At 42.4% G+C, this 230,686-nt stretch carries 190 protein-coding genes, 2 tRNA genes and 2 pseudogenes (1 of these 194 cut by a window edge); 120 read left to right on the top strand and 74 right to left on the bottom strand.

Annotated features, from left to right (window positions below; translation table 11 throughout):
- The 11 genes from QM738_RS02560 to QM738_RS02510 form a co-directional block, all read left to right on the top strand.
- Nucleotides 1-5,217: the 3' portion of a T9SS type A sorting domain-containing protein gene (locus QM738_RS02560; RefSeq protein ID WP_462275114.1), read on the top strand. Its footprint begins 201 nt before the window's first position; only the last 5,217 of its 5,418 coding nucleotides appear in the window; the start codon falls outside the window, past its left edge; it ends in the stop codon at nucleotides 5,215-5,217.
- A 116-nt stretch (nucleotides 5,218-5,333) separates the two neighbouring features.
- Nucleotides 5,334-7,184 (top strand): cytochrome-c peroxidase, encoded by a 1,851-nt coding sequence (locus QM738_RS02555; RefSeq protein ID WP_462275113.1) that lies wholly within the window; start codon nucleotides 5,334-5,336, stop codon nucleotides 7,182-7,184.
- Nucleotides 7,185-7,371: 187 nt separating this feature from the next.
- Complete coding sequence (locus QM738_RS02550; protein ID WP_462275112.1) at nucleotides 7,372-9,552, top strand: metallophosphoesterase; 2,181 nt, start codon at nucleotides 7,372-7,374, stop codon at nucleotides 9,550-9,552.
- An 81-nt stretch (nucleotides 9,553-9,633) separates the two neighbouring features.
- Nucleotides 9,634-13,518: a hypothetical protein gene (locus QM738_RS02545; RefSeq protein ID WP_462275111.1), complete on the top strand. Its 3,885-nt coding sequence runs from the start codon at nucleotides 9,634-9,636 to the stop codon at nucleotides 13,516-13,518.
- Nucleotides 13,490-13,981, top strand: coding sequence for a T9SS type A sorting domain-containing protein (locus tag QM738_RS02540; RefSeq protein ID WP_462275110.1), 492 nt, complete (start codon nucleotides 13,490-13,492; stop codon nucleotides 13,979-13,981). Before QM738_RS02545 ends, QM738_RS02540 begins: the two co-directional genes overlap by 29 nt.
- Nucleotides 13,982-14,118: 137 nt before the next feature.
- On the top strand, nucleotides 14,119-14,871 hold the full coding sequence (gene rsmA, locus QM738_RS02535; RefSeq protein WP_462275109.1) for a 16S rRNA (adenine(1518)-N(6)/adenine(1519)-N(6))-dimethyltransferase RsmA: 753 nt from the start codon (nucleotides 14,119-14,121) through the stop codon (nucleotides 14,869-14,871).
- A gap of 6 nt (nucleotides 14,872-14,877) precedes the next feature.
- Nucleotides 14,878-15,780, top strand: coding sequence for a hypothetical protein (locus tag QM738_RS02530; protein ID WP_462275108.1), 903 nt, complete (start codon nucleotides 14,878-14,880; stop codon nucleotides 15,778-15,780).
- A 179-nt stretch (nucleotides 15,781-15,959) separates the two neighbouring features.
- On the top strand, nucleotides 15,960-17,369 hold the full coding sequence (locus QM738_RS02525) for a cobalamin-dependent protein (RefSeq protein WP_462275107.1): 1,410 nt from the start codon (nucleotides 15,960-15,962) through the stop codon (nucleotides 17,367-17,369).
- A complete protein-coding gene (locus QM738_RS02520) occupies nucleotides 17,366-18,511 on the top strand; it encodes a PDDEXK nuclease domain-containing protein (protein ID WP_462275106.1) in 1,146 nt (381 codons plus the stop codon). The genes QM738_RS02525 and QM738_RS02520 overlap by 4 nt, the downstream gene beginning before the upstream one ends.
- Before the next feature lie 81 nt (nucleotides 18,512-18,592).
- Nucleotides 18,593-20,512, top strand: coding sequence for a methylmalonyl-CoA mutase family protein (locus QM738_RS02515; protein WP_462276693.1), 1,920 nt, complete (start codon nucleotides 18,593-18,595; stop codon nucleotides 20,510-20,512).
- 510 nt (nucleotides 20,513-21,022) lie between these two features.
- Nucleotides 21,023-21,589 (top strand): hypothetical protein, encoded by a 567-nt coding sequence (locus QM738_RS02510; RefSeq protein WP_462275105.1) that lies wholly within the window; start codon nucleotides 21,023-21,025, stop codon nucleotides 21,587-21,589.
- An 840-nt stretch (nucleotides 21,590-22,429) separates the two neighbouring features.
- Here the strand turns inward: QM738_RS02510 and QM738_RS02505 are convergent.
- Nucleotides 22,430-22,630 (bottom strand): hypothetical protein, encoded by a 201-nt coding sequence (locus QM738_RS02505; protein ID WP_462275104.1) that lies wholly within the window; start codon nucleotides 22,628-22,630, stop codon nucleotides 22,430-22,432.
- Nucleotides 22,631-23,100: 470 nt separating this feature from the next.
- On the opposite strand from QM738_RS02505, the gene gloA2 reads away from it, so the two are divergent.
- Nucleotides 23,101-23,490: an SMU1112c/YaeR family gloxylase I-like metalloprotein gene (gene gloA2, locus QM738_RS02500; protein ID WP_462275103.1), complete on the top strand. Its 390-nt coding sequence runs from the start codon at nucleotides 23,101-23,103 to the stop codon at nucleotides 23,488-23,490.
- Between the two features lie 59 nt (nucleotides 23,491-23,549).
- Here gloA2 and QM738_RS02495 read toward each other — a convergent pair whose 3' ends face one another.
- The 9 genes from QM738_RS02495 to QM738_RS02455 form a co-directional block, all read right to left on the bottom strand.
- On the bottom strand, nucleotides 23,550-24,896 hold the full coding sequence (locus QM738_RS02495) for a hypothetical protein (protein WP_462275102.1): 1,347 nt from the start codon (nucleotides 24,894-24,896) through the stop codon (nucleotides 23,550-23,552).
- A 4-nt stretch (nucleotides 24,897-24,900) separates the two neighbouring features.
- Entirely contained in the window at nucleotides 24,901-25,572 is a 672-nt protein-coding gene (locus QM738_RS02490) for a hypothetical protein (RefSeq protein WP_462275101.1), read from the bottom strand.
- A gap of 40 nt (nucleotides 25,573-25,612) precedes the next feature.
- Nucleotides 25,613-26,125, bottom strand: a complete 513-nt coding sequence (locus tag QM738_RS02485; protein WP_462275100.1) for a hypothetical protein — start codon at nucleotides 26,123-26,125, stop codon at nucleotides 25,613-25,615.
- Between the two features lie 33 nt (nucleotides 26,126-26,158).
- Nucleotides 26,159-29,323, bottom strand: coding sequence for a Z1 domain-containing protein (locus QM738_RS02480; RefSeq protein WP_462275099.1), 3,165 nt, complete (start codon nucleotides 29,321-29,323; stop codon nucleotides 26,159-26,161).
- Entirely contained in the window at nucleotides 29,320-29,847 is a 528-nt protein-coding gene (locus tag QM738_RS02475; RefSeq protein ID WP_462275098.1) for a hypothetical protein, read from the bottom strand. The genes QM738_RS02480 and QM738_RS02475 overlap by 4 nt, the downstream gene beginning before the upstream one ends.
- Nucleotides 29,848-29,859: 12 nt before the next feature.
- Nucleotides 29,860-30,831, bottom strand: coding sequence for a DNA cytosine methyltransferase (locus QM738_RS02470; protein ID WP_462275097.1), 972 nt, complete (start codon nucleotides 30,829-30,831; stop codon nucleotides 29,860-29,862).
- On the bottom strand, nucleotides 30,821-31,318 hold the full coding sequence (locus QM738_RS02465) for a hypothetical protein (protein WP_462275096.1): 498 nt from the start codon (nucleotides 31,316-31,318) through the stop codon (nucleotides 30,821-30,823). Before QM738_RS02465 ends, QM738_RS02470 begins: the two co-directional genes overlap by 11 nt.
- A gap of 21 nt (nucleotides 31,319-31,339) precedes the next feature.
- Entirely contained in the window at nucleotides 31,340-31,552 is a 213-nt protein-coding gene (locus tag QM738_RS02460; RefSeq protein WP_462275095.1) for a helix-turn-helix domain-containing protein, read from the bottom strand.
- Between the two features lie 61 nt (nucleotides 31,553-31,613).
- Nucleotides 31,614-32,027 carry a very short patch repair endonuclease gene (locus QM738_RS02455; RefSeq protein WP_462275094.1) on the bottom strand — a complete coding sequence of 138 codons (414 nt, stop codon included), beginning with the start codon at nucleotides 32,025-32,027 and terminating at the stop codon, nucleotides 31,614-31,616.
- Between the two features lie 351 nt (nucleotides 32,028-32,378).
- On the opposite strand from QM738_RS02455, the gene QM738_RS02450 reads away from it, so the two are divergent.
- Nucleotides 32,379-33,245 carry an aldose 1-epimerase family protein gene (locus QM738_RS02450; RefSeq protein ID WP_462275093.1) on the top strand — a complete coding sequence of 289 codons (867 nt, stop codon included), beginning with the start codon at nucleotides 32,379-32,381 and terminating at the stop codon, nucleotides 33,243-33,245.
- Between the two features lie 113 nt (nucleotides 33,246-33,358).
- Here the strand turns inward: QM738_RS02450 and QM738_RS02445 are convergent, their stop codons facing one another.
- From QM738_RS02445 to QM738_RS02420, 6 genes are all read right to left on the bottom strand, one after another.
- Entirely contained in the window at nucleotides 33,359-33,631 is a 273-nt protein-coding gene (locus QM738_RS02445; protein WP_462275092.1) for a hypothetical protein, read from the bottom strand.
- A 148-nt stretch (nucleotides 33,632-33,779) separates the two neighbouring features.
- Complete coding sequence (locus QM738_RS02440; protein WP_462275091.1) at nucleotides 33,780-34,151, bottom strand: hypothetical protein; 372 nt, start codon at nucleotides 34,149-34,151, stop codon at nucleotides 33,780-33,782.
- A 374-nt stretch (nucleotides 34,152-34,525) separates the two neighbouring features.
- The gene (locus tag QM738_RS02435) at nucleotides 34,526-35,110 is read right to left on the bottom strand and encodes an RNA polymerase sigma factor (RefSeq protein ID WP_462275090.1); all 585 of its coding nucleotides are present in this window, start codon (nucleotides 35,108-35,110) and stop codon (nucleotides 34,526-34,528) included.
- A 613-nt stretch (nucleotides 35,111-35,723) separates the two neighbouring features.
- The gene (locus tag QM738_RS02430; protein WP_462275089.1) at nucleotides 35,724-36,227 is read right to left on the bottom strand and encodes a hypothetical protein; all 504 of its coding nucleotides are present in this window, start codon (nucleotides 36,225-36,227) and stop codon (nucleotides 35,724-35,726) included.
- Nucleotides 36,228-37,203: 976 nt separating this feature from the next.
- A complete protein-coding gene (locus QM738_RS02425; RefSeq protein WP_462275088.1) occupies nucleotides 37,204-38,121 on the bottom strand; it encodes a CE1 family esterase in 918 nt (305 codons plus the stop codon).
- A 625-nt stretch (nucleotides 38,122-38,746) separates the two neighbouring features.
- The gene (locus QM738_RS02420) at nucleotides 38,747-39,046 is read right to left on the bottom strand and encodes a hypothetical protein (protein WP_462275087.1); all 300 of its coding nucleotides are present in this window, start codon (nucleotides 39,044-39,046) and stop codon (nucleotides 38,747-38,749) included.
- Between the two features lie 227 nt (nucleotides 39,047-39,273).
- Here QM738_RS02420 and QM738_RS02415 point away from each other — a divergent pair, with 227 nt between their 5' ends.
- A complete protein-coding gene (locus QM738_RS02415) occupies nucleotides 39,274-40,047 on the top strand; it encodes a hypothetical protein (protein WP_462275086.1) in 774 nt (257 codons plus the stop codon).
- Nucleotides 40,048-40,456: 409 nt separating this feature from the next.
- Here QM738_RS02415 and QM738_RS02410 read toward each other — a convergent pair whose 3' ends face one another.
- From QM738_RS02410 to QM738_RS02400, 3 genes are all read right to left on the bottom strand, one after another.
- Nucleotides 40,457-40,624 (bottom strand): hypothetical protein, encoded by a 168-nt coding sequence (locus QM738_RS02410; RefSeq protein WP_462275085.1) that lies wholly within the window; start codon nucleotides 40,622-40,624, stop codon nucleotides 40,457-40,459.
- Nucleotides 40,625-40,753: 129 nt separating this feature from the next.
- A complete protein-coding gene (locus QM738_RS02405; protein WP_462275084.1) occupies nucleotides 40,754-41,179 on the bottom strand; it encodes a helix-turn-helix domain-containing protein in 426 nt (141 codons plus the stop codon).
- A 10-nt stretch (nucleotides 41,180-41,189) separates the two neighbouring features.
- Nucleotides 41,190-41,522, bottom strand: coding sequence for a type II toxin-antitoxin system HigB family toxin (locus QM738_RS02400; protein ID WP_462275083.1), 333 nt, complete (start codon nucleotides 41,520-41,522; stop codon nucleotides 41,190-41,192).
- 316 nt (nucleotides 41,523-41,838) lie between these two features.
- Between QM738_RS02400 and QM738_RS02395 the strand changes: the two genes are divergently transcribed.
- The 9 genes from QM738_RS02395 to QM738_RS02355 all read left to right on the top strand — a co-directional run bounded on the left by QM738_RS02395 (nucleotide 41,839) and on the right by QM738_RS02355 (nucleotide 53,126).
- Nucleotides 41,839-44,283 carry an outer membrane beta-barrel protein gene (locus tag QM738_RS02395; protein ID WP_462275082.1) on the top strand — a complete coding sequence of 815 codons (2,445 nt, stop codon included), beginning with the start codon at nucleotides 41,839-41,841 and terminating at the stop codon, nucleotides 44,281-44,283.
- A gap of 370 nt (nucleotides 44,284-44,653) precedes the next feature.
- On the top strand, nucleotides 44,654-45,745 hold the full coding sequence (locus tag QM738_RS02390; protein ID WP_462275081.1) for a sensor histidine kinase: 1,092 nt from the start codon (nucleotides 44,654-44,656) through the stop codon (nucleotides 45,743-45,745).
- Nucleotides 45,742-46,467 carry a LytR/AlgR family response regulator transcription factor gene (locus QM738_RS02385; RefSeq protein ID WP_462275080.1) on the top strand — a complete coding sequence of 242 codons (726 nt, stop codon included), beginning with the start codon at nucleotides 45,742-45,744 and terminating at the stop codon, nucleotides 46,465-46,467. The genes QM738_RS02390 and QM738_RS02385 overlap by 4 nt, the downstream gene beginning before the upstream one ends.
- 439 nt (nucleotides 46,468-46,906) lie before the next feature.
- A complete protein-coding gene (locus tag QM738_RS02380) occupies nucleotides 46,907-47,557 on the top strand; it encodes a hypothetical protein (protein WP_462275079.1) in 651 nt (216 codons plus the stop codon).
- A gap of 162 nt (nucleotides 47,558-47,719) precedes the next feature.
- Nucleotides 47,720-48,004, top strand: coding sequence for a hypothetical protein (locus QM738_RS02375; RefSeq protein ID WP_462275078.1), 285 nt, complete (start codon nucleotides 47,720-47,722; stop codon nucleotides 48,002-48,004).
- Nucleotides 48,005-48,074: 70 nt separating this feature from the next.
- The gene (locus QM738_RS02370; protein ID WP_462275077.1) at nucleotides 48,075-49,118 is read left to right on the top strand and encodes an NAD(P)-dependent alcohol dehydrogenase; all 1,044 of its coding nucleotides are present in this window, start codon (nucleotides 48,075-48,077) and stop codon (nucleotides 49,116-49,118) included.
- Between the two features lie 111 nt (nucleotides 49,119-49,229).
- A complete protein-coding gene (locus tag QM738_RS02365) occupies nucleotides 49,230-50,036 on the top strand; it encodes an N-acetylmuramoyl-L-alanine amidase (protein ID WP_462275076.1) in 807 nt (268 codons plus the stop codon).
- Between the two features lie 225 nt (nucleotides 50,037-50,261).
- The gene (locus QM738_RS02360; protein ID WP_462275075.1) at nucleotides 50,262-52,658 is read left to right on the top strand and encodes a bifunctional YncE family protein/alkaline phosphatase family protein; all 2,397 of its coding nucleotides are present in this window, start codon (nucleotides 50,262-50,264) and stop codon (nucleotides 52,656-52,658) included.
- A gap of 108 nt (nucleotides 52,659-52,766) precedes the next feature.
- Entirely contained in the window at nucleotides 52,767-53,126 is a 360-nt protein-coding gene (locus tag QM738_RS02355; RefSeq protein ID WP_462275074.1) for a cupin domain-containing protein, read from the top strand.
- Here QM738_RS02355 and QM738_RS02350 read toward each other — a convergent pair.
- The gene (locus tag QM738_RS02350; RefSeq protein ID WP_462275073.1) at nucleotides 53,123-54,133 is read right to left on the bottom strand and encodes a metallophosphoesterase; all 1,011 of its coding nucleotides are present in this window, start codon (nucleotides 54,131-54,133) and stop codon (nucleotides 53,123-53,125) included. The two genes, QM738_RS02355 and QM738_RS02350, sit on opposite strands and share 4 nt — an antisense overlap.
- A gap of 100 nt (nucleotides 54,134-54,233) precedes the next feature.
- Nucleotides 54,234-55,739 (bottom strand): lipopolysaccharide biosynthesis protein, encoded by a 1,506-nt coding sequence (locus QM738_RS02345; RefSeq protein ID WP_462275072.1) that lies wholly within the window; start codon nucleotides 55,737-55,739, stop codon nucleotides 54,234-54,236.
- Between the two features lie 109 nt (nucleotides 55,740-55,848).
- Between QM738_RS02345 and QM738_RS02340 the strand changes: the two genes are divergently transcribed.
- Entirely contained in the window at nucleotides 55,849-56,487 is a 639-nt protein-coding gene (locus QM738_RS02340) for a hypothetical protein (RefSeq protein WP_462275071.1), read from the top strand.
- Nucleotides 56,488-56,490: 3 nt separating this feature from the next.
- Here the strand turns inward: QM738_RS02340 and QM738_RS02335 are convergent, their stop codons facing one another.
- From QM738_RS02335 to arfB, 3 genes and pseudogenes are all read right to left on the bottom strand, one after another.
- Nucleotides 56,491-57,534 carry a cytochrome-c peroxidase gene (locus tag QM738_RS02335; RefSeq protein WP_462275070.1) on the bottom strand — a complete coding sequence of 348 codons (1,044 nt, stop codon included), beginning with the start codon at nucleotides 57,532-57,534 and terminating at the stop codon, nucleotides 56,491-56,493.
- 1 nt (nucleotide 57,535) lies between these two features.
- A complete protein-coding gene (locus QM738_RS02330; protein WP_462275069.1) occupies nucleotides 57,536-58,312 on the bottom strand; it encodes an MbnP family protein in 777 nt (258 codons plus the stop codon).
- Nucleotides 58,306-58,701: pseudogene (gene arfB / locus QM738_RS02325) on the bottom strand (alternative ribosome rescue aminoacyl-tRNA hydrolase ArfB); the annotation flags it as partial. The gene QM738_RS02330 and the pseudogene arfB, both read right to left, overlap by 7 nt.
- A gap of 123 nt (nucleotides 58,702-58,824) precedes the next feature.
- Between arfB and QM738_RS02320 the strand changes: the two are divergent.
- Nucleotides 58,825-59,580 (top strand): phosphoglycerol geranylgeranyltransferase, encoded by a 756-nt coding sequence (locus QM738_RS02320; protein ID WP_462275068.1) that lies wholly within the window; start codon nucleotides 58,825-58,827, stop codon nucleotides 59,578-59,580.
- A gap of 32 nt (nucleotides 59,581-59,612) precedes the next feature.
- Here QM738_RS02320 and QM738_RS02315 read toward each other — a convergent pair whose 3' ends face one another.
- A complete protein-coding gene (locus QM738_RS02315) occupies nucleotides 59,613-60,059 on the bottom strand; it encodes a DUF1569 domain-containing protein (RefSeq protein WP_462275067.1) in 447 nt (148 codons plus the stop codon).
- Between the two features lie 132 nt (nucleotides 60,060-60,191).
- Between QM738_RS02315 and QM738_RS02310 the strand changes: the two genes are divergently transcribed.
- Nucleotides 60,192-61,388, top strand: a complete 1,197-nt coding sequence (locus tag QM738_RS02310) for a T9SS type A sorting domain-containing protein (protein ID WP_462275066.1) — start codon at nucleotides 60,192-60,194, stop codon at nucleotides 61,386-61,388.
- Between the two features lie 79 nt (nucleotides 61,389-61,467).
- On the opposite strand, the gene QM738_RS02305 is transcribed toward QM738_RS02310, so the two are convergent.
- Entirely contained in the window at nucleotides 61,468-62,259 is a 792-nt protein-coding gene (locus QM738_RS02305) for a hypothetical protein (RefSeq protein WP_462275065.1), read from the bottom strand.
- Nucleotides 62,260-62,345: 86 nt separating this feature from the next.
- On the opposite strand from QM738_RS02305, the gene QM738_RS02300 reads away from it, so the two are divergent.
- Nucleotides 62,346-63,410: a hypothetical protein gene (locus tag QM738_RS02300; protein ID WP_462275064.1), complete on the top strand. Its 1,065-nt coding sequence runs from the start codon at nucleotides 62,346-62,348 to the stop codon at nucleotides 63,408-63,410.
- A gap of 59 nt (nucleotides 63,411-63,469) precedes the next feature.
- Here the strand turns inward: QM738_RS02300 and QM738_RS02295 are convergent, their stop codons facing one another.
- Genes QM738_RS02295 through QM738_RS02285 form a run of 3 tightly spaced genes read right to left on the bottom strand, consistent with a single transcriptional unit; the run spans nucleotide 63,470 to nucleotide 66,790 of the window.
- Complete coding sequence (locus QM738_RS02295) at nucleotides 63,470-64,771, bottom strand: M28 family metallopeptidase (RefSeq protein WP_462275063.1); 1,302 nt, start codon at nucleotides 64,769-64,771, stop codon at nucleotides 63,470-63,472.
- A 32-nt stretch (nucleotides 64,772-64,803) separates the two neighbouring features.
- Nucleotides 64,804-65,535, bottom strand: coding sequence for a LytR/AlgR family response regulator transcription factor (locus tag QM738_RS02290; protein ID WP_462275062.1), 732 nt, complete (start codon nucleotides 65,533-65,535; stop codon nucleotides 64,804-64,806).
- Nucleotides 65,536-65,566: 31 nt separating this feature from the next.
- The gene (locus QM738_RS02285; protein ID WP_462275061.1) at nucleotides 65,567-66,790 is read right to left on the bottom strand and encodes a sensor histidine kinase; all 1,224 of its coding nucleotides are present in this window, start codon (nucleotides 66,788-66,790) and stop codon (nucleotides 65,567-65,569) included.
- Between the two features lie 184 nt (nucleotides 66,791-66,974).
- Between QM738_RS02285 and QM738_RS02280 the strand changes: the two genes are divergently transcribed.
- From QM738_RS02280 to QM738_RS02215, 14 genes are all read left to right on the top strand, one after another.
- Nucleotides 66,975-68,267, top strand: coding sequence for a DUF937 domain-containing protein (locus tag QM738_RS02280; protein ID WP_462275060.1), 1,293 nt, complete (start codon nucleotides 66,975-66,977; stop codon nucleotides 68,265-68,267).
- A 109-nt stretch (nucleotides 68,268-68,376) separates the two neighbouring features.
- Nucleotides 68,377-69,546, top strand: coding sequence for a hypothetical protein (locus QM738_RS02275; RefSeq protein ID WP_462275059.1), 1,170 nt, complete (start codon nucleotides 68,377-68,379; stop codon nucleotides 69,544-69,546).
- Nucleotides 69,547-69,693: 147 nt separating this feature from the next.
- Nucleotides 69,694-71,490 (top strand): DNA polymerase III subunit gamma/tau, encoded by a 1,797-nt coding sequence (locus tag QM738_RS02270; protein WP_462275058.1) that lies wholly within the window; start codon nucleotides 69,694-69,696, stop codon nucleotides 71,488-71,490.
- A 190-nt stretch (nucleotides 71,491-71,680) separates the two neighbouring features.
- Nucleotides 71,681-73,312 (top strand): 2-oxo acid dehydrogenase subunit E2, encoded by a 1,632-nt coding sequence (locus tag QM738_RS02265; RefSeq protein WP_462275057.1) that lies wholly within the window; start codon nucleotides 71,681-71,683, stop codon nucleotides 73,310-73,312.
- 697 nt (nucleotides 73,313-74,009) lie between these two features.
- Nucleotides 74,010-74,516 (top strand): GbsR/MarR family transcriptional regulator, encoded by a 507-nt coding sequence (locus QM738_RS02260; RefSeq protein WP_462275056.1) that lies wholly within the window; start codon nucleotides 74,010-74,012, stop codon nucleotides 74,514-74,516.
- Between the two features lie 109 nt (nucleotides 74,517-74,625).
- Nucleotides 74,626-75,000 carry a hypothetical protein gene (locus tag QM738_RS02255; protein WP_462275055.1) on the top strand — a complete coding sequence of 125 codons (375 nt, stop codon included), beginning with the start codon at nucleotides 74,626-74,628 and terminating at the stop codon, nucleotides 74,998-75,000.
- 11 nt (nucleotides 75,001-75,011) lie between these two features.
- Nucleotides 75,012-75,458: a hypothetical protein gene (locus QM738_RS02250; protein ID WP_462275054.1), complete on the top strand. Its 447-nt coding sequence runs from the start codon at nucleotides 75,012-75,014 to the stop codon at nucleotides 75,456-75,458.
- Between the two features lie 35 nt (nucleotides 75,459-75,493).
- Nucleotides 75,494-75,898, top strand: a complete 405-nt coding sequence (locus tag QM738_RS02245; protein WP_462275053.1) for a hypothetical protein — start codon at nucleotides 75,494-75,496, stop codon at nucleotides 75,896-75,898.
- Between the two features lie 2 nt (nucleotides 75,899-75,900).
- Entirely contained in the window at nucleotides 75,901-76,791 is an 891-nt protein-coding gene (locus tag QM738_RS02240) for a TIGR01777 family oxidoreductase (protein WP_462275052.1), read from the top strand.
- A gap of 49 nt (nucleotides 76,792-76,840) precedes the next feature.
- Nucleotides 76,841-77,245: a thiol-disulfide oxidoreductase DCC family protein gene (locus QM738_RS02235; RefSeq protein WP_462275051.1), complete on the top strand. Its 405-nt coding sequence runs from the start codon at nucleotides 76,841-76,843 to the stop codon at nucleotides 77,243-77,245.
- Nucleotides 77,246-77,247: 2 nt separating this feature from the next.
- Complete coding sequence (locus tag QM738_RS02230; protein ID WP_462275050.1) at nucleotides 77,248-77,610, top strand: CoA-binding protein; 363 nt, start codon at nucleotides 77,248-77,250, stop codon at nucleotides 77,608-77,610.
- A gap of 133 nt (nucleotides 77,611-77,743) precedes the next feature.
- Nucleotides 77,744-78,193 (top strand): hypothetical protein, encoded by a 450-nt coding sequence (locus QM738_RS02225; protein ID WP_462275049.1) that lies wholly within the window; start codon nucleotides 77,744-77,746, stop codon nucleotides 78,191-78,193.
- 39 nt (nucleotides 78,194-78,232) lie between these two features.
- Complete coding sequence (locus tag QM738_RS02220; protein WP_462275048.1) at nucleotides 78,233-79,810, top strand: T9SS type A sorting domain-containing protein; 1,578 nt, start codon at nucleotides 78,233-78,235, stop codon at nucleotides 79,808-79,810.
- 230 nt (nucleotides 79,811-80,040) lie between these two features.
- On the top strand, nucleotides 80,041-80,514 hold the full coding sequence (locus QM738_RS02215) for a ribonuclease H-like YkuK family protein (RefSeq protein ID WP_462275047.1): 474 nt from the start codon (nucleotides 80,041-80,043) through the stop codon (nucleotides 80,512-80,514).
- Between the two features lie 71 nt (nucleotides 80,515-80,585).
- On the opposite strand, the gene yihA is transcribed toward QM738_RS02215, so the two are convergent.
- Nucleotides 80,586-81,233, bottom strand: a complete 648-nt coding sequence (gene yihA / locus QM738_RS02210) for a ribosome biogenesis GTP-binding protein YihA/YsxC (RefSeq protein ID WP_462275046.1) — start codon at nucleotides 81,231-81,233, stop codon at nucleotides 80,586-80,588.
- 200 nt (nucleotides 81,234-81,433) lie between these two features.
- Between yihA and ubiE the strand changes: the two genes are divergently transcribed.
- Complete coding sequence (ubiE, locus tag QM738_RS02205; protein ID WP_462275045.1) at nucleotides 81,434-82,177, top strand: bifunctional demethylmenaquinone methyltransferase/2-methoxy-6-polyprenyl-1,4-benzoquinol methylase UbiE; 744 nt, start codon at nucleotides 81,434-81,436, stop codon at nucleotides 82,175-82,177.
- Nucleotides 82,178-82,218: 41 nt separating this feature from the next.
- Nucleotides 82,219-82,887, top strand: coding sequence for a type IX secretion/gliding motility protein PorT/SprT (gene porT, locus QM738_RS02200; RefSeq protein ID WP_462275044.1), 669 nt, complete (start codon nucleotides 82,219-82,221; stop codon nucleotides 82,885-82,887).
- A 1-nt stretch (nucleotide 82,888) separates the two neighbouring features.
- Here porT and QM738_RS02195 read toward each other — a convergent pair whose 3' ends face one another.
- The 3 genes from QM738_RS02195 to QM738_RS02185 all read right to left on the bottom strand — a co-directional run bounded on the left by QM738_RS02195 (nucleotide 82,889) and on the right by QM738_RS02185 (nucleotide 86,990).
- The gene (locus QM738_RS02195) at nucleotides 82,889-85,138 is read right to left on the bottom strand and encodes a S9 family peptidase (RefSeq protein WP_462275043.1); all 2,250 of its coding nucleotides are present in this window, start codon (nucleotides 85,136-85,138) and stop codon (nucleotides 82,889-82,891) included.
- Nucleotides 85,139-85,264: 126 nt separating this feature from the next.
- Nucleotides 85,265-86,635: a capsule assembly Wzi family protein gene (locus QM738_RS02190; RefSeq protein WP_462275042.1), complete on the bottom strand. Its 1,371-nt coding sequence runs from the start codon at nucleotides 86,633-86,635 to the stop codon at nucleotides 85,265-85,267.
- A complete protein-coding gene (locus tag QM738_RS02185) occupies nucleotides 86,598-86,990 on the bottom strand; it encodes a hypothetical protein (protein WP_462275041.1) in 393 nt (130 codons plus the stop codon). Before QM738_RS02185 ends, QM738_RS02190 begins: the two co-directional genes overlap by 38 nt.
- Nucleotides 86,991-87,028: 38 nt before the next feature.
- On the opposite strand from QM738_RS02185, the gene QM738_RS02180 reads away from it, so the two are divergent.
- From QM738_RS02180 to QM738_RS02155, 6 genes are all read left to right on the top strand, one after another.
- A complete protein-coding gene (locus QM738_RS02180) occupies nucleotides 87,029-88,372 on the top strand; it encodes a dihydroorotase (RefSeq protein WP_462275040.1) in 1,344 nt (447 codons plus the stop codon).
- 122 nt (nucleotides 88,373-88,494) lie between these two features.
- Nucleotides 88,495-89,814 carry a MutS-related protein gene (locus QM738_RS02175; RefSeq protein WP_462275039.1) on the top strand — a complete coding sequence of 440 codons (1,320 nt, stop codon included), beginning with the start codon at nucleotides 88,495-88,497 and terminating at the stop codon, nucleotides 89,812-89,814.
- 33 nt (nucleotides 89,815-89,847) lie between these two features.
- Nucleotides 89,848-91,392 (top strand): YifB family Mg chelatase-like AAA ATPase, encoded by a 1,545-nt coding sequence (locus tag QM738_RS02170; RefSeq protein WP_462275038.1) that lies wholly within the window; start codon nucleotides 89,848-89,850, stop codon nucleotides 91,390-91,392.
- A 211-nt stretch (nucleotides 91,393-91,603) separates the two neighbouring features.
- Nucleotides 91,604-93,418 carry an ABC transporter ATP-binding protein gene (locus tag QM738_RS02165; RefSeq protein ID WP_462275037.1) on the top strand — a complete coding sequence of 605 codons (1,815 nt, stop codon included), beginning with the start codon at nucleotides 91,604-91,606 and terminating at the stop codon, nucleotides 93,416-93,418.
- Between the two features lie 10 nt (nucleotides 93,419-93,428).
- Nucleotides 93,429-93,695, top strand: a complete 267-nt coding sequence (locus QM738_RS02160) for a SemiSWEET family sugar transporter (RefSeq protein WP_462275036.1) — start codon at nucleotides 93,429-93,431, stop codon at nucleotides 93,693-93,695.
- A 95-nt stretch (nucleotides 93,696-93,790) separates the two neighbouring features.
- Nucleotides 93,791-94,231: a DUF983 domain-containing protein gene (locus QM738_RS02155; RefSeq protein WP_462275035.1), complete on the top strand. Its 441-nt coding sequence runs from the start codon at nucleotides 93,791-93,793 to the stop codon at nucleotides 94,229-94,231.
- A gap of 41 nt (nucleotides 94,232-94,272) precedes the next feature.
- On the opposite strand, the gene QM738_RS02150 is transcribed toward QM738_RS02155, so the two are convergent.
- The gene (locus tag QM738_RS02150; protein WP_462275034.1) at nucleotides 94,273-94,902 is read right to left on the bottom strand and encodes a phosphatase PAP2 family protein; all 630 of its coding nucleotides are present in this window, start codon (nucleotides 94,900-94,902) and stop codon (nucleotides 94,273-94,275) included.
- A gap of 75 nt (nucleotides 94,903-94,977) precedes the next feature.
- Here QM738_RS02150 and QM738_RS02145 point away from each other — a divergent pair, with 75 nt between their 5' ends.
- A complete protein-coding gene (locus QM738_RS02145; protein WP_462275033.1) occupies nucleotides 94,978-96,051 on the top strand; it encodes a PepSY-associated TM helix domain-containing protein in 1,074 nt (357 codons plus the stop codon).
- A 96-nt stretch (nucleotides 96,052-96,147) separates the two neighbouring features.
- Here QM738_RS02145 and QM738_RS02140 read toward each other — a convergent pair whose 3' ends face one another.
- Together QM738_RS02140 and QM738_RS02135 are read right to left on the bottom strand one after the other, a co-directional pair.
- Complete coding sequence (locus QM738_RS02140) at nucleotides 96,148-98,538, bottom strand: TonB-dependent receptor (RefSeq protein ID WP_462275032.1); 2,391 nt, start codon at nucleotides 98,536-98,538, stop codon at nucleotides 96,148-96,150.
- A gap of 137 nt (nucleotides 98,539-98,675) precedes the next feature.
- Nucleotides 98,676-98,996: a hypothetical protein gene (locus QM738_RS02135; protein ID WP_462275031.1), complete on the bottom strand. Its 321-nt coding sequence runs from the start codon at nucleotides 98,994-98,996 to the stop codon at nucleotides 98,676-98,678.
- A gap of 202 nt (nucleotides 98,997-99,198) precedes the next feature.
- Between QM738_RS02135 and glpK the strand changes: the two genes are divergently transcribed.
- From glpK to QM738_RS02115, 4 genes are read left to right on the top strand one after another with little or no spacing between them, the layout of a single operon-like run.
- Nucleotides 99,199-100,689, top strand: coding sequence for a glycerol kinase GlpK (gene glpK / locus QM738_RS02130; RefSeq protein ID WP_462275030.1), 1,491 nt, complete (start codon nucleotides 99,199-99,201; stop codon nucleotides 100,687-100,689).
- 9 nt (nucleotides 100,690-100,698) lie between these two features.
- A complete protein-coding gene (locus tag QM738_RS02125; RefSeq protein WP_462275029.1) occupies nucleotides 100,699-101,316 on the top strand; it encodes a hypothetical protein in 618 nt (205 codons plus the stop codon).
- Nucleotides 101,317-101,323: 7 nt separating this feature from the next.
- Nucleotides 101,324-102,898, top strand: coding sequence for a glycerol-3-phosphate dehydrogenase/oxidase (locus tag QM738_RS02120; protein WP_462275028.1), 1,575 nt, complete (start codon nucleotides 101,324-101,326; stop codon nucleotides 102,896-102,898).
- Between the two features lie 39 nt (nucleotides 102,899-102,937).
- Nucleotides 102,938-103,705: an MIP/aquaporin family protein gene (locus tag QM738_RS02115; RefSeq protein WP_462276692.1), complete on the top strand. Its 768-nt coding sequence runs from the start codon at nucleotides 102,938-102,940 to the stop codon at nucleotides 103,703-103,705.
- 77 nt (nucleotides 103,706-103,782) lie between these two features.
- Here QM738_RS02115 and QM738_RS02110 read toward each other — a convergent pair whose 3' ends face one another.
- Entirely contained in the window at nucleotides 103,783-104,913 is a 1,131-nt protein-coding gene (locus QM738_RS02110; RefSeq protein WP_462275027.1) for an endonuclease/exonuclease/phosphatase family protein, read from the bottom strand.
- 203 nt (nucleotides 104,914-105,116) lie between these two features.
- On the opposite strand from QM738_RS02110, the gene atpD reads away from it, so the two are divergent.
- Together atpD and atpC are read left to right on the top strand one after the other, a co-directional pair.
- A complete protein-coding gene (atpD, locus tag QM738_RS02105) occupies nucleotides 105,117-106,622 on the top strand; it encodes a F0F1 ATP synthase subunit beta (RefSeq protein WP_462275026.1) in 1,506 nt (501 codons plus the stop codon).
- A gap of 88 nt (nucleotides 106,623-106,710) precedes the next feature.
- Nucleotides 106,711-106,962, top strand: a complete 252-nt coding sequence (gene atpC, locus QM738_RS02100; protein ID WP_462275025.1) for an ATP synthase F1 subunit epsilon — start codon at nucleotides 106,711-106,713, stop codon at nucleotides 106,960-106,962.
- An 82-nt stretch (nucleotides 106,963-107,044) separates the two neighbouring features.
- On the opposite strand, the gene QM738_RS02095 is transcribed toward atpC, so the two are convergent.
- The 3 genes from QM738_RS02095 to QM738_RS02085 all read right to left on the bottom strand — a co-directional run bounded on the left by QM738_RS02095 (nucleotide 107,045) and on the right by QM738_RS02085 (nucleotide 108,661).
- On the bottom strand, nucleotides 107,045-107,674 hold the full coding sequence (locus QM738_RS02095) for a lysophospholipid acyltransferase family protein (protein ID WP_462275024.1): 630 nt from the start codon (nucleotides 107,672-107,674) through the stop codon (nucleotides 107,045-107,047).
- Complete coding sequence (locus QM738_RS02090; protein WP_462275023.1) at nucleotides 107,634-108,008, bottom strand: 1-acyl-sn-glycerol-3-phosphate acyltransferase; 375 nt, start codon at nucleotides 108,006-108,008, stop codon at nucleotides 107,634-107,636. The genes QM738_RS02095 and QM738_RS02090 overlap by 41 nt, the downstream gene beginning before the upstream one ends.
- Before the next feature lie 101 nt (nucleotides 108,009-108,109).
- Nucleotides 108,110-108,661, bottom strand: a complete 552-nt coding sequence (locus QM738_RS02085; RefSeq protein WP_462275022.1) for a YqgE/AlgH family protein — start codon at nucleotides 108,659-108,661, stop codon at nucleotides 108,110-108,112.
- A 180-nt stretch (nucleotides 108,662-108,841) separates the two neighbouring features.
- Here QM738_RS02085 and QM738_RS02080 point away from each other — a divergent pair, with 180 nt between their 5' ends.
- The gene (locus QM738_RS02080; RefSeq protein ID WP_462275021.1) at nucleotides 108,842-110,161 is read left to right on the top strand and encodes a sensor histidine kinase; all 1,320 of its coding nucleotides are present in this window, start codon (nucleotides 108,842-108,844) and stop codon (nucleotides 110,159-110,161) included.
- A gap of 4 nt (nucleotides 110,162-110,165) precedes the next feature.
- Here QM738_RS02080 and QM738_RS02075 read toward each other — a convergent pair whose 3' ends face one another.
- Entirely contained in the window at nucleotides 110,166-110,576 is a 411-nt protein-coding gene (locus tag QM738_RS02075) for a hypothetical protein (protein WP_462275020.1), read from the bottom strand.
- Nucleotides 110,577-110,794: 218 nt separating this feature from the next.
- Here QM738_RS02075 and mraZ point away from each other — a divergent pair, with 218 nt between their 5' ends.
- The 14 genes and pseudogenes from mraZ to QM738_RS02005 all read left to right on the top strand — a co-directional run bounded on the left by mraZ (nucleotide 110,795) and on the right by QM738_RS02005 (nucleotide 129,449).
- Nucleotides 110,795-111,253, top strand: coding sequence for a division/cell wall cluster transcriptional repressor MraZ (gene mraZ / locus QM738_RS02070; protein WP_462275019.1), 459 nt, complete (start codon nucleotides 110,795-110,797; stop codon nucleotides 111,251-111,253).
- A 25-nt stretch (nucleotides 111,254-111,278) separates the two neighbouring features.
- Complete coding sequence (rsmH, locus tag QM738_RS02065) at nucleotides 111,279-112,235, top strand: 16S rRNA (cytosine(1402)-N(4))-methyltransferase RsmH (RefSeq protein WP_462275018.1); 957 nt, start codon at nucleotides 111,279-111,281, stop codon at nucleotides 112,233-112,235.
- Between the two features lie 25 nt (nucleotides 112,236-112,260).
- On the top strand, nucleotides 112,261-112,605 hold the full coding sequence (locus tag QM738_RS02060; RefSeq protein ID WP_462275017.1) for an FtsL-like putative cell division protein: 345 nt from the start codon (nucleotides 112,261-112,263) through the stop codon (nucleotides 112,603-112,605).
- Between the two features lie 15 nt (nucleotides 112,606-112,620).
- Nucleotides 112,621-114,789: a penicillin-binding transpeptidase domain-containing protein gene (locus tag QM738_RS02055; protein WP_462275016.1), complete on the top strand. Its 2,169-nt coding sequence runs from the start codon at nucleotides 112,621-112,623 to the stop codon at nucleotides 114,787-114,789.
- Entirely contained in the window at nucleotides 114,786-116,249 is a 1,464-nt protein-coding gene (locus tag QM738_RS02050; RefSeq protein WP_462275015.1) for a UDP-N-acetylmuramoyl-L-alanyl-D-glutamate--2,6-diaminopimelate ligase, read from the top strand. The genes QM738_RS02055 and QM738_RS02050 overlap by 4 nt, the downstream gene beginning before the upstream one ends.
- A gap of 94 nt (nucleotides 116,250-116,343) precedes the next feature.
- Nucleotides 116,344-117,633: a phospho-N-acetylmuramoyl-pentapeptide-transferase gene (gene mraY / locus QM738_RS02045; RefSeq protein WP_462275014.1), complete on the top strand. Its 1,290-nt coding sequence runs from the start codon at nucleotides 116,344-116,346 to the stop codon at nucleotides 117,631-117,633.
- Nucleotides 117,634-117,924: 291 nt separating this feature from the next.
- Nucleotides 117,925-119,263 (top strand): annotated as a pseudogene (gene murD, locus QM738_RS02040) (UDP-N-acetylmuramoyl-L-alanine--D-glutamate ligase).
- 34 nt (nucleotides 119,264-119,297) lie between these two features.
- Nucleotides 119,298-120,548 (top strand): FtsW/RodA/SpoVE family cell cycle protein, encoded by a 1,251-nt coding sequence (locus tag QM738_RS02035; RefSeq protein ID WP_462275013.1) that lies wholly within the window; start codon nucleotides 119,298-119,300, stop codon nucleotides 120,546-120,548.
- A 15-nt stretch (nucleotides 120,549-120,563) separates the two neighbouring features.
- Entirely contained in the window at nucleotides 120,564-121,655 is a 1,092-nt protein-coding gene (gene murG / locus QM738_RS02030) for an undecaprenyldiphospho-muramoylpentapeptide beta-N-acetylglucosaminyltransferase (protein WP_462275012.1), read from the top strand.
- Nucleotides 121,652-123,013, top strand: coding sequence for a UDP-N-acetylmuramate--L-alanine ligase (murC, locus tag QM738_RS02025; protein ID WP_462275011.1), 1,362 nt, complete (start codon nucleotides 121,652-121,654; stop codon nucleotides 123,011-123,013). Before murG ends, murC begins: the two co-directional genes overlap by 4 nt.
- Nucleotides 123,014-123,034: 21 nt before the next feature.
- Entirely contained in the window at nucleotides 123,035-124,273 is a 1,239-nt protein-coding gene (locus QM738_RS02020) for a cell division protein FtsQ/DivIB (protein ID WP_462275010.1), read from the top strand.
- 124 nt (nucleotides 124,274-124,397) lie between these two features.
- Complete coding sequence (gene ftsA / locus QM738_RS02015; protein ID WP_462275009.1) at nucleotides 124,398-125,768, top strand: cell division protein FtsA; 1,371 nt, start codon at nucleotides 124,398-124,400, stop codon at nucleotides 125,766-125,768.
- 264 nt (nucleotides 125,769-126,032) lie between these two features.
- The gene (ftsZ, locus tag QM738_RS02010; protein WP_462275008.1) at nucleotides 126,033-127,937 is read left to right on the top strand and encodes a cell division protein FtsZ; all 1,905 of its coding nucleotides are present in this window, start codon (nucleotides 126,033-126,035) and stop codon (nucleotides 127,935-127,937) included.
- 348 nt (nucleotides 127,938-128,285) lie between these two features.
- Nucleotides 128,286-129,449 (top strand): GAF domain-containing sensor histidine kinase, encoded by a 1,164-nt coding sequence (locus QM738_RS02005; protein ID WP_462275007.1) that lies wholly within the window; start codon nucleotides 128,286-128,288, stop codon nucleotides 129,447-129,449.
- A gap of 49 nt (nucleotides 129,450-129,498) precedes the next feature.
- On the opposite strand, the gene QM738_RS02000 is transcribed toward QM738_RS02005, so the two are convergent.
- From QM738_RS02000 to QM738_RS01990, 3 genes are read right to left on the bottom strand one after another with little or no spacing between them, the layout of a single operon-like run.
- Nucleotides 129,499-129,993, bottom strand: coding sequence for an SRPBCC family protein (locus QM738_RS02000; protein ID WP_462275006.1), 495 nt, complete (start codon nucleotides 129,991-129,993; stop codon nucleotides 129,499-129,501).
- Between the two features lie 33 nt (nucleotides 129,994-130,026).
- Complete coding sequence (locus QM738_RS01995) at nucleotides 130,027-130,443, bottom strand: VOC family protein (RefSeq protein ID WP_462275005.1); 417 nt, start codon at nucleotides 130,441-130,443, stop codon at nucleotides 130,027-130,029.
- A 4-nt stretch (nucleotides 130,444-130,447) separates the two neighbouring features.
- Nucleotides 130,448-131,218, bottom strand: a complete 771-nt coding sequence (locus QM738_RS01990; protein ID WP_462275004.1) for a DNA alkylation repair protein — start codon at nucleotides 131,216-131,218, stop codon at nucleotides 130,448-130,450.
- Nucleotides 131,219-131,610: 392 nt separating this feature from the next.
- Between QM738_RS01990 and QM738_RS01985 the strand changes: the two genes are divergently transcribed.
- From QM738_RS01985 to QM738_RS01970, 4 genes are all read left to right on the top strand, one after another.
- On the top strand, nucleotides 131,611-133,629 hold the full coding sequence (locus QM738_RS01985) for a KUP/HAK/KT family potassium transporter (RefSeq protein ID WP_462275003.1): 2,019 nt from the start codon (nucleotides 131,611-131,613) through the stop codon (nucleotides 133,627-133,629).
- Between the two features lie 27 nt (nucleotides 133,630-133,656).
- Nucleotides 133,657-133,965 (top strand): rhodanese-like domain-containing protein, encoded by a 309-nt coding sequence (locus QM738_RS01980; protein ID WP_462275002.1) that lies wholly within the window; start codon nucleotides 133,657-133,659, stop codon nucleotides 133,963-133,965.
- 99 nt (nucleotides 133,966-134,064) lie between these two features.
- Nucleotides 134,065-134,853 (top strand): alpha/beta hydrolase, encoded by a 789-nt coding sequence (locus QM738_RS01975; protein WP_462275001.1) that lies wholly within the window; start codon nucleotides 134,065-134,067, stop codon nucleotides 134,851-134,853.
- 126 nt (nucleotides 134,854-134,979) lie between these two features.
- Nucleotides 134,980-135,786, top strand: a complete 807-nt coding sequence (locus QM738_RS01970) for an alpha/beta hydrolase (protein WP_462275000.1) — start codon at nucleotides 134,980-134,982, stop codon at nucleotides 135,784-135,786.
- On the opposite strand, the gene QM738_RS01965 is transcribed toward QM738_RS01970, so the two are convergent.
- The 3 genes from QM738_RS01965 to QM738_RS01955 form a co-directional block, all read right to left on the bottom strand.
- Complete coding sequence (locus QM738_RS01965; protein ID WP_462274999.1) at nucleotides 135,787-136,707, bottom strand: DUF2207 domain-containing protein; 921 nt, start codon at nucleotides 136,705-136,707, stop codon at nucleotides 135,787-135,789.
- Nucleotides 136,708-136,855: 148 nt separating this feature from the next.
- Nucleotides 136,856-137,176: a glycine-rich domain-containing protein gene (locus QM738_RS01960; RefSeq protein WP_462274998.1), complete on the bottom strand. Its 321-nt coding sequence runs from the start codon at nucleotides 137,174-137,176 to the stop codon at nucleotides 136,856-136,858.
- Between the two features lie 62 nt (nucleotides 137,177-137,238).
- Nucleotides 137,239-138,150, bottom strand: coding sequence for a S66 peptidase family protein (locus tag QM738_RS01955; RefSeq protein ID WP_462274997.1), 912 nt, complete (start codon nucleotides 138,148-138,150; stop codon nucleotides 137,239-137,241).
- Nucleotides 138,151-138,223: 73 nt separating this feature from the next.
- On the opposite strand from QM738_RS01955, the gene QM738_RS01950 reads away from it, so the two are divergent.
- The gene (locus tag QM738_RS01950) at nucleotides 138,224-141,370 is read left to right on the top strand and encodes a gliding motility-associated C-terminal domain-containing protein (protein ID WP_462274996.1); all 3,147 of its coding nucleotides are present in this window, start codon (nucleotides 138,224-138,226) and stop codon (nucleotides 141,368-141,370) included.
- 2 nt (nucleotides 141,371-141,372) lie between these two features.
- Here QM738_RS01950 and QM738_RS01945 read toward each other — a convergent pair whose 3' ends face one another.
- Nucleotides 141,373-142,398, bottom strand: a complete 1,026-nt coding sequence (locus tag QM738_RS01945; RefSeq protein WP_462274995.1) for a S66 peptidase family protein — start codon at nucleotides 142,396-142,398, stop codon at nucleotides 141,373-141,375.
- A gap of 135 nt (nucleotides 142,399-142,533) precedes the next feature.
- Here QM738_RS01945 and QM738_RS01940 point away from each other — a divergent pair, with 135 nt between their 5' ends.
- The 3 genes from QM738_RS01940 (at nucleotide 142,534) to metG (ending at nucleotide 147,183) form a co-directional block, all read left to right on the top strand.
- Entirely contained in the window at nucleotides 142,534-143,094 is a 561-nt protein-coding gene (locus QM738_RS01940; protein ID WP_462274994.1) for an RNA polymerase sigma factor, read from the top strand.
- Nucleotides 143,081-144,913, top strand: a complete 1,833-nt coding sequence (locus QM738_RS01935; RefSeq protein ID WP_462274993.1) for a hypothetical protein — start codon at nucleotides 143,081-143,083, stop codon at nucleotides 144,911-144,913. The genes QM738_RS01940 and QM738_RS01935 overlap by 14 nt, the downstream gene beginning before the upstream one ends.
- 131 nt (nucleotides 144,914-145,044) lie before the next feature.
- Nucleotides 145,045-147,183, top strand: a complete 2,139-nt coding sequence (metG, locus tag QM738_RS01930) for a methionine--tRNA ligase (RefSeq protein ID WP_462274992.1) — start codon at nucleotides 145,045-145,047, stop codon at nucleotides 147,181-147,183.
- A gap of 2 nt (nucleotides 147,184-147,185) precedes the next feature.
- On the opposite strand, the gene QM738_RS01925 is transcribed toward metG, so the two are convergent.
- Both QM738_RS01925 and QM738_RS01920 read right to left on the bottom strand, forming a co-directional pair.
- Entirely contained in the window at nucleotides 147,186-149,018 is a 1,833-nt protein-coding gene (locus QM738_RS01925; protein ID WP_462274991.1) for a PAS domain-containing sensor histidine kinase, read from the bottom strand.
- A gap of 172 nt (nucleotides 149,019-149,190) precedes the next feature.
- Nucleotides 149,191-151,119, bottom strand: coding sequence for an LTA synthase family protein (locus QM738_RS01920; protein WP_462274990.1), 1,929 nt, complete (start codon nucleotides 151,117-151,119; stop codon nucleotides 149,191-149,193).
- Nucleotides 151,120-151,167: 48 nt separating this feature from the next.
- Here QM738_RS01920 and QM738_RS01915 point away from each other — a divergent pair, with 48 nt between their 5' ends.
- From QM738_RS01915 to QM738_RS01880, 8 genes are all read left to right on the top strand, one after another.
- Nucleotides 151,168-151,929: a hypothetical protein gene (locus tag QM738_RS01915; protein WP_462274989.1), complete on the top strand. Its 762-nt coding sequence runs from the start codon at nucleotides 151,168-151,170 to the stop codon at nucleotides 151,927-151,929.
- Nucleotides 151,930-152,048: 119 nt separating this feature from the next.
- Nucleotides 152,049-154,430 (top strand): 3-hydroxyacyl-CoA dehydrogenase/enoyl-CoA hydratase family protein, encoded by a 2,382-nt coding sequence (locus QM738_RS01910; protein WP_462274988.1) that lies wholly within the window; start codon nucleotides 152,049-152,051, stop codon nucleotides 154,428-154,430.
- Between the two features lie 123 nt (nucleotides 154,431-154,553).
- Complete coding sequence (locus tag QM738_RS01905; protein WP_462274987.1) at nucleotides 154,554-155,105, top strand: transposase; 552 nt, start codon at nucleotides 154,554-154,556, stop codon at nucleotides 155,103-155,105.
- A gap of 174 nt (nucleotides 155,106-155,279) precedes the next feature.
- The gene (locus tag QM738_RS01900) at nucleotides 155,280-157,430 is read left to right on the top strand and encodes a S9 family peptidase (protein ID WP_462274986.1); all 2,151 of its coding nucleotides are present in this window, start codon (nucleotides 155,280-155,282) and stop codon (nucleotides 157,428-157,430) included.
- A 265-nt stretch (nucleotides 157,431-157,695) separates the two neighbouring features.
- Complete coding sequence (locus QM738_RS01895) at nucleotides 157,696-158,208, top strand: transposase (protein ID WP_462274985.1); 513 nt, start codon at nucleotides 157,696-157,698, stop codon at nucleotides 158,206-158,208.
- Nucleotides 158,209-158,342: 134 nt separating this feature from the next.
- Nucleotides 158,343-158,996 carry a peptidase M10 gene (locus tag QM738_RS01890; RefSeq protein WP_462274984.1) on the top strand — a complete coding sequence of 218 codons (654 nt, stop codon included), beginning with the start codon at nucleotides 158,343-158,345 and terminating at the stop codon, nucleotides 158,994-158,996.
- A 78-nt stretch (nucleotides 158,997-159,074) separates the two neighbouring features.
- Complete coding sequence (locus tag QM738_RS01885; protein ID WP_462274983.1) at nucleotides 159,075-159,998, top strand: ABC transporter ATP-binding protein; 924 nt, start codon at nucleotides 159,075-159,077, stop codon at nucleotides 159,996-159,998.
- A 23-nt stretch (nucleotides 159,999-160,021) separates the two neighbouring features.
- Nucleotides 160,022-160,828, top strand: a complete 807-nt coding sequence (locus tag QM738_RS01880) for an ABC transporter permease (RefSeq protein ID WP_462274982.1) — start codon at nucleotides 160,022-160,024, stop codon at nucleotides 160,826-160,828.
- Here QM738_RS01880 and QM738_RS01875 read toward each other — a convergent pair.
- The gene (locus QM738_RS01875; RefSeq protein ID WP_462274981.1) at nucleotides 160,825-161,739 is read right to left on the bottom strand and encodes a TIGR01777 family oxidoreductase; all 915 of its coding nucleotides are present in this window, start codon (nucleotides 161,737-161,739) and stop codon (nucleotides 160,825-160,827) included. The genes QM738_RS01880 and QM738_RS01875 overlap by 4 nt on opposite strands.
- A 111-nt stretch (nucleotides 161,740-161,850) precedes the next feature.
- On the opposite strand from QM738_RS01875, the gene QM738_RS01870 reads away from it, so the two are divergent.
- From QM738_RS01870 to QM738_RS01850, 5 genes are all read left to right on the top strand, one after another.
- Nucleotides 161,851-163,377: a hypothetical protein gene (locus QM738_RS01870; protein WP_462274980.1), complete on the top strand. Its 1,527-nt coding sequence runs from the start codon at nucleotides 161,851-161,853 to the stop codon at nucleotides 163,375-163,377.
- 87 nt (nucleotides 163,378-163,464) lie between these two features.
- The gene (locus QM738_RS01865) at nucleotides 163,465-164,445 is read left to right on the top strand and encodes a DUF6427 family protein (RefSeq protein WP_462274979.1); all 981 of its coding nucleotides are present in this window, start codon (nucleotides 163,465-163,467) and stop codon (nucleotides 164,443-164,445) included.
- A gap of 183 nt (nucleotides 164,446-164,628) precedes the next feature.
- Nucleotides 164,629-165,300, top strand: a complete 672-nt coding sequence (purQ, locus tag QM738_RS01860) for a phosphoribosylformylglycinamidine synthase subunit PurQ (protein ID WP_462274978.1) — start codon at nucleotides 164,629-164,631, stop codon at nucleotides 165,298-165,300.
- 80 nt (nucleotides 165,301-165,380) lie between these two features.
- Complete coding sequence (locus QM738_RS01855; RefSeq protein WP_462274977.1) at nucleotides 165,381-165,818, top strand: protein-disulfide reductase DsbD domain-containing protein; 438 nt, start codon at nucleotides 165,381-165,383, stop codon at nucleotides 165,816-165,818.
- A 60-nt stretch (nucleotides 165,819-165,878) separates the two neighbouring features.
- Nucleotides 165,879-167,474 carry a protein-disulfide reductase DsbD family protein gene (locus tag QM738_RS01850; RefSeq protein WP_462274976.1) on the top strand — a complete coding sequence of 532 codons (1,596 nt, stop codon included), beginning with the start codon at nucleotides 165,879-165,881 and terminating at the stop codon, nucleotides 167,472-167,474.
- Nucleotides 167,475-167,479: 5 nt separating this feature from the next.
- Here the strand turns inward: QM738_RS01850 and QM738_RS01845 are convergent, their stop codons facing one another.
- The 4 genes from QM738_RS01845 to QM738_RS01830 form a co-directional block, all read right to left on the bottom strand.
- Nucleotides 167,480-168,127, bottom strand: a complete 648-nt coding sequence (locus tag QM738_RS01845; RefSeq protein ID WP_462274975.1) for a gluconate 2-dehydrogenase subunit 3 family protein — start codon at nucleotides 168,125-168,127, stop codon at nucleotides 167,480-167,482.
- 36 nt (nucleotides 168,128-168,163) lie between these two features.
- The gene (locus QM738_RS01840; RefSeq protein WP_462274974.1) at nucleotides 168,164-168,574 is read right to left on the bottom strand and encodes an endonuclease domain-containing protein; all 411 of its coding nucleotides are present in this window, start codon (nucleotides 168,572-168,574) and stop codon (nucleotides 168,164-168,166) included.
- 104 nt (nucleotides 168,575-168,678) lie between these two features.
- Nucleotides 168,679-170,427 (bottom strand): GMC oxidoreductase, encoded by a 1,749-nt coding sequence (locus QM738_RS01835; RefSeq protein ID WP_462274973.1) that lies wholly within the window; start codon nucleotides 170,425-170,427, stop codon nucleotides 168,679-168,681.
- Between the two features lie 189 nt (nucleotides 170,428-170,616).
- Nucleotides 170,617-171,198 carry an RNA polymerase sigma factor gene (locus QM738_RS01830; RefSeq protein ID WP_462274972.1) on the bottom strand — a complete coding sequence of 194 codons (582 nt, stop codon included), beginning with the start codon at nucleotides 171,196-171,198 and terminating at the stop codon, nucleotides 170,617-170,619.
- 363 nt (nucleotides 171,199-171,561) lie between these two features.
- On the opposite strand from QM738_RS01830, the gene uvrA reads away from it, so the two are divergent.
- Together uvrA and QM738_RS01820 are read left to right on the top strand one after the other, a co-directional pair.
- Entirely contained in the window at nucleotides 171,562-174,384 is a 2,823-nt protein-coding gene (gene uvrA / locus QM738_RS01825; protein WP_462274971.1) for an excinuclease ABC subunit UvrA, read from the top strand.
- 340 nt (nucleotides 174,385-174,724) lie between these two features.
- A complete protein-coding gene (locus tag QM738_RS01820) occupies nucleotides 174,725-177,259 on the top strand; it encodes a T9SS type A sorting domain-containing protein (protein WP_462274970.1) in 2,535 nt (844 codons plus the stop codon).
- A gap of 87 nt (nucleotides 177,260-177,346) precedes the next feature.
- On the opposite strand, the gene QM738_RS01815 is transcribed toward QM738_RS01820, so the two are convergent.
- Nucleotides 177,347-177,757, bottom strand: coding sequence for a DUF4293 domain-containing protein (locus QM738_RS01815; protein WP_462274969.1), 411 nt, complete (start codon nucleotides 177,755-177,757; stop codon nucleotides 177,347-177,349).
- A 17-nt stretch (nucleotides 177,758-177,774) separates the two neighbouring features.
- Entirely contained in the window at nucleotides 177,775-179,052 is a 1,278-nt protein-coding gene (locus QM738_RS01810) for a serine hydroxymethyltransferase (protein ID WP_462274968.1), read from the bottom strand.
- A gap of 142 nt (nucleotides 179,053-179,194) precedes the next feature.
- Between QM738_RS01810 and QM738_RS01805 the strand changes: the two genes are divergently transcribed.
- The 4 genes from QM738_RS01805 to QM738_RS01790 all read left to right on the top strand — a co-directional run bounded on the left by QM738_RS01805 (nucleotide 179,195) and on the right by QM738_RS01790 (nucleotide 184,803).
- On the top strand, nucleotides 179,195-180,202 hold the full coding sequence (locus QM738_RS01805) for a sugar phosphate nucleotidyltransferase (RefSeq protein ID WP_462274967.1): 1,008 nt from the start codon (nucleotides 179,195-179,197) through the stop codon (nucleotides 180,200-180,202).
- Nucleotides 180,203-180,284: 82 nt separating this feature from the next.
- Nucleotides 180,285-181,256: an NAD(P)H-dependent flavin oxidoreductase gene (locus QM738_RS01800; RefSeq protein ID WP_462274966.1), complete on the top strand. Its 972-nt coding sequence runs from the start codon at nucleotides 180,285-180,287 to the stop codon at nucleotides 181,254-181,256.
- 45 nt (nucleotides 181,257-181,301) lie between these two features.
- Nucleotides 181,302-183,719, top strand: coding sequence for an SLBB domain-containing protein (locus QM738_RS01795; RefSeq protein ID WP_462274965.1), 2,418 nt, complete (start codon nucleotides 181,302-181,304; stop codon nucleotides 183,717-183,719).
- Nucleotides 183,720-183,741: 22 nt separating this feature from the next.
- The gene (locus tag QM738_RS01790; RefSeq protein ID WP_462274964.1) at nucleotides 183,742-184,803 is read left to right on the top strand and encodes a hypothetical protein; all 1,062 of its coding nucleotides are present in this window, start codon (nucleotides 183,742-183,744) and stop codon (nucleotides 184,801-184,803) included.
- 65 nt (nucleotides 184,804-184,868) lie between these two features.
- On the opposite strand, the gene QM738_RS01785 is transcribed toward QM738_RS01790, so the two are convergent.
- The 4 genes from QM738_RS01785 to QM738_RS01770 all read right to left on the bottom strand — a co-directional run bounded on the left by QM738_RS01785 (nucleotide 184,869) and on the right by QM738_RS01770 (nucleotide 189,275).
- Nucleotides 184,869-186,146 carry an ABC transporter permease gene (locus tag QM738_RS01785; protein ID WP_462274963.1) on the bottom strand — a complete coding sequence of 426 codons (1,278 nt, stop codon included), beginning with the start codon at nucleotides 186,144-186,146 and terminating at the stop codon, nucleotides 184,869-184,871.
- A 21-nt stretch (nucleotides 186,147-186,167) separates the two neighbouring features.
- A complete protein-coding gene (locus tag QM738_RS01780) occupies nucleotides 186,168-187,100 on the bottom strand; it encodes an ABC transporter ATP-binding protein (RefSeq protein WP_462274962.1) in 933 nt (310 codons plus the stop codon).
- A gap of 128 nt (nucleotides 187,101-187,228) precedes the next feature.
- Nucleotides 187,229-188,824, bottom strand: coding sequence for an NAD(P)/FAD-dependent oxidoreductase (locus tag QM738_RS01775; RefSeq protein ID WP_462274961.1), 1,596 nt, complete (start codon nucleotides 188,822-188,824; stop codon nucleotides 187,229-187,231).
- 61 nt (nucleotides 188,825-188,885) lie between these two features.
- Entirely contained in the window at nucleotides 188,886-189,275 is a 390-nt protein-coding gene (locus tag QM738_RS01770; RefSeq protein WP_462274960.1) for a DUF3127 domain-containing protein, read from the bottom strand.
- Between the two features lie 582 nt (nucleotides 189,276-189,857).
- Here QM738_RS01770 and dnaA point away from each other — a divergent pair.
- From dnaA to QM738_RS01750, 4 genes are all read left to right on the top strand, one after another.
- The gene (dnaA, locus tag QM738_RS01765; RefSeq protein WP_462274959.1) at nucleotides 189,858-191,291 is read left to right on the top strand and encodes a chromosomal replication initiator protein DnaA; all 1,434 of its coding nucleotides are present in this window, start codon (nucleotides 189,858-189,860) and stop codon (nucleotides 191,289-191,291) included.
- 209 nt (nucleotides 191,292-191,500) lie between these two features.
- A tRNA-Ser gene (locus QM738_RS01760) sits at nucleotides 191,501-191,589 on the top strand.
- 34 nt (nucleotides 191,590-191,623) lie between these two features.
- Nucleotides 191,624-191,698, top strand: a tRNA-Pro gene (locus QM738_RS01755).
- A gap of 275 nt (nucleotides 191,699-191,973) precedes the next feature.
- The gene (locus QM738_RS01750; RefSeq protein WP_462274958.1) at nucleotides 191,974-194,985 is read left to right on the top strand and encodes a membrane dipeptidase; all 3,012 of its coding nucleotides are present in this window, start codon (nucleotides 191,974-191,976) and stop codon (nucleotides 194,983-194,985) included.
- Here QM738_RS01750 and QM738_RS01745 read toward each other — a convergent pair whose 3' ends face one another.
- Nucleotides 194,986-195,456, bottom strand: coding sequence for an Lrp/AsnC family transcriptional regulator (locus tag QM738_RS01745; protein ID WP_462274957.1), 471 nt, complete (start codon nucleotides 195,454-195,456; stop codon nucleotides 194,986-194,988).
- Between the two features lie 101 nt (nucleotides 195,457-195,557).
- Here QM738_RS01745 and QM738_RS01740 point away from each other — a divergent pair, with 101 nt between their 5' ends.
- The 11 genes from QM738_RS01740 (at nucleotide 195,558) to QM738_RS01690 (ending at nucleotide 208,109) form a co-directional block, all read left to right on the top strand.
- Nucleotides 195,558-197,015 carry a CoA-acylating methylmalonate-semialdehyde dehydrogenase gene (locus QM738_RS01740; RefSeq protein WP_462274956.1) on the top strand — a complete coding sequence of 486 codons (1,458 nt, stop codon included), beginning with the start codon at nucleotides 195,558-195,560 and terminating at the stop codon, nucleotides 197,013-197,015.
- Between the two features lie 182 nt (nucleotides 197,016-197,197).
- Entirely contained in the window at nucleotides 197,198-197,605 is a 408-nt protein-coding gene (locus QM738_RS01735; protein WP_462274955.1) for a GxxExxY protein, read from the top strand.
- A gap of 101 nt (nucleotides 197,606-197,706) precedes the next feature.
- The gene (locus tag QM738_RS01730; protein ID WP_462274954.1) at nucleotides 197,707-199,053 is read left to right on the top strand and encodes an aminotransferase class III-fold pyridoxal phosphate-dependent enzyme; all 1,347 of its coding nucleotides are present in this window, start codon (nucleotides 197,707-197,709) and stop codon (nucleotides 199,051-199,053) included.
- A 22-nt stretch (nucleotides 199,054-199,075) separates the two neighbouring features.
- Nucleotides 199,076-199,981: a hypothetical protein gene (locus QM738_RS01725; RefSeq protein ID WP_462274953.1), complete on the top strand. Its 906-nt coding sequence runs from the start codon at nucleotides 199,076-199,078 to the stop codon at nucleotides 199,979-199,981.
- A gap of 14 nt (nucleotides 199,982-199,995) precedes the next feature.
- On the top strand, nucleotides 199,996-201,444 hold the full coding sequence (locus tag QM738_RS01720) for an NCS1 family nucleobase:cation symporter-1 (protein ID WP_462274952.1): 1,449 nt from the start codon (nucleotides 199,996-199,998) through the stop codon (nucleotides 201,442-201,444).
- Nucleotides 201,441-202,820 (top strand): dihydropyrimidinase, encoded by a 1,380-nt coding sequence (hydA, locus tag QM738_RS01715; RefSeq protein ID WP_462274951.1) that lies wholly within the window; start codon nucleotides 201,441-201,443, stop codon nucleotides 202,818-202,820. Before QM738_RS01720 ends, hydA begins: the two co-directional genes overlap by 4 nt.
- 138 nt (nucleotides 202,821-202,958) lie before the next feature.
- Nucleotides 202,959-203,825 (top strand): nitrilase-related carbon-nitrogen hydrolase, encoded by an 867-nt coding sequence (locus tag QM738_RS01710; protein WP_462274950.1) that lies wholly within the window; start codon nucleotides 202,959-202,961, stop codon nucleotides 203,823-203,825.
- 82 nt (nucleotides 203,826-203,907) lie between these two features.
- Nucleotides 203,908-205,248: an NAD(P)-dependent oxidoreductase gene (locus tag QM738_RS01705; RefSeq protein ID WP_462274949.1), complete on the top strand. Its 1,341-nt coding sequence runs from the start codon at nucleotides 203,908-203,910 to the stop codon at nucleotides 205,246-205,248.
- Between the two features lie 33 nt (nucleotides 205,249-205,281).
- Nucleotides 205,282-205,722, top strand: coding sequence for a VOC family protein (locus tag QM738_RS01700; RefSeq protein WP_462274948.1), 441 nt, complete (start codon nucleotides 205,282-205,284; stop codon nucleotides 205,720-205,722).
- A 66-nt stretch (nucleotides 205,723-205,788) separates the two neighbouring features.
- Complete coding sequence (gene preA / locus QM738_RS01695) at nucleotides 205,789-207,057, top strand: NAD-dependent dihydropyrimidine dehydrogenase subunit PreA (protein ID WP_462274947.1); 1,269 nt, start codon at nucleotides 205,789-205,791, stop codon at nucleotides 207,055-207,057.
- A 119-nt stretch (nucleotides 207,058-207,176) separates the two neighbouring features.
- The gene (locus tag QM738_RS01690; protein WP_462274946.1) at nucleotides 207,177-208,109 is read left to right on the top strand and encodes a DUF2167 domain-containing protein; all 933 of its coding nucleotides are present in this window, start codon (nucleotides 207,177-207,179) and stop codon (nucleotides 208,107-208,109) included.
- 67 nt (nucleotides 208,110-208,176) lie between these two features.
- On the opposite strand, the gene QM738_RS01685 is transcribed toward QM738_RS01690, so the two are convergent.
- Both QM738_RS01685 and QM738_RS01680 read right to left on the bottom strand, forming a co-directional pair.
- Entirely contained in the window at nucleotides 208,177-208,743 is a 567-nt protein-coding gene (locus tag QM738_RS01685) for a hypothetical protein (protein WP_462274945.1), read from the bottom strand.
- A complete protein-coding gene (locus tag QM738_RS01680) occupies nucleotides 208,692-209,630 on the bottom strand; it encodes a hypothetical protein (RefSeq protein ID WP_462274944.1) in 939 nt (312 codons plus the stop codon). Before QM738_RS01680 ends, QM738_RS01685 begins: the two co-directional genes overlap by 52 nt.
- Before the next feature lie 213 nt (nucleotides 209,631-209,843).
- Between QM738_RS01680 and QM738_RS01675 the strand changes: the two genes are divergently transcribed.
- The gene (locus QM738_RS01675) at nucleotides 209,844-210,263 is read left to right on the top strand and encodes a hypothetical protein (protein WP_462274943.1); all 420 of its coding nucleotides are present in this window, start codon (nucleotides 209,844-209,846) and stop codon (nucleotides 210,261-210,263) included.
- On the opposite strand, the gene QM738_RS01670 is transcribed toward QM738_RS01675, so the two are convergent.
- Genes QM738_RS01670 through QM738_RS01660 form a run of 3 tightly spaced genes read right to left on the bottom strand, consistent with a single transcriptional unit; the run spans nucleotide 210,260 to nucleotide 212,325 of the window.
- Nucleotides 210,260-211,423, bottom strand: coding sequence for an O-succinylhomoserine sulfhydrylase (locus QM738_RS01670; RefSeq protein ID WP_462274942.1), 1,164 nt, complete (start codon nucleotides 211,421-211,423; stop codon nucleotides 210,260-210,262). The two genes, QM738_RS01675 and QM738_RS01670, sit on opposite strands and share 4 nt — an antisense overlap.
- A 34-nt stretch (nucleotides 211,424-211,457) precedes the next feature.
- Complete coding sequence (locus tag QM738_RS01665; RefSeq protein ID WP_462274941.1) at nucleotides 211,458-211,847, bottom strand: four helix bundle protein; 390 nt, start codon at nucleotides 211,845-211,847, stop codon at nucleotides 211,458-211,460.
- Between the two features lie 58 nt (nucleotides 211,848-211,905).
- Nucleotides 211,906-212,325, bottom strand: a complete 420-nt coding sequence (locus QM738_RS01660; RefSeq protein WP_462274940.1) for an OsmC family protein — start codon at nucleotides 212,323-212,325, stop codon at nucleotides 211,906-211,908.
- A gap of 84 nt (nucleotides 212,326-212,409) precedes the next feature.
- On the opposite strand from QM738_RS01660, the gene QM738_RS01655 reads away from it, so the two are divergent.
- The 6 genes from QM738_RS01655 to QM738_RS01630 all read left to right on the top strand — a co-directional run bounded on the left by QM738_RS01655 (nucleotide 212,410) and on the right by QM738_RS01630 (nucleotide 222,581).
- Nucleotides 212,410-213,426 (top strand): homoserine O-acetyltransferase family protein, encoded by a 1,017-nt coding sequence (locus QM738_RS01655; RefSeq protein ID WP_462274939.1) that lies wholly within the window; start codon nucleotides 212,410-212,412, stop codon nucleotides 213,424-213,426.
- 44 nt (nucleotides 213,427-213,470) lie between these two features.
- On the top strand, nucleotides 213,471-215,069 hold the full coding sequence (gene treF / locus QM738_RS01650) for an alpha,alpha-trehalase TreF (protein WP_462274938.1): 1,599 nt from the start codon (nucleotides 213,471-213,473) through the stop codon (nucleotides 215,067-215,069).
- 175 nt (nucleotides 215,070-215,244) lie between these two features.
- Nucleotides 215,245-216,579 carry an MFS transporter gene (locus QM738_RS01645; protein ID WP_462274937.1) on the top strand — a complete coding sequence of 445 codons (1,335 nt, stop codon included), beginning with the start codon at nucleotides 215,245-215,247 and terminating at the stop codon, nucleotides 216,577-216,579.
- A gap of 14 nt (nucleotides 216,580-216,593) precedes the next feature.
- Nucleotides 216,594-217,622 carry a carbohydrate kinase family protein gene (locus tag QM738_RS01640; protein WP_462274936.1) on the top strand — a complete coding sequence of 343 codons (1,029 nt, stop codon included), beginning with the start codon at nucleotides 216,594-216,596 and terminating at the stop codon, nucleotides 217,620-217,622.
- A gap of 33 nt (nucleotides 217,623-217,655) precedes the next feature.
- The gene (locus QM738_RS01635; RefSeq protein WP_462274935.1) at nucleotides 217,656-219,605 is read left to right on the top strand and encodes an alpha-amylase family glycosyl hydrolase; all 1,950 of its coding nucleotides are present in this window, start codon (nucleotides 217,656-217,658) and stop codon (nucleotides 219,603-219,605) included.
- Between the two features lie 177 nt (nucleotides 219,606-219,782).
- Nucleotides 219,783-222,581, top strand: coding sequence for a family 78 glycoside hydrolase catalytic domain (locus tag QM738_RS01630; RefSeq protein WP_462274934.1), 2,799 nt, complete (start codon nucleotides 219,783-219,785; stop codon nucleotides 222,579-222,581).
- A 62-nt stretch (nucleotides 222,582-222,643) separates the two neighbouring features.
- Here the strand turns inward: QM738_RS01630 and QM738_RS01625 are convergent, their stop codons facing one another.
- The 7 genes from QM738_RS01625 to chrA form a co-directional block, all read right to left on the bottom strand.
- Entirely contained in the window at nucleotides 222,644-223,852 is a 1,209-nt protein-coding gene (locus QM738_RS01625) for a sterol desaturase family protein (RefSeq protein WP_462274933.1), read from the bottom strand.
- A 9-nt stretch (nucleotides 223,853-223,861) separates the two neighbouring features.
- Nucleotides 223,862-224,134 carry a carboxypeptidase-like regulatory domain-containing protein gene (locus tag QM738_RS01620; RefSeq protein ID WP_462274932.1) on the bottom strand — a complete coding sequence of 91 codons (273 nt, stop codon included), beginning with the start codon at nucleotides 224,132-224,134 and terminating at the stop codon, nucleotides 223,862-223,864.
- A 123-nt stretch (nucleotides 224,135-224,257) separates the two neighbouring features.
- On the bottom strand, nucleotides 224,258-225,148 hold the full coding sequence (locus QM738_RS01615; protein ID WP_462274931.1) for an aldo/keto reductase: 891 nt from the start codon (nucleotides 225,146-225,148) through the stop codon (nucleotides 224,258-224,260).
- Between the two features lie 39 nt (nucleotides 225,149-225,187).
- A complete protein-coding gene (locus QM738_RS01610; protein ID WP_462274930.1) occupies nucleotides 225,188-225,970 on the bottom strand; it encodes a DUF2490 domain-containing protein in 783 nt (260 codons plus the stop codon).
- Between the two features lie 215 nt (nucleotides 225,971-226,185).
- Entirely contained in the window at nucleotides 226,186-229,113 is a 2,928-nt protein-coding gene (locus QM738_RS01605) for a TonB-dependent receptor (RefSeq protein WP_462274929.1), read from the bottom strand.
- Nucleotides 229,114-229,373: 260 nt separating this feature from the next.
- Complete coding sequence (locus tag QM738_RS01600; RefSeq protein WP_462274928.1) at nucleotides 229,374-230,099, bottom strand: superoxide dismutase; 726 nt, start codon at nucleotides 230,097-230,099, stop codon at nucleotides 229,374-229,376.
- Nucleotides 230,096-230,686: chromate efflux transporter (chrA, locus tag QM738_RS01595; RefSeq protein WP_462274927.1), on the bottom strand; the 591-nt coding region annotated here is incomplete at its 5' end. The genes chrA and QM738_RS01600, both read right to left, overlap by 4 nt.

The raw sequence follows: 230,686 nt of genomic DNA, 5'->3' as shown, positions 1-230,686 counted from the left end.
ACCACCACCGCCAGTAGCTGCGTTGCCTGGTCGGCGAATTATGATGTGTGGTATAAGTTTGTTGCGGTAGCCACCACACATACGATCACGATCAATAATTTCGGCGCCAATTTCTGGAATCCCGAAGTACAGATATATGCAAGCCCCTGCCCGGCGGTATCAACCGGTTATTTAGCATGTGGTATTGCCAGTGGCGGATCGGCAGTGGCCACTTCAACTGCATTAACAGTAGGCAGTACCTATTATGTAAGGGTATCCGATTCCTGGAATCCGCACACATCCGGAAGCGGTTTCACCATCTGCCTTACCCACCCGTTGTTGTCATCAGTTAATAATACCTGTGCCACCGCTTTTAGCTTAACACCCGGTATTACCTGCAGCAGTATCACCGCCAATATGCAGAATGCCAACAGCGCTGCGCCTGCGGGTTGTACTGCAACTACTTTAACCACTTTTGATGTATGGTTTAAATTCACTGCCACATCAACCACACAAACCATCACTTTAAGCAATCTTGGCTCCAGTCTTACTGCAGCCAATACTTATATAGAAACCTTCAGCGGTACCTGTGCCGGTTTAACTTCGCTGGGCTGCCAAACAGCCGCAACAAGGCAAACCATTACCGGCTTAACGGTAGGTACCACTTATTATACAAGGGCTTTTGTAAAAACAAGCCCGACAGCCGGCGCCACCACTACGTGGAACTTTGATATCTGTGTACAGGGGCAGCCTGCCAATGATGAATGTACCGGAGCAGTAACACTTACTTCCAATACTACCTGCACCAATACTGCCGGTACGCTGGACCTTGCTACGGCCAATGCCACTAACCCCATCGGTTGTTTTGCGGCAGGCACTTATTACGATGTATGGTACCGCTTTGTTGCGGTTACCCCAACGCATACGGTTACACTAAGCAGCCTGGGTACCAATTTTACCGCACCCCGCATACAGGTGTACCAGGGTACCTGCGGCTCATTAACTTCTATGAGTTGTGTTTCGGGCAGCACGCTTACGCAAAGCGGCCTCACCGTAGGCAATGTATATTATGTACGTGTAGCTAATTTTAATACCAATCCATCAGGAACAGGTACGGTAGCCGGTTTCAATATCTGTATCACGCATACCAACGACCTGTGCAGCGGCGCTACTTTATTAAGCAGCGGATCTACCTGTACCAATGTGGCGGGTACTTTACTGAATGCCACTGCCACAGCGGGATTATCTGCCTGCGGTAATGCATCATCAGCAGATGTATGGTATTATTTTGTGGCACAGAGCAATCACCCTGTTATCACTTTAAGCAGCGTGGGCAGCAACCTCAGTGCAGCATCACCACTCATCCAGTTATTTACCGGGTCGTGCGGCACATTAACTGCCGTGCCGGGTGTGTGTGGCGCATCGCCGCTCAATACCGCGGTATCACCGGGCGGTACCGGGCTTACCATCAACACTACTTATTATGTACGTATAACCACCAATACCAATACCGGTTCACCCTCTTCGGGCAACTGGGGTTTCAATATCTGTATCACCAATCCTAATGAAGCATTGGTGGATTATGGAAAATGTTATGTGAACATTACGAATGGTACATCGGGCGGTACCATCAATCCCGGCGATGTGCTGGAAATAAGGGCCACGCTCGTTATCTCGGGCCCGGGTACAACTGTTGCTATCGACAGTCTTGCTTATTACGATACTTTAACTGCTGGTAAAGGCCTTGCACTGATAAAAGACAGTATGGCTTTAAGAACGAATGAAGGCAAACTCTTCCGTCCGTCCAACAGTACCTGCTATACCGATGCAAAAGATGTGCTGGATGCAGCGTGGATCACCACGGCAGGTGCCGGTTCGGATACTGCCCTGCAGATCAATATGGGCGAAGGCGCCACCTGGGCTAAAAGAGGTATCTTAAGAAACACCTCCAAACCTTCCAACTTTGGCAGCACCTGTATTGTGATGGCTACCTACCGGGTACGGGTAAACGGAGCGTATGGTACCAAGGTAAGATATGGCGGCGGTGCATTCCGCTACAGGGATACCATCACCAATACTTCTTATGTCATTAATTTTCCTAAAGACAGTTTGATGATCTATGCCAGCCCGGGTGGATGCCCGGATGCTGTATCACCCACCAACGTGGTGGGGGATGAATCGAATGGTACATTTGGCACCCCTTCCGGCAATCCCACTTATTTCCAGAACAGGGGTACATCTGCCAATACAAAATATGCTTACGGGCCGTTTAATACCGGCAGCCCGGCGGATTATTTTTACAGCGTGGCCAACAACAGCAGTGCCAATGCCAGCACAGTACAAACACTTACCAAGCCCGAAGGCGGCGGTAACCGGGTATTCGGTGTGTGGGATATTTCCGGCGACCATACCGGGGCCACCAATACTGCAAAAGGTAACCCGCCCTGTAATGTAAACCTGCCCATCAGTGCGTCTAACCCTTGCGGTTATATGCTGGTGGTAAACTCTGCATACCGTGCCGACGTGGCATTTGAATATAATTTCAGTGGTGCCTGTACCGATACTTATTACGAGATATCGGCCTGGTTAAAAAATGTCTGCGCCAAATGTGGTTGCGATTCCAATGGTGTGGGGGCCAGCAGTACGGGTTATTCCCCTACGGCATCGGGCGACTCTGCCGGTGTGCGTCCCAACATTGCCTTCCAGATAGATGGTGTGGATTATTATACAACCGGTGACCTGGTGTACCAGGGTTTGAGCGGTACACAAACAGGGTCTGATACTTTGAACAAATGGGTGAAACGTTCCTTTGTATATAAAACAGGGCCTAATCAAACCAGTTTTAAAATGTCGTTCCGTAACAATGCGCCCGGGGGCGGTGGTAACGACTGGGCCGTGGATGATATCAGTATGCGTACCTGTTACCCGAACATGATCTATTCACCTTCCAATACACCGGCAGTGTGTACGGGCCACCCGCTCACCTTGTCGGATACCGTAAGTTCTTATTACAACGTATACATTTATTACAAATGGCAACGGAGCACGGATGGTGGTGTAACCTGGGTGGATGTAGCCGGTACAGCGGGCATTGCATCGCCGGTGCTGGTGGGGCCCAACAACTACCGCTTTGTAAACTCTTATACATTGCCGCCTACAGCAACATCATTAAGCAATGCCGGCGATAAATACAGGATGGTGGTGGCTACCAATGCCGCCAATCTTGCAGGTGTAAGCTGTAACTATACAGATGTGGCGCCTGTTACCATCTCCATCATCAATACCTGTATTGATATTGATGATGATAATGATGGTATACCCGATTACGTGGAATTCAATAACCCGCTTGCATTGCAGGATGCCAATGGTAATGGAATCCCTAACTGGAATGATGCCAGCTACCCCGGTTATGTAGATAATAACTTCGATTTTGTAAATGATAATTTTGATTACGGTGCCGATTCGGATAATGATGGTATACCCAATTACAGGGATACCGATTTCCCCGGCTTTGTAGATTCCAATGGAGATGGTGTGAATGATAATGCAGACAGGGATAAAGATGGTATCATTAATCAATACGACCTGGACAGTGATAACGATGGTATACCCGATACCGTAGAATCCTATGGTGTGGAAGCCAATGGTGATGGTATCATTGATAGTTATGTGGATACAGATAATGATGGCTTCTCGCAAAATGTGGATGCCAATAATACCGGTGTGGCGGGATCGGGTACCGGCCTGGGGGCGCAGGACCTGGATGGCGATGGCGTACCGAATTATTTAGATACCGACAGTGATAACGATGGTATACCTGACGTGATTGAAGCTGCCGGTAATGATACCAATAACGATGGTAAGATAGACAGCTTCAGCGATCTGAATGGAGACGGGCTGAGTGATAACGATATTAACGCAACAGCTTTATTAAAAACGGGTCTCGACGTTTCGCCGGTAGATGGCAGGGCAGATGATTTCCCGAACAAGAACCTGGATCGTGATTTCCGCCCGAATGCTTACGACCTGGATAGTGATGGCGATGGTATTGCAGATGTGATAGAAGCCGGCCTGCCCGATGCCAATTTAAATGGCATAGTGGATGGTACCATAGCGATCAACGGTTGGTCTACCACCGTATCGGCCATGGGTACACTAAATTTAAGAAATACAGATGCATCTGGTAATCCTGATTACCTGGATATAGATAGTGACAATGATGGTATACCGGATAATATTGAAGGTATGAGTACAGCAGGATACATAATGCCGACATTGACAGATACCGACGGAGATGGTTTGGCGAATGTGTATGACAACGTGGTGGGCTTTGGCGGCGCCGGTATATTCGTGTACGATCATGATGGGGATGGTATACCCGATTACCGCGACCTGGATACGGATGGCGACGGGCAGGCGGATATTATTGAGGGCAATGATTTTAACCTGAACGGATTAATGGATGATAATGTAACCCTTACCGGTGTTGATACGGATGGCGATGGATTGGATAACCGTTTTGATTCACTCAACTCTGTTACCAATGTAAAAGGTACATCATACCGTATGGGTACGGGTGGTACCTTAACAGGCGATGCCACACCGGGATCAAGATGTACAGTGCAGAAGAAAACGGTGGGACAGATCAACCGCGACTGGCGCTTTGTGGGCGTGGTGCTGCCGGTGGAATTCCTCAGCTTCAGCGGCCTGCCTAAGCAAAATACGGTATTGCTCAACTGGAGCATTATTGCAACAAAAGATATTGACCATTTTGAAGTGGAACGAAGTACGGATAACAGCAGTTATGCTTATGTGGGTATTGTAAATGATGCCGTACAGCTGAACGAACCACAGAGCTTCAGTTATACAGATGATATCAGTGGTATTACTAACGAGATCATTTACTACCGCCTTAAAGTGATCGGTAAAGCAGGAGAGATCAAGTACAGCAATGTACTGGTGGTGCGCCAGGCACAGGTAAAAGCCCCGGTGAGTATTGTACCTAATCCTGCCAGTGATTTTGTACTGGTAAGATTAACGGCGGAAAAAGAATCGCTGGTAACTTTAAGGCTCGTGGATAATTTGGGTAAGACGGTACTGCAACAGCAACAGCGGGTATTTAAAGGTAATAATGTTTTGCAGCTGAGCGGGCTCAGCAAGTACAGTGCAGGTGTATATTCACTGCAACTGCTGATGAATGATGAAGTGGTGACACAAAAACTGATACTGGAAAAATAATACTATTGTAAACAAAGCAAGGCTGCCTTTACAGGGCAGCCTTTTTTAATGAGTTTATTGATGTGAATATTTAAATGCTACCAATTGTTTTATTAATTTAGCCGTACATCCTTTATATGATGCTCAAAAAGATCCTCATACTAAGTGGTTTTGTTATACTCATCGGGGCATTCTCGTTTTTCTCGTATAAAAAAAGCGATCCTGCGGAAGCTGTAAAGGATTTTTACCTGCAGCAGTCCCACCAGTTAGAGCAGGAGATCGTTCAACTGCAGCAACTTGCAATAGCAAAGAACGAAAAGGCATTGCAGCAGCAATTCATAAAAACACGCCTTGCGTATAAACAGGCCGAGACCATCATAGAATATTACTTTAATTTTTTTGCAGTAAAGCTCAATGGCCCCCCCATTGTTTTTTTTGAAGAAGACGAACCGGATATGGGGCCACAGCAACCCAATGGCATGCAGGTGATAGAAGGATTATTGTTTCCTCATTTTGATAAAGCCAATACCCAGGCGCTGGAAGATGCCACTGCAACCTTGTTGCTGAATACCCGTAACATGATAGCAACCACGGAATCCAATGCTTTTAACGAAGAATTTATTTTTGATGCCGTGATGGAAGAACTGTACCGTATTACTGCAATGGGTATTACCGGTTTTGATTCGCAGGCAGCAGTGAATGGTTTGCCGGAATGCGGTGCTGCACTGAAAGGGGTACAAAAAATATTGTTGCTGTATAAAGATGACATGAATACAGTGAATGCAGCAGCAACAAAAAAACTGCAGCAGTTACTGGATGCAGCCCAGCAGTATCTACAACTGCATACTGATTTCAATGCTTTTGACCGGATGGAGTTCATTATAAAATACATGAACCCTATCACTGTTATTATAGGTGATTATAAAAAGGCAAAAGGATTGGGTGACAACAAATCACCTATGTTCTACAGTACTATTAAAAAAAACAATACACTATTTGCAGCTGGTATTTTTGATGCCAATAAATACCTGGATGATAATACCACTTCTACAGAAAAGATATTACTGGGCCGCAAACTCTTTTTTGATAAACAATTATCCTCCGGTAAGCAACGCAGCTGTGCCACCTGCCACAATCCCGCCAAAGCCTTTACCGACGGGCTTTCCACCAGTGTGGCCATTGACGGGCATACCGCATTGCCCCGTAATGCGCCCACCTTATGGAATGCAGCATTGCAGCGCAACCTGTTTTTAGACAGCCGCAGCTTTTCGCTCGAAGACCAGGTGATGGAAGTATTGAACAACGCTAAGGAAATGCATGGCTCTGCACAAGCCGCTGCAGAAAATATCATTGCACAGAAAGAATATGATACCATCTATGCAAAAGCATATCCCGGTGCTGCCAAAGCAGTTGCTGCTGTAAATATCTGCAATGCCATTGCCTGCTTTGAACGCACTTTAGTATCGCTGAATGCAAAATTTGATAAGCAAATGCGTGGGCAGCAACTGATGAATGCGGATGAAATAAAAGGCTTTAATCTTTTTATGGGTAAGGCCAAATGTGGCACCTGTCATTTTATGCCCCTGTTCAGTGGCGCCAAACCGCCCCGCTATTATTATACCGAAACTGAAGTGATAGGTGTGCCACTTAAAGCAACAAAAACCAACAGCGAATTGGATAAGGATGAAGGAAGATTTATCGTGACCAATTTTCCGTTACATAAATATGCGTTTAAAACCATGAGCCTGCGCAACATTGCTGTAACTGCTCCTTACATGCACAATGGTGTATTTAAAACACTGGAAGAAGTAATTGATTTTTATGATAACGGTGGTGGTAAAGGTTTGAATATTGCACCAAAAAATCAAACATTACCTTTTGATAAACTGCAATTAAATAACATAGAAAAGAAGCAGCTCATTGCTTTTTTACACACCCTCACCGACACCGCAGAAACCCGCAAAACCCTTGCTGGTAGTAGTTTTTAGACATTTTAACAGTAGTTATACTACATCGTACTACGGAAAAGATGCTGTTGAAATACTTTTACAACAGTATTCGAAAAAAAACTACCCGTTTCTGCTAAAACTTAACACAGAAAAGTATTAGTTTTCGGAAATATTTTGTAGGCGTAAGTAAACGTGCTTTGATTACTGAACCTTGAAATCCGATACTATGAAGAATTTTACCCGTAAAGAAACACCTGTTTTTTTATTATTGATCACGCTAACCTGCAGCATGCAATTGCATGCGCAAACACTTACCCGTGGTCCGTACTTACAAACCGGCAAACAGGATTCCATCACCATTCGCTGGAGGACCAACACTGCTTCCAATTCAAAAGTTACCTGGGGTACTGCATTCGGTACTTATTCTAATTCTTTAACACAGGATGTGGCCACACCGGTTACAGAACATATTGTACGCATTGGTGGTTTATCGGCCGATACCAAATACTGGTACACCATTGGTACTACCACCACTACTTTACAAAACACCAACACCAATTATTTTTTAACACTGCCTGCCAATAATACCAACCGGCTGCTGCGCTTTGTAGCCATTGGCGATTGTGGTAATAACTCCACCAATCAAACCAATGTAAAAAATACTTTCATGAATTATATTGGCAGCAATGATATTGATGCCATGCTGCTGGTGGGTGATAATGCGTATACCACCGGTTCGGATGCCGAATACCAGACCAACTTTTTTGACATTTATAAGAACGATCTTTTAAAATATTATAAACTCTATCCTGCACCCGGCAATCATGATTATGGCAACAGTTCGGCCAATACAGGTAAAACCGGCGGCGCTTTAGGAAGCATGCCTTACCATACCAATTTTACCGTACCGATGGCAGGCGAGATCGGCGGTGTGGCATCCGGTGCAAAGAATTTTTACTCGTACAATATCGGTAATGTGCATTTTGTTTCGCTGGACTCTTACGGAAAGGATGATAACAATACCACTAAAGTATATGATACCACGGGTAAGCAGGCTACCTGGTTAAAAAGCGACCTGGATGCCAATACGCAAAAATGGACCGTGGTATATTTTCACCATCCGCCGTATACCAAGACCAGTCATAATGCAGATGATGTTGCAGCAGAAGCAGAACTGGTGGCAGTACGGGAAAAATTCATCCGCATACTGGAGCGCTATGGGGTGGACCTGGTGATCTGCGGCCACTCGCATGGATATGAAAGAAGTTATTTACTGAAAGGGTTTTATAACACTTATGCGTCACCGTTACTGGATGCAGATTTTTCTGCAGCAGCGCATACGGCCACCGGCAATACACAGAATGGTTTGTACGACGGTGTAACAGGTAATTACAAAGCCTTTACTTATAATTCGGGAAAATACAATCATGGTACCGTGTATGTAGTTACCGGTTCTGCCGGGCAGGTAGGCGGTACATCAACGGGTTATCCTGAAGATTGTATGTATTATTCCAATGCCACCAATGGCGGTTGCTTTTATTTTGAAGTGGACAGCAACCGGCTGAATGCAAAGTTTGTTTCGTACACCACGGCGCCTACGCCGCTGATACGTGACCAGTTCACCATTTTTAAAGATGTAAAAAGAAAGACCAATTATTCCATTACACTGGGGCAGTCCATACAGCTTACTGCATCATGGCGGGGTACGTATAACTGGACCATTCCCACCAATGGTTTTACTGCACCTGGCCAGGTAACGCAGTCCATACTCGCCATACCGGATGTTACTGGTGTGTTCGATTATATTGTATCAGATGATTTTAATGACCTGAAAGATACTTTTCGTGTAACCGTTAACGCTGGTGCGCTGCCCATACTGCTGAATAATTTTACTGCCACACTGGATAATAATAAAGTATTGCTGGACTGGTCGACTGATGTGGAACAGAATAATAAATACTTTACCGTAGAACGCTCTGTAGGAGGTTCGGGCTTCCAGGTGCTGGATAAGGTAAATGGCGCCGGTAATTCCAATACATTAAAGAATTACCACCTGGTGGATCCTTTACCTGCAGAAGGCAATAACTATTACCGCCTGTCGCAAACCAATTACGATGGTAAGAAAACTTATTTCGATACGAAGAAAGTATTTTATCACAACGATAAACCGCTCAGCTGCACGGTGGTACGCCAATCATCCAGCACCAAATTGATCATAGGCAGCACCAGGCCTGATAATATCGTCTTAAGAGTGGTGGATATGTCGGGTAAAGAAATAGCGAATGGCACCATGAGTGTGATCACCGGTAATAACAGTAAGGAACTGCAACTGAATAATGGTGTATACATCATTACACTCAGCAATTCCACCGGCGACAGGATCAGTACAAAAGTAATAATCGAATAAAAGAAGATAGTATAATCAATTTTTAATTGTTGTTTAACCCGTTAGAACCTAATCCAATGAAAATGTTTAAATCCGTAGCAAATGAAAACCTTTTTACTAACGCTGCTCATCAGTGTTATTATCTTTCAACCGTTTGAAAGTAATGCACAGATATTACGTGCCTTCGCACCCCGCTATTATAATTCCTCTGCAAGGGGAAGTATAGTGTATGTGTCTAACAGCATTGTTTCTTCCAGTGGTATTGGAAGCGGCGTGCCGGGTACAGGCGAAGTACCGCCAACAGGATCCACTACCAACAATAGTGCTACTGCCATCAATATTGATGTGGACAATCCTGCAGCCACCACCAAACTTGCGCTGGGCAGCACCTGGAATTATTTTTCCAGCACTACAGCTCCCGCCAATGATATCCTGGGCAATACCTGGAAACAATCTGCATATACATTGACCGGTTTATGGAATATCGGCGCTTCACCTGTGAACGGACCGGGTAAATATGGATTCAACGGAACGCAGGCCACCTGTATCCCCAGTGGCATCACACCCATTTGTACGCCGGGTGCTGGTTCCAAACGCACGGCTTATTATTTTCGCCGTACAGTGAGCTTTACTGCAGCAGAACTGTCCACTACTTTTTACAGCATACAAATGAATTTAAAAAGAGATGATGGTATTGTGGTGTATATAAACGGTGTGGAACAGGTAAGGAATAATATGCCCACCGGTACAATTACGTATGCTTCTTTAGCATCTTCCAATATTGCAACGGGCGCTGCCGAAGATGTTGCGGTAAGCCTTAGCCCGAGCGTGTTTACAGCAGGCGTTAATACCATTGCAGTGGAAGTGCATTTGAATACCGCTACTGCATCAGATATGTCTTTTGATATGGAATTACTAGGGCTGGATAATAACGGCACCTATAATTCTTCTACTGCCAACCTGAGTTTACCTGCCTGCTCCAATGTAATGTTCGCAGGTTTGTACTGGGGTGCCGGCCAGGGTAGTGGTGGTACCAATACCGCCTGGATGAATGGTACAGAAACCACCTGTAAATTAAAGATACCGGGCGCTGGTTCTTATACCACCATCACTTCTTCCAAAACAGATTACTGGAACAGCACGTTGATCGCAGGTTATGCGCATACGGGCTACCAGTGTTTCTTCGATATCACTTCCATGATCAACCCCACCAACCCCAACGGCACTTTTACCGTAGGTAATGTGTTGCCTGCATTGGGCATTGGGGATGCTTATGGTGGATGGACGATCGTTATCGTGTATGCGAATCCGTCACTACCACCGCGAAACCTTACGGTGTTTGACGGTTGTGCTATTGTAAAGAGTGGTAGTCCACCGGCAGACGTTGCCATCTCCGGCTTTCTTACGCCTCCCGGCGGACCGGTAAGCTGTGAGCTGGGCGCCGTGGTGTATGATGGTGACCGTACTTCTAAAGACTCCTTCCTGTTCAAGCAACAGGGTGCAGCATCTTTCTATAATCTTACCCCCAATGCACTGGCCAATTTAAACGATATGTGGAACAGTGTGATCTCGTACAAGGGTGCCGTGGTTACCACCCGTAACCCATCGTTCCAGAATACGCTGGGCTATGATGCCAGCATCATGGACCTGCCCAATACATCCAATGCGCAGTTAGGTAATAGTAAAACATCGGCTACCGTGCGTTTTGCATCGCCGAGCGAAAACTATATTGTGCAGGTATTAACAACGGGTATCTCGCAATACAACCCAACTTTTGCTTTTGATAAAACGGCTACAGATGTTAATGGTGGTTCACTGGTACCCGGCGATGTGCTGCGCTATGTAATTAATTACAGCAATGTGGGTAACGACTCCAGTACCAATACCATCATCACCGATAATATTCCCACGGGTACCACCTACGTGCCCGGCAGTATAAAAATAAACGGCGTTGCCAAAACAGATGCGGCGGCCGATGACCAGGCGGAATACACTTTCGCTTCCAACAAGATCACGTACCGTATTGGTGTAGGCGCCAATGCAGTAAATGGTGGTAATGTGGGTACGGGTGTAAGTGGTACAGTGCAGTTTGATGTGGTCACCACTTCTTCCTGCGATGTATTGTCCTGTATAGGGCCGGTGCAGAACAGTGCGAGGATCGATTACAAGGGTAAAACTTCTCTTGCCATATTATACGACTCCAGCGGTGTGAATACGGCGGGCTGTATTGTGAAGGGTCCGGTGAATGTAACAGTTACGGGTACCTGTTTTTCGCCTAAAGATACGGTGATCATCAACCAGTGTAATAACTTAACCGTTACATTGCCCTGGGCTAAATATGCCGGCTATAGTTTTTATTCGGCCAAGCCATTTATACCGGCTAATTTATACAATCCTTATACACCGGTAACTTATCCCGGCGGTATCTACTGGGCTTATTTTTCCAATGGCGCCGGTTGTTCCGATACTGCCAGGATCGCCGTGATCATTCATGCCTGCCCGGATATTGATGATGACAATGATGGCATACCCGATTACGTGGAATTCAATAATGCTGTGGCTTTACAGGATGCCAACCTGAATGGTATCCCCAACTGGAACGATCCTACCTATCCCGGTTATGTAGATAATAACTTTGATAATGTGAACGACAATTTTGATTATGGCGCCGATTCGGATAATGATGGTATCCCCAATTTTTACGATACCGATTTCCCCGGCTTTGTGGATGCCAATGGCGATGGTGTGAATGATAATGCGGATAAAGACAAGGATGGCATTATCAATCAATACGACCTGGACAGTGACAATGATGGTATACCCGATACAGTAGAATCGTATGGTGTGGATGCGAATGGTGATGGCATTATTGATAACTATGTAGATACGGATAATGATGGCTTCTCTCAAAACGTGGATGCCAATAATACCGGTGTTAATGGATCGAATGTGGGCTTGGGTGCACAGGATTTTGACGGCGATGGTATTCCTAATTACCTCGACCTGGATAGTGATAACGATGGTATTCCCGACCTGATAGAAGCGGGCGGCACCGATGCCAATAACAATGGTTTGATCGATGGCTTCACTGATCTGAACAGTGATGGTATCAGCGATAATGATGTAAATGCAACAGCGCTGTTGAAAACGGGGGTGGATGTTTCGCCTGTGGACGGAAGGGCTGATAACTACCCTAATAAAAACCTTGACCGCGATTTCAGGCCCAACCCTTACGACCTGGACAGTGATGCAGATGGTATTGTGGATGTGATAGAAGCAGGTTTGCCGGATGCGAATTTTAATGGCATCGTGGATGGTGCTATTGCCAACAATGGCTGGTCCACCACTGTATCGGCAATGGCTACACTAAACCTGCGCAACACCGATGGTGTGGGCAATCCCGATTACCTGGATATTGACAGCGATGATGATGGTATACCGGATAACATTGAAGGTATGTCTACATTGGGTTACCTGCTGTATATACCCGGCGATACCGATGGTGATGGCCTAACCAACACCTATGATAATATCATTGGCTTTGGCGGCTCGGGTATTTTTGTGTACGATCACGATGGTGATGGTATACCCGATTACAGGGACCTGGATACCGATGGTGATGGTGCGCCGGATATTGTGGAAGGCAATGATTTTAACCTGAACGGTATTGCCGATGACCTGGTAACATTAACGGGATTGGATACGGATGGTGATGGATTGGATAACCGTTTTGATTCATTGAACTCTGTAACCAATGTAAAAGGTACCTCTTACCGCTTTGGTTCGGGTGGAATATTAACAGGCGATGCCACACCCGGCTCCAGGGCTCCGGTGCAGAAGAAATTTGTATTGCAGATCAACCGCGACTGGCGTTATGTAGGGGTGGTGCTGCCGGTACAGTTCCTCAATTTTACGGGAACACAGCAACAAAATACCGTGCCGCTCAACTGGACGATCATTGCATCTAAAGAAGTCAGATCATTTTGAAGTGGAACGAAGTACGGATAACTATGTGTACAACATAACGGGCATGGTAAACGATGCCGTAAAACTGAACGAAGCGCAAAGCTTTACTTATACGGATGATATTACCGGCATTGGCAGCGATATCATTTATTACAGGCTGAAGGTATTTGGTAAAGAAGGAGAGGTGAAGTACAGCAGTGTATTGGTGGTAAGGGTGAACACGGTAAAAACAGCCGTGAGCATAGTGCCCAACCCGGCCAGCGATTATGTAACGGTAAAATTCTTTGTAGAAAGAGAATCGGCTGTGCTGCTGAAGCTGGTGGATAATATGGGCAAAGTGCTACTGCAGCAAACACAACGATCGGTAAGGGGCAATAATGTGCTGCGCATTGACGGACTCGGCAAATTCAGTGCAGGCGTGTATACCCTGCAGGTGCTGGTGAACAACGAAGTGACCACGCAGAAGCTGATCGTATCAAAGTAGTTTTTTAGCAAATGGTAACTATACAATTATGCCTGGCTTAGCCGGGCATTTTTGTATAAGCGGGTGATCGTATTACCAATTGGTATATTCCTGTAATACCGGTATGCTTACGGGTATTATGCACTATTTTTGTATGGATGTATACATTAAAAAAATCGCTGGGGCAGCATTTCTTAAAGGATGAAAACATTATCCGTAAGATAGTGGATGCGCTGCAGCAGGAAAGCTTTACCCGCCTGCTGGAAGTGGGGCCGGGCGCAGGGGCATTAACCAAACACCTGCTGCAATTGCCCGGTGTTGATTTTAAAGCCGTGGAACTGGATGAGGAAAAGGTTGAGTATCTTTTTAAGCAGTATCCTGTGTTAAAAGACAGGATCATTCATAAAAGTTTTTTGGATATCGATCAGCCATTTAATGAAAGCTTCGTGGTGATCGGTAATTTTCCCTATAATATTTCCACGCAGATATTGTTCAAGATACTGGAGTGGAAAGACGATGTGCCTGCGGTGATCGGCATGTTCCAGAAGGAAGTGGCGCAGCGGGCCGCCGCCAAAGAAGGCAGCAAAGTATATGGTGTGCTGAGTGTGCTGGTGCAGGCTTATTACAATGTGGAGTATTTATTTGATGTAGGCAATGAATGTTTTAATCCGCCACCCAAAGTGCAGAGCGGTGTAATAAGGCTTACGCGGAAGACCACGCCGCTGCACGTGAAAACAGAAAAAGCATTCTGGCTATTGGTAAAAACCGCTTTTAACCAACGCCGTAAAACATTGCGCAATGCCGTAAAAGGTTTGTTTACCGCCGAAGTATTGCAGGATGAACTTTTTAATAAACGTGCCGAGGCATTGAGTATTGAAGATTTTGCAGCGCTTACCTTCAAAATGAACTGATAGTTTATGAAAACCGGAACCCATACATTACTTCCTGCTTACCGCTGTACGCCTTTAGCTTTTAGCTTTTTGCTTTTAGCTTTTTGCTGCTCTCTATACTCCTGCTATACGCCCCGCTATGTGTACAGCCCTTCGGCGCATAACGTTCCTGTATTTGTAAAAAAAGGCGATAGTAAACTGGCCTTCAACTATTCGGCCAATGCGGCCGATAATGCAGTTAAAGACAGTGTGCCGGTAAAGGCCAAAGCACGGGGCTATGATATACAGGCGGCCTATGCGATCACCAATCACTGGGCATTGCAGGCCAATTATTACCACCGTACCGAAAGAAATGCCGGCGATTTTGATGCCGGTACCAGGGACAGCGTGGTGATCAATTACAAACGCCAGCTGACGGAGATAGGGCTGGGGTATTACCGTATGATCGATGATAATAAACAGGTAACACTGCAGGTATTTGCCGGGGTAGGTTTTGGCAAGTTCAGCCTGGATGATAATGGTAAAGACCAGAACCGGGTGTTGCGCAGCCGCTACCACCAGATGCATGTAACCAAGCTGTACCTGCAGCCATCGCTTACGGTGGGCAGTAGTTCTAATTTCTCCGGCTCATTCTCTTCCCGCTTCAGCGTTATATATTTCAGCAAGATCAATACGGATTATACGGCCACCGAACAGGATAATTATAAACTGGACAGCCTGAGCTACAGCCCCCGGGTGTTTTGGGAACCTTCGGTAGTAAATACTTTTGGCTTTAAAAAGCTGCCCGGCCTGAAGCTGGAATTCCAGATAGGGTTTGCATTTTTGGTAAGCCGCCGTTTTGTGGATGCGAGGTCATTCAATTTTTCGGGTGGTTTGTTATTCGATCTTCCAAAGCTTTTTGCTTTAAACCACCATTCATCTAAAAACTAACGGGCGTTATTTTTGTAAGGGCATTTACTGGTAAATTTGCTGTTGGTGAATGGTTCATGGCCTATGGTTCATGGTAGATCATTTGAGATGTTTGCTTTAACTATAAACCATAAATCATAGGCTATGAACCATGAACTATCAACCTCACATCACTTAACGAATACTGCTTAAAAATTTTTATGAGTCTTACACTACATAACAAAGTTAGAATTGTAACAGCTGCCAGTTTATTTGACGGGCACGATGCTGCTATTAATATCATGCGCCGCATCATGCAATCCAAAGGTGCCGAAATCATTCACCTGGGGCATAACCGCAGTGTGCTCGAAATTGTGGAATGCGCCATTGAAGAAGATGTGCAGGGCATTGCCATTACCAGCTACCAGGGCGGCCACGTGGAGTTTTTTAAATACATGAAAGACCTGCTGGAGCAGAACGGTTGCGGGCATATCAAAATATTCGGCGGTGGCGGCGGTACTATTCTGCCTTCGGAAATTGATGAGCTGCATGCCTATGGTATCACCAAAATTTACAGCCCCGATGATGGCAGAAGAATGGGGCTGGAAGGCATGATCGAGGATGTGATCCTCTCCTGTGATTTTGCACTGAATGGTAATGGCGTATACAAAGATGCGATGACGCTGGGCGAAGTGAATGATGTGAGAAAAATAGCCAGGCAGATCACCAATGCAGAGAACGGGGGGGAATTGATAATTAATAATGAACAATTAAAAATTAATAAAACGATACCGGTGTTGGGGATCACGGGTACGGGCGGTGCTGGTAAATCTTCGGTTACGGATGAGATCGTGAGAAGGTACCTGCATAATTATACGGATAAAACGATCGCCGTTATTTCGGTGGATCCCAGCAAGAAAAAAACCGGCGGCGCTTTACTGGGCGACCGTATCCGGATGAATGCTATTTCTTCTCCCCGTGCTTACATGCGCAGCCTTGCTACCAGGGAAAGCGAAAAAGCATTGAGCAAATATGTGCAGGAAGCGATCGATATCTGCAAAGCAGCGGGCTATGATTTTATTATTTTAGAAAGCGCCGGTGTAGGGCAAAGCGATGCCAGCATTCTGGATTACTGCGATGTAAGCATGTACGTGATGACGCCGGAATATGGCGCCGCCTCCCAGCTGGAAAAAATAAATATGCTGGACTACGCCGATGTGGTATGCGTAAACAAATTTGACAAAGCCGGTGCGCTGGATGCTTTGCACGATGTACGCAAACAATACAAACGCAACCATAGTTTATGGACGGCCAAGGATGATGAACTGCCGATTGTAGGCACCATTGCCGCACAGTTCAACGATGCCGGTGTGAATGAGTTGTTTGAAAGGCTGATGGAAAAGATAGCTGCCAAAACAGGCGTGAAATTTCATGGAGAGATTGAGCATCATGCGCATGTACGGGATACCGTTAGCCAGTCTACCATCATTCCGCCCAAGCGGGTAAGGTACCTGGCGGAGATAGCAGAAGCGGTAAGGGAATACAATAGCTGGGCAAACGAACAGGCTGCATTGGCCAGTAAATTATACCAACTGGATGGCGTAATAAAAATGACAGAAGAACAAAAATGAAATTTGCAGTAAAAAGATACAGGCAATGGTTGAATGAATTAAAGAATAATATTCATGTCAGCCGCCTGCAAACGGCCTTGAAGGTAAATACTGATATGTTACTGATGTATTGGTATATCGGTAAGCAATTGGCAGAAAAAATAGATAACGAAGGATGGGGGGCAAGGGTGATTGCGCAGGTATCAGCAGATCTGCAGAAAGAGTTCCCGGAAATAAAAGGTTTTTCTGCAAGAAACCTGTTGTACATGAAACAATTTGCCGTGGAATATCCCGAATTGCTAATTACGCAACAGCCTGTTGCGTTAATTAAAAAAAAGGGAAAAAATCAAATTGCGCAACAGCCTGTTGCGCAATTTGGAAAAATCAGCTATTTTTTATCAAACCCTTTGCTGGCGGGCATTCCATGGGGGCACCATGTGTATCTTATAGATAAGATAACGGATAGGGATGAACGCTATTGGTACATCAATAAAACTATCGAAAATAACTGGAGCCGTGCTGTATTGCAATACCAGGTAGAAACAGACCTGTACAAACGCCAGCATAAAACAAAAAAAGCTTCTAATTTCCATTTAACACTGCCTAAGCCACAGGCCGACCTTGCCAACCAGGTATTAAAAGACCCTTATATTTTTGCTGCCATGCAATTAGGAGAAAATATTACAGAGAGAGAACTGGAAATGGAACTGGTAAAGCACCTGCAGGAATTTGTAATGGAACTGGGTGCCGGCTTTGCTTTTGTAGGGCGCCAGTATAAATTACCCGCCGGAAGAAAAGACTATTATATCGACCTGATTTTTTACCATCTTACGCTGCGTTGTTATGTGGTAATAGAATTAAAGATGGATGAGTTTGTAATGGAGCATGCAGGCAAAATGAATGGCTATCTGAATATTGTAAATAAACACTTGCGGCAGCCGCACGATAATCCTTCTATCGGCATTATACTGTGTGGCGCTAAAGATAATGTGGAAGTGGATTACGCACTTACTAATATCAATCACCCCATTGGCGTAAGCGAATACAGCTTTAGCAAATCGCTACCCAAAAACCTGAAAGATAAATTGCCTTCGGTAAAGCAACTGCAAACTGAAGTAAACAGTTTTTTAAAAAAGATACACACTGTTAAAAAGAAAAAATAACTGATTCATTATATGCTTACAGAACAGCTTAAAAAAAAGTACGAGGAAATAAAAGAGCAGCTGCATCCCACCACCAAAAAATTGCTGGAGCAATGGGCGCAATTGCAACAACAGTACGAGGGCGATTTTTTTGAATTTGATGTAAGGGGTAAAAAGATAAGGCAAGACCTTACATACACATCGCTGAGTGGTACCAAGATACACAAGGTGTACCTGCCTAAGTACAAAGACTGGGGCGATATTTTAAAATGGCAGCTGCAGGAAAATGTACCGGGCGAATTTCCTTATACCGCCGGTGTGTTTCCTTTAAAAAGAGAAGGAGAAGATCCCACGAGGATGTTTGCCGGTGAGGGCGGTCCGGAAAGAACGAACAAACGTTTTCACTATGTTAGTTTAGGGCAGCCTGCCAAGCGTTTGTCTACCGCGTTTGACAGTGTTACTTTATACGGCGAAGACCCCGACCACCGCCCGGATATTTACGGCAAGGTGGGCAACAGCGGTGTAAGCATAGCCACCGTGGATGATGCCAAAAAACTGTACAGCGGTTTTGATCTCTGCGATGCTAAAACTTCGGTGAGCATGACCATTAACGGCCCTGCACCTATACTGCTGGCTTTTTTTATGAATGCCGCTATTGACCAGCAATGCGAAAAATACATCCTGGAAAATAATTTAAGAGATGCGGTTAATAAAGCCATTGAAGCCAGGTACCAGGTAGAAAGCCTGCCCAAATATATTGGCATTGATGGCAAGGAAATTGTTCCGGCCAAAGGTAGCTTACAGGGAGCCTTACCCGAAGGTAACGATGGGCTGGGCCTGCGTTTGCTGGGCCTGAGCGGCGCCGATGTATTGCCTGCGGAAGTGTATGCACAGATAAAAGCAAAAGCATTATCTACCGTAAGGGGCACGGTGCAGGCCGATATTTTAAAAGAAGACCAGGCACAGAACACCTGCATTTTTTCCACTGAATTTGCATTAAAGCTGATGGGGGATGTGCAGGAATATTTTATTACCAACAAGGTGCAGAATTTTTATAGTGTCAGCATCAGTGGTTATCATATTGCCGAGGCAGGCGCCAACCCGATCACACAGCTGGCTTTTACGCTGGCCAATGGTTTTACTTACGTGGAGTATTATTTAAGCCGCGGCATGCACATCGATGATTTTGCGCCCAATCTTTCTTTCTTTTTCAGCAATGGGATGGACCCTGAGTACAGCGTTATCGGCCGTGTGGCCCGCCGCATCTGGGCCAAGGCCATGAAGCATAAATACAAGGGCAACGACCGTTCGCAGAAATTGAAATACCATATTCAAACCAGCGGCAGAAGTTTGCATGCGCAGGAAATTGATTTTAATGATATCCGCACCACGCTGCAGGCCCTGTATGCCATTTACGATAACTGCAACAGCCTGCACACAAATGCTTATGATGAAGCGATCACCACGCCTACCGAAGAGAGTGTGCGCCGTGCCATGGCCATACAGCTTATCATCAACCGCGAGCTGGGCACTGCCAAGAATGAGAACCCGAACCAGGGCTCGTTTTTAATTGAAGAGCTGACCGACCTGGTGGAAGATGCCGTGCTGAACGAGTTCAACCGTATTACCGATCGCGGCGGTGTGCTGGGTGCTATGGAAAGAATGTACCAGCGCAACAAGATACAGGAAGAAAGCTTGTATTACGAAACGCTGAAACATACCGGTGAATATCCTATTGTGGGGGTGAATACTTTCCTCAACAAAAATGGATCACCCACTATTTTACCTACCGAAGTGATCCGCAGTACCACCAGCGAAAAAGAGTTCCAGATAAAAACACTGCAGGCTTTCCAGGCAAGGCATGCTGAAAAAAGCGCCGCCATGCTGAAACAATTACAGCAGGTGGCGGTGCAGAATGGTAATCTTTTTGCGGAGCTGATGGAAACTGTTCAATACTGTTCGCTGGGGCAGATCACGAATGCGCTGTATGCGGTGGGTGGGCAGTACAGGAGGAATATGTGATCAACTGCCTTCGGCAGAAAAGTTTGGCCACGGATTACACGGATTAACACGGATGGAAACACCAAGGCATAGAACCACGAAGACACGGGGAGACAAAGGAGCACAAAGATTTATTTCTGTCGATAATGGAGTGTTTCAAAAAAATATTGATGTAGCAAATTATCCATCAAGGAACAAATGCTGAAGCTACAGTAGCACAAAAGCTTAATCAGGGAACCAGCCGCCGAAGGGGATGTAATCCTTCGGCGGGGCCTTTTTTTAGTTCTTTTTTGGGCAAGCAAAAAAGAACATACTTCAATAAAAAGATTGCTGCAAACAAGCATATAACCCTCAACCAAAAAGAATTCAACTAAAAGCGTAACAGCATAAACGCTACTGCTAATTCTGCACTATTTATTCAACAGCCTTGCATTTTAGCACCTAAACAGCTATCTTATATGCCTGCTTCACAACCCCTACCGCATGAAGGCATAGTTCCCTGCATTATTTTTTACACCAAAAACCATGTACATGAAACAAGTAATTTTTATTGCCTTAGTGGCAATACTGCTGGCTGGCTGCAACAACAGCAGCGACAGCAAAACCGCTTCGGGCGACAGCGCCAAAAATGCCGAAGCAAAAATGGCGGCCAAAGATGCACACCTGGACCTGCCTTACAAGCTCGATCACCCCTATGCCGAATGGCAACCCGGCGATGAACAGCATGCCGCCACGGTAATGAAATCATTAAAAGCATTTGAGAACGGCGATATCAATACCTGCATGATGGGCTTTGGCGACAGCGTACGGGTAGGCTTTGATAATTTCCAGGCCAAACTAAGCAAAGACAGCCTGAAGGCTTCGTTTACCGTGCAAAGGGCCTTGTTTAACAGCATTACCATTAAAATGGAAGATTGGGAATCGGTGATATCGGCCGATAAAAAAGAAGAATGGGTGACCCTGTGGTACAAAGAATATAATACCGATAAAAAAGGCATGACCGACTCGCTGGGCGTGGTGGATGATTGTAAGATGGTGAATGGCAAGATCGTGGTGCTGGACGAAAAGACGCAGAAGCTGGGACCTCCGAAGAAGTGAGTGGTGAGTGTGCGGGTCGGGACGTTCCAAACGGCCTGAACCGTTTGTGCAGCCTGCAGTGTGTTGTGAGACGTGAGTATGGATCGGGACGCTTCCCGCCTGGGTCGGGACAGGTTGACGGCCTGAACCGTGTGTACAGCCTGCTGTTTGTCGTGAGACGTGAGTCGTGAATCGTGAGTATGGGTCGGGACGTCCAGCCTTAGGCAGGACGGCCTGAACCATGCGGGTAAGCTGTTGCAATATGCAGTGTATGCGTTGGTGTTATTTATAAGTACAAGGCACTGTTTAACATAATATTTTATCGGCTTCGAACGGCGATAGTACGGGGTAAGTACGGGGATAGTACGGGTATGCTACCGGTTTGGTACGGAGTTGCTACCGGGATGCTATAGGGATGGTACAGCGATGCTACGGAGATGGCATAGGTATGCTGCGGAGTTGCAGCGACGATACTACGGGTATGCCACAGTATAGTGGCAGTATAAGTACAGTATAACTACAGTATAGTATTTTGCCGGGTAGGGCAACTGTACCAACTTAAGCCCATTTCGGTTTATGATCGAATCCTGTACGCTGTATGTACGCTTCATCTACGCTGTAAACACGCCTGATATACGCTTGAAGTACGCTTCATCTGTTAAGGATATACGAAGCATCTACGGTTAATATACGCCTGGTGTATGATTGTGCACCGATTGGAGAACCACAAAGCCACGGGGGCACGAAGGAACACGAAGATTTGTTCCCGTCAATATTAAAAAGGTCTTTTTGGAAAATAATACTGTGGCAAAATATACATCAGGGAACAAATGCACAGTTTACAGTAGTACCAAAGCCCAATCAAGGAACCAACCGGCAAGGGGGATGTAATCCCTTGCCGGGGCCTTTTTTTGGTTCTTTTTTGGGCAAGCAAAAAAGAACAATGCTTCGATAAAAAAGCCGTAACAATAAAATATAAAAGCGGGCATAAGCAAAGATGTGTACGCCATTGGCGACACTCAGTGCAGAGATGGCGGCGGAAAAGCCTAAACCTTTTTTCAAACTCTTTTCAACTTGTTGCCTTCACCTCCACTGCCGGTGGGGCAGCGTGATTGCCTTTGGTGCTGCTTTTGACCCTTTCGAAAAAATTAGCTGCGCATTTTTTCGAATCTAGCCTTAGGCTAGACCGGCCCAAAAGAGGCACCACGGCAACCACTGGAGGAAGATCGAAGAAAGAATGCCAGCTTTTTTATTTCTTTTGTAACAATATTAAAACAGCTGCATATTATGGTGCTGCTTCTCACCAAAGATCAAGGAACAAAAGCTGAAGTCACAGTAGCACCAAAGCTACATCAAGGAACCAACCGGAAAATGGGCTGTTATCGTTTTCCGGGGCCCTTTTTTGGTTCTTTTTTGGGCAAGCAAAAAAGAACAATACTCCAATAAAGAAGCTGTAACAATAAAATATAAAACCCACCACTCAAACCCAAAAAATACCCAACAAACAAACTAGCTTTGAAAAAAAACAACCGATGCTCCCCATCACATCCATCCACCACACAGCCCTCATCTGCAGCAACTACACCGTATCCAAAAAATTTTATACCGAAGTACTCGGCCTCAGCATTATAAGAGAAGTATACCGCAAAGAAAGAGACTCCTGGAAACTAGACCTGGCGCTCAACGGCCACTATGTTATTGAACTGTTCTCTTTTCCCAACCCGCCTGCAAGGCCCAGCCGCCCCGAAGCCTGCGGCCTGCGCCATATTGCCTTTGCCGTAACTGATATTGCAGCTACAGTGGCCGCTTTGCAGCTACACGGTGTTATTGCCGAACCGGTACGGGTGGATGAATTTACCGGCAAACAGTTTACGTTTATAAGTGATCCGGATGGGTTGCCGGTGGAGTTTTATGAGGGGTAGAATGATATAATAAATTTAAATGAGTAGCATAATAATATCTCACTCAGCCTGATCTTAGATTACTCTTCATAAAGTTGTAAAGTAGGTCTAGTGTATTTTACTTCATTATTTGTATCTATTATTAACTTGAAACAAATCTCTTCAAGGCTTGGAAACAAAAAAAACTCTAATAGAAAAGGAACAACCGGATTTAAAGTTGAGTGTAATATATGATATTCGGTTTCTTTATTGTGTACGATAGAATTTCTTATCTGATAAATTAATTTGCAGTAAAAATCTTGCACATTGCCATTTGTTGATGCTGTCGCGTTTGTATAAGAAATTGTTAATTTAGATAAAAAAGTATCAATATTTGCTGCATTAAAATTGGCTCTAGTAGATAAGGAGTTCCATAATGCTTGAATTGATTGCTTAAAAGTTTGAGTCCCAGATTTGACGAGAGGAAAAACAATTTTTATAAAACCTTCTAATGCGGCATTTTCATTTTTATCCACTCTTGAATATAGGTTTTTAAAATTTCTAATGGAAAACATATTGCCTCCAGTAGCATTCATTAAACCTACAATGGGAATTTTATACATGAAATTTTCTATTACATGATACAATCTTAAATATTTATTTAGAATATCTTTTTCGTAATTATATTCACTCAAAATATTTATTAAGTCTAAGAATTGTGGATATGAGTTACTTAAATGCATAGAACTCCTTCCTATGATTTGTGGATTTCTTGTTATTTCGAAAGGAGTATGTATTGTTTTTCCATCACATACGGCACTTAACTTTAAGAGCGAAATTATTTTCTTTAAGTCTTTTTTATGAGAATTATGTATCAAGATATATTGCTCGTTTAAAAGAGGGGCTTTACCGCCCAATTTAGATAAAATATATAACAGAATAGGCGCCTGCTTATCAGGAATTTCATCAATAAAATTTTGAAATTCAAGAATTTCTTGATTGGAATTTTGTTGTAAACAAAAAATCATAGTTGAACTTCTGATTGTAGAGCTATAAAATAAATAATTAAATGGTTTGATTTTATCAGCGATTGGGATTAGTGAATAATTTGCGGGGTTTATACTTCTGTTATTAATAAGACTTGCAGTTCTCTTACAAATAATAATAGATTTTTTTAATTGATTTAATCTCAAATTAGGAAAGGTTGGAAATTCATCATAAAAAGCCACAATTCTATCGTTTAAGGTGTCAAAATCTTCAAATATTTCTCCTGCATCTCTGTGTCTTTTTAGTTCGATTAAGAAATCCTGTAATGGATCTACTAATGTCACAAAAGAATCTTGCTGATCTTTATTTAAGCCATTGTAATAAACAATACTTGGCCTGCTATCAACTATGTTTTTTAATAGCCCAATGAGTATATCATAAAAAATTTGAAATCTGTTCATGGGATCATTTGTTAAAATAATTTTTCCAATTTATAACCTTCACTCTTTGTGATAAGACATCATACATAGCATTGAATACTGATCTTTTATTAACATTTCCAATGTTAATCTTACTTAGTTCAAGATTATTTCTTTCTTTTTCATATTCCCCAAGATTAAATAATTTGTTGTTTTGTTTAATCAGATTTTCAAAAGTTTGTAATGTTTTTAATGGACTAATTTTCTGCTCTTGTGAATATTTTCCTAAAGCTGCAAATAAGCCGTCGAGTGCTGTTTCCCTACCGACCCAACGTATTCCATCAATTTCATAGTTCCTTTGAAGGTATTTATCTAACATCAATAAAAATTTAATAAATTCGATAAAGAAATCGTAAGTGAAAAATTCCTTGTACTCATTGATATCTAATTCTTTGGTTTGGATATCTTTTATTAAATCTGTATTTGTAGTTACAGGCTCTCCTATTTTAAAGGATATGATGGAAGTTATTAGATGGGAAAAATGGAATTCGCCAAAAACTCTATTTTTGCTATAAGAAATAGAGCTAGTTTCCTTTTCACGAATAAGCTTGAAGTCATCTAATTTTATTTTTTTAAAAATTGGGAGTAGATTCCTAAAAAGTAGTTCTAATTGATGTTTTATTTTGACAGGTTTATGTCCTGCATTTAAAACAAGCATTTTTTCAACTTCTTGCTCTGGATTTAAATCTGTCCAAATTTCAAACCATTGAAAATTGTCTCTGATAGCAAGTTTTTAAATCTGTGGTTCTATGCTTTTGATGAAAATCTATTAAATAACTAAGAACTTTTGATGAGGAGTTTATGTTATATAGTTTATCCGAAAATTTTTTTGATAATTGCAAGCGATTTAATTTAATAAAATTTTTATCTTCTTTTAATAGTTTTTCAAAAAATTGTATTGTGTCCCAAATTATTTTTAGTCGATAAGTTCTTTGTAACCCATCAAGAATTTTAAAAGCAGAAATTTCTAAATTTGACTTTTGAACTTTATAATTATTCTTTTCAATTACTAAGACGATAGGAGGGATGTGTCTAAAATTTAATACTGTATCAACTAACGAATCTAAATATATATTTGAAACAATTTCTCTTTGTATATCATAATTTTTATAATCTTCAGGCAAATTTGTTATAAAATCGAAAAGAGAAATTTTGCATAAATAGCAATTGTTCTCAGCTTCATTTCTTTTATCTAAAATCTCAGCATTCATATAAAAGGAGTTAAAATTGTGAATTAATATAGATTATTCTTCTTCTTCCTCTGGATTTTCAATAGCATCTTCTGGTATATCAAATAGACCTTCCAAAAATTGCTTATTTACTTTGTATGGAATCTTTTCGTCGTGCAGAATTTCAGGGAAGCTTATAGCAAAACCTATAGCTGGTATTCCGGGATGGCCACCAAAACCTAGAGGGTCTAGAACATAAATTAGTAATAGGGCATTTTTCGACCCTCTATATTTTCTAATATATTTTCCTGCAGGAAAACTTGGTGTGTTATGAGATTTACTTTCTTTAATGGTTGCCTCTTTTGCGTCTAAAAAACGTTGATCCACTTCATCCATATCTAAATATTCATGTGGAGGGCTAATGATATGCGAATTTCTTATTAAGTATTTGTTCGGGTCAGAAATTAGATTTCCTAAAGCATCTTTTTCTTCAACTTCTTTACGAAAAGTATATCCGATATCAAAATTAGTATGTGACGTTTTTAAGGGGTAAGAGTCTTTGGAAATAGAATTATGTATTAAAACCACAGTCCAATTATTTAAATTTCCATTTTTCAACTGTTGTCCAATATAACCTCTTAAAAAATCCGGATGAATATTACGCTGACTTGTTTTGTAATCTGTAATAAAATTGTCAAGAAGGTTGTATTTCACATTTTGCCAAATAAAACTCTGACGTTGACGAATTAGACCTGAGGAAGGACCAAGGATTTCAATAAAATTGTGTAAAGCACGTAAGTTGTTATTTAGCAAGTCAATTGATTTTGACAGTATATAAGTTTCTTGAAGATCACCCGAAAAACTTAAACTGAGATCTGTAGCCCCTTTAATTTTAGCCGCTGAAGAAATCATTAACATGCCAGGCGCAGACCTTACCTTCAAGCCGAAATTTTGAGGGGTTCTGTCCGCAAGATCCATTATGTCAAATTGTTCCTTTAATTCGTCTGTTGCATTTGCGATATATTGATACCAAGTAACCAATTCTTCTGTAGTAAACAATCGACATACATCTACATATCCAGGTCGATATCCAAACCATCGGCCCATTTGTAATAAGGTATCATAAAAGCGAGTCGCTCTCAAAAAATAACTAATTGATAAGCCTTCTAATGTTAAACCCCTAGATAGCTTATTGCCGCCAACAGCTATCACGAAAAGTCCATTTTTATAATCTTTATAATTTAAAGGAGCATTGTTTTTATATTCTAAACCTTTTTTTGCACCATGAACTGCCCTAATTTCTATTTTTTCAGAGGCTTGCGTTAGATAGAATTGTATTTCTACCCAGTCGTGCTCAATTATTTGAGAATCCTCATATCCTATCTGATTAACTATTGCAGTCGTTCTTGGTTTAAATTGCTTCTCCCATGTTGTCTTTAAATCCAGTAGAATTTCATTATTTTCTTCTTTTATTTGCTTTTTTAATTCTGTAGAAAAATCATTTACTAATAGTGCTATTCTGTCTAGCCACTGAACATACCAGGAGGCATGGATTAACATTGAGTTGTGTTCTTTTTGCTGGCCTCTAGCAAATCTTATGGCGCATACGATAAAAAAACACTTAATTGCCTCTTTTAAACTTGGAGGGATACTTGTTGGAAGTTTGTCATTTTTTTTATGTCCCTTTGGTATATATGCTTCATAGTCATTGATAATATTTATCATTGGCATATCTCCATTAACATAATCTTCAGTTATTTTTAATTTTGTGTCAAAGACTTTTGAATAGCCAATATAATTTGAGGGCGGAGGGATATTAATAATAAAATCCCTTGGAAATAAGTCTTCTCCAAGACGAAATTTTTTTTTGTCAATTATAATTTCACTTCCCTTTGTTTCATTGTAATCTGAGATAAATACATTTGCAAAAGGGGTAGCTGTATATCCAATGAAAGCACTCTGTTCAAATAAAGCAAGAGTAGCTCGAATGCTACCATTGATTTTTGATACAAAATCATTATCTACATTGAGCGAAGCATAGTCAGCCTCATCGTCTATTACTAATAATGGCCTATTTTTAATAATCTTATAGTCGCCATCATTTTCACCTCTGGCATGCAACCAGTTCAATAGAGTCTTTAATACTGCAGGGTTCTTCTTTATTACAATCGCATAATAATCATTTGTGTTAATTGGTAAATTGGGAAGATTGGATTTTCTTAGATCACCGGCTTCTCCAGCTCGTGTGATTGGGTGGACAGGAAGTTTTTTAGGTGTCCGATAGTGTTCTACCCCTATTGGACTGCCAACATCTTCGTTGTTAAGATCGGATATCGCACCAATAAATCCCTCATCAATTCTTTCTTGTGTTTGTTGGCGTAAATTTTCATAAAGTCCAGTAAGTATTATAATTATTCTAAAACCTAAATCGGCAGCCTTGTTTATTAACCCGATGTAATTACTTGTTTTGCCTGATTGTACATCGCCTACTATCATACCTCTTTTATCCCAACTTCCATTTTTTGATGGATCCCCAATCCGACCGAGAATATCGTCAGTTAAAGTATCGAGTTGCTTCACTGTTGTACTAGCAAAATTTTTTTTATCTAAATATATTTTATAAGCTCTCCAAAAGTGCCAAGGTAGCTTGTCTCTTTTTTCTTCAATCCAGCTTTTGTCTATTGCTACCATTTCAAAGATTTGGTAATCCTTGTTTGTTACTGAATTTTTACCTTGAAGAGTAATTTCAAATGCAATTCGATTTAATAATTGATTAATCGTTTCTTTATCATAAAAAGCTTCTACTCCAGCGATAGAAGCATTGATTGCTTTTTTTATGTCTATATCCGCTAATTCATCATGGTCTAAGAAATTTTGTGCATTTACCATTGCAATTGACTTGATCCTCTCACGTTTTCGAATTTCAGATGCAATTTCTTCAAGTTCGTTTTTTATTTCAATGGGAGGATTGCCCTCAGAGGCCTCGCGTAATAATACTTTTGCCTCATCAAAGTGATCTAGGTTTAGAGCAAAATGAATCGCACTTTGATATAATAAGGATTTAGAAGGTTCTAGTTCATGATTTTTAATTAAAATTCTTGCTGCAGCTTTTTCATAATTTAAAGCCCTTTGAATAAATTTCCAGAAATTAAAATATTCGCCTCTTCTTTTTGCGAAGAATGCCATTTCGGCTAAGTCCATAGCTTCATCGTGCCATATAGTTACTTTATTGATGCTCATCTGAACCCAGTAATAGATTTGGGGTTACTAAATTCTATAATCACTGCGCACGCAGGAATGGCTAAATGATCAGATATTTCAGTTTGTTTTAATTTTTGATTTAATCGTGTTTTAATTTCATTATCTGTTCCTTTTAAATCTCCACTAACTTCTAATCTTAATTTATTTTGAAATGGATATTCTTCAGATTCTTCTCCAAGCCAGTAATCAAATCCTGTCCCTTTCCATGATCTTTTAATTTTCCAGCCAGTTTGGTGATGCATTATAGCTAATGCGATACCCATGGCTCCAAATTGTGTTGCCTCCTCTAAATCACCAAAACTATTTATTGCTAATTCATTTACTTCAAGACAAGTTAAACTATAGGTTTCGGAAATATATCCCTCTACTGGAAAATCTACAGGTATAGAATGATTTTGTGATTGTAGACATATTGAAGCAGCTTCAGCAAGAAAACCTCCATTTCGGGGCGACAATCCAGTTGTAACTCCATCTTCTAGAATATTTAAGTTTAGTTGTTTCATCTTCTCTTTGCGTTAAATACACAGATTCCTAATAATTGAAGTCATTACAGGGGGGCAAACGCCATTACCCATGAGCTTAACTTTCTCTCTCCTCGTGATATTATCAATATTGAGATTATAATTTTGTTCAAATCCCATTGCTAATTTCAATTCTTCCGGTTGTAACATCCGCATTTTGTGCCCCCTACTAGATGGCTTAACTAACGCAAACCTATCTAATGTAGTAATAGTTCTTAGCGGATCCTCAATGCTTTGCCAACCGTCACCTGTACCGTAATAAACCATAATAAATGGCTCTTTTTTTCCTAGTGAATTAATAGCATTTTCGGCTCTAATTAGGGTGTTTTCTGCCCTTCCTTTTTTATATAAGGGAGTGAATTTGTAAGTATTAGACCAATCAATAATGGTTGAAGCAGCATTTAGTTCTTTACTTTCGTCTTTGCTATCTACAGTAGCTTCTCCAGATAATGAACAAAGTAAAAACAATCGCTTTCTTGATTGAGCCACTCCAAAATCTGATGCATTTAATTCAATCTCTTTTACATAATAATTTAGCCCCCATAATTCTTCTAAAAGTTTAGCATGGCCACTCCAAGATTGCATTTCTACTACATTCTCAATAACAATGCTTTTAGGCTTAAAAACTTTGGCATATCGTGTGACTTGAAAAGCAGTTTCTTTACTCTCCTCATTTCTTTCTCTCGCTCCTTTCGCTAATGAATGATTTGTGCATTCAGGAGAGGCTAGTATTAAGTCAATATTTCCGATCTCCTTTTTTACTGTTTCGGGATCAAGGTTTCGTAAATCGCCTTCAAATGCTTTCGCTTCAGGGAAGTTTGTTTGATATGCTCTTATCGCAGTACTCCATAAATCAAACCCTGCAACAATATCTGCACCGGCAATTCTTGCCCCGAAACTGCTGCCACCAGCCCCACAGAACAAATCGATTGTTTTTATCTTCTTATGGACATCTTTATTTTTCATAAATTTTCTCACCCAGAGTTTTTGCTTTTTGAGTTTTTGGTATATACCAAGCATTCATAGTTTTATCCCATTGTCTAACTATTAAAAATTGTTCCCAAGAAAATCTATACAATGATTCTAGGTTAAAATCATCATCAAGTAGAACTAATAGGATATATTCAAATAATGGATTGTCATTATTTTCCGGATCAGGATATATAGTTCCCGATTTGCTTCCATCCTTTATAGTTTTTATTGAATATCGGTGTCCTTTTCTTGAAAGTGCATCTACTGTTTTTGTACCAGTCGGGGCTCTTTGCAAATTGTCTAAGCCGGGAGTACTGTTGAAGTAATTTATTGATACAGTTTCGCCAATTTCACCAGCAGAAAATTTTATTTTTCTTTTTTTGAATTCTTTTTCTATCTGAATTCTTAATGAAATAATATCATCATCTGAGATACTTTTAAAATCGATATTAAAAGCATCTTTGATTGCAGGTTTTTTCAATTATTATTTGGTTTAGGTTTATTAGTCTATGCCAGTGAAAAAAACTTCAAATTTGACCTCAAGCGCACGGATTATTTTTTCCAAGTTCACTATGGAGATATTCCTCTTACCATTTTCAACTTCATTTAAATAAGTTTTGTCTACTTCTGCTTTAAAAGAAAGTTTCTCTTGTGTAAGTTTTAATTCTTGCCGTAATTCCTTAATACGTTTTCCTATCCTGATACGTATATCCATGAATGCAAGCTATTTTTAATTCGACTATAAGTCAATCGGATATAAGTGAACTTTTGACTCGTTAAATGAAATGAGAGAGAATTAATTTATAATTATGTGTGATCTTCGAATTTTTTAAACTGCATTCCCAAATCTCAATTACTTTCCAACCACTATCCTTCAATGCTTTCACAGCCTTTTCATCATTCGCCTTATTGGTATTAATCTTATTCATCCACCATTCCGTCCTGGTTTGCGGCACTTTAAAATATTTACAGCCCTCATGCCCATGCCAGAAACAGCCATGCACAAAAATCACCGTTTTATACTTTGGCAAAACAATATCCGGCTTACCCGGCAGTTTTTTATCATGCAGCCGGTAACGAAACCCCTGTGCATGCAAAAACCTACGCACCAGCATTTCCGGTTTGGTATCCTTGCCTTTTATGCGGCTCATATTATAGCTGCGCTGTGCGGGAGTATGTACGTCTGTCATAAGTAAGGGACTACAAATTTACCAATGTCCCGCAGAATTCGCAGAAGACGCAGAAAGAAAACCAGTAAAGGGAGCCACAAAGACACAAAGACCCGAAGGCACACATAGATGTTGCAATACGTTTTCGCCCACTGCCAGCCCACTATATGCCCGCTAAAAGCCCACTCCAATCCCAGTCAGGTCCCACTATACTACCACTTCATTCCCACTCCACCAGCACCAGCTTACCGGCAGCTAACCGTCAGCTAACGGCCAGCCTCCCACTGCACTATCACTATCTCTTCGGGATACGCTGTTGCTTCGGCATCGGTTGCCTGATTATAACGCCACATTCATCCTTAACTTTGAATCATGATAACTTTAACCAACGCATTCATCACTGCACGCATTTCCCCCCGCGGTGCCGAAATCCAAAGCCTCAGCAGCAAAGAAACCGGTATAGAATATATGTGGAGCGGCGACGCACAATATTGGGGCAAACACAGCCCGGTACTGTTTCCCATAGTGGGCGGATTGAAAGATGATACTTATTACTACCAAGGCAAGGCCTACAAACTGCCGCGGCACGGCTTTGCGAGGGAAAGGGAATTTGCAGTAACACAGATCAGTGCAACCGAAGCGGTGTTTACACTCACCAATGATGCACAAACAGCAGCCGTATATCCGTTTGCATTTGAACTGCAGCTGCGCTACCGCCTGCAGAATGCCACGCTGTATTGCAGTTACGAAGTGTACAACCCCGGCGATACCGAGCTGCTTTTTTCGGTAGGCGGACACCCGGCATTTGCGGTACCGTATAAAGGCAACAGCAGCTACAGCGACCACTACCTGCGCTTTAATGTAACGGAACCATTGCAACGCTGGAAACTGGAGAACGGCCTGGTGGCTAACCATGCCGAGCCTTTGGAGACCGATGATAATATTTTACCACTGCATGCGGCCTTGTTTTACGAAGATGCCATTGTATTGAAACATATCCGCAGCAACAGCATCAGCCTGGGCTGCACTAAAAATGCGCATGGGCTGCATTTTAGTTTTGAAGACTTTCCGTTCTTCGGCATCTGGGCGGCTAAGGATGCACCGTTTGTATGCCTGGAACCCTGGTGCGGCATTGCGGACAGCGTGGATACCGATCAGCAATTGATCAACAAAGAAGGGATGAACAGGCTGGAGGCGAGAGGAAGGTGGAGGAGGGAGTGGGGGGTGGAAGCGTGGTGAGTTATGAATGATAAATTATGAATTATGAGTGATGTTGAATGTGCGAATGGCGAATGTTCGAGGTTGAAAGTTCAAAATTCAAAATTCAAAATTCAAAAATTCGAAGTTCAAAGTTACTGCAGTTCTTCGCAGTAGAAGCCGGCGTTGAGGAGGAGGCTTTCCACTTCGGGGCCGGTGATGTGGCGGCTAACAATGCGGAGGATATTATCGCAGTCGTCCAGGTCCACATTCCATTGTATGATATGGGGATGTACTTCCAGCAGGGATTCTATTTCGGTGATGCGCCTGCTGTCGGTGATGTTGGTTTTAAATACCAGTATCTCCACTGCTTTGGCACCTGTGGCAGGTGTGGTAATGGCGGGCTGTGTTATTTCAAATGCATTCATTGGTTCATCAGTATTGGTGTGATATAATTCGATCAGCGTTATTGAATGTAGCTACTCTTTGGAGAGTAAGATATAACTGCAGCCATTCAATTAATGCATTTTTTGAGTGAGCTGCAGTTTACCCGGAGTGAATCAGCAAATACGGGGCCTAATCTGCCTTGATGGCTTCCTCTTCGGTATCTTTCTTATCGAATCTACCCCATCGGCCCCCGCAGCGGTTCTTCCATTCAGCTTTAAATTTTTCCCTTTCGTCGGGTGTCATATTATCCCAGCGCTGTTTCATTTTTTCTTTCCATGCCCTGCTGCCCCTCCAGCCTCCGCGGCCATGAAAGCCGCCAAACAATATCTTGCTTAATACCAGTATGCCCAGGGCCTGTGCAAAGCTGATGGTCTTGATGGCAGGTATTGCCAGTACCAGCACATTGTTCCACAAGCTCATTACTATAAATCCAAACAATAATACTGCGGCTGTTACGCATACCAGTATCATTAATACTTTTTTAAACCAAAACTTTTTCATCTTTTTATTTTTTAAAGGGGATTACACGAATTCAAACGAATTACACGAATTTTTTTGATCCGTTAGGTCGTTTAGTTGTTGTAATCCTCTGCATTTTTTAATTTTTTTTATTACACTAATTGGGACGAATTCGTGTTATCTGTTTTCTGTTTTTTAATTCGTGTAATTCGTCTTAATTCGTGTTATCTGTCTTTATTATTTTTTTGTTCCGTTGATCAAACTCATCATTACCAGTAATACCAGGTTCAGTTCGTTTGTGTTTATGGTGTAGTTCATGGTGATTCTTTTTTTATTACACTAATTAATACGAATTACACTAATTCTTTCTGATTGCTATGTCTTCTAATTCGTGTAATTCGTTTCAATTCGTGTAATTAATAGTTTAATAATTCGTCTTTTAATACCGCCAGCCGGCTCCGTAAATGCAATACCGCATATCTTTTGCGGCTGATGAGTGTGGCCACACTTTCGCCGGTTGCCGCTGCCATATCTTTAAATGCCACGCCTTCTATTTCGTTCTGTATAAATACTTCCCGTTGTTCGGCAGGCAGTTCATCCAGCGCTGCTTTCAATTCTTCCCAAAACAAATTCCGCAGGTAATCGGTCTCGGGCGTGTTGTCGTTGCTGAACATTACTTCCTTCCAGTCAAAACTATCTTCTTCCGATTCTGCTGCACCCTGCAATACATCATCGGCCAGGGGCAATTTCTTTTTCCGGTAATTATCGGTGATCTTGTTGCGGGCCACCCGGTACAGCCAGGCGGTGGTTTGTTCTATCGGTTCGGGATTGCCGGCAAACTGGTAAAAAACATCCTGCAGTATGTCTTCCGCATCCTCGGTGCTGGCCACTCGCTGCTTAATAAAACCAAACAGCCGCTTGCTCATTGCCTTGATGGTATTGGTGATATTTCTGTTGCGTTCAGCAGCCATTGGTATCGCTATGGTCATTCCCTCTTTCATTGTATAGTAATGATGACGGACAACCGTTGAGAATGTTTTAAAAAAATTAATTTTTAAGGTACAATTTTTTAAAATGAGTAGCTTTTTTATTGCAGCCTGTAAAATAGAGGGTGTAAAGTTATTGATAATGAAGCAATTGAACGGGTAGTAGCATTTCTACCCTTTTTTCAACCTACTGCTATTTACCGGCAGGGAGGAGGCCAATATATTTGCAGTATAATTTTTTGAGACCGGTAGAAATCATTAATCCCTTTGAAAACAAGTACCCGATCGATCAATTCCCCTTGAAAACAAAAAACAATTCCATGAAAGACCCCGAAAGCACCGGGGTTTTTTTATTGGGTTGAGGCGAAGGCTTGTAGTACCAGTACTACTTTTTTTTAAAACCTTATCCTATCAGTGAATTTGAAAAGCCGGCATATATTTGCAGTGTTAAGTTTTTTGATACCCGATCCTGTTCTGGCAAAACTTATAATCCCTTTGAAAACAAACAGTCTCAAATTTACCCTTTGAAGACGAAGTACCATTCCAATGAAAAACCCCGCATCCGGGGTTTTTTTTATTTGCTGGTCCCGCCTGGGGCGGGATTGCTTTTTTTAATATCGTTTTATCTTCATCTTGATTTGATCATTCCTTCCAGGTCGATGTCGCCATCATATTTTACGGTGCCTGCGGCATAGATACCTTCTATGAATTTTCTCATTTCGGCCACGGTGCTGAACTGTTGCGTGGTAATATCTTCGGATAATAATTTTACGCTGAGCTGGCTGCCGGTCAATCCTGCTTCGCCAAATAAATATTTTTTGCTGCCGGCGCTGTACAGGCTGATGAGTTTACGATCGCCCAGTTTGGTGAACCATGCTTCGTAATGATCGGTCTCGTAACCGCCGCTGCCATCGGGCACCACTGTTTTAAGATCGTATTTGAGCGGGGTGGCTTTGGTAAATACCAGCTCGGTGGAATCGTCGGGAAAGTCGGCCTTGTGCCAGGTGCCCAGCAGTATGTTATCGATCTTTACAGCGGGTTTGTCATCTATGCCCACGTCCGATTTATAAGGGCATCCCCACAGTACCACTACTGCGGTTATAAGGGCCAGGGCGGCGGTAATTTTTTTCATGTTGTTGTTTAGCCAAATATAAAAACAGGGGGCAGCCGGCGGCATACCCTCGGGCGGGTATTTATTTAAAAAATACCGCTGGTTTTTCAAATAATCTTTTTACTTTCACTTTGTGTTTAAGCAAATGGCCGGTTAAAAGATATAATCCTTAACACGGCGAACGGTATCACCCCTGGTAACCCCCTCAGCAGCTTTGCGTAGTACTGGTACTACATGTTTTCAATTCCCGTATCTATAAAATGAATTCTTACAGCGGTTTACATTTGTAATATGTTTTAGTTATTAAATAGTCCAATATCCAGTGTGCACGTCTCTGAAACCACTTTTTGCACTCAAACCACATTAACCTCCTGATCAGCATTATTGAAAGGCTCCTGCAAAGGGGCTTTTCTTTTTGTAGCCGGTTTACTACAAACACTACCGCCAAATTCTATAAACTGCGTTGGAGCATGTTTTTAATTTTGTGTGGTAAATCCAGGAAAAAAATATTAATCCAATCCTACGAAAAGCTGTGGAATTGATCTGGCTCCACAAGAAGTTTAATCAGTTCCTTTGAAAACCCCTGTCATCTGCCGGGGTTTTTTTGCCCGTCCAAAGGACTCCTTCGGAGCTGATGACGCGGAAAGCGCAGAGGGAGTTTCACGCAAAGGAAGCAAAGGGCGCAAAGAAAGAAAAGGCAGTAAAAATTTATTCCTTTGAAAACTTATACATTGATTGATCTTTTTAGTTATCCCGTCTTTATAAAAAACACTTTCTTGTATCAGCGCTACAGGTTTTTACTACAGCATGCTGTTTACAGGCGCATCAAGCCTGCCTGGTTTTGTATCAGCATTCCCGAATCACCAGAAGATATTGTAAAATATTCCTTTGAAAACCACGGTCGCAATATCCGCTTAACCGTTCTATAAATACACTAATCAGCAGTTTTTTTTAGGATGGCCCCTGCAGGGGCTATCTTAATTTTATGGATGTCTGTTTATTTGTTGGGGCATTCGCTGAAGAATTTCCAGATCATTTCGTTGCCTTTAAAATCGTTGCATACTTTGCCGATGATGAGCCTGGGCAGGTACTGGCTGCCGCCGGGCAGGGTGTGTCCGCCATTGCTGATCTTTATAAGGCATACCCTTGTGTGATTGCTGCCGCCGCTGTACAGGTATTGGGTGGCGGTGCACTGGTCTCTTTTTTCATTATCGGGTAATTCGGTTATTGCTGCGCTGGCGCCGGTATGGTTTACCTGTATATAGCGCTGTATAGTGGTATCGGTTGAGGTGCAGTTGCCTCTTTTACCAATTAATTTATTGCCTACAGATCCACCATTGTAAGGCACCAAAGGATCGCCGGTACCATTGATGAGCAATACGGATACAGGCTGTGCAGGATAAAATTCGGAGAGGATCCTTTCGGGTATACTGGCACATACCGGTGCTACAGCCAGTAAGCGGTTGCTTAATTTATAAGAGAGGTAGATAGAGAAGAAGCCGCCATTGGATATACCGGTGGCGAATACCCGCTTTTTATCGATGCTGTAATTTTTCTGCAGTGTATCCAGCAATTGGTTAATAAACTCTACATCATCATTGGCGCTGATGGAGGGTTTGAATTCACGGCCATCGTTCCATTGCTTGTCCACCCCATTGGGATATACGATGATGAAATGGTTGTTGTCGGCAATTGCATCCATGCCCATGTAGCGCTGCATTTGTTTATAGTTGCCACCCCCACCATGAAATACTATTACCAGGGGCCATGCTTTACCTGCGGTGTAGCCGGTGGGCAGGTGCAGCAGGTATTGCCTTTGTGTGCTGCTTACCTGCAGGGTAGCATCTATATTTTGTTGGGCGCTAAGGGCAGCGGTAATGAATAAGAGCGTAGCTGAAAGGGTCCATTTTTTCATACCAGGGTTTTTATGTTGACTACTACAGCTGCAAAAAGTTTATCTAAGCTACTACAAATTGTGCACAGCGCTCAGCAGCAAGGCTTTAGACCGTAGTATAATCTTGTAGTGCTAATACTACACATTATAAGTATAATGTATTATTTCCGGTGGAGATGTGGCGATATACCTTTGTACTGTTCAAGCATGAGAATGTTTTACGATCCAATCCATCCTTACAAATACCAACGTTTTTTAGAACCAAAGAACCATGCAGATCCTTATGAAAAACCCCGGCCAATTGGGGTTTTTTATATACATCGGGCATGTGATGCGGGGTACTGTTCAATGCGCTGTATCACATGCTTCACTTAAACCTTAACCGGTTACCCAAACTTGAATAACGAAAAACCTGGAGATATAAACAATCCTTTGAAACAACCCAATTTACTGTATACACCTTAATAAAATTAAGCCAGCCCATTTGAGGACCCCGTGAGGGGTTCTTTTTTTTAATGAATAATGGGATAATGAATAATGGATAATGCATACAACTCCCTCAATAAGGCGGAAGTCTCTAAACATTGAACATTGAACATTGAACATTGAACATTGAACATTGAACATTGAACATTCCCTGTGGTTTTTATTCCCTGTACCGGTTGTTTTCTTCCTCATCCTCCTCTTCAAAGTCGTCGGTCCAGTCCTCGTCGGGCAGGTTGTCTTCGTCGGCTTCAAAATCTGTTTCTTCGGCTACTAATGCGATGGCTTCATTATCCGGATCGTCTTCGATGGTATCCAGTTCTTCGGCGGTAATGCCTTCTTCTTCGTAGCTGTTGTCGTCGGTATCCAGTATATCTTCTCCATCGGTGGATGCCGAAAATTCCATGCTGTCGTGTTTAAGATCGGGGGTAGTGTCCGGCTGTTTTTGTTGTTGCTTTTTCATGTTGCTGTTTTAAATGCAGCCAAAAAAATTATGCCAGAACAGTGCCGGCTGCAGGGTTGCAGGAATGCGGCAAAAAGATTTTAAAAAAATGACGCGGATTTAACGCAGCGGTTTTAGAAGATTATGGTCTGTAATATTATATTTGTTATCATCATTTTAAATATGGTACAGTTTTAGCAGCACTACCTGCGCACTGATACTGCTTGTTAATTTCTTAAAATTCAATTATGGCAAAGAAATCGAAGGTGGCTAAAAAGAAGGCACCAGCAAAAAAAACTCCGGTAAAAAAAGCCGCGGCTAAAAAGGCGGCCAAAAAATCTCCCGCTAAAAAAGCAGCTCCTAAAAAAACAATCAAAAAGAAAGTTGCTGCTAAAAAAGTAGCCGTAAAGAAAAAAGCGGCGGCTAAAAAAACCGTGAAGAAAGTGGTGAAGAAAGCAGCACCTAAAAAAGCAGCTGCTAAGAAAGCAGTAAAAAAAGCAGTGGCAAAAAAGGTAGTGAAAAAAGCGGCCGTTAAAAAAGCCGTGGTAAAAAAGATTGCTCCTAAAAAAGCGGTGGCCAAAAAAGCACCGGCTAAAAAAGTGGCCGTTAAAAAGAAACCTGTTGCAAAAGCCATTGTTAAAAAGATGGAACCAAGACCGGCTGCTGCACCTGCACCATTGCCACCGGTAACCACAGCGCCTGTTACAGAAACGGTGGTGGACAATGCGCCGCTGCTTACCGAGCAATTGCCCGTGAGCCAGGTGCCGTTGCCTTCTTTAACGGATAGCGATGATGACCTGGTAGGCAAGGCTGCAAACATTAAAACGAGCATGCCACAGGATGATGAAGATGATACTAATGATGATAATGATGAAGGGCCCGGTACACCCAGTGCAACTCCTTTAAGCCTGTTCGATCATCATAGTAAAGTGCCGGATAATATTGATACGCATCATAACATGCCGGTGAATTCTGTGAAGAAAGGTGGTATCAAGCCTTCGGGCAAAAAACCTTTATGGTAATTTAAACGCACTATTCCTCTATATATACTGTGCATTTGGCCGTTACAATTTTTACAGGTTGTAGCCAGGCATGAAGGAAAAAAGATTGGTTGATGTTTCGGCCAATCTTTTTTTATGCGTGAGTGGGGGTCGGGACGCTCGGAGCGGCCTGAACCGTGAGTGGTGAGTCGTGAGTCGTGAGTGTGTAGGTCGGGACGTTCCAAACGGCCTGAACCGTGCGGCAGGCTGCTGTGCGTGAGTGTGATTGACGGGACAGGTTAGCGGCCTGAACGATAGGAACACTAACGGCTGTTTTTATTAATACATTTCCACTTCTACATGTCTTTCCTCGATAGGATTGCGGCCTCTTTGTTGTAACACTGTATTGCAGCGGTACAATAGTGCCGCAGGCAGGCTGGCGGCGTCTGCATTATTCCAAAAGGTGAGTAACAGGTTTTGCTGTATCACACTGAGGGGTTCCTGCAGCTTTAATATCAAATGGTGCAACGCGGTGATTCTCTGTATCCTTTAAATGATTGAAGCCGCCATGGGCGAGTATATCAATGGTAAGGGAAAGAATGGTTTTGCTTTGTTGCATGATATGGTTTTTTAGATATTGAAGTTCTATTGATAACGTAAAGAAATTGTAAAGCTTGTGTTATGGAATTGGGGAGTTGTGCGAATGTGGAAAGCATGGGGATAAGGACTGTTTTGATTGATCCTTATTTTAATAAGATAAAACCTGTGCTCTTTTCTTTGTTTTCATGCCGGCTGTTACCAACGGGTAAGGTACATTAAAAGCCTCCTGGTTGAGTTTAAAATGCGCTGCCAGTTTGCGGATCACTTCTTTGGAAAGCCCTTTCCGGTAATTTAAAATATCAGAAACATATCCTTTACTTACGTTAAGTAATATAACCAGGTCTTTCGCTTTTATTTGATGGTCGTTCATCAGCGAATGAAGGAGACTTATGGGATCGGTATCATTAAATGTATTGTGCTTTTCATCCCAGGTTTCGATTAACAAAGTCAGCAATGCGATCTCATCTTTTATGTCGCGGTTTTTAACTGGTGTAAATACGAGGGCTTCCAGCATATGGGTGTATTCTTTGTACTGGCTTTTACTGGTGATGACTTTATATTTAAGTGAGGACATAATAAATGTTTTAATAAAGACTTACAAAAAATTGTTCCTGGTTGCTGCAAAGCGAATCATAAACTGCATGCGTTCCGATCCAGCAAACAAACAGGTGGACCTGTTTATCACCAAAAAAATACTTACATATCATCCTGTAACTATTCCCTGCGATATCAAATACTACTCTTGACGAACTTTTACCTAAAAGATCAGCACTTCTGAACGTTGCCGCAATATCAGTGGGTTTTTCCCAATCAGCATTTTTAAGTTTCGTAAGCCATTCTTCAAAAGCAATCCTGCTACGTGCATTTTGCCTTGCAAATTCTTCGATCGTCTCTTTTTTTATTAAATGAACTTTCATAGCAAAGATACAGAAAATTTTCAAAAGTTCTCTTTTTGAGAACTTTTGCGCCGATATCCCAAGGTAGTCATATGAAAAGGTATTCTTACCGTTTCCCGCAGCATATTGCTGGGTGTTTTACTGCTTTTTGCGGGCCTAAAGCTGTAAAAGTTTTCGGTTTTCGTACCGGTAAAACCGGTTTTCGTATTCCTCCCGGACACAAAATCCCCTTTTGATATATAGAAACAGCCGTTTGGTATAACGTTTTTCCCAAGGCCTTAATGGCGATATAAGTTTGCAGCATCAAAAAAAAGTATCACCATTAAAACATAACATTATGAGACAATTATTTTTTTTATTGCTTGCAAGTTTTACTGCCGCTGTCAGCAATGCACAGGTAAGCGGTACTGCCAAAGATGAGAATGGAGCTCCTGTTGCAGGTGCCACTATTAGTTTATTACAGGCCAAAGATTCTGCTATGGTAAAATTTGCTTTAAGCGCTGCGAACGGCTCTTACAGCTTTGTAAATATCAAGGAGGGCAAATACCTGGTTAAAGCCAGTTATGTTGGTTTTGCGCCGGCCTTCTCTGCTGCTTTTGATGCAACGAACAATACTACTGTTCCCGAATTAAAGCTGGTTAAATTAAACGGCAACATGAAGGCGGTGGTAGTGACCTCTCAAAAGCCTTTGCTGGAAGTAAAGGCGGATAAGATGATCGTGAACGTGGAAGGTACGATCAATGCCGTGGGTAATGATGCACTGGAACTACTGCGCAAAAGCCCCGGTGTGCTGATTGATAAAGATGATAACCTGAGCTTAAGTGGCAAGAACGGTGTGCAGGTATATGTGGATGGCAAACCGAGCCCGCTGAGTGGCCAGGACCTTGCCAATTATTTAAAAGGCCTGAATGCTGCGCAGGTGGAAGCTATTGAGATCATTGCCAATCCCGGTGCTAAATATGAAGCGGCCGGTAATGCAGGCATCATCAATATCCGCTTAAAGAAAAACAAAACTATTGGTACCAACGGTTCGGTGAATGCCGGCTGGAATATTGGTACCTATGCCAAATACAATGCAGGGATCAATTTAAACTACCGTAATAAGAAGGTGAATATTTTTGGCAGCTATGGTTACAACAAAGGGTTGATGGAAAACAAGATCACCATCTACCGTACGGTTGCTGATAGTTTATTCAATCAGAAAGGCGTGATGACACAGGATAACGAAAGCCATAATTTTAAAGCGGGCGCCGATTATTTTATTGATAAGAAGAATACCGTGGGTGTGATGATCAATGGCAACCTGAGCGATCCGGGCGGCAGCAACCAGGGTACTACACCTATTTCGTATATTCCTACTGGTGAGGTGAACAGGATATTGAAATCGGATAATACCAGCCTGAGCAAAAGGAATAATATCAACCTGAATGCCAACTATACTTACAACAGCGGCAAAGGCAAAAGCCTTACGCTGAATGCGGATCATGGCTGGTACGATATCAACAGCAACCAGTACCAACCGAATATGTATTATGATGCTACCGGCAAAACTTTGCTGAACAGCGTTATTTACAGGATGATCGCTCCCACTACCATCAATATCAATTCGCTGAAAGCAGACTGGGAGCAACCCTTTGCCAAAGGTGTGCTAGGCTTTGGTGGTAAGACTTCTTTTGTAAAAACTAAAAATGATTTTCAACGTTACAATGTGCTGAATGGTTTGGAAGACCTGGATAAAGACAGGAGTAATACATTTACTTACAAAGAAAATATCAATGCTGCTTATGTTAATTACAACCGTGCTTTTAAAGGCATCAGCATACAGGCGGGTGTAAGGGCTGAGCAAACCAGTGCGGAAGGTGTATCCAACGGACAGAAGAAGAGTGGTGGTGTGTACAATCCTTACAGCGAAAGTTTTAAGCGTGATTATATCGACTTCTTCCCGAGCGCTGCTATTACGTTCAATAAAAACCCGATGAATCAATACAGTATCACTTACAGCAGGAGGATTGACCGCCCGAATTACCAGGACCTGAATCCTTTTGAATTCAAGCTGGATGAATATACTTTTCAAAAGGGCAATATCAACCTGCAGCCACAGTATACCAACAGCATTGGTGTTACCAACACTTACAAATACAAACTGACCACCACTTTAAATTACAGTCATGTAAAGGACCTGTTTGCACAAGTGTTTGATACGGCCGATATGTCGAAAGTATTTGTAAGTAAAAGGAACCTTGCTACACAGGATGTGATGAGTTTGAACATCAGTTATCCTTATCGTTACAAATCGTACAGCATGTTTGCCAATCTAAATGGTTTTTATACTAAATACAAAGCTGATTACGGAGCCGGCAGAACGATCAATATTGATGCCACCGGTTTAAGCGCTTATGTACAGAACAGTTTAAAGTTTGCTAAAACATGGACCGCTGAACTGACTGGTTTTTATAATGCGCCTACTGTGTACCAGGGTACAATTAAAGCCAATGCTTTGTGGAGTGTGGATGCCGGTTTGCAGAAACAGGTGTTGAAGGGCAGGGGTACTTTGAAGGGTTCGGTAAGTGATATTTTTCATACGCTTAAATTCCGCGGTGTGAGTGAGTTTGCAGGGCAACGTTCAGAGATCGGTGCTAACTGGGAAAGCAGGCAGGCCAAACTGAATTTTGTGTACCGCTTCGGCAGCAACCAGGTAAAGGGTTCAAGACAAAGGAGTACCGGTGCGGATGATGAAACGAAAAGAGTGAGTGCGGGTGGGGGCGTGGCGCCGGGGTTGTAAAAGAGTTACGGGTTAAGAAGTTACGGGTTACGGGTTTATTGATCGTTTGCGAATGGAGGTAAATATAATCCTTCGCTAACGATCAAAAACAAAAAACCGTAACCCGCAACCCTCAAAAAAAGTATAGCGATGGAATTAGAGCTTGCCGGTTTGTTCAGGGATTTTTTGAACAGGCCGGCAGCTTGATTTTTTTAAAAGTTACAGGAAAAAAGTTACAGGAAAAAAGTTACGGGTTAAAAGGTTACGGGTTTTTGATCGTTTGCGAATTGAAATGCGCTTAACGCTTCGCTAACGATCAAAAACAAAACAAACCCGTAACCCGTAACTCTTTCCCTATAATTCATAACTTAGTAAAAATAACAGTAACAGAATGAAGCAAGCGAAACGATATCCTTTAGCAACGGTGTTTGTTGTGGTGCTGTGCATTAATCTTTCTCTCTTTTTAATGGCTTACCTGATCGTGGCTTACCTGCGGGCGCCGGGCACGGAAGACAGCGTGGATAATATGATGTCTAGAAATGCGCTGCTGAAAGAAGTTTGTGCGATCGTTTATCATACTTTGTTCTTTTATTTTTCCCTGAATTATTTTAATAAGCTGCTGGTGGAAAAAAAGAGTACTATGCATTATGTAGGTTTTTGTGCATTGCTTTTCGTGGTTTCGCTGGGTTATTTTTTTGGTGTGAGCTATATTCTTCCGCAAAAGATCACGGTGCAGGGTACAATGGATAAATCCAAAACCTTTGCACTCTATCTTTTTTCTTATAGTATTTCCTCTTCTTTTTTTGCAGGATTGTCGTTGCTGCTGGCTTATTTAAATAATCTCCGGGCCGGGCAAAAACAGCGGAAAATATTAGAAGCACAAAAGATGCAGCTGGAAGTAGATAAGTCGCAGGCAAATTTTAAATTCCTTAAATCGCAGATCAACCCGCATTTTCTGCATAACACATTGAACTTTTTATACGCCAAATCGCTGCCTTATTCTTCTGAATTGTCTGAAGGTATCTTGACCCTGTCGGATATTATGCGCTATGCGCTGAACGAACCGGCAGGTACCCATGGCATGGCGCTGCTGAAGGACGAGATAGAACATGTAAGGGATGTGATCAAGATCAACCAGCTCCGCTTCAGTAATAACCTGCACGTGAATTTTGAAGTGCATGGTGTGATCAACGGGGCGCAGATCATTCCTTTTGTGCTGATCACCATTGTGGAGAATGCTTTTAAGCACGGCGACCTGCAGAAGCCGGAATTTCCTATCGACATTAAACTATCAGTAGAGCATAAACGCTTATTTTTTTACTGCCGCAACCGGAAGAAGAGCGGGCCAAAGGAAATTTCCACGGGCCTGGGACTGGATAATATCCGTAACCGGCTGGATTTTGCCTATGGCAGCAATTATACCCTGCTGATAAAAGATGAAGCGGAATTTTATACCACCGAATTAACCATTGATACATTATGATACGTTGTTTAGTTGTTGATGATGAACAGCATGCCATTGATATCATGAAACATTATATCGGGCAAACCAATTTTTTGGAACTGGTGAGCAGCACCACCAACCCGGTGGAGGCTTTGCAAACCGTTATCACGGAAAATATCGACCTCGTTTTTTTAGATATACAGATGCCGGAATTATCGGGCATTGATTTTATCAAAGCCATCAATGGTAAGGCCAAAGTAATATTGACCACGGCCTACAGCGAATTTGCCATTGAGGGTTTTGAACTGGAGGTAGTGGATTATTTATTGAAGCCCGTGCGCTTTCCCCGTTTTTTAACGGCCGTGCAAAAGGCCGTGAAGCTGATCAATGATAAACCTGCTGTGGCAGAACCGGATACCAGCAATGAGGCGGATTATATTTTTGTGAAGACGGAATCGAAGGGCAAATTATTAAAGATCAACCTGGCGGATATTGAATATATCGAGGGCATGAAAAATTATGTGGCCATTTTTATTGGCGGCAAAAAAACATTGGTATATACTAATTTAAAAGATCTTATAAACCATCTTCCTGCCAAGCAATTTATCCGGGTGCATAAATCTTTTATCATTCCTATCAGTCGTATTACCGGTATTGAGGGTAATATGATCCTTTTAAAAAGTGTTACGGCAGAAATTCTTATTGGTGAGAATTATAAGGCTGACCTGATGGAGATCATTAAGCATAAGATGATATCGTGAGGTTACAGCCCTGGTCGGTATCTCCACCGAACAGCAGCATTCCGGTCGGTGAGACACCGACCTGGGTCTTTCTCTTTTTTTAAACAACTTTTTGGACTGTTACTTTCGCCTCCACAGCCGGCGGGGCTGCGTACCTGTGTCGGCGCTACTTTTGCCGCTTTCGAAAAATTTTCGCCGGGGGCGAATTTTTCGAATCACGCCTTTGGCGTGACCGCAGCAAAAGAGGCGCCTTACACAGGTACTGGTGGGGGACAGGTACAGTAACGTAATCTTTGGCAGTGAAGAAATAATAGAATGCCACTGCCTGATAAGATATCTTCCCCGGTCGGTGTCTCCACCGACCGGGGTGAAAACCTTTCATTGATTTATAACTGCCGTACACTAATCTGTGCTTTTGCCTGCAGTAAATTTTATTTGCTTTGCATCCCTAACAAGGAAAATGAAAAAGCAATTATTATTTATCTATTCAATCTTAATTACAATGAACATGCAGGCACAAACTAAAACAATGCCGGTTACAGGCGAATACTATTTACAGGGCGTGATGGAAACCGCTTCGGGTTTTAAACTGAACGAGGACAGCAGTTTTAATTTTTTCTTTTCGTACGGTGCACTCGACCGCGAAGGTGGTGGCAGTTGGAAACAGGAAGGCAATACCATCATCTTTAACAGCAATAAAAAACAAACGACTGATTTTACCTTGCTGCAATCTAAAAAACAAGCGGGCAATGGTATCACTATCCGCATCAATGAACCCAATGAACTTTTAAAAAGACTGGTGCATGCCGTAGTGAAAAAAGGCGATGCTGCCGAACAGGCTTCTGCAGATAAAAATGGCATGATCAGTTTTAAAGCCACTGCGGCCGATAGTATTATTTTACTTTTTGAATGGTGCCCCGAAAAAACTTTTGTGTTTACCGTACCTGATACCACGCACAATTATTTTGAATTCAAATTTGAACCTGCTATTATGGAAGTGCTTTTCAGCGATTTTAAACTGCAGCTGAGCGATGATGGTTTTGAAGGGCCACACCCGCTGGACCCGGTAAAGACTTTTCATTACAGGAAAGCGTCGGCACAGGATAATTGATAATAAAGGATTTGTGCCATGCTCTAAAGCGGGTACAGGAAAAAAGGGCCGAACCGTTTAAAAACTCAAAAACGCCGCTGGCTCAATAGGCTTTCGCTAACTAAAATAAATTGAGTTGTTTTATAGTAACAAACACATCACTTACCAATAACACTTACTACTATGGATCTGCAAAACATCTTCTGGATATGCTGGGCGGCAGAAATGCTGGTTATTCTTTTCTGGATCGCCAGCGAAATTAAAGTAAGGCTGAACCCACTTTCTTTCTTCGGTGCTATCTATCTTTTTGCTGCACTGGCGCTGAAAATTAATATGGGCACCAATGCACTGGCTTCTGTAATGGTGCTGGTTCCTGCAATCCCTTTGTTCCTGATGCTGTTTGTGATGACGCTGCACTCCGTATCGGAAGGAAGAGGAAACATGCAGGCGAAAAAAATCACAGAATAATAATTCCCCTCTTTAATAGTGACGGCTATTTAAGTTTATATTTGTTTTGAAACTAAACAAATATAAACTTATGCCATCAGTTAAATCTTACGCTGCACAAAGCGACAGCAGTCCGCTGGCGCCATGGACGATCACCAGGAGAGATCCCAAGCCGCACGATGTTCAAATAGAAATTTTATACTGTGGCGTTTGCCACAGCGATCTGCACTTTGCAAAAAATGAATGGGGTATGACGGTGTTTCCTGTTGTGCCCGGTCATGAAATTGTTGGTAAGGTAACTGCAGTGGGCAGTCATGTAAAAAAGTTCAAAGTAGGAGATGTGGCCGGTGTCGGTTGCCTGGTAGACAGCTGTAAAGAATGCGATAATTGCAAAGATGGGCTGGAGCAATATTGCAGTGATGGCCCCGTGTTCTCTTACAACGGCCAGGAAAGAGATGGAAGCGGTATCACTTATGGTGGTTACAGCAAATCGATCTTGTGCCACGAGGATTTTGTGTTGCATATTGATGATAAACAACCTTTGGATGGTGTGGCGCCGTTGCTGTGCGCAGGCATCACTACCTATTCACCACTGCGCCACTGGAAAGTAGGTAAGGGACAAAAAGTAGGAATATTAGGACTTGGCGGTTTGGGACACATGGGCGTGAAGCTTGCTGTTGCAATGGGTGCTGAAGTAACGATGCTGAGCCACTCACCATCAAAAGAAGCAGATGCTAAACGACTGGGTGCACACCGCTTTGTACTGACCAGTGATGAAGAACAGGTAAAAGCAGTGACGGGTTATTTCGATTTTATTTTGGATACGGTTTCAGCAGAACACGAGTACAGTTTTTATTTGAACCTGCTGCGCACCAATGGTGTGATGGTTTGTGTAGGCATTCCGCCATCACCGGCACAAGTGCCTGCTTTCAATTTGATATTTGGCAGAAAAAGCCTGGCGGGTTCTTTAATTGGCGGCCTGGGCGAAACACAGGAAATGCTGGACTTTTGCGCCGCACATAATATTGTAAGCGATGTGGAAGTAATTGCCATGAAAGATATCAATAAGGCTTATGAAAGAATGCTGGCGGGGGATGTGAAGTACCGATTTGTGATAGATATGGCGACTTTGTAATGAATAATTTATTAATGAATAATTGATAATGGGCTGCCCGGTGGGCAGCTTTTTTATTGTGGGTAAATGCTGGAAGGTTTTTTGCAGTAACTTTCATGTTTATAAATTGATATGAAGATCAAAATAATAACCTCGGTTTTAATTATTCTATTGACCAATAGTTGCAGTAACAATAAATATGCTGCCAGTAATAAACTGTATAAAAAACAGGTAAAGAATTTTGCAAAGCAATTGCGCCAGCAACCCAACACCATTGATAGCGCCATGAACGCAACCCAATGGGTGGGCACCACCAACTTTGGTATGCGTAAACCGAACTTTGTTATCATTCATCATACAGCACAAAATGCCTGCGACAGTACTTTAAGAACTTTTACCCTGCAGCGCACACAGGTAAGTGCTCATTATGTTATCTGTAAAGACGGCACCATCCATCATATGCTGAACGATTATTTAAGGGCCTGGCATGCGGGCAACAGCAAATGGGGCAATCTTACTGATGTGAACAGCAGCAGCATCGGTATCGAGATCGATAACAACGGTTTTGAGCCTTTTACGGATGCACAGATCAATAGCCTATTGATACTACTGAAAAAACTAAAGAAGGATAATAATATTCCCGTAGCGAATTTTATCGGCCACTCTGATATTGCGCCGAAAAGAAAAGTGGATCCTAATAAATATTTTCCCTGGCAGTTGCTGGCGCAGAATGGTTTTGGTTACTGGTACGATACGGCGCATGTGAATTTGCCTGCCAATTTTAATGCGATGCAATCTTTGCGTATCATCGGCTACGATACCAGGGATACCATGGCGGCCATTAAAGCCTTTAAACTTCATTTTGTGCAGCAGGATAGTTTGCCGTTGCTGAATGATGGGGAGAAAAAGATCATCTATGATTTAAGTAAGAAGTATTGAGCTGCGCTCTATATTGGGCCACGGATTACACGGATTTTCACGGATTTGTCTTTTTAGATTTGCAATAGTATTATTTATAGTACAAATTCATCCGTGAAAATCCGTGTAATCCGTGGCTAAAAGATTTTCGCCGAAGGCGGAAATATATCGCTTAACATCAAGTTAATATTGGGGCAGGCATGTTGTTTGCTGCATTTGTTAACTTCGCCGTTTAATTGTATACCGATGCGGAAAATATTTGCTTTCTCCTCTTTGTTTATTTTTATTGCTGCTGTTACGCATGCACAAAAAGAACTGACGCTGCCCAATGGCTGGTCCTTATCTCCTGCCGGAAGAAGTTTACCCCTGGGCGATCTGCCACTGAATATGGCGGTGAGCAGCTCAAAAAAATTAATGGCCGTTACCAATAATGGCCAGGGTAAACAAACTTTGCAACTGATCAACACCAAAACAGAACAGGTGCTGGACAATATTGAAATTAAAAAAAGCTGGTTGGGTTTAAAGTTCAGCAGCGATGAAAAATATTTGTTTGCCGGTGGTGGTAATGATAACTGGATATTGCAATATGCAGTGGAAGATGGCAAATTGTTGCTGAAAGACAGCATTACGCTGGGAAAGAAATGGCCCAATAAAATTTCTCCCGCAGGTATTGATATTGATGACGCCAAACATTTACTGTACGTAGTTACAAAAGATAATAATTCGCTTTACATTATCAATCTTACGGATAAATCGATTGTGCAACAGGTGCCACTGGATGCGGAAGCGTATACCTGTTTATTATCTCCTGATAAAAAGCAACTGTATATTTCTATCTGGGGCGATAAAAAGATCTCCATCTTTAATACGGTTGAAAGAAAGATCACTGCTTCTATCAACACCGGTGAACATCCCAACGAATTGTGCCTGAACAAAAAAGGCAGTTATTTATTTGTAGCGAATGCGCTGGATAATGCAGTATCTATCATTGATACCAAACAGCAAAAAGTGATTGAAACTTTGACCGCTTCTTTATATCCCGATGCGCCGCAGGGCAGCACCACCAATGGTTTGGCGCTTAGCAGCGATGAAAAAACTTTGTTCATTGCCAATGCGGATAATAATTGCTTAGCTGTGTTTGATGTAGCTAAACCGGGCACCAGCACTTCCAAAGGTTTTATACCGGTGGGCTGGTATCCCACTTGTGTAAAAGTGATCGGTAAAAAAATATTTGTTACCAATGGCAAGGGCTTTTCTTCATTTGCCAATCCACGAGGTCCGCAACCGGTAAAGCGTAAAGTAACTTACCAGGGTGGCGATGCAAGCGATAATCAATATATCGGTGGTTTAATGAAGGGCACGATGAGCATCATTGATATGCCTTCGGAAAAAGAATTGAGTGTTTATTCGCAGCAGGTGTATAAGAACACGCCTTATACCAAAGAGAAAGAAACCATGTCGAAAGGCGAAGATGGGAACCCCATTCCGCAAAGGATCGGAGATAAGTCGCCCATAAAATATGTGTTCTATGTAATAAAGGAAAACCGCACTTACGACCAGGTGCTGGGCGATGTAAAGGAAGGCAATGGTGATACTTCATTAGTTTTATTTGGAGAAAAGATAACACCTAACCAGCACAAGCTGGCCAAGGAATTTGTGTTGCTGGATAATTTTTACGTAGATGGAGAAGTAAGTGCTGATGGGCATAACTGGAGCATGGGCGCTTATGCTACAGATTACCTGGAAAAGAACTGGGTTACCAGTTATGGCGGTCGTGGCGGTACATATGATGCAGAAGGCACCCGCAAGATCGCCAACAATAAAGGCGGTTTTATATGGGATGCCTGCAAAAGAGCAGGTGTTAGTTACCGCACGTATGGTGAATTTGCCGATGATGGCAAACCCAATATCCCCAGTTTAAAAGGCCATGTGTCCACTTCTTATACCGGTTGGGATCTGAGTGTACGTGATACCGTTAGGTTTGGACAATGGCAACACGATTTTGATTCGCTGGTGGCTGCCAGTGCTTTACCGCAACTGACCACGCTGCGCTTTGGTAATGATCATACGGAAGGGGTGAAGAGAGGCAAACCAACTCCTTTTGCGCATGTTGCTGATAATGACCTGGCCGTGGGCATGTTCATTGAATATTTAAGCAAGAGCAAGGTGTGGAACGAAAGTGTTGTGTTTATACTGGAAGATGATGCACAGAATGGCCCCGACCATGTGGATGCACACCGCAGCCCTGCTTATGTGATCGGCCCGAATGTAAAAAGGAATTTTGTAGATCATACGGCGTACAGCACCAGTGGCGTATTGCGCACGATTGAACTGATATTGGGTGTAGCGCCCATGAGCCAGTACGATGCTGCAGCCACACCGCTGTGGCGTTGTTTTACTGCAAAGCAGGATCTTAGCGCATTTGCATCCCTGCCTTCGAATGTTAATCTTACTGATAAGAATACAGCTTTTAATGAATTGTCGCAACAATCGGAAGGTTTTGATTTCAGTAAGGAAGACCGTATTCCTGACCTGGAATTCAGTGAAGTGATATGGAGGGGGGTTAAAGGTTTGCACAGTGTGATGCCGGCGCCGAGAAGGGCTGCGTTTGTGAAGAAAAGTGAAGTGGAAGATGATGATTAAGTTCACCGCTCCGAAGGAGTCCTTTCCGTAGGAATCCTTGGGATTGGACAGAGAAAAAGAGAACAGGAGGTTTACGCAGAGAATTGTTTTGAAAATAAATTATAAGCAATGGAAAAAGTAAATGTTGCCGATAAACTTTCTCTATTCAGCGATCATTTTAACCCTAGGATCGTAGGGGAGCTGAACGGTCAGCATGTTAAGCTGGTGAAATTTAAAGGGGAGTTTGTGTGGCACAAGCATGATAACGAAGATGAGTTGTTTTATGTGCTGAAGGGAAGCTTTAATATGGAGTTCAGGGATAAAACGGTGACGATAGATGAAAATGAATTTTTGATCGTACCGAAGGGAGTGGAACACCGGCCGGTTGCTGCAGAAGAAGTTTCCATCATGTTGTTTGAACCTGCCACCACACTCAATACCGGCGATACGGAAGGGGAATTGACCAGGCATGAACTGGAAAAGATCTAATCCAAATCATTCATCAATACTTCAAAGCGTACTTCCTCCAACACCTGTCTTACCGAAGCTTTGTTCTCTTCTTCGTGCCATTTTACCAGCCGTATATAACCTGCTTCTATCTCTATACTGGTTATATCCCCATCGCTGAAACAGCAGCAGCCGGTATTAAAGTAAGAGGGTTTTAATTTATCGTTGGCATCCCGTTCAATATTATTAGAGGGGTGGCTGGAATATTTACCCGATGCAAATACGGGCTTGTGCGTATGCCCGGTGATCAATAATACATTTTTTCGGTTACTGCTCCATTGATGCATCAGTTTATTATGCTTGTTCAACAACGCATCATCTTTACTGGGTGTGTTTACATTGATGCGCAGGTAACGTTGCAGGGGCGTCCAGATATGCGCTACAATCCAGGTGCTGAATGCATTGTTATCACTCATTTTATCGCCCTGGTGGCCATGGGTGCAGAATATATGCAGCGTTTGCCCGTTGACAATAGTTTTTAAAATAATGCCTTCGTACACCGGCAGCGGCATTGCAAAATAAGGGGTTAGATAACGGTTGATATCCAGTTTGTTTTTCCAGATCAGGTCGTGGTTGCCGAATGTTTTAAAATAATTATTGGGTTGAAAAGCGGCTTCGGCTGCAAATACTTTTTCGTTGTTGGGCAATACCTGTTCGGGTTTATATTTCCACAGTTCTTCGCTATCGCCCATATTGATAAAAGAGAACTGCTGTTGTTTGTAATAGTCCAGCGCTTTTAAATAATTATTTTCATTGTTGGCAAAATCATCTGCGCTGTCGCGGCTGCCCTTATGCTGATCGCTGAAGATGATGAATTTATCTTGGGTGATATCAATATCGCGGCTGCAAACTCTTTTGCCGTTTTTTTTAATGTTGTTATATAATTTACTCAGCGATTTGAATACAGCAGCTTTCTCCGGTTTGGCGCTGAGGGTATTGGCCATCCAGGTGAGGGGGCGTTTGAGGAGGTATTGTAGGAGTTTACGCATGATCGTGAGGCGTGAAGCGTGAGTCGTCAGTGGTGAGTCGTGAGTAGGTCCTGGTAAATGAAGAGCTTTCCTTTCCTTCTCACGTCTCACGATTCACGTCTCACGTTGCTTTAAAGTATTTTCCAACCACCGGCAGCTTTACCAGTTCTTTCTTTTCTACCTGGCCGATGAACCAAAGATAGGCCAGTAACAAAACAGAAGCGATGCCCATGGCTGCCCAGTAATTGCTGATATATGTTGTAATGACTTTGTGCACAAAAAATAACAGCACTGCAATTACCATGTACGCCACCAGTTTTTTCCAGGGATAAGGCACCCGGTATTCTTTCTGCCCCCATACAAATGATATTACCATCATGCTTCCGTAACAGAAAAAAGTGGCCCATGCACAGGCCATGTAACTATAGTGTTTAATAAAAATATAGTTAATGATAATAGTGATGGCTGCACCGGTAAGTGTGATGTATGCACCTGCCGAAGTTTTATGCCCCAGTTTGAACCAGATAGATAAATTATAATAAATACCGAGGAACATATTGGCCAGCAAAAGAATGGGCACCACTTTTAATCCATCCCATAATTTTTCAGCGATAAAATATTTCCAGATGGGCAGGTAGAGCGACACTACTAAGAACATCACACTGATCACGATCACAAAAAATTTCATCACCCTTGCATAAGTGCGCTGCGGGTTTTCGGAACCGGCTTGTTTAAAAAAGAATGGTTCAGCACCCATACGGAATGCCTGTACAAATAAACTGATGAGGATGGATAATTTATAACAGGCGCTGTAAATAGCCACCTGTGTTTCTTTAAATTTCTCATCGCCGGGCACCCACCATTTCAGCATGATCCGGTCCATGGTTTCGTTGATTACACCACCCATGCCCACAATGATCAATGGCATAGAATATACCATGATCCTTCGCCAGAGATCTTTGTCTAATTTAAAACGGATGGCCAGTACTTCTTTATATAAAAATGCCAGGGTTACCACGGCCTGTATCAGGTTGGCCACCACGATATAATAAACGGGATTGTTCTTTGCATCCACAAAATGGCTCCAGAAGGAAGTGGGATCTTTTTTTACCGCAACATACCCGATAGATAAAAAAACATAGGTAAAGAAAAGATAAGCCAGTATGCCACTGATCTTTGCCATAGCATACTTTACGGGCCTGCCATCGTGCCTTAGTTTGGCAAATGGAATGATGCCGAAGGTATCTATCATGATGATAAATATGCTCATCCGTATCAGCTCGGGATAATCGCCAATGCCTGCAAAGCTGGCCAGCTGGTGATGGAACAGCAATAAGGTGAGCCCCAGTAAAAAAGTACTGATGATGATGGAAGTGGCTGTGGTATTGTAGATCTTTTCCCTGTCCTGTTCGTTATTGGAAAAACGGAAATAGGCTGTTTCCATACCGTAGGTAAATAATACATTCAAAAACGGCAGCACGGAATATACCAGGCTCATTTTGCCATAATCGGCCGGCGACAATACATTGGTGAGGTAAGGTGTAACCAGGTAATTTAAAAACCTTGCAGCAATAGAACTTACGCCATACCACATGGTTTGCCCGGCTAATTTTTTGATATTGCTCAATAGTTTTTTATTTTACCTTCAAATTTACTTGTATAATTTTAAATTACTTTAAAATAGTGCTTGCAACTGTTTGGTTACAAAATCTATCTTTGCATTAAACAAAACATCTATGAAATATCTTTTTACGCTGCTTTTTACCATTGCTTTATTTACTGCTGCCAACGCCCAAAGCCGTACAGGAACAGTAGAATACCAGAAAATTAACCGCCAGGCCGTGATAGCCGAACTGCCTTTTCCTGAAAAGACCATCCGGGACGCTATTGAAGATACCATGCAAAAAATGGGCTACAAAGGAAAAGACAGCAAAGGATATACCGTATATAAAGGCGTACACCTGCCGGCATTGGGCAACGACCTGTACGACCTGTATTTTTTGGCCGACCGCAAGAGCCGTAAAGACAAAGAAAGTTCCACCCTTACTTTAATGATCACGAAAGGTTATGACAGCTTTGTAAGCGACAGCAGCGACAGCCGTGTGATCAACAATGCAAAGGATTATATGGACAGTATCCGCAACACCATTGCCGCGTACGACCTGGAGCAGCAGATAGTAGCGCAGGAAGATGCGGTTAAAAAAGCGGATAAAAAATTTACCGGGCTTGTGGATGACGCTGCCAATCTTGAAAAAAAGAAAAAGAACCTGGAAAAAGATATTGAAGACAATAAAAAAGACCAGGCCAGCCAGCAGGCAGAAATAGTAAAACAAAAACAGATACTGGATACATTGAGGGGTAAACGCAGAAGTTGATAACTACTGTGGTGCATACCGCGGACTTTTCGTCAATACTGTATCAGTAAGTGTATATAAAAAATACATCAGTTCATTCTTTTGCGTATTGCTGATAGCGATACGCTTTTTTAATGCCGTATCCAGTGTAGGTTGATTGATGTTGATGCCCTTGGTATAATGATCGAGCACCTGGCCGATACTGTTGAACCTGCCATCGTGCATATATGGAAATGTGACCGCTACATTGCGCAGGCTGGGCACTTTGAATTTTAAAGAATCCTTTTTATCGCTCGTGATCTTCATGCGGCCGATATCGTTGATGGTGGGATTGAGATCAAGTCCATTATTACGGAAAGAATTATCGGTGAACAATGGTTCGGCATGGCAGCCGGCGCAATTAGTTTTAAAAAAAGCATATCCTTTCTCCTCGGCGGGTGTAAATTTTGCTTCGCCCCGCTGCACTTTATCGTATTTACTGTTACTGCTGATGATGGAGCCGGTAAACTGCGCCAACGCTTTCAACATACGCTGGCTGTTGATAACGGTTGTGCCAAATGCTGCTTTGAACATTTTCGGGTAGGCCGTGTCTTTACGTAATTTCTTTAAAACACTGTCGATATTCTCCGCCATTTCATTGTGCGCTGTTAAAGGCGCCAGTGGCTGCACTTCTATATGATTGATACCGCCATCCCAATGCAGCAGCGGCATCCAGGCCAGGTTAAAGAGTGCGGGTGCATTGCGGCTGGTGAAGGAATTATTAAAGCCATGACTGAAATCATGATCGTAGGTGGCAAATGCTGCAAACTGCTGGTGGCAACTGGCGCAGGCAAAATTGCCATCCTTGCTCAGGCGGCCATCATAAAATAATTTTTTACCGAGCTGAAATCCTTCTTCTGTTAAGGGATTGCTGGCAAAAATATCTTTGGCAGGCTTGGGCCAACCTTTGGGAATTTCCAGTTTGATATAAGTGGGTTTAAAAGGATCGGCTTCTTTTTTTGATGCGGCAATGAACAGAAATGATGTACACACGAACAGCAATAATCCTATGATGACCTTACTTTTCATTTTAGTGGTTGATCACTTCTTTTATGGTGAACATGCGGCTGTAATTATCGGCGATCTTAATGGATAATGGCCCCGGCGTCATGGTCGCAGGCGTGGTGGCGATCTGCAGATTGCTGGTTGCCTGCCAGAGCTGATCGATATCTGCGTTGATGACCAGTTCCGTTTCTTTTCCTTTTTTTACCTGTAATAAACTACCGGCCGGAAATTGCAGCGTTACGGTCCGCAAAGCATTATTGGCACCTGAAAACCCGCCGATATGGTACTCGATTTTTTTATTGAACATATTGGATACGGGGGAATGTCCTTCCAGCTTGAAAAAAATATAACCGCTGTTCCAGGTCCAGAACATGCCATGCAGGGGATCGAGTGCGCCTGTTTGTGCGCCGCTTACATTTTTAATACTGTCCACACCGATCATAAAACTGATGCTGCTGTAATCATTCTCCACAACATCAAAACCAAACTGCCAGCTGCTGCTGTCGGCTGCATCTATCAAATGATAACTTTCCGGTTCTTTAAAGGATTGCTTATTGCTGTTGATGACAATATTACTGATATAATATTTTAAACTGCTGACACGATAAGTTTCATTGAAAGGATTGCTGTATTCCATACTGTCCAGCACCAGTGGTAATGTTTTTACGGAGTGTACAAAACTGATCTTTACCGGTCCGGTATTCTTTTTATTGCGGGTAAGATCTTTACTGCTGCTGCAGATAATAACGATAAAAAGGGCAGCCGCTGATACGGATAATCTTTTTATTGCTGCGCTTACCATTTATCAGGCGTTATCTTTTTTCTGAAATCTTTTAAGGTGCCCACTTTCTTTTTAAATTCTATTCTTTTTTCTTTGGCTGCCTTGGAAGGCTGGGTGGCTTTTCTTTTTTTAGGTACAATAAGGGCCTTGTTCACCAGTTCGTTCATTTTTTTAACCACTGCCTCTTTATTACCCAGCTGGCTTCTTTCGGTCTGGCTCTTTACCAGCAAAAAGCCTTCCGCATTGATCCTGTTATTTAATTTTAACTTAACCTGTTCTTTTTGTTCGGGTGTGAAGAGGGTAGACGAATCTACCTGCCAATAGCCTTCCACCATGGTTTCCACCTTGTTAACATTCTGGCCGCCCTTGCCACCACTACGGGCTGTTTTAAATTTGATCTCCGGAGATATATCGGTCATTATCACAAATTTACCAATAAAAAGAAGGAAATTGCATCCATCGGCGGCTTATTTACGTCTATTATTTCGGTAAGACAGATTTTTTTTACATTTTTGCAATCAATCAGACAGGGCATGACCAAAGGCATCTATAATTCATTAACCGAACGAAAACACCTGGGCAAAAAATCTTTTGCTGTACTCATTGACCCCGATAAGGTCAATGACCATAATATGGAACAGCTGATCCAGCTTTCAGTAAATGCCGGCGTGGATTATTTTTTTGTTGGCGGCAGTCTTGTCATCTCCAGCTACCTGGACGAATGCCTGCAACTGATCAAAAAACAGTGCAGCATCCCCACTATTTTATTCCCCGGCAGTCCTAACCAGGTAAGCAAATATGCAGATGCTTTATTATATCTTTCCCTTATCAGTGGCCGTAATGCCGACCTGCTGATCGGTCAGCATGTGATCAGTGCACCCGTGGTTAAAAAAAGCGGGCTGGAAGTGATGCCAACGGGCTATATGGTGATCGATGGCGGTGCGCCCACAACGGTATCGTATATCAGCAACGCAACTCCCATACCGGCCGATAAGAACGAAATTGCCATGTGCACAGCCATGGCCGGCGAAATGCTGGGCATGAAGCTTATTTATATGGATGCCGGCAGCGGCGCCAAACGTGCCATTACGGAAGATATGATCGCCAAGGTTTCCAGGTCTATAGAAGTGCCTTTAATAATCGGCGGCGGCATTATTGAACCTGAAAAAGCCTACCTTAACTGCAAGGCCGGCGCTGATGTGATCGTGGTAGGTAATGCGATAGAAAAAGATCCTCACCTGATAAAGGAGATGGCCGCAGCGGTGCACAGTGTGCCGGTGAAGGCGTAAAATGGTTCAGGCCGCTTGAGCGTCCCGACCCATTAAGCGCCGAATTGCCTTAAATGATGATCCGTATGCTTATAGGCAAATATGCCGATCTGTTCCAAAGTCATAGGCCCGAAGAAAGGATGCACAAAATGATGATTATCATAATGCGCATATTCTCCCACTTTGCTGATCCATATTTTTTTCTGCTCCTCTATATCACCACTTTTTGAGGTGGTTAGTAACAGTGGACTGGTGGGCGCACCCTTACCAAAATCAGCATTTTCTTTCAGTGCATTACGCAGCAGCATCCTTCCTATCAGGCGGCCGATAAAGACACGTTTTACTGCCAGGTTGCCCCAAAACATATCATCGCACAGTATACAATGAATGGACATCTGGTACACATTCATCTTACCCCATTGGGCTTTATGCTCATCGGTTAAAGAACTGATCCTGCTGATCAGTTCTGCTCTTGTTGCAGTATCTAAAACTGTTTTCATGATAGCAATATTTAATACCCTGCAAAATATACAATATCTTAAAAGAATGAAATAAACTGTGCACCGGGCCTTGCATTATTTGCAGAGTTTTTCTTAATTTAATGTCCTGATCGTTCACCCAAGCACTACTGCATGATAAGACCTTTACTCAACTTAATATACCTGTTGTTTTTTTGCTGCGCCGCCTCCATGGCGCAACACACGCATTTTGAAAGCGGCGATATTTTTTTAGGGCAGGGCAGCGGCATCATTCAATGGCGTGATGCGCATGGTGTACTTATTAAAAACATCAACACGGGTGATGCAGGCAATGGCAATGGCACGGGCCTGCGCATCCATCCTTTAACGGGGCAATTATGGGTCACCAACTCCAACCTTACCCCCGGCAGCCCCAATGGCATAAGAATTATCAATACGGATGGCACTGTGGCGGGTACAATTGATATATCTGCTTACCAGGGAACCCCCACTTCTATTACATTCGACAGTAAAGGCAATGCTTACGTGGGCGACCTGTGGAGCCCGGTGATAGTAAAAATAAACCCGGCAGGTACAGCCATAACCGATCATTTTACTATATCAAGCGATGGCTTTGTGTACGGCCCGGAGTGGGTGGAAATGGACTGCAATGACAGCATTATCTATTATACCAATCTTAAAGAACGAGTAAAACGGTATAATGTGGCCACCCGGCAACAGTTACCCAATTATGCAGAAGTACCTAATACTCCTAACTGGCTTTTTGGTATGCGGCTTTTACCCGATAGCGGTATGGTGGTGGCGAGTGCCGATAATAAATTGTTCAGGCTGAATAAAGCAGGCGCAATTGTTCGGTCTTATGCTCCTGCCAATCTCTGCGGCTTTTTTGGTATCGCAGCCACTCCGGATGGTAAAAGTTTTTGGGCGGGTGGTCTTGCCGGTTACGGCCCCATGTACAAATTTGATATTGCCAGCGGTATGGTAGTGGATTCTTTTCTTGCAGCGCCTACGCTGCAGGGTATCAATATTCACGGCATTGCCATATATGGCGATAAGCAAAAAAACTGCGCTGCGGTTATAGTTCCCCCGCCTGCAGAAAGCGCTACTAAATTGATGCAGGTATATCCCAATCCCGGTAAAGGCGTATTTACTTTGCAAACCACTATCAGGGGTGTTGTAACGGTAAAACTCGTCAATAACCTGGGGCAGCCGGTGTTCAGTAAACAATACGAAACTGCCGCAAACAGTAATACACTGCCACTTAACCTGCAGGGTATAACGCCCGGTATTTACTTGTTGCAGGTAACGGGTAACGGAGAAGTATATACGCAAAAGATCGTAATAAAATAATTGTTGCTATTGCCAGCCCAGAGCTAGATTTAAAAAAACACCCCGGCATGCCGGGATATTTTTTATGAATATTTTTTATTTAAAATTTCATCTGGCTTTTTTCTCTCACCGCTTCCTCTTCTTTATCCTGCTTACCTGCTTCTATTTCCGCAATGGTTTTTACCAGGTATTCATCAGGGGAAAGCCTTGCCATTAAAGAAAATAACGGCGCATGAATGATAGATGTACGGGTGGTGGAACTGGCACCGAAGGAGATCGCGTTTTTTTGCGTGGTGATGGTAAGTGATTCGGGTATCTTTTCTCCCAGGGAATAATCCCAGAACCTTTCAATATACAATTTATCCTTGCCGAATTTTTTCACCCCATGTATGGATTCATTCACATCATAATCGTTGCCATTGGGGCTCATACTGAAATAATAATTCCCGTTCTTTGCCTCCTTTAATTTGGGCAGCAGGTTACGGATAGAAGAATCGGATTGCCTGCCAAAAGCTCCTTTGGGTAAAATGATGAATGAATCGATCAGGACCATAGCTTTTACCGTCATCGAATTCAGGCTGAATTTCTTTTCGCTGCTTTGCTCGGCATATTCAATTTCGTAGGCAACATATTCCTGGTTGTCCAGGTTCAGTAATCCTCCTTTTTCACCTACAGTAAAATCTTTTACAGGATCGTTGTTTAAAACAAAACTGTGCTTGCCGGGCTTTAGTGTTACTGTAATTACAGAATCTTTAAAATTGTATTGCTCTTTACCATCAATGGTGATCTTACCGGTAGCAAGATCTTTTTTATCGATCACCACTTTTACAGGATCGGAAGAACAACTGGCTAAAACAATGATACACAACAAGGGAAGTAGTTTTTTTGTCATAAGGTGGTTTTTGGGGCGAAAGATATACTAAAAAACATTTGCAGAATAAAAAGAATTGCTCTTTATTGCAGTAAAATAATCTGTACATGACCATCGTTTGGGGCCACAACAACTTTCGCTTAAAAGCCGTACCACCTGAAGAAATAGGAATGTTTAACAGGGAACTTACGGGCTATACTTTTGAATTAAGACAAAAATACGGACACCTTTTCTGGATACCTTTTATTCCCCTGGGCAAGTTCTGGGTGATTAAAAAACCGGATGGTAAATTATACCATTGTCCTGCTGATATTGAAGCGCAATTGGAACAGCGGTATCCTATCCGCACTTCTTTATGGGCATGGACAGGGCCTTTACTGATCATTGGCGGAATGATCATCTTCAGCATAAGCGAAAAGGTACATGAATACAACTGGAAAAAGGAAGCCAAAGAAAGCTATGCAGCAGCTGCAACATCACTTACAGACAGGATCAAAAATACCCGGGCCGGCGATTACCTGTTACTGCAGGTAAAGCAGCCGGGCAATAATTATTACGATTATAATAAAGTGCCGCTGAAAGTTTTGAGCGTACACAATGATGAACTTACCGTTGCAAGAATATCTGCGCAATATAAGGATGGAGAAAGTAAAGGCATCGTAAGCAATGTACGGGAGGAACAGGATAATTACAATTCCGAAGATGATATTGCCGGTATGGAATTCAAGTACGGCATCAAAGACAGTTTTGTTATCTCTAAAACAGCACTGCGACAGGCGGTATGCACAGATAACCTGGGCGAAGGTAAATTTGACGGGATCAGTATAAAAGAATTTTCGGGTACGGGTCACTGTATGCTGAAAAATATTGTGCACGTGGAAGGCCCGGTTTTAAAACTGGTGGACCTGGCGCCTGAAAAAAAAGATGGCAAATATTACGAGATCAAGAATGTAGGCTTTAATGTGCACGCGGATTCGTTGGTAGCTTACAGTAAAGGCGAGCCCTGGCAGATATCGAAAGAAAGGCAATTTTATTACGGTGATATCATTGCTATCAAATGCAATACAAAAGACTCTGCCATTTTATATACCAGCGATTATAAAAAGCGGGTATATAAAAACAAGATCGATAATACCGGCTACAGCATACAATGCAGTTCCTTAACAGAATAATACCAGCCCTGTTGAGGCTGGTATTATATACTGTTTTATAAAGTAAAATCCTTAACTGCTTATTGCAGCTTTGCAACCCTGCTCGGTGTATCTTTTCCGTTGATAATGGAAGTGCTGCTGATAGCCACCGCTTTTATGATCTCCGCCATATTGTTCATATCCAGTGTGCTGATATCATCGCTTTGTTTGTGATAATTAGGTTCATCATTCGGCGCTTCTTCCATTTTAGCAGTGGAGATGGTATGTGCCGGCACGCCCAGCTCGGCCAGTGTGGCATTGTCGCTGCGGTAAAATAAATTCTGTTTGGGATAGGGGTCAGGTTCAAAATGAAATTTAGAACCGGCGAGGTTGTTCTGTAATATTTTTCCCATATCGCTTTTTTCATACCCCGTAATATAAGCACTGTTGTAACCCCATTTGCTTTGTGTACCGATCATTTCAATATTGAACATGGCCACCACTTTATCGGCAGTTAATTGCTTGCTGAAATAACGGCTGCCAAAACCACCGATCTCTTCGGCAGTAAAAGCAACGAATATAATCGTGCGCTCATTTTTTTCTTTTTGTGCACTGAAATATTTTGCCAGCATCATTACTGCAGTAGTTCCTGCAGCATCGTCGTTGGCGCCATTAAAAATGCTGTCCTGGTTCTTATCAGCTTTGCCGATACCCAAATGATCATAATGTCCGCTGAACACCACGTATTCATCTTTTTTGCTTTTGCCCGGTAACACACCCACTACATTCTTCAAATGTTGTTCGGTCAGTTCATTTTTAATATGCAGGTTAATGGCAGCAGGATTAAGATTGCCGGTTAAAATAAATACCTGCGATACAGCCGATTTGAATTTGGCATTGCCTGCAAAGCGCTGCATACCTTTAAAACGCCTGGTATGCGCAGTATCAACTAATACGATCACATTTTTTTCCAGGTCAAAAACCGGGAACACCACTTTTGAAAAATCATCCTCTTTTTTTACTACCACTACCTGGTAATCCTGCAATGAAGTGATATTGATCTCCGCCGAAGTGGTATTGGCAGCAATATTGGCTGCAGTAAGTGGTTCACTATCCAGCGTACCGCTTACATCCACCGCTTTGGCCTTGGTCATTATAAATTCCTGGAAATAAGTTTTACTATCGCCAAAGAAAGCCAGCTTGCTTTTGGCAAATTCGGCTGCAATAAAATCTGCAGCTTTGTCAATACCCGGTGTAAAGGTTTTGCGGCCCTGCATATCATCCGATGAAAGTACTTTTTCTATACGCTCCACTTCCGCGGCATTAATGACCTTATCAATTTTTTGTGCAAAAGAAAGCAGGCCGATAGAGCCTGCGCAAATAGTTAACAATATTTTCTTCATTAGAAAGGTTTAATTATTCATTTTATTAATTATCAAAGACTCATCATTTCTTTAAACTTAACCGCCTGCCTACGGCTTACTTCTATTTTTTCGCCGCCGTGCAGCTCCAGTAAAAGACCGCCGTTAAAATAAGGTTCTATTTTTTCTATCATGCGCAGGTTAACAATATGCTTGCGGTTGGCGCGGAAAAAAACTTTTTCATCCAGTCTTTCTTCCAGTGCATTCAGCGATTTTAAGATCAGCGGCTTATTAGGTCCGAAGAATACTTTGGCGTAGTTACCAACGCTCTCGAATAGACGCACTTCGCCCAGTTTTACAAACCAGCAGCGTTCGCCATCTTTTACAAATACCTGGTCGGCTTCAGTGAGTATACCACGGTTGATACCGGCCATAGTAGCTGCCAGTTCTTTTTCTTCGGCCTGTTGTAATTTTTGCAGGGCATCGGCCAGGCGTTTAGGCTCTACCGGTTTCATCAGGTAATCCAGTGCATTCACTTCAAATGCCTTTAAAGCATATTCATCGTAAGCGGTGGTAAAAATAACATGCGGCGCTTTTTCCAGTTCGGTCAGCATATCAAAACCGGTTTTGCCGGGCATCTGTATATCCAGGAAAATAAGATCGGGAGAAAGGTTCTCTATCTTTTCCAGTCCTTCGGCAGCATTGGCCGCTTCACCCACCACTTCAATTTCGGGAAATTCCAGTAACAGTTTTTTCAGTTCATTTCTTGCCAAACGTTCATCATCAATAATTACGGCCTTTTGCATAGTTGTGTTGCTTTATATTCAATAGAAACTGTTATAAGGAAACAGGCATGGTAACCTTGCTTTCCACCATATTGCTGTTTATATTCTTTATTTCAAAATGTGCTTTGCCCTGGTACATCAGGTTCAGCCTGTCCTGCGTGCTTTTGATACCAAAGCCATCGCCATTCAGGTTACCATTCAACTGACCGGTGTTCTGTACCAGCAGTTCCAGGTTATCGCCTTTAAAATCGGCCACAATGCGTACCACGCCACCATTCACCAGTTTGCTGATGCCGTGCTTGATGGAATTTTCCACCAGCGTTTGCAGCATCATCGGTGGCACCTGCTGGCCCAGTGTATCCTGGTCAATATCCATTTCCACATTCAGCCTTTCTTCAAAACGCATGTGCTCCAATGCCAGGTAATCCTTTACAATATCCAGTTCTTTCTGCAACGACACGGTCTCGGCCTTTTCTGCCTTCATGCTGCTGCGCAGTATATTACTCAGCTCGGTAATGGCCGTTCGTGCCCGTTCCGGATTTTCATCCACCAGGGCCCGTATGCTGTTCAAAGAATTAAAGATAAAGTGAGGATTGATATGAGATTTGATGGTCTTTAATTCCAATTCTTTAATGCTGCTTTCCAGTTTCAGGCGGTCCAGCTGGTCTTTCCTGTTCTTATCTACATAATGATACACCACGTAGATCAAAAACCAAAGGGCTATCAGCAACAGGTTTTGATAAATGCCCAGTTGATCGCCTTTATCCTGGTATTTCCATACACCCTGGCTGTTGCGGTACCAGCCGGTATTCTTTTTAATATCCGAAATGGCTTTAAGGCTCAGGGAATCCCTGACGGGGGAGCTACTGTAATAAGCGACCTTATCCAGCCCTGCATTGGCTTCGGCTTTTTTGGCCCTTTCCAGTTTATTGTTCTGGATATACTTATCAAAAGAATAAGGCGTGTTGTGCTCAATAGCATTACCGCCATAAAACAATAACAGGCCGGTTGCCCCGATGCTGATGATAAAAACAAGCCAGATCTTATTTAAAGAGAACTTTAACCAGTTGGTATTTTTTATTACGGTTCGCAGGATATGGGTACAGATGATACCCGAAACGAGGTAAATGCCCAGGCTGATCAGGTATTCATCCTGCCCGCCGTGTTGTGCAAACTGCTCCCTGAAAACACCGAGGTTAAAATAAATATGGATAAGGCCAAATATTCCCCAACCCAAAACCTGGCACAGCCAGTATCTTATGTTCGTTTTACCCATAATGCAAATCTAACCTTCAAGATAGTGAATTTACGGTAGCTTTTGATTAATGGCGAAATGTTGGTGTGGGAGGTTCGGATCCACACGCCGCCCGGGGCGCATTTTCTGGCTATTTTTTACCGGTGTGCAACCCATTTGCCGCTGTATCAATCTAAAGCTTATTAACAACTTAAAACTAACAAACATGTCATTCAATTTAATTGATGCAGCCAAAGCCCTTTTTACCCCCGAACTGGTGAATAAGGCGAGCGCCTACCTGGGAGAAAGTGAGAGCGGGATCAACAAAGCTATCAGCGGGATAGTACCTACCATTGTAAGCGGACTGATCCATAAAGCTTCCACACAGGAAGGCGCCAATACAGTAAATCATTGGGTAAATGAACAACATAACTCACTGACATCGTATAACCTTAGTAGTTTTTTGGGGAACGAGAACGGCAATATGCTGCAAAAAGCCGCCGGCCTGCTGCATAATTTTTTTGGTGATAAAACAGATGGACTCATTTCCCTGGTATCCAATTTTGCCGGTATCAGGCAATCTTCGGGCGCCTCTTTATTAAGTATGGCATTGCCTGCGGTACTGGGTTTACTGGGCAGGCATACCACCGATGGCAGCACACCGGCAACATTATTAAGCAGCCAGAAGAATAATGTAACAACTGCGATGCCTGCAGGGTTCAATGTTGGCAATATCCTGGGCAGTCTTCAAGCAAAAACCAGCGATACAGGTGCAGAAAGGTCCCATACTGTTCATTACAGCAATGAAAAAGAAAAAAAATCACCATTTACATTAAATATACTGCTGCCCCTGTTTTTGCTGGCGGGGCTGGGTTTGCTGGCATGGCTGTTGTTTAGCAAAGGTTGTAACAATACAGATACGGCAGCCGCAGATGGTAATGACAGCCTTTCTGTAAAAACGAATGAAAACAGCAACGAAGTAAAAGATAATAAAACGGCTACAATAACCGGCAAACTGGATTCGCTTACCGGCGACTGGTATTATGATGATGGCGACCTGGCTGTGCTGGAACTGCCCAACGGCACCAATTTAACGGTAGGAAAAAACAGTACAGAGTATAAACTGATCAATTTTTTAAAAGACGAAAAAGCAATACCCGATACCGTAAAAGGTACCTGGTTTGAATTTACCAATGTGCACTTTAAAAAAGGCGGCACCGAACTTACCGACGAATCGATGGGGCAACTGAAGAACATGGTGGCCATAGCAAAAGCTTACCCATTGGCCAGGTTTAAGTTTGGTGGCTATACTGATAATACGGGTTCTGATGCTGTAAATGTGCCCCTGTCGCAAAAAAGGGCAACTGCAGTGGCAGCGATCATCACTAAACTGGGCGCCCCGGCCGAAAGTATTGTAGGTGCCGAAGGTTATGGCAGCCAGTGGCCCATTGCCAGCAACGAAACAAAAGAAGGACAGGCCCAGAACCGCCGTGTGGCGATAAGGCTAAAGTCAAAATAGTTCAGGCGTGAAGAGTGGTAAGGCCGCCGGATAACCCGGTGGCCTGTGTTTTTTATGGCCTGAACAGGACAGGGATTTTTCGAATGGTGAAATACCTATTTTTGCCGCTATGCAATTAACCCAGGTAACGGACCAGCTTACAGCCCGCCAGTTTTTACTTACAGCAGTGGAGATCTACAAGAACGAATCCAACTGGATACGCCCGCTGGACAAAGACATTGATGATGTTTTTTGTAAAGAAAAGAACAAAGCCTATCGTTTTGGAGAAGCCGAAAGGTGGATACTGAAAGATGATAATGGCAAACTGATTGGCCGTATTGCAGCCTTTACCAATAAAAAATACAAGAACAAGGGAGATGATGTGCCTGTGGGAGGGATCGGTTTTTTTGAATGCATCAACGACCAGGCCGCCGCCGATCTTTTACTGGATACCGTTAAGCATTGGTTGCAGCAAAAAGGTATGGAAGCCATGGACGGCCCGATCAATTTTGGCGAACGCGACCGCTGGTGGGGCATGGTTACAGAAGGCTTTAACCCGCCCCTGTATTGCATGAACTACAACCTGCCTTATTATGTTACCCTTTTTGAGAATTATGGTTTCAGGCTTTTCTTTAACCAGGTTTGTTTTGGATTTGATCCCATAAAACCATTACTGCCCAAAATTGTGCAGCGGCACGCCATTATAGAAGCCGATAAAGCGTTTAGTTTTTCGACCATCAAAAAAAATCAGCTGGAAAAATTTGCACAGGATTTCAGCATTATCTACAATAAAGCATGGGCGGGCCACGGTGGTTTAAAAGAACTGAATAAAGAACAGGTGCTGCTCACTTTTAAAAAGATGAAGCCGGTGATGGATGAGCGCATTGTTTATTTTGCTTACTATAATCACGAGCCTATTGCCATGTTCATTAACCTGCCTGATCTGAACCATTATTTTAAAAGAATGAATGGCAAGTTTGGACTGTTACAGAAAATAAAATTCCTGCTGCTGCAAAAATTCAACCCCGCCAAAAAATTCACCGGCCTGGTATTTGGTATTGTGCCTGAATGGCAGGGAAAAGGTGTGGACGCATATTTGATAGGAGAATGTGGTAAGATCATACAGGTACCATCGAGGCCTTATACGGAATATGAGATGCAGTGGATAGGTGATTTTAACCCCAAAATGGTGAATGTGGCGGAGAACTTTGGTGAAACTTTCCGTAGCCGCAACCTGGCCACTTACCGCTATCTTTTCGACAGGAATAAGGAATTCAAAAGGCACCCGATATTAATTTGAGATTGTACCCCCATCCCCTAAAGGGGAGCAATTATTGACGGACATAATAGTGTTTGCAAAACCTTTTACACAAAAGCAGTAAACTCTTATTAAATTGCAGTGTTCAAATTATTTTAATCTTTAAAGCCCCTTTAGGGGTTGGGGTAAATGGATAAATTCATCGTTTCAGCACGTAAATACAGGCCGCAAAACTTTTCTACAGTGGTGGGGCAGTCGCATATAACCACTACTTTAAAAAACGCCATCAAAAATAACCAGCTAGCCCATGCATTTTTATTTTGCGGACCCAGGGGTGTGGGTAAAACCACCTGTGCAAGGATACTGGCAAAGACCATCAATTGCGAGAACCAGACCAAGGATGGCGAAGCCTGCAATACCTGTAACAGCTGTGTATCTTTTGACGCCGGTACCTCGTTGAATATTCACGAACTGGATGCTGCCAGCAACAACTCGGTGGATGATATCCGGAGCCTGGTGGAGCAGGTACGCTTTGCGCCACAGGCCGGTAAATACAAAGTGTATATTGTGGACGAGGTGCACATGTTAAGCGCATCGGCATTCAATGCTTTTTTGAAAACACTGGAAGAACCACCGCCTTATGCCATTTTTATCTTGGCCACCACCGAAAAGCATAAGATACTGCCCACTATTTTAAGCCGCTGCCAGATATTTGATTTTAAAAGGATCACCAATAACGATACGGTAGAGCACTTACAGGAGATCTGTGATAAAGAAGAAATAAAAGCAGACAAAGCCGCCCTGCACATCATTGCGCAAAAAAGCGAGGGCTGCATGCGGGATTCCTTAAGCATACTGGATAAGATAGTAAGCTTTACCAATGGCGAACTGAATTATGCCAATACGCTGGAACACCTGAATATACTGGATGAAGATTATTATTTTAAGTTCCTCGATTATATGCAGCAGCAGGATATGAGCAATGCCATGCTGTTGTACGATGAAATTAACCGCAAGGGTTTTGAAGGAGATACCGTGCTCGAAGGCTTTGCAGAGTTCATCCGGAATATACTGGTAAGCAAGGATACAAAAGCGGCTATCTTATTAGAAGTGGCAGAAGATTTTAAACAGAAATATTTACAGGCCGCACAAAAGATCAATGCGGGCTGGCTGATAGGCGCCCTGAACCTGGTGACAGAAGCAGAGATCAATTATAAACAGGCCCGCAATAAAAGATTACTGGTGGAACTGACGCTGATCAAACTCAGCTACCTGCAGCAGGCGGTAGAACTGGTAAGCAATGACGGGGCCGGCTTAAGTAAAAAAAAACTGGTTGATGCAGCAAAACCTGTAGCCTTCAGGGCGGTGGCGCCGGTAAGGCTGAAGGAAGAGATGCAAGCCGTACAGCAACCGGCAAAAACTACCGCTCCCGTAGAAGCAAAACTGGTAATTGAAAGCGAACCGGTAAAAAAGACCAGTCGCACCACCAGTGCAACACCTCCTGCCACCACTAATGAGCCTGCACAGCCCAAAGCGGGCATTGCATCGCTGGCAAAGATCCGCCAGCAGGTATCGGAACTGCATAAGAACAGCGGCAGCACTGCCAAAGAAATAACAGAAGAAGAACTGTATGTGGCCTGGGGCTTATTTATAGAAAAACTGGTGGAAAGAAAGAACCATTCTGCCGTTACCAATTTTAAAATGGCCACGCTGAATATCAAAGACAGCAACAGCATCGAGATCGTTACAGAAAATAATATCCAGCAAAAATTCATTGAGCAGGAAAGGGCAGGACTGGTGGAACACCTGCAATCACATTTCTGCAATAAGCAACTGGTGTACACCGTGATCATTGTAGAGAAAGAATATACCCAGGCGCCCGTGGAAAAAACGCTTACTTCAAGGGAACAATACCTGCGGATAATAGAAGAATACCCAATGGTGAAGGAATTAAAAGACCGGCTGAAACTGGAGCTGGATTATTAAAAAATTACGGGTTGGTTTTTGTTGCGGGTTACGGGTTAACCGATTATTTTAGTTTGTTTTATTCTTATATGTTTATTCACTGCAAATCATCCAAAAACAAAACTAACCCGTAACCCGTAACTTTTTATTTCTTTTCCCCAATTTGCATTAATTTCGAACCTCAATTTAAAAAATCAGAAATAGTTAATATATGGCAGAAGTGATACGCATGCCGCTTTTAAGCGATACTATGACCGAAGGGAAAATAGTAACGTGGAATAAAAAGGTAGGCGACAAAGTAAAAAGCGACGATGTGCTTGCAGATGTGGAAACAGATAAAGCTACGATGGAAGTGGTGGGTTATGCAGACGGTACTCTTTTATACATTGGTGTACCGGCCGGCGAAGCCGCCAAGATCAACCAGATCATTGCAATAGTGGGCAAGGAAGGTGAAGATTATAAAGGCTTGCTGGATGGAGATGGTGGCGCCAAAGCTGCACCGGCAGCGGCCCCTGTAGCATCAGCACCTGCTGCCGCACCAGTTGCACCCGCAGCAAATACAACCAAAGTGGCCCTGCCGGCAGGCGCCAAAGAAATACGCATGCCTTTGCTGAGTGATACCATGACGGAAGGAAAGATCGTATCATGGAATAAAAAAGTAGGCGATTTTGTAAAATCGGATGATGTGCTGGCTGATGTGGAAACCGATAAAGCTACCATGGAAGTGGTGGGTTATGAAGAAGGTACTTTGCTTTATGTAGGTGTGGAAGCCGGTAAAGCTGCAAAAATAAACCAGATCATAGCTATTGTTGGTAAAGCAGGTACGGATGTAAGCGCTTATGTGGCCGCCGAAAAAAGCGGTGCCAATGCTGGTGCACAACCTGTAGCAACTGCCGAAACACCCGCAACAGCTCCAACTGCGCCGGAAACTATTACAGCAGCAGAACCGGTGGCTGCCACTAATGGCAGGGTAAAAGCTTCTCCATTGGCTAAAAAATTAGCCGCAGAAAAAGGATTTGATATCAGCAAAATAACCGGCAGTGGCGATGGTGGAAGGATCACCAAGAAAGATGTGGACGGATATGTTCCCGCTGCAGCGCCGGCTGCAACTGCTGCTAAAACCAGTTCTGTTGCACCATCCAATTATGTTGCAGGTGTAGAAAGCTTCGACGAAATAGAGATCACCAATATCAGGAAGACGATCGTTAGGCGTTTGACGGAAAGTCAATTCAACGCATTGCATATCTTTTTAACGATCGAGATCGATATGGATAATGCTATTGCAGCCAGGGCAAGTATCAATGATATAGCTGCACCTGCAAAAGTATCGTTCAATGATATGGTTGTAAAAGCCTGTGCAGTAGCGCTTAAAAAACACCCGATGTGTAATGCATCCTGGAGAGGCGATAAGATCATTGTAAACCATCATGTACACGTTGGTGTTGCCATGGCTGTTGAAGATGGACTTGTTGTTCCGGTGGTTCGTTTTGCCGATAATAAAACCATGTCGCAGATATCTGCAGATGTGAAAGATTTTTCGGGCAAAGCAAAATCAAAGAAACTATCGCCGATGGATATGAGTGGCAATACCTTTACCGTATCTAATTTGGGTATGTTTGGTATCGATCAGTTCACATCTATTATCAATACACCGGATGCCTGCATCTTATCGGTAGGTGCTATCAAACAGGTACCGGTTGTTAAAAACAACCAGGTCGTTCCGGGTAATATCATGAAAGTAACCTTGGCTTGCGACCACCGCGTTGTGGATGGGGCTGTAGGTGCTGCTTTCTTACAAACATTAAAGAAATACTTAGAGAACCCTGTTACCATGTTAGCCTAAGGGTCGGGGCGCTCCAAGCGACCTGAACCGTGTGGTAATCGTGAGACGTGAGTGAAGGCCGCAAGTGAATAAGGGTTTGAATATAATTGAAAGCGTTAGCGTAAAAGCTAACGCTTTTTTTATGAGCTGAATTTGTGAGGGTTTATTATCTTGAGTGATAAATTATGAAGCGTACCATTTTATTTTGCAGTATAGCATCGGTATTGATCTTTATTGTTTGTTCCTTCATCACAAACGAGATTTTAAGTTACCTGTTATCTTTTTTTGATAACAGCCATTTGGTTTTCCAGGTAAGCAATGTTAATACTATGTTCCTGCAAACTTTAATGCTGAATGGCAGCATTGCATTGGTCCCTTTTTTTATGTTTGCAACATGGTCAACCGGTAAGATAAGCTACCCGGGGAAAAGGATATATTCCGCCCTTGTGATTGTGGCTTTCATTATCCTTGCATTGATTTTCAATATATATCGGATATTCAGCAGGGAAGCAGTAATGACAAACCTCCCGGAAAAAATAATATACCCCTTAAACGAAACTTACTTCCACTATGCCGTCATCTTCGGTGCATTTATCGGGACTGTAATTGCCTTTTTTATATTCAAAACAAAGCAGGTTAATAAAGTTGTCTAAATTAATTTTCAAAAAGTTTTGAAAATTCAATAATTGAACTATCTTTGTACTGTAAATATGCTATCATGAAATTGACCGAAGCAAAAGCACAGTTCATCAGCAGTTGGGGGGCCTTTGGTACACATTGGGGCATCAACCGTACTATGGCGCAGATACATGCACTCCTGCTCATCAGTCCCGACCCCATTACTCAGGATGATATCATGGAACAACTCAACATCAGCCGCGGTAACGTGAATATGAATACCCGTGACCTGGTGGATTGGGGACTGGTAGACAGGGTATTGATACCCGGCGAACGCAAGGAATTCTTTACCGCCGAAAAAGATATCTGGAAGGTAGCCACCCAGATCATTAAAGAAAGAAAGAAAAGGGAACTGGACCCCATGCTGAAATTACTGGGGCAACTTGAAAAAGTGGATGGCGATAAAAAAGATAAAGAGACCAAACAGTTTTTGGATACCGTAGCCGGCATCAAAAAATTTGGTGGGCAGGCAGATAAAATGCTGGATGTGATGATAAAGGCTGATGAGAACTGGTTTTTGGGAAGCTTATTGAAGTTCTTTAAATAAATTTTCACAAGGTCAGACGGGGGCGTCAGACCTTGTGAACAAGCTGCGAAAGCAGCTTTTATTTGGGTACATATTTTCAATTTTTTCTGAAATTATAAAATATACAGTTATGAAACAGTTTAAAACAATAGATGTCTGGATAAGCATGATACTGATATTCAGCTTTGTAATTTATGGTTGTTGCCGGCAGGACGAGTATTTTTTAACAGGGTATTTTGTAGTAGGTGGCTGGCAGGTGATCAGTATGTTGGTTCATTATTTTAATAAATGGTTTTGTGAAGCCGGTACCAAAAGACGCAACTATCATTTTACAGTTTTTACAATCTTTATCCTGGCGGGGGCGGGTATCATCTTTACAGCAATTCTTTATTTAGTCCTCATCGTTTTATTGTTTGCCGCACCTGTTATGGCCATATTTTATACCTGGCTTTGTTATGATGAAGTATATGTAAAAATGCAACGTCCACTAGATCTTTTAAAATAAAAAACAACTGTATGAAAATTATCATTCCTACCTGGCTGATCATACTGGCTGCAGCAGGCCAGATATTTACAGCAATTATTTATCCTTATGTACGCCATGCCGTATTTGACTGGTACAACGATGTAAAAAAACTAAAACCACTTAACCAGGAAATAGCGAAGACCTATGGCCGTTATATACAAGGATTGAATTTTTCTTTCGGATTAATTTCGATTCTGTTTGTAAGTGATCTGCAAAATCAAACTTCGCTTGCAACTGCATTAACGGGATTAATTGCAGCTTACTGGACAGGAAAACTGATCACACAGTTTGCTTACTATCCAATGTACCAGATACCGCCAAAGAAGATCTTCAAAATAGGAACGGTATTGATGAATATTATGTTTGTGGCTTTTTCCCTCATCTTTGTTGTATTGTTTGTATCAAACCTAACGGGATATCTTCAAAATAAACCATAATGTATCAACGCTCTGCATATCTTAAAATAATTGTAATGCTTTTAAGTATTATCGCAGTTGCTTTCACACTCAGCCGTTATGCACTTCTCATTCAACACCTGCTTTCCATTAAATACAACTGGTTGTTCGAGCTGTGCATGGTTACCGGCATGTTGTTCTTTCAATATCCATTCATTTACAAAAGAACGTGGAAAACCAAACTGGACTATTATTTCTATATGCTGCTGGTTTCTTTAATGGGCGGCATTTTGCTGTGGCCGGTAATTATTGTAAATCATTTTGATCCCTGCACTGACCTGATCAATATCGTTTATTTTTTTGCCGTGGTATGGGTCATGTTCTGGCAGCATAAAAAAATAGTACAACAACTTTTATTGCCCGTTTTTATTTCGTACACCTGGGTTTTATACCGCCTTATCATTTTAATTTTTATTGTCTGACTATGAAACCAAAAATTGTTATTGCAGGAGGCACCGGTTTTACCGGCAAGTACCTTTCAGAAAAATTCGCTGCATTGGGATACGATACTATCATTATCTCACGGCAGGCGCATCATGTTCAGTGGGATAAACCTGCAGCCATTATTGCAGCATTGGAAAATGCTGCAATGCTCATCAATCTTGCCGGCAAATCGGTTGACTGCAGGTACAATGAGCAAAACAAAAAAGAGATCTACGATTCTAGGATCAACACCACGCAGCAATTGGGTGAAGCAGTGCTGCAATGCAAAAATCCTCCTGCATTGTGGATCAATTCCAGCACCGCTACTATCTACCGCCATGCCGAAGACCGGCCAATGACAGAAAGCACCGGCGAGATCGGCAAAGGATTTTCGGTGAACGTGGCGGTGAACTGGGAAAAAACTTTTTTTGCCTTTCAATTACAGGCAACAAGACAGGTGGCTTTGCGCATGGCCATTGTGCTGGGCAAGGGTGGTGGTGTGGTGCCACCCATTAAAAACCTGGTGCGTTTTGGCGCAGGAGGTAAGCAGGGTAGCGGCAAACAAAAATTCAGCTGGCTGCATATTGACGACCTGTTTGGTATTATAATTTTTATACAGCAGCATAAAGAACTGAATGGCGTTTTTAATACCTGCGCACCCAACCCGGTTCATAACACGACCTTAATGCGTTTGTTCAGGCAGCTAATGAAAATGCCGGTAGGTTTACCTATGCCGGTATGGTTGCTTAAAATGGGCGCCGTTTTAATAAAAACGGAAACAGAACTGGTGTTGAAAAGCCGCTGGGTGATACCGGAACGCCTGCAGCAATATGGTTATCAATTTAAATATCCATTGCTTGAAGATGCTTTGAAAGATATACTCAAAGGTTAATAACTCTGCAAAGGCATAACCGGTATAGAAACGTAACTTTGCAATAGCAATGAAACAGCAACCCTTGATATTATTTGATGGTGTGTGTAATTTTTGTAACGGAGCCGTAAACTTCGTTATTAAAAGAGATAAGAAGGCACAGATACAGTTTGCCCCGATACAATCTGAAAAGGGACGTTTGTATACACGGCAATATAATCTTCCCTTCGATGATATGAATATGAAATCGTTCATGTTCATTGAAGATGGCAAAGTGTATTCCCGTTCAACTGCTGCATTGCGTGTATGCAGGTATTTAAGCGGCTTATGGCCTTTGTGTTATGGATTTATCATTGTTCCCAGGTTTATAAGGGATGCTGTATATAACCTGGTGGCAAAGAACCGTTATAAATGGTTTGGCGTAAAAGATCAGTGCATGATACCCTCACCCGATGTAAGAAGAAGGTTTTTATAATTATGGCAAAGAAAACATTAGTAATAGGCGCATCCGAAAATCCGGCCCGGTACAGTAATCTTGCTGTTAACAGGTTGATGGCAAAAGAACACCCTGTAGTGGCATTGGGCGCAAAGGCCGGAAAGATCGGTAATACTGTTATCGAAACAGAAAAGAAAGTGTTTGAAGGTATTGATACTGTTACATTGTATTTAAATCCCCAGCGGCAAAAAGAATATTACGATTATATTTTATCCCTTCACCCCAAACGCATCATCTTTAACCCCGGCGCCGAAAATGATGAACTGGCAGAGCTGGCACAAAAAAATAATATATTACCACAGGAAGCCTGCACCCTTGTTTTATTAAGCACCGGGCAGTACTAAAACGGCCTACATAGTCTGTAGAAAAAATTCTAAAAAGCGCCGCCAAAGCGTTGAAATAAAATAAATAAAAATCATCCCCGTTCTGGATTTATTGATAAGCTGCCCCGGCAACTTTTCAAAAAAATCCAGACATATGAAATACCCTATCTACTGCACATACCTGTTGCTGCTTACAATTATGTGTACTACCGCAAAAGCACAAAACAGCAGCAAGCCCAAACTCTTCAGCAGTTTTCCAGATAAGATCAGTTGTACCAATGCCGAACTGGGCAAGGTTTTTTCTATCGCTGCCAATCAAAATGCAGGATTAAGATTTTCTGATAATTTTTCTTTTGATGGCGTGGTTACAAGTAATGTGGTAAAATATGCCAACCTGCAAAGCGTGGTGATACGATCTGCTGCTTATGATGGTGCCATATTTGTTTTATCGAAAATAACTGAGAACGGAACTGTTAATTATGTGGGCCGCATCATCAACACCAAATATTTTGATGGCTACGAATTGAAGCAGGATGCGCAGGGCAATTACCAGTTTTTAAAAATAGAGACCGGCAGAGTGATACAGGACTGCAGCCAGCCTTAAAGCAATATCCAATAACCTTACACACTGATATCCAAACCTATGAAAAAACTATACCTTATTTTATTTACTGCACTGGCTTTTGCAAAGTCATCCTTCGCAGTTCCGCTGCTGAGCAGTTATCCTGCTGCACCAGCCACCATATTTTTAGATTTTGACGGTCACTACGTAAACAGCACGGTGTGGAACAATGGCGCACCGCTTAATTGTGCACCATCGGGTATGACGGATGCACAGATCACAGAAGCGTTTTACCGCGTTGCAGAAGATTATCGTCCCTTTAGTATCAATATCACAACAGACTCCACTGTTTTTTTAGCAGCACCGCTTACAAAGCGTATACGCATTATAGTTACCCCTACCAGCGGCTGGTGGCCGGGTGTGGGTGGTATCTCTTATGTAGGCTCCTTTACATGGGGAGATGATACACCGGGCTTCGTATTCTGCGACAGGCTGGGCCCTAATAGTCCTAAAATGGTAGGTGAGTGCTGCTCGCATGAAAGCGGTCATACCGTAGGTTTATCGCACCAGTCAAAATACGGCAGCGATTGTGTAACACCGGTAGAACCGTATAACAGTGGTACCGGCGGCGGCGAAACGGGCTGGGCGCCGATCATGGGCAATAGTTATTACAAGAACATGAGCAACTGGAACAACGGACCTACCCCTTATGGCTGTACCAATTTCCAGGACAATCTTTCTATCATTACCACCGGCAATGGTTTTACTTACCGTACGGATGATTATACAGAAACGCTGAATGCATCCACTACCACATTCACACCGGGTAATTTTTCCATCAGTGGCATTATTACAACGAATACAGATAAAGATGCCTTTAGGTTTGTAATGCCGCAGGCAGGCGCATTTTACCTGGCAGCAGTGCCTTTTAATGTAGGCTCCAATTATATAGGCGCCAACCTGGATATCAAGCTTGAGCTGATCAATGGTGCAGGCAGTGTGATAAGAACTTACGACCCCAGCACCACTATGAGTGTGGTGGTAGATACCATTTTGAACAGTGGTACCTATTATATCCGGCTGGATGGTACCGGCAATACAAATATCGGCGAGTATGGAAGTCTTGGTTCTTACACTTTAAGTGGTGCACAGGCCTTACCGATACATGATGTATCACTTACGGGTAATACAGATAATGAGCAACACAATCTTGCATGGAACATCGTTTCCGACGAGCCAATAAAGTCGGTAGTGCTGCAGGCATCTGCAGACGCTATGAATTTTAAAGATATTGCCACCGTGACCGGTAATAAAAAATATTCTTACGAACCATTGAAGAACAGCCCATTGTATTACCGCTTAAAAGTTACTTCCTCTATTGGTCAAACTGTGTATTCCAATACTATATTTTTAAAAGGAATAAGCGGCGCTGCAGATAATAAATTTGGCGTATCAACGTTTATACAGAAAGAAATTATTATTAACGCTCCCGCACCGTACCAATACCAGTTGAATGACATCAACGGCCGTATCATAACAAAGGGTACTGGTGTAACAGGTTTTAATAATGTTAACATCAGCAATGCACCCGGTGGTATATACATCATACAAATATTCAGTAACAATTATCGTCAGACAGAACGCATTATAAAACAGTAAGGTAGATTCATGTGTAAGTTAAGGGTCAGCGTTAGGGGCTGGCCCTTTTTAGTACCCCCAACCCCCTAAAGGGGGCTTTTGAAAATAGCAAGATCCTAATACTCTTTTCAGTAACCAAAGATCAAGCTTTCACTTAAATGAAAGCTGCGTAAGTTATTATTCTGTTACCAAGCCCCCTTCAGGGGGTTGGGGGCATTGTTTTTTTCCGTAACTTTAAAAAACCCATTTTTATGTTATGGAGAAAATTTAACGGAGACCCCATCCAACTTCCCATCAAGAATGCTGTTGAGCAGGCCATTAAAAGAGAAACAGACAATGGCTTTCATCTAAAAGTTTGTATTGGTACCGACAGCCAGGTAAAAGGCAGGGAAACCGAGTTTGCCACTGTAATTGTTTTTTTGCGTGAAGGCCATGGCGGCTTTATGTTCATTCACAACGAAAAAACATTGCACAAGTACAGTATTAAAGAACGTATGCTGGTGGAAGTTGCCAAAAGCATCGAGATCGCTTATGAACTGTGCAACCTGTTTACAAAGTATAATGTTGACATGGAAGTGCATGCTGACATTAATACCAACCCGCAGTTCAAAAGTAATGAGGCCCTTCGTGAAGCAATGGGTTACATCCTGGGTATGGGCTTTGCCTTTAAAGCCAAACCCGAAGCCTTTGCCAGCAGCAGCTGTGCCAATAAGGTGGTGAACTAAAAGTTTACAAATTTATCTTACCTGAACTCCGTAGTGATAATTGCGGTTAGTGGAATTGTCTCCCTTATATTTTACTCTTCCCCTCTATTATTCGTCTCTTCAATAAACGCTAATATCTTATCCCTGCCTTGCTTTTTTACAGCACTGGTGGTAAAATGTTGTGGTAAGAACTGCCAGGTCTTTTTCATGGCAGCAAAAAAAGCTTTTACATTTTTGCTTACGATGGCCTGGCTCTCTTTGTCGGTTTTGGTAAAGATGATACTGAAGGGCACATCCCATTTTCTTAACTGGTCTAAAAATTCCAGGTCTATTTTTTGCGGCGAATGCCTGCTGTCGATGAGCACAAAAACCATGGTGAGGTTCTCTCTTTTGCGCAGGTAATTCTCGATCATCTGTTCCCAACGCCTCCGGGCACTCTGGCTTACTTTGGCAAAGCCATAGCCGGGCAGGTCAACAATATACCAGCCATCCCAGGCGGTATTTTTAGCGGATGCTTTTTCTTTTACCGATTCAGAACCAATGATGAAATGATTGATCATTTGGGTTTTGCCGGGTGCAGAGGAGGTTTTGGCCAGCTTATCGTTATTGCACAACATATTGATGAGCGAGGATTTGCCCACATTACTACGGCCTATAAACGCATATTCGGGCCGGTCGGGCGCCGGACATTTAGTGTAGTCGGGACTGCTGATCAGGTATTTGGCCGATTTGATCTCCATGCAGCAAAGATAGGGCACAAGATACAAGCTTCAAGCTGCCAGCCGCAAGCTTCAAGCCACAAGGGGAGAAGGGTGGTCTCAAAAAAATGTTTGGTCATCTTGTTGCTCCCTTGCAGCTTGTGGCTTGTAGCTTGCTCCTTGTGGCTTTTCCCCTCCAGCTTCTGGCTTGCCGCTTCCCCGATGCTCCTTATCTTTGCAGTATGACAGAATTTGCACATGATACCGTGGTGCCGTACCGCGACAGCGAAAGCAGTAAAAAGCAGCAGGTGGCGTCTATGTTCAATGATATAGCGTTTAATTACGATTTCCTGAACCGTTTTTTAAGCGCCGGTATCGATATCAGGTGGAGGAAGAAGGCTATCCGGCAACTGGCGGCATTAAAGCCCCAAACCATACTGGATGTGGCCACCGGTACAGCAGATGTGGCGATCATGGCATCTGGTATATTGAAACCGGCCAAAATAACCGGCATCGATATCAGCGATGGTATGCTGGAAATTGGCCGTAAAAAAGTAGAAAAGGCGGGATTATCAAATACTATAGAGTTGTTAAATGGAGATAGCGAAACAATAAATTTTAAAGACAACTCGTTTGATGCGGTGACCGTGGCTTTTGGGGTACGTAACTTTCAGCACCTGGAAAAGGGGCTGAGTGAGATACGACGGGTGCTGAAACCGGGAGGAAAACTGGTGATACTGGAGTTCAGCAAGCCCAAAATGCCGGGTGTAAAAAGCATGTATAATTTGTACATGAAGATCATTTGTCCGAATGTGGGCAAATTATTCTCAAAAAACCGCAACGCCTATAAATATCTCGACGAATCAATTCAAAAATTTCCTGAAGGCAAGAATTTTACACTGATCCTGGATAACCTGGGATATTCAAACACTTATTGCAAACCACTCAGTTTAGGAATATGCAGCATTTATTGCGGTACAAAATAGTATTTACTATACTTGGTTTAATGCTTTGTCCTTTATTGAGTATGTCTCAGCTGAGGGAAGGTCTTAACCAGTTGGATCATGATGAAAAGCCGGTGCATTTTGGTATCAACCTGGGCCTCAACCGCTCGCACTTCAGCTTTACGCATCACCCGCTGTTTTTGAACCAGCAGCCGGATAGTATTGCAGGTGTGGAAAGCATCAACAGCACGGGTATCAACCTGGCATGGCTGGTGGATAAAAGACTGAGCGAACATTTTAACCTGCGCACTTACCCGCTCAACCTTACTTTTACTGAAAAAGCTTTTGAATACAGCCTTCGTTTCCCGGATGTTCCGGGTGGTGAGGATTCCATAACGATAAAAAAAGTGCAATCCATTTCACTTACGCTGCCCATACAGATAAAATTCAGCAGCGACAGGATCGGTAATTTTAAAGTGTATATGCTGGGTGGCGTAAAAGCAGAATATGACCTTGCTGCAAACGCCGGTGCCCGCAAGGCCGAGAACCTTATTAAACTGAACCGCCTGGATTATGGTGTGGAAGCGGGATTGGGCTTTCATTTTTACTACCCTTATTTTGTACTAACACCCGAATTAAAAGTAGGCTGGGGCCTGGGCAATTTACATGCCCGTGATGCCAACCTTAAATTTTCCAATGTGATTGATAAGATCAACTCCCGTACCATTACTTTTTCACTCACTGTTGAGTAATTTATTTCCTGGCAGGCACTGCTGCTGTGTTCCCTAAATGCAATTTTAAGAATTCGGTGATCTTGGTAAACAAATGTATCCTTGCCGAATTGGAATTGTTATCGCTGATATTATGCAGATAGTCTGGATAGAATAACTGGTCAAACTGTTTACGGGATTGTATCAACAGTTTACTCAGTTCCATACTGTTTTGATAATGCACATTGTCATCGGCTGTACCATGCAGCAGCAATAAACCTTCCTGGTAATTCTGCACAAAATTTACCGGCGATGCATTATTGTAGCCTTCTGCATTTTCGCCCGGGCTTTGCAGCAACCGTTCGGTATAAATATTTTGATACAGGCGCCAGTTGGTTACCGGTGCTATAGCTATTTCGGCTTTAAACAAACCGGCATATTTAGTGGCAGCTAACGCCGACAGGTACCCGCCGTAACTCCAGCCCATGATGGCCATATTGGAAGTGTCGATACGGTAATTGTTCTGCAGGTAATTTTTAAAAGCAATGATGTCTTCCATTTCCGTATCGCCGGGCTTTTTAAAAGTGGCTTTGCGGAATGCTTCGCCGCGGCCGGGTGTGCCGTGCGGATCTATACAGGCTACTAAATAACCCTGGTTGGCCAGGTAGCGAAGTGTGAGGGTTGTTTTATCATCCCATTTATCCAGTACTTCCTGCCTGCTTTGTCCACCGTATACATAAACGATCACCGGTAGTTTTTTGTTCGTGGCATCATAAGGTTTTATCACCCACCCTTTCAGGTCGTCTTTATTACTGCCGGTAAAGCTGATGAATTCTTCTTTAGGTATCCGGTAATCATTCATCTTAGCCTTCAGCTCTTTATTCTCCAATAATTTGCCATTGATGGTATTGCCATCGGTATTGTACATCTGCAATGATGAAGGTGTGTTGACCGAACTGTATTCATCAATAAAATAGCGGTTGTTACTGGTAAGCTGTACATCATGATATCCATCACCATCGGTTAATTTTTTTCTTTTGGTGCCATCAATATTTATTTTGTACAGGTGCCGCTCCCTCGTACCCGATTCGTTGCCGGTATAATAAATATCACCGGTGCCTTCGTTCACTGCCTTTATCTCAAACACATCCCATTCGCCTTTGGTGATCTTTCTTTTTTGCAGAGTGGCAATGTTCACTTCGTATACCTGGTTATAACCACTGTCCTCACTCAACCATAAAAAACTATTACGGGTAGGCACAAAGTGGATATTGTCGGGGTCCACTTTAATGTAATCCGGTTTTGTTTCCGTTAAAACAGTATGGGTATGACCGGTCTTGATATCTGCCACCAGCACATCCAGTTGTGTCTGCGTTCTGTTGAGCCTTTGAACGTATAATCCCTTACTGTCGGGTTGCCACCTGATGCCGGGTATATACTGGTTGGTATTCGGCCCCAGGTCCACCAACGATAATATCTTGTTTTTTATATTGTAGATATACACCGAAACTTCGGGTACCATTTCGCCGGCTACGGGATAACGTTGTTTGTTTACATCAGGATAAACACGGTCGAAATAAGTAATAGGAAAGGAGCGGACAGAGTTTTCATTAAAGCGTAAAAAAGCAATGTATTGTCCGTCGGGGCTCCACTGGTAAGCCTGCATCATACCAAAACTGGTTTCATACAATGCATCGGCCATACCGTAAAGGTTATTGCCCATGGCGCCATCAAAAGTAATGGGCTGCACAGCATCTGTTGCAAGCGTTTTGATATAGATATTGCCTTCCCTTACATAAGCCAGTTTTTTACTATCGGGCGAAAAGGAAGAATACCATTGTTTGCCCTCGGCAGTAACCGGCCGCAGCACTTTTTTTTCTATATCCCACACAAAGTTGAATTCTTTGGTGGAGCTGCTGAATAAAGGTTCTATCTGCGTTTTGATCAGCAGCTTTGAATCATCCGGGGAAAATTCGTAATCATTAAAAAAAGTGAAGGTAATAGGTATGGTATCATTCGACTGTTTTACCTGGTTGGAAAAAACAGTATCGATCAGCCTCCCGGTCTCAAAGTCCAGCGAAAAGATCATTTCAAGACTCTGCTCCGGCCTCGCTTGAATAAAAGTGAAGCGGTTGGCAGTATGCATCATGTGGGTCTGTTTTTTCTTTTCATCAAAAAAACCACTCCATATCGCATCCAGGTTTAAATTCAGTTTTTCTTTTTTCTGCGAATAAGATACCGGGCATGCTAAAAAGGTACAAATTATTGCAACAGCAAACTTTCGGCTTGTCATAAAAGCTGATTAAGGTTGATAAATAGCAATGCATCATTGCTTTATACACAATGATTTATCAAGATAAGGTTTGAGTAGTTGCCGATCAAGGAAATTCGGGAGACAAAAATAAGGAATAATTCTGTTTTAAAAGTCGTAATCCCGCTTGAACATGTTCAGGCGTATTCCGGCCGATACCAGGCTGGTATTGGTTTTTCCGGTATTTATGTTCGCAATTTTATAGTCCCTGTATTGTAATGAAAGATCGAAATAAAGGTTCTCTTTCCATTCATACGAACATTGCAAAATGGCGTTCACGCAGGTAGCTTTAGCGCCGCTGCCGATACTGAAGCCGGTATTCATGGCCCTGGTGGTATAATCCTTGAAAATATTGGAACCAAAGTTCTTTCCGGCGCTATCCAGGCCCTGGTAATAATATATAGCTTTTAAATTAATATACCATTTAGGGGCCGGCTGAAAGTTAACAATGGCCAGTACTTCCTGGAAGTTGGCACCCAGCGGGTGTGCCAGTGGCTGGTTGTAATGGGTGTAGTTGGCAATGGTATCGTTGTGCGAATAAGTGAAAGGCCTTACCCGGTTCATCTCCAATTGTATATCCAGGTTGTTTACGCCAAAGGCATCCATATACTTTACGCCTGCCTGTATACCAAATTTGTTTACCCAACTGGTTGGGTTATTCTTTACTTCAGATAAAATGAATTCATCCAAGAGGAATTGCCCGTAAACCTGTGCCCGGTGTGCAATGTTGGCTTTAAAATCAAGCCCGGCAACGGCGTTATCCGGACTACCCACAGTACCTTCAATATGACGGTAGAAAATGATCGGGTTCAGGTACTGAAAATCAAAACGGTTCTTACGGCCGAATATAACGCCTTCGAATAGCCCAATATTCAGCCACTTGGTCACGTTCATGCTCAGGTGGTGCATGGCGGCATACTTCCTGTCCAGCAGGGTATCACCGCTCTTTTTAAATTGCGGCATCAGCTCCATGAATAAGTTCTGGTAATTGAATTTCCAGATCTTGGTATTCAGTTTAAGGAATAAATTACTGTTGCCCCAGTCACTCAAAAATAAACTGCGGTAACCGTTGCCGATAAAATTCTTATCGTACCCAAACTGCACGTCAATATAATTTTTTACGGCTGCAAAAGTAATGTACCCTCTTGCGTCAAAGTAGTCGTAACCGTTAGTTTTAAAAGGTTTGTAAAAACCTACGCCGGGCACGGCCCTGAATTTATTTACCTGGTCCTGGAAAAATACCGGGCCACGCTCCTGGTTATCTGTAATGATGGTGGAGAAGCCCAGTTTTTTGGCAATGAGCCCGCGGGCCATTACACCACGGCTGTTTACAAACAGGGGCTTTTTACCGCCCTGCTCAAAACCTTCGGTAAACTGCAGCACCGGGTTTACTGCCAGGAAAAAATCTTTGTTATTGACCTCGATGAAATTGGCCTTGGTCTTATAAAAAGTTCTGAAGAGTGGTTTTTTGCTCTGCAAAATCCTTGCGGGGCACGCTTACCCATTCTGCATTGTTCATTAAAAGGCTGCGCAGGTTGTACTCGTCAATGGGCGAAAGGTCCAGGTCGGTCCACTCATAGTACTTATCCTTACCGGTGGAATCGGCATAACCCATTCTTGCACTATCTAAAAATTCGGCCTGCCTTACAATATATTTGCGGTTGAACGGTCTCAAAGTAGAGAAATTGAGATCGGTATTGGTTTGTTGCTTAATTTCCAGCCTGTCAACAAAATGATATTCTTTTGCACCCTGGTTTAAATAAGTGGATTGGGCAGCGGCAAAAGCAGGACAAATAAAAAACAGCAGTTTGATAAAGCTTTTAATAATTTGCATTTAAATATTTTAATTTAACAGGTGTTCAATTTCAAGATATGCAAAAATACCTTTTTAAAAACATTCAGGTTGTAAATGAAGGAAAAATAAAAACGCTGGATGTTTTAACGAACGAACAATTTATTGAGCGAATAGACAGCACAATTGATGCCAAAGGCAATGTGGTGGAAGTTAATGGCGAAGGAAAACATCTTTTTCCGGGAGTGATAGACGACCAGGTGCACTTCAGGGAGCCGGGCCTTACACACAAGGCCACCATTTATACCGAAAGCAAAGCGGCAGTAGCGGGTGGCGTTACCAGCTTTATGGAAATGCCCAATACAGTACCCAATGCATTAACGCCGCAGTTGCTGGAAGAAAAGTACAATATTGGTGCAATGACATCGCTGGCCAATTATTCTTTTTTTATGGGCACAAGCAACAGCAATGCGGATGAAGTGCTTAAAATGAACGATCATAAAAAAGATGTGTGCGGTGTAAAAATATTCATGGGCGCCAGTACCGGTAATATGCTGGTGGATAGCCATGCTACATTGGATAAGATATTCCGCGAAAGCGAGGTACTGATCGCCACGCATTGCGAAGATGAGCGCATCATTAAAATGAATTATGAAAGGCTCAAAAAAGAAAAAGGAGAGTTGAGCGCTGCCGATCATCCATTGATAAGAAATGACGAGGCCTGCTATGAAAGTTCGTTAACGGCCATACAGTTTGCCAAAAAATACAACAGCCGTTTACACATACTGCACATCTCCACCGAAAAAGAACTGCAGTTGTTTGGCAATATGCTCCCTTTAAAGGATAAACGCATTACTGCCGAAGTATGTGTGCATCACCTGCATTTTACAGCAGATGATTATGCAAGGCTGGGCTACAGGATAAAGTGCAATCCTGCTATTAAAGCGCCCCATAATAAAGAAGCGCTGTGGCAGGCCCTGCTGGACGACCGGCTGGATGTAATTGCCACCGACCATGCACCGCATACCTGGGAAGAAAAACAAGGCAGTTACGAACATGCACATGCCGGCCTGCCACTGGTGCAGCACCCGCTGCTGATGATGCTGTATCACTATGCTGATGGCCGCATACCATTGGTAAAAATTGCGGAAAAGATGAGCCATGCAGTGGCCGATTGTTTTGAGATAGCGAACAGGGGTTATATCAGGGAAGGTTATCATGCCGACCTGGTGCTGGTGGACCTGAACAAGCCTTTTACTGTAAGCAAAGAAAATATTTTATACAAATGCGGGTGGAGTCCTTTAGAGAATTTTACATTTCCTGCATCTATAGAAAAAACTTTTGTGAACGGAAACCTTGTATATGATAATGGGGTATGGGATGAATCGAAGAAAGGAAGCCGTTTATTATTTAACAGGGGGTAGGAGAATGGGTTACGGGTTGCGGGTTGTTGATCGTTAGCGAAGAGAGAACGATTCGCTAACAAACTAAACAAACTCAAAACTAAACAAACCCGCAACCAAAACTAACTCGTAACTAAAAAACAATGCAGGCCGACAAAACAACGCTTAACGATCTATCAATTTTTAACAGTAATGAGGAGCATAGTATTTTTCATTACCTGGATTTTACCCGTACCATCAGGGGCAAGGACTGGTTGCGTTATTTTTTAGGCAATCCCTATAGTTCCATAAAAGAGATCACGGCCACCCAGCAGGTCATCAAAAAAATGATGGAAGTGCAGGACCAGTGGAGCAATACGCTGATCTCGAACGGTACTATTATGGTGATCGAAAAATTTTACGAAACAGGCATTGAAGAGATACCACATAGCCCGGGCCCCGTAAGCAGTTTTTATTACAGCCTTTTCAGTTCACCCGATTTTTCGTTTATCCGGTATTCGGTGAAGCATTTTGCCGATTTTTTTATCGGGTTGAAAAAAGTGGTGGAACTATTATCCACCGGCGATAATCCCGTAATGCTGCAGACACTGATGGAACAGATCACCATACGGGTAAATAAGGCGGGATTACAGTCTTTGCTGAACAAATCAAACGGTAAGGATTACACTAAAACAGAATTACTGAAACTGGGGCACTTTTTAAAACGCCGTTATAAGCAGGAGGCACAGGAGTTGATGGAGCTGTACAGTAAGCTGGATGCTTATTACAGTATGGCCATTGCCTGTACCCGGCATCGCCTTAGTTTTCCCTCTTTTGTAGAAGCAGATGTGCCGGAAATAACGGCCAGGCAATTATACCATCCTTTATTACCCACACCTGTTGCCTATGATGTGAAACTGGATCAGCAACAGAATTTTTTGTTTTTAACCGGTGCCAATATGGGTGGCAAAAGTACTTTTATAAAAGCCACCGGCGTAGCAGTGTACCTGGCGCATATCGGCATGGGCGTGCCTGCGCAGCAAATGCAGCTGACCGTATTTGATGGCTTGCTGAGCAACATCAACGTGGTGGACAATATCGTGCAGGGCGAGAGCTATTTTTTTAATGAAGTACAGCGCATCAGGAAGACCATTGAAAAGATCAGTGATGGCAGAAAATGGCTGATACTGATCGACGAATTATTTAAAGGCACCAATGTACAGGATGCTATGAAGTGCAGTAGTACGGTGATAGAGGGACTGCGTAAAATAAATAATTCATTGTTCATCCTCTCCACGCATTTATATGAAATAGGGGAGGATCTGAAAAAATACCACAACATACAATTCCGCTATTTTGAAACATCGGTTGCAAACGGGCAACTGTACTTCAGTTACCAATTGAAAGAAGGCATCAGTAACGACCGGCTCGGTTACCTGATATTAAAACGGGAAGGTGTAGTCGAAATGCTGGAGAAATTATAAAACCTCCGTACATTAGCCCAAATTTAGTACTCCATGTTAGTTAAAACTTTTGGCAGCGCCGTTTACGGCGTTGAAGCTATTACCATTACGGTAGAGGTAAGTGTGAACAACCAGGGAAAAGATTATTATATAGTCGGGCTACCCGATAGCGCTGTTAAAGAAAGCCTGCAAAGGGTGGAAAGCGCTATTAAAAGCAACCGGTATTTTATGCCCCGTACCAAGCTGGTGGTGAACCTGGCACCTGCGGATATACGAAAAACGGGCACTGCATTCGACCTGCCGATCGCTATTGGAACTTTGGGCGCTACGGACCAGATTGAAAATCCTGAAAAGTTAAGTGCGTATGTTATCATGGGCGAACTGAGTCTTGATGGAGAGATACGCCCCATTAAAGGCGCACTACCCATTGCCATACAGGCCCGCAAGGAAAATTTTAAAGGATTGATCGTACCCAAACAAAATGCCCGTGAAGCAGCAATGGTAAATAACCTGGACGTTTACGGCGTTGGGCATATCAAAGAAGTGATAGCATTTTTTGCGGATGAAAATACTTTGCAACCCACGATCGTAAATACAAGAGAAGAATTTGCACAGGCGCAAAGCGATTTTGAAGTTGACTTTAGTGATGTAAAGGGCCAGGAAAATATAAAACGTGCATTGGAAATTGCAGCTGCTGGTGGTCATAATGCAATATTGATCGGCCCGCCGGGCGCAGGTAAAACCATGCTGGCAAAACGACTGCCTACTATATTACCTCCTTTAAGTTTGCAGGAAGCGCTTGAAACAACCAAGATACATTCTGTTGCAGGTAAGCTACCGGAAAATGCTACATTGATCTCCAAAAGGCCTTACCGTTCACCACACCATACTATCAGCGATGTGGCATTGGTGGGTGGTGGCGGTAACCCACAGCCCGGCGAAATTTCTTTAGCGCATAACGGCGTGTTGTTTTTGGACGAATTGCCCGAATTTAAAAGAACCGTACTGGAGGTAATGCGCCAGCCGATGGAAGAAAGAAGGGTTACTATCAGCAGGGCAAAAGTGGCACTGGATTTTCCGGCCAGTTTTATGCTGGTGGCGAGTATGAATCCCTGCCCCTGTGGTTTTTTCAATCACCCCGAAAAAGAATGCACCTGCCCGCCCGGTGCGGTACAGAAATACCTGAATAAAATATCGGGCCCCCTGCTGGACCGTATTGACCTGCATGTGGAAGTAACACCGGTTGCTTTCAGCGAATTATCCTCGGCACAGCAATTTGAAAAAAGCGAAAAAATAAGGGCAAGGGTGGTGAAGGCCAGGGAGATACAGGCCGAAAGATACAAGGACAGCGCAGGCGTATATGCCAATGCGCAAATGAGCAGCAAACAGTTAAAGGAGATCTGCGTGATCAGTAACGTTGGGCAAAACCTGCTGAAAGTAGCCATGGAAAAACTCAACCTGAGCGCCCGTGCTTACGACCGTATTTTAAAAGTAAGCCGCACCATTGCCGACCTTGCAGGCAGTGCAGATATTAAGCCGGAGCATTTGGCAGAAGCGATACAATACCGGAGCCTAGACCGTGAAGGCTGGGGTGCTTAAGCAATGAATAATGAAATAATTAATAATGAATAGTGCAGAGGCACACACCCTATTTTAATGATGTTTAAACTTCAATGAGCCTTTCTAATTCCGGAAAATTATTAATTATTCATTATCAATTATCCATTACCCCCTGCCAACTTGCCAGTATTGCCGTAGTTTGTACGATATTTGCGCTGCTGTTTTCCTTTTACTGCTCTAAATCATTTTTATGAAGATATTGTTCCAATACCTCAAACCGCATAAATGGCTGGTGGGGCTCACGCTTCTTTTAGCTACCATCAATATCGGCTTCTCCTTATTCGATCCAATCATTTTTGGTAAGTTGATCAACCTGGCCAATTATCACCAGGGCGTAAACAGCATGGATCATACCGATTATTTCTGGGGTAAAATAACATGGATCAACAAACTGGGTAAACACGAGATATTGTATGGCGTGGTATGGTTACTGATAGCATCTATAACTGTGGCAATGATCAGCCGTATTGCCAAGAACTTCCAGGATTATTTTTTACAGGTGGTGATACAGAAATTCGGTGCCAAAGTATTTACTGATGGTTTACAACATGCCATGAAACTGCCTTACCAGGAATTTGAAGACCAACGCAGCGGTGAAACACTCTCTGTATTGACCAAAGTGAGGGGCGACGTTGAAAAATTCATGACCAGTTTTATCAATATACTTTTTGGTGTGCTGGTGGGTATCATATTCGTGTTTGTATATGCAGCTTTGTTCATACACTGGAGCATACCGGTGGCCTACCTGGTAGGTATTTTTGTATTGACCATGATCACGAATGTGTTGAGCAAAAAGATCAAAGTGATTCAAAAAACAATTGTAGGGCAAACCACCGCATTGGCAGGTTCCACTACAGAATCATTGAGGAATATTGAACTGGTAAAAAGCCTGGGCCTTACCCAGCAGGAAGTAAGCAGGCTGAACAAAAATACTTATAAGATACTCGGACTGGAACTGACCAAGGTAAAACGCATCCGTAGTATCAGCTTTATACAGGGTACACTCGTGAACACTTTACGGCAGGTGATCTTGTTTATTTTAATGTGGCTCATCTTTCACACAAGAATGGATGCCGGTCAGTTGGTGACCATGCAGATCTTTTCCTTTTTTGTGTTTGGTCCTTTGCAGGAGATCGGCAATATCTTATTGTCTTATCGTGAAGCAGAAGCATCCTTAAATAATTTTCATAACCTGATGCAGAAGGCGCCGGAAAAAGAACCGGCACATCCTAAATCATTGGGCAATATTGAAACACTTTCTTTCAGGAATGTAGCATTTAAACACCAGAGTGCATCTCAAAAAGCGATCGATAATATCAGCTTTGATGCCAGGATCGGTGAAACCATTGCGTTTGTGGGACCGAGTGGTAGTGGTAAATCCACATTGATGAAATTGCTGGTGGGATTGTACCGCCCGCAGGATGGAAAGATATTGTACAATAATTTGGATGAAACAGAAATTCATTTTGATGACCTGCGCAACCAGATCGGTTTTGTAACACAGGATACGAATCTGTTCAGCGGTACCATCAAAGAAAATTTATTGTTCGTTAATCCCGGTGCAAGCGATGCCCTGTTAAATGATGTATTGGTGAAAGCCAGCTGTACCAATCTTTTGGCAAGGGCAGAAAAAGGACTGGATACTATGATCGGCGAAGGCGGTTTAAAATTATCGGGTGGAGAAAAACAACGTTTGTCCATTGCCCGTGCTTTATTGCGCCAGCCGCATTTATTGTTATTTGATGAAGCAACCTCTGCACTGGATTCATTAACAGAAGAAGAAATTACAAACACTATTAAAGATATTTCTTCTCAAAAAGGACAGATCACTATTTTGATCGCACACAGGCTGAGTACCATCATGCATGCGGACAGAATATATGTACTGGAAAAAGGCGTGGTGGCAGAAACAGGAACACATGAAAGCCTGATCGATGAAAAAGGCTTGTATTACGCCATGTGGAGACAACAGATCGGTGAAAGAAAAAAGATCACTTCAGCATAATAATTAATTTATGAATATTTCTGTAGCAGATTATGTAGGCTATGCAGGAGGTTTTGTGTCGGCTATCACCTTTTTGCCCCAGGTAATAAAACTGGCAAAAACAAAATCGGTAAAAGACCTGTCATCGCTTACTTTATTCTTTCTTTTTCTCAATGTATCATTATGGCTTATTTATGGTATCCTGGTAAATGCCATGCCAATCATGCTCACCAACGGCATTGTGCTGAGTATGATCATTATGATGATATACTTTAAGATACGGTATAATAAAAATTGATTGGGTTTTATTATTGCAGTTTGTTCAAGACTGCGAAAATGAAGCAAATCTAAAATCCACAATCTAAAATCTGCAATCCTCGTTATCTTTGCAGCATGCCGGAATTAAAACAACCTAAGCCAAATTACCTGTGGAGTGTGCTGATGATGAAATGTCCCAGGTGCCGCCGTGGGCCTATGTTTACAGACAATAATGCTTACCGCAATTTAAAACTGTCGCATATACTGGATATGCCCGAACATTGCCCGGTATGCCACCAGAAATATGATATGGAAACAGGTTTTTGGTATGGTACCGGTTATGTAAGTTATGCACTGGCAGTGGCTGTATCAGTCGCTACATTTGTAGCCTGGTATGTTTTGATAGGTGTATCTACCAGCGATAACAGGATATTCTGGTGGCTGGGTTTCAATATTCTTTTTTTAGTATTGCTGCAACCCTGGCTCATGCGTATCAGCCGGGTGATCTATATACGTTTCTTTGTATTCTACGACGAAGATTTTGAAAGGCATAAGCCAAAGGAATTTGATTATTAAGAACAATAACAGCGCTCTTGCCCGCTTTGTTAAAATGATTTTTACCAGGCTTTATTGACAGTTACAACAGGCTCATGCCTCCTGTTCATCCAGTGCTGCATTTTCCACGTAAGCCATGCGCTGCCGGCACCAACAAGAGCGCCTGCAAATACATCGCTGGGATAATGCACTCCCTGGTACATACGTGCCCAGGCCACGCTGCCGGCAAATAAATACGAAGGCGCTACAAAATACCATTTATGATACCGTAATGCTACAGCAGTGGCAGTTGCAAATGCCGAAGAAGTATGACCTGATGGAAAAGAAAGGCCACCACTTTCATCATCTCTTTTCACAATAAAATTATAGGTTTCAAAAGGACGTTGACGCCCGGTAATTCTTTTAGTGGCATTGGTGATAATGCCCGATAATAACAAGCCACCACCCATATACAAGGCATCCTGTTTCAATTGTTTATTATGCTGTATAAAACCGGCAATTGCTATGCCTGCGGGAACACCCACGCTTACTGCAGTTACGGAGGATGCATTTAATTCCAGGTACTGATCTTTAAGGAAGCTTTGATTTTTATTGATGGAGCGCAATAAATTAATATCAAAATTCTGCGCTTTTACAAAAATGTGCGGCAAACAAAAAAGTACAACAAATGGTATGGTTGTATATTTACTCATTCATTTAAATAGTATTATTGCAGCATAAACCTATTACTGTTGCAAGATACAGCTGCATACGTTAAACCACCGTTAATGAAAAACAAAAGGCTTCTCTCCCTGCATTCGATCCTGGGTTTATTTATTGGGATTTTTATTTTGGCCTTGTCTGTATCAGGGGCTTTGCTGGTTTTTCATGAAGAGATAGATGCGCTGCAGCGGCCCGTCATCGGGCCTACCAAAACACCCAAAGCAATGCTTACGGTGGATAGTTGCTACCGCATTGTACAAACTGCTTACCCGCATGCCAGCATCAGCAGTTGCAGTATGGCAAAAAACGACCGGGAAGCTTTTGCATTTACTATTTATGATTCTTCTTATAAAAATGGTGACAAAGGACTACAGGTATTTCTTCATCCCACTACCGGCAATATTTTGCAAACAAGAGGCGGCAGTGAAGACATGCGGCATAATTTTATGAGTTGGCTGGCTGCTTTTCACAGTTCTTTTCATGCTGGTAAAACAGGTGAATGGTTACTGGGATTTTTTGCCGTGATCTTTGTATTAAGTCTTGTAACAGGCATCATACTTTATCGTAAAAATATTGTTGCCACCATCTTGTTCAAAAAGACTGTATGGAAGAAAAATAACCTGCACCAGCTGATCGGCACCTGGGCGCTGCTCTTCAATTTAATGATCGGTGTAACCGGCTTCTGGATGCAACGCTATGTATTTAAAAAAGATTTTTATAAAAGTTACGATTGGGTGAATACCATTAAAGCTTCCCCCAACCTGTTCTATAATTTTGACAGTGCATATAATCAAATAGAAAAAAAATATCCAGCCTTTACCGGGTACGTCATTTATTTTACCCAAAGTAAAAAAGGTAAAACGGCTATTTACGGCAGCAACAGCACCAACGCATTCATTCACTCCAAAAAATTTGCAGACGTTGTTTTTTTAGACAGTACCGGTGCAACTGCCAAAACAAGGTTCATCAACGAAATATCTGCAGACGACCGTTATGATATCATCAATTCACAACTGCACATGGCAAGGTATGGCGGCGCACCCATAAAGATCATTTACAGTTGCTTCGGTATCTCTTCTGCCATACTAAGCATCACCGGTTTTTTATTATGGAGAAGACGAAAAAGAAATAGCCGGTAAAACGTTTTATATTACCGGCTAATTGATCTAATTTAAATTATAGCTCTCTGCGCCTTCTGCGATATCTCCCGAAAAGATCGGGACAGGTTCGGACAATTATATCTTAAAACTCAACGGCACATTCAATTTAATACTGAAATTCCTTCCCATATTATACACGCCGGTTCTTCCCGTAGCTAAATTTTCTGCAGCATATTTTAAACGGCTTAAATGATTCTGGTAAGCCACATCGCCAATATTAATAGCGCTGAAAGTTAATGTACACAACTGCGTTCCTTTTTTAGTAAAAAGATCAGCACCTACACCGGCATTCAATAAAGTATAACCGCTTGTTTTGGTTTCGGTATTGTATGCAGTAAAAATATTGTTCTGCGTAAAAGTATTATCCAGCTCCACTTTTACGTAAGCATTTTTAATGTTCTTGTTTAGCGATTTAAAATCTCCCCTGAACTCGGTGGTTAATTTGGGTGCAGGAATAAAAGGCATGTTCTTACTGTCTTCAATGGCATCTTTCAGTGTGCCTCTTACATAAGAAAAAGTATTTTGTATATGCAGCCAGTCCAAAGGATGTGGATGAATATCAACCGTAGCTTCAAAGCCAGCCAGTGTGGCTTTGCGCTGATCGAATTTAAAAGCAGTTAAAAGATCACCGTTCACATTTACCAGGCTGTCACTACCACCGGCGCCGAGCAACTTACGGTAAAAAACAAAATTATCAAAGCTGTTCAAAAAGGCTGTTACACCAAGCGAAATATGTTCTGCATTGTATTCTACACCACCGTCAAATTGCAAACTGGTCTCACTTTTTAAATTATTGTCGCCATACTCGTAACGGATAGTTCCTTCATGTGCGCCATTGCTTGCCAGCTCCGGAATGCTGGGTGCACGGAACCCCCTGGCGACATTGAACTTTAAATTCAGCTTATCTGTTACCTGCGATGCGATACCCACACTGCCGGAAATATTGGAGAATGATTTGGTGAATGCCTGCCCTTTGATAGTGGTACCATCCATTAAATTCTTTACATCCACATTCCTGCTGTCATATCTTATACCACCGCTTAAAGTGGTATTCTTAATAACTTTTTGTGCATACAAATAAGTGCCAAAATCAAAGAGGCTGTAATCCGGTATCAATTGCTCCACACCTTTATTGGTATTATCCTGCTGCATACCATTTACACCGATAGAAGTTTTCCAGCCATTCTTTTCTGCAAAATGAAACTGGCCTGTGTAAGTGATGGTCTTCAGATCAAAGAACAACGAACGTTCGGAAGGATCATCTACATTACCAAATTCTTCCCTTTGATTTTGCTGGTAGCCTACATTAAAAGCCAGGCGGTTCTTATTTATCTTAATACTGTTATCTGTAGCAATTTTAAAATGCCTGATATGCTGGTAAGGAATTAAAGGCGTAGTGCTTTTAAAATCTTCATCTGTCGCCCTGGCCTGGTTACCGCCGGGCAGTTCTTTTATAAAATAACCGTCCGCATCCCTTTCTCCTTCCACCAAACCGGCTTTCAGGTCGAAATTGCTGGCCAGTAAATGACTGTAACCCCAATCGCCATTATAACCAGCATAGCCGCCAATATTATGCTCGTTGAATTTTGAATTGAACACCGGGCCGTCGTATTTATTACGGTAATCTTCGGCCGCTTTATTGCTCGTGTACACGTTCCAGTTAAACCCGTTTTTATTGGCGCCAATATTGGCATTGATGGTCCTTAAACGGTTATTGGTTTGATAATTACTTGAAATATTGGCCTTAAGCGTATTGGCCTGCACCGGTACATTGGTAATAATGTTCACCACACCGGCCATCGCATCACTGCCATAAATGATAGAAGCAGGCCCTTTCAGTAATTCAATTTTATTTACACTGGCTTCATCCACTTCAATACCATGTTCATCGCCCCATTGCTGGCCTTCCTGGCGTACACCATCATTCACGGTCAGTACACGGTTGTAGCCCAATCCACGTATCACCGGTTTTGAAATAGCCGGGCCGGTGGATAAAGTACTTACACCACCGATCTTGGTAAGCGACTCAATGATATTGGTGGAAGTGTTCTGTAAAAAATCCTGCTTGCGCATAACCGATACAGCAAAAGGTACTTTTTTTAATTGTGTTGCGCCGGTAACACCGGTTACTATCACGGTATTATTTTCTACCACGGCGCCGCTCAATGTAAAGTCTTTCTTGCTATCACCATTGACGGTAATACTTTCTGCATACGTGGTATAACCGATATGGGAGATCTCGATAAGGTGGGTGCCCTCGGGAATATTTTTAAAATTATAACTGCCATCAGCGCCGGAAGAAGTGCCGACTTTAATATCGGTAATAAAAACAGTGGCCCCGCTGATGGCTGTGCCGGTCTTTGCATCGGTTATTCTGCCTGATAGATTTCCTTTTAATACGGGTGTGTTCTTTGCCGCAGCAACATAACACAATGCGATACAAAGTATGAATAAAACTTTTTTCATCTGATAAGTATATAGACGCAGCGCAACAGTATAAAACTGGCGGGCTGCGGAATAGTGATTAATGATTATGAGTAATGGTGTAATGCTGTTAGCACAACAGCAATGATGCAACAGGTAAAACTATTGCAGATGAAAGATCAGGCAGTAACCGGAGGACCACGGGTTTCGAAGCAACTGTAAGTATCCTGCACAACCGAAGCAGTGATTGCGGGAGTAGTGCTGATAAAACTAAGGGGCACTTCAATATTAAAAGAGGAGGCAAAACTATCCGCATCACGGACCAGCTGGTATTCGCAGATAAAACACCGGGTATCTGTTTTTGCAGCATGATATTCTTTATTATGCTGGTCTGCGTTAGCAGTTTTTACCGGAGTGCTGCCGGTTTTATAAGTGTGCGTATGCGTAACCTGTACAATATGCACGCACAGCATCAGCAGCAATAAACTGATTGCCGACAACTGTTTTATGAATATCTGCTTTTTTAAACGCACCGGGCAAAGGTAGAGAATTGCTGCAACATTGTTGCAAAATTATTTTTAAGCAATTGTTATCGGGCAGATTTTAACTGCTTCAATAACCTGTAATAAAGACATTTATCAACCCTGCCGAAAAGTTTTTTCAATAAAATTCAGTTAACTTGATGCACAAATCTTTCTTGCTATGGACCAATACATTTTATCGCTCGACCAGGGAACTACCAGCAGCCGCGCCATTATTTTCGATCATAAAGGATCGATCATTGCGGTGGCGCAAAAAGAATTCACCCAATATTTTCCGCAACCCGGCTGGGTGGAACATGATGCCAATGAAATATGGAGCACGCAACTGGGTGTGGCTGCAGAAGCAATAACAAAAGCAGGATTGACGGTGGAAAATATTGCGGCCATCGGTATCACCAATCAAAGAGAAACCACCGTGGTGTGGGAAAGAGCCACGGGCAAGCCGGTGTATAATGCCATCGTTTGGCAGGACAGGCGCACGGCTGCTTTTTGTGATGAATTGAAAAGAAAGCAACTGGATACAATCATCAAACAAAAAACAGGATTGGTGATCGACGCTTATTTTTCGGCAACCAAAGTAAAATGGATACTGGACAATGTGGAAGGTGCCCGGAAAAAAGCAGAGAACGGGGAATTGTGTTTTGGCACGGTGGACAGCTGGTTGCTGTGGAACTTAACAAAAGGGCAGATACATGCAACAGATGTAAGCAATGCCTCCCGTACCATGCTGTGCAATATCAATACGCTGCAATGGGATGGAGAACTGGAAAAAATATTTACCATACCCGGCAACATGCTGCCGCAGATACGCAGCAGCAGTGAAGTGTATGGTCACACACAAAATATTTTATCTGCAAAAAATATTCCTATAGCAGGTATTGCAGGTGATCAGCAAAGCGCTTTATTCGGGCAAATGTGTACACAACCCGGTATGGTTAAAAATACTTATGGTACCGGTTGCTTTATGCTGATGAATACCGGCGAAAAACCAGTGGCATCTGCCAATAATTTATTGACCACGGTTGCATGGAAGGTGAATGGCATCACGCAATATGCGCTGGAAGGCAGCGTGTTCATTGCAGGCGCCGTGGTGCAATGGTTAAGAGATGGGTTGGGCATTATTCAAAAATCATCGGATGTGGAAGCGTTAGCGGGTAAGGTTAACAGTAATGAAGGCGTATACGTAGTGCCGGCGTTTACCGGCCTGGGCGCTCCTTACTGGAACCAGGATGCAAGAGGGACCATCGTGGGATTGACGAGGGGCAGTACCGCATCGCATATTGCCAGGGCGGCGCTGGAAAGCATTGCATATCAAACTATGGATGTATTAAAAGCCATGGAAGCGGATTCGGGAATTTCTATTAAAGAATTGAGAGTGGACGGCGGCGCTACTGCCAACGACCTGCTGATGCAGTTCCAGAGTGATATTTTAAATACCAAAGTATTACGGCCCACCATTACAGAAACCACTGCATTGGGCGCTGCTTATCTTGCGGGGCTTGCAACGGGCTACTGGAAAAATATTGACGAGATACAGCAGCAATGGCAGATCGATAAAACATTCATGCCTTCGATGGACGAAGCAACCAGAACAGCATTTACAGCAGGCTGGAAAAAAGCAGTGAACACCACTATCAGCAGCACCCAATAAAATATCCAGATGATCACGCTTGAGCGACCCTATATCGTGTATTCATTGCCGGCAGCTAAGGTTTACCAGCCCATGAAGGCAAAAAAGACAGCTTTGGCATGGCAGGGCATCCAGGATCTTTTAAATAATGTAACTACTGCTGATCCTTTGGTGCCGGATGATATCATTATAAAGATTCATGCTCCCTTCGATATTAAAACAATTGACCCGGCATTGCTGGAGGTCGTTGACAGGGGTGAGCCCACAGAGCGAAAAGGCGAATGGAAAATGAATGCTAAAGACCTGCCGGCAGCGTTGCAATATTTTGAAAATGTACAACCCCGCCTGAAGTCGAATTATGAAGTACATCTTTACCTGACTTATTCATTTAAACTGGTGCAACCTGCTGATAAAACCATACTGGAGCAACAACAATTAAAATCACTTTTTTTAGTGTACCTGGCACGTACGCATGTATGCATGCCTACTTTGTTTTTTCCATTTGAAGAAGCAAGCGTTGATTTCTGGAATTACATCGATGCCATAAAAGCTTATCTTCCATTTGAACTGGAAGAAAAATACTGCCGGCTTGCAAGAATAAAGAACGGCTGGGTAAGCTCGTTTAAAAAGGTCGGCAGGCCGGAATAAAATTTTTATGAACAGAACCACCATGTTGCAGCAACTGGATGATGTGCAGGAATGGGACATCATCATCATTGGCGGAGGCGCTACGGGCCTGGGTGCAGCTGTGGATGCTGCTTCCCGAGGTTATAAAACTTTATTGCTGGAACGGTATGATTTTGCAAAAGGCACTTCGAGCCGGGCCACCAAACTGGTGCATGGCGGTGTTAGGTATTTAGCGCAGGGAAATATCAAACTGGTAAGGGAAGCATTGAAGGAACGGGGTTTGCTATTAAAGAATGCACCACATATTACTAACAGCCTTTCTTTTGTATTACCTTGTTACAGTTGGTGGCAAAAAATATATTATGGCATTGGGTTAAGCATTTACGACCTCATGGCAGGTAAACTGGGCCTGGGCAAAACAAAGATCATCAACGCTTCAAAAACAAAAGCGCAACTGCCTACCATTAATGAAAAAAAATTAAGTGGTGCTGTAGTGTATATGGATGGGCAGTTTGATGATGCAAGGCTGGCCATTAATCTTGCACAAACGGCAACAGAAAACGGCGCCGTGGTTTTAAATTACTGTGCCGTAACAGGATTGATAAAAGACCTGCCAGCCGGCAAAAAAGTAAAACAGGTATGTGGTGTAACGGTATTGGATACACTAAATGAAAAGCAATATGAATTAAAATGCAGGGTGTTGATCAATGCCACAGGTGTATTTGCCGATGCTGTACTGCAGATGGATGATACTACAGCAAAAGATATCATCAGTCCCTCGCAGGGCATTCACCTGGTGATGGATAAGAAGTTCTTTCCCGCCAACGATGCCATGATGATACCCAAGACAAGCGACGGCCGTGTGTTATTTGCCGTGCCCTGGCACGATAAAGTGATCGTGGGTACTACGGATACACCTATAGAAAGTCATTCGCCCGAACCAACACCACTCGAAGAAGAGATCGCATTTATACTGCAGCATATCAATCAATACCTGGATGTAAATGTTAAGAGAACGGATGTAAAAGCAGTTTTTGCAGGGTTAAGGCCATTGGTAAAAAAAGGCAGTGGTAAAAAGACTGCATTGCTTTCGAGAGATCATACCATTATGGTAAGCACCAGCGGTATGGTTACCATTACCGGTGGTAAATGGACAACGTACCGTAAAATGGCGAGTGATGTGGTGAACAACGCCGCCTTTACTGCAAAACTGGAAAAACGTGCCTGCATTACCGAAGAACTTAAAATACACGGCTGGACCAATACAATAGATAAAAAAGATCCGTTGCATTATTACGGCGCCGATGCCGCAGCGATAAAAGCACTTTGTGTAAACGATGCAACTTTAAGTGAATTGATACATCCGTCGTTTGCCAACATCAAAGCAGAAATTGTTTGGGCGGTGCGTAACGAAATGGCAATGACGATTGAAGATGTATTGGCTAGAAGAACCCGGCTGTTATTTTTAGATGCGCAGGCTGCAATAGATGCAGCAAAAGTTGTAGCTTCAATAATGGCAAAGGAAATGAACCAGCCCAACGATTGGATTGAACAACAGGTAAACGATTTTACAAAGCTTGCAAAACAATATTTACTATCCTGAACGTGAGTGGTGAGACGTGAGTCGTGAGTAGCGCCCGGGATAAAAGATCACCTAAATAACTATCAACTTTCAACCATCAACTTTATGACTGCTTTTTTACCGGAATTCATTGGCACCGCATTATTACTTTTATTGGGTAACGGCGTTAATGCCAACGTATCATTGAACAAAGCTTATGGCAACAGTAGTGGCTGGATCGTTATTGCATTCGGCTGGGCCATGGCGGTTTTCGTGGGTGTGTATGTGTGTGCATCGCTGGGTGGCAACAGCCATTTAAACCCGGCAGTCACTATTGCCGATGCCATCAAAACAAACGACTGGAGCAAAGTGCCCGTGTATTGTGCGGCACAAATGCTGGGCGCCATGACGGGGGCATTTTTAGCCTGGCTCTCTTACCGCTCGCATTTTGATGCCACCACGGATGGTAATGCGATGCTGGGTGTTTTTTGCAACGCTCCGGCCATTCCCAATACCTTCAATAATTTAATGACGGAGATCATCGGCACATTTGCATTGGTGTTTGGGGCCTTTTCCATCTCCGGCGCCAAGATGAATGATATCGGTATTTCACTGGGTGCTATTGATGCTGTGCCGGTGGCATTGCTGGTGCTGGCGCTGGGTTTATCATTGGGCGGGCCTACGGGTTATGCCATTAATCCGGCAAGGGATCTTGGTCCGAGGATCACGCATTTTTTATTGCCGATAAAAAATAAAAGAGACAGTAACTGGGGGTATAGCTGGATACCGGTGGTGGGACCTGTTATTGGTGCGGTGCTGGCAGCGTTGGTGTTTAAAGCGTTTCATTGATGGCAACATGGTCAGACGAGGGCGTCAGACCATGTTGGAGTCGGACGGGGTGTCAGACCATGTTGCGACAGACCATGTTATTTTCCGCTGAGATCAATATCAGCCACCACCGGGTAATGATCTGAATAAGGCACTTTAAAAGTGGTGTACTGTTTTATAGCGAATTTTTTATCCGCCATTATATAATCTATCCTTAAAGTGGGCGAAATAAAACGCAGGGTTCTGCCCATGCCTGAACCCTTCTTTAAAAATGCATCCTGCAAATTTCCTTTTACAGTAAAATAAGTATAAGAATTAGGCACATCATTAAAATCGCCGCAAACAATTACAGGGTAAGGGCTGGCTTTTATTTTTTCGTGCAGGATATCTGCCTGTACAGCCCGCTTGCTGTAAGCATATTTTAATTTGCTGATGATGGCTTTGGAACCGGTAACGCTTGCTTCGGCAGGGTCTTTTAAACTGTAGATCGCATCATAATCACTACCCTTAAAACTTACCGATTGCAGGTGCGTGGTAAATACCCTTATCACCTGGTTGTTGATCTGCAGGTCTGCATAAATGAGCGGCTCAATAAAGTCTTTTTCGCTGTAATAAAAATAACCCGCATTCAATATCGGGTATTTCGACATGATCTCGGTGCCCGTCAATACCGAAGTGGTATACAGGCGGCCGGAATAATTGATCTTGGCAAAATACACGTATTGATAACCGGCATCTTTCAATGCAGGAATCACGGTATCGCGGTAGGCTTTCTTTTTATAGTATAAGTATTCCTGGAAACACAGCACATCGGCCTGGCTGCTTTTGATCAGGTTCACCATTACATCCAGGTTGTTCTGGTTATCAGAAGCATTCGATTCGCCCCAGCTGGAAATATTCCAGGTCAATACCCGCAATGAGCCGGGCTCTTTGTTATAGTGGAAGGTTTTTTGTGTATGAAAACTGAATGTAGCGGTCCATTGTTGCCAACCCAGCAGCAGGGCGGCCACACAAATCCATGCCCATCTTGAACGGCGGATGATCCAGTAGATCAAAAACAGCAGCAGCACAAAAAAAAGTATGGGAAAACCCAGGCCCAGCAGGGCGATGAACCAATGGCTGCCGGCATTAAAAAAAGGTACCAGGCAGGCCATCAAATAAAAGAGAATACTGATACAATTAATGCTGATAAAGGATATCCTTGCAAATTTTTTAAGCCTGGGCGACATAATTTAATAAAAATCGAAGCTACACATTTCCCGTTGAACCCAAAATAACTGATATATAGCGATTGATTTATATCCCAGCGGTAATTTAGGCTCCTTTTGGTTCAAAACTTGGGCAAAAAGCCTGTGTTCAAATTTCAGTTTTCAAACTGCATGCCTTACCTTTGCCGCTCAAAATTATACCTCATTATAATAAAATATTATTTATGGCCAATACGGGTAAGGTAAAATCAGTGATCGGTGCGGTTGTAGACGTTCAGTTTGACAGCGGCAGTAAACTTCCGGAAATTTTAAATGCGTTGGAATTAAAACGTGAAAACGGCGATACGCTTGTACTGGAAGTACAGCAGCATTTGGGCGAAGACAGCGTTCGTACTATTGCAATGGATGGTACCGAAGGTTTGGTACGTGGTACAGTAGTGGTGGATACCGGTATTCCTATCGCAATGCCGGTGGGTGAAGGTATCAAAGGCCGCCTGTTCAACGTAACCGGTGATGCTATTGATGGTTTGCCACAGGTAAGCAAAGCTGGTGGACGCCCTATCCATAACAAACCACCATTATTCGAAAACCTGAGTACTGCTACCGAAGTATTATTTACCGGTATCAAAGTAATTGACCTGATCGAACCTTACGCAAAAGGTGGTAAGATCGGTCTGTTTGGTGGTGCAGGTGTGGGCAAGACCGTATTGATCCAGGAACTGATCAACAATATCGCAAAAGCATATAGTGGTTTATCCGTGTTTGCAGGTGTGGGTGAAAGGACCCGTGAAGGTAATGACCTGATGAGGGAAATGATCGAAGCAGGTATCATGAACTACGGCGATAAATTCAAACACAGTATGGAAGAAGGTGGATGGGATCTGAGCACTGTGAATGTAGAAGAACTGAAAGAATCAAAAGCAACCTTCGTGTTCGGACAGATGAACGAACCACCAGGCGCCCGTGCACGTGTGGCATTGAGCGGTTTGACCATTGCAGAATACTTCCGTGATGGTGATGGCGAAGGACAGGGAAAAGATATCTTATTCTTCGTAGATAATATCTTCCGTTTTACCCAGGCAGGTTCTGAAGTATCGGCTTTGTTAGGTCGTATGCCATCTGCGGTGGGTTACCAGCCAACACTGGCAACAGAAATGGGATTGATGCAGGAACGTATCACTTCAACCAAGAACGGTTCTATCACATCTGTACAGGCGGTATATGTACCTGCGGATGATTTGACCGATCCGGCTCCCGCAACTACCTTTGCTCACTTGGATGCAACTACGGTATTGTCTCGTAAAATTGCGGATCTGGGTATCTATCCAGCGGTGGATCCTTTGGATTCTACCTCACGTATCCTTACCCCGTTGATCGTGGGTGACGAACATTACAATACTGCTAACCGTGTAAAATTGATTTTACAGCGCTATAAAGAATTACAGGATATTATCGCCATCCTTGGTCTGGATGAATTGAGTGACGAAGATAAACTGGTAGTATCAAGGGCCCGTAAAGTACAACGTTTCCTGAGCCAGCCTTTCTTTGTGGCAGAACAGTTTACCGGTTTAAAAGGTGTACTGGTGCCAATTGAAGAAACCATCCGTGGCTTTAACGCTATTATGGACGGTGAAGTGGACGAATATCCTGAAGCAGCTTTCAACCTGGTAGGTACATTGGAAGATGCAATGGAAAAAGGTAAAAAATTAATGGCGGCAGCACAAGCGTAATTAATTTGAAGATGAATTGATTTGAAGATTTGGAAATGAAATATTCAATCAGCAAATCACCAGGTCGTCAAATTATCAAATCAACAAAATGAACTTAGAGATTCTAACACCAGAAAGTAAAATTTTCAGCGGCGACGTTTACGGCGTACAGTTACCAGGCATCAGCGGTTCGTTTGAATTGCTGGATAAACATGCACCGATGGTAAGTGCACTGAAAGACGGTAAGCTGAAGATATTAAAAGATAAAAATGCGGCTTCTTCCTACAGCATTCAGAGTGGTTTTGTAGAAGTACTCAACAACAAAGTAACTGTACTGGTAGAAGGCGCAACAGAATTGTAACCGGAAGCTCCAGCTTCCGGCCCTATAAAAAAGCGATCGCCAATTTATTGGCGATCGCTTTTTTATTTAGAATAAACATACACTAATCCAATTGCCGCTTCAACTGCACATGCGCCCATGCCGTAAAAGGCAATAACAGCAATAACAAAAAAGAAAAAGCGCTGTGCGTAAAAGCAAACGCCATCAACGAAAGAACGATCACGTATAACGGATAAACCAACAGCAGGATGCCCACCATTATAGAATCAAAATGATCTGTATGAAAAGACAGTTTTTTCACCAGCAGCTTAACAGGATAATATAAAGGGGCATGCAATAGCCAGCCTGCTAACGAAGGAATAAACAGCAGTATTTTTTTTAAAGCAGATTGCGCTACATGGAATTTGTTATGCAAAGAATTTTTATCCCTGCCGGGTATCTCGAAAACAAAGGGCTGCAGTTGCTGTACAAGATTGCTATTAAAAGATTGAATACTCTTGCCATGGGCACCGCTTTGATCAATATCTTTTGCAGTAATAAAATCGCCGAAGAATAGTTTTACATTCTTGCCAAATTTGCTGAACGAACTGTAATTGATCCCTACAGGTAAAACTTTTAATGGAATACCATCTTCCCAACTGCTGATGGCCAGGCGGGCCGTGCCTTTTTTCAGGGGCCTTAAATGCCATTCATTAATGCATTTTCCCTTCGCTGAAAATAAGCACCACACCATTCTGCTTGAATATCTCTTTGCAATGATCAAAGGTTTTGTAATTCTCTTCCAGGTTCTCAACGCCTTCGCTTACACGATAAACAGGTAATAATTTTAAAGCCAGCAATAATTTGGTGACGAACTTTCCTTTAAATGCATCGCCTCTTGCCAGCGAATACACCGGCTTATCAAACAACGTACAAAAAATGATCGCATCTAAAAACGAATTGGGATGATTGACCGCCAGCAGCAACGGGCCATCCAGGTGCAGCATTTCTTTTTTATTAATAGCAATATCCCTGCAATAAAATTTTATTGCCAGCTTAGCCGGGATCTTTACCAGGGAATATAACATGTGTAATTTATAATTGCTCAATGAATAATTAATAATGAAAGCAGGGGGCGTCTGTAAAGCAAGCTGCAATAATTATTCATTAGGTCATTATCCATTATTCATTAGTTTAATTGTGGGTCGATGGGAAAATTGGCCATGATCTCGTATTCGCCGCCCAAATGTTTCAGGCTGCCTTTCCATACTTCGTCGGGCTCGGTATTAAATACCAGATTGCGGGTGGCATCCACGGTAAGCCAGCTTTTTTCGTTCAGTTCGCTGTTCAGCTGGCCATCGCTCCAGCCGCTGTAACCAATGAAGAATTTTATTTTAGAAAGATCGATGGTATTGTTTTTTATAAGGGCTGTTACCGTTTCAAAATTGCCACCCCAGTAAATACCTTCGCTTACTTTGTAGGCATCGGGTATCAGCTCGGGGTACTGGTGCACAAAATGAATGGTATCGGTTTGTACCGGGCCGCCATAATACACCGGCACCTGCAATCCTTCAAAATTATCCAGCAATTCATCCAGGGTCTGTTCGATCTGTTTGTTCAGCACAAAACCAAAACTGCCTTCATCTTTATGATCGCATAAAAGCACCACGGTACGTATAAAATTCGGGTCCTTCAAAAAAGGATCGGCAATTAATAGTATCCCGGGACCAGGTTGAATCATATTTCTAAAATACTGTTTAATTCTTGAAATAAATAAAAATTCACCTCCAAATATCCGCTGCACCTCCACCGGCTGTAATTTGACGAAAATGAATGGCTATTTTCTCTAAACCTTCGTTAAATTTACCGTTTAACGGGTTTGCCATATTTTACAGCCTTTAACTGATTTACTTTTGCATAGATGAAGAGAATTTTCCCCATTATCACCATACTGATCTTCCTGTCGTTGCTGGGGCTGATATTTTTCCAGTTTCTCTGGATAAAAAGTGCAAGAGAGGCAAAAGATAAACAGGTGGAAGAAAATATAAAGCAGGCCATGAATTCGGCGGCAGAAACTTTGTCGCAGGATAATAATTCTATTGTTCCCTTCGGCAAAAAGAATGATATCATTTTTCCCGGCGAAAAACTGCAATACTTCAAGCCTTCGGTAATGCAGCGGTATTCCAAAGAAGATATTTCCAATATCATCCGCACGGCGTTCAATAAAAATAATCTCAAGAACTATCCTTTTGAATTTGCGATACTCGAAAATTCCATTACCGGTAAGCAATTGCTGAGCGATAATTTTTACAATCTTTCGCTGGATACCAATAAAAACATCAACCACGTTTATCCATTACAGCCACCCGGTGGCAGCAGTTATGAGAACCTGGTGGCAGAAGAATTGTTGTGCGTGATAGTACCCAACCAAACCAGCATCATCTGGAAAGAAATGTTCTGGTTTATTGTAGGCGCCATTTTATTTACCCTCATCATTACCACTGCATTCTTCATCACCATCCGCACTTTACTCAAACAGAAAAAATTGAGTGAGATCAAATCTGATTTCATCAATAACATGACGCATGAATTCAAAACGCCTTTGGCAACAATTTCGTTGGCGGTGGATGCGCTGAAGAATGATAAGGTAAGAGGCAATGAAGAAAAGACGGGCTATTTTACCAATATCATCAAGGAAGAAAATAAAAGGATGAACAAGCAGGTGGAAACCATTTTACAGGCCGCCCTGCTGGATAAACAGGAAGTACAACTGAACCTGAAAAAATTACCTGCGCACGATATGATAAAAAGTGCATTGAACAATATTACTTTACAGGTGGAAGAAAAACAGGGGGCGCTGGAAGTGCACCTGAATGCAGAAAAAGATATGATACTGGCAGATGAAGTACATTTTACCAACCTTATCAATAACCTGTTGGATAATGCGGTAAAATATTCCAAAGAAAATCTTGCCATCAAACTCACCACCGAAAATGCCGGCAACCAGTTAAGAATTAGAATTGAGGACAATGGTATTGGTATGAACAAAGAAACACTGAACCGGATATTCGAAAAATTTTACCGGGCGCATACCGGCAATATACATAATGTAAAAGGCTTTGGCCTTGGATTGAGTTATGTAAAAACAATGGTGGAAGCGCATCACGGCAACATTAAAGCAGATAGTGTACTCGGTAAGGGTAGTACGTTCACTATCACCATACCACTGGCTGCTGTGTAAGCATTTACCGCTTTGCCACAGGTACAACCAACTTTAAACCACTCCATACATCACTCACCGCACAAACTTTAATATCCACGAGGTTGTGCTGCAATGCAAAATTGCGTATACTGTCTTCCGTTAGGTCGGTCGCAATACCCGACGCCTTTTTATACCAGGATACCCATATCACCACCGATGTATTGGCTTTTGTATACTGCAATGCTTTTTCCATGCCTTTTTTAAATGCACTACTGTCTTTTGCAAACAGGTGTACCAGGTCCGGTGTCTGCCTGCCCGTTAGTAGCTGCTTTGATATATCCTGCTGCAGCAATTCAAAATAATTACCCGGCTGATTGATCACAGCAACCTTCATTTCGGGGGTAATACCCAGCTTTTTTATCAGGGGAGTTCCGGAATATCCAGCGGTAGCCATGGCTTGATGCTTTGAGTGGGTGAAAGGGGTTATTAACAGTGTTTGCACAGCTTTCCACAGGTAATGCACAGCATGTTACCGCATAAAACACAGCAAAGCCACGCCGGTTTTGGGCAAAACACATGTGGATAAAAAACTTTATCTAAAAAATGTTTAGAAAGTGGTAAAAAGTGTTATTTTGTGGAAGTTTCTGTTTAAGCAGGGCTAAATACTTGAAAATGATAGGTTTCCTCGGTGAGTATGAAGCAACTTTAGACATAAAGGGGCGCTTTTTGCTACCGGCAGGGTTTAAAAAACAGCTGCCGCAGGAGGGTGCTGCCCAGTTTGTGCTAAACCGGGGCTTTGAAAAATGCCTCACGTTATACCCAATGCAAAGCTGGGAGCCTATATTTTCTGAGATCAGCAAACTGAATGATTTTGACCCTAAGGTAAGAGAATTCAGGCGATATTTTTTGAATGGCGCCACCCAGGTGGAACTGGACAGCGCCGGAAGATTATTGCTGCCGAAGAACCTGAGTGAACATGCAGGCCTGGAAAAAGATATTGTGCTGGTGTCGGCCGTCAACAAAATTGAGATCTGGGATAAAAGTAAGTATACACAGCTCTTTGAAACTTTTACACCGCAAGCCTTCAGCGACCTGGCTAACGAGGTGATGAACAAAGTAATGAATGGTTGAATTGTTTAACTGTTAAATGGTTGATATGAGCAAACAAGCTTCAAATGAAAGATCAACAGTGCAGCAACCGGACAATTCATCAATTGATTATCATGTACCCGTTTTGCTCAGCGAAGCTGTTGAAGGTTTAAACATACAGCCGGACGGTATTTATGTTGACTGCACTTTTGGTGGCGGCGGACACAGCCGTGCCATACTGCAACAACTGGGTGCCGACGGAAAGCTGTTTGTTTTTGACCAGGATGCAGCTGCCAAAAAGAACCTGCCGGATGATGAACGGATATTTTTCATTCCGCAGAACTTCCGCTTTGTACAGCGTTTTTTACGCCTGCAGAAAATAACGCAGGTAGACGGCATTCTTGCAGACCTGGGTGTATCAAGTCACCAGTTTGATGAAGCGGAGAGGGGATTTTCCACCCGCTTTGATGCAGCACTTGATATGCGTATGGACCAACGTGAAAGCATTACTGCAGCAACCGTACTCGCCGGTTTTACCGAGCAGCAGCTGCACAAAATGTTGGAACAGTATGGCGAAGTGACCAACTCAAAAACACTGGCAAAAACAATCGTACAGCAAAGAGCGCTGGCGCCCATCCGTACCATCAACGAGTTTAAACTGGCAGTAAAGGCCGCGGTTAAAGGTAATCCTCAAAAATACTTTGCCCAGGTATTCCAGGCACTGCGTATCCAGGTAAACGACGAATTAGGCGCACTTAAAGACTTATTGCAACAAACCACTGCTCTAGTAAAACCAGGAGGCCGCATAGCGATCATCACTTTTCATTCTTTGGAAGACAGATTAGTTAAAACATTTTTTCGCAACGGAAATCTTTCCGAAGCCGAAGCAGATGAAGTGTATGGTACCCGACCAGCGAGCCCGTTTTTAATCATTACTAAAAAGCCCATTGTACCCGGTGATAATGAATTGAAACAAAATCCACGATCGAGAAGTGCCAAGCTGAGGGTTGCCGAAATGAAATAGAAGTTTCCATAAAGAAAAACATGCCATGCAGGAAGAATACAACATAGAGGAAAAACAGGTAGAACAGAAAATTGACTGGAAAGCTTTTCTGAGTTACAAATGGGTGGTGAAGAACATACCCTTTTTCCTTTTCCTGTCTGCACTGGCAGTATTGTACATCTACAACGGGCATTATGCGGATAAGCTTTCCCGTAAGATAGGTGTAACAGAAAATCATATTAAAGACCTGGAATACGAATACAAAACGATCAAGAGCGAAGTGATATTCCGGAGCAAGGCAAGTGAATTATCAAAGGCGGTGGAACCACTGGGTTTAAAAGAACTGGTACAACCACCTTTTGTATTGAACGCAACACCTGTTAAAAAATAATACCCGTAAGGGAAGATGGATGTAAAAAAAGACATATTGTGGAGAGTGTATCTCTGTTTTTTAGGGATGATACTGTTAGGCGTAATAGTATTTGGCAGGGCTTTTTATATCCAGCGTATTGAAGGCCGTTACTGGAAAGATATGGGTAAGACCCTGCAATTCAAAGACATGCCGGTAGAAGCAAAAAGAGGAACCATTTACAGCGAAGATGGTAACATGCTCAGTACTTCGGTGCCCATATTTGATGTGTTTGTTGATTTTGGCGCCGATGGTTTGGTAGAAAAGAACGGCAAACGTTTCAAAGACAATCTTGATTCATTGAGCACATCCCTGGCAGATCTTTTTAAAGATAAAAAAGCAGCTGTTTATAAAAAAGAATTGCAAGCGGCTTACAATGCCAAGAACAGGTATTATATCCTTAAAAGAAAGATATCATTCTCGGAGTATAAAGCTTTTTTGAATTTTCCATTGGTAAGGCAGGGAAAAAATAAAAGCGGTTTCATTTTCGATCCGAGAGATAAAAGGATCAACCCTTATGTGCTGCTGGCCAACAGGACCATTGGTTTATCAAGGGAAGATTCTTCGAAGAATGTGGGACTGGAAAGAAGTTATGACAGTGTGCTGAAAGGTACGTCGGGCCACAGTTTGATGCGCTATGTTGCCGGTGCTTATATACCGGTGGATGGTGCAGAACTGGAACCTGCGGAAGATGGAAAAGATGTGATCACCACGCTGGATACTTATATGCAGGATGTGGCAGAAGTGGCGCTGATGAAAATGCTGGTGGGCAATAACTCTTTGCATGGTACTGCCATTGTGATGGAAACTGCTACCGGTAAGATCAAAGCGATCGCCAATCTTGGTCAGCAGAAAGATAAAGAGGGCAATTTAATACATGATAAAGAGGGCAATGTGGTATATGCCGAAGACCTGAATTATGGTATCGGTAAAGCAACAGAGCCGGGTTCGATATTCAAGCTGGCTACACTGATGAGTTTGCTGGAAGATAAATACATCACCATTAACTCAAAAGTGGATTGTGAAGGTGGTGCGAAAGTTTTTTATGGATTGAAGATAAAAGATTCGCATTTGGGTGCAGGATTGGTTTCGGTGAAGGATGCTTTTGCAGCCAGCAGTAATGTGGCTTTTGCAAAACTGGCCGACCAGTATTACCATGCACAACCATCCAAGTTCATTGAACATTTGCATCATTACAGGTTAGATACACTTACCGGTGTGGATATTGATGCGGCATCTGCAAGAACAACAATCAAAAAACCAACCAACCGCAGCTGGGCCAATACCACCATTCCCTTTATGGCGCATGGTTATGAAGAACTGGTAACACCGCTGCACATGCTGATGCTGTACAATGCTGTTGCCAACAATGGTAAAATGATGAAGCCTTACCTGGTGAATGCGATAAGGGAATACGGCATGGATGTAAAGACCATTGAACCAAAAGTGCTGATAGAAAAAATATGTACAGATGAAACGCTGGTGCAATTAAAAGAATGTATGCGGGCAGTGGTGGATAGTGCACACGGTACCGGGCATAAGGTACTATCAGGTAACACTTATGGTATTGCGGGTAAAACAGGTACAGCGGTAACAGCATTGAACAACAAAGGATATAATAAAGGCAATAAGATATACCAGGCATCTTTCATTGGATATTTTCCGGCAGATAACCCGGTATATACTATGGCAGTAGTGATACAGAACAGTAACGATTCCAAGTTGCATTACGGTGCAGATGTTTCGGGTGCGGTTTTTAAAGAGATCAGCGACAGGATATATGGCCGCTATCTCAGCAGTAAGGATGGTGTTGCAGCAGTTGCAGACAGCAGCAATTATAACTTTTATGGTATGAAGGAGCAGCTGGCAACTGTATTTAATTTTTTAAAACTTCCGTTCACCGATTCGGCCTTTAACGGGGCCATGAGGCTGGCGAACATGAAGAATAATTTTTCCGTACTGAATGCACCGCTTTATTCATCTGCATCACCCGGTTCTGTTACCCCTAATGTTGTCGGAATGGGATTGAAAGATGCGGTGTATTTACTGGAAACCAATGGATGGAAAATAAATATTACCGGCAGGGGCAGGATCATTAATCAACAGCCGCTTGCGGGAACTGAAATAAGAAAAGAACAAAAAAATATTTCGATCGTATTAAATTGATATTACAGGACGTACTATATAAAGTTGCTATACGCTCGGTAAAGGGTAATACCCATACCGCGATAAAAGATCTGCAGATCGACTCCCGCAAAGTAAGTGGCGGTTCCTGCTTTATTGCATTGAAGGGAAGCGCAACAGACGGTCATGCTTTTATTGAAAAAGCCATACAAAGCGGCGCAGCAGTTATTATTTGCGAAACACTGCCGGAAACACTCAGCGATGCGGTTACTTATATACAGGTGGATGACAGCGCTGCCACAGCAGGTTTGATGAGTCATAATTTTTATGGTGAGCCATCTGCAAAAATGAAACTGGTGGGTGTTACCGGTACCAATGGAAAAACAACGATCGCTACTTTACTGTTCAAACTTTTTTCTGCACTGAAATATAAATGCGGTTTGATAAGCACCGTGCAGAACCAGATTGGTAACAACATTATTCCTGCAACACATACCACGCCGGATGCTATCAGCCTGAATGCGTTGATGAAACAAATGGTGGATGACGGATGTGAATACGTGTTCATGGAGGTAAGCAGCCATGCCATACACCAGCACCGCATTGCGGGCTTGCAGTTTGCAGGTGCATTGTTCAGCAATATCACCCACGATCACCTGGATTATCATAAAACCTTTGATGAATACATCCGTGTAAAAAAATCATGGTTCGATGATCTGTCAGCAAGCGCTTTTGCTATCAGCAATGCAGATGACAGGAGGGGGGCTGTGATGTTGCAGAATACTGCTGCAAAAAAATATTTCTACAGCCTTAAGACCATTGCGGATTTTAAAGGAAAAATATTAGACAACAGTTTGACTGGTTTGCATCTGTTGGTGAATGATGTTGAAGTGCATTTCCGCTTGATAGGAGAATTCAATGCATACAATTTACTGGCCGTGTTTGGCGCAGCCGTTTGTCTGGGAGAAGATAAGAGTGAAGTGTTGCAGGTGCTCAGCAGCCTGGATGGCGCCGAAGGAAGATTTGATTATACCATCAGCAACAGCAGCAGGGTGATCGGTATTGTGGATTATGCACACACACCGGATGCTTTACTGAATGTGCTGGCCACAATAAAAAAATTAAAGCAGGGCAATGAACAGGTGATAACTGTGGTGGGCTGTGGTGGCGACCGGGACAAAACAAAAAGACCGGTAATGGCCGAAGTGGCCTGCGAATACAGTGACAAAGTGATCCTTACTTCGGATAACCCACGCAGTGAGGATCCGTTGGAAATACTGAATGATATGCAGGCAGGTGTGAATGCGGCGGCCAAAAAAAAGGTATTGTCCATTGCCGACAGGAAAGAAGCGATCAAAACCGCGGTAAGCCTGGCGCAGAAAGAAGATATTCTTTTAATAGCCGGAAAGGGACATGAAAAGTACCAGGATATAAAAGGGGTGAAGTATGATTTTGATGATAAGCAGGTGTTGAAGGAAATGTTTGAATTGCTAGAGAAGTAAAGAAAAAGTACAAAGTGTATGAGTATAAAGTACGCAGGAGCATGAATAGGATTGTTTACTCTGTACTCAAAACTTAATACTAAAAACTAAAAAAATGTTTTATCACTTATTTAAATGGTTGAGTTCGGCTGGTTACAAATTCGCTGGCAGCAAGTTGTACCGTTTCCTGAGTATACGGGTAATACTGGCCATGATATTAAGCCTGGTGATAACAACGGTATTTGGAAGAAGGCTGATCGCTTTTCTCCGCAAAAAGCAATTGGGTGAAACGGTAAGGGACCTGGGACTGGCGGGTGAGCAACAGAAGAAAGGCACACCAACAATGGGTGGTATCATTATCATACTGGCTATTGTAATACCCACTTTGCTGTTTGCCGACCTGGATAAAGTGTATATCCGCCTGATGTTATTGTGTACCGTGTGGCTGGGTGGTATTGGTTTTATTGACGATTACCTGAAAATAAAATCAAAAAGAGATGCGCAGAAAAAAGGCATAGCGTATAAAAAAAGTGATAGCGATGGGTTGGCAGGCAGGTTCAAGATATTCGGGCAGGTGACGCTGGGTATAATAGTAGGCGCTACTTTATATTTTACACCCAGCGTGGTGGTAAAACGAGAAATACGTTCACAGATCGTTCTTGGGCCCAAAGAAAGAGCCACCAAATTCGACACGGTAACGATAGATGGTAAACGTACCATTTATGCGAATGTAAAAACGCCGCTTACCACCATACCGTTTGTAAAGAACCATGAGTTCAATTACGCCAAACTGTTACCGGAAAGCTGGAGGGATTATACTTATATCCTGTACATACTCATTGTAATATTTATTGTTACAGCAGTAAGTAATGGCGCTAATATAACGGATGGACTGGATGGGCTGGCGACGGGTGTGAGTGCGGTGATAGGCCTGGGCCTGGGCATATTTGCATACATCAGCGGTAATATAAAATTCGCTGAGTACCTCAATATCATGTACATACCGAATATCGGTGAACTGTCCATTTTTATTGCGGCGTTCGTGGGTGCATGTGTTGGGTTTTTATGGTACAACTCTTACCCGGCGCAGGTATTTATGGGAGATACGGGCAGCCTTGCATTGGGGGGTATCATAGCAGCGCTGGCCATTATAGTACGAAAAGAATTACTGATACCTATTTTCTGTTTTATTTTTTTAATAGAGCTGGTAAGTGTGATGCTGCAGGTATCGTATTTCAAATACACGAAAAAGAAGTATGGAGAAGGTAAGCGGATCTTTTTAATGAGCCCGTTGCACCATCACTACCAAAAACTGGGATACCATGAAAGTAAGATCGCTGTGCGTTTTTGGATCGTGACCATATTGAGTATGATAGTAGCTATTGCAACATTGAAACTAAGGTGATAAAAAGTGTCCCGTTTTTTGCGGACGGGAAATTGTTTGTTGAAAAACCGCAAGCTGGAAACTGTCATACAATGACATTCTAAGTTTTTCAATTTTTGGTAAATCAGTATCTGTGAAAAGTTTTTTATGATCAGTGAAACCCTATACCCGTTAAATTCTATGCTTTTGAAGAACCTTTTTAATGATTGCGGGTATAAGGCTGAAACCAGTGAACGAACTGGTAAATACTAATGCTATTGAAAAACCATTTTTTATTCCGCACATGCGGAGTGTATTAACAAGATTGTAAACATGAAACGATTGGTCATATTAGGCGCAGGCGAAAGTGGAGTAGGCACCGCCATCCTTGCTAAACAGCAGGGGTATGACGTTTTTGTGACTGATGGTGGCGCCATAAAAGAAAACTATAGAAAAGAACTGGCGGGCAGCAATATTGAATTTGAAGAAGCTACGCATACCGAAGCAAAAATTTTAAATGCAGATGAAGTGATGAAAAGTCCTGGCATACCGGAAAAAAATGAACTGGTAAAAAAGAATCAGGGCCAAAGGCATCACCATCATCAGCGAAATAGAATTTGCTTATCGCTATAAAGGCAACAGCAAGATTATTGCTATTACAGGCAGTAATGGTAAAACAACCACTACGGCATTGACCTATCATATCTGTAAAACCGGTGGAAGCGATTGTGCCATGGTAGGTAATATCGGCTATTCATTTGCCAAACAGGTGGCGGTGGATCCAAAGCCGTTATACGTTGCCGAAATAAGTTCTTTTCAACTGGATGATATCATCACATTCCGGCCGGATGTGGCGGTATTGACCAATATAACAGAAGATCACCTGGACCGCTACGAATACAAGATGGAAAATTACGTCAACAGTAAGTTCCGTATTGCCATGAACCAGCAGCCGGAGGATGTTTTTATCTATTCCTTAGATGATGAAGTAACTGCGAAAACTATTAACAACTATCACATTAAATCAACACTAGCCCCATTTACCATGAGTAAACCACTGCCGCAGGGTGCATACCTGATGAACGCAAAGTTGCATCTTAAATGGAAAAACGAAGAAATGCAAATGAGTATCAAAGATTTCGCCCTTAAGGGTAAGCACAACCAGTATAACAGTATGGCCGCAAGTTTAGCCGCCTCTGTTGTAGACATCAGGAAAGAGAAAATAAGAGAGGCCCTGCAGACTTTTGAGAGCCTGGAGCACCGTATGGAGACGGTGGCTACTATAAAAAATGTGGAGTTCATCAATGATAGTAAAGCCACGAATGTAAACAGTACCTGGTTTGCATTGGAAAGTATGGAAAAGCCGGTGATACTTATACTGGGTGGTGTTGATAAAGGCAATGACTATTCTTTATTGAAAGAACTGGTGCAGGAAAAAGTTAAAGCCATTGTATGTATGGGTACTGATAATACCAAGATACATGCGGCATTTGCTGATATCATGCCGCTGATGGTGAATACAGCATCAGCAAAAGAAGCAGTACAGGCAGCATTTCATTTTGCAGCAAAAGGTGATGTGGTATTGCTGAGCCCTGCATGTGCCAGTTTCGATCTGTTTAAAAATTATGAAGACAGGGGCAACCAGTTTAAACAGGCAGTAAAAGAATTGTAACCGGAAGCTCCAGCTTCCGGCCTAAATAAGATTAATGGCAAGTTTAATAAACATCAAAGAATTATTTACTCCCAACATGAGTAACAACCTGGTTAATAAAACCAAGGGCGACCGTGTTATATGGGGTATCGTGATAATTCTTACACTGATCAGTTTATTGGTGGTGTACAGCAGTACAGGTTCATTGGCCTACAAATACAGTAAAAGCACAGAGAGTTATTTGTTCAAACAGTTTGGGTTTATCATTCTTGGTGTATTGCTCATCTACTTTGCACACAGGGTGAATTATACTTTTTATGCAAGAGTAGCCAAGATCCTTTTTCTTATATCAATACCATTGATGATCTATACACTGCTGTTTGGATCAAGATTGAATAGTGCGAACAGGTGGATCACCTTACCGGTGATCAACATGACCATGCAGACCTCTGACCTGGCGAAACTGGCTTTGTTCATGTATTTAAGTTTGCAACTAAGCCGTAAACAGGCAGTGATAAAGGATTTTAAAAAAGGGTTTTTACCCATCATAATCCCGGTGGTAATTATCTGCGCATTAATTGCGCCGGCAAACCTGTCAACAGCATTGCTTGTGGGGGCAACCAGTTTTATGTTGATGTTCATTGGCAGGGTTAATACAAAGCATATATTATTATCCATGGGCATCGCATTGATCCCTATAATGTTTTTATTGTTATTGGCGGTAACAACTTATGATAAAGCAGCACATAAACAAAAGGATATTCCTGCAGTGTTTGCTTTTGGGCGTGTGCCAACATGGATAGGCCGTATACAGACATTTATATACAGTACTAAGGAAGATGAAAGTGAAAAGTTATACCAGATCAACCAGGCAAAAATAGCAATTGCAAATGGTGGCTGGTTAGGTAAAGGGCCGGGCAACAGTGAGGCAAGGAATTTTTTGCCACACTCTTACAGCGATTTTATTTATGCTATCATAATTGAAGAGTATGGTTTGTTTGGTGCAGCATTTATGGTTTTTATATACCTGCTTTTTTTATACCGGTGTATAAGACTATACCGGAAATGCCCTTATGCGTTTGGGGCATTTCTGGCGCTTGCACTCAGTTTTACGCTGGTGATACAGGCGATGGCCAATATGGGTGTTGCAGTAAATGCTTTCCCTAATACCGGGGTTACATTACCGCTGGTAAGTATGGGCGGAAGCAGTTTCCTCTTTACCTGTTTATCCATCGGTATTATTTTAAGTGTGGCAAGAAACGTAGAACAACTCGAGGGGAAAAACCAGCCGGTTGTTGCAGAATAACTGAAAGAATTGAATATGGCACAAAAGGTAATTATTGCGGGAGGTGGAACGGGCGGACATATTTTTCCGGCGGTTGCCATTGCCAATGCCATTAAAAAACTGCAGCCGGATACGGAATTCCTTTTTGTGGGCGCCAAAGGAAAAATGGAAATGGAAAAAGTGCCGCAGGCGGGATTTAAAATAGAGGGACTGGATATTGCAGGGTTCAACAGGAGTTCTTTGATAAAAAATATTGGCCTGCCATTTAAACTGGTAAAAAGTTTTATGCAGGTAAAACGAATTTTCAATTCGTTCCAGCCAACGGCGGTAATTGGCGTAGGCGGTTATTCAAGTTTCCCGGTGTTGCGATTTGCACAATCGAAGAACATCAAAACTTTTATACACGAAAGCAACTCGTTTGCCGGAAAAAGTAACATCATGCTGGGGAAAAAAGCCACCCGGATATTTGTTGCAACCGACGGAATGGAAAAATTTTTTCCAAAAGAAAAAATAATGATCACGGGCAACCCGGTAAGGGTGAGTATATCTCAAAGCCATATATCGAGGGAAGAGGGGATCAGGTTTTTTGGACTGGACCCCAATAAAAAAACAGTGCTTTCAATTGGCGGCAGCCTGGGTGCAAAAAGTATCAACGAAGCAATTGATAAACAAATTGAAGTGTTTGAGCAGGAAGGGCTTCAGCTGATATGGCAAACAGGTAAACCTTATGCTGAAAAAGGTAAACAGGCGGCAGAAGGTAAACCAAATGTTTGGGCCAACGATTTTATTACGCAGATGGAATATGCCTACGCCGCCGGTGATACGGTAATCAGCCGGAGCGGGGCCATGGCCATTGCCGAATTGTGCGTGGTAAAAAAACCGGTGGTATTTGTGCCCTTTCCCTTTGCGGCAGAGGACCATCAAACGGTAAATGCACAAAATTTAGTTAATAAAAATGCCGGCATAATGGTAAAAGACAGTGAAGCGTTGAATAAGTTGGTGCCGTCCATAATAGCCTTAGTGAAGAACGAACAGCAGCAGGCGGAATTAAAAACAAATATTGGCCAACTGGGTATTACCAATGCCGATGAAATTATTGCAAAGGAAATTTTGAAAACAATACAGTGATCGAGATCAATAAAATAGCGAGAATATATTTTGTAGGGATTGGCGGTATTGGCATGAGTGCGCTGGCAAGATATTTTAATGCAAAAGGAGTGGTGGTTACCGGTTACGATAAAACCGAAACCATTTTAACCAAGCAACTGGTGAGTGAAGGAATAAAAGTGCATTACGAAGATAATATTGAGCTCATTGACAAAGACGCACAGTTGATAGTTTATACACCGGCTGTTCCAAAAGATCATAAGGAGTTAAACTATTTTAAAGACAATAATTATACGGTGGTAAAGCGCAGTGATGTGCTGGGTGCTATCACCAACAGTTCTTTTAATATCTGCGTGGCAGGTACACATGGCAAAACAACTACCAGCACTATGGTGGCGCATATACTGCAGCATAGTGGTTACGGATGCAATGCTTTTTTAGGCGGTATTGCAGTGAACTATAATAGTAATTTCTGGAGCAGCGCCAATAATGTTTGTGTGGTGGAAGCAGATGAATACGACCGGAGCTTTTTGAAATTAAGTCCTGATGTTGCGATCGTAACAGCGATGGATCCTGATCACCTGGATATATATGGCACAGCAGAAAATGTGGAACAGGCATTTATCGATTTTTCTGCAAGGGTAAAAGAAGGAGGACTGTTACTGAGTAAATATGGCTTAAAAAGAGGTGATGAATTGAAAGCGGGGAAGCATTGTACGTATCATTTGAATAATGATAAAGCCGATGTACATGCTGCCAACATAAGGATCGATAACGGCAGTTATCATTTTGATGTGATAACAAAAGACTGGCAACTGAAAGATGTGCTGCTGAATATGGGCGGCATGCACAATATAGAAAATATGATCGCTGCCATTGCTGTGGCACATGAGCTGGAGATAGCGGATGAAAAAATAAAGGCGGCAGTAAGTTCTTTTAAAGGAGTAAAGCGCAGGTTTGAGTATATCGTGAAAAATGAGAGCGTGGTGTATATAGATGACTATGCACACCACCCGGATGAATTGAAAGCATTGCTGACGGGAGCGAAGAACTTATTTCCGGAAAAAAAATGCACGATCATTTTTCAGCCACACCTGTTCAGCCGCACCAGGGATTTTGCAGATGGATTTGCAGCAACATTGGGTATGGCAGACGAGATCATCCTGTTGCCTATTTATCCCGCAAGGGAATTGCCCATTGAAGGGGTGACAAGCGAGATGATACTGGATAAAATAAATAACAGCAATAAAAAAGTATTGTCAAAAAATGAAATAGCGGATTGGATAAAAAATAATGAAAGGGCATTGTTGATAACAGCAGGCGCCGGCGATATAGACACATTAGTAGCACCGATAAAAAAAATATTAACAAAAGAATAAAAATAACTGGCGGGTTAATTAATGGGAGAAGCAAAACGATACAGTATTAAAAAGATCTTGCTTGCCGCACTATGGTTAGTAGTGGGTGCAGGAACCACTGTGTTGCTGGTAGCTGCCATTAAAAAGAAAGATGCGATAAAGTGCAAAGAAGTTAAAATTAAAATAACCGGTATAGAAAACACCAATGGTCCAAAATTTGTTGACGAAGATGAAATCTTAAACACCATTGAAAGAGTAATGAATGGTAACCCGCTGGGCAAAGCGATCGGTGATTTTAATTTAAGAAAGATAGAAACAGAACTGGAAAAGAGTAAATGGGTAAGGAATGCAGAACTGTTCTTTGATAACAATGATATTTTAAAAGTAAGCCTGCAGGAAAGAGAGCCTGTGGCCAGGGTATTCACTACCGGTGGTACTTCTTTTTATATTGATACGGCACTGGCTATGCTGCCATTGAGTGAAAAACTTTCGGCGAGGTTACCGGTGTTCACTGGTTTTCCATCAGATAAGATCGTGCTTTCGAAAGATGACAGCAGTTTGCTGGGCGATGTAAGGGATATCAGCATTGCCATTCAGCAGGATTCTTTTCGCATTGCGATGATAGACCAGGTGGATATTACGCCGGAAAGGGATTTTGAAATGATCCCGAAGATCGGCAACCAGGTGATCGTTTTTGGTAATGCAGATGATGCGGAAGATAAATTTAAAAAGCTGGAATTATTTTATAAAGAAGTAATGGTAAAAGCGGGCTGGAATAAATACAGTATCATCAACGTGCAATATAAAAACCAGGTGGTGGCAAGGATAAAAGGTGCAGAAGATAAAACGGCTGATTCTGTAAGAACCTTACAGATCATGCAGGTGATAGCCGCCAATGCAGCACGCCAGGCAGAAGATTCTTTACAAACTATTTTACAGGATAACAACAATAACACTGCCGACAGCAGTATGATTCAGCAGTCGATACAGAGAGACGATGATATATCGGCTCCCGGTACCGACCTACCTCTGCAGCCAACAACCGGTCAACCAGCAGTTGTTACTCCCGTAAATTCTAATCCGTTACCCCCTGCAAAACCAGTGAGCACACATCCAGTTCCTCCTAAAAACCCACCTGTGGCCAAGCCCGCAGCTAAACCCAATCCTGTAAAGACCAACGCAACTGTTCCGCCTAAAAAACCGAACACCAATCCAATTGTAAAACCAAAACCAGCGGCGCCAAAACCAAAAGTTGTGATGCCGAATAGAAATGATTATTAAAACGAAGAGTACAAAGTTGAAAGTACAAAGTTGAAAGTGATAAGTACAAAGCGAAGAGAGTTGATGAACTAGGTACTATGTACTCTATACTTAAAAAAAACATACAAATACAAAACATACATTTATGAATCACGAACAACCCATCATTGTAGGCCTGGATATCGGTACCACAAAGATTGCCGCTATTGCCGGACGCAAAAATGAATACGGCAAACTGGAGATACTTGGTTTTGGCCGTGCAAATAGTAACGGTGTGCAGCACGGCATGGTGCTCAACATCGATCAAACCATCAAAGCCATTGAAATGGCCTTAAAGAATTGCTACGACTCCAACCCTAACCTGGAGATCGGGGAAGTTTATGTGGGTATTGCAGGTCATCATATAAAAAGTTTACAAACAAGAGGTGATATCGTTCGCCAGTCGATAGAGGAAGAGATACGCCAGGAAGAAATTGACCGGCTGATCGCTGATCAGTACCGCACTTATATCCCTGCAGGCGACCAGATCATTGATGTGATACCACAGGAATTTACCGTGGATAATTTTCAGAACATCCCCAACCCCATTGGCTACAGTGGTGTAAAAGTGGGAGCAAATTTTCATATCATCACCGGCGATAAAAATGCCATCCGCAACATCAACCGCAGTGTTGAAAAAGCAGGCTTGCAAACCAAGGACCTGGTGTTGCAACCACTGGCTTCTGCAGCAGCGGTAATGTGCGACCAGGACCTGGAAGCAGGTGTTGCCATAGTGGATATTGGTGGTGGTACCACTGACCTGGCTGTTTTTTATGAAGGCATTTTAAAACATACGGCGGTTATTCCTTTTGGTGGTGAAAATATTACCAACGATATCAAAACCGGTTTGGGTGTTTTAAAAACACAGGCCGAACAAATGAAAGTGCAGTTCGGCAGTGCTTTGAGCGATGAAGCTAAAGCGAATGCCTTTATCACTATCCCCGGCCTGCGTGGCATGGCGCCGAAAGAAATTTCTGTAAAAAATCTTGCTGCTATCATACAGGCACGTATGAGCGAGATCATGGATTTTGTTACCTATCATTTAAAACAGGTAGGGCTGGATACAAGAATGCTGAATGGTGGTATCATTCTTACTGGTGGTGGTTCCCAATTGAAACACCTGATCCAGTTAACAGAATATGTGACCGGTTTGAATGCACGTATCGGTTATCCGAACGAGCACCTGGCTTCCGGTCATATCGACGAGCTGGCCAAACCAATGTACAGCACCTGTATTGGTTTGATATTGAAAGGCTACAACGATTACGAGAACAAGAACAAGCAGTTCGAGGAAACTTTCAAAAAAGTTACCGTACCGGAAAGCTTACAACAGGAACCCGTAGACGAAGTACTGGATATAGCAGAAGAGCCTAAGCCCATGAAAGTAAAGCAGCGCAAAACATTAAAAGGATTTATGGATGGCTTTAAAAATGGCCTGATAGACCTGTTCAAAGAAGAAGAAGACGCGAAGCTATAACAAGGTCTGACGCCGCCGTCTGACCTTGTTATAGCTGGCATGATCAGACGAGGGCGTCAGATCAAATAAAAAAGAAGTTCTTAGAAAAGATTTCAAACTTACTACTCTTAAAGTCCCCTTTAGGGGATTTAGGGGTAACTAATCCATTATAAAATTCAGTGCACTTTTCTTTCTTACTAACTGAAAAGCGGGCGCTGAAAAATTCTAACAGTGTTTATCGAAATTTCCTTAACAAATTCGGTAAACGCTTAAAACAAATAAGCTATGATACATTTTGATCTGCCAAAAGAGCAATCTTCTATCATTAAAGTGATCGGAGTTGGGGGTGGGGGAAGCAATGCAGTAAACCACATGTTTGCTCAAAACATTGAAGGTGTAAACTTCATTATCTGTAATACAGATGCGCAGGCAATTGCGTTGAGTAAAGTGCCTAACAAAATTCAGTTGGGGCCGCACCTTACACAAGGGCTTGGTGCAGGCGCTAATCCTGCCATCGGCCGCCAGGCAACAGAAGAAAGTTTAGAAGAGATAAAACGCATACTGGAAGTGAATACCAAGATGGCCTTTATCACTGCCGGTATGGGTGGTGGTACCGGTACCGGTGGTGCACCTATACTTGCAAAAATCTGTAAGGACCTGGGTATACTTACCGTTGGTATTGTGACCACGCCGTTTGCATACGAAGGAAAGAAGAGGATCGCACAGGCAGAAGAAGGTATCATGTACCTGAAGAATCATGTGGATACCTTACTGGTGATCAGCAATGATAAACTGCGCCACCAGTTTGGTAATTTAAAAATGAAAGAAGCTTTTGCAAAAGCGGATAACGTGCTCGCTACTGCTGCTAAATGTATCACCGATGTGATCAACAGCACGGGCCAGATCAATGTGGACTTTGCGGATGTGTGCACCGTAATGAGCAATGGTGGTGTGGCTATATTGGGCAGCGCTACGGCCGAAGGTGAGAACAGGGCACAGCATGCCATTGAAAATGCACTGAACTCTCCATTACTGAATGATAATGATATCCGTGGCGCAAAATGGATATTGATCAACATCAATTCTGCCGAAGGCGAAAATGAATTTACGATGGATGAAGTGGAAATTATCCAGAACCACTTGCTGAGCAATGCAGGAGAAGATACTGATGTGATACTTGGTTTGGGGTATGATAATACCTTAGGCAACCAGATCGGCATTACATTGATAGCAACCGGTTTTGAACATAAAGATCCGTTTGAAAAGAAAGCAGCAGAAGTGGTGGAAGAAAAGAAAGATGATAAGATCATTATGACGCTGGACATGCCGGTGAAAGAACAACCAACAGCGAAAGTGGTTAAGATAGCTGCACAACCTACGCTGCAGTTTGAAGAAAAAGATGAGGATGAAGCCATTGCAGAGATAAGTGAAGCGCCGGTGCAGATAGTGGAAGATGCAATGATGCCGAAGCTGGTGGAAGCAAAAACGGAAGTTAAAAAAGTAGAAGTACCAAGTAAAACTACTGGGGAAAAAATTGATGAAGCGCCCGTGTTTTTTGAAATATCTTCGGCCGCAGATCAAACGCCTGTAATAGCATTTGATATACCCGAAACTCCGGCACCCACCGAAAAACCCGTTAAAAAAACCAGCGTTCAAACTAATATTTCAGCAACGAATAAAGAAGCTAGCGCAACAACCCCTTCGTCGGGGGTGAAACTGGCGAAGCCTTCGCAGATCTATGCGCAGGAACAGCCGGAAACAGAATCCAATTCTACCGAGGAGCTACCGCCATTGCAGGTAACAATCAAGGCCGACGAACCTGAAATTGAAATGCAACTGGTGGTTAAATCCCATCAAGCGGCGGAGGAAGAGCAACTTGTACAACAAACTCAGCCCATCATGATGTCCAGTGTTGAGGAGCCTGCACCGCAGGACGAAACAGAGGAACTCAGGCGCCGGGCTATGGAACGCATTGCGAAGCTGCGTAATTTGTCATTCAACATCAATGCAGCCGATCCGAACAACGAGTTTGAAACGGTGCCAGCTTACCTTCGCCGCAATATGGAACTCCACAATTCCATTGCCGACGTAGAGAATTTTTACAGCAACTACACTGTAAAAAGCGATGATAACAACCAGGCTGAGATCAGCACTATCAACACATTTTTAGACGGAAAGAAACCCGATTAATATGCTTGCATCAGCGGGGTACCGCTGATGCTTACACGAAGTTTTGTATTGGATATGTATGTTTAGCCCCGCTCTTGTCAGCGGGGTTATGTTTTTTACGGCAGGGTAGCCCCAAACGCCCTGCAGCAGGCACTATTATGGTTTGTAGGAAATATCACTATCTCATTGGTTTGGAATGTTTTTTGTAGTGTTGCATCTACACGGATTTTGTATAAGCTACTACCGTGTGTATTTTTTACACAACTATTTTTGTGTATTACTGGTTAACGTCCTGTAAAACAAGTGAAAGCAAATACTTTTTTTGTTGCAGCAACGTTACTGGAAAAGCAACCTCAAAATCCACTAACTATGATCATCGCTGAATTACCAATTGATGAAGACCTGCGCCTGCAGGATCTTGCCTCCTATGAACTGATGGACACCCAGGCTGAAAACGAATTTGACGAACTGGTTGAATTGGCCGGGCAGATATGCAAATCGCCCATTTCACTTATTTCATTACTGGATAAAGACCGGCAGTGGTTCAAATCCCGCAAAGGTTTAGAGGATACCGAAACTTCCCGTGATGTGGCTTTTTGCGCACACGCCATTTTGCAGGATGATGTAATGAAAGTGGAAGACGCTACGAAAGACGTTCGTTTTTTTGATAACCCGCTGGTTGCCGACGGACTTAAAATACGTTTCTATGCAGGGGCACCGATTGTGTCTCCAACGGGACATAAACTGGGTACACTCTGTGTTATTGATACCACTCCGAGAGAACTTTCGCCCGAGCAGGAAAGAGCGTTGACCATATTGAGTAACCAGGTGACTAAATTACTTGAGCTGCGCAAAAAGAATATGGTGATCCGTAAAAGGGCCGAAGAGATGATCGCTATGAAAAGCAGCGTGATCAGCCGTGTGATAGAAAAGCAGGAAGAAGACAGGAAAGCAATTGCAACCAGCCTGCACGAAGATTTTGCACAATCAGTGGCTTCCAGCATCATGTACCTGAAAATGGCACAGGAAAGTAACAAACAATCAGAACCATTTTTACAAACGGCACAACAGCAGTTGAATGAAGTGTTGGGCAATATGCGCAATTTATCTTACTCAATTGTGCCTGCCACGCTTAACTGGTTGCCTGCAGAAGAACTGGTGAGGGAATTTGTAGAAAAGACAGCAGATACTTTTCCTTTTAAAGTGAAATTTAAAATGGTGGGCAACCCAACCATGGGTGCACCAGATAAAGCGCTTACTATTATACGCATCATCGAGAACTGGCTGAAAGTATTGTTTGATAAAAAAGCAGTGACCAAAGTAAACATCACCCTGCATACAGAAGGCCGCTTTGAAGTATTGATAGAAGATAACGGGCCTGTAAATGATTTTGAGAACGGCCGTAAAGATATCTTCGACAGCCTGCTGTACGATCGTATAAAACCACATGCGGGTGTAGTGGATCTTTCTGTTTCTCCTGCAGGAAAGAATATCCTTAAAATAATGCTGCCGGTTACGGCTATTGCAGTGTAAGTATAAAAATGAAGGGCAACAAAATTTTGTTGGCCCTCATTTTAAAATATTATTGTACCGCCATACCGGCCAGTAATGCATCCAGGCGTATAAACCCTTCCGTTATGCCGCCTTCCATGCCACTTTTTATCATCATATCTCTGTCCTGCACCGATTGATAGATGGCGTGTATCGTTAGCCTCGTTCTGTCGCCAGGCAATGCTTCAAACCTGGACGTATCAAATTCCACATGACCTTTTTCGGGTAAACCTAAAAATTCAAAAGTGCCGATCATTCTTTCAGGTGCCACCACCTCATGATACACACCACGAAAAGCGTATTCGTTACCAGCCAGGTCTTTACTGGTATAATGATAGCCGCCGCCATCCACTGCATTAAAAAAATGAAGGTCCATTGTAAGTTGCTTGGGGCCCATCCATTGTACAAATAATTCCGGGTCGGTATTGGCCTGGAAAACAAGTTCCCGTGGCGCATCAAATTCACGAATGATAAAAAGTTCCTGTTTGCACGGTTCGGCAATAACGGTTGTTTTGTTTTTTTCCATGGTATAAGTTTGTTTGTTGATGATATTTATTCATTAACCCTTCGGCATCCTGCTCATATCCATATACAGTACATTCCATTTATGCCCGTCGATATCGCTAAAAACGGAGCCATACATCCAGCCTTTCATTTCATAAGGAACATGCGTGCTGCTGCCACCGGCTGCAACAGCTTTTGCTACCAGTGCATCCACTTCTTCCTTGCTTTCAGCATCAATCGATAATAATACTTCCGTTGTATTATGCGCAATGGGTGACTGACCTCCAATGAAGTGCTGAAAAGTGGGTTCGTCGAACAGCATCAGCACCACATCTTTTTCGCCGATGAGCAGGCTTACCGAATTGGCGGTGTTGCCATGCTGTGTATTGAATTTAAAACCGAGTTGGGTAAAGAACTCTTTCGATCTTTTAATATCCTTTACCGGCAAATTGATCCAGAATTGTTTTGTCATGGCTTTACTTTTTTAAGTTCATATAAAATGTTTTTTTAGCAGCAGGTAATTTCTCCATAGCATTGCGTAATAAAGTGCGTGGCATAGAAGCCGCATGTGCATCTAAAAATTCCAGTAATTTCTTGGGTTCCTTATCACCTGCAAAGCGCAGCATCCAGCCCGTGGCTTTATGAATAAGGTCTTCCTTGTCTTTTAAAAGCAGGACAGCAATTTTAAATGTATCTACTGTATCGCCTTTTCTTAAAAAATAACAGGTGCTTAAAATAGCCGTGCGCCGCTCCCATAAATTTTTTGACTTTGCCAGTTGATATAATATTTTTCTTGGCTTATCAAACAAATAACTGCCCGTCATATAAAGACAACCCAGGTCTACCAGGTCCCAGTTATTCACCCTGTCGTGCCGGCGCATATACAATTCGTAAAATGATTGTAGCCTTTCCGGGGTAATTTTTTTATCACGGCTTTCTTTATCCATAATGCTGATGGCGCCTGCCCTGGCTTCGTGGATCTCACTTTCCAATAGTTTTTCTATTTCCGAAACAGGCATACCGCTGAATGCTTTTGCCAACGTAAATACCTGGCCCATCTTTACACCAATAAAAATATCACCGGCACCATACTGTCCCTCGCCCGATTTAAAATAGCGCTGTATCTTTTCCAGCTCCACATCCGATTGAAAAGTTTTTAATGCTTCAATAAAATGCTTTGCTGTTAGTAGCGGAGCATTCGCTTTTGCTTTTTTAACAGGCGTTGCAACCTTCTTTTTAGTGGCCATTGTTCCGTGTTTACAGTTAAAAACTCCTTAATTATGCAACTAACTGGTTGCAAATATATATGCAACTTTTTGGTTGCGCAAACTTTTTTACCTGTTTTTTTGTTTATTATTATAAACCGGCCAAAAGGCGAGCCTGCGCAGAACGTTGTTTAAACCCCGATAAAAATAATTTTCCTTTTCTGCACTGGCAACAGGGCTGCTTTTTAGGCTTGCAGTACCATAAAAATAATCCATCCCTGTTATTAATTTTCAGTCTACATTTGTACCTGTTTTTTAAAACGGGCTGCCCAAAAGGCAATCAAATTGCTTGCGGTACGTTTTTAAAGAATGCAGCCCCAACCGGTAAACCCAACAATTGCTTGCTATTCTTATGAACGTTAAAATTTTTTGTAGTGTCCAAACATGTTAACAAGGTAACCGCAGCAGGTTTAATTGTAGCCCTAGGAATTATTTACGGAGATATCGGTACTTCCCCTCTTTATGTATTCAGTGAAATTATAAACGGCAAGATGATAGAACCGCTGCTGATCATTGGCGGTTTGAGTTGTATCATCTGGACCCTTACCCTGCAAACCACTGTTAAATATGTGGTGCTTACTTTAAAAGCAGATAACAGGGGTGAAGGTGGTATATTCAGCTTGTACACGCTGGTGCGCCGGCAAAAAAAATGGCTGGTGATACCGGCCATGATCGGTGGCGCCGCTTTACTGGCCGATGGTATGATCACACCACCTATCTCGGTAGCAGCTGCTGTTGAAGGTTTGCGGAATATTCCTGTACTGCACGATATCAGCGCCAATACCATTATTATTATAGTACTCGCAATTTTAACCCTGCTGTTCTTTATGCAGCAGTTTGGTTCGGCCAGCATTGGTAAAATGTTCGGGCCAATTATGCTCATCTGGTTCTTAATGCTGGCAGTGCTGGGCCTGGCGCATATCTCCGACGAATGGCATATTCTTAAAGCCTTCAATCCGTATTATGCCATTAAATTATTGATCACTTATCCCAAAGGTTTCTGGTTGCTGGGTGCGGTATTTTTATGTACCACGGGTGCCGAAGCATTGTACAGCGACCTGGGGCATACTGGCAGGGCCAATATCCGCTACACCTGGGTATTTGTAAAGATCTGCCTGATACTGAATTATCTTGGCCAGGGCGCCCTGCTGCTGCACAATACCGGTAAAACATTTGCTACTGACGAACTGATCGATAAGATACCCGGCGCTATTCCCATGCGCAATCCTTTTTACGAAGTAATGCCCGAATGGTTCCTGTATCCCGGTATCATCATTGCCACTTTTGCGGCCATCATTGCCAGCCAGGCATTGATCAGCGGATCATTCACATTGATCAGTGAAGCCATCCGCCTGAACCTGTGGCCCAAAATGAAGATCAATTATCCTTCCGAAGCAAAGGGACAATTGTTCATACCGGGTATCAATACACTATTATTTGCAGGATGTGTGGGCATTGTTTTGTATTTCCAAACATCCAGTGCAATGGGTGCGGCTTATGGTTTGGCCATAACGCTCTGTATGCTGGCTACTACTATTTTGTTTTCCAATTACCTCGTATCACGCCGTGTCAACTCAGCGCTTATTTATCTTTTCCTGGCGGTATTCCTTTCTATCGAAATAAGTTTCCTGATCGCAAACCTCGATAAATTCCCGCATGGTGGTTATGTTACTTTAATTGTGGGTGGTGGTTTATTTGCCGTGATGTATGTATGGTACCGTGCCCGCAAGATCAAGAACCGCTACGTGGAATTTGTAAGGCTGGAAGAATATATTCCCAAGCTGGAAGAACTGAGCAATGATGTAACGGTACCGAAATATGCTACGCACCTGGTGTACTTAACAAGTGCGAATAATCCTAAAGAAATTGAGCACAAGATCATCTACAGTATTTTGAGTGGTAAGCCCAAGCGGGCCGATATTTACTGGTTTGTGCATGTGGATACATTGGATGATCCATATACTTCAGAATATTCGGTGGAACATATTATACCGAATGATATTATCCGCGTAGAGTTCAGGTTAGGATTCCGGATAGCGCCGAGGATAAACCTGATGTTTAAGAAAGTGGTGGAAGACTTAGTGGCCAACCGCGAAGTGAATGTTACCAGCCGTTACGAAAGCCAGCAACGCAATAATGTTACCGGCGATTTTCAATTCGTGGTAATGGAAAAGTTCCTGTCGCAGGATAATGAATTACCATTCTTTGAAAAACTCATCATGCGTTTATATTTCTGGGTAAAAGAAGTATCGCTGAGTGAAGAAAAAGGTTTTGGCCTGGAACAAAGTAAAGTGCAGGTAGAAAAATTCCCGCTGATAGTGGCGCCGGTAAGCAAGCTTAAATTAAAGCGCATCTATATTGGCGAAGAAGAGGAAGAAGAGGAGGAAAATTAATTGTGCATTCAAAATGTATAACCGGTCATGCAATCCATAACAGCAGCAGCCTTGCAGCAAAAAATACTGGATAAAGAAGACTTTCAGCTGATAGATGTGCGGGAGCCGGAGGAGCACGAAGAATTTAATATTGGCGGCGAATTGATACCACTGGGAGAGATCATGCAGCAGGCCGAAAAAATAGCAGCAGATAAACCTGTCATAATATATTGCCGCAAGGGCATCCGCAGCCAGGTGGCCATACAGCGCCTGCAGGAAAAATTTCAACTCACCAACCTCATCAATCTTATTGGCGGCACCGAAGCCTGGAAAAAAGAGTTTGCTCTTAACTCCTGAAGCGGCACTATGGATGTTTTATGGATGGAAATTTGCCGTTAAGCCTGAAATAACTAATTTAACGCTGCATAACCATCAAATCTCAATCATCAACTGAACTTGCTGCACATTGTTCTCTATATCATTGCCGGTATTGCCTTACTTTCTGTGATCGTATATTTTGTGCAGGAGAAATTCATTTTTAAACCGGAAAAATTACGGCAGGATTTTATTTATAAATACGATGCGCCTTTTAAAGAATTGTTCTTTGATGTGGAAGAAGGCGTAAGAATAAACGGGCTGCATTTTTATTGCACCAAACCTTTAGGCCTGATCCTGTATTTTCACGGCAATTCAAGAAGCATAAAAGGCTGGGCCAAATATGCCCGGGATTTTTACCGCTACCAGTATGATGTGGTATTGGTGGATTACCGCGGCTTTGGAAAAAGTACCGGTAAACGGAATGAAAAAGACATGCTGAAAGATATGCAGTTTGTGTACGATACATTAGCAGTAACGTACCCGCAAAATCATTTGATCGTTTATGGCCGCAGCCTGGGCAGTGGCTTTGCTGCAAAACTGGCGGCGGATAATTCGCCCCGCTATCTGATACTGGATGCACCTTATTTCAGTTTCCGGAAAACCATAGAAAGATTTTTGCCGATACTGCCAGTAAAATATATACTTCGTTATCATTTACGTACCGATAAATGGATACCCAAAGTAAATTGTCATACCTATATTTTACATGGTACCAAAGACCGTTTGATTCCCATTAGCAACAGTGAAAAACTGCAGGCGTTGAGTCCGCGGAAAATAACACTCATCCGCATTGAAGGCGGCAGGCATAATAACCTTCCGTCATTTCCGGAGTACCATAATTTTATCAGGGATATTTTGCAGGTGTAAGAAAGGGGAGTAGCTGCAAGCTGCAAGGGATAAGTATAAAGATACAATACCGCATGCTACTCCCTTGAAGCTTTTCCCCTTGCTGCTTTTCCTTGCCGCTATTCCCTTCTCCCCTAATTTTGTGTTATGAAGAAAAAAATATTCCGCTGGGTAAAGTTGATTGTGCTGCTGTACTCGCTTATTGGTATTGTGCTGTATTACCTGCAGGAAAAATTTTTATTTCACCCGGAGCAATTATCAAAAGATCATGTATTTAAATTCGATACACCATTTGAAGAGGTGAACATTCCATTTAATGAAGCGGATACAGTAAACATGGTAAAATTCTTTCCTAAAGATTCCATAAGAAAAGGCGTAGTGATCTACTACCACGGCAATAAAGAAAATATAGAACGCTATGCAAAATTTGCCGGCGATTTTACCAAACATGGTTATGAAGTATGGATGGAAGATTATCCCGGTTTTGGAAAAAGCACCGGCGAAAGGACTGAACAGAAAATGTACCGCCAGGCAGTGGAGATAGAAAGAATGGCGGCAGCCAAATATCACAACGATAGCATCATCATTTACGGAAAATCGCTGGGCACGGGCATTGCAGCCTATGTGGCTTCCCGCTCTGTAAATAAAAGACTGATACTGGAAACACCTTATTACAGTATTCCCGACCTGTTTGGATGTTATGCATTCATTTATCCAACTTCCAGGATGTCGATCTATAAAATTCCGACGAATGAATATTTAGCGGATGTAAATTATCCCATCAGTATTTTTCATGGAACAGATGATGGCGTAGTGCCTTACCGCTGTGCTAAAAAACTACAACCGGTTTTAAAACCGGCTGATGAATTCATAACTATTGAAGGTGGCACACATCATAACCTGGCCAGCTTTGAACTGTACAAAACAAAACTGGACAGTCTGTTGACGCATTGATCAACCGCCGCATCCCCCGCAACCACCACCACATCCGCCGCCGCAGCCACCACCGCCACTGCAACCGCTGCTGCACCCACTGCTGCATCCTGCAGAACTGCCATTGAAGTTTTCCGTTTGTGCAGACATGGATGTGAAAATATCTTTCAGTACAAAGTATTCTGCAAAACCCACAATGGCCGCTGCACCCAGTATGGAAAAGTTATTCACCACATCCTTACTGTAACCATCCGCATTTTGCTGCTTCCAGTAAAGGCCCAGGTATTCTCTTACTGTTTTGGTGTAGGAATAAACCTGTAATAGGATGAGGCACAAAAAACTGAACCCGGCCATTTCCATTACCAGGAAACCAACCGGCCGGTCATTAGCCAGTCCCTGCAGGAACCTTATAAAACCCGTAAGGAGAACAATACCCGGGATGATGAATTTTGGATGATCCACTTTTTGCGAAAGCCGGTGCAATTTTTCAATGCCGGGATGTAACACCGTATCCCGGTCGATCAAGGCAAGGCCTTCGTTGTACGAAAAAATTGCGTCTACGCTATACTGTTGCATTAGTGGCGCCAGCAGCGGATTGGTTTCATCTGCGGCAATGTCAGTGTCGTGCCGTACTATTTTGTAGCCGTCGCCGTACACCTGTATGATATTTCTTCTCAGCAGGTCTACCAGTGCTGTTTGATAACAGCGGTGATTGCCGTAAAGAAACCTGGCCATCTGGTAAGTGGTATACTGTTCCGGCAGGTTGTCCAGCAGCAGGCCATATAACCGCTTATCCTTGTGCAGCTGCGATATAAACGCTGTAATTACCCCGGCTATTCCGATGAAGAAATAGTAGGTTAAAAAGTCTTCGCCCTTTACGTGGTAGAGGTTTACTGCTGTAATGAAAGTTACCAGCGCCGCACTAAAAATAAAAACCAGCATTTTAAAGAATGCTGGTTCGTATATTTTTTCGTCAATGTCCTGTTCGGGATGCTGGCTGGGCGGCCATATATCCCCCGGCGCTGTTTGATGAAACGTTGTTTCGTACAGTTTCAGCGTGTCATCGTACCAGTTAGTGTGCTTCTTTTTTTCATCCGCACCTCCTTTGCTGGGGTGATGATGAATTTTCTTTCATCAATGTTTCCCTGCAAAACCGGTTCCAGTAATTGTCGGTGTAGGTAAGGTGCAGGTGCCATACCTCATCCACAATGGCGGAAGGCGATGCGCCGCTGGGAGAAATGCAGCAGAGGAAGATGAATTTTTTGTACTCCTCAATGGCCCTGTTGGTGAAAGATTGTTCCCAATGATTTTCTTTTGCTAATTTTCTGGAGAAGGGAAAGGCTGATGTTGGGTCATCAAGCTGAAAGGTTTGGATCTTTTTCCACAACTCCTGTTGTGAGAGTTTGTTCATTTTTCACAAAGTTATAATCCCGTTTTTGCGCTCTCCAAATTTCCAGTGTTACCAAATTGTTGTCATTTTTCTTTCAGCGAAACCTGCTTGGCAGTTACCTTCAATTCGTAAGTGCCGCCAACTTTTAAAGCATAATTACGGTCACTATGACTTACAGGGAAGTCAAAACAAACAGGGAAATCATATTCCGCAATGATATCCATAATGGCTTCGTACACTGGTTTACCAAAGGGCCGCTCCGTATCTTTCATATCGGTAAAGCCGCCGATTACCAGCCCCGCCAGGGCATCCAGCTTACCACTTCTCTTGAGTTGGTACAGCATGCGGTCGATATTGTAAATGTATTCCCCCACATCTTCGATGAACAGGATTTTATTTTTAGTGTGGATATCTGAGGGCGTACCGGTTAAATGTGCCAGCAACGAAAGGTTGCCGCCCACCAGTTCGGCGGTGGCGGTACCGGTTTTGTTGAAGGGATGTGGAGCTGTTTTATAATTTACTTTTTTACCTTTCACGGCATTTTGCAGCGATTGTATGAATTCATTTTTATAACCCTCCTCATTAAAAGCCGCCGCCATTGGCGCATGTAGGGTGGCAATTTTTAAGCGGGAATAAATATGGCTATGCAGCACCGTGATATCGCTGTAACCTATGAGCCATTTAGGTTTTTTTTTGAATTTGCTGAAGTCGAGTGCATCAATTATCCTGCCCACACCATATCCGCCGCGGCCGAACAAAATGGCGTTGATGCTGTCATCATCCAGCATGGCCTGCAGTTCATCACACCGGTCTTCATCTGTTGCGCTGAAATAATTGAGCGAATTACTGCCCAGTGTTTTGCCCACCATTACCTGGTAGCCCCATTGCTGTAAGGTGCTGATACAGGTTTGCGCTTTTTCAGCAGCCATATAACCGGCGGGGCAGGTAATGCCGATCGTGTCGCCTTTTTTTAAGTAGGGAGGAAATTTTACCATGTGTAAATTTTATGCAAAGTATTATAAAATGGGGTATGATTTTTGGGTAAATTTACATATCCAAAATTAACCAATGCGTATATTCATACTTATCCTGCTGTCAATTTCATTTTCTATTAATGCCAATGCCCAGGCCTGTTCAGGTCCCGGCCGTACACCCGATGGTGCCCAGGCTGTTTGTGGCTATCTCCCTTTCAACGAAAAAATAGTTTCCAATTGCCAGGGACCGGATATTCCTAATCCAACATCGGGATGCGGGCAGGTAACTTCCGATAACTCTATCTGGTATAAATTTCATTGTTATGTTTCGGGCACATTTGGTTTTTTATTAACGCCGGCAAGTGGTGGTGATGATTACGATTGGGAAATAATGGATATTACAGGACATCAGCCCGCTGATGTATACACAATGGAATTGAGGGTGTCTTTAAATTTAAGCGGGCAAACGGGACCTACCGGTTGTACAGCTGCCGGTATTTCGGATATCAATTGCGGGGGCGGTGCAGCAGGCACACAATACAACAGGCTGCTGAATATTGTTGCAGGTCACGATTACGTGATGATGGTAAATAACTGGACAAGTTCCACACAGGGATATAATCTTGTTTTCAACGGTACAGCATCTTTGGTGAATCCTGTAACACCCTATCCATCTATCACGAATGTGAGCTTGGTAGGCTGCGATGCATCAAAAGTAAAAATCACTTTCTCTGAAGATATTCTGTGCGACAGTATATCACCAATTACAGGAACCGAGTTTTCTATAACGGGAGGTACACATCCTTTGACCGGGATAGTTTCTGCCTGCGATGTGAGCGCAAAAGCTGTTCCATGGGTGATACTGAACCTGCAGACACCATTACCTGCAGGAAACTACCAATTGAATGTAGGAGTTGGTTCGGATGGTAATACCCTCTCCAATGTTTGCAGAAATACCATGGCCCCCGCTTCTTTCCCATTCACTGTACCGGCAATTGTACCTGCTGCGGTCAATAACATTACCTACAGCGGTTGTGCGCCAACGTTATTAAATGTAAAACTTGATAAACCGGTTTGGTGCAGCACCATCACTTTTTCGGGTTCCAATGGGGAGTTTGCCATACAGCCGGGTAATATTCCAATATTATCAGCACAGGGTGTTTGCAGTGGCACACCGTCTTATGCAGATATGATACAGGTTACTTTGCAGAATCCTTTGCCTTATGGTAACTATCAACTGGTAATAAGCAACGGTGCAGATGGCAATACATTCACAGATACCTGCGGTAATAATGTGGTGGCTGCCAGCATTCCGTTTGCTATCAATCAAACTACGGTGGCGCCACTAGTTCAGTCCATTGGTTTCGACGAATGCCATCCGGATAAAATAGTGGTGAACTTTGATAAACCTGTAAAATGTGCTTCAATATCACCCACCGGTAATGAGTTTACCGTTACGCCAGGGCCATTGGCCATCAGTAATGTTACTTACAGTTGTGGTGGAGTGGGCAACTATATCACACAGGCAGTGCTCACTATGCAGAACCCACTGCCCGCCGGTAATTTTGCAGTAAATATTGGTGCTGGTACAGACGGCAATTCTTTATCGGATACCTGCTATGTATATATGGCCAATGGTTACAGTAAAGCATTTACTGCCACCAAGGCACCGGCGCCTAAATTCGATTCGGTACAATTTGATAAGTGCAATCCTTCATTTGCAAAATTATTTTACAGCAATGCTATCAAATGTTCATCCATAAGTGCTGATGGTTCGGATTATAATATCACCGGGCCTTCGGCCGTAACTATTAATGCAATTGTAACAGATGGCAACTGTGGTACATTGGGCTACACAAAATGGGTATTGCTGCAGTTTGCACAACCGGTAAATGTATTTGGCAATTATGTGATACATAATAAAGTGGGAACGGACCTGAATGGTATCATTGATACCTGCAATGCGTCGCAAAGCACAGCTGAAACAATTGGATTTACTGCATTAGTAAAACCAACGGCTGCATATACCACCCAGGTTAAATTTGGCTGTGTGATGGATACCATTATTTTCAGCCATCCCGGCGGTAACGGTATCACTACCTGGACCTGGAGCTTCCCTGATGGAACTACTGCCAGCGGGCAAACAGTTACGCATGTTTTCCCGGTATCCACTCCTTCTGTAACAGTACAGCTTACAGTTGATAATGGTTCCTGCAATGATGTGGTGAGCCAGACAATTACATTGGGCAATTCATTCAAAGCTGCATTTGCAAGCACGCCAAAAGATACCACCTGTATCAGTGCGCAGGTGAATTTTGCCAACGGTTCAAATGGCAACAACCTGCAGTACCTGTGGGATTTTGGCGATAATACAACTTTTGCCGGCCAAACACCGCCGCCACATGCTTATTCAACTACCGGTACTTATACGGTACAATTAACCGCCACCGATGTAAATGGTTGTAAAGATGTAGCCACAGGAAAAATGGAAGTGTTACCGGCAGCAACAATCGACTTTACAGGATTGAATCCACAATATTGTTCCGACAATACAGTATCGCTTACCAAAGTTTCGTCCAGTACGATATTAACGTACACCTGGGATGACGGCGATGGCATGACCATTCAGAACAAACCTACTGTACAGTTAACCTATCCTAACGAAGGCGTGTACACGATAAAACTGACCGGTACTGATAAATATTGTGGTACAGCGGTTGCCAGCAAACAGGTACAGATCTATGCCGTACCTGTTGTTAACCTGGGTAATGATACCATACTTTGTCCTGCCATGGCTATACAGCTGGGGCCTCTGCCGGTAGCAGGTTATACTTATTTATGGAGCAATGGCGCCACTACATCGCAGGTAACCACAGATATGTTTACTTCCAGCTACACATTGTCGGTAGATAATCATGGCTGTAAAGCTTCTGATGCTATAGGCGTAAAAATATTAACTGCCTGCCTGATAATGGTGCCCAATGCCTTTACACCTAATAACGATGGTAATAATGATAAACTGAAACCCACCAATGCCGACCTGGCAAAAGAGTTTTCGTTCAAAGTATTTAATCGCTATGGTGTGCTGGTGTTTGCCACCACCAATCCAACAGAAGGATGGGATGGTACGTACAGGGGAGCAAGGGTGGAAACAGGTACTTATGTGTGGCAGCTCCGCTACATTGATCCATGGAATGGAAAGAAAGTGGCGCAGAACGGCAGCAGTATTTTACTGCGTTAAGATCACCTGCTTTCTTTTAACGAAACAGAACTGTTGCTGACAGTAAGCTGGTGTTTAACACCGCACTTCAACGCATAATTGTTTTTTTGATGCCCTACAGGGAAATCAAAACAAACAGGATAACTGTATTCTTTTATCTTTTCGGTAACAATGGCGTAAAGGTCTTTGCCAAATTCATCGGCAGGATCTTCGGAGGGTTTTACTTTAAACCCGCCTACCACAAGGGCTTTCAAGCGATTTAATTTTCCTGTGCGTTTCAGGTTCCAGAACATACGGTCGATGCTGTACAAATACTCACCGGTATCTTCCACAAATAAAATTTTTCCGTCGGTATTGATATCGCTTTTACTCCCGGCCAGTGTTTCCAGTGTTTTTAAATTGCCACCCACCAACGTGCCTTCTGCAATGCCTGCACGGTTATTTGCGTTGGGTGCAGCAGTGTAGATCATCTTTTCGCCGAACAGGCATTTCTGTATCGATTCAATGGTTTCCATCTGCACCGGCTCTGCCTTACTCCAGTCACTGGGAAAACTGTTGCACATTTTGGAATGAATGGAGGCAATACCAAAATTCCTGTCCAGGTGCGCATGTATCACGGTGATATCACTAAAGCCAATGATCCACTTCGGGGCCAGGGCAAATTTTTTAAAATCAACCTTATCAATAATGCGCACGGCGCCATAACCGCCTCTGGCGCACATGATGGCCTTAATGCTTTTATCATCTAGCATCTGCTGCAGGTCCTGCAGGCGCTCTTCATCAGTACCACCAAAAGTAAAATCCTTTTTGCCCACGGTGCTGCCCACCTTGATATCAAAACCCCACTCTTTCATTTTGGCAACAGCAGGTTGAATATCTTCCAGTGTAATAAAACCGGCCGGGCAGGTGATACCGATGGTATCGCCTTTTTTAAGGTAGGGGGGTATTTTGGCCGGTAAACCGGGCTCGGCAAACAAATTATTGCCGGCAGGGGCAGCAATAAAGGCGGCCGCAGGAACTACTGAAGAGAGGAATTTTTTACGGTTCATACTACCAATTTACAGTTATTTATCAAAAGCCGCCAAAGCCAACTATTCAATATTTTTTAAAATTTACCCAACCCTTTTTCAACCAACGATAGTTATATATATTACATGAACCAACTTTTACCTAAAAAGAGATTCTTGACTGCAAATCCAGATACACTGATAAAAGGCTGCTTGCAAAATGATATCCAAAGCCAGGAACGTTTGTACAAGCTCTGTTATCCTGATATGATCAAGATTTGCTACCGTTATGCCAAGGATGCAGCTGGTGCAGGTACAATTTACAATAATGCGATGCTGAAGATATTTAAAGGTATCGGTAATTATAAGGAAGAAGGTAAACTGATGGGTTGGGTAAAAACGGTGGTGGTGCATTGCTGCATTGATTATTGCAAACAGCAGCATGCTTTTAAACCACTGGATAGTTATCAATACGCAGAAGATATCAGCATTAAGCCGGAAGTGTTCAACAAGGTTTCGGCTAAGGAGATACAGCAACTGATCAAACAATTACCCGGTGCCACAGCAGCAGTGTTCAATATGTACGTGTACGAGGGGTTTACGCACAAACAGATCGGCGAACAACTGGGCATAAGCGATGGTACCAGCAAATGGCATGTAAGCGAAGCCAAAAAAATACTGAAACAAAAACTAGATAGATTTTCTGAAACCGAACTCAAAACAAATGCAGCAGGATAACAACCATATTGAAAACAAGCTAAGGCAACTGGAGAACCAGCAATTGCCGGACCTTAGCCAGATGGATGCCCACTGGCAACAGATGGGAGCCATACTGTCGCCGGGGTCGTTTACAGTGCCTAAAACATCTTTTCTTAAAACCCATCTTAAGAAATTGCTTTTTGCCGCCTGCATCATTGCAGCGTTGATGATAGCTTATGTGGCACAATACAATGCCGGCAAACATACCGCAACACCTGTTGCAGGTAAAAACAGCGGTGCAGAAAAAAACACCACAACAGCAGTTACAACTAATGATACTAACGATACATTATTAAGTGCTGATGCAACAGTAACGGATGCAGCCGGGTTATCCAAAATGTGCATTAAAAAGATCATTCCCCTCATCAATAAAATGTCGGCAGTAAAAGAGCTGTTGCCGCTGGACATCAATAGTACAGCCCTTGCATTTAACCATAACTATTTATCTATCGGAAATTTTTACAACCAGATACAAAAACAAGCGCAACAATTCATCATCAATTCAGCAACCGGTGGCTTTATCACAGCCGGCGAAGGCACAACCATTCAAATACCACCGGTTGCGTTTGTTGATGGAAACGGCCAGCAGGTAAGCGGTAACGTTACCATCTACCTGGAAGAATATTATAAATACTCCGACATGATCGCTGCCAATCTTACCACTACCAGCAATAAGGAACAACTGGTTACAGGCGGTATGATCAGGATCATAGCAGTACAGAATAATAAACCGGTGGAACTGCGCAATAATAAACCAATGGAAATTACCATGCCCACTACAAACTATGATGCGGAAATGCGGTTGTTCCTGGCAGATGAAAAGAACGAATGGGAAAAAATACCTGCATTCAATACATCTTTTAATGGCACTTATGATGTGGCTGCAAATACCAGCGGCTTTGGAAGAAAACTGGACTGGACGATGAGTTCAATAATAAGGAACAGTTACGATGGCTTTGATGGCAAGACCAATTTTTTAAGCCTGCAAGATGAGCCGGTACGGGTGAGGGAAACAAGAAACAGGAGGATCGCAAAATTCCACATTACCAATAAACTGCCCATGGATGTTGCGGAAGCAAAAAAAGTACTGCAGGAAAAATACGGTGATTATTATACTGTGATAAAAGTAAAAAAAGTAAAGCCACTGAGGAAATTATTCGGAAGAGGTTTTGGAACTCGTAAATATATCGGTGATTCAACAAGAATGACCGTGAATGATGCGATCAGGTGGCATTATATTGACCGTAAGGACAGTGTATTTTATGCAGAAAAAGTAAAACAGGATAGTGCAGACTACTATAAAAGATTGTTTGCAAGAGGACCTGTATGGATATTAAACCCTTTTGAAAATACCTCCGGAAAAGATACTTTTTCCTTCCGGAAGATGCAGGACTCTCTTGCTGGCGTTTATGAAAAAAGAAGACAGGTAGAACAGGCATATCATTTTACTGTTGCCAAAATGGGCTGGATCAACTGCGACCGTTTTTACTCCTATCCCGATAAAACAGATTTTGTGCTGGACCTGCCGGCAGATGTGGAAGCAGGCAAATTTGTAACACAGCTTGTATTTACCAAAATAAGGTCGGTAATGCCGGGCGAGTATCAAAAAAATAAGATCGGGTTTATGAATATCCCGAATGATATGCCGGTGTTCGTGGTAGGCCTCGGCGAAAGAAATGGTAAAGTGGTTTCGTTTATGCAGGCATTAAAAACAGGTAGTAAATCTGTGGCCATTAACACACTGGAAGAAACCACGCCGGAAGCATTTAAGGAAAAATTGAAACAACTGGATCTATAAACTTAGTTTTACTTTGGGGTTTTTCATTTAGCAGCACTATGTCTATACTGCTGCTTTTTTATTTTATGCGATAACCACCCCAATTACCCGCATTTTGATAGTGAGTCTAATTAAGGTATTTTTGCAGCGCAATGAACAATCCTGGAAGATATTTAATTACAGCGGCCCTGCCTTATGCCAACGGGCTGAAGCATGTGGGCCACCTGGCCGGTTGCTATTTACCGGCAGATATTTATGTACGTTACCTGAAAGCGCAGAAAAGAGACGTGGTTTTTGTATGCGGCAGCGACGAACACGGTACTGCTATTCCCATACAGGCAACTAAAGAAGGCACTACGCCGCAGGCTATTATTGATAAGTACCATACCATCATCAAGCAGAATTTTGATGACCTGAGCATCAATTTTGATATTTATCACCGCACTTCTGCACCTATACATCATGAAACGGCGCAGGAATTCTTTACTTACCTGAACGACAGGGGAGAGCTGGAAATAAAAGAAAGCGAACAGTATTACGATGAGGAAGCTAAAACTTTTTTGGCCGACCGTTATATAAAAGGCACCTGCCCCAATTGCGGTTACGAAAATGCATTTGGCGATCAGTGTGAAAGATGCGGTACGGCATTAAGCCCTGATGAACTGATCAATCCTGTAAGCACCATCAGCGGTAATGCACCGGTAAAAAAAGCCACCCGCCACTGGTATCTTCCATTAAATAAACATGAAGCATGGTTGCGGGAATGGATATTGAATGAACATGCCGGCGACTGGAGACCTACCGTGGTAGGCCAGTGCAAGAGCTGGATAGAAGGCGGATTGCAACCCCGTGCTGTAACAAGGGACCTTGACTGGGGTATCAAAGTGCCGTTGCCCGATGCAGCAGGAAAGATGCTGTACGTGTGGTTTGATGCACCGATCGGTTATATCAGCGCCACCAAGCAATGGGCGCTGGATAATAATAAAGATTGGAAACCTTACTGGTACGAAAAAGATACCAAGCTGGTGCATTTTATTGGTAAGGATAACATCGTATTTCATTGCATCATATTTCCCGTGATGCTGCAACTGCACGGCAATATTGTGCCGGACAATGTACCCAGCAATGAATTTTTAAATTTAGAAGGGGATAAAATGAGCACCAGCCGTAACTGGAAGCTGGAGATGCAGGATTATATCGATGACTTTGTGAATAAAGAAAATGGCGGTACACAGTGTGTGGACATGCTGCGCTACTACCTTACACAAATTGCTCCAGAAACAAAGGACAGTGAATTTACATGGAAGGGTTTCCAGGATGCAGTGAACAGCGAACTCGTAAGTATATTCGGCAATTTTGTGAACCGCACCTGGGTGCTGATGCATAAACTATGCGGCGGTAAAGTGCCTAAACTGCACGAAGAGATCTTAGATGCAGAAGATCAATGGATCATCAGTGAAATAGAAAATGCAAAAACAAAGATCGAAATATTGCTGGAAGAATATAAATTCCGTGATGCCTTGTTTGAAGTGATAGACTTAAGCCGCAAGGGAAATCAATACATGCAAAAGAAAGAGCCATGGATAGTGGCGAAGAGCCTTGCAACCGATCCCGACAAACAAAAGTTGATTGATAACTCTTTGCATCTTTGCCTGCAGTTGACAGCCAACCTGGCCGTATTGATCCATCCATTTTTACCCAATACCGCAAAAAAAATGCTGTATATGATGAAAGTGGTGGATAAGATACTGGATTGGGAAAATGCAGGAAAAATAAAATTATTAAGCGTTGGTTACAGCTTAAGGGAACCGCAATTACTGTTCAGAAAAATTGAAGATGAAGAGATAGCAGCACAGGTACAAAAACTAAAAGCCAATTCAAAACCCGTACCTCAAAAAATCAACAAAGTGGAAGAAAAAAAATCCCGGGAAGCAAACGAAAAATCTGAAATCGTAAATCTAAAATCCGAAATCGTCTTCGATGATTTTGCAAAGATCGACCTGAAAGTAGGAACCATCGTGGCGGCAGAAAAAGTGGAAAAAGCGGATAAGCTTTTAAAACTGCAGGTGGATCTTGGTTTTGAAACCAGGACCATTGTAAGCGGCATAGCATTACATTTTGCTCCGGAAGATATTGTCAATAAACAGGTAGTGGTGGTTGCCAACCTGGCGCCGCGTAAAATGAGGGGCATTGAAAGCAATGGCATGATATTAATGGCAGAGGACAATACCGGGAAACTGCATTTTGTAAAACCAGAAGCGGTGATCAATGCAGGGGCGGGCGTAAGTTAAACTTACACTACGTAAGGCATCGTGATATTTAAAGTACAACCGTTATCAGGATAGGTAACGATCTCTACTTTACCATTGTAAGCATCGATCCTGTTAAAGATATTGATGAAGCCGATGCCGCTGGCTTTTTGTTTGGCTTTATCAAAACCAATACCGTTATCGCTGATCACCAGGTTGCATTGATTATTCTTTTCCTTTAAAGAAATAGTGGCGGCAACAGCCCTGGAGTATTTAATGATATTATTGCTCTGTTCCTGTATAATGCGGAAGACCACCAGTTGTTGCTCCTGCGTCAACTTATCTATCACGGCAGTATCAATATCAGTGGTCACAGTAATGTCGTTGAACTTTTTCATGTTGCGGCAAATGTCCATGATACTCGGTTCAAGGCCCACCGATTTTACGATAGAAGTATTCAGTCTTTTAGATAAACTCCTGATCTCTTCCACGGCCTGCAGCAGGTATTCCGAAGCTTTATCTAACAATTCTTCCTGTATGTCACTTTTTTTGGCGGCGCCGATATGCAGTCGGGCGCTCATCAGTAACTGGTTCACATTATCGTGCAACTCGGCACTGATCATGCTGCGTTCTTTTTCCTGCGCTTCAATAGTGGCCTGGTTGATGAGCTTTTGTTTTTTTACCTGCTCATTCATCAACTGGGCTTCCAGTTTTTTTCTTTCGGTAATATCCTGTATAGCGCCGATCAAACGGATCGGTTTATGCTCTTCATAAATGGCAAAACCTTTATCGGAGATATTACGGTAAGTACCATCGGCATATTGAAAACGGTATTCATCTTCCCAGTTATTCTTACAGGCTATCAGCGCCTGCTCAAAATTTCTTTTCACCCTTTCTTTATCTTCCGGGTGTATCTTGTTGAACCACCAGCTGAGATTACTCTCCACCTGGTCTTTCGCATAGCCCGATATTTTGTAAAACGCATCACTGCGGTAGATCTCTTTAGTTTTCAGGTCAAGATCCCATACGGCTTCCGAAGTGGCATTAACAGCATACGTAAAACGTTCATGTATCTTCTTGATCTGCTCTTCTGTATTTTTCCGGTCGGTGATATCAATAGCCTGTCCGCCGATATAACGTTTGTTATCAGCAGTTTTAAAAATAAAAGTATTGGAAACAAAATGTATCACATTGCCATCGGGCGCCGTTAGTGAATGCTCCGTGATCAATGGCGCATCATTCCGGAATGCTTCTTTATTTCTTTCGATCACTCTTTTGGCAAGTTTTTCAGGCAACACCTGCGAGATATGTTTGCCGATCGGGTCGCCTTCAAATCCGGTGGAATCAGTATAAGCCGCATTGGCAAAAACAATATAGTCATTCTCATCATAGATCCAGCAACCGGTCTGGCTGTTCTCCATGAACAGGCCAAACAAAGTTTCATTGTTTTGTGTGAATTGCTGCTCGTTGGGTTTTTCTCCAATGATCCTGCTGGTGATAATAACAGAATTGTTATTATCTATTAAAGTGGCAGTAGAATAAAAGTTGAATTTGCGGCCTTCGGTATTGGTATAGATCACTTCGCCGTTCCAGCTGCCGGTTTTAAAAAGAGAAAATAATATCTGGTATTTACTGGTCGTGCTTTTAAAGGAGAATTGCACGGCTTCACTTAAAGAAGTATGGGTAAAATGATTTTCAGAAAGCCCGAAAATGAGTTCGGCAGTCCTGTTGAAACCGGTAATGCAAAACTGTGTATTGGTGATGATGATGCTGTCCTGCCCCGGGTATAATTCGGGTTGAATAACATCTGCAGCCTTGTAACTGACGCTCAGGTAAGCCTCAGTACTCTCAGTTTGTTTGGATGCTAATGGTTTCATGGTATTGGAATGCTGTTACAATTACTAACAAAACGGCATTTTAAAAATCAGTTTGGGGGAAAACCTTGATTTTTATTGGTTTAGTTCCCCAACCGATATATAAACGTAGTTTTTCTATTTTTAGTATGTGAATTATACGGTCTTTTGCGTTTTTTCCCGCAAAAGCACGTAGTTACCGGTAATTATGGTACTGCCGGTTGGCATTTTGAAGAAAAGCCTTGATCTTATGGGTAAGACGGTTGATGGTGCCGGCAGCGGAAGGAGATGAGACAAGGTTTTGCTGCAGATCCCGGTCGGTTTTATATTGATATATATATTCTGCCTTATTACTGGCCACATTAAAGCCCAGCACATAGGCAGTATCAATAGCCTGGTATAAATTACCATCCATTTTGCAGAAAACAGTTTTATTTAAAGAAGCGCTGTCTAAAAGATTGCCACCATAACTCAACAGGCTATCGTTGCTGCGGCCAAGGGCCAGAATGGTACCCAGTACATCAAACTGGCTCACCAGTGCAGTATCTGTTTTCTTTTTACGCTCAGCCGGGTTAAATATAATAACAGGAATATGCTGTTCGGTGATGGCATTAAAATGAATGTGCTTATCATCAGGCATTAACCAGTGATCGGGGCAAAAAATAAAAACAGTGTTGTTAAACCATGACTGGTTTTTCGCTTCATTAAAGAATTGGTGCAGGCTGTGATCATAGTAAGCCATGCTCTTCATAGGATCACTGTAACCGGCAGGTAGTTGTTTTTCAAAGCCCGCAGGCAGGTCGTAAGGATAGTGCGTAGACACATTATAATTGACCGCGAAAAAAGGCGTAGCGGTTTTATCCAGTTTTTGCTGCATAAAATGCAGCACATATTCATCGTGTACGCCCATGGTATGTGTGGGCATGTTTTGATAACCGGGAATATCCGTTTTACAGTAATACTGCTGAATGCCCACCCAGTTGCTGCATTTGGCAAAACCAAAATTGTCGTAATCATCACCAATACAAAAAAATGAAGTGTAACCATTTTTCTGTAAAGCACTGCCCACCTGTGTTATCGGCATATTGGTAAAAGAAGAATGATACAGGGGAATATCTGTAAGTGTAGGTGTACCTGCCAGCACGGCTGTAATGCCTTTGTTGGATTCATGTGCATAGCAATAAGCATGCGTAAAAAAAGTACTCTGCTGCAGGAGTGAATCAAAAAAAGGCATGGCAACTTTATAAGCACTGCTGCTGTCGAAAAAATCGTAGGGCACGCTTTCCATGATGAATAAAACAATATTCTTACGGGCAGTGTCCTGCATGTTCAAAACCGGTTTTTTATTGACGGGTACCAATGCTTCGGCTTCGGCAACAGGCATGTAATCTTTAATGACAATGTCGTGACCATTGCGGAAAACAGAATAACAAAAAGTATGAAAGGAATTTTGCACTACCAGCAATTGCTTACTGTTTAAACTGGTAAGCGGGTAAGTGGGCACGGATAATTTTTGCAGTTTGCTGCTGAAAAAAGGAATAGATAACAGGAATAGCAAACACAATAAACTCATTGCAGTGCAACGCTGGCCATTGATAAATCCACGCAGCAGCCCGTTACATAATTTTGAAACCAGCACGATAATACACGCCAGCAGCAGCAAAAAAATAAGAATGATGAAAAAATTAAAATGAAACAGCTGACCAAAAGGATGATCGAGCACATACAACAGGTCGGCATTAGCCCTTTGAAAATGAAAACGGTAATAAAAAATATCAGCCAGGTTTAAAAATAAAGCAATGCAGTTGATGGTAATAAAAACCGGCACAATAAAGTAGCGCAATAATTTAACAAAGCCCCACCTGCCCAGCTGTAATAAAAATAATAACGGAATATTAATGATACAGATAACCAGCAGGTCGTACAACAATGACCAGCCGGCCATTTGGAGTTTTTTGCTAGTACTTAAAACATCTGTACCATCAAATATAAAATGATAGTTGTACCAGTAAAATATTATTTTTAATAAGGAATAGATGCCAAGCAGGATCAATACCAGCAGGATGAAAGCTTTGTTATCTTTCCAGGCAGTATTGCCGGAAGCCGGTAAAAATTTAAATTTCATACTACAGAAAAATTCATGACCTGGATTCTGAAAAACAAATATAAGTTAATGGCCCTGATTGTTGCAGGGCTGCTGCTGACAGACGGGCTGCTGCACAAGGGGCTGGTAAGGGTGATGCTGACAAAGGATTTTCCTGATGCGCCGGTACCGGTTACGCAATCACCTCATAAAGCAGTACTCATCAACACCAATAAAGAATGGATAAAAGCCATTGATACAAAAGAATTAATGAACAAAGTACCGGTGGCAGCTCCGGGGGTGGAAGTGGATCTTTATTACGATACAGCAAAAAAGATATTTGATGTGCATCATGATCCTGATAATTCTATCGGCCTCAATTTTGATACACTGCTTTCGGTATATCAAAGCCGTGGGTTAAAAGCGAGTATTTGGATGGATTTCAAGAACCTGGAAGATAATAATGCGGCAGCTGCACTGGCAACGCTGCTGCTACTGCGGGATAAATACCAATTGCAAAATAAAATCCTGGTGGAATCAAACCGCGCCGACCTTTTAAAAGCATTTGGCGATAACGGGTTCTATACATCTTATTACACACCCTTTTTCAACCCTTATCTTGCTGATGAAGCCGCAATAAAAAAGCAGGTGGCAGAGCTGGCGGCGGTCATCAATAATTCCACCGTAGACGCCCTATCCGGCTATTATTTCCAGTATCCTTTCCTGCACCGGTATTTTCCTGATTATCCCATCCTGATATGGTCGCCCAACGATAAATGGAGCCTGGTAAACTGGTGGTATAAAAGAAAAGTGCAAAAAACACCCGAAGTTTTTATCGCACTCTACCCCTGAAATGCCTCCCCGCGCTTTTAATTTTTTTGTAAATAATAAATACTTAATTTCGACTTTTAAAAATAGTTAGCTAAACAACTATTTTTTCCTCACAGCCCACCGGGCTTAAAAAAAACGATATGCAAAAAAGGATCATAAAAAAAGTAGCGGTATTGGGTAGTGGTGTAATGGGCAGCCGTATTGCCTGCCATTTTGCAGGCATTGGTTTACAGGTATTGTTGTTGGATATAGCGCCGAAAGATATTGCAGCAGATGCAAAGCCAGCTGAAAAAAATAAAATAGTGAACGATGCATTGGCTGCAGCTATTAAGAGCAATCCATCGCCGGTATATAATAAAGAAGTGGTTAAAAAGATAAAGACTGGCAACTTTACTGATAACATGAAAGATATTGCAGGTTGCGACTGGATCATTGAAGTGGTGGTGGAAAGGCTGGATATTAAGCAATCTGTTTTTACAGAAGTGGAAAAATACCGCAAGCCGGGAACACTGATCACTTCCAATACATCGGGTATTCCCATTCACATGATGGCCGAAGGCAGATCAGACGATTTTAAAAAACATTTCTGTGGTACGCACTTTTTCAATCCACCCCGTTATTTAAGGTTACTGGAAATAATACCTACACCATTCACCGATCCGGAAGTGGTGGACTTTTTAATGCATTATGGCGATTTGTACCTGGGTAAGACCACGGTATTGTGTAAAGACACCCCTGCATTTATTGCCAACCGCATTGGTGTATTTGGCATGATGGCCATTATGAATACCATGGAAAAACTGCAGCTGAATATCGATGAGATAGAAGCATTGACGGGCCCTGTGATCGGTCGTCCTAAATCAGCCACCTTCAGAACGGCAGATGTGGTGGGTATAGATACATTGGTAAAAGTGGCTAAAGGCGTGGCAGATAATTGCCCTGGTGATGAAGCGAAAGCAATCTTTGCAATACCAACCTGGCTCAATAAAATGATAGAAAATAACTGGCTGGGTGATAAAACAGGCCAGGGATTTTTTAAGAAAACAAAAAGCAGCACCGGCGAAAAAGAAATACTAACACTCAACCTGCAAACGCTCGAGTACGGACCCAGGCAAAAACCAAAATTCGCCACACTGGAAACTGCCAAGCCTATCGATGATCTGAAAACACGATTGAAGGCATTGTATGCAGGAACCGACAAGGCGGGAGAATTCTATCGCCAGTTCCACTATAATTTATTTTCGTATATCAGTCACCGTATACCGGAGATCAGTGATGAACTGTACCGTGTGGATGATGGTATGATGGCCGGTTTTGGATGGGAGATAGGGGCATTTGAAAGTTGGGATACACTTGGGGTTGCTAAAACCACCGAAGCCATGAAAGCCGCTGGATATAAAGTGGCAGCATGGGTGGAAGAAATGCTGGCAGCCGGAAATACTTCTTTTTACAAAGTGGAAAACGGAAAGCGTTTATGCTATGACGTTAGTAGTAAATCATACAAACCCATTCCTGGTGGTGATGCATTTATTGTGATGAAGAATTTTGAACACCAAACCATCTGGAAGAACAGCGCCTGCCGTACTTACCATTTAGGCGATGATGTGCTTGGCCTGGAATGGTATACCAAAATGGGCAGCATTGGAGGCGAAGTGCTGGAAGGGATACAAAAGTCGATCTCGTTGGCAGAAGAGAAATATAAAGGACTGGTGATAGCTAATGATGGCGCCAACTTCAGCGCCGGTGCGAATGTGGGCATGATATTCATGCTGGCCATTGAGCAGGATTATGATGAGATCGATATGGCCATCCGCATGTTCCAGAGTACCATGATGCGTGTACGCTACTCCGGTATACCGGTTGTATTGGCACCACATGGACTGGCATTGGGTGGGGGTTGCGAAATTTGCCTGCATGCAGATAAAGTGATACCGGCTGCAGAAACCTATACTGGCCTGGTGGAAGTAGGCATTGGCGTGATACCCGGCGGCGGTGGCACCAAAGAATTTGTATTGCGGGCCGCTGACGAAATGCATGATGGCGAAGTGGATACCTTAACATTGCAAAACCGTTTTTTAACCATCGCAACAGCAAAAGTAGGCACCTCTGCTTTTGAAGCATTCGACCTGGGTATTTACAGGGAAGGAAAGGATGTGGTAAGTATTAACCAGGGCCGCCGTATTGCGGAAGCCAAACAATCTGTAATTGAGCTGTACGATGATGGGTATGTAATGCCTGTGCAGCGCAATGATATCAAAGTTTTAGGGCGTAGTGCACTGGGTGCTATGCATGCCGGCATCAATGGTATGTGGCGTGCCAATTATGCCACCGATCATGATGTTACCGTAGCCAAAAAACTGGCCTATGTAATGTGTGGCGGCGACCTGAGCGAACAACAACTGGTAAGCGAACAATATTTACTCGACCTGGAACGGGAAGCTTTTTTAAGTTTAACCGGCGAGAAAAAAACATTGGAAAGGATACAGAGTGTATTGAAAAGTGGAAAGCCGTTGAGGAATTAACACGGTCTGACGCCCACACGGTCTGACGCCCTCGTCTGACCGTGTACTCCCTGATCTGACGCCCCGTCTGATCAGGAAATCTAAACCTTCTCTTCATGAAAGCCTTAACAAAAAAGTTAAGCCATGAAGTTCTTACCCGAAAATGTTTACCATGTTTACAACCAGGGCAACAACCAGCAAAATGTATTCATAAAGGATTTTCAGTTCCTTTATTTTTTACAATTATACAAAGATCATGTGTCGCCGCATTGCGAAACACTCGCCTGGTGCCTCATGCACAATCATTTTCATTTTATGATCTATGCCGATAGCAGGTGCCTGGAACTAAAAAAGCAGGGTGGCTTATTATTAGATCCTGTTACCAATGGCTTCAGGAAAACATTGAGTACCTATGCACATGAATTCAATATTAAAAATAACCGCAGTGGTGCATTATTTCGTCCCAAAACAAAAGCAGTATGCCTGAATGATGAAGCAGAACAGAATAATCGTTTTATCAACCGGCAGGATTATTACAATAACGTATTTCATTATATCCATAACAACCCAGTAGACGCAGGAATGGTTTCCCAACCAGAACAATGGAAATGGTCTTCCTATCGGTTCTATACTGGATCACGATCTAATTCGATATGCAATAAGCAACTGGCATTGCAGGTCTGCGGCATGATCTGACGCACATGATTCTGACGCCCTCGTCTGATCATGTCACAAGCATATGGTCTGACGCCCCCGTCTGACCATGTGCCAAACGCCGGACCCGGCGTTTCCGCCAGATCAACTACACGGTCAGACGAGGGCGTCAGACCGAGTACAATTTTCAATACATTTGTCCCCTAATATTGCAGCATGAAAAAAACAATCCTTTCGCTGGCGTTACTGGCCAGCATTACTGTATCTGCCCAAAACAAACTCCTTACCATGGAAGACGCCATGGTAAACAACCGTACCACACTTGCAGCAGAAAACCTGAAACAACTGCAGTTTGTATATGGCACCACTGATTTTGTGTACCTGAAAAAGATCGACGGAAAAGATACCTGGGTAAAGGGAAATATGAAAACCGACCCTGCTCCATTTCTTACACTGGAACAACTGAATGAAAAAATAAAGAATGCCGGTTATGGCGAACTGAAGACAATGCCTGCCATCCAGTTCAATGCATCCGCAGAATGGATATTTACAGTCAATGGTAATAAGATCGCATTCAACCCGGTTACTAATCAAACCAGGGAAATAATAAAGAATACCATCACCGGTAAAACAGCTGTAGAAGAAAGCAATGCAGGATTTGTGGCTTATGTAGATAATGATAACCTGTATGTGAATTCTGCAGCTTATGGCAATAAGCAGGTAACGAAGGACGGCAGTAAAAATATCGTGTATGCGAAATCGGTACACAGGGATGAGTTTGGTATCAGCAAAGGAACTTTCTGGAGCAACAACGGCAAACTGCTGGCCTATTATAAAATGGATCAGAGCATGGTGACCGATTATCCTATCATCGACTGGACCCAATATCCCGCTGTAAATGAAAATATCAAATACCCGATGGCAGGCGGCAACAGTCATCATGTAACGGTAGGGGTGTATAATGCGGTCATCAATTCCACTACCTGGATAAAGACCGGTTTTCCTGCCGACCAGTATCTTACCAATATTGCCTGGAGCCCGGATGATAAATGGGTATATATTGCTGTACTGAATAGGGCGCAGGATCACATGCAATTGAACCAGTACAATGCCACTACCGGCGAACTTGCAAAAACATTGTTCGAAGAAAAAGATGAAAAATATGTGGAGCCATTAGTGCCCATGTTATTTGTAAAAAATAACCCGGGCCAGTTTATATGGCAAAGTAACCGCGATGGATGGAACCATTTATACCTGTACAATGCTGATGGTACACTTGCGAAGCAATTAACCAAAGGCAACTGGGAAGTACTGGAAGTAAAAGGATTTGATGCCAAAGGAGAGAATTTATTTTATACTGCTACAGAAGAATCACCCATCACCAAAAACCTTTACCAGGTAAATTTAAAGACCGGGCAATCAAAAAAGATAACAACGGCATCTGCGGTTCACGTTACACAGGTAAGCAGCGATGGTACAACTGTAATTGATGCGTATGCTTCAACCACCAATCCAAGAACGATACAGTTAACAGAATTAAAAACCGGTAAGTTTAAACAATTATTACAGGCCTCCAATCCACTGGCAGATTATACATTGGGACAGCTGAGCATCTTCACCATAAAAAACAGCACGGGCACCGATCTGTATTGCAGGCTGTATAAACCGGTGAATTTTGATTCCACCAAAAAATATCCTGTGATCGTGTATTGGTATGGAGGCCCGCATGCGCAAATGATACTGAATGGATGGAACGGTGGTGCAAGTGATTATTGGTTTCAGTATATGGCAGAAAGAGGTTACGTGGTATTTACATTGGATACAAGGGGCAGCGACAACCGCGGCAAAGCATTTGAACAAACTATTTTCCGCAGGGCGGGAGAAGCACAAATGGAAGATTTGATGGATGGCATTAATTATTTAACTGCGCAATCATTTGTAGATAAAAATAATATGGGTTTGTTTGGGTGGAGCTATGGCGGATTTATGACCACTGATTTTGTGTTGCATCATCCCGGTGTGTTTAAAGCAGCAGTAGCAGGCGGGCCGGTAATGGACTGGAAACTATACGAGATCATGTACGGTGAAAGGTATATGGATACACCACAGGAAAATCCTGAAGGATATGAAGCAACCAATTTGATCAAACAGGCCGGTAAATTAAAAGATAAATTATTACTGATTCATGGCCTGCAGGACCCGGTTGTGGTGCAGCAGCATTCCGTGAATTTTGTAAGAGCATGTATAGATGCCGGTGTACAGGTGGATTATATGATCTATCCCGGTCATGAGCATAATGTATTAGGAAAAGATCGTGCACACCTGTACCAGAAAGTGACGGACTATTTTGTAAATAATTTGAAGTAGTGCCCCGAAATTCCTTTTCGGCCGTGCATCGAAATTCCTTTTCGATCAGTGTATCGAAAATTCTTTTCGATTTTTTGCAGCCGAAAAGAATTTTCGGCACACGATACAACCTTCCTCCCTCCTTGCTTATCTTATTAATAAGCCGGGGCAACCACCGGCATATCCAATGCCGACACACAGAATATTTTACACCCGGAATCTACCCCATATTCAACCTCGTGAAGAAACCTTCTTCATCACATACCGGTTAGCAGATTCCATACCAATGACTAAACTGAAAGAATGGGATGCCATCAAAAGACAAAGGCTGGAAAAAGCAATAACGAAAGAAGAAAAATACAAGGAACAAAAGCGCCACTTCGGTTTAATGGATACGTATCTTGATAAAAACTTTAACAAGCCTTATTGGCTCAGGGATAACGATATTGCTGCAATCGTATCGGCATCTTTGCATTTTGGCGACGGAAAGTTGTATAAATTGTGGAGCTATTGCATTATGCCCAATCATGTACATTTGGTGATAACAACATTAAAAGATGCGCCGCCATTGTATACGATAATGCAGAGGCATAAGCGGCATACAGCAGTGGAGTGTAATAAGGTATTAAGAAGAATAGGAAAATTCTGGACACATGAAAGCTATGATCATATAGTAAGAAAAGAAGGAGAATTTAAACGGATCATTTTTTATACGATCAATAACCCGGTAAAAGCCGGTTTAATAAAAAACTGGAAAGAATGGAAATGGACTTATGTTGACCCGGAGCTGGGTTTTTAATGCCCCGAAAATTCTTTTGGGCGTGTATCGAAAATTCTTTTCGATCAGTGTATCGAAATTTCATTTCGATTTTTTCAGGCCGAAAAGAATTTTCGGCAAACTAAAATTCTACCGAAAAAAAATTTCGGTAAACTATGGGAGAAGCACAACTTATCAAAGCAACCAATCAACTCGTCATTCGTGCCGTGATTATTATTTACGGCGATGCAGCAAATGAAGAGATCGCAAAATTTATTGCTGCTGATATTGCACATTACTGGAACGAACCAGGCGCCAGGGTGCAGGTAAAAAAAGAATGGTATGATGTAAACTTTGAAATGAGTGGCGTATATGAGCCCTATTTAATGCCCGAAACAGTATATGAAAATACCGATCCCCGCAATAATTATTTCCGGGTAGAAGAATATGCCGCAGGAGATATTTCCTTTGTAGATGGATTGAACAGTAATACCGGTTATTTTAAACTCGCTAACCTTTTACATAATTCCACCACGGCGGCACATGAATTTGGGCATACCATTGGACTGGATCATCCCAATGAATTGGATATACGTGGCAACGGAACACCGGGCATCATGTATCCGCGGGGTACATTGGTTGACCCGGAATTTCAATATTATCCCGAAGTACCCGCAGGAACCAATGGCGGCACACTCAATCCCTATAAACGAAAAGTTTTACCGGCGGATATTGCAGACCTCAAACTGCATAAACTCGATTTTGACAAGAATGGTTTTGCAGTAGTGGGTGGTTTTTCATCTATATGGCACGAGAAGCAAGTGCCGTAAATTTACCATTGATAATATTCTGCTTTTTACAGCAATACAAAATCCCTTAACTTCAATCCCTAAATAATATCACCAGCCATGTCTGTTCTTACAATAGAAAATCTATCCAAAAATTACGGGGCCATAAAAGCTTTGCAACAGGTTAGTTTTACCGTGCCTTCGGGAACTGTGTTTGGTATACTGGGTCCTAACGGAAGTGGTAAAACCACCTTGCTGGGTATTGTAATGGATGTGTTGAAAGCCAGCAGCGGTGCATACTCCTGGAATGGCGAACAAAGCAGTGCTGCGGTGAGAAAAAAAATAGGTACGCTTTTAGAAACGCCCAACTTTTATCATTACCTGAGTGCGGAAGATAATTTAAAGATCGCTGCAAGGATCAAAGGCAGGGGAGAAGAGGATATTGATAAAGTATTACAAACCGTGAACCTGTACCAACGCCGGACTTCAAAATTCAGCACTTACTCTTTGGGAATGAAACAGCGGCTGGCTATTGCATCAGCATTGCTGGGTGATCCGGAAGTGCTGGTATTTGATGAACCCACCAATGGCCTTGATCCCGCAGGTATTGCAGAGATACGTGAACTGATAAAAGAATTGAACCGTAAAGGCAAGACCATTATTATGGCCAGCCATATACTGGATGAAGTGGAAAAAGTTTGTAGTCATGTAGCCATCATTCAAAAAGGCGTTTTAAAAACGGTGGGTTCGGTAAAAGAAATAATGACCGGATCGGCAAGTACTGATACCGCTTCTACCGTGTTGATAGAAGTAAGTGCAGATAATAATGATTCATTAGCAAATATTTTGCGGCAGATGAGTGGTGTGCAGGACGTGCATTTGTCGGAGGATTACTTGCAGGTTATCTGTAGCGAAACGATTACTGCTGCACAGGTAAATAAGTTTTGTTTTGACAATGGCATTGTGTTAAAACGCCTGAATGAAAAAAGGAAATCATTGGAAACAAGATTTTTGGAAATTACTGGTAAACAAAGTGATCGATAAATTAACTCAGTTAAAAATAAATTATGTTTAATCTTTTTAAAGTAGAATGGCTTAAGATCAAAACTTACCGTACTTTTTGGGTGCTGTTTTTAGCCTTTATAATATTATTCCCGGTTGCATTTTATTTCTCTGCCAGTAAGTATATGGAGTCGTTATCCAATTCTGGTCGCATAGAAGAAGAAATGCTCAAGAGAATGATAGAATCTCCATTTGTGTTTCCTAAAGTTTGGCTTTCGGCAAGCTGGATGGGCGGGTTGTTTTTTGTATTGCTCGGAATGCTTTTTATTTTATTAATTACAAATGAAGTGCAATATCGTACACACCGCCAAAATATTATTGACGGATGGAGCAGAATGGATTTTTTAAAAGCGAAATTTTCCATCCTTATATTTTTTGTGTTGGTAAGTACCGTACTGGTTTTCTTATGTGGGTTATTGGTAGGTGTTATATTCTCTTCCACCAAAACTAATATCTTAGAAGGTATATATTTTGTGGGATATTTTGCTTTAATGGCAACGCTTTATTTAATGCTGGCCTATTTAATAGCTATTTTAATAAAGCGTACCGGCCTTGCGATTATTATTTACTTTGCTATTGTATGTATTGTAGATAATGTGCTTTGGTTGATATTTACTTTAAAAGGAAGCCAGCTGGGTTATTTTATGCCACTTGAAGCAGCAGATTCATTAGTACCCAATCCTTTTAAACCAAAAATGATGGAACGGCGAACTGTAGAAGACTACACGTTGATCATTGCAGCAGTGCTTTATATCAGCGCCTATTTTTGGGTGATCATTAATTATTTCCGTAAAACAGACCTTAAAACCTAGTTGCGTTTTACCAGGTCTTCCACCGCAGCATCAATAGTATTAAACTCAAAAGCAAAACCAGCATCCATAATTTTTTTACAGCTGGCATCAGTGCTTTTTAAAATTTCAATACTGCGCCCACCCAGCATTATTTTTAAAATAAAAGACGGTACGTGTACGGGGATATAGAATCGCTTCATTTTTTTTGCAAGCGTCAGTGTGAGCGTTTTATTATTCACCGGTGCAGGTGCGGCAGCATTATAAGCGCCCCCTGTTTTCTCATTTTCGATAGCAAACAAAAACAAACGGCAAAGGTCAGTGATATGTATCCAGCTGATCATTTGTTTACCATTGCCCAGTATCGCAGCCACACCCAGTTTCAATGGTGTCATAAATTCTTTTAATGCGCCGCCATGCTTACTCAGCACAATACCGATCCTGAATTTTACCAGCCTTTTTCCAAGGGCGGTAACCGGTTCTACGCTTTCTTCCCATAACCGGCAGGTCTCTCCTAAAAAGCTGGTATCGGCAGGCTCTTCTTCTGTATGCACAGTACCTGTTGGCTGGTACCAACCAATTGCACTGGCGCTTATTACCGATCGTACTTTATTGGAATTTTGTTGCAAACTATTCACCAGTAAACGGGCGCTGTCGGCACGGCTGCTGACGATCTCTTTTTTATAAGCCTCCGTCCATTTTTTTTCCATTACCCCTGCCCCGGCCAGGTGAATGATATGATCTGCCTTTTGCAAAGCCGCAATATCCAGCTCCTGTTTTTTTACATCCCATTTTGCAAAACTGGCGCCATTACCTGCTGTTTTTCCGGTAATATCCCTGGTCAGTATGATCACTTCATGCCCCTTGCCGGTTAAAAAAGCTGTGAGCGCCTTACCCACCAGTCCTGTACCGCCTGTAATTAAAATACATGCCATTTTTATAAAAATTTAACGCTTTATGTAATCCAAACACTCCCTTCATCCTGTAAATGTAATTTAGTGCCATTGATTTTTAAATCGTAATTTTAGTATAAAGACCTTCGCTACATGAACCGAATACTTTTTAACCTCCTGTTGTTGCTGCTGTTGCCGGCTGCTGCCCTGTGCCAAAAAATCACGTATTCAGATTTTGACCAGGAGGATAACCGGGATATCAATTTCGAGATCATCGGTAAAATGAATGGCAATTTCCTGGTGTACAAGAATATCAAATGGCGCCACAAGATCAGCATCTTGGGCGATGACATGAAAATAAAGGAAACCGTGAAACTGGATTTTATCCCTGATAAGACCTTTAACGTGGATTTTGTGATCTATCCCAAATTCTTTTACATGATCTACCAGTATCAAAAAAGAAATATCCTGCACTGCATGGCGGTAAGAATGGATGGGGAAGCCAAAAAAATATCGGAACCGGTAGAGATAGATACCACGCAGATACCGATGATGGCAGACAATAAGATCTACACCACCATCCACAGCGAAGACAAGCAGAAGATCATGGTGTTCAAGATCAATAAAAAGAATGATCACTTTAATATCGCAACCCTCTTGCTCGATAGTAGTTTGAACCCCCTTAACAGGAGCAGGCGGGAACTGGATTACAACGACCGCAAGGATACGTACAGCAACTATACACTGGATAACGATGGTAACCTCGTTTTTACCCGTGATGGAAAGAACGGCAACAGGGATAACAGCAACAGCCTGAGCCTGGTGATAAAAGAAGCCACGCAGGATACTTTCGCCTACCACGAAATAGATCTTAAGAACTCCTACATCGACGAAGTAAAACTGAAGGTCGATAACCTCAACAAACGCTATATCCTCAATTCATTTTATTACAAAAAGAACCGGGGAAGTATTGAAGGAATGTTTACTCATATTTGGGACAGGGCCACTGCAAAACCATTCATAGAGCAGTTCACTGTTTTCAGCGATTCATTAAGGGATGAAGCGAAGACCAATGGCCAGCTGCGTTTTGCAATGGACGATTTTTTTATACGGCAGGTATTTGTAAAAAAAGATGGCGGCTTTTTGCTTACAGCAGAAGATTATTCATCGCAGGGCCGCAGCGGCGGTAACCCCTGGAACCGCTGGGATTACCTGAATAATTATTATTACAGCCCTTATTCATCATCGTATTATTACAACCCTTATTTTAATAACTATAACTATTACCGGCCATTAAGCAGTTATGGATATAATCAAAGTGTACGTTATTACTATGCCAATATCGTTATATTCAGCATGGATAAAAATGGCGCACTGGAATGGAGCCGTGTGATACACAAGGACCAGTTTGATGATGATAATGAAAACTTCTTATCCTTCTCTACCATGAACAGCGGTGGCGAGATACATTTTTTATTCAACGATGATAAGAATAAGAACCAGATCATTTCCAACAGCAGCATCTCACCATCTGGTGTACTTACCCGCTACGCTACCTTAAAAAGCCAGGAAAGAGGCTACCAGTTCATGCCCAGCCTCAGCAAACAGGTGGGGGCCAACCAGCTCATCATCCCCTGCGTGTACAGGAGCTATATCTGTTTTGCCAAGGTGGATTTTTAATACCGCAGCAGCGTAAAAAAACTTTTATTCATTGCAATAATTAACCACCTTTGCAATAAATTTTTCATTACTAATCATTAATGCGCTGTGACCGGCACTTTTAAAGCCAACAATCCTTATAATACGTTCCTGCTGCTGGTTTATGGCATATTGCTTAAGCTGCCCATGTTCCTGTACCCCAGGGTGCCCAAGGAACAGTTGATAGACGGCTTTTTATACCGGGCGCTTTTAAAATGGCTGCAGCCCATTGCCGGTGGGTTTCCTGTATTGTACGCCATTATTGCATTTGTTTTATTATACACACAGGCCATTTCGTTTAACAGGATGGTGAACGAACTGCGGCTGATGCAAAAGCCCAATTACCTTACCGGCATGAGTTACCTGCTGGTTACCTCCTTATTCTCCGAATGGAATATGCTTTCTTCACCGCTCATCATCAACACACTGCTGATATGGGTATGGGCACGCATGAGCGGCCTGTACAACGACGCCAACCCTAAAAGATCATTGTTCAACATCGGTATCGCAATAGGTATTGCCACATTCTTTTATTTTCCATCGCTGGCTTTTGCAGCGCTTATTATTTTTGGCCTGGCGCTGATCCGCCCCTTTAAATTATCCGAATGGCTGATAGCGCTGGTGGGTATCATCACACCGTATTACTTTGTGTTATCCTGGTTTTTTTTAACGGACAAATGGCAGAATTATAAGTTCCCGGGTATTGCAGTGACAAGCCCCAAATTCAACCAGACCAACTGGGCCTATGCCGCCATTTTTATTGTATTGCTCACCAGTATTGCTGGCTTTTTTTATGTGCAGCAAAATTTCAGGCGGCAGCTGATACAGGCCCGCAAAAGCTGGAACCTTGTGTTCTTATACCTGGTGGTGGCCGTGTTCATTCCCTTTATCAATGCTACTCATACTTTTGAGTACTGGATATTATGCGCCGTACCACTTTCCAGCCTTTTGGGCGCCGCCTTCCTCTATCCCAATAAAAGACTGGTGCCGCTGGTGCTGCATTGGGTAATGGTGGCGTTTGTGATCGCTATCAGCTACTTCGTGAAATAAATATCGAATGTGCGAATGGCGGATATTGAATGTTTTTAAAACTGAAGGTTAGAAAATATTCACATCCCTATTCGATATTTACACATTCGATATTCCAACATTCGATATTCCAACATTCGACATTCTTCCATTCGATATTCCCACATACTTGTTTTACCTTTGCCATCTAAAAAATTCTGATTCATGAAATTTGGCGTTGTAGTTTTTCCCGGCAGCAACTGCGACAGGGATATGATGGAATCGCTGCAGCATGATATGCAGCAGGAAGTGATACAGCTATGGCATAAAGACAAAGACCTGGGCATGTTCACCACAGATGATTGCATTGTGCTGCCCGGTGGTTTCAGCTATGGCGATTACCTGCGTTGCGGCGCTATTGCCCGCTTCAGCCCCATGATGCAGAGCGTGATAGAATTTGCCAAAAAAGGCGGTAAAGTGCTGGGTGTGTGCAACGGATTCCAGATATTATGCGAAAGCGGCCTTTTACCGGGTGTATTGCTGCGCAACAGCCAGCAACAGTTTGTTTGTAAGAATATATTCATGAAAGAAGCAGCTGCGGAAAGCTGCCAGGCTTTGAAAATTCCGGTAGCGCACGGCGAAGGAAGGTATTTTGCCAACGAAAAAACACTGGAAGAACTGGAAATGCACCGCCAGATCATTTACCGCTATTGTGATGAAAATGGTAAAATAACCAAAGAAAGCAACCCAAATGGCGCCATTCACAACATAGCAGGAATCTGTAACCGCGAAAGAAATGTATATGGTATGATGCCACACCCCGAAAGGGCAACCAGCAGCATTTTAAATAACCAGGATGGGAAGAATGTGTTCAATCACCTGTTTGGTATAAATTAATGTTAAAAGGACAGGCCATAAAATAGCTGGCAAGTAATTGGTAACCATATATTTGTAATTTTGTATCTTAAAATAAAAAGATGAAGAAAATATTTTTTGCACTGGTTATAATGGTAACGGCGGTTACTGTAAATGCCCAGATACTGAACCCGGTAAAACTGAGTTATTCAGCTAAAAAAACAACCGGCAATCAATACGAATTGCATATCAAAGCCACGATCGATCCCAAATGGCATTTGTATTCCACTCAGAACCCGGATGGCGGGGCAGAACCCACCGCTGTTAATTTTACTGCAGTAGAAAAAGTAGGTAAGATCAAAGAAAAAGGCACGATGAAAACCGTTTTTGAAAAAGCATTTGGTGTGAATCAGAAATATTTTGAAACAACAGTAGAGTTCATACAGATCGTAAAAGTGAAACCAGGCACCAAAAAAGTGGCTGGTAGTATCGAATACGAAGTGTGCAACGACAAACAGTGTCTGCCTCCAAAGGAAGTTGCATTTGAAATAAGTTTGTAAAAACGGTTGCAAAAAAATACGGAGGGTAACGATTGTTATCCTTTTTTTTAATCAGGAATCATGAAATTTAAACGTTTACTATTTACTTCACTGCTGCTGCTTGGCTGCATTTCATTATTTGCACAAACTAAGCCGGGTGTGGTGAACGAACTGGCAGGGAAATCATTATGGGGTATCTTTTTAAAAGGCCTCGGCGTAGGTTTCCTGGCAGCATTGCAACCCTGTATCTATGCAATGATACCTGTAACGGTTAGTTTTTTTCTAAAGCGCAGCACCAGCAGGGCAAAAGGCTTAAAGAATGCACTTTTCTATTCGCTTTCCATCATTAGTATATTCACCGTAATAGGTGTGGGCATCACTTTGATCTTTGGTGACAATGCACTGTACGAAGCATCCAGTAGTGCAGGTTTTAACATCTTTGTTTTTTTACTCTTTCTCATTTTTGGCATTTCATTTTTAGGTGCCTTCGAAATAAATCTTCCTGCTTCCTGGGCCAATAAAGTAGACAGCAAAGCCGGTACCGGCAATTATTCCGGCATCTTCTTTATGGCTTTAACGCTCGTGATCGTTTCCTTTTCCTGTACGGTTCCTTTTATCAGCGGGCTTACCAAATTGATATCGCAGGAAAAACAACGCCTGGCGCCGGCATTGGGATTCATGGGCTTTTCACTCGCCCTCGCATTACCATTTGCATTCTTTGCACTCTTTCCGGGGTTATTGAATAAAATAGCCAAATCTGGCGGCTGGCTCAATACTATGAAAGTGTCTTTCGGATTTCTTGAACTGGCACTGTCATTAAAATTTTTGTCGAATGCCGATCTTGCTTATCACTGGCGCATACTCGATAGGGAAGTATACCTTTCATTATGGATCGTTATCTTCGGCTTGCTGGGTTTTTATTTATTGGGTAAATTAAAATTCAGTCATGATGATGACCTGCCCAAAAATGATTACGGCCATCCTTATTTAACTGTTACAAGAACCTTTTTTGCTATAGCAGCTTTAATGTTCACCGTATACATGATCCCCGGTTTGTGGGGAGCGCCACTTAAAGGCATCAGCGCATGGATACCGGAAACCAAGACACAGGATTTTAACCTGAACAAGATAGCAGTACAAAATGCAAACGATACCACTACAACAAACAGTACCGCAATAACAACTGCAAGCCAGGTAAAGCCCAAAAAATATACCGATTTCCTGGAATCAGAGATACTGGGTGTGGATGCCTTTTTTGATTATGATGAAGCATTGGACGCCGCCAAAAAATTGAACCGCCCTGTAATGATCGATTTTACCGGTCATAGCTGCGCCAATTGCCGTAAAATGGAAAGTGAAGTGCTGAACCAGGATGAGATAAGGAATGATTTAAAGAATAATTTTGTGCTGGCTTCTTTATACGTAGATGATAAATACAATCTTCCGGAAAGCGAACAATATACATCCAAAAATGATGGCTCGCTTATCAAAAGAATGGGTGCAAAGAATTTAGACTTTGAAGCTACTATTGCTAACTCCAACGCACAACCGCTTTATATATTTGTAGATAAAGATGGAAAAGTGATCCTGAACGCAGGCGGTTACGAACCTGGTATCGACCGATTTAAAAAAATACTGGAAGATGTAAAGACGGAGTTTAAAAAAAGATACCCGTAAGACAATTATTTTTTATCAAAACTCACACATTCCTTTAATTCTTTTTCTGTATAAGCCATATTGTATTGCTTCAATACATCATCGGGCACGCCGTTCCATTGTGTAGGGGAGTTGCCGGCGTAGCCAATATCTTTCACGCCCATTTCAGAAGTGTAAAAACCGGTGGCAGTAAGGTTGCGCATTAAATTAAAGAACTGTACACCCTGGCTCATTTCCGGTTTCGCCTTTTTCGGGTAGGCGATCAGGTCAACCATTTCCAGTTGTTGCTGCTGCGTGCAATCCTTAAAAGCTTTTTCGTAGCGGTTCAGGCATTGTACATCCAGCCAACGTAAACCGCCACGCAGGGGCAGTTGGTGTTTCGGCATATCCTTTACAATGAATTCAATAAAATCGGGCACTTTGGCATCGCTGGCGCTGCCGCTCACCGCATCTTTAGGAATAATGATATCACCCAACACCGTAATGGTAGCCATTTCTTCTGCCGTAAAGAATTTTTCCTGCGCCAGTAATTCCTTCTCCCGCTTCAGCTCGGCAGGATTCCTGTCCAGGTTGAATTTTGGTTCTGCATTATCTGCAGCAACTTTTTTATCTGCCGGTGTACAGCCATCTATCACCGCCGGAACTGCAATGGCACCGGTAGCTAAAAGTTTCAAGGATTTTCTTCTGTCCATAACTAAACCCCCAACCCCCTAAAGGGGGCTTTTAGACCCCGCTTTTTCAGGAGTATTTTGTTTTTGAATATTGTTTAATTCCAGTATTTTCTTTGTTATTTTCTCAATCACAATTTCTGGTGTTGCCAAAACTTCTTCATTTGGAAACCTGATTACACTATAACCCCAATTTTGTAATTCCTTTTGTCGTCTTTCATCATTTTGTTTTACAGTTATTTCATTGTGAATTGACCCATCCAGTTCCACTATCATTTTTACTTTATGACAATAAAAGTCAGCAACATATAAACCGATCGGGTGTTGTCTTCTGAATTTTAATCCATTAATTCCTGCTTTTAAATGTACCCATAAAACAATTTCAGCCGCAGTCATATTCTTACGCAACTGTTTGGCATTCTCAAATATTAAATGCGAAGCTCCTTCAAACATACCTCCAGACTTATACGGGCTCTTCGATGACATTTTTCTATTCAAGATTTATATAAGTTGTATAAAATATTGTGACCCTAAAGCCCCCTTTAGGGGGTTGGGGGTTACAAATTGTTCTTTTTCAATTCATCAATAATATATTCCGAAGCCCGCATGCTCAATGCCAAAATGGTCCACGTAATATTTTTATCTGCCTGGCTTACAAACTGGCCGCCATCCACACAAAATAAATTCTTGCAATCATGTGCCTGGCTGTATTTATTCAATGCCGACTTTTTAGGATCATTACCCATTCTTACCGTACCACCTTCATGAATGATCTCGCCGGGTTTGGTAAGGCCCCAGTTGTTTTTTTCATCATCATCACCGCCCGACATGATCACGGCACCCATATTATGCATGATCTCTTTAAACGTTTCCTTCATGTGCTTGGCCTGTTTTATTTCATAGTCGCTCCATTTTACATTGAACTTTAAAACAGGTATGCCATATCTATCTACTGTATTGGGGTCAATGGCACAATAATTACTTTCCATTGGTATGGCTTCACCACGACCGGCCATGCCCACACCGGCGCCATAAAAAAAGCGGTAATCTTCTTTCAGCGAAGCACCGTAACCACCCGCTTCTTTTTGTTTGCCATTCACTAAAAAACGGCCATTTTTATTTTCGATATTAAAACCAAAACCATAGGCAGGCTGTCCCTGTCCGCCCCAGTATTCAATATGATAGCCTCTCGGGAAATCCAGTTTTTTATTATCCAGCCACCAGGGCGAGTACACGTGCAAACCACCTACACCATCTTCATTGTATTTTTTTCTGCCAAACAATTCCGGCAATACACCATCTACAGATGCGCCGGTAGAATCGTGCAGGTATTTTCCTACAACATTACTGCTGTTGGCTAAACCATTCGGGTGTCGTTGCGATTTGGAGTTTAATAACAATCTTGCACTTTCGCAGGCACTGGCAGCCAGTATCACTACTTTACCATTTACCTGGTATTCCATCATGTCGTCTTTACTTACATACGACACACCGGTTGCCAACCCTTCTTTATTGGTCAGCACTTCTCTTGCCATGGCATTGGGCACCACATCCAGGTTGCCCGTTTTTAAAGCAGGATATATTAAAACATTGGTGGAAGAAAAATCAGCCTTGGCCATACTGCAGTTCCTGCCGCATTGCCCGCAAAAGAAACAGGATTTACGCTCCGCATCATTCTCAATAGGTTTTGTAAGAATAGAAAGGCGGGAAGGGATCACTTTTACACCGGATTGTACCGCCGCATTTTTTATAAAGAGTTCATGCAAACGTGGTTTGGGCGGCGGTAAAAAAATACCATCCGGATCATTATCCAATCCTTCGTTGGTACCAAAAACGCCGATGAGTTTATCTATCTTGTCATAATAAGGTTTTACATCTTCGTAACCAATGGGCCAGTCATCGCCGAGGCCATCAATACTTCTTCTTTTAAAATCCTTGGGACCAAAGCGCAAGGATATCCTGCCCCAGTGATTGGTGCGGCCACCCAGCATTCTTGCACGCCACCACATCCAGTCGGTACCCTCTTCTTTTGTAAATGGTTCACCTTCCAGGCTCCAGCCACCATAGCAAGCATCAAAATCGCCAAAGGGGCGCATAACGGTGCTGGCACCACGCCGCGGACTATCCCAGGGATTTTTTAACTGCGTAATATTTTTTTGAGGATCGTACATGTAACCGGCCTCAATAACACACACTTTCAATCCTGCTCTTGATAAAGTATAAGCAGCCATACCGCCGCCTGCGCCCGAACCCACGATCACCACATCATATTGTTTCGGCTGCTTTTTAATTTGCAGATCTCCCATACAGCAAAAGGTTTTATAATAAGGCAATAATTTACAGCAATATTTTTATTAAAAAATATTTTGTGCCCAATCTTTTTATGGGAGGTAGGTCGCCAGCATTTGTGTTAATAAAAGAAAAAACCCTTCAAAATTTTTTGAAGGGTTTTAATTTGTATTTGGGAGTTACAAAATTTCTATTGGAGAACGCTATTAAAGGGCGATCTGTTTTTCGGTCATCAGCTTACGCAGGTTGATCAAACCATAACGCATACGGCCTAAAGCAGTGTTGATGCTGCATTTGGTAAGGTCGGCGATCTCTTTAAAGCTAAGATCTGCATAATGACGCAGGATGATCACTTCACGCTGATCGTCTGGCAACATATCCACCATTTTCCTGATACGGTCGTGGCTCTGGCCATTCATCATTTTGTGATCAGCACCGGGCTCGCTGAAGTTCAGCACTTCAAAAATGTCGCGGTCGTCGCTGGTTTTAATGGTTGGGCTGCGTTTTACTTTCCTGAAATGGTCCACACACATATTGTGTGCAATACGCATAGCCCATGGTAAGAATTTTCCCTCATCAGTATAACGGCCACCTTTTAAAGTGTCGATGATACGGATAAATACATCCTGGAAGATATCTTCCGTCAGGTACTTGTCTTTAACCAGTAAATAAATTGAGGTGTAGATTTTGTCCTTGTAACGCATTACGATGGTTGCAAGAGCATCAGCGTCGCCATCCATATATAAATGAATCAGCTGCTGGTCGGTAAGATTGTTAAGGCATTTCATAAACTTCTACAGTTTTGTGTGTTAGGATTTAGTGACAGGACCAAAATCGGGAAAAATTAACGTAGAAGTCTTTTAGATAGGCTTTAACGGCTTTTCACTTTTTTGGATATTGGACTGTAAAAATAATAGATGTTTTGAAATTATTATGAGTAAAAACACTCAATTTTAAAACATCGTTAACACGGTAAAAATACTAAAACCAATTTCATAACAAAGGGCAGTTAAGCGCTTTAAGAAAAGTTTCACAAATGCCGGGCAGCGCAAAAAATAACGGGTTCTACAGGGAAAATGAACAAACAGCCCGTTTTTAAAGCCTTTATAAATATATCTTGAAGAGGTCTAAAAATTTTAGTAATTTTGAATATGGCAAGCACAAAAGTTAAACAGACCGATCTTTCTACAAAGGCCCCCAAAGCAAAAAAAGAGCAACAAACCGGTATAGAAATAAAAGGAGCAAGGGTTCATAACCTTAAAAATATATCCGTAACCATCCCCCGCAACAAACTGATTGTGGTAACCGGTGTTTCCGGTTCGGGTAAATCTTCCCTTACAATAGATACATTGTTTGCCGAAGGCCAGCGCCGCTATGCCGAAAGCCTGAGCGCCTATGCCCGCCAGTTCATGCAGCGCATGAACAAACCGGATGTGGATTATATTAAAGGATTATGTCCGGCCATTGCCATCGAACAGAAAGTGATCACCCGCACGCCCCGCAGCACCGTGGGCAGTATGACGGAAATATATGATTACCTGCGCCTGCTGTTTGCCAGGGCGGGCAAAACCATTTCGCCGGTAAGTGGCAAAGAGGTAAAAAAAGATGATGTGAATGATGTGGTGGATTTTATTGCCGGTTTAAAAACGGGCGACAAGGTTTTATTATTAGTGCCCTTTAAACAGCAAAAGAACAGGGACGCCAAAGAAGAACTGAATATATTATTACAAAAAGGTTTTTCAAGGGTATACCAAAATAAGGAAGTGGTAAGGATTGAAGATCTGTTGGAATCTGCAAAGCTGCCCGCAAAAATAGATCCGCGTAAAACTTTTTTATTGGTGGACCGCTTTGTGGTGAAAGCATTTGATGAGGATGACAAGCACCGCATTGCCGATTCAGTAAACACTGCTTTTTATGAAGGAGAAGGCGAACTGCTGGCAGAGATCAATGGAGAACAGCAACGGCATTTTTCCAATAAGTTTGAAGCCGATGGGATGGTGTTTGAAGAACCGGTGCCCAATTTATTTTCTTTCAATAACCCTTATGGCGCCTGCCCTACCTGCGAAGGATTTTCGCAGATACTGGGACTGGACCCTGACCTGATAATACCCAACAAACAGTTAAGCGTATACGAAGGCGCCGTTGCACCCTGGAAAGGTGAGAAGCTGGTATGGTGGAAAGACCAGTTTATAAAAGCGGCTAAAAAATTCTCCTTCCCGGTACATAAACCCATCATGGACCTGAGTAAGGATGAACTGGATGAATTATGGAATGGCACCGTGCATGCACAGGGCATCAACGATTTTTTTAAAGAAGTGGAAGCTAATTTATACAAGGTACAGTACCGGGTGCTTTTATCAAGATACAGGGGAAGAACACAATGCACCGATTGTAAAGGTTATCGCCTGCGTAAAGAAGCATTGTATGTAAAAGTGGGCGGCAAGCATATCGGCGAGTTGTGCGAAATGCCGGTAAAAGACCTGCAGGCATGGTTTGCAGATCTTAAACTGAATGCGTATGATACACAGGTTGCCAAAAGGATCTTAATTGAGATCAATCATCGTATCAAAACCTTGATGGATGTTGGCCTGGGTTATCTTACTTTAAACAGGCTGGCCAATAGTTTAAGTGGTGGCGAAAGCCAGCGTATACAATTGACCCGCAGCCTGGGCAGTAATCTTACCAATTCACTATATATATTAGATGAACCATCCATTGGCCTGCACAGCCGTGATACCGAAAGACTGATCAATGTATTAAAAGAATTGAGAGACCTGGGTAATACGGTAATAGTGGTGGAGCATGATGAGATGATGATGCGGGAAGCCGATCATATTATTGATATGGGGCCATTGGCCAGCCATTTAGGCGGAGAGGTAATTGCGGAAGGGGATTATGATGCCATCATTAATAATAAGGAAAGTCTTACCGGTAAATATTTATCTGGGGTATTGAGTATCGATCCGCCAAAGAATATCCGTAAATGGAACCGCTCCATAAAAGTGGAGGGTGCAAGGCAGAATAATTTAAAAAATGTAACGGTGGAGTTTCCGCTGAATGTATTGTGCGTGGTAAGCGGCGTGAGCGGTAGTGGTAAAACAACGTTGGTAAAACAGATCTTATATCCAGCCCTGCAGAAATTAAAGGGTGAGTTCATGGATAAGGCGGGCTTGCACAAAGCGGTTACCGGTGATATTGATTTTATTTCGCAGATAGAAATGGTGGACCAGAACCCGATCGGTAAATCGTCGAGAAGTAACCCTGTTACATATATAAAAGCATACGATGAGATAAGGGACCTGTACAGCAGCCAGCCGATGAGTAAGATGCGGGGATTTCAGCCCAAGCATTTTTCATTTAACGTAGATGGCGGCCGATGCGATACCTGTAAAGGTGAAGGCGAACAAATAGTGGAAATGCAATTTTTGGCCGATGTGCACCTGGTATGCGAGGTTTGCGGTGGCAAAAAGTTCAAGGAAGAAGTGCTGGAAGTGAAATACAAAGACAAGAGCATTTATGATATACTGGAAATGAGCGTGGATGATGCCGTGGAATTTTTTGCCGACGAACCGGCTGTTGCCAATAAGATACAGCCACTGAGCAGCGTGGGGCTGGGCTACGTTAAACTGGGCCAATCTTCCGATACTTTGAGTGGCGGCGAGGCGCAAAGGGTAAAACTGGCTTCTTTTTTAGGTAAAGGCAAGGCGCAGGGGCATATCCTGTTCATTTTTGATGAGCCTACCACGGGGCTGCACTTCAATGATATCAAAAAACTGCTGGCTTCCTTTAATGCGTTGATCGAGCAGGGACATTCTATATTAGTGATTGAGCATAATACCGATGTAATTAAAAGCGCCGACTGGATCATTGACCTGGGGCCCGAGGCCGGGGAGGGCGGCGGCAGCCTGGTATTTGCCGGCAAACCAGCCGATCTTAAAAAGAACAAAGAAAGCCGTACCGCAAAGTATTGTTAATCAATAGCAGGATTGTAGAAAGAGTTCGATAATCCTGCTTTTTCCTAAAAATTGTTGTTAAATTCAAACTTATCCGTATTTTTACTAAGTAATAAGTACCCTAAACACTTTATTACTCCCCTTTTTACCTGTAACCCATCAACCGAATTTTTGTAGTTTTCTACTAATTAATTCAGTCTGTTTAAACGGAAGAAAGTTTTTTATTACAATCTAAAAATTGTGATATTTGCTGCCCGTTTTAATGATACTTGCTCCAATCCTAAAAAATACCTCCTCGTCCATTTCCTGCTGACTTAAACCACCAGCTTATCAATTTTATTATTAAACAAAAATGGACAACATGAAAAAGTATTACATTATCTTTTGCTTGCTACTTGCTACAGGAGTAAGTTCTTTTGCTCAAACAACCGGTGATTACCGATCTAAAGCCAGCGCTGCGTGGACCGCACTTACAACCTGGGAAAGGTGGAGTGGAAGCGCCTGGGTTCAACCCACTGCAGGCCAGGGTTATCCTGGTCAGTTAGCTACACCAGCCATCGTTACAATTGTTGATAACAATGATGTTAGCTATGCTACCGGTTTAAACCTTACTATCGGATCTCTTGTATTTCAGGGTGGTGCTAACGAAACTACGCTTACCATTGCAGGTACTGGAGCTTTAACCGTAAATGGCGCTATAACAATGAATGGTACTACCACTACTGGTGGTACTCATGCAACCGTTCTTTCAATCGGAACCGGGTCAGTATCTTGTGCTTCTCTGGCACTTGTACCTGTTTCAGGAAATTATAACAGCAGTAACAGGCGTACTGAAGTTACTATATCAACTGGTAGTTTAACTGTTAGCGGAGATATTACCTGCAGCGGCAACATACAAGCTGCCGGTGGCGGAACTGGTGTTACTTTTACAGGTGCCGGTACTTTAAATATCGGTGGCTCATTAATGGCAACTAACCTGGGTGCATTTACTGAAAGTTCAAGTACAGTAAATTTTAATGGTTCAGCTGCTGCGCAAACTATTGATGTGACCAACTACAGCTATTTCAATATAACTACTAACAATACCAATGCGAATGGTGCAGTATTTGGTGCCGCAGTAACTACTGCGAACGTTACCGGTGCTGTTAACGTAGCTTCAGGTTTATTAAAAACAAATAACCTTGCTTTTGCTTTGAATAATAACAGGGCATTGACTGTAGCGGCAGGTGCAACTTTAGATGCCGGAACAACTTCTCTTAAATTTGGTACCGGTTCAAGTGATCCTACAGTAAACGGAACTTTTATTACTGCAAACACCACTGCATTTACAGGTGCTACCGGTGCGGCTTTAAGTTCTACTAATACTCCAACTATTACTTTAGGTTCAGCTTCTACTATCGAATACAATGCTGCAGGTACACAACCTGTAACACAAAGGACTGACTATGCTAATGTTACTTTAACAGGCGCTTCTAAAACCATTGCTGCTGGTACTGTAACTTTATCTGGTACATTAAAAGTTAACAGCGGTGCTACTTATAATGGTGCTACTAATAACCCAACTTTAACTGTAAAGAACATTGATAACGCCGGTACGTTTACTTCCGGTTCTGCTACCGTTACTTTATCAGCTGCTGCTGTACAGTCATTAAGCGCAACCGGTACAACCAACTTTGCTGGTTTAACTATCAATAATACTTCTGGTGGTGTTGATTTTTCTGGTGCTGCAAGCTTAAGCGGTGCACTTACATTAACAAGTGGTATTTTAAGGATTGCCACCGGTGCTACTTTAACTATCTCTAATGGTAATGCAGTGGGTGGTACTCCATTCAGTGCTACCAAACATATTGCCACACTGGTTAACACCGGTACAGGTGCACAAGGTTTTGTAAGGGCAAACAATCTTGCTAACGGCGGCGCTTACCTGTTCCCTGTTGGTACCGGTACTTATTACCTGCCTGTAACAGTTACTCCAAGCGATGCAGCTGCTAATAACAGCTTTACTGTATGCGCATTTAATGGTATTACTCAAAACGGACAACCAAATGGAAGTGCTTTATTAAATAAAGTAAACTTAGTGGATGCGGTATGGACAGTAAATTATAACGGACCAGGTACTCCAACTGCATCTGCAGCTACTTTAACAATGGGATGGCCTGCTGCACTGGAAGGCACTTCTTTCTCAGGTCTTGCTGATGCTTTGATCGGTATCTCTCACTACGCTACTCCAGCCTGGGGTGATTTTGTTGGAAGCGGCAGCCAGGTGAATAACACTGCTACCCGTACCACCGTAACTTCATTCTCTCCATTTGCTGTAGGTAAATTAGGCCCATCTGCAGGTACATTGCCTGTAAAAGTTTATTACTTCAATGCTTCTAAAGGCAACAGTGTGAACACACTTAACTGGAATGCAGAATGCAGCGGATCTCAGGTTACTTTCGAGATCGAGCGTTCAGCTGATGGCAGGAACTTTACCACCATCAACTCTATTACTGCAAGCCAGGCTCGTTGCGCATATCCATTCAATTACGATGATGCAGCTCCTTTAGCAGGTACTAATTTCTACCGTATCAAGATCATTGATGATTACGCAAGGGTTAGCTACACTACTATTGCTAAAGTGGGCAGCCAGCAGAATGATATGAAACTGGTAGCTGTATTACCAAACCCGGTTAGCAATACTGCTCAACTGAATGTAACCACTGCTAAAAAAGATAACGTGGAACTGTCTGTTATCTCATTAGAAGGTAAAGTGGTGTACAACAAATCTGTACAGTTGCAATCAGGTTCAAGCTATATCAGCCTGGATGTGGCTAACCTTACCAGCGGCACTTACTTTGTAAGGGGCGTATTTGGTAACGGTGAAACCAGCTCAATTAAATTTGTAAAACAATAATTATAACCAAGCACACATCAATCTAACAACAAAGGTCCTGTAGCAATACAGGACCTTTTTGTTTTGAAGAAGTTTTATTGAGAAATATTATCTTAAACGATCACTGTCTTTTACCTTTTTCTCGTCGCTGTTAATAGAACGTGCAGCCATAAAGAAAAACAATACGATCAGGCCATGCAGTATAGACCATATTGAAAAGCTGCCGTCAATATAATCCTGCACTTCGCGGTAGTATAAAAAGATCAGCAGGGCTTCCAGCACTATGCCCAGCACACATAAACGCAATTGCAGTTTACGGTTCTTAAAAAGAAAGATGGTAACCAGCGCCAGCCCGCTTACTAAAACGGTGAGCAGCATAATGGGAATAGTTTCCGATGCCGTTATTTTATACAGGATGGGGTGCTTTACGTTAATGCCGCTGTAATTTTCCAGCTTAAAAGTAAGCCCTGCCGCTACTGCAGCCAGCAACAGCCATACAGACTGGATACGTTGTATCATAATAATGAATTTTTAGTTTAACCCAGTTCAGGATATAAAGGGAACTGCTGCATGAATGCTTTTACATCTGCTTTTACCGATGCGATCACTGCTTCATCATCTGCATTCATCAGTACTTTATCTATCAACGACACTACTGTTTCCATATCCGCTTCTTTTAAACCCCTGGTGGTAACTGCAGGTACGCCTACACGTATGCCGGAAGTTACAAACGGCGATTTGTCGTCGAATGGCACTGCGTTCTTATTAAGAGTAATATGTGCTTTATCCAGCGTTTCCTGTGCTTTTTTACCGGTAAGATTTTTGTTGCGCAGGTCTATCAGCATCAGGTGGTTGTCGGTTCCGCCGCTGATGAGGTTATAACCACGGCTTACAAATGCTTTGGCCATTGCCTGTGCATTGCTGATGACCTGTTGGCCATAGGCTTTAAAATCTGCTGATAATATTTCTCCAAATGCTACCGCTTTGGCTGCTATCACGTGTTCCAGCGGGCCGCCCTGCGAGCCGGGGAATACGGCCAGGTCCAGCAACTGGCTCATGGTGCGGAGGTTGCCTTTAGGATCTTTGATGCCCCAGGGGTTCTCAAAGTCGTTGCGCAGCATAATGATGCCGCCCCTTGGGCCACGCAGTGTTTTGTGCGTAGTGGAGCTTACTATATGACAATGATCGAATGGATCGTTGAGAAGACCTGCGGCGATCAGCCCGGCAGGGTGTGCAATATCTGCAAAAACAATGGCGCCAATTTCATCGGCCACAGCGCGGATGCGTTTGTAATCCCAATCGCGGCTGTATGCAGAGGCGCCACAAATGATCATTTTAGGTTTTTCTGTGCGGGCAAGGTTTTCCAGCTGTTCATAATCTACAATACCTTCCTTGGTTACGCCATAATGCAAAGCCTGGTAAGTTTTACCGCTGAAGTTGGCAGGGCTGCCATGCGTTAAGTGACCGCCCATGCTCAGGTCCAGGCCCAGGAATTTTTCACCGGGTTTCATTACGGCTAAAAATACAGCGCCATTGGCCTGTGCACCGCTATGGGGCTGTACATTGGCCCAGCTGCAGTTGAATATCTTTTTTAAACGATCGATGGCCAGTTGCTCAATTTCATCCACCACTTCGCAGCCGCCGTAATATCTTTTACCGGGGTAGCCCTCGGCGTATTTGTTGGTTGGTACCGAACCCATGGACTGCATTACCTGCAGACTGGTAAAATTTTCCGAAGCAATCAGCTCAATTCCAAAACGTTGTCTTTCTAATTCTTTATTAATAAGGTCAAAAACCGCGGTATCTCTTTGCATGGGGTTAATTTTTGCCGCAAAGATAAATGCAAGTTATTAGTAAACCTAAAATCATGATTGTGTAAAAAATACATCGGCTTATCAAAAAATCACTAATTTCACATCCTTTTTAAAAAAAGACCGCTCCACAAATATTCAAAGCATGAAGGCCATCATACCGGTTGCAGGCGCAGGCACTAAACTTCGCCCGCATACATACACACAACCTAAAGCACTGATACCGCTTGCCGGAAAAACAATACTCAGCATAATAATCGACCAGTTAAAAGACGCAGGCATCAACGATTTTGTTTTTATTATTGGTTACCTGGGCGAAAAGATACAGGACTACGTTAAAGAAAAATATCCCCAGCTCAATTGCCATTTTGTATTGCAGAACGAACGCCATGGTACCGGGCATGCCATTAACCTTACCAAAGAAATTATCGGCGACGATGAAATACTGGTGGTACTGGGCGACACCATTGCAGAATATGATGTAAAGGAAGTGATCGGCACTGCTTACTCTATGCTGGGCGTTAAAAAAGTGGATGATCCCCGCAACTTTGGTGTGGCAGAAATTGACGAGGATGGCTTTATAAGCCGTGTGGTAGAAAAACCGGCCATACCCAAAAGTAATATGGCCCTGGTAGGCGTATATAAAATTAAAGAGACCAGCTTCTTATTTTCCTGCATACAAAAAATAATTGCTGCCGGTATTAAAAGCTACGACGAGTTCAACCTGACCGATGCGCTGGAGTGTATGATACAGAATGGCGTACGCTTCAAGCCATTTAAAGTGCAGAACTGGTTCGACTGTGGTAAAAAGGATACGTTGCTGGAATCCAATGCTACATTGCTGAAAAAATTTGGCGGCAATATAGAAGAGAACCATTCTTTCGAAAACACAATTATAATTCCTCCTGTGAGCATCGGTGAAGGCTGCGATATTAAAAATTCGGTTGTGGGTCCCAATGTGGCCATTGGCGAATATTCCAAACTGAATCATGCTATTATCAAAGACTCCATTATCGGTTCTTATTCCAATCTTTTTGAGATCGTATTGAACACTTCCCTTATCGGCAGTGATGCGGAAGTAAGGGGTGTAAGCCGCAGTCTGAATATTGGCGACAATACCGCAATTGACCTGGGCGGTGGTACAAAAAGCTGATCTGATCCTGTTATTACGGTAAAAAACCTTGGATTTGTAAAATAAAACCTTTTACTTTGCGTTTCAAAGTACTTTTTATGGCATGCATAAAAAGTCGGTAAAATACCAAACCATCATGCAGAACCGGGTAACCAATTTATTCAACATTGAATATCCCATCATACAGGCGGGTATGATATGGGCCAGTGGCTGGAAGCTTGCCAGCGCTGTGAGCAATGCCGGCGGGCTGGGCCTGATAGGCGCCGGCAGCATGTACCCCGAAGTGCTGCGTACCCATATTCAAAAATCCAAAGCCGCTACCAGTAAGCCTTTTGGCGTAAATGTTCCCCTGCTTTATCCCGATATTGATCAACACATTGCCATTATTATAGAAGAAAAAGTGCCCGTTGTTTTTACTTCGGCGGGTAATCCAAAAACCTGGACGGGGATTTTAAAAGATAATGGTATCAAAACAGTGCATGTGGTAAGCAGCAGTAAATTTGCCCTTAAAGCACAGGATGCAGGCTGCGATGCAGTGGTGGCGGAGGGTTTTGAAGCAGGCGGGCACAATGGAAGAGAGGAAACCACTACGATGGTATTGATACCTGCTGTTTGTTCAGCTGTAAATATACCGGTTATTGCAGCGGGTGGTATTGCAACGGGACGGCAGATGTTAGCGTCTATGGTGCTGGGCGCCGAGGGCGTGCAGGTGGGCAGCCGGTTTGTGGCCAGTGATGAAGCATCCTCGCATATTAATTTTAAAGAAGCGGTGGTTCGATCTGCAGAAGGAGACACCCTGCTTTCCTTAAAACAATTAACGCCGGTAAGATTATTAAAAAATAAATTCTTCGACCAGGTGCAGCAGGCAGCAGCGGAATGTGCCGACACGGATGCATTAAAAACACTTTTAGGAAAAGGCAGGGCCAAGAAGGGCATGTTTGAAGGCAACCTGGAAGAAGGAGAACTGGAAATAGGGCAGGTAAGCGCTTTGATAAACAGTATAAAACCTGCCGCCGACATTGTGAAAGAAATATGGAACGAGTTTGAAATATCATTACAACAGCCACTGAAATAAAATAGTATCTTTGCCATCAAATTTTTGAAAATCAACCCCCAACAAATGCAAGTAAACGAAGGAACAATAGGTCGCTATATACAAAAGCTATTACTAATATTTTCATTAATTTTTTTAGTTTTCATCAGTAAGGCGCAATCGCAGCCGCCGGTTGATCCCAACAATCCCAATCTGCCGATCTTGCCTACACAAATGGATCCCGGTCAGTTGAAGACCGTTCTTGCAGACAAAAATCCAAACCCAAAATCAACCATTGGCGCTGAATTGAACGGAGCGCTTGCGAAGAAGATCAACACGGATAGTCTTGTAAAAGAAAGCACACCGCAATCTGCCAACGTTACTGAAACCACTTATGGTATGCAATTGTTCAGGAGTGGTGCTGTTGCAACCATTACCGATCTTTCCACACCGCCGTTGGACTATCCAATTGGTGTATACGATCAGATCATTGTATCACTGTGGAATGGTGCAGAAGCAACTTTGGATTATACAGTGGCAAGAGACGGTTCTATTTTTCCAACTGGGTTGGGTAAAATATACCTTCAGGGTTTGACCTTTGAGCAGGTAAGGTCATTGATCATTCAGCGTTTTAAATCCTATGTTCCTGCTACCACTAATATTACCGTATCATTGGGACAGCCCCGTACTGTTTCTATCAATGTTGCAGGTGAGGTCAATAAACAGGGGCCGGTAACGGTATCTGCATTTACCAATGCTTTTAACGTTATTGCACTTGCAGGCGGGCCAACAGATCTTGCTGATCTGCGTGATATCCTGATCAAGCGTAATGGCAGGGTTATCGATCAACTGGATGTATATAAATATCTTACTACAGGAGATTTTGGTAAACATATTTACCTGGAAAATAATGATTTTGTAATAGTGCAAACGGTAAAGAAAAGAGTGAAGGCAGAAGGCAGGTTCAGAAGGCCCATGTACTATCAGCTAAAAGATGGTGAGGGCATGAAAGCATTGTTGAAATTTTCAGGTGGCTTGCAAACAGACGCATTTTCCAGCGGCGTTAAAGTATACAGAACAGAGCTGGAACAGCAGACTATTAAAGATGTAAATGCCACAGCAATTGTAAATCCTACCAACGACCCACGGTTACGGGACCAGGATTTTGATCTGCAGGATGGAGATATTGTAAAAGTAATTGCAGTAAATCCGGGGCTTTTAAATAAAGTGGAAATAAAAGGAGAGATATCTTACCCTGGTCAATACGAGATCAGGAAAGGAGACAGGTTATTTGATCTGATCAACAGGGCCGGTGGTATTACAAGGAATACCTATCTGCCACGTGCTTATATTTTCCGTGGTGGTGGAGATAGCACCAATATTAAAACCAGCAGGGTGGATGTAAACCTGAGCGGTATTACCAGCAACGATACGGCCAGTATTTTCAATGTACCTATTTATACTAACGACCAGATATTGTTATTCAACAATAACCAATTTGGCGACAGGCAGTATGTGGAGATATTTGGTGAGGTAAGAAAAGAAGGAAAGATAAACAAGTACGGCGGTATGACACTTCAGGATCTGCTGTATTTAGCAGGAGGTTTAAAGCAATCTGCAGAATATGGAAGGATCGAGATAGCGAGTGTGCTCGACCTGGATTCGGCAAAGAGAGAACAAACACCTACAAGGGTAATTTTAAAACAAATAAAAGTATCTCCCAACCTCGATATTGATACGGCTTCTGCAAACATTGTTTTAAAACCTTACGACCAGATATATGTACGTAAAAATCCAACTTTTGAATTGCAGGAACTGGTGCAGATCAATGGCCTGATCAAATATCCCGGACCTTATCCCCGCCTTGGAAAATACGAACGCCTTTCATCTTATATTGAAAGGGCTGGTGGTATAAAAGAAAATGCTGACCTGAGTGGCGCTATTTTATACCGGAAAAAAACACAATATTTCCGTGACAACGTAACCAAGCACGTGAACTCACTGACAGATTCGCTGGGCGGCATCATACTGGATTCAGCGCAGGCAAGCATAAACGAAGTCTCGCAGGAACCTGTAAGTATCGATCTCTTTAAAGCGCTTAAATATAAAGAATCTAAATACGATATTATTTTACAGGAAGGCGATATCATATTTGTACCGGAGATCAATCCTTTTGTAAGTGTAAAAGGTACCGTACAATCACCACTTAAATTAACCTTTGATAAAGAACATACCAACCTATTGTATTATGTAGATAAAGCGGGTGGTTATGGCCGTAGGCCATGGAAGAGCAGGATATTTGTACAATATGCCAATGGAAAAAGCAAACGTACCAAAAACCTTTTCTTCTTCCACTTTTATCCGAAGGTTGCAGAAGGAAGTACAGTAAATGTTCCATTCAAAGCAGAAGGTAGCCAGGTGGTTGATATTGTTAAACAGGCAGGATTGTCTATAGTAACCATTGTTACCGGTGTTTTGGTAGCCAAAGTAGTGAGTGGCCTGTAATAACTAACCTAATATCTATCAGATGAACAATATTGAATTAGTAAAAACAATTGTAAAACGCCTGAAAAAATTCAGCTGGCTGATAGCGCTTATAGCTATAGCATTCGGCGGATTGTTTTATTTTATGGCCAAGCAGGGAGTGCCTGTTTATACATCTAAATCAACCGTATTCCCGCTAAACAGCACAAGCGATAATAATATTTCGGGTTCGGCGATCAGTAATATATTAGGATTGTCTGATGCGCCAAAGTCTTTTAGTGGTGAGGCATCCATCAATATTGTGGAGTTGGCTACCAGCCGACGTACAAGGGAAGCCGTAGCGAGGACCAAGGTTACCACTATGAATAATAAAACCATCGGGCAGTTATTAATAGAAGAGAATAACAAGCATATTGGTTTTATGCAGAATGAAAAAATACTGGCGGATATTACAGATACTACCAGGGTGATCAATATTGCCAGCAATATTTTAAAAGGCGCTTTTTCGGCCAAGATCAATAAAAATGGTATACTGGAACTGTACTTTACCAATACCAACCAGGAGATAGTAAGAGAAGTGAGCTATGTGTTCATCGAAAAAATATCTGATTTCTATATTGATCTTAAAAAGAAAAAAGCACAGATCGATTACCAGTTTGCAGTTAATAAAGCCGACTCCTTATTTAAAGTGTTAAATGGCCTGGATGAACGTGCGATAAAGCTGGATGAGACCACTTTTTTTACCAACAACGAATTGAAGCGTTTCAGTATCCCTAAAATAAATCTTGACCAGGATAAGCAAACCGTACAATCGCAATATTATTACGCGGTAAATAACAGGGAGGCTGCTGCATATAAACTGCAGAAAGAAACACCTATCATTGAAGCGCTGGATAAACCCGAAGGGCCTTATGATATGGAAGCCAAATCAACCAAACTGTATATTATTATAGGCCTTTTATTAGGGTCTTTCATTGGCGTAATTGCAGTAAGCTGGAAGATCATCAGCAATTACCTGGGTAGTGAGTTGAATAAAGCCATTGAAAAAGCAGCAAAGCCCAAAGAGCAACAACCACAGCAGCAACCCGCAGCTGCAAAAGTGTAAGGGGTTTTAAAATTATTAAAAAAGGCATGTTGATCAACATGCCTTTTTTGTTTTGTAGCGCTCAGTTATTTCCTGAAAGCCCACTTCATCATTTCTTTCCAGCTGGGCTTTTTGCCATACATTAAAATTCCGGTTCTGTATATCCTTGCTGCAAACCAGGTGGTGAACATAAATCCTGCAACGAGTAATGCCATTGATAATCCTAATTGCCACCATGGCACTGTATTGGGTACACCAAACGGAATCCTCGCCATCATTACAATGGGCGAACTGAAAGGGATGATGCTGGCCCATACAGCTACTGAACTGTTGGGATTGGAGATGGCCGGCGTCATCAACGCAATTGAAAAAATAATGAGCATGGTAATGGGGAAGCTTAATGATTGCGCTTCCCGCATATCTTCATTGATAGCGCTGCCGATAGCTGCATACAAGGAAGAATAAAAAAAGAATCCTGCGAGTAAATAAAATATAAAACAACCTACCACTAACGGAATATTGGTACTGGTAAATACAGATTGTATAGTGCCTACCATTTCGGAAGTAGCGCCACCGCTGCCAGAGTTTTTAGAAACATTGTAAATAAGAAAAATACAGGCGATCCAGATAAGGAATTGTGTTAATGCCACCATACCAATACCAATGATCTTACCGATCATTAACTGGAAAGGCTTTACAGAGGAAACCACCACTTCGGCAATACGGTTTGTTTTTTCTTCAGTAACACCCATCATTACCTGGCTACCGTACAGTAATAAAATAAAATACATTAAGAAGCCGCTTACATAACCTATTACAGTAGCAATTCTATCGTTACCATTTTTATTTTTTTCATTATTTAGCTTCAGATGTACTTCATTATTTAAAATTCCCCTCTTAACACTGTCTAATTCAAGGCTGTCGTTCCTTACTTTCTTCCACATTTCATTGATCTTTTTTTCAATAGGCACGATAGCACCCATACCAAAGGATTTTTTAGTATTTACCAATATCGGAGTGCTGTCAATACCAGTCTTCCAGCTAAATCTTTTCGGTATTATTACATATGCATCGTATCCTATCGAATCGAAATGCGTTTTAAAATGCTCTGTTGCTTCAGGTAATAATTCTATATGGTTCGACGGCTCGCCGGCATTAATGTTTTGCACAACGTTTTGTGTAAATAAGCCCGACTCGTCGATCATTGCGATCTTCATGTCTTCTCTTGTTTTATCTGCAATGTATCCAGTGCCAAATATCAATCCCAGGTACAATAATGGAAACAGGATCGTACCGATAATGAAAGTTCTTTTTCTTACCCGGGTAAGAAATTCGCGTTTTATAATTAAGATTATTTTTTTCATGTTGCTGTAGTTAAGGGTTGGTTACAGGGTTACTTTTTCAAATTGACGTGCAGTAGGTGTGCCTTCCACCAGTTTAATAAAAATGTCGTTGAGCGAAGGCAATATTTCTTTAAAGGAAATGATATTACAACCCTGGTTCATAAAATATCCCAACACATCGTTGGCTTTATAGCCTTCGTTGATCTTTACCGTCAGTTCCTGTTTGTTACTGCCGATCACTTCAAATGCAGCACTGTTGATAGTTGCTGGCATATTTTCCGCCTGTATACCATATAGATTTTCTTTAAAATCCTGCTTTACGCCGGTAACAGTTCCGTCTAAAATTTTCTTTCCTTTATTTACCAGTACAATATTGTTGCAGATCTCTTCCACCTGTTCCATACGGTGCGTACTGAAAATAATGGTAGTGCCATTTTGTGCAAGGCGGTAAATCTCATCCTTTATTAAATTAGCATTGATGGGATCCAGGCCGCTGAAAGGTTCATCTAAAATGATCAGGTCCGGTTCGTGTAAAACTGTAATTACAAACTGCAGCTTTTGCCCCATGCCTTTACTAAGGTCTTCTACTTTTTTGCCCCACCAGCTTTCCATTTCCAGCCTTTTGAACCAGTCCTTTATTTTATGCATGGCTTCGCTTTTGCTGAGGCCTTTTAATTGCGCCAGGTACAATGCCTGTTCGCCGATCTTCATTTTTTTATACAAGCCTCTTTCTTCGGGCATATAACCTATAAGCCTGGCGTCATTCTCGGGGTCAAACTTTTTTCCTTTCAGCATGATCTCCCCGGCGTCAGGATAAAAAATACCGGTGATCATTCTTATTAAAGTTGTTTTACCGGCGCCATTGGGGCCCAGCAAGCCAAAAATATTTCCTTTGGGAATCACCATGCTGATATCGTCAACAGCTTTTTGGGTGGCGAAATATTTTTTAAGATTGTGCAGTTCTAAAATATTCATCAGGGGTGTTTTATATTCAAATGTAAAGTATTGTCAAAATAAATCAAACCAGTATCATGGAATGGCGGTTTTTTTACAGGTGGTAAATTCACCTGTATCAATGATATAATTACAATAATGAAATATATTCAGGAATTTACTGCAGCCACCTGCAATGCCACTCTTTGTCCATCCATCGCAGCACTTACAATGCCACCGGCATAGCCGGCGCCTTCGCCACAGGGATATAGATTTTTTATTTGAGGGTGCGTAAGCGTATCACTGTTACGGGGAATACGTACCGGCGAGGAAGTGCGGCTTTCTGTTGCCACTACTACTGCCTCGTTGGTAAAATAGCCGTGCATTTTTTTTCCAAATTCAATAAAGCCTTTGGCCAGCGACTGGTACACGAATGCCGGTAGTACTTCTTTTAAGGATACTGCATTCAGTCCTGGCTGGTAAGAACAAACAGGCAGGGAAGAAGATGCTTTTCCATTACTGAAATCCGTCATTCTTTGTGCAGGTGCTACAAATTTACCCCCACCACTATTATAACATTGCTGCTCCACCATTCTTTGAAATGCCATTAGTGTAAATGGGTTCTTTTCATCAAATGCTTCGGCGCCGGGCATTGCATGTTTTTTCATTGCTTTTACAGCATCTTCCAGTTCTACCTGCACCACCATACCGCTGTTGGCAAAGGGATTGTTTCTTTTAGAAGGGCTCCAGCCATTCACCACCAGCTCGCCGGGATCGGTGGCAGCCGGTGCAATAATACCACCAGGGCACATGCAGAAGGAGAATACGCCCCTGCCATTTACCTGCTGTACCAGCGAATAGGATGCGGGTGGCAATAGTTCATTCTTCGCATTGCTTTTATATTGACAACTATTGATCAGCATTTGCGGATGCTCGATACGCACACCCAATGCAAAGGGCTTGGCTTCTATTAATATTTTTTTGAGGTGCAGTAATTCAAAAATATCCCTTGCACTGTGGCCGGTAGCCAGTATAAAATCATCGGCCTCAAAAGTATCGCCGTCGGCAGTTTTTACGGATACTATCCTGTCTTTTTCAAGGATGAGATCGATCACTTTTTTCTCAAATAAAAATTGTCCGCCGCAATCCATTATTTGCTGCCGCATTGCGGTGATGATGTGCGGCAATTTATTGGTGCCGATATGCGGATGTGCTTCGTACAATATTTTTTCTTCGGCGCCAAAATGTACAAACAGGTTGAGTATTTGATCGATGTCGCCTCTTTTATTGCTGCGGGTATATAGCTTTCCATCGCTGTAGGTTCCGGCGCCGCCTTCACCAAAGCAGTAATTACTTTCTGTGTTCACTATACCTTCCCTGTTAAGTGCAGCAAGGTCGCGGCGGCGGGCCCTTACATCTTTCCCTCTTTCTAAAATAATGGGCTGAATGCCTTTTTCTATTAATTGCAGCGCTGCAAAAAGACCGGCGGGACCAGCGCCAATGATCACTGTTTTTTTTGTGGCCCTGCTTACGTCTTTAAAATTAAAATGCTGTATGGATCTTTGCTGAAAAGGCTCGTCGATAAATGCATTTACAGTAAGGTTTACCCAGATAGTTTTAGCCCTGGCGTCGATGGATCTTTTAAGCAGGTGAAAACCGGTAATGGCAGTTACTTTTTTGCCGCTGCTGGCCGCTATATATTTTTTGATGATGGACTCATCCATTGCTTCGGAAGGAAGCAGTTTGAGAGAGAGCTTTTGTTGCATATATGGAGCCGGATAGTTATTCCGGAATTTTTTACGCTTTATTTAATTACTATGGGCCTGTTTAAAATGGCAGGTCGTCCACAGCATCCGGTGGAGTGGAGGAGAAAGTATCCAGTGGTTCCAGGTATTCGTTGTCGGTTTTTGCTGTAACACCCGGTTGTAGTATCTGCTCAATTCTCCAGGCATCCAGGTTGGTGATATAATTCACCTTACCGTCTTTTTCCCATTTGCTGCCCTTGATATTGAAGTACACTTTTATCTCATCACCAATGTTCACCCTGTCTACAATATTGGTCTTATCCTGTACACACTGAAACTTTACATAGTTAGTGATGGTACGGCCATTGATATCATCCGTTTTTTCAACGGCGAATTCTCTTGTCTTAAATGTTTCTGTACGCTGCACAATGTCGTACTTGGCAACTAATTTGCCGGTTAATTCGTAACTCATATTAATAATTTAGTATGCCAAAAATAGTTCTATTTATTGATAATTTTTTTATTCTGGTTTTTGTAGCACTGTTGATCAAAAATAACTATCTTCCTGCTGAATTAACCGGCAATGCATAATCAAGAACTGGATCCTTTTTATGCAGGCAATATCCTCTCCCCGAAAATACGGCTGTTTTAAAATCCTCTTATTGTAATACCTGCTGCAACAGGCGGGATGGTACCGGACAGTTTGACCTGACTCAAAAAGTGATGTGAGTTAGATAAAAAATAATTTGCGTGGCTATATACTGATAAAATTGAACAATAACAAAATTGACAAGAAAAAAATTAGTAAAATGCAGTTTTTTGCAACCGTGAAATGACCCCCGCGCTGCGTTTTTACAACCAAAAAAATGTAAAAAACCAATACTGTGATGACTTCGAAAAAAACAATTGAATAAAAAATTTTTTTTTCAATAATTTATTCGATATTCGCTGTCCTGCTAAAAATTATTTTCAACTAAAAATGACTATAATTTCCACAGGAAATCCTCCAAAAAACTATTCTTTACTCAACAATATATAAATTGCTTAAGCACTGATGGATAAAGCGTTTGAAAAAGTATGGGCTAATTGTTTAGAGATCATCAAAGACATTGTTGAATGGCAACATTTCAAAACATGGTTTGAACCTATTAAACCGGTTGCGCTTAAAGAAAAAATTTTAACCATACAGGTGCCAAGTCAGTTTTTTTATGAGTACCTTGAAGAACATTATGTTTCGCTTTTAGCAAAAACATTAAAAAGAGAATTAGGAAAAGAGGCCCGGCTGGAATACAGGATAATGGTGGATAGCGGTAACAGTAAAAACAAACCGCTTACAATGGATGTGCCGGGGCATGGTTTTAAATCTTATTCAAATAACGAAATGGATTTTCCGCTGGTAGTAAACAATCCTGTTAAGAACCCTTTTGTGATTCCGGGTCTTAAAAAGATGCAGATCGATCCGCAGCTTAATCCCGCATATACATTTGATGCATTTATTGAAGGCGATTGCAACAGGGTGGCACGCCGCGCCGGTAAAACAGTTGCCGAAAAACCAGGTACCACTTCTTTTAACCCGCTGGTAATATATGGCGGTGTTGGTTTGGGTAAAACCCACCTGGCCCAGGCAATAGGAAATGAGGTGAAAAGACTGCACACTAATAAAGTGGTGCTGTATGTGAGTTCCGAAAAATTCATCAACCAGTTCATCGATCACAGCCGTAACCAGGCCATCAACGATTTCATTCATTTTTATCAATTGATAGATGTGCTCATCATTGATGATGTACAATTCTTTAACCGTGCAGAAAAATCGCAGGAAGCTTTCTTCGCTATTTTTAACCACCTGCACCAGAGCGGCAAGCAGCTGATATTGACCAGCGATAAACCGCCGAAAGACCTGGAAGGTGTACAGGAAAGATTGCTGAGCCGTTTCCGCTGGGGCTTGAGCGCCGACCTGCAGGTACCGGATTACGACACCAAGATAGAGATACTGGAAAAGAAGATGAAGAACGATGGGTTGGATATGCCCCGAGAAGTGGTAAAGTATATTGCTTATAATATTAATAGTAATGTAAGGGAATTGGAGGGTGCATTGATATCATTATTGGCACAATCTTCGCTTAATAAGAGGGAAATAGACTTGGAATTGGCGAAAAAAGTATTAAGAAATTTTGTGAAATCTTCCAGCAAGGAAATCACCATTGATGCAATACAAAAAATGGTGTGTGAGTATTTTGATGTGCCTTATGATAAGCTGTTGCAAAAAACCCGTAAAAGGGAGATTGTACAGGCAAGGCAGATCACGATGTTCCTTTCCAAAGCATTTACCAAAAACTCTCTTAAAACAATCGGGGAACATTTTGGGGGCAGGGACCATACTACGGTGATACACAGTTGCCAGACTGTAAAGGACCTGATGGATACCGACAGTCTTTTTAAAGAAAGCGTGCTGGAATTACAGCAAAAAGTACAATTAGCTGCTATGTAAATCTTATTGATACCTTTTAAAAGATCCAGGCCTGCCGGTCTGGATCTTTTAATTTCCAGGCATATCGTTCTCCGGCAGGCAAATAGGGGCCTGTAGAAAATTAGTTGGGCTTTTGGGGAAATATTTACGCTAAAAAATACATTTTGTTTTGGGTAATAACGCACGGAATTGTATTTTTGCCACCCCTTAATAAAATAAGGGCAGGTTTAGGAGAGGTGCCTGAGAGGCCGAAAGGAACGGTTTGCTAAATCGTCGTACGGGTTAAACTGTACCGTGGGTTCGAATCCCACCCTCTCCGCAAAAAAGTTCTTAAAAGATCGATAACCATAGTTCGGGATGTAGCGTAGCCCGGTTATCGCGCCTGGTTTGGGACCAGGAGGTCGCAAGTTCGAATCTTGCCATCCCGACAGCAATTAAAGCCTTTCAATAAAATGAGAGGCTTTTTTGTTTTATATAATAACGTGCAACTTTGGACAGGGAGGTCGTCCAGCCCGAGGCAGGACCATCCCGACAACAATTAAAGCCTTTCAATAAAATGAGCCGCTTTTTTGTTTTGTACTATTCTTAGAATTTTACTTTATGTATTCCTGCATGCCAGCTCCCGCAACTACATATTTATGCAGGTTTTGCCTATATGATTGTTGCAACTGATTTATTAAAATTGTGCAACTAAACTTTTTCTATGCGTAAAAAGTTATTTTACCTCGCCATTTTTTTGTTTCCTTTTTTGTGCAGTGCACAGCAATCCCGGGAAGATTTTGAACGCGGCCTTAAAGTAATGGAACAGCAGGGACAGATACGCCGCAACGGCAACCTGATCATTGTGCTGAACCAGCGGCCGGGTGATACGGCTTTTATGAGGGATCTGTACAATAGAATGCTGGAGAAAGTAGACCAGTCAAAAAATCCTTACACTATCGGGTTCGAGATCGATCCAAAGTACCTCACTAATACTCCTGTAGTAAAAAATAAACCGTTGCCTAAAAAAGATACTGCAAAAACATATACTTATGTACCGGTACTGCCGCAGGTAAATACTACCATCAGGCAATTTGATTATTTACAGAATGGTGATTTTGAAATGGGCTATTTCCGTAACCTGCCCGGCTGGAAAATAGATGGCAAAGCATTTATGCAAAAGCAGGGCAACGACACTTATACCTGGCAGAATTTTGATATTGTACCTATGGCAGATATTGGCGGAGATTACTGGGAGGATATCAAGTTTCATACAGGATATAAACACCAGCACTGGGTTACCAGCAAAGGAGATGGTGTATTGGGTAGTTCTTACGAACGGGGCAGGGCTACCGGTACACTTACATCCGATCCTTTTAAATTATATCCCAACCAAAATTTCATCAGCTTTTTAATTTCGGGTGGCAATAACCGTGAGTTGCTGAAAGTAGAGTTTTTGGAATGCAATATCGGGCCAAGAATTACCGGTAATGTAAGAAGTGTTTTACAGGGACAGCAAACTTTGCCTGGTGTTAATCCCGGGCGGGTAGGAATGGTGATGGATACTACTTATAAAACCATCAGGGGCATCGATGTTAAGACAGGTCATAACAGTTTTATTTTCCGCAGGGAATGGTGGGATGTTACAGGATTTGATACCTCTAAATTATATGCGATCCGTATTACCGATAATTCAACCGACCTGGAATGGGGTATCATCAACGTGGATGATTTCCGAACACTGAAATATAATCCCACTGCCAACAGGGAAGGTAATGATTCGCTTAAAGTACAACTGATCACCATTAAGGATATGGTGAGCAATTTAAACAGGGATATTGTTGCAGATGTGTTTGTACCTATTTATGGCGCAGCCGACCTGCATACGCACTTAATGAGTCACCTGGCAATGGGCCACAAATTAATTTATGGTGCACCGGATATTGGTTCTATTGTTCCTGCAGGTACTTATTTCTGCAACAGGGAGCCTTACAGGGCAAAGACGGTGGAAGATTGCCTGGGTAACTGCAATGCCGCACATGGCGGCTGGGGCGCCGATTTGGGTAACCGTACTGATAACTGGTGTGGTAATTATTTAAGGGCCGCGATACTGAATTACGCTTTTGATGGTGATTATGAAAATCGGTTACCGGTAGAAAGGAACCTGCATGGCGATCATCCGCACGAAGGCTATCCCAACTTTACATACTGGCCTCATTTTTCCAGCGCCAGTCACCAGCAGATGTATGTGGACTGGATCAAGAGGGCTTACCAGGGCGGCTTACGGGTGCTGGTAACCCTTACCGTTAATAGCGAATTGTTGGGTGCTGTGTTAAGTGGTGATGGCCCGTTTGATGATAAAACAGTAGCTGATCAACAGCTGGATGAAATAACAACATTCGTTGGTAGGCATTCGGATTTTATGCAGATCGCTTATAATCCCGAACAGATGCGGAGCATTATCCGCAGCAATAAAATGGCAGTGGTGATCGGTATGGAAGTAGATAATATCGGCAACTTTAATTATGCCACCAATATACCCAACGAATCGAAAGTAAAAGCAGAGATACAGCATTTGTATAATAAGGGCGTGCGTTATATTTTTCCTATTCACCTCGTAAATAATAAATTCGGCGGCTCGGCTATTTACAGTTTTTTATTTAATTTAAGTAATAAATACACCAACAGCAGGCCATTGCCCTGGGGTACACCTATCCCTCCCGGATTAATGTTTAATGTAGAAAGAGCAGCGGATCAGCGGATACAATACACACTCAATCTCGTCGGCGGTCCCACAGGCGGCGCTTTTAATGCAGCCATTGCAGGTGCAGGCGCTTTCTTTGATGCGATATCCGAAACACCGTATCCGCCTGCATTGAACCTTGATCCTACCAGCAGTGAATTTTGTCCGCTTCCCAAACTCGGTTGCATACAGCAGTTTAAAATTGTAAAAAGTTTATTGACCATCGACCCTGCATGGGATATGTATGGCAATATCAGTGGCGGGCAGCAAAATCAATTAGGCTTGACCGATCTTGGCAGGTTTGCTATAAAAGAAATGATGCGGCTGGGTATGATCGTTGATATAGATCATATGAGCGATCACTCTGTTTCGGATGCTTTATATATTGCCAATGAATTCAATTATCCCGTGGCATCGGGGCATAACGGTATGCGGGATGGATTTTTTGAAAAGACCGATCATAAAGTGAGCGAGAACCAGCGTACCAATGAACAATTACAGAACATTAAAAGCCTGGGTGGTGTATTTGGTATCGGCATTGGCGAAGCTACTGCTGCGCAATACCTTGCCAATTTCCGCATTGCAATGAGTGCACAAAAAATGAACGGTGGCGGCATTATGATGGGGTCGGATATCAATGGATTTGTTACCATGCCCAAGCCAAGACAAGGACCGGGCCGTGGTGAAGAAAGAAGCCGCTACAGCGGAGGCATTTATAATAACTGGGGCAAACAGATCAGTTATGCACCAGCCGGATTTCCTACGCATAATGCCACCACGAACACTTATTTATTGCGCAAGTATACATTTGGTAATAAGAGCTGGGATTATAATACGGAAGGCGTTGCGCATATCGGCTTATATCCTGATTATTACCAGGACCTGAAAAATTTGGGTATGACGCAGGGAGAAAGACAAGTGTTCTTCAGCGCTGCAGATTATTTTGTGAACATGTGGGATAAATGTGAAAGCAGTAAAAAGAATGTGCACTGATCATTTTAGCAGGTTCAGATCGGGCTGTGCATATTTATAGACTTTAAAATAGATGGTGGTCTTGGTTTGCTGCACGCCTTCTATTGCAGATAAGCCGTTTATGAATTCCACCAGGTGTTCATTGTTGCGGCACATTACATCCACTTCCAGGTCATAATCACCCGAAGTGCCCGCCAGGAAACTTACTTCGGGCATTTTGGAAATTTTTTGTGCGATCTTTTCTTTCAGTGTTGCCGGCCTGATGTACACGGCAATATGCGCATAGGAATTGAATCCCACTTTATCGGGATTCACCCTGCCTATGATATTGATCGTGCCGTCTTCTATCAGTTTATTAAAACGGGTACGCACAGTACCAATGGATACCTTTAACTTTTTTGCAATTACCGTAAACGACATCCTGCCATCTTTCTGCAGGTAAGAAAGTATGGCAAAATCCAGGTCGTCGAGTATCAGTTCCGTTTTATTCATCCTTTTATGAAATAAAAATACTGCTTTTATTTTGCTGATAACTGAAATATTTTTAAATTACTGGGATATTTCTGCAAAATTTATAGTTTAATACAGATACCATGAAATACAACGCTATTGAAAATTATATCAACGGGCAATTTGTTGCGGCATCTTCTGCCCGTACAATGGAAGTGATATCACCTGTTGATGGCAATCTATTATCTACGGTACCTATGAGCACTTCAAAGGACCTGGATGCAGCAGTGATAGCAGCTAAAGCGGCTTTTCCTGCATGGAGTAAAATGCCTATTAAAGAAAGGGTGCAGGTGTTCTTTCGCTACAAAACTTTACTGGAAAAGAATTTAGAAGAACTGGCAAAATTATGCAGCGAAGAAAATGGCAAGACCTATGGCGAAGCCATTGCCGAAATTGAGAAATGTATTGAACTGACAGAGTTTGCCACTTCACTACCACAATTAATTACCGGCGAATTACTGGAGGTAAGTAAAGGGGTTGAATGCCGTACCGAGCATGTGCCATTAGGTGTGGTGGCTTCTATTGTTCCTTTTAATTTTCCTTCGATGGTGCCCAACTGGACGATACCGAATGCCATTGCACTGGGCAATTGTATGATCATGAAGCCTTCAGAAAAAGTACCGCTGAGTTGTGGACGATTAGCGCAATTATTAAAAGAAGCGGGTTTGCCCGATGGTGTTTTTAATATTGTACACGGCGATGTGGAAATTGTAAATGCTATCTGCGATCACCCTGCAATTGAAGCGGTTTCTTTTGTGGGTTCTACCAAGGTTGCAAAGATCGTTTACCAGCGGGCTACGTCTAATTATAAAAGATGCCTTGCTTTGGGTGGTGCAAAAAATCATTTGATGGTTTTGCCCGATGCAAAAGAAGATATGACGGCTGCAAATGTTGTGGCGAGTATGAGCGGTTGTGCCGGCCAGCGTTGTATGGCAGCAAGCGCCATGATCGGCGTAGGCAATGTGGATGCGATCATTGATAAAATTTGTGTTGAAGCGAAGAAGATCATTCCCGGCGAAAACCTGGGCGCTGTGATCAGTAAAGAAAGTAAGGAGCGTATTGAAAAATATATCAGCGAGGCAGAGAAAGACGGCGCTAAAATTTTAGTGGATGGCCGCAACATTAAAGTAAAAGGCAAAGAGCAGGGCACTTATGTAGGGCCTACGGTGATCGATTTTGTTAAACCCACTATGAGCGTTGCTACCGAAGAGATTTTTGGCCCGGTGATTTCCATTATGCGTACCAATACGGTAGATGAGGCATTGGCGATAGAAAATGCAAACCCCTATGGTAATGCCGCCAGTGTATTTACACAAAACGGCGGTATGGCAAGGTATATCATTGATAAAGCCAGCGCCGGTATGATCGGTGTGAATGTGGGTGTGCCTGTGCCCCGTGAGCCATTTAGTTTTGGCGGCTGGAACGAAAGTAAATTTGGTGTGGGCGATATTACGGGAAAGAGTTCGATTGAGTTTTGGACGAAGTTGAAAAAGAGCACGATCAAATGGAACCCGGAGGCGGGCGTGAATTGGATGAGTTGAATGGAACACGGATTAAACGGGTTGAACGGATGAAAACGGATTAAACTTTTTATCAAATGGAACTCTGAGGCGGGAGTTAATTGGATGAGTTGAATGGAACACGGGTTGTACGGATGAAAAAGGATTGATTTTTTTTGCGAAGCAAAAAAATAAGATAAAGGCGTAAAATATCTTGCTACTATATGAAACACGAAGAGATAACCGAAAAGGTCATTGGGGCATTTTATAAAGTGTACAATACATTAGGATATGGCTTTTTAGAAAAAGTTTACGAGAACGCAATGTATATCGAATTGACAGCGGCAGGACTGAAGGTAGAAAAACAAAAACGGATATTGGTTTATTACTATGGAAAGGTAGTTGGAGAGTATTATGCTGACCTGGTAGTGGAAGGAATAGTTGCAGTGGAATTAAAGGCTATCGAAATGCTTGCAGCAGCCAATGAAAGTCAGTTGGTAAATTATCTTAAAGCAACAAATCTTGAAGTAGGGTTACTACTGAATTTTGGCAAAAAGCCGCAAATAAAAAGAAAGATTTTTGATAATGATAAAAAGCCAATGTTAAAAGAAAATGGAATACGGGTTGAATAGATTTAAAAGATGTTAATGGGGTAAATCCAAAAATTTGCGTAGCAAAAAAATCCCTTTTCATCTGTTCAACCCGTTTAATCCGTGTCTAAAAAAATAAAATTATGTCAAATTCAAAAACATTATCAGAAGCGACAGAGGTCATTCAGAATAACCTGGATCACACTTTATTCAGCTGGAGCAAACAAAAAGGCATTGCGCCTATTGCTGTTAAATACGCCGAGGGTGTTTATTTACACGACTACGATGATAAACGTTATATCGATTTTTCATCAGGATTGATGAATGTGAATATTGGCCATGGCAATCAGCGTGTAACCAATGCTGTTATGAAACAGATGCAGGAAGTGGCTTATGTAACACCCAGCTGTGTTACCAAAGTGCGGGGCGATCTGGGAAAGAAACTGGCAGAGATCTGCCCCGGCGATCTGAATAAATCATTCTTTACTTTATGTGGTGCCACTTCTATTGAAAATGCGATCAAACTGGCAAGGTTGTATACCGGGCGACATAAAATCATTACCCGCTATCAATCTTATCATGGCGCTTCTATTGGCGCTATGAGTGCGAGCGGCGACCCCCGTAAATTACCCGTGGATGCACAGCAGGCACCCAATTTTGTGCACATCGATATTCCCATCTTATACAGGTGGGAATATGGTGAAGAGAACCTACTGAAAGAAACGGTAGCACAGTTTGAAAGAATGGTGGCTTATGAAGGCCCGAATAATATTGCGGCAGTTTTGCTGGAAGGAGAATCCGGTTCATCCGGATGTTTGAAATACCCGGTGGGTTATTTAAAAGCGATAAGAGAAATATGCAATAAGCATGGTATCCTTTTAATTATGGATGAAGTGATGAGTGGCTTTGGCAGAACGGGTAAATGGTTTGGTTTTCAAAATCATGATATTGTTCCGGATATGATTGCGATGGCGAAGGGATTGACCTGTGGCTATTTACCATTCGGTTGTCTGCAGGTAAGTGAGAAGATTGCGGCAAAATTTGATGATACCGTGATGGCATTAGGATTGACGTATTCTGCACATCCTGTAAGCTGTGCTGCAGCTTTGGAAACATTGAAAATATATGAAGATGAAGGATTGATAGCAAATACAGTTGCCATGGGAAAATACATGGAGCAACAGGTGGAACTATTAAAACAACAACATCCAAGTATTGGCGATTTCAGGAATACCGGTTTGCTGGGTTGTATCGAACTGGTGAAGAACAGAACTACCAAAGAACCCATGGCGCCCTTCAATGCAAAGCCCGATGAAATGGAAGTGATGAATAAAGTAGCAGCTAAAATAAAAGACCTGGGCATGTACACTTTTGTAAGATGGAATTATATTTTTACGGCACCTCCATTGTGTGTTACTAAAGAACAGATTGATGAAGGGTTGGCGATCATCAGTGAAGCGATAAAGATCGCTGATGCATGTGTAATGTGAGTATTTTGATTATCCTAGAAGGATGAAAATTAAAATACTATTACTGCTGCTTTTTATTGCATGTATAAATGCAGCAGCACAACCAACAGATCTTAAGCTGAAGCAGATAGTACCGGCCACAGTGGGTTTGAAAAAGATGTATGAATATTCATTTAAGATAAGCAATGGCAAACTACTAAATGACAGTGTTTTATCAGGCCTCGTAATATACGACAAACGGGGTAAGGAAGTTAAAAATATCAGTTACGATACGGCAGGAAAGAAAGAATTTATGTCTGTTTATTCAGAAGGGTTTGACAAAAACAACAACAGGTATTACAGGGTGGAACATTGTTGGCGCTTTGATGAATATGTAAATTTTAAGAAGACTTTTAGAGGAAACGATACAGGTTTTTATAAACCGGGAGATAGATTTCATTATAGAAACACCACGGGAGAGCAGGAAACCAGGACGACTGTTTTTAATGACAAAGGAGCGTTAACTGAAGTGGAAACAGTATATCGATACAATTATGGAGAGGATCTGGCTCCTCATCCAAATTTCAGGTTCTATTATAGTGATTCAGTTTTGGTAAAAAGGGTGCAATATGATCCACGTACACACAAGCCCGGATGGGTAACGATCTATACATGGGATAATAAACGGAATTTGACCGGCAGCAAGGTTTATGAGATCAATAAGATGGATACGCCTAAAATAGCGACCACAAATTATTATGATCCAATGAATCGTTTATACCGGGTGGAAGATAGTACTTATATAACCTATGAAATGGGAGGGGTGGAGATAGGATTTTTTATGAAAGAAGACCGCGTTCACAATAGTTATTACAAAGAATATGATGAAAAGGGTATGCTGTCAAAAGAAAGTAAATTCAGTAATGGAGTACTGGTATATGTAAAGCGGTATAAGTATAAATATTATTAAAAGCAATTGTTTATTTGGAACCAAAAACTGTAATAGAAAATTCATCTCTTATCAATGAAGACCTTGCGCCCATTCCGCAAAGCAAACGTACCTGGGGCACCTGGAACTATGCGGCGCTTTGGATCAGCATGAGTTTATGTATACCCACTTACATGCTGGCAAGTGGTATGATAAAAGAAGGGTTGAACTGGTGGCAGGCTTTGCTGATCTTTTTATTGGGCAATACCATCGTATTAATACCTATGATCTTAAATGGACATGCCGGTGCGAAATATGGCATTCCTTTTCCTGTATTGGCAAGAGCAAGTTTTGGAACCAAAGGCGCAAACATTGCAGCTATGTTAAGAGCAATTGTAGCCTGCGGATGGTTTGGTATTCAAACATGGATCGGGGGCGAATCTGTTTATAACTTAATAAGGACCTGGACCCCTGGCATGGAGGAGATACATATAACGGGATTATTTCCACAGGCATTGCCGCTTTTATGCTTTGCCTTGTTTTGGCTGCTTAATATGGTCATCATTTATTTTGGTGTGGAAAGTATCAGGAAATTACTGGTGTTTAAAGCCATTTTTTTACCGCTGGCAACATTGGCCTTATTAACCTGGGCTGTTGGTAAAGCAAATGGATTCGGAAATATTTTAAACCAGGAAGCAACACTGCAGGGTGCTGATTTCTGGAAATATTTTTTTCCGGCATTAACAGGCATGGTAGGTTTTTGGGCAACACTGTCATTGAATATTACGGATTTTACACGGTATGCAAAAAGCCAAAAAGCACAGATCAGGGGGCAGGCAATCGGTTTACCACCAAGCATGACATTATTTGCTTTTGTAAGTGTGGTGGTTACCCTGGCAACTACCATTATTTATGGACAAACAGAATGGGATATAGTGAAACTAGCCGGCAAATTTGATAGCAAACTATTAGTGAGCTTCGCAATGTTAGGTATTATCGTTTCAACACTCGCCACTAATATTGCAGCAAATATTGTTAGCCCGGCAAATGATTTTGCAAATCTTAATCCTAAAAAAATAAATTTTAAAACAGGCGGCTATATAACAGGAATCATAGGTGTATTGATATTTCCATGGAAATTAATGGCAGATCCTACCGGCTATATTTTCACCTGGTTGATAGCTTACTCCGGTTTATTGGGTCCCATAGGTGGTATTATGATCGCTGATTATTATTTCATCCATAAACAAAGATTAGTGGTTGATGATCTATATAGTCATAAAGGAATTTATGGTTTTAAAAACGGGTTCAACAATAAGGCAATAATTGCATTGATCTTAGGGATTGTTCCCAATATTCCGGGTTTTTTAGTAGCTGTGAAAGCAATGAACCCGGGAACAGTGGCATCGTGGATCGTTGATCTATACCATTATGCATGGTTTGTTGGATTCTTTGTAAGCGGTGTTGTTTATTTATTGTTGATGCAAAAAAATAAGTCGCTATGAGTATATTGATCAAAAATGGAAATATTATTACTGCTACTGATAACTATGTAGCGGATATTTTTATTGAAGGAGAAACGATAAAGACCATCGGTAAAAATTTAAACGTAAAAGCAGATCAGGAAATTGATGCTACCGGTAAATTAGTTTTTCCGGGAGGCATTGATCCGCATGTGCATTTAGATATGCCGTTCATGGGAACTTTCAGCAGCGATAGTTATGAAACGGGTACAAGGGCAGCATTGCATGGTGGTACTACGATGGTGATAGATTTTATTTTACAAACTCAGGGCAAAAGCCTGCATGATGCATTAAAAGAATGGAAGGGCAGAAGTGATAACAATTGTGTGGGAGATTACAGTTTTCACATGGCGGTGACTGATTTTAATGATGATACCAAAAAAGAAATAAAAGAATTTATTGAAGATGAAGGCATTGTTTCTTTTAAAACTTTTATGGCGTATAAAGGCGCTTTGATGATCGATGACCGGCAGATGATCGGGCTGATGGAAGAGGTAAAAAAACATGGGGGATTGATCAATGTGCATGCCACCAATGGTGATATGATCGATTACCTGGTTGCCAAACACAAGGCGGAAGGAAAGTTATCACCGCTGTATCATTATTTATCGCAACCTGAAATTACTGAAGCGGAAGCCAGTGAACGTTTTGTAGATATGGCTTCCTATACAGGTTGTCCTGGCTATATTGTACACCTTACCTGCGAAGGCGCATTGAATGCAGTGCGCAATGCTACCCGGCGCAATCAAAAAATGTTTGTGGAAACCTGTATTCAATATTTGATTATTGACGCATCGTTGTACGAAAGAGAAGACGGCGCTAAATGGGTGATGAGTCCGCCACTAAGAGAAAAGAAAGACCAGGCAACATTATGGGCCGGTATCAACCAGGGTTTGGTGCAGGTGGTAGCAACAGATCACTGCCCTTTTAAATGGGAGCAGAAATTAATGGGTAAAGATGATTTTTCAAAAATCCCCAACGGGCATCCGGCAATTGAGAACAGGATGGAATTATTATTCAGTGAAGGTGTTGCTAAAAACAAGATCACGCTGAATAAATATGTTGAAGTGGCTTGTACCAATCCTGCAAAAATATTCGGTATGTTCCCCCGAAAAGGAACGATTGCCGTGGGCAGCGATGCGGATATTGTGATTTTTGATGCGAATGAGAAACATACCATCTCTGCAAAATCACATCACATGAACGTTGATTACAGTGCTTACGAAGGTTGGGAATTGACGGGTAAAGTAAAAACTGTTTTATTAAGGGGAGAGGTCGCTATAGATGAAAACAAATGCTTATTACAAAAAGGTTTCGGTAAATTTATAAAGAGAAAGAAAGTTTCACAGACAATTTAAAAAGGGAACACGGATTAAACAGATTGGATGGATAAAAATGGATCATTTTGATAAATCAAAATCCAGGATTTCTGCAAAGCAGAAAAAGCCGTTGTCATCCGTCTAACCCGTTTCATCCGTGTTCAAAAAAATAACACTATGCCAAGAATTATTAAATCAGGGCTCATTCAAATGAGTTTGCCCAAAACAGAAGGCGAGGGAACCATTGAAGAAATAAAAGAAGCAATGGTACAAAAACATATTCCGTTGATAGAAGAAGCTGGTAAAAAGGGGGTACAGATATTGTGCTTCCAGGAAATTTTTAATACACCTTATTTCTGTCCCGGGCAGGATAAGGCCTGGTACGAAAGTGCTGAAACTGTTCCCGGTCCTACAATTGAGCGCATGCAGGAGTATGCAAAAAAATACAACATGGTGATGATCGTGCCGGTATATGAAAAAGAACAGGCCGGAGTTTTGTATAACACGGCTGCAGTGATTGATGCAGACGGAAAATATTTAGGCAAGTATAGAAAAAATCATATTCCGCATACCTCGGGTTTTTGGGAAAAGTTTTTCTTTAAACCCGGTAATTTAGGTTACCCTGTTTTTCAAACCAAGTATGCAAAAGTGGGTGTATACATTTGTTATGACCGTCATTTTCCTGATGGTGCAAGAATTTTAGGATTGAATGGCGCCGAGATCGTGTACAATCCTTCTGCAACAGTTGCAGGACTTTCGCAATATTTATGGAAGCTGGAACAACCGGCGCATGCAGCGGCCAACGGGTATTTCATGGGTTGCATCAACCGGGTGGGTGAAGAAAAACCCTGGAACCTGGGTAAGTTTTATGGCAGCAGTTATTTTGTGGATCCACGGGGACAAATTTTTGCTCAAGCCAGTGAAGATAAAGATGAGTTACTGATCAGTGAATTTAATTTAGATATGATCGAGGAAGTAAGAAGTGTGTGGCAGTTCTTCAGGGACAGGAGACCAGAGACCTATGGTAAGTTAACTGAACTGTAATTTTCACGCAAAGTAAAAAAGGAAGCAAAGAGGTACCTAAAAAAATCTTTGCGCCTTTGAGTGAAAAATAAAAATGCAAACTATGGCGATCAGCAATAATAAATTAACAGAACAACAATACGCCGAAAATTTCAGCGATATTCATCCGTCTTTTGAAACGCAGAATGCTGCATTGGTGGAAGCGAACCGCTGTTTGTTTTGTTATGATGCTCCCTGTATCAAAAGCTGCCCCACGGGCATTAATGTACCTAAATTCATTAAACAAATTACTACTGATAATATCAAAGGTTCTGCACATACAATATTCCTCTCTAATATTATGGGAGCAGGATGCAGCAAGGTTTGCCCGGTAGAAAAATTGTGCGAAGGCAGTTGTGTTTTTAATTTAATGGATGAACCACCTATTCCTATTGCCAAGCTGCAGCGTTACTCCACCGAATCGGCCATGAAAAATAACTGGCAGCTGTTTGAAAGAAAAAAACCGACCGGTAAAAAAGTGGCGATTGTGGGCGCCGGGCCGGCAGGTTTAAGTTGCGCACATGCGTTATCACGGGAAGGAATAGACGTAATTATTTATGAAAAAGAAAGTAAGGGTGGAGGGCTGATGACCTATGGCATTGCGGCTTATAAAGTAACCCCGGAGTTTTGTGAGGAGGAAGTGAATTATATTTTATCTGTTGGTGGTATCACAATTAAATACAACCAGGAACTGGGTAAAAATATTTCATTAACAGAATTGCAGAAAAATTATGACGCGGTGTTTTTAGGCATTGGTGTAGGACTGGCAAGACAACTGGAAATTCCCGGTGAAGACCTGGCAGGCGTTGAAGATGCCATTGAATTTATTTATAACCTGCGCAGCAAAGGGTTTCCTGCTGTTGCAGTAGGAGATAAAGTGGCCGTGATTGGTATGGGCATGACGGCGATCGATGCAGCCACACAAGCCAAACGCCTGGGTGCAAAAGAAGTGACCATGCTGTATCGCAGAACGCAGGATGAAATGCCCTGCACACAACACGAGCTGGATATTGCCATGCTGGATGGTTGCAAAATAGTTTGGTTAGCGGCACCTAAAGAGCTGAAGGGCATTGATGGAAAAGTATCAGAGATCATTTGCAGTATAATGCAATTGGGAGAACCTGACGCCAGTGGCAGAAGAAGTCCTGTTGAAACCGGCGAAACCATTTCTTTACAGGTTGATATGGTGATCAAGGCTGCGGGACAAATGCCATTTGAGCAATTGATAATGGATAATGGAATAACGAATAATAAAGGAAAGATCACCATAAATAATGGTGCAACAAATATTAAAGGGGTGTTTGCCGGCGGTGATGCTGTGAATGGTGGTAAGGAAGTAGTGGATGCGGTACAGGCGGGCAAAGATGCAGCAAAAGCGATATTGAGTTATTTAAAAATTGAATAAATAAAATATAAACTAACAACAAAACTTTAAAGTATGGCACAATTAAATCCTTACATATCATTTAAAGGCAATTGCGAAGCAGCCTTTAATTTTTACAAAGCAGCTTTTGGTAAAGAATTCACTTTTATCGGCAGGTTTAAAGACATGCCGCCGATGCCCAACTGCGATCCTATTTCGGAAGAAGAAGGGAATATGATCATGCACGTTTCTTTGCCCATCAGTAAAGAAACCAACTTGTTTGGTAGTGATACGCCGAAGGATTTCCGGGACAAAAGTGTGGTGGGCAATAATATTGCCATTTCTATCAATTCAGAAAGCAAAGAAGAGGCCGATCAATTATTCAATAATTTATCGGCGGGCGGTATGATAACAATGCCGATGAATGATACTTTCTGGGGTGCTTATTTTGGTATGTTCACTGATAAGTTTGGTATCAGCTGGATGGTGAACTTTGATAAAACACCTACTCCTTAACCACAGAGAAAAGGAGAGGCAGAGTTTACGCAGCGTAATTGGCGGTAAAAAAATAAAAAATTGTATATGGCTGATATTTCATCCAACTTCCTCGGCATTAAATCTCCTAATCCTTTCTGGTTAGCGAGTGCGCCGCCAACGGATAAAAAATATAATGTGCTGCGGGCTTTTGAAGCCGGCTGGGGCGGTGTGGTATGGAAAACACTGGGCAGCCAGGTAAAGAATGTTTCTTCAAGATATTCAGCAGTGGATTATGGCGGGCAAAGGGTGATGGGACTGAATAATATCGAACTCATCAGCGACCGGCCACTGGATATCAATTTAAAAGAGATCACTGAATGTGTAAAATTATTTCCTGACAGAGCGATGATCATTTCGCTGATGGCTGATAATGATAAAAAAAGCTGGCACGAATTAATTAAAAAAGTAGAAGATACCGGTGCGCATGGTTTGGAATTGAATTTCGGTTGCCCGCATGGGATGACGGAGCGTGGTATGGGTGCTGCTGTTGGCCAGGATCCTGAAATTGCCTGCATGGTGGTGGAATGGGTGATGGAAGCTGCCACTATTCCTGTTATCACAAAACTTACACCTAATGTACATTCGGTTGTGCCCACAGGAAGGTCGGTGGTAAAAGCCGGTACGAATGCATTGTCATTGATCAATACCATTCAATCCGTAACGGGTGTTGACCTGGATACGCTCGTACCCAATCCTTATGTGGCAGGCAAATCTGTTTTTGGCGGCTATTGCGGCCCTGCAGTAAAACCCATTGCTTTAAAAATGCTCACGACCATTGCCCAGGATGAGTTAACAAAGAAAGTACCCATCAGTGGTATTGGCGGCATCAGCACCTGGAAGGATGCAGTGGAGTTTATGTTACTGGGCGCTACTAACGTGCAGGTGTGTACGGCGGCGATGAAGCACGGCTTCAGAATTGTAGAAGATATGTGTGAAGGACTGAACAACTGGATGGATGAGAAAGGATTTGCAACACTCGATGATTTTATTGGTAAGTCGGTGCCCACCATTACGCATTGGGAAGACCTGGATATCAATTACCATCATATTGCTAAGATCAACCAGGATAAATGTATTCATTGCGGATTGTGTTATATCACCTGCGAAGACACTTCTCACCAATCGATCAACTTAACGTATGGTAAACCTTATAATACTTATACAGTAAAAGAGGAAGAATGTGTAGGATGTAATTTGTGCAAACTGGTGTGCCCTGTGGATAATTGTATCACTATGGAAGAACACCGGGTTGCGCCTGAATACCTTAACTGGATCGATTTTCAGAAAAAAGGATTGCCACTCAATGATCATTGATAAATACTATCGCTATGGTTTTGAACACCTTCTGCTAAACACTGTAAAATATTCAGCAGTTATTTTTATTTTTCCGATTTTTTGGCTTTTCTTTAGCCCCTAAACCAAAGCGTACTGTTATGAAAAGAGCCCTTTTAGCCCTTCTTTCTATTATTTTATTTTCTCCTGTTTTATTCGCCAAAGGCGACGTGGATTCATTAAAGATCCTGGCAGAAAAACAACAAAAACTGGTTGATTCCATTGACAATGCAATGAAGTATCAAACAGGCGCCATCAATTTAAGTAATGGCGTTGCTAAACTAAATGTGCCTGCAGGGTTTAAATACCTGAATGCAGAACAAAGTAATTATGTGCTGACCGAAGTTTGGGGTAATCCTCCACAAACCGGGGTGCTGGGAATGATTTTTCCTGAAAATTCCGGTCCATTCGGCGATTCTTCTTATGCCTTCGTAATTACTTACGAAGCTTCCGGTTTTGTAAAAGATGATGATGCGGATAAAATAAACTATGATGATCTTTTAAAAGATATTCAAAAGGATGAAGCAGAAGAAAACAAGACAAGGGCTTCTCAGGGATATCCTGCTATCAATATGGTAGGATGGGCATCAAAACCATTTTACGATAAAAATAATAAAGTGCTGCATTGGGCAAAGAACCTGCATTTTGCCGGGCAGGATGAAAACACCCTGAATTATGAAGTAAGGATACTCGGCCGCAAAGGTGTACTTTCAATGAACGCGGTTGCTACTATGAATGAACTGGACCTGGTAAAAAAAGATATTGATAAAGTACTGGCCATGCCTTCTTTTACAGAAGGTAATACGTACAAGGATTTTGATTCCAAGACTGATAACGTGGCTGCATGGACCATTGGTAGCCTGGTAGCCGGTAAAGTGTTATTGAAAGTGGGAATATGGGCAACCATTGTAAAATTTTTGGCTGCTGCATGGAAATTCATCCTGGTGGGATTGGTGGCAGTATGGGGAGCGATTAAAAAATTCTTTGGGAAAAAACCGATAGTGGAAGAAGATCATTCAGTTCCTCAATCATAAAAAAGTAAAGTAAAATAAAAAATAAAAGGAAGGCATTGCCTTCCTTTTATTTTTTCAGCACAGATCGTTATTGAAGTTTTGCAAGCCATAAAGAAGCGTTCATGAACAATGGAATATGACTGTAAGTTGTCCATCCATTGAACAATGTATTTCCCGAAGCGCCGGTGCCATCATCAATAGGTGAACTATCTGTTACTACATACACACGGCCGGTGCCGTAAGTAGAAGATGCAGACATAAGGTTACTGTTATTTTGCGTAACGCCTGTTTTCCATATCAATCCCTGTACAGTGGCATTGGCAGCAGGATTTAAAGTAAGCGTAGCGCCGTTATGAAAATCCAGTTGTGTTACATTGCCCTGCGAACCATGCAATATAGGATTGGTACTGTTGCCTGTTAATACATTAGAAGTAAGTTGTGTGATATTGGTAAGATCAACGGTAAATCCAAATGGATTGGTCACTGTTCCGTTATTATTCATCAGGTCGTTCCAGATATCGGGTGAATCCCATCCATCATTATTCCTGTCGGATACCGTATGGTCGGAGATCATGAATAGACCGCCGCCATTACTTACAAAATTCAGTATCGCTGTTTTTTCAGCAGCAGTGAAACGGATATTGGGTTCATCCACCACAAATACATTGTAGTTAGAAGATCCTGCGGGTTAGAAGCATTGCCATAAGTGATGCTTCCTGTTGATGGTAAAGTTTCTACGGTATGACCCGCTTTTACCAATGCGATGCCCCAGCTGGAGATAGCACCTGTCCAGTAAGTTTCTGCAGTGCTTGCTGTTACAGTGGATTGTGCCGGTGTGGGTATCTGTTGCGGGCTTGCATCCTGGTCGATCACCCAATCAGCATTCCCTGCAGTTTCTGCCTTGGTATTATCAAACAAAAACTTTTTGCCGGTGCCGCCACCACCGCCGCCCGATCCAAAATCGGTGATGCTGATATCATCAAAATTAATACGGTTGCTGCTGCCATCTGTTTTACGTATCTCGAAACGGATAGTGCCCGAAATATTTACCGTAAACGAAGTACTGGTTAGTGTGGTACTGCTGGTGGTAATGGTGCCGCCTGTTTGTGTATAGGTGCTGCCACTATTGGTACTGTACCACAATTGCCAGGTGCTGTTGGCATCGGTGCCGTATTTAGCATGTAATACGGTAACAGTTGCTGCGCCGTTGGTTAAATTGAATTTCATGGTCAATTTACCACTGTTACGCACACGTGCAGATTGTGCGCCATTTTTTTTATCGCTGGAAGTATTACCTATCAGGGCATCATTTAAATTCCACACGCCGGTAGTGAGGGTAACATCGGCTGCTGCATAAGCCGCCTTGGTGCCGGTCTCAAAATTTTCGGTAGTAGTTACCAGCGATGCAACAGCGGTAACTTTTGCAATGCTTCCGGTATTTATTTCATTTTGTGAAAAGGCTGCATCAACAGCAGCTTGTTTTTTGCAGGCAACAAAAATGATCACCGCAAAAAAGGGCAAAATTTTTTTGATTGTTTTCATTGATAGATGTTTTAGTGAATAGTAAAATAAAAACTCTGCTATTAACTTAGTGTAAACAATATTTGCTGTTATGCACTTATTATGCACCCACAGTAATTTTACCGTGCTGATGAGTAAAACGGGCAATCGTTTATAAGGGTTGTTACGCTTTGTTGATATAACAAAAATTGAAAGATCATTTTTGTTATATTTATATACAGCAATAAATAAATTATGCCAACAAAGATCGATGTATATAAAACAACACTGTGGTTAGCTGCTGTATTGATCCTGATCTATTGGATCTGTATGATCCCGTGCCCTTTTCAAAAAGGAGGAGTGGATGATGATGTTTATTTTAAAGTATTTCTTTTCAACCTGGCGATATCAATATTGGTAACCTTGCTAGTTGCACCCAAAAATTCTGTAGAGAGATTTGTTGGCTGGGCAATTATAAGCATAGTTGCTTTTATTATATCCACCTTTGCTATAATGATCGTGATAGATGCGGTATATGGCGATAAAACATGGTTCCTGTGGGAGAACAAGCACCGGGTATTTATCAATAGCGTTTATTATGGAATGATCTTCGGGATCAATATCCTGCTATGGAAAATTTACCTGCATTTTTTTAAGAAGCCAAACTTACCTTAACAATTTTCCAGCGCCTGTAGAATGTCTGCTTTAATATCGTCGATATGTTCCAGGCCGACAGAAATGCGTATAAGCCCCGGCGTTATGTTTACTGCAGCCCTTTCAGCTTCCGTTAATTTTGCATGTGTGGTGCTGGCCGGATGTGAAGCTATACTTCTTGTATCACCGAGATTGGCAGTAAGAGACAACATTTTTAAATTATCGAGGAACTTACGACCGCTTTCCAGGCCGCCAGTTAAATTAAAACTTACCAGTCCACCACCATTCTTCATTTGTTTAACAGCGATGGCATATTGCGGATGGCTTTGTAAATAAGGATATTTGATCCAGCTGATCTTAGAATGATCTTCCAATGCTTTGGCCAGTTGCAATGCGTTGGAAGCATGGCGTTCCATACGCACATCCAGCGTTTCAAGGCTTTTGCTTAATACCCATGCATTAAAAGGTGATAATGCTGGTCCGGTGCTGCGGCAGAATAAATAGATCTGTTGTATCAATTCTTTTTTACCCAATACAATTCCACCTAATACCCTTCCCTGTCCGTCGATCCACTTGGTGGCGGAATGTATCACCAGGTCGGCGCCAAAATCAATGGGCCGCTGGTTGACCGGTGTTGCAAAACAATTATCAACGTTCAGTAAAATATTATGTTGCTTTGCCAGTTTACCCACTGCTTCCAGGTCTATCACATCCAGGCCGGGATTGGTGGGTGTTTCCATATAGATCATTTTAGTATTGGGCTTGATAGCTGCTTCCCAACCGGCCACATCATTGGCGCTTACATACGTTACTTCAATGCTATAGTTGGGTAAATATTTATTCAGTACGGTAATGGTACTTCCAAAAACAGAACTGCAGGCAATCAAATGATCACCTTTTTTAAGCAAAGCCATGAACGATGCAAATACAGCACTCATACCGGTTGCAGTAGCATAACCGGCCTCCGCACCTTCCAGCGCCACCATTTTATCTGTAAATTCCTGCACACCGGGGTTGCTGAAGCGGCTGTAAATATTATCATTGCTTTCATCCGCAAATGCAGCCCTCATATCTTCGGCATTATCAAAGCAAAAACTGCTCGTTAAAAATAACGGCGTGCTGTGCTCCATTTCGTTGGTGCGGTCGGTTTGTATCCTTATAGCTTTTGTGATTGGTCGCATTATTTGTTAATTGGTTAAATAGTTAACTGGTTAATTAGTGAGGAATGTTTGACGGGTTGTGTTTACTTGATTTTGAAATGAATTTAATAAAGGCGTTTAATTTAATTAGTAATGATTCAGTTTCAATAAGTAATTCATCCGCCTTTATAGCATCAATAATGTTCCGCCTTTTACATTTGGATAACCATGCTTTGGTTTCGAGTAAAGAACCTCTTGAATAAAAATAAAACTGTTTGCTTTCTTTGTAATAAAACCTGCCATAACCTTCTGCTATATTCACCGAAATGGAATCAGCTGACCTGGCAATTTGCTTGCCAATCGTATCTTTTTGAAAATAGTTCCACTGATCAACGATCTTCCAGATCTCATCCGAAAAGCGCTCTGCCAACTGGTAAATTTCCAGTTTTTCTAATGTGTATTCCATAGCTATTCATCAAAGGGTATAGTACTAATATAAACAAATAAACCAGTTAACTGATTAACTAGTTAACCATTACTTCCCAGGTGAGAGCTGTCCCACTCTTACGCAATGTTTCTGCAACACTGCAATATTTATTCATGGATAATTCGCAGGCGCGGAAAGCTTTTTCTTTGTCGATCGTTCCTTTGAGTATAAAAATGATCTTTGCGTTGGCCCACAACGAAGGCTCTTTACCCGGTTCTCTTTCGCCGGTGATCTTTATTGCAAAATCTTCAATGGTCTGGCGTTGTTTTTTTAATATCATTACAATATCAATAGCGCTGCAACCTCCCAGGCCCATCAATAACATCTGCATTGGCCGTACACCAAAATTACTGCCTCCACTTTCGTCGCTGGTATCCATGTGCACGGTATGTCCGTTGGCATCTTTAGCCTCAAAACCAAAGTCCCCATCCACACGGCGTAAATTAATTTCAATCATTTTAAAATATTTTTACAAATATAAATATTGCAAGCCTTTACTTTGCATTTCAAACACATAGTTTTTCGTATTTAGCAAGTATTAATGAACAGTTTTAAATATACCAACGGGTTTACTTTAGAGAGCGGATTTGTATTTCCAGCAATTGAGATCGCCTACAGTACCTATGGTACTTTAAATGCCGATAAAAGCAACGTGGTATGGATCTGTCATGCCCTTACGGCCAACAGCGATGCAGCCGACTGGTGGAAGGGTGTGGTGGGTGAAGGCCATGTGATAGACCCTGCAAAATACTTTATTGTTTGTGCCAATATATTGGGCTCTGCTTATGGCACTACCGGCCCGTTAAGCACTGATCCACATACACAACAGCCTTATTACAGCAACTTTCCATTGATCACTGTACGTGATATGGTAAATGCGCATATATTACTGCGGAAGCACCTGGGTATTGAAAAAATATTCCTGGCAATGGGCGGCAGTATGGGCGGTTACCAGGCAATGGAATGGTGTGTGATGGAAAAGCCCGTGATCGAAAATTTATTATTGCTGGCCACTTCTGCCAGCGAAAGCGCCTGGGGCATTGCCACGCATACAGCACAGCGCCTGAGCATTGAGGCAGATGGCAGCTGGAATACGGCATCTGCTGCAGCGGGTGCAAAGGGGTTAAAAGCAGCCCGTGCCATTGGTATGCTTACCTATCGCAACTATGGCATCATGGTGCAGCAGCAAACTGACAGTGATCATGAAAAGACCGATCATTTCAAAGCATCCTCCTATATCAATTACCAGGGCGATAAACTGGTGCAGCGCTTTAATGCGTACAGTTACTGGCATCTTACCAAAACCATGGACAGCCACAATATTGCCCGTGGCCGTGGCGGACATGCTGAAGCTGTATTGAAAGATATTACGCAACGCACCCTTATCATCGGCATCAGCAGTGATATTCTTTGCCCATTAGTGGAACAACGTTTTTTAGCCATGCATATTCCCGGGGCAGCAATGATAGAGATCGATTCTGATTACGGGCATGATGGATTTATGGTGGAATCGAAGATCATTTCGGAACATTTGGGTCAATGGCTGGCCAGCCTTTAACCATTCCGTCATTTTGCTTAATTTGTTGTATAAAACTATAAGGTATGAAAAGATTGATTGCTGTTGCTGCCACATTGCTGGTATTGCAAAACACTATTGCACAACAACCTGCCACTCCCGATAAAATTTATGGACAGCTTTTTACTGATGTACAGTCGGCAAAGATATTTCCCGATGGAAAAACATTTGTGGATTGCACGCCTAAAAGAAAAGTGATGGATATCATGTACGACTATGGTTTGGCGAAGGGCCCCAATTTTGATCTGAAAAAATTTGTAGAAGATAATTTTAATTTACCTGCTGCACCGCCTGCATTCAATTATATTATGAAAGAACCGGAAGCGGCGAATCATATCAAAAACCTGTGGGGCAATTTAAAAAGAGAAGCAGATAAGAATATAGATGGCTCCTCTTTATTGCCATTGCCCAATGCTTATATTGTTCCGGGTGGAAGATTCAGGGAGATCTATTACTGGGACAGTTATTTTACCATGCTGGGTTTAAAAGAAAGTGGGGAGACGGTAATGATCGAGAACATGATCAAAAATTTTGCATACCTGGTAGATAAATATGGACATATACCCAATGGTAACCGCACCTATTATTTAAGCAGGAGCCAGCCGCCATTTTTTAGTTTGATGGTGGATTTGCTGGCGGGCATTAAAGGCAATGCGGTATACAGCACTTATTTACCCCAACTGGAAAAAGAATATAATTACTGGATGGATAAAACTGCTGCTACACAGCACGTGGTAAAAATGCCGGATGGCAGCATACTCAACCGTTATTACGACCGGGATGATGTGCCACGACAGGAGAGTTATCAAAAAGATGTGGAAGTAATAGAAAAAGTGGTGGAAGAGTTAGCGATGCGAATAAGAATGTCATCACCCGAAGCATTGAAGAAAGTGCTGGATGATAAAAGATCGGCCATGTCAAGACATTTACGTTCCGGCGCCGAAAGCGGTTGGGATTTCAGCAGCCGATGGTTTGCTGATGAACAAACAATGGCCACTATTCAAACAACAGATATTGTACCTGTAGACCTGAATTGTTTGTTGTATAATTTAGAAATGGTGATCGCAAAAGCCAAAACACTGAACAAGGATAAAACAGGCAGCAAAGATTTTACTGCTAAAGCAACCAAAAGAAAAGCGGCTATCTTAAAATATTGCTGGAATGCAAAAGCAAATTTTTTCTGCGATTATAATATTGCAATAAAAACGATCAACAACAATATTACTGCTGCCGGATTCTTTCCGCTGTTTATAAAAATTGCATCAGCTGCACAGGCAAAAGCGGTTACTGCCACAGGAGCAAAATACCTGTTTAAACCCGGCGGCGTTGTTACCACTACCAATAACACCGGCCAGCAATGGGATGCACCCAATGGCTGGGCGCCCTTGCAATGGGTCACCATCAGCGGATTGAATAATTACAATCAAACCGTGTGGGCCAAAGAACTGGCGAAACGCTGGATAGCCTTAAACGACAGGGTATACGCAGCTACGGGTAAGATGATGGAAAAATACAACGTGGAAGATATGACCAAGGAAGCCGGTGGCGGCGAATATCCCTCGCAGGATGGTTTTGGGTGGTCGAATGGTGTTTACCTCGCCCTGAAAGCGTATATTGCAAAGTAATTCACACCGCCCTTGCTTATTGTAATCACGATCACCATATAGCTGTATGGTGATTTTTTTTGTACTACAAGAACTGGATAGTATGATCCTTACTTATTATCCACCACAAACGTTTGCAGATTTTTAAGCCAGTTGTTTTAGGTATATTTAGCATAACGATTCAAAACCGCTGCTAATGAACCTTTCCAAGCCACACCTGAGCTTTTGGCAAATCATCCATATGAATGTAGGCTTCTTCGGCATTCAGTACAGTTTTGGTTTGCAGCAAAGCGCTGTTAATCCCATCTACGATTTTTTAGGAGCAAAACCCGATGAAATTCCCTGGTTGAATCTTGCAGGACCGCTAACCGGTTTACTGATACAACCAGTGATCGGCGCTTTAAGCGATAAAACATGGATACCTAAGATAGGAAGAAGAAAGCCTTACTTTTTTATAGGAGCGATGGTATGCAGTATTGCATTATTTCTTTTTCCCTTCAGCAGTTCGTTGTGGATGGCGGCTGGATTATTATGGTTGCTGGATGCAGGTAATAATACTGCCATGGAACCATACCGTGCTTTTATTGCCGATAAACTGGATGCATCGCAACAGCCCACCGGTTTCCAGGCGCAAAGTTTTTTTACCGGTTTTGGGCAAACACTGGCCAATGTATCGCTCTATATTTTCCCCATGATATTTATCGGCACTACAGGAAAATTACCTACCTGGGTGTTTGCATCATTTATCCTTGGAGCTTTCTGTTCTATAGGAAGTGTATGGTGGAGTTCCCGTACCACAGCCGAGATACCACCTACGGAAGAAGAGTTGAAAAAAATGAAAGCAGAACCACTGAATATTTTATCTCCCTTCATCGATATTGCCAAAGCCATCCGGTACATGCCAAAAGTAATGTGGCAACTGGCGCTGGTATATTTGTTTCAATGGTATGCACTGTTTTGCTATTGGCAAAATTCATCTAAAAGTGTGGCGCTCTCTGTATATAACACCACACCGCAACAAAATAAAGAACTGTACGAAAAAGCCGTGGGCTGGACGGGGCTTGTAAATGGCTGGTACAATGTTGTAACTTTTTTGTGTGCCTTTGCGTTAGTATGGTTTGCAAAAAAATATTCGGCAAAGCTGGTACATTTCAGTTGCCTGGTGCTGGCAGGCATTGGATTTTTAACTTTTCCGCATATTGAGAACAAGTGGTTATTTTTTCCTGCCATCACCGGTTTTGGTATTGGCTGGGCCAGCATGATGGGCATTCCATATTTAATGGTGGTGAGCCAGATACCTAAAGAACGTTATGGCGTGTATATGGGTATCATCAATATGATGATCGTGATACCGATGTTTATTCAAACCACCAGTTTTGGTTTTATTTTGAAAAATTTTTTACACAACGATCCAAGAAATGCCATTTCATTTGCAGGTGCTTTCTTATTAATTGCGGCATTGTTAACTTTATTAATTAAAACCACAAAACCAACAGGTGAGATAATATTACCGGCGGGTGGAGGCCATTAAAAGTCATCAGAATTTTGATACAAAACGAAAAAAATATAACTAACAATCTAAACTCCCCGGAATTTATCCCGCCAAAGGCGGGAGGGGATAGTGGCAAAATACTTTGCATCGGCGAAGCCTTGATCGATCTTATTTGCACAGATAAAGGCAGTTCATTAAGTGATGGTAATAATTTTTTAAAAAAGGCCGGGGGTGCACCCACCAATGTTGCAGCCGCTATAGCAGCATTGGGTGGCAATGTGGAACTGGCGGCAAAAGTGGGTACAGATCCCTTTGGTAAACACCTGGCAGAAGTGATGAACGAATTTGGTGTAAGCACCAAATGGATGCTGCAGGACGAAGAACATTTTACCACATTTGCATTTGTATCATTGATGGAAAACGGGGAGCGTGATTTTTATTTTAACCGCGGTGCAGATGGACAACTGAGCAGGCAGGAAGTGGAAGCCATCAACCTGGAAGAATTTTCTATCGTTCATTTTGGTTCGGCAACAGGTTTTTTACCCGGACCATTGCAGGCCGCTTACCAGGGACTTTTGCAAAAAGCATTACAAAGCAATATACTCATCAGTTTCGATCCTAATTACCGTCATTTATTATTTAAAGGCAATACACAAAGCTTCATCGATCAGTCGTGGAACTTTTTGAACTGCTGCCATTTTTTTAAACTGAGCGATGAAGAAGCATTACTGATAACAGGCGCCGCCACTTTAACGGATGCTGTAGCCATGCTGCAGGAAAAAACCACTGCAGTATTTGCCGTTACATTGGGTAAAGAAGGCACGCTGCTGGCTTGCAATGCTGATACCTCGATAGTACCTAGCATAGCGGTAAACCCAGTAGATACTACCGGTGCCGGCGATGCATTTGTTGGCGCAGTATTGTACCAGCTGAGCGATAAAACATTGCCGCAAATAAAAGCAATGTCGGCACAGCATTGGAAAGAAGTAGTTGCCAATGCCAATAAAGCCGGCGCCAGGACCTGCGAGTATATGGGCGCCATGGAAGCATTTAAACATTTAAACAACAGCATTTTTAAATAACCAATTAACCAATCAACTAATTAACTAATAAACTTGTACAACCCCGGATTACATAAAAAGATCAATGCAGCGCTGCTGAAAATGAAGATCGATATCGGCGGCAATGATGGCATGTTTTACACCCGTTTCATAGCTAATGCAACGGCCCTTCATTTTTTGTATAACGAATTATATAAGGATCATGCGGCAGCAGATAAAATATTCGATCAGCTGATCAATACCATTGCAAAGGCATACAGCAAACGTTCGGCACAATTAAAAGAACGCGATGAAAAAAAAGAACAAAAGGGCAACTGGTATTTAAGCAATGATATTGCAGGTATGAGTTTATACGTGGATCGTTTTTGCGGCAACCTAAAAAGCCTTACCGGTAAACTGGATTATTTTAAAGAGCTCGGTGTAAATTTTTTACACCTGATGCCGGTAATGCAAAGCCCCGAAGGAGAAAGTGATGGCGGTTATGCAGTTTCCGATTTCAGGAGCGTGGACGAACGCTTTGGTACCATGAAAGACCTGAAAGCGCTGCAGCAAAAAATGAACGACGAAGAAATGTACCTGATGCTGGATATTGTACTCAATCATACATCGCACCGGCACGAATGGGCGCAAAAAGCAAAGGAAGGTGAAAAAAAATACCAGGATTATTTTTACATGTACGATGACAGGACGATACCGGATACATTTGATAAAACCATGCCGGATATCTTTCCCGAATCTGCACCCGGCAATTTTACTTATGTAAAAGAATGCAATAAATGGGTGATGACGGTCTTTCATAATTATCAATGGGATCTTAATTACAGCAATCCATCCGTACTGATCGAAATGCTGGATACCATTTTCTTTTATGCCAACCTGGGTGTGGATGTATTGCGAATTGACGCACCCGCCTTTATCTGGAAACAGCAGGGCACCACCTGCCAGAACCTGCCACAGGCGCATACCATATTGCGTTTGATAAAACAGGCCGTACAGGTGGCAACGCCGGGTATGGCATTGCTGGGCGAAGCCATTGTGGCACCCAAAGAGATCATGAAATATTTTGGCACCGGGTTGTATACCGCAAGGGAATGTGATTTTGCTTACAATGCCACACACATGGCATTGCAATGGGATGCACTGGCCACCGGCGATACAAGGGTAATGCTGGCTGCACAACACGAGATACTGCAAAAGCCTTTCGGCACTTCCTGGATCACCTATACCCGCTGCCATGATGATATTGGTTTAGGCTATGATGATTACATGATACAGTATGCGGGGTACAAAGCTTATGAGCATCGAAAATTTTTACAGGAATATTATGCAGGCGTACATCCTTTATCAGTTGCAAGAGGAGCTTTGTTTTCTGTGAATCCAAAAACGCAGGATGCCCGTATCAGCGGATCGCTGGCGTCATTGTGCGGACTGGAAAAAGCAGTGAATGAAAATGATGTGACAGCAATGAACGTTGCGATAAAAAAAATACTGATGATGCAGGCGCATAGCTTTTTTATGGGAGGCGTGCCCATGTTATTTTATGGTGATGAAGAAGGATATACCAACGATTACAGTTATCTCAATGAGCCAGGAAAAAGTTATGATAATCGCTGGATGCACCGCCCTGTGATCGACTGGAAAAAAAATGAACGGAGGAAAGAAGAAGGTACTATTGAACAACGGATTTTTTCGGGTACGCAGAAACTCATCGCACTCCGCAAAAAAATGGAAATGGTAAGTGATCTTAAAAATCTTACCTGGATGCATCCGCACAATATTCATGTGGCCGGTTATTTGCGTACGCACAATGAAAACAAATTGTATTGCATCTGTAATTTCAGCAGCAGCGAATCTTTTTTAACCTGGTTTGCCTTTAAGCAGCACGGCCCCATAGCGGAGCAGTTGTTTGATCACTGGAAAGAGGAATATCATACCGTGCGGGGCGACCATGAATATTTTATACTGGAACCATACGGTTTTTACCTGCTGGAACCGGTTCAATAAAGGCTTTTATAACTGAGGGTGATTGCTCAGTATTTCTCATATGCAGTTAGTTTTGGTAAACGGCCCCTGTTTCTACAGGGGCTTCCTGTTTATTGACAGGATGCTTAACATACCGGCACATGATGGTTAACGCATCGAATAAAGTATTTTTATCACCTGCATATTGTAAATTGTTGTATGAAAAGAAAGTTGTTGATCTTGTTAATGGTGCTGCTATGTATAAAAGCAGGCGCCCAGAAATTATCGCTCTATAATATTCAGTGCGACCACCGCCAGAACCCGGTGGGAATGGACAATAAAGCCCCGGTATTTTCGTGGCAGCTTTATTCCGCTCAGCGGTCTGTGCTGCAGACGGGTTACAGGGTGCTGGTTGCAGATAAGCAGGAATTACTGCAACAGAATACGGGCAATATATGGGATTCCAAAAAGATCAACAGCAGCGCTTCTATACAAACTTTATATAAAGGTTTGCAATTGAAACCTGCCACTACTTATTTCTGGAAAGTACAGGTTTGGGATAATAAAAATAATACGGCGTGGAGCCCTGTTGCAAGTTTTACCACAGGACTGTTCGCCCCGGCAGACTGGAGTAATGCGCAGTGGATCGGGTACGAAGAAATGAATGATACCATGCGTACGGTACCCGGTGTGCATGGTCCTGATATAAAACGTAAGCTGGGTCCGGATAAATTAAAGCAACGCACCGTAGTGCCGTTGTTCAGAAAGTCTTTCACCCTTTCAAAAGATGTTGCCAGCGCTGTGATATTCATCAGCGGGCTTGGCCAATACGAGCTGACATTGAATGGCGAGAAAACAGGTAATGGATTCATGTCTCCCGGCTGGACGGATTATGATAAACGGGTTTTATATAACAGTTTTGATGTAACGGAAGTATTGAAGAAAGGGGAGAACAGTATTGGAGTTATCGTTGGCAATGGCTTTTATAATATCAGCAGGGAAAGATATATCAAACTGGCCATCGCTTATGGAAACCCTAAACTCATTTGTAAATTACAGGTAACTTATAAAGACGGTTCTTCATTAACACTGGTAAGTGATAAGAGCTGGAAAACAACACCCTCTCCAATAACTTTTACAAGTATATATGGCGGGGAGGATTATGATGCCGGCATGGAGCAAGCAGGCTGGGATAACAGGGGATTTAATGATGCAGGCTGGAAACAGGCGGTAACAGTGGCTGCCCCCAAAGGCATGCTGCAGGCAGAGGCAGATAACCCTGTAACGGTGAATGATGTGTTGCGGGTAAAAAAAATAACCAAACCCAAAGACAGTGTATGGGTATATGATTTTGCACAGAACCTTTCGGGTATCGTGGAACTGAAAGTGCAGGGAAAGAAAGGCCAGGTGATAAAGCTTTCCCCTGCGGAATTATTGAATGCTTCGGGCATGGCCAACCAGAACGCCACCGGCCGTCCATATTATTTTTCGTATACGCTTAAGGGTGATACCGTAGAAACCTGGCGCCCCCGTTTCACTTATTACGGCTTCCGGTATGTACAGGTGGAAGGTGCAGCGCCCGATACGGCAGATGCAGCAGCAGGATTGGCAAAGATCATCAGTGTTAATTCATTGCATACGGGTAATTCCTCTTCTTTGAACGGCGAGTTTGAATGTTCCAATAAATTATTCAACAATATTAACAGCCTTATCAAATGGGCAATTAAAAGCAATTTGCAAAGCGTGGTCACCGATTGTCCGCACAGGGAAAAACTGAGCTGGCTGGAACAGGATCATTTAATGGGCGGCTCCATCAATGCCAATTATAATGTATACCGGCTGTATAAAAAACTGGTGTATGATATGATGGATGCACAAACAGCAGAAGGGCTGATACCTGATATAGCGCCTGAATTTGTTTTTTTTGATGATCATGGATTTGGTTTCAGGGATTCACCCGAATGGGGAAGTGCCGCTGTTATTGTGCCTTGGATGCTGTACAAATGGTATGGCGACGAAAAGATACTGCAGGATGCTTACCCGATGATGAAAAAATATGTGGCGTATTTAAAAAGCCGCTCTCAAAAAAATATACTCGATTATGGGTTGGGCGATTGGTACGATTATGGCCCCAAGCCACCCGGTGTTGCACAGCTTACTCCTAAAGCTTTAACCGCTACTGCTATTTATTATTACGATGTACAGCTGTTGTCGCAGATAGCAACCATGCTGCACCAAGCAGAAGATAGCAAACAGTGGCTACAACTGGCGGTAGAAATTAAGAGTGCATTCACCACAACTTTTTTTAATGCCGCAACAAAAGTATTTGCAGGCGGCAGCCAAACGGCAATGGCAATGCCGCTGTGTATGGGGCTGGTGGAAGAAAAAGATAAAGCAGCAGTATTGAAAAATATGGTGGACAGCATCACTGCTTCAGGAAAAAAATTAACAGCAGGTGATATCGGTTTTCATTACCTGGTACAGGCATTGCAGGATAACGGCGCAGCACAACTGATTTACGATATGAATTACAGGGATGATGTGCCTGGCTATGGTTACCAGTTAAAAAAAGGCGCTACTGCATTAACGGAATCATGGCCTGCACTCGCAGAAGTATCCAACAATCATCTGATGCTGGGGCATATCATGCAATGGTTTTACGAAGGGCTTGCAGGCATTCAGCAGGCGACCAATTCATCCGGGTATAAAAATATCGTGATACAACCGCAGTTTGTGGGAGATATTACTTATGTAAAAGCCAATCATCAATCGGTATATGGCAATATCACCACCAGGTGGAGAAAGACAACGGATTTTTTTGAACTGACTGTTGAGATACCGGAAAATACCACGGCTGTTATTTATCTGCCTACGAAAGATGTAAAGAATATTCTTGAGACCGACCGCCCCATTGCAGGTAATGCTGACCTGGTTTTTGCAGGCATTGAAAAAAATAAGGTAAAGTTTAAAGGAGGCTCGGGCAAATATATATTCAGGGTGAAGTCGCCGGTTTATTGATGCTGTGTATCGAAATTGCAATTTCGATGCACATGCACAACCGAAACTTTAGTTTCGGGGAACTATTTCAAAACATACCTGTAATAATTTTTTTGCAGTGTGTTATAGTATGCAATCACTATCATCACTAAAAAAATAATTACAGAGGTCTTTAACTGCCAATGATTAAAGGAATAAAAGGGTAAGTATAAAATAACGGCCAACCGGATATATTCCATATAGAACACCCAACGCTTTTGCTCCATAATGGCGCCACAGTTGATCAACGTTAAAATAGTTACCAGCGAAAAAGCGATCCTTACAGGGATGGACAGGTATTTTTCGAACAATATAAAAAACGAAAGACTTACCAGCAGCAAGATCATTTGCCATACCACGTATTTGTTCAGTGGTTTTTCAATGGCAGTTCTGTTCTGATGGATATTAAAAATATCTTCTGCCTTTTTACGCAACGAAGGATCAACCTTTTCCGGTTTGGAGAAAAGTATTTTAAACTTTGCATTCCATCCTTTCGCGTCTTTAATAGCCAGCCACAATTCAATAAAAAAATGAAAATGCTGCCAAAGAAAACTATAAGTATTCAGCGGTTTGGTCAGGCCATATACAGGCTCTTCTTCTTCCTTTGCAAAAGTGCCGAAGAGTTTATCCCAGATGATCAATACATCGCCATAATTCTTGTCTAAATATTTTTCATTGCTGGCATGGTGCACACGATGATGCGAGGGGGTGACTAAAATATATTCCAGTATGCCCAACTTGCCCACCAACCTTGTATGAATGAAGAAAGGATACAAACCATGCACTAAAAGTATAGCGGTGATCATGCCTGCATTAAATCCTAATAGGGGTAATACCAGCCAGAAACCATGACGGAAGATGGCCTGTAACACAGTAATGCGTGCAGATACCGTTAAGTTATAATCTTCACTTTGATGATGCACAATATGGGCCATCCAGAAAACATTGATCTCGTGCCCCAGGCGATGGTACCAGTACCAGATAAAATCCGTAGCAATGAACAACAGGATCCATACAAATACACCATTACCAATATTAAATAAACCGAATCGTTTCTGCACGGTGTCATACACAAAATAAAACATGCCCGCTACAAAAACATCCGCTAATCTTTCCGCCACACCAATACTGATATTTGCAATAGAATTGTGCAGGTTAAAATATTGCAGCCCTTTCTTTTTTGCAATGGTATATTCCAGCAAAATAAAACCAATGAATAAAGGAATGGCAAAGCCAAGGATGTTTACAGGCATAAGGAATATTTATTTTTCGTTTAGTTTGATCACCAGGCTTTGTGGCTGGCTGGCAATGGTTACTTTATAACTTTCGTAATTCTTGTGGCAAACGATGAGCGTTACCGGTAGCGACATCCAGGTGGTGATAGAGAATTCTCCTTTGCCCGATGTAATGGTTTCCTCTATCCGCGGAACAAAGTAAACCTGCGCACCGCCCAGCGGTATCCCTGTTCTGTTTACTACTTTACCTTCTATGATCATGGGCAACAGTTGCTGAATATTTGAATATGATACGATCATGATCCTTGTTATTTAAAATTAGGCGTTTTTATTTAGTCTACCAAAATTATAGACTAAATAAGAACAACCTTAACATTTCGCTTATTTTAATGGAAAATTAATTCCCCTTCTTAATTAAAATGATCATTCGCCTTTGGAGGCTGCGTACAATTCGTACCAGTCCTGCCTGTCGAGGTCGATAGAGAAAGCATTTACGATATTCCTGATGCGTTGTTCATTGGTAGTGCCGATGATGGGCAATGCACCGAGTTTTAATAACCAGGCTACAGCGGTGGATTCTACATTGGCACCATATTTTTTGCCAATGTCCTGCAGTTTTTGATTGATGCGTATGGCCAGTTTATCTGTACCGGTCTCAATTCTTCCACCTGCAAGAGGTGCCGACACCAGCGGCCGCATATACCTTTGTTTGATATAATCCAGCTGGCCGTTATCCAGTGCGGCAGTATTCAACAGGTTCAATTCAATATGATTGGTAACAATGGGTGTTCTTAAATAAGATGCCAACAGTTGGTGCTGGAATACGGTGAAATTGGCCACACCGATATTTTTTATCTTACCGGAAGCTTTTAATTGCTCCAATGCCAGTGCAGTTTCTTCCAGGTTAGCGATAGGATCGAGGTGATCGAGTAAGAAAATATCGATATAATCAGTTTTTAATTTGCGCAGCGAATTATCGACTGACTGCAGGATATGTTCTTTGGAAGTATTGTAATGCGGAATGCGGATATCAGGATTACCGGGATTGGGAATATTCAAACCGCATTTAGTGAACAGTACAATATCTTCTCTTTTAAAAGACCTTTGCGATAGCACTTTACCAAATACTTCCTCGCTTTTCCAGGAGCCATACACATCAGCATGATCGAAGGTATTGATGCCCAGTTCAAGGCAAAGGTTAACGATCTTTTCCATTGTGGCAGTGGTATTATCTACTTCTGCACTCCATCTCCAGAAACCATAAATGGCTGGAGAAACCTTGGGGCCTGCATCACTCAAATATATCTTTTCCATAAAAACTTTTTTCTGATTATCAATACAGCGGTTGCTGTTTTATTTCACTGTTTTATTTTTTGTCTTACGCAGGTCAACATTATGAAACAAGAAAATTCTTGCACCATTGATACTCTTGTACCGGTTGCCTGCACTCAGCTGTTGAAACACATTCGTATAACCAAACTGCACATTCATTTCGTTATTCAATTGGTATTTGAAGCCTGCAAAAAAACGGTTCTGATCAAAATAATTATTCACCACCTGCTTGCCAAAATTTACATGCGCTTCATCATTCAGGATAAAGGACCATGTTTTAGGCAGGGGCCCGTTTTTACTGAATGGAATTTCGTACCAGATATTGTAGCGCAGTTTCCAGTTAAAACTGTATCCATCCGCCAAAGTAGAATCGTTCAGTATCTTCCTCCGGTATTTTTCTTCCAGCCTTATCCACTGCATCATTCTTTTTTTGCCGTATTTAGTATGCCATTGTACCTGTTGCCAGGGACGATGTTCCGGCTGCGTAATGCCTTTATGATTATCGCCGGGATAAATCGACACATAAGCATAACCTGCTGTAAGCTTGGTGGCATCCGTAACATAATACGTAATGCCTGCTCTTAAAATACTCACAGAGTAGTTATCGAAAAAATTTTCTTTGGTGCGTAAATGGAGATCGGCCCACATACCCCATTTATTACTAAAGCGGGTTTGATTCAGGTAACCCAGCCACACCTGGTTCAGTTTTTCTGTTTGTTTCGTTGTTTGTGCAGAACCATTTGCTGCAAACAGCAGCATAATAATTGTGCCATAAATTACCGCCAACGCCATTCTTTTTTTCATAAAGTAGTTGTCATTTTGGCGCAAGTTATTTATTATAAGATTAAAGCTAGATTAAATTGACGCCCTGGGTGGGATCGAACCACCATCTGTGACTTATGAGATCACGTAGCCTCCAAAGACCAGAGCTGTAAAAAAGGGCATTCCTAAGAATAAGAACGCCGTTTAACGATCGCATGCTATGCTCTAAAAAGATCGCTATCGTTTTAGTTTGAAAATTATTTGTTCAGCAAACCATCCACCGTAATAGCTGCATAATACAATGCACCGATAGTAGGACCGCCTGCGTATTGTATATGCCTGTTGTTTAAAACATTGGTACCACCCAGTTTGATGGTTGATTTAACAGAAGGCAAACGGTAAGTAACCTGCGCATCTATATTGTTGATGGCATCAACCGTACCGGTAACCAACGGGCTTTCCCATAAAAAACTGTCCTGCCATTTCCAAACGATATTAAAGCCCAGGTTTTTTGTAAGGGCCCTGTTACCAAACGAAATATTGGTCGTGTATTTTGGTGTGTTGAAACCGGTTACAAAAAGATCGGGCGTGCTGTTGCCTTTGATATCATTGTAATTAATATTACCTGATATTGTAAAGGTTTTATAAAAATTATAGGTCACACCTAATGAAGAACCGTAAGTAGTGTATTTGTTTTTTGCATTGGTATACACACGATAGCGTTCCTGGCCTTTGCTGGCAGCGTTGCCGCCGCTTGCAGTTGTGGCATCCCTGTTCCGGTCAATCATTGCGATGGTAGCTGCATCAGAGCCTACTGTTTCTCCAATAGGAACATATACCTGCACCTGTCCGAGAAAGCCATCATAAATATTCGCATAAGCATCTACATCAATGAATACTTTGTTGTCAAACAGCACACTTTTATATCCTACTTCGTAAGAGTTGATACCTTCAGGACGGCCATCAGGCAGATTAGCGACCTGTAATAAATTTTTATTATCAAGCGCAGCTGCATCAGAATTGCCTGCTGCTTTTACTGCTGCATTGAATATGGCTACAGATGATTGCGTGTAACTGTTTTCCCTGTAACCCAGTCCTTCGTTGATGATAGGTAAAATACCTACTCTCTTAACACGACCATTGTTTACGTAAGACAATGCTTCAAACAAAGCAGGGAAGCGGTAACCCTGTTGAAAAGTAAACCTGAAGTTGTGCTTTTCATTTACTGTGTATACTGCAGCTATACGTGGAGTGAATTTTGCAGAAAACTCTGGATTGTAATCTCCACGAAGTGAACCCCATAGTTTCAATTTTTCATTGAAGAATGTTTTGGTTACCTGTACAAAGCCGCCGAATTTTTTATAATAAGTATCGCTGCCGAAGCTGCCATCAGCTAACGGTGTGTTTCTTTCCGCAATAGGACGGGAGAAATCGACAAAGTTATTGCCATCAGGTATCAGTGCATAAATGCGTGCATCGCCACCTACCAGCAGGTTAAAATATTTTACTTTGCTGGTAAGGTCCCATTGGCCTTCTACATGATAGAGATTGCTTTTTTGTATCAGCGCAGCACCACCGGTAACAGGCGCATTAGGTATGGTGCTGGATTTAATATCCCAGTTATTGATCTTGATGATAGAATCCTTAACAGTATTGAATCTTGCAGTACCAGGCTCCACACGGCCCAGGTCAGCCTGCTGGCGTGCATAAGCTGTAGCCGCAGCAAGATTGGTGGAAGTTAAACTGCCACCGTTGGCCGAAGCATAATTGGTGAGTGCGGTTTTATATTTTGCAGCCCATGCAGTAGCGCTGCCGCCGGTGTACAGGTCAAGATTATCTGCTAACGGTTTTACATTGTAAGAGTCACCGGTATTTTCGTTGGTGGTGTATGCTTTAATGGTAAAATTCTTGCCTTTTAATTCCACCTGGTGATTCTGAACGATCACGTTATCCAGTTTTACTTTATTACCTCTCTGGAACACCCCATCCATTTTACCAATGCGATATGTATAGGTGATCTGCGTATTCTTATTGAATTTATAGACCAGCGCCGCATCAAATTTTAAATTGTCCACTTTAGGATCTACCAGGTCTTTTTCCCAGTATCCTGTACGCGCCACCGTTAGTGTGCGGTTTGTGTTCCCATCAATGGTCAGGCCTGTGATAGAAACAGTATTGCTGCCTGCCAGTGCATCATCGCCATATTTATTCCAGCCGTCAAAAGCCACATTGTTGCTGCCGTTCAAAGAAGGGTAGGCAGGATTGGCGGTATTCTTTGAATTGGGATTTTGATCTGCCTGTGTATTGGAGATCCAGTCAATGCCCTGTAAATAACTACCGTTTATTTTAAAAGCAAATTTATTATTGAATGCTTTAGCGAAACGGAAGGCGGTTTCAGTTAAAATACTCGGGCTGTGATCTGTTCCATCCACATGGTTCACACCGGTGCGTTGAAACACGCTCAGGCCCTGTGTTGTAAATGGATTTTTTGTAATAAGGTTAGCCATGCCATTGATCGCATTCATGCCATATAATGCAGAAGCGGCACCCGGTGTTACTTCTATGCTTTGTATATCCAGTTCAGTCGGGCCAATAGCATTGCCCAAGGGCACGCCTAAAGTTGCGGCCTGCATATCAATACCATCCACCAGCTGCATAAAGCGGAAATTGTTGGGGATATTGAAACCCCTTGTGTTCGGTACTTTAAAAGTGATGGAAGAAGTGGTAAGCTGTACACCTTTCACATTGCCCAATGCATCGTAAAAAGAAGCAGCGGGTGTTTCTTTCAATGCTTTAAGATCAAGCTTCTCCACACTTACAGGAGATTTTAATATTTTTTCTGATGTACGGCTGGCGGTAACCACTACTTCATTCGCTAAAAATGTTTGAGTGGTCAGTTGTACGGCCAGCTTGGTATTGGTATTCTTTACTTCAATTTCCTGCGGTGCAAAACCTATAGAAGATATTACAATGGTAAAGGGCAGTTTCTGGTTGATCACCAGGGAGAATTTACCAGTGGAATCGCTGGTGGTGCCGATGGAAGTACCTTTTATAGTGATACTTGCAGCAGCCAGTCCTTCATGGTTCTCTCCAACCACTTTGCCGCTCAATAATAAAGCGCCGTTCAGCTGCGCCAGTGCCAGTAAAGGAAATAATGCTAATAGAGATGCTATAATGCGTTTCATGTTGTTGTTTTGATATAGTAGTTGTAAAAAGTCTATTATTTTAGTAGACTAATGGTATAAAAAAATTTAAATTGTCCCGGGACGCATTCGTTCACAACATCGCTGATGAGGAAAAGGGGAGCATAGTAGAAGGCCAGTTTGTTTCATTACTGATTTTGATTTGAGGGCAAAGATAAAGGCTTTTTTATTAGTCCACCAAAATTATAGACTTTTATTTTAAAACTTTTTTTTTGACACACGCAAATGTAAATATGAGGAGATTATTGGGTAATTTTTATCGCAGTATTTAAACGTTGGGCCACATTATCCCAATTAATGATATTGAAAAGGGAGTCAACGAAATCGGGCCGTTTATTTTTGTATTTAAGATAATAGGCATGCTCCCAAACATCAATTACCAATAAAGGAATAGCACCCCATTGTGTAAGTTTTTCATGGTTTTCGCATTGCAAAACAGTGAGGCTGTCGCTATAGGGCTGGTAGGCTAAGATGCCCCAGCCGTTACCATCCACATTTTTAGAAGTTTCGGCAATAAGTGATTTTAATTTATCATAACTGCCAAAATTTTTCTCGATGCGTTTTAATAAATTACCGGAAGGGTCTGTTTTTTTGTTGATCAGATTTGTCCAGAATATGGAATGCAGCACATGGGATGAAAAATGGTAAGATAATTTTTTGGTCCAGTAATCCACCGTTTGCAGATTATTCTCATCCATCGCTTTTTTGATCATCTGCAGATCTGTATTGGCAGCCTTAACGGCACCTCCATGGTGAAAGGTATAGTGCAGGTGCATTGTTTCTGCATCCATGTAGGGCTCCAGGAAATTTTCTGTATAGGGCAGTGGTTGTAATACGTAATTGCCATTGGCATCCACCAGTTTATCAATGTCATTATCCACTAAATTTTTTGAAAAGGCGTTTTGCGTATCTATTAAAGCAGCAGCACCGGCAAGTGCTCCCGCTTTTAAAAATTTTTTCCTGTTCATATAAATAATTTTAAAAGAACACCCACAATCGCAGCAGCAAGAATAATAAATGGTTCCTGGATCTTCTTCATGTAAATTAATAAAAAGATAGCAACAATGGCAATCAAAGCAGTTGAAATATCTGTTATGCTTTTACGGGCAATAACAACAACGGCGCCTGCCAATGCACCCACAACAGCGGCTGTAATGCCATCAACAAATGCCTTTACCGGTTTGTTTTTTGCGATCTTATGAAAGTAAGGAGCAGGAATTACTGTAAATAAATAACAGGGTAGAAAGGTAGCCAATGCGGCAACGCATGCCCCGGGAAAACCTGCAACGAGATAGCCGATAAACCCAACAGTTATTACAACCGGCCCCGGAGTTATCATAGCTACAGCAACTGCATCAATGAATTGCTGCTCTGTTAACCAATGATTTTGTGTTACGACACCGCTGTGCAAAAAGGGGACTATCGCTAAACCGCTTCCAAAAACAAATGCGCCTGCCTTTAAAAAAAACACGGCGATTTTTTCCAGGTTAGAATAATTAAAATCCCAAAAGCCGATCTGGAGCAATACAAGGGAATGAACACGTTTGTTTGAAAA

It is taken from the genome of Ferruginibacter sp., assembly GCF_049840995.1.
Lineage (GTDB): Bacteria > Bacteroidota > Bacteroidia > Chitinophagales > Chitinophagaceae > Ferruginibacter.
Note: the sequence above shows the minus strand (reverse complement) of the source record. Positions and strands in the feature narration are given on the sequence as shown.

Excerpts from the sequence above, each read along its gene's own strand:
- QM738_RS02555 (WP_462275113.1), top strand. The coding sequence starts at position 5,334 with ATGATGCTCAAAAAGATCCTCATACTAAGTGGTTTTGTTATACTCATC.
- QM738_RS02550 (WP_462275112.1), top strand. The coding sequence starts at position 7,372 with ATGAAGAATTTTACCCGTAAAGAAACACCTGTTTTTTTATTATTGATC.
- QM738_RS02545 (WP_462275111.1), top strand. The coding sequence starts at position 9,634 with ATGAAAACCTTTTTACTAACGCTGCTCATCAGTGTTATTATCTTTCAA.
- rsmA (WP_462275109.1), top strand. The coding sequence starts at position 14,119 with ATGTATACATTAAAAAAATCGCTGGGGCAGCATTTCTTAAAGGATGAA.
- QM738_RS02530 (WP_462275108.1), top strand. The coding sequence starts at position 14,878 with ATGAAAACCGGAACCCATACATTACTTCCTGCTTACCGCTGTACGCCT.
- QM738_RS02525 (WP_462275107.1), top strand. The coding sequence starts at position 15,960 with ATGAGTCTTACACTACATAACAAAGTTAGAATTGTAACAGCTGCCAGT.
- QM738_RS02520 (WP_462275106.1), top strand. The coding sequence starts at position 17,366 with ATGAAATTTGCAGTAAAAAGATACAGGCAATGGTTGAATGAATTAAAG.
- QM738_RS02510 (WP_462275105.1), top strand. The coding sequence starts at position 21,023 with ATGAAACAAGTAATTTTTATTGCCTTAGTGGCAATACTGCTGGCTGGC.
- gloA2 (WP_462275103.1), top strand. The coding sequence starts at position 23,101 with ATGCTCCCCATCACATCCATCCACCACACAGCCCTCATCTGCAGCAAC.
- QM738_RS02495 (WP_462275102.1), bottom strand. The coding sequence starts at position 24,896 with ATGAACAGATTTCAAATTTTTTATGATATACTCATTGGGCTATTAAAA.
- QM738_RS02490 (WP_462275101.1), bottom strand. The coding sequence starts at position 25,572 with ATGCTTGTTTTAAATGCAGGACATAAACCTGTCAAAATAAAACATCAA.
- QM738_RS02485 (WP_462275100.1), bottom strand. The coding sequence starts at position 26,125 with ATGAATGCTGAGATTTTAGATAAAAGAAATGAAGCTGAGAACAATTGC.
- QM738_RS02480 (WP_462275099.1), bottom strand. The coding sequence starts at position 29,323 with ATGAGCATCAATAAAGTAACTATATGGCACGATGAAGCTATGGACTTA.
- QM738_RS02475 (WP_462275098.1), bottom strand. The coding sequence starts at position 29,847 with ATGAAACAACTAAACTTAAATATTCTAGAAGATGGAGTTACAACTGGA.
- QM738_RS02470 (WP_462275097.1), bottom strand. The coding sequence starts at position 30,831 with ATGAAAAATAAAGATGTCCATAAGAAGATAAAAACAATCGATTTGTTC.
- QM738_RS02460 (WP_462275095.1), bottom strand. The coding sequence starts at position 31,552 with ATGGATATACGTATCAGGATAGGAAAACGTATTAAGGAATTACGGCAA.
- QM738_RS02455 (WP_462275094.1), bottom strand. The coding sequence starts at position 32,027 with ATGACAGACGTACATACTCCCGCACAGCGCAGCTATAATATGAGCCGC.
- QM738_RS02450 (WP_462275093.1), top strand. The coding sequence starts at position 32,379 with ATGATAACTTTAACCAACGCATTCATCACTGCACGCATTTCCCCCCGC.
- QM738_RS02445 (WP_462275092.1), bottom strand. The coding sequence starts at position 33,631 with ATGAATGCATTTGAAATAACACAGCCCGCCATTACCACACCTGCCACA.
- QM738_RS02440 (WP_462275091.1), bottom strand. The coding sequence starts at position 34,151 with ATGAAAAAGTTTTGGTTTAAAAAAGTATTAATGATACTGGTATGCGTA.
- QM738_RS02435 (WP_462275090.1), bottom strand. The coding sequence starts at position 35,110 with ATGAAAGAGGGAATGACCATAGCGATACCAATGGCTGCTGAACGCAAC.
- QM738_RS02430 (WP_462275089.1), bottom strand. The coding sequence starts at position 36,227 with ATGAAAAAAATTACCGCCGCCCTGGCCCTTATAACCGCAGTAGTGGTA.
- QM738_RS02425 (WP_462275088.1), bottom strand. The coding sequence starts at position 38,121 with ATGAAAAAATGGACCCTTTCAGCTACGCTCTTATTCATTACCGCTGCC.
- QM738_RS02420 (WP_462275087.1), bottom strand. The coding sequence starts at position 39,046 with ATGAAAAAGCAACAACAAAAACAGCCGGACACTACCCCCGATCTTAAA.
- QM738_RS02415 (WP_462275086.1), top strand. The coding sequence starts at position 39,274 with ATGGCAAAGAAATCGAAGGTGGCTAAAAAGAAGGCACCAGCAAAAAAA.
- QM738_RS02410 (WP_462275085.1), bottom strand. The coding sequence starts at position 40,624 with ATGCAACAAAGCAAAACCATTCTTTCCCTTACCATTGATATACTCGCC.
- QM738_RS02405 (WP_462275084.1), bottom strand. The coding sequence starts at position 41,179 with ATGTCCTCACTTAAATATAAAGTCATCACCAGTAAAAGCCAGTACAAA.
- QM738_RS02400 (WP_462275083.1), bottom strand. The coding sequence starts at position 41,522 with ATGAAAGTTCATTTAATAAAAAAAGAGACGATCGAAGAATTTGCAAGG.
- QM738_RS02395 (WP_462275082.1), top strand. The coding sequence starts at position 41,839 with ATGAGACAATTATTTTTTTTATTGCTTGCAAGTTTTACTGCCGCTGTC.
- QM738_RS02390 (WP_462275081.1), top strand. The coding sequence starts at position 44,654 with ATGAAGCAAGCGAAACGATATCCTTTAGCAACGGTGTTTGTTGTGGTG.
- QM738_RS02385 (WP_462275080.1), top strand. The coding sequence starts at position 45,742 with ATGATACGTTGTTTAGTTGTTGATGATGAACAGCATGCCATTGATATC.
- QM738_RS02380 (WP_462275079.1), top strand. The coding sequence starts at position 46,907 with ATGAAAAAGCAATTATTATTTATCTATTCAATCTTAATTACAATGAAC.
- QM738_RS02375 (WP_462275078.1), top strand. The coding sequence starts at position 47,720 with ATGGATCTGCAAAACATCTTCTGGATATGCTGGGCGGCAGAAATGCTG.
- QM738_RS02370 (WP_462275077.1), top strand. The coding sequence starts at position 48,075 with ATGCCATCAGTTAAATCTTACGCTGCACAAAGCGACAGCAGTCCGCTG.
- QM738_RS02365 (WP_462275076.1), top strand. The coding sequence starts at position 49,230 with ATGAAGATCAAAATAATAACCTCGGTTTTAATTATTCTATTGACCAAT.
- QM738_RS02360 (WP_462275075.1), top strand. The coding sequence starts at position 50,262 with ATGCGGAAAATATTTGCTTTCTCCTCTTTGTTTATTTTTATTGCTGCT.
- QM738_RS02355 (WP_462275074.1), top strand. The coding sequence starts at position 52,767 with ATGGAAAAAGTAAATGTTGCCGATAAACTTTCTCTATTCAGCGATCAT.
- QM738_RS02350 (WP_462275073.1), bottom strand. The coding sequence starts at position 54,133 with ATGCGTAAACTCCTACAATACCTCCTCAAACGCCCCCTCACCTGGATG.
- QM738_RS02340 (WP_462275071.1), top strand. The coding sequence starts at position 55,849 with ATGAAATATCTTTTTACGCTGCTTTTTACCATTGCTTTATTTACTGCT.
- QM738_RS02335 (WP_462275070.1), bottom strand. The coding sequence starts at position 57,534 with ATGAAAAGTAAGGTCATCATAGGATTATTGCTGTTCGTGTGTACATCA.
- QM738_RS02330 (WP_462275069.1), bottom strand. The coding sequence starts at position 58,312 with ATGGTAAGCGCAGCAATAAAAAGATTATCCGTATCAGCGGCTGCCCTT.
- QM738_RS02320 (WP_462275068.1), top strand. The coding sequence starts at position 58,825 with ATGACCAAAGGCATCTATAATTCATTAACCGAACGAAAACACCTGGGC.
- QM738_RS02315 (WP_462275067.1), bottom strand. The coding sequence starts at position 60,059 with ATGAAAACAGTTTTAGATACTGCAACAAGAGCAGAACTGATCAGCAGG.
- QM738_RS02310 (WP_462275066.1), top strand. The coding sequence starts at position 60,192 with ATGATAAGACCTTTACTCAACTTAATATACCTGTTGTTTTTTTGCTGC.
- QM738_RS02305 (WP_462275065.1), bottom strand. The coding sequence starts at position 62,259 with ATGACAAAAAAACTACTTCCCTTGTTGTGTATCATTGTTTTAGCCAGT.
- QM738_RS02300 (WP_462275064.1), top strand. The coding sequence starts at position 62,346 with ATGACCATCGTTTGGGGCCACAACAACTTTCGCTTAAAAGCCGTACCA.
- QM738_RS02295 (WP_462275063.1), bottom strand. The coding sequence starts at position 64,771 with ATGAAGAAAATATTGTTAACTATTTGCGCAGGCTCTATCGGCCTGCTT.
- QM738_RS02290 (WP_462275062.1), bottom strand. The coding sequence starts at position 65,535 with ATGCAAAAGGCCGTAATTATTGATGATGAACGTTTGGCAAGAAATGAA.
- QM738_RS02285 (WP_462275061.1), bottom strand. The coding sequence starts at position 66,790 with ATGGGTAAAACGAACATAAGATACTGGCTGTGCCAGGTTTTGGGTTGG.
- QM738_RS02280 (WP_462275060.1), top strand. The coding sequence starts at position 66,975 with ATGTCATTCAATTTAATTGATGCAGCCAAAGCCCTTTTTACCCCCGAA.
- QM738_RS02275 (WP_462275059.1), top strand. The coding sequence starts at position 68,377 with ATGCAATTAACCCAGGTAACGGACCAGCTTACAGCCCGCCAGTTTTTA.
- QM738_RS02270 (WP_462275058.1), top strand. The coding sequence starts at position 69,694 with ATGGATAAATTCATCGTTTCAGCACGTAAATACAGGCCGCAAAACTTT.
- QM738_RS02265 (WP_462275057.1), top strand. The coding sequence starts at position 71,681 with ATGGCAGAAGTGATACGCATGCCGCTTTTAAGCGATACTATGACCGAA.
- QM738_RS02260 (WP_462275056.1), top strand. The coding sequence starts at position 74,010 with ATGAAATTGACCGAAGCAAAAGCACAGTTCATCAGCAGTTGGGGGGCC.
- QM738_RS02255 (WP_462275055.1), top strand. The coding sequence starts at position 74,626 with ATGAAACAGTTTAAAACAATAGATGTCTGGATAAGCATGATACTGATA.
- QM738_RS02250 (WP_462275054.1), top strand. The coding sequence starts at position 75,012 with ATGAAAATTATCATTCCTACCTGGCTGATCATACTGGCTGCAGCAGGC.
- QM738_RS02245 (WP_462275053.1), top strand. The coding sequence starts at position 75,494 with ATGCTTTTAAGTATTATCGCAGTTGCTTTCACACTCAGCCGTTATGCA.
- QM738_RS02240 (WP_462275052.1), top strand. The coding sequence starts at position 75,901 with ATGAAACCAAAAATTGTTATTGCAGGAGGCACCGGTTTTACCGGCAAG.
- QM738_RS02235 (WP_462275051.1), top strand. The coding sequence starts at position 76,841 with ATGAAACAGCAACCCTTGATATTATTTGATGGTGTGTGTAATTTTTGT.
- QM738_RS02230 (WP_462275050.1), top strand. The coding sequence starts at position 77,248 with ATGGCAAAGAAAACATTAGTAATAGGCGCATCCGAAAATCCGGCCCGG.
- QM738_RS02225 (WP_462275049.1), top strand. The coding sequence starts at position 77,744 with ATGAAATACCCTATCTACTGCACATACCTGTTGCTGCTTACAATTATG.
- QM738_RS02220 (WP_462275048.1), top strand. The coding sequence starts at position 78,233 with ATGAAAAAACTATACCTTATTTTATTTACTGCACTGGCTTTTGCAAAG.
- QM738_RS02215 (WP_462275047.1), top strand. The coding sequence starts at position 80,041 with ATGTTATGGAGAAAATTTAACGGAGACCCCATCCAACTTCCCATCAAG.
- yihA (WP_462275046.1), bottom strand. The coding sequence starts at position 81,233 with ATGGAGATCAAATCGGCCAAATACCTGATCAGCAGTCCCGACTACACT.
- ubiE (WP_462275045.1), top strand. The coding sequence starts at position 81,434 with ATGACAGAATTTGCACATGATACCGTGGTGCCGTACCGCGACAGCGAA.
- porT (WP_462275044.1), top strand. The coding sequence starts at position 82,219 with ATGTCTCAGCTGAGGGAAGGTCTTAACCAGTTGGATCATGATGAAAAG.
- QM738_RS02195 (WP_462275043.1), bottom strand. The coding sequence starts at position 85,138 with ATGACAAGCCGAAAGTTTGCTGTTGCAATAATTTGTACCTTTTTAGCA.
- QM738_RS02185 (WP_462275041.1), bottom strand. The coding sequence starts at position 86,990 with ATGCAAATTATTAAAAGCTTTATCAAACTGCTGTTTTTTATTTGTCCT.
- QM738_RS02180 (WP_462275040.1), top strand. The coding sequence starts at position 87,029 with ATGCAAAAATACCTTTTTAAAAACATTCAGGTTGTAAATGAAGGAAAA.
- QM738_RS02175 (WP_462275039.1), top strand. The coding sequence starts at position 88,495 with ATGCAGGCCGACAAAACAACGCTTAACGATCTATCAATTTTTAACAGT.
- QM738_RS02170 (WP_462275038.1), top strand. The coding sequence starts at position 89,848 with ATGTTAGTTAAAACTTTTGGCAGCGCCGTTTACGGCGTTGAAGCTATT.
- QM738_RS02165 (WP_462275037.1), top strand. The coding sequence starts at position 91,604 with ATGAAGATATTGTTCCAATACCTCAAACCGCATAAATGGCTGGTGGGG.
- QM738_RS02160 (WP_462275036.1), top strand. The coding sequence starts at position 93,429 with ATGAATATTTCTGTAGCAGATTATGTAGGCTATGCAGGAGGTTTTGTG.
- QM738_RS02155 (WP_462275035.1), top strand. The coding sequence starts at position 93,791 with ATGCCGGAATTAAAACAACCTAAGCCAAATTACCTGTGGAGTGTGCTG.
- QM738_RS02150 (WP_462275034.1), bottom strand. The coding sequence starts at position 94,902 with ATGAGTAAATATACAACCATACCATTTGTTGTACTTTTTTGTTTGCCG.
- QM738_RS02145 (WP_462275033.1), top strand. The coding sequence starts at position 94,978 with ATGAAAAACAAAAGGCTTCTCTCCCTGCATTCGATCCTGGGTTTATTT.
- QM738_RS02140 (WP_462275032.1), bottom strand. The coding sequence starts at position 98,538 with ATGAAAAAAGTTTTATTCATACTTTGTATCGCATTGTGTTATGTTGCT.
- glpK (WP_462275030.1), top strand. The coding sequence starts at position 99,199 with ATGGACCAATACATTTTATCGCTCGACCAGGGAACTACCAGCAGCCGC.
- QM738_RS02125 (WP_462275029.1), top strand. The coding sequence starts at position 100,699 with ATGATCACGCTTGAGCGACCCTATATCGTGTATTCATTGCCGGCAGCT.
- QM738_RS02120 (WP_462275028.1), top strand. The coding sequence starts at position 101,324 with ATGAACAGAACCACCATGTTGCAGCAACTGGATGATGTGCAGGAATGG.
- QM738_RS02110 (WP_462275027.1), bottom strand. The coding sequence starts at position 104,913 with ATGTCGCCCAGGCTTAAAAAATTTGCAAGGATATCCTTTATCAGCATT.
- atpD (WP_462275026.1), top strand. The coding sequence starts at position 105,117 with ATGGCCAATACGGGTAAGGTAAAATCAGTGATCGGTGCGGTTGTAGAC.
- atpC (WP_462275025.1), top strand. The coding sequence starts at position 106,711 with ATGAACTTAGAGATTCTAACACCAGAAAGTAAAATTTTCAGCGGCGAC.
- QM738_RS02095 (WP_462275024.1), bottom strand. The coding sequence starts at position 107,674 with ATGGTGTGGTGCTTATTTTCAGCGAAGGGAAAATGCATTAATGAATGG.
- QM738_RS02090 (WP_462275023.1), bottom strand. The coding sequence starts at position 108,008 with ATGTTATATTCCCTGGTAAAGATCCCGGCTAAGCTGGCAATAAAATTT.
- QM738_RS02085 (WP_462275022.1), bottom strand. The coding sequence starts at position 108,661 with ATGATTCAACCTGGTCCCGGGATACTATTAATTGCCGATCCTTTTTTG.
- QM738_RS02080 (WP_462275021.1), top strand. The coding sequence starts at position 108,842 with ATGAAGAGAATTTTCCCCATTATCACCATACTGATCTTCCTGTCGTTG.
- QM738_RS02075 (WP_462275020.1), bottom strand. The coding sequence starts at position 110,576 with ATGGCTACCGCTGGATATTCCGGAACTCCCCTGATAAAAAAGCTGGGT.
- mraZ (WP_462275019.1), top strand. The coding sequence starts at position 110,795 with ATGATAGGTTTCCTCGGTGAGTATGAAGCAACTTTAGACATAAAGGGG.
- rsmH (WP_462275018.1), top strand. The coding sequence starts at position 111,279 with ATGAGCAAACAAGCTTCAAATGAAAGATCAACAGTGCAGCAACCGGAC.
- QM738_RS02060 (WP_462275017.1), top strand. The coding sequence starts at position 112,261 with ATGCAGGAAGAATACAACATAGAGGAAAAACAGGTAGAACAGAAAATT.
- QM738_RS02055 (WP_462275016.1), top strand. The coding sequence starts at position 112,621 with ATGGATGTAAAAAAAGACATATTGTGGAGAGTGTATCTCTGTTTTTTA.
- mraY (WP_462275014.1), top strand. The coding sequence starts at position 116,344 with ATGTTTTATCACTTATTTAAATGGTTGAGTTCGGCTGGTTACAAATTC.
- QM738_RS02035 (WP_462275013.1), top strand. The coding sequence starts at position 119,298 with ATGGCAAGTTTAATAAACATCAAAGAATTATTTACTCCCAACATGAGT.
- murG (WP_462275012.1), top strand. The coding sequence starts at position 120,564 with ATGGCACAAAAGGTAATTATTGCGGGAGGTGGAACGGGCGGACATATT.
- QM738_RS02020 (WP_462275010.1), top strand. The coding sequence starts at position 123,035 with ATGGGAGAAGCAAAACGATACAGTATTAAAAAGATCTTGCTTGCCGCA.
- ftsA (WP_462275009.1), top strand. The coding sequence starts at position 124,398 with ATGAATCACGAACAACCCATCATTGTAGGCCTGGATATCGGTACCACA.
- ftsZ (WP_462275008.1), top strand. The coding sequence starts at position 126,033 with ATGATACATTTTGATCTGCCAAAAGAGCAATCTTCTATCATTAAAGTG.
- QM738_RS02005 (WP_462275007.1), top strand. The coding sequence starts at position 128,286 with ATGATCATCGCTGAATTACCAATTGATGAAGACCTGCGCCTGCAGGAT.
- QM738_RS02000 (WP_462275006.1), bottom strand. The coding sequence starts at position 129,993 with ATGGAAAAAAACAAAACAACCGTTATTGCCGAACCGTGCAAACAGGAA.
- QM738_RS01995 (WP_462275005.1), bottom strand. The coding sequence starts at position 130,443 with ATGACAAAACAATTCTGGATCAATTTGCCGGTAAAGGATATTAAAAGA.
- QM738_RS01990 (WP_462275004.1), bottom strand. The coding sequence starts at position 131,218 with ATGGCCACTAAAAAGAAGGTTGCAACGCCTGTTAAAAAAGCAAAAGCG.
- QM738_RS01980 (WP_462275002.1), top strand. The coding sequence starts at position 133,657 with ATGCAATCCATAACAGCAGCAGCCTTGCAGCAAAAAATACTGGATAAA.
- QM738_RS01970 (WP_462275000.1), top strand. The coding sequence starts at position 134,980 with ATGAAGAAAAAAATATTCCGCTGGGTAAAGTTGATTGTGCTGCTGTAC.
- QM738_RS01965 (WP_462274999.1), bottom strand. The coding sequence starts at position 136,707 with ATGCTGGTTTTTATTTTTAGTGCGGCGCTGGTAACTTTCATTACAGCA.
- QM738_RS01960 (WP_462274998.1), bottom strand. The coding sequence starts at position 137,176 with ATGAACAAACTCTCACAACAGGAGTTGTGGAAAAAGATCCAAACCTTT.
- QM738_RS01955 (WP_462274997.1), bottom strand. The coding sequence starts at position 138,150 with ATGGTAAAATTTCCTCCCTACTTAAAAAAAGGCGACACGATCGGCATT.
- QM738_RS01950 (WP_462274996.1), top strand. The coding sequence starts at position 138,224 with ATGCGTATATTCATACTTATCCTGCTGTCAATTTCATTTTCTATTAAT.
- QM738_RS01945 (WP_462274995.1), bottom strand. The coding sequence starts at position 142,398 with ATGAACCGTAAAAAATTCCTCTCTTCAGTAGTTCCTGCGGCCGCCTTT.
- QM738_RS01935 (WP_462274993.1), top strand. The coding sequence starts at position 143,081 with ATGCAGCAGGATAACAACCATATTGAAAACAAGCTAAGGCAACTGGAG.
- metG (WP_462274992.1), top strand. The coding sequence starts at position 145,045 with ATGAACAATCCTGGAAGATATTTAATTACAGCGGCCCTGCCTTATGCC.
- QM738_RS01925 (WP_462274991.1), bottom strand. The coding sequence starts at position 149,018 with ATGAAACCATTAGCATCCAAACAAACTGAGAGTACTGAGGCTTACCTG.
- QM738_RS01920 (WP_462274990.1), bottom strand. The coding sequence starts at position 151,119 with ATGAAATTTAAATTTTTACCGGCTTCCGGCAATACTGCCTGGAAAGAT.
- QM738_RS01915 (WP_462274989.1), top strand. The coding sequence starts at position 151,168 with ATGGCCCTGATTGTTGCAGGGCTGCTGCTGACAGACGGGCTGCTGCAC.
- QM738_RS01910 (WP_462274988.1), top strand. The coding sequence starts at position 152,049 with ATGCAAAAAAGGATCATAAAAAAAGTAGCGGTATTGGGTAGTGGTGTA.
- QM738_RS01905 (WP_462274987.1), top strand. The coding sequence starts at position 154,554 with ATGAAGTTCTTACCCGAAAATGTTTACCATGTTTACAACCAGGGCAAC.
- QM738_RS01900 (WP_462274986.1), top strand. The coding sequence starts at position 155,280 with ATGAAAAAAACAATCCTTTCGCTGGCGTTACTGGCCAGCATTACTGTA.
- QM738_RS01895 (WP_462274985.1), top strand. The coding sequence starts at position 157,696 with ATGACTAAACTGAAAGAATGGGATGCCATCAAAAGACAAAGGCTGGAA.
- QM738_RS01890 (WP_462274984.1), top strand. The coding sequence starts at position 158,343 with ATGGGAGAAGCACAACTTATCAAAGCAACCAATCAACTCGTCATTCGT.
- QM738_RS01885 (WP_462274983.1), top strand. The coding sequence starts at position 159,075 with ATGTCTGTTCTTACAATAGAAAATCTATCCAAAAATTACGGGGCCATA.
- QM738_RS01880 (WP_462274982.1), top strand. The coding sequence starts at position 160,022 with ATGTTTAATCTTTTTAAAGTAGAATGGCTTAAGATCAAAACTTACCGT.
- QM738_RS01875 (WP_462274981.1), bottom strand. The coding sequence starts at position 161,739 with ATGGCATGTATTTTAATTACAGGCGGTACAGGACTGGTGGGTAAGGCG.
- QM738_RS01870 (WP_462274980.1), top strand. The coding sequence starts at position 161,851 with ATGAACCGAATACTTTTTAACCTCCTGTTGTTGCTGCTGTTGCCGGCT.
- purQ (WP_462274978.1), top strand. The coding sequence starts at position 164,629 with ATGAAATTTGGCGTTGTAGTTTTTCCCGGCAGCAACTGCGACAGGGAT.
- QM738_RS01855 (WP_462274977.1), top strand. The coding sequence starts at position 165,381 with ATGAAGAAAATATTTTTTGCACTGGTTATAATGGTAACGGCGGTTACT.
- QM738_RS01850 (WP_462274976.1), top strand. The coding sequence starts at position 165,879 with ATGAAATTTAAACGTTTACTATTTACTTCACTGCTGCTGCTTGGCTGC.
- QM738_RS01840 (WP_462274974.1), bottom strand. The coding sequence starts at position 168,574 with ATGTTTGAAGGAGCTTCGCATTTAATATTTGAGAATGCCAAACAGTTG.
- QM738_RS01835 (WP_462274973.1), bottom strand. The coding sequence starts at position 170,427 with ATGGGAGATCTGCAAATTAAAAAGCAGCCGAAACAATATGATGTGGTG.
- QM738_RS01830 (WP_462274972.1), bottom strand. The coding sequence starts at position 171,198 with ATGAAATGCCTTAACAATCTTACCGACCAGCAGCTGATTCATTTATAT.
- uvrA (WP_462274971.1), top strand. The coding sequence starts at position 171,562 with ATGGCAAGCACAAAAGTTAAACAGACCGATCTTTCTACAAAGGCCCCC.
- QM738_RS01820 (WP_462274970.1), top strand. The coding sequence starts at position 174,725 with ATGAAAAAGTATTACATTATCTTTTGCTTGCTACTTGCTACAGGAGTA.
- QM738_RS01815 (WP_462274969.1), bottom strand. The coding sequence starts at position 177,757 with ATGATACAACGTATCCAGTCTGTATGGCTGTTGCTGGCTGCAGTAGCG.
- QM738_RS01810 (WP_462274968.1), bottom strand. The coding sequence starts at position 179,052 with ATGCAAAGAGATACCGCGGTTTTTGACCTTATTAATAAAGAATTAGAA.
- QM738_RS01805 (WP_462274967.1), top strand. The coding sequence starts at position 179,195 with ATGAAGGCCATCATACCGGTTGCAGGCGCAGGCACTAAACTTCGCCCG.
- QM738_RS01800 (WP_462274966.1), top strand. The coding sequence starts at position 180,285 with ATGCATAAAAAGTCGGTAAAATACCAAACCATCATGCAGAACCGGGTA.
- QM738_RS01795 (WP_462274965.1), top strand. The coding sequence starts at position 181,302 with ATGCAAGTAAACGAAGGAACAATAGGTCGCTATATACAAAAGCTATTA.
- QM738_RS01790 (WP_462274964.1), top strand. The coding sequence starts at position 183,742 with ATGAACAATATTGAATTAGTAAAAACAATTGTAAAACGCCTGAAAAAA.
- QM738_RS01785 (WP_462274963.1), bottom strand. The coding sequence starts at position 186,146 with ATGAAAAAAATAATCTTAATTATAAAACGCGAATTTCTTACCCGGGTA.
- QM738_RS01780 (WP_462274962.1), bottom strand. The coding sequence starts at position 187,100 with ATGAATATTTTAGAACTGCACAATCTTAAAAAATATTTCGCCACCCAA.
- QM738_RS01775 (WP_462274961.1), bottom strand. The coding sequence starts at position 188,824 with ATGCAACAAAAGCTCTCTCTCAAACTGCTTCCTTCCGAAGCAATGGAT.
- QM738_RS01770 (WP_462274960.1), bottom strand. The coding sequence starts at position 189,275 with ATGAGTTACGAATTAACCGGCAAATTAGTTGCCAAGTACGACATTGTG.
- dnaA (WP_462274959.1), top strand. The coding sequence starts at position 189,858 with ATGGATAAAGCGTTTGAAAAAGTATGGGCTAATTGTTTAGAGATCATC.
- QM738_RS01750 (WP_462274958.1), top strand. The coding sequence starts at position 191,974 with ATGCGTAAAAAGTTATTTTACCTCGCCATTTTTTTGTTTCCTTTTTTG.
- QM738_RS01745 (WP_462274957.1), bottom strand. The coding sequence starts at position 195,456 with ATGAATAAAACGGAACTGATACTCGACGACCTGGATTTTGCCATACTT.
- QM738_RS01740 (WP_462274956.1), top strand. The coding sequence starts at position 195,558 with ATGAAATACAACGCTATTGAAAATTATATCAACGGGCAATTTGTTGCG.
- QM738_RS01735 (WP_462274955.1), top strand. The coding sequence starts at position 197,198 with ATGAAACACGAAGAGATAACCGAAAAGGTCATTGGGGCATTTTATAAA.
- QM738_RS01730 (WP_462274954.1), top strand. The coding sequence starts at position 197,707 with ATGTCAAATTCAAAAACATTATCAGAAGCGACAGAGGTCATTCAGAAT.
- QM738_RS01725 (WP_462274953.1), top strand. The coding sequence starts at position 199,076 with ATGAAAATTAAAATACTATTACTGCTGCTTTTTATTGCATGTATAAAT.
- hydA (WP_462274951.1), top strand. The coding sequence starts at position 201,441 with ATGAGTATATTGATCAAAAATGGAAATATTATTACTGCTACTGATAAC.
- QM738_RS01710 (WP_462274950.1), top strand. The coding sequence starts at position 202,959 with ATGCCAAGAATTATTAAATCAGGGCTCATTCAAATGAGTTTGCCCAAA.
- QM738_RS01705 (WP_462274949.1), top strand. The coding sequence starts at position 203,908 with ATGGCGATCAGCAATAATAAATTAACAGAACAACAATACGCCGAAAAT.
- QM738_RS01700 (WP_462274948.1), top strand. The coding sequence starts at position 205,282 with ATGGCACAATTAAATCCTTACATATCATTTAAAGGCAATTGCGAAGCA.
- preA (WP_462274947.1), top strand. The coding sequence starts at position 205,789 with ATGGCTGATATTTCATCCAACTTCCTCGGCATTAAATCTCCTAATCCT.
- QM738_RS01690 (WP_462274946.1), top strand. The coding sequence starts at position 207,177 with ATGAAAAGAGCCCTTTTAGCCCTTCTTTCTATTATTTTATTTTCTCCT.
- QM738_RS01680 (WP_462274944.1), bottom strand. The coding sequence starts at position 209,630 with ATGAAAACAATCAAAAAAATTTTGCCCTTTTTTGCGGTGATCATTTTT.
- QM738_RS01675 (WP_462274943.1), top strand. The coding sequence starts at position 209,844 with ATGCCAACAAAGATCGATGTATATAAAACAACACTGTGGTTAGCTGCT.
- QM738_RS01670 (WP_462274942.1), bottom strand. The coding sequence starts at position 211,423 with ATGCGACCAATCACAAAAGCTATAAGGATACAAACCGACCGCACCAAC.
- QM738_RS01665 (WP_462274941.1), bottom strand. The coding sequence starts at position 211,847 with ATGGAATACACATTAGAAAAACTGGAAATTTACCAGTTGGCAGAGCGC.
- QM738_RS01660 (WP_462274940.1), bottom strand. The coding sequence starts at position 212,325 with ATGATTGAAATTAATTTACGCCGTGTGGATGGGGACTTTGGTTTTGAG.
- QM738_RS01655 (WP_462274939.1), top strand. The coding sequence starts at position 212,410 with ATGAACAGTTTTAAATATACCAACGGGTTTACTTTAGAGAGCGGATTT.
- treF (WP_462274938.1), top strand. The coding sequence starts at position 213,471 with ATGAAAAGATTGATTGCTGTTGCTGCCACATTGCTGGTATTGCAAAAC.
- QM738_RS01645 (WP_462274937.1), top strand. The coding sequence starts at position 215,245 with ATGAACCTTTCCAAGCCACACCTGAGCTTTTGGCAAATCATCCATATG.
- QM738_RS01630 (WP_462274934.1), top strand. The coding sequence starts at position 219,783 with ATGAAAAGAAAGTTGTTGATCTTGTTAATGGTGCTGCTATGTATAAAA.
- QM738_RS01625 (WP_462274933.1), bottom strand. The coding sequence starts at position 223,852 with ATGCCTGTAAACATCCTTGGCTTTGCCATTCCTTTATTCATTGGTTTT.
- QM738_RS01620 (WP_462274932.1), bottom strand. The coding sequence starts at position 224,134 with ATGATCGTATCATATTCAAATATTCAGCAACTGTTGCCCATGATCATA.
- QM738_RS01615 (WP_462274931.1), bottom strand. The coding sequence starts at position 225,148 with ATGGAAAAGATATATTTGAGTGATGCAGGCCCCAAGGTTTCTCCAGCC.
- QM738_RS01610 (WP_462274930.1), bottom strand. The coding sequence starts at position 225,970 with ATGAAAAAAAGAATGGCGTTGGCGGTAATTTATGGCACAATTATTATG.
- QM738_RS01605 (WP_462274929.1), bottom strand. The coding sequence starts at position 229,113 with ATGAAACGCATTATAGCATCTCTATTAGCATTATTTCCTTTACTGGCA.
- QM738_RS01600 (WP_462274928.1), bottom strand. The coding sequence starts at position 230,099 with ATGAACAGGAAAAAATTTTTAAAAGCGGGAGCACTTGCCGGTGCTGCT.